General features: G+C 62.9%; 211 protein-coding genes, 6 tRNA genes, 3 rRNA genes and 3 pseudogenes (2 of these 223 only partly in view). 87 read left to right on the forward strand and 136 right to left on the reverse strand.

Features of this window, described 5'->3' with window-relative positions; genetic code table 11:
- The 6 genes from lpxK to R3C13_RS07360 all read left to right on the forward strand — a co-directional run.
- On the forward strand, positions 1 to 489 hold the 3' end of the coding sequence (lpxK, locus tag R3C13_RS07335; RefSeq protein ID WP_371310164.1) for a tetraacyldisaccharide 4'-kinase. It extends 507 nt beyond the left edge of the window; the window shows 489 of its 996 coding nt (coding positions 508-996); its start codon lies off the left edge, out of view; the stop codon is at positions 487 to 489.
- Positions 486 to 1,451, forward strand: coding sequence for a lysophospholipid acyltransferase family protein (locus R3C13_RS07340; protein ID WP_371310165.1), 966 nt, complete (start codon positions 486 to 488; stop codon positions 1,449 to 1,451). The genes lpxK and R3C13_RS07340 overlap by 4 nt, the downstream gene beginning before the upstream one ends.
- A 508-nt stretch (positions 1,452 to 1,959) precedes the next feature.
- Positions 1,960 to 2,367: a hypothetical protein gene (locus R3C13_RS07345; RefSeq protein WP_371310166.1), complete on the forward strand. Its 408-nt coding sequence runs from the start codon at positions 1,960 to 1,962 to the stop codon at positions 2,365 to 2,367.
- 25 nt (positions 2,368 to 2,392) lie between these two features.
- On the forward strand, positions 2,393 to 3,391 hold the full coding sequence (locus R3C13_RS07350; protein ID WP_371310167.1) for a pseudouridine synthase: 999 nt from the start codon (positions 2,393 to 2,395) through the stop codon (positions 3,389 to 3,391).
- A gap of 46 nt (positions 3,392 to 3,437) precedes the next feature.
- Positions 3,438 to 4,769 carry a cytochrome P450 gene (locus R3C13_RS07355; RefSeq protein ID WP_371310168.1) on the forward strand — a complete coding sequence of 444 codons (1,332 nt, stop codon included), beginning with the start codon at positions 3,438 to 3,440 and terminating at the stop codon, positions 4,767 to 4,769.
- 59 nt (positions 4,770 to 4,828) lie between these two features.
- On the forward strand, positions 4,829 to 5,899 hold the full coding sequence (locus R3C13_RS07360; RefSeq protein WP_371310169.1) for a DUF2855 family protein: 1,071 nt from the start codon (positions 4,829 to 4,831) through the stop codon (positions 5,897 to 5,899).
- Positions 5,900 to 6,012: 113 nt separating this feature from the next.
- On the opposite strand, the gene R3C13_RS07365 is transcribed toward R3C13_RS07360, so the two are convergent.
- From R3C13_RS07365 to R3C13_RS07385, 5 genes are all read right to left on the reverse strand, one after another.
- Positions 6,013 to 6,879 carry an OmpA family protein gene (locus tag R3C13_RS07365; RefSeq protein WP_371310170.1) on the reverse strand — a complete coding sequence of 289 codons (867 nt, stop codon included), beginning with the start codon at positions 6,877 to 6,879 and terminating at the stop codon, positions 6,013 to 6,015.
- Between the two features lie 123 nt (positions 6,880 to 7,002).
- A complete protein-coding gene (locus R3C13_RS07370; RefSeq protein WP_371310171.1) occupies positions 7,003 to 8,295 on the reverse strand; it encodes an amidohydrolase family protein in 1,293 nt (430 codons plus the stop codon).
- A gap of 59 nt (positions 8,296 to 8,354) precedes the next feature.
- Positions 8,355 to 9,266: a hypothetical protein gene (locus R3C13_RS07375; protein ID WP_371310172.1), complete on the reverse strand. Its 912-nt coding sequence runs from the start codon at positions 9,264 to 9,266 to the stop codon at positions 8,355 to 8,357.
- A gap of 52 nt (positions 9,267 to 9,318) precedes the next feature.
- Positions 9,319 to 10,551, reverse strand: a complete 1,233-nt coding sequence (locus R3C13_RS07380) for an MFS transporter (RefSeq protein WP_371310173.1) — start codon at positions 10,549 to 10,551, stop codon at positions 9,319 to 9,321.
- On the reverse strand, positions 10,548 to 11,636 hold the full coding sequence (locus R3C13_RS07385) for a phosphotransferase family protein (RefSeq protein WP_371310174.1): 1,089 nt from the start codon (positions 11,634 to 11,636) through the stop codon (positions 10,548 to 10,550). The genes R3C13_RS07380 and R3C13_RS07385 overlap by 4 nt, the downstream gene beginning before the upstream one ends.
- A gap of 115 nt (positions 11,637 to 11,751) precedes the next feature.
- On the opposite strand from R3C13_RS07385, the gene R3C13_RS07390 reads away from it, so the two are divergent.
- The 4 genes from R3C13_RS07390 (at position 11,752) to R3C13_RS07405 (ending at position 15,806) form a co-directional block, all read left to right on the forward strand.
- Complete coding sequence (locus R3C13_RS07390; protein WP_371310175.1) at positions 11,752 to 11,940, forward strand: hypothetical protein; 189 nt, start codon at positions 11,752 to 11,754, stop codon at positions 11,938 to 11,940.
- Positions 11,937 to 12,527 carry a murein L,D-transpeptidase catalytic domain-containing protein gene (locus R3C13_RS07395; RefSeq protein WP_371310176.1) on the forward strand — a complete coding sequence of 197 codons (591 nt, stop codon included), beginning with the start codon at positions 11,937 to 11,939 and terminating at the stop codon, positions 12,525 to 12,527. The genes R3C13_RS07390 and R3C13_RS07395 overlap by 4 nt, the downstream gene beginning before the upstream one ends.
- A 145-nt stretch (positions 12,528 to 12,672) precedes the next feature.
- Complete coding sequence (locus R3C13_RS07400; RefSeq protein WP_371310177.1) at positions 12,673 to 13,437, forward strand: hypothetical protein; 765 nt, start codon at positions 12,673 to 12,675, stop codon at positions 13,435 to 13,437.
- Positions 13,438 to 13,940: 503 nt separating this feature from the next.
- Positions 13,941 to 15,806 (forward strand): ABC-F family ATP-binding cassette domain-containing protein, encoded by a 1,866-nt coding sequence (locus R3C13_RS07405; protein ID WP_371310178.1) that lies wholly within the window; start codon positions 13,941 to 13,943, stop codon positions 15,804 to 15,806.
- On the opposite strand, the gene purD is transcribed toward R3C13_RS07405, so the two are convergent.
- Entirely contained in the window at positions 15,803 to 17,098 is a 1,296-nt protein-coding gene (gene purD / locus R3C13_RS07410) for a phosphoribosylamine--glycine ligase (protein WP_371310179.1), read from the reverse strand. The genes R3C13_RS07405 and purD overlap by 4 nt on opposite strands.
- 108 nt (positions 17,099 to 17,206) lie before the next feature.
- Here purD and xseA point away from each other — a divergent pair, with 108 nt between their 5' ends.
- The gene (gene xseA / locus R3C13_RS07415; RefSeq protein ID WP_371310180.1) at positions 17,207 to 18,604 is read left to right on the forward strand and encodes an exodeoxyribonuclease VII large subunit; all 1,398 of its coding nucleotides are present in this window, start codon (positions 17,207 to 17,209) and stop codon (positions 18,602 to 18,604) included.
- A 234-nt stretch (positions 18,605 to 18,838) separates the two neighbouring features.
- Positions 18,839 to 19,267 carry a hypothetical protein gene (locus R3C13_RS07420; protein WP_371310181.1) on the forward strand — a complete coding sequence of 143 codons (429 nt, stop codon included), beginning with the start codon at positions 18,839 to 18,841 and terminating at the stop codon, positions 19,265 to 19,267.
- A 4-nt stretch (positions 19,268 to 19,271) separates the two neighbouring features.
- Here the strand turns inward: R3C13_RS07420 and R3C13_RS07425 are convergent, their stop codons facing one another.
- From R3C13_RS07425 to R3C13_RS07450, 6 genes are all read right to left on the reverse strand, one after another.
- Complete coding sequence (locus tag R3C13_RS07425; protein WP_371310182.1) at positions 19,272 to 19,481, reverse strand: DUF3126 family protein; 210 nt, start codon at positions 19,479 to 19,481, stop codon at positions 19,272 to 19,274.
- A gap of 70 nt (positions 19,482 to 19,551) precedes the next feature.
- On the reverse strand, positions 19,552 to 20,934 hold the full coding sequence (locus R3C13_RS07430) for a hypothetical protein (RefSeq protein ID WP_371310183.1): 1,383 nt from the start codon (positions 20,932 to 20,934) through the stop codon (positions 19,552 to 19,554).
- A gap of 3 nt (positions 20,935 to 20,937) precedes the next feature.
- The gene (locus R3C13_RS07435; RefSeq protein WP_371310184.1) at positions 20,938 to 21,339 is read right to left on the reverse strand and encodes a hypothetical protein; all 402 of its coding nucleotides are present in this window, start codon (positions 21,337 to 21,339) and stop codon (positions 20,938 to 20,940) included.
- A complete protein-coding gene (locus R3C13_RS07440) occupies positions 21,336 to 23,054 on the reverse strand; it encodes an SUMF1/EgtB/PvdO family nonheme iron enzyme (RefSeq protein ID WP_371310185.1) in 1,719 nt (572 codons plus the stop codon). The genes R3C13_RS07435 and R3C13_RS07440 overlap by 4 nt, the downstream gene beginning before the upstream one ends.
- Before the next feature lie 110 nt (positions 23,055 to 23,164).
- Entirely contained in the window at positions 23,165 to 24,919 is a 1,755-nt protein-coding gene (locus tag R3C13_RS07445) for a hypothetical protein (protein WP_371310186.1), read from the reverse strand.
- Positions 24,920 to 24,965: 46 nt separating this feature from the next.
- Positions 24,966 to 26,159, reverse strand: a complete 1,194-nt coding sequence (locus R3C13_RS07450) for an OmpA family protein (RefSeq protein WP_371310187.1) — start codon at positions 26,157 to 26,159, stop codon at positions 24,966 to 24,968.
- Between the two features lie 252 nt (positions 26,160 to 26,411).
- On the opposite strand from R3C13_RS07450, the gene R3C13_RS07455 reads away from it, so the two are divergent.
- From R3C13_RS07455 to R3C13_RS07465, 3 genes and pseudogenes are all read left to right on the forward strand, one after another.
- Entirely contained in the window at positions 26,412 to 26,585 is a 174-nt protein-coding gene (locus R3C13_RS07455; protein ID WP_371310188.1) for a hypothetical protein, read from the forward strand.
- Positions 26,586 to 26,596: 11 nt separating this feature from the next.
- A pseudogene (locus R3C13_RS07460) lies at positions 26,597 to 26,668 on the forward strand (hypothetical protein); the annotation flags it as partial.
- A 76-nt stretch (positions 26,669 to 26,744) separates the two neighbouring features.
- Positions 26,745 to 27,110 (forward strand): phytochelatin synthase family protein, encoded by a 366-nt coding sequence (locus tag R3C13_RS07465; protein ID WP_371310189.1) that lies wholly within the window; start codon positions 26,745 to 26,747, stop codon positions 27,108 to 27,110.
- 36 nt (positions 27,111 to 27,146) lie between these two features.
- Here R3C13_RS07465 and cysE read toward each other — a convergent pair whose 3' ends face one another.
- The 4 genes from cysE to R3C13_RS07485 form a co-directional block, all read right to left on the reverse strand.
- Entirely contained in the window at positions 27,147 to 27,959 is an 813-nt protein-coding gene (gene cysE / locus R3C13_RS07470; protein ID WP_371310190.1) for a serine O-acetyltransferase, read from the reverse strand.
- A gap of 79 nt (positions 27,960 to 28,038) precedes the next feature.
- A complete protein-coding gene (locus tag R3C13_RS07475) occupies positions 28,039 to 31,164 on the reverse strand; it encodes an efflux RND transporter permease subunit (RefSeq protein WP_371310191.1) in 3,126 nt (1,041 codons plus the stop codon).
- Between the two features lie 6 nt (positions 31,165 to 31,170).
- Positions 31,171 to 32,355, reverse strand: a complete 1,185-nt coding sequence (locus tag R3C13_RS07480) for an efflux RND transporter periplasmic adaptor subunit (protein ID WP_371310192.1) — start codon at positions 32,353 to 32,355, stop codon at positions 31,171 to 31,173.
- Positions 32,348 to 33,061, reverse strand: a complete 714-nt coding sequence (locus R3C13_RS07485; RefSeq protein WP_371310193.1) for a TetR/AcrR family transcriptional regulator — start codon at positions 33,059 to 33,061, stop codon at positions 32,348 to 32,350. Before R3C13_RS07485 ends, R3C13_RS07480 begins: the two co-directional genes overlap by 8 nt.
- Before the next feature lie 169 nt (positions 33,062 to 33,230).
- On the opposite strand from R3C13_RS07485, the gene R3C13_RS07490 reads away from it, so the two are divergent.
- Positions 33,231 to 33,809, forward strand: a complete 579-nt coding sequence (locus R3C13_RS07490) for a nitroreductase (RefSeq protein ID WP_371310194.1) — start codon at positions 33,231 to 33,233, stop codon at positions 33,807 to 33,809.
- Between the two features lies 1 nt (position 33,810).
- Here the strand turns inward: R3C13_RS07490 and queF are convergent, their stop codons facing one another.
- The 3 genes from queF to R3C13_RS07505 form a co-directional block, all read right to left on the reverse strand.
- Positions 33,811 to 34,278, reverse strand: coding sequence for a preQ(1) synthase (queF, locus tag R3C13_RS07495; RefSeq protein ID WP_371310195.1), 468 nt, complete (start codon positions 34,276 to 34,278; stop codon positions 33,811 to 33,813).
- Positions 34,271 to 35,302: a calcium/sodium antiporter gene (locus tag R3C13_RS07500; RefSeq protein WP_371310196.1), complete on the reverse strand. Its 1,032-nt coding sequence runs from the start codon at positions 35,300 to 35,302 to the stop codon at positions 34,271 to 34,273. The genes queF and R3C13_RS07500 overlap by 8 nt, the downstream gene beginning before the upstream one ends.
- Before the next feature lie 75 nt (positions 35,303 to 35,377).
- Positions 35,378 to 36,136, reverse strand: coding sequence for an SDR family NAD(P)-dependent oxidoreductase (locus tag R3C13_RS07505; RefSeq protein WP_371310197.1), 759 nt, complete (start codon positions 36,134 to 36,136; stop codon positions 35,378 to 35,380).
- A 176-nt stretch (positions 36,137 to 36,312) separates the two neighbouring features.
- Between R3C13_RS07505 and R3C13_RS07510 the strand changes: the two genes are divergently transcribed.
- Together R3C13_RS07510 and R3C13_RS07515 are read left to right on the forward strand one after the other, a co-directional pair.
- Positions 36,313 to 38,151, forward strand: a complete 1,839-nt coding sequence (locus tag R3C13_RS07510) for an autotransporter assembly complex family protein (protein ID WP_371310198.1) — start codon at positions 36,313 to 36,315, stop codon at positions 38,149 to 38,151.
- Positions 38,151 to 42,266, forward strand: coding sequence for a translocation/assembly module TamB domain-containing protein (locus R3C13_RS07515; RefSeq protein WP_371310199.1), 4,116 nt, complete (start codon positions 38,151 to 38,153; stop codon positions 42,264 to 42,266). Before R3C13_RS07510 ends, R3C13_RS07515 begins: the two co-directional genes overlap by 1 nt.
- Positions 42,267 to 42,703: 437 nt before the next feature.
- On the opposite strand, the pseudogene R3C13_RS07520 reads toward R3C13_RS07515, so the two are convergent.
- The 7 genes and pseudogenes from R3C13_RS07520 to R3C13_RS07550 form a co-directional block, all read right to left on the reverse strand.
- Positions 42,704 to 43,637, reverse strand: a pseudogene (locus R3C13_RS07520) (IS3 family transposase); the annotation flags it as partial.
- An 821-nt stretch (positions 43,638 to 44,458) separates the two neighbouring features.
- A complete protein-coding gene (locus tag R3C13_RS07525; protein WP_371310200.1) occupies positions 44,459 to 44,710 on the reverse strand; it encodes a formylglycine-generating enzyme family protein in 252 nt (83 codons plus the stop codon).
- Complete coding sequence (locus R3C13_RS07530; RefSeq protein WP_371310201.1) at positions 44,707 to 44,967, reverse strand: SUMF1/EgtB/PvdO family nonheme iron enzyme; 261 nt, start codon at positions 44,965 to 44,967, stop codon at positions 44,707 to 44,709. The genes R3C13_RS07525 and R3C13_RS07530 overlap by 4 nt, the downstream gene beginning before the upstream one ends.
- The gene (locus R3C13_RS07535; RefSeq protein ID WP_371310202.1) at positions 44,958 to 45,296 is read right to left on the reverse strand and encodes an SUMF1/EgtB/PvdO family nonheme iron enzyme; all 339 of its coding nucleotides are present in this window, start codon (positions 45,294 to 45,296) and stop codon (positions 44,958 to 44,960) included. The genes R3C13_RS07530 and R3C13_RS07535 overlap by 10 nt, the downstream gene beginning before the upstream one ends.
- Before the next feature lie 112 nt (positions 45,297 to 45,408).
- Positions 45,409 to 47,175 carry a sulfatase-like hydrolase/transferase gene (locus R3C13_RS07540; protein ID WP_371310203.1) on the reverse strand — a complete coding sequence of 589 codons (1,767 nt, stop codon included), beginning with the start codon at positions 47,173 to 47,175 and terminating at the stop codon, positions 45,409 to 45,411.
- A complete protein-coding gene (locus R3C13_RS07545) occupies positions 47,175 to 48,020 on the reverse strand; it encodes a type 1 glutamine amidotransferase domain-containing protein (protein WP_371310204.1) in 846 nt (281 codons plus the stop codon). The genes R3C13_RS07540 and R3C13_RS07545 overlap by 1 nt, the downstream gene beginning before the upstream one ends.
- Positions 48,021 to 48,184: 164 nt before the next feature.
- Complete coding sequence (locus tag R3C13_RS07550; RefSeq protein WP_371310205.1) at positions 48,185 to 49,873, reverse strand: sulfatase; 1,689 nt, start codon at positions 49,871 to 49,873, stop codon at positions 48,185 to 48,187.
- A 160-nt stretch (positions 49,874 to 50,033) separates the two neighbouring features.
- Between R3C13_RS07550 and R3C13_RS07555 the strand changes: the two genes are divergently transcribed.
- From R3C13_RS07555 to R3C13_RS07580, 6 genes are all read left to right on the forward strand, one after another.
- Complete coding sequence (locus R3C13_RS07555; RefSeq protein WP_371310206.1) at positions 50,034 to 50,669, forward strand: TetR/AcrR family transcriptional regulator; 636 nt, start codon at positions 50,034 to 50,036, stop codon at positions 50,667 to 50,669.
- Positions 50,670 to 50,741: 72 nt separating this feature from the next.
- Positions 50,742 to 51,860 (forward strand): haloalkane dehalogenase, encoded by a 1,119-nt coding sequence (locus tag R3C13_RS07560; protein WP_371310207.1) that lies wholly within the window; start codon positions 50,742 to 50,744, stop codon positions 51,858 to 51,860.
- A complete protein-coding gene (locus tag R3C13_RS07565) occupies positions 51,857 to 53,650 on the forward strand; it encodes a flavin-containing monooxygenase (RefSeq protein ID WP_371310208.1) in 1,794 nt (597 codons plus the stop codon). Before R3C13_RS07560 ends, R3C13_RS07565 begins: the two co-directional genes overlap by 4 nt.
- A 312-nt stretch (positions 53,651 to 53,962) precedes the next feature.
- Positions 53,963 to 54,826 (forward strand): MBL fold metallo-hydrolase, encoded by an 864-nt coding sequence (locus R3C13_RS07570; RefSeq protein WP_371310209.1) that lies wholly within the window; start codon positions 53,963 to 53,965, stop codon positions 54,824 to 54,826.
- 15 nt (positions 54,827 to 54,841) lie between these two features.
- Entirely contained in the window at positions 54,842 to 55,300 is a 459-nt protein-coding gene (locus R3C13_RS07575; protein WP_371310210.1) for a hypothetical protein, read from the forward strand.
- Between the two features lie 127 nt (positions 55,301 to 55,427).
- The gene (locus R3C13_RS07580; RefSeq protein ID WP_371310211.1) at positions 55,428 to 55,805 is read left to right on the forward strand and encodes a hypothetical protein; all 378 of its coding nucleotides are present in this window, start codon (positions 55,428 to 55,430) and stop codon (positions 55,803 to 55,805) included.
- Positions 55,806 to 56,196: 391 nt separating this feature from the next.
- Here the strand turns inward: R3C13_RS07580 and R3C13_RS07585 are convergent, their stop codons facing one another.
- Both R3C13_RS07585 and R3C13_RS07590 read right to left on the reverse strand, forming a co-directional pair.
- Positions 56,197 to 57,315 (reverse strand): tyrosine-protein phosphatase, encoded by a 1,119-nt coding sequence (locus R3C13_RS07585; RefSeq protein ID WP_371310212.1) that lies wholly within the window; start codon positions 57,313 to 57,315, stop codon positions 56,197 to 56,199.
- Between the two features lie 77 nt (positions 57,316 to 57,392).
- On the reverse strand, positions 57,393 to 59,927 hold the full coding sequence (locus R3C13_RS07590; RefSeq protein ID WP_371310213.1) for a TonB-dependent receptor: 2,535 nt from the start codon (positions 59,925 to 59,927) through the stop codon (positions 57,393 to 57,395).
- A 316-nt stretch (positions 59,928 to 60,243) separates the two neighbouring features.
- Here R3C13_RS07590 and R3C13_RS07595 point away from each other — a divergent pair, with 316 nt between their 5' ends.
- From R3C13_RS07595 to R3C13_RS07610, 4 genes are all read left to right on the forward strand, one after another.
- On the forward strand, positions 60,244 to 61,404 hold the full coding sequence (locus tag R3C13_RS07595; RefSeq protein ID WP_371310214.1) for a hypothetical protein: 1,161 nt from the start codon (positions 60,244 to 60,246) through the stop codon (positions 61,402 to 61,404).
- A 111-nt stretch (positions 61,405 to 61,515) separates the two neighbouring features.
- A complete protein-coding gene (locus R3C13_RS07600; protein ID WP_371310215.1) occupies positions 61,516 to 61,695 on the forward strand; it encodes a helix-turn-helix transcriptional regulator in 180 nt (59 codons plus the stop codon).
- Positions 61,696 to 61,776: 81 nt separating this feature from the next.
- A complete protein-coding gene (locus tag R3C13_RS07605; RefSeq protein ID WP_371310216.1) occupies positions 61,777 to 62,232 on the forward strand; it encodes a mobile mystery protein A in 456 nt (151 codons plus the stop codon).
- Positions 62,229 to 62,816, forward strand: coding sequence for a mobile mystery protein B (locus tag R3C13_RS07610; protein ID WP_371310217.1), 588 nt, complete (start codon positions 62,229 to 62,231; stop codon positions 62,814 to 62,816). Before R3C13_RS07605 ends, R3C13_RS07610 begins: the two co-directional genes overlap by 4 nt.
- Positions 62,817 to 62,824: 8 nt before the next feature.
- On the opposite strand, the gene R3C13_RS07615 is transcribed toward R3C13_RS07610, so the two are convergent.
- Positions 62,825 to 63,574, reverse strand: coding sequence for a tyrosine-type recombinase/integrase (locus tag R3C13_RS07615; RefSeq protein ID WP_371310218.1), 750 nt, complete (start codon positions 63,572 to 63,574; stop codon positions 62,825 to 62,827).
- 118 nt (positions 63,575 to 63,692) lie between these two features.
- A complete protein-coding gene (locus R3C13_RS07620; RefSeq protein ID WP_371310219.1) occupies positions 63,693 to 64,100 on the reverse strand; it encodes an Arm DNA-binding domain-containing protein in 408 nt (135 codons plus the stop codon).
- A 422-nt stretch (positions 64,101 to 64,522) separates the two neighbouring features.
- On the opposite strand from R3C13_RS07620, the gene R3C13_RS07625 reads away from it, so the two are divergent.
- From R3C13_RS07625 to R3C13_RS07635, 3 genes are all read left to right on the forward strand, one after another.
- The gene (locus R3C13_RS07625) at positions 64,523 to 65,347 is read left to right on the forward strand and encodes an SDR family NAD(P)-dependent oxidoreductase (protein WP_371310220.1); all 825 of its coding nucleotides are present in this window, start codon (positions 64,523 to 64,525) and stop codon (positions 65,345 to 65,347) included.
- Between the two features lie 190 nt (positions 65,348 to 65,537).
- Positions 65,538 to 66,005 carry a MaoC family dehydratase gene (locus R3C13_RS07630; RefSeq protein ID WP_371310221.1) on the forward strand — a complete coding sequence of 156 codons (468 nt, stop codon included), beginning with the start codon at positions 65,538 to 65,540 and terminating at the stop codon, positions 66,003 to 66,005.
- 78 nt (positions 66,006 to 66,083) lie between these two features.
- Positions 66,084 to 67,727, forward strand: a complete 1,644-nt coding sequence (locus R3C13_RS07635; protein WP_371310222.1) for an MFS transporter — start codon at positions 66,084 to 66,086, stop codon at positions 67,725 to 67,727.
- Here the strand turns inward: R3C13_RS07635 and R3C13_RS07640 are convergent.
- Positions 67,724 to 68,857, reverse strand: a complete 1,134-nt coding sequence (locus R3C13_RS07640; RefSeq protein ID WP_371310223.1) for an acyl-CoA dehydrogenase family protein — start codon at positions 68,855 to 68,857, stop codon at positions 67,724 to 67,726. The two genes, R3C13_RS07635 and R3C13_RS07640, sit on opposite strands and share 4 nt — an antisense overlap.
- A 201-nt stretch (positions 68,858 to 69,058) precedes the next feature.
- On the opposite strand from R3C13_RS07640, the gene R3C13_RS07645 reads away from it, so the two are divergent.
- Positions 69,059 to 70,930: an AMP-binding protein gene (locus R3C13_RS07645; RefSeq protein ID WP_371310224.1), complete on the forward strand. Its 1,872-nt coding sequence runs from the start codon at positions 69,059 to 69,061 to the stop codon at positions 70,928 to 70,930.
- Here the strand turns inward: R3C13_RS07645 and R3C13_RS07650 are convergent.
- The gene (locus R3C13_RS07650) at positions 70,914 to 72,209 is read right to left on the reverse strand and encodes an FAD-dependent oxidoreductase (protein ID WP_371310225.1); all 1,296 of its coding nucleotides are present in this window, start codon (positions 72,207 to 72,209) and stop codon (positions 70,914 to 70,916) included. The two genes, R3C13_RS07645 and R3C13_RS07650, sit on opposite strands and share 17 nt — an antisense overlap.
- Positions 72,210 to 72,272: 63 nt before the next feature.
- On the opposite strand from R3C13_RS07650, the gene R3C13_RS07655 reads away from it, so the two are divergent.
- Both R3C13_RS07655 and R3C13_RS07660 read left to right on the forward strand, forming a co-directional pair.
- Positions 72,273 to 73,940, forward strand: a complete 1,668-nt coding sequence (locus R3C13_RS07655; protein WP_371310226.1) for a sensor histidine kinase — start codon at positions 72,273 to 72,275, stop codon at positions 73,938 to 73,940.
- Between the two features lie 100 nt (positions 73,941 to 74,040).
- Complete coding sequence (locus R3C13_RS07660) at positions 74,041 to 74,781, forward strand: FadR/GntR family transcriptional regulator (RefSeq protein WP_371310227.1); 741 nt, start codon at positions 74,041 to 74,043, stop codon at positions 74,779 to 74,781.
- A 14-nt stretch (positions 74,782 to 74,795) separates the two neighbouring features.
- Here the strand turns inward: R3C13_RS07660 and R3C13_RS07665 are convergent, their stop codons facing one another.
- Genes R3C13_RS07665 through R3C13_RS07675 form a run of 3 tightly spaced genes read right to left on the reverse strand, consistent with a single transcriptional unit; the run spans position 74,796 to position 79,930 of the window.
- Positions 74,796 to 75,929 carry an arabinogalactan endo-beta-1,4-galactanase gene (locus R3C13_RS07665; protein ID WP_371310228.1) on the reverse strand — a complete coding sequence of 378 codons (1,134 nt, stop codon included), beginning with the start codon at positions 75,927 to 75,929 and terminating at the stop codon, positions 74,796 to 74,798.
- Positions 75,916 to 78,270, reverse strand: a complete 2,355-nt coding sequence (locus R3C13_RS07670; RefSeq protein WP_371310229.1) for a glycoside hydrolase family 2 TIM barrel-domain containing protein — start codon at positions 78,268 to 78,270, stop codon at positions 75,916 to 75,918. The genes R3C13_RS07665 and R3C13_RS07670 overlap by 14 nt, the downstream gene beginning before the upstream one ends.
- Before the next feature lie 22 nt (positions 78,271 to 78,292).
- Positions 78,293 to 79,930 (reverse strand): sodium/sugar symporter, encoded by a 1,638-nt coding sequence (locus tag R3C13_RS07675; RefSeq protein WP_371310230.1) that lies wholly within the window; start codon positions 79,928 to 79,930, stop codon positions 78,293 to 78,295.
- Positions 79,931 to 80,112: 182 nt separating this feature from the next.
- On the opposite strand from R3C13_RS07675, the gene R3C13_RS07680 reads away from it, so the two are divergent.
- Genes R3C13_RS07680 through R3C13_RS07690 form a run of 3 tightly spaced genes read left to right on the forward strand, consistent with a single transcriptional unit; the run spans position 80,113 to position 82,719 of the window.
- Positions 80,113 to 80,979, forward strand: coding sequence for an alpha/beta fold hydrolase (locus R3C13_RS07680; RefSeq protein WP_371310231.1), 867 nt, complete (start codon positions 80,113 to 80,115; stop codon positions 80,977 to 80,979).
- A gap of 26 nt (positions 80,980 to 81,005) precedes the next feature.
- Positions 81,006 to 81,749, forward strand: coding sequence for an SDR family NAD(P)-dependent oxidoreductase (locus R3C13_RS07685; protein ID WP_371310232.1), 744 nt, complete (start codon positions 81,006 to 81,008; stop codon positions 81,747 to 81,749).
- Between the two features lie 13 nt (positions 81,750 to 81,762).
- Positions 81,763 to 82,719: an alpha/beta hydrolase gene (locus tag R3C13_RS07690; protein WP_371310233.1), complete on the forward strand. Its 957-nt coding sequence runs from the start codon at positions 81,763 to 81,765 to the stop codon at positions 82,717 to 82,719.
- Here R3C13_RS07690 and R3C13_RS07695 read toward each other — a convergent pair.
- From R3C13_RS07695 to R3C13_RS07705, 3 genes are all read right to left on the reverse strand, one after another.
- The gene (locus R3C13_RS07695) at positions 82,716 to 83,885 is read right to left on the reverse strand and encodes a CaiB/BaiF CoA transferase family protein (protein ID WP_371310234.1); all 1,170 of its coding nucleotides are present in this window, start codon (positions 83,883 to 83,885) and stop codon (positions 82,716 to 82,718) included. The genes R3C13_RS07690 and R3C13_RS07695 overlap by 4 nt on opposite strands.
- A gap of 292 nt (positions 83,886 to 84,177) precedes the next feature.
- A complete protein-coding gene (locus R3C13_RS07700) occupies positions 84,178 to 84,345 on the reverse strand; it encodes a hypothetical protein (RefSeq protein WP_371310235.1) in 168 nt (55 codons plus the stop codon).
- 61 nt (positions 84,346 to 84,406) lie between these two features.
- Positions 84,407 to 85,459: a hypothetical protein gene (locus tag R3C13_RS07705; protein ID WP_371310236.1), complete on the reverse strand. Its 1,053-nt coding sequence runs from the start codon at positions 85,457 to 85,459 to the stop codon at positions 84,407 to 84,409.
- Between the two features lie 208 nt (positions 85,460 to 85,667).
- On the opposite strand from R3C13_RS07705, the gene R3C13_RS07710 reads away from it, so the two are divergent.
- Complete coding sequence (locus R3C13_RS07710) at positions 85,668 to 85,976, forward strand: hypothetical protein (RefSeq protein ID WP_371310237.1); 309 nt, start codon at positions 85,668 to 85,670, stop codon at positions 85,974 to 85,976.
- A gap of 6 nt (positions 85,977 to 85,982) precedes the next feature.
- Here R3C13_RS07710 and R3C13_RS07715 read toward each other — a convergent pair whose 3' ends face one another.
- The 5 genes from R3C13_RS07715 to R3C13_RS07735 all read right to left on the reverse strand — a co-directional run bounded on the left by R3C13_RS07715 (position 85,983) and on the right by R3C13_RS07735 (position 90,751).
- Positions 85,983 to 87,122 (reverse strand): PepSY-associated TM helix domain-containing protein, encoded by a 1,140-nt coding sequence (locus R3C13_RS07715; protein WP_371310238.1) that lies wholly within the window; start codon positions 87,120 to 87,122, stop codon positions 85,983 to 85,985.
- Positions 87,123 to 87,233: 111 nt separating this feature from the next.
- Positions 87,234 to 87,599 carry a cytochrome c gene (locus tag R3C13_RS07720; protein ID WP_371310239.1) on the reverse strand — a complete coding sequence of 122 codons (366 nt, stop codon included), beginning with the start codon at positions 87,597 to 87,599 and terminating at the stop codon, positions 87,234 to 87,236.
- 105 nt (positions 87,600 to 87,704) lie between these two features.
- Entirely contained in the window at positions 87,705 to 89,420 is a 1,716-nt protein-coding gene (locus R3C13_RS07725; RefSeq protein WP_371310240.1) for an adenosylcobalamin-dependent ribonucleoside-diphosphate reductase, read from the reverse strand.
- 6 nt (positions 89,421 to 89,426) lie between these two features.
- On the reverse strand, positions 89,427 to 89,873 hold the full coding sequence (locus tag R3C13_RS07730) for a DUF3775 domain-containing protein (RefSeq protein ID WP_371310241.1): 447 nt from the start codon (positions 89,871 to 89,873) through the stop codon (positions 89,427 to 89,429).
- A gap of 38 nt (positions 89,874 to 89,911) precedes the next feature.
- Positions 89,912 to 90,751: a universal stress protein gene (locus R3C13_RS07735; protein ID WP_371310242.1), complete on the reverse strand. Its 840-nt coding sequence runs from the start codon at positions 90,749 to 90,751 to the stop codon at positions 89,912 to 89,914.
- Positions 90,752 to 90,887: 136 nt separating this feature from the next.
- Here R3C13_RS07735 and R3C13_RS07740 point away from each other — a divergent pair, with 136 nt between their 5' ends.
- From R3C13_RS07740 to R3C13_RS07750, 3 genes are read left to right on the forward strand one after another with little or no spacing between them, the layout of a single operon-like run.
- On the forward strand, positions 90,888 to 91,586 hold the full coding sequence (locus R3C13_RS07740) for a DUF6629 family protein (protein ID WP_371310243.1): 699 nt from the start codon (positions 90,888 to 90,890) through the stop codon (positions 91,584 to 91,586).
- Positions 91,587 to 91,613: 27 nt separating this feature from the next.
- Entirely contained in the window at positions 91,614 to 93,251 is a 1,638-nt protein-coding gene (locus tag R3C13_RS07745) for a nitrogen regulation protein NR(II) (protein ID WP_371310244.1), read from the forward strand.
- Positions 93,244 to 93,879 carry a response regulator transcription factor gene (locus tag R3C13_RS07750; protein ID WP_371310245.1) on the forward strand — a complete coding sequence of 212 codons (636 nt, stop codon included), beginning with the start codon at positions 93,244 to 93,246 and terminating at the stop codon, positions 93,877 to 93,879. The genes R3C13_RS07745 and R3C13_RS07750 overlap by 8 nt, the downstream gene beginning before the upstream one ends.
- Before the next feature lie 8 nt (positions 93,880 to 93,887).
- On the opposite strand, the gene R3C13_RS07755 is transcribed toward R3C13_RS07750, so the two are convergent.
- Positions 93,888 to 94,700 carry a Crp/Fnr family transcriptional regulator gene (locus R3C13_RS07755; protein WP_371310246.1) on the reverse strand — a complete coding sequence of 271 codons (813 nt, stop codon included), beginning with the start codon at positions 94,698 to 94,700 and terminating at the stop codon, positions 93,888 to 93,890.
- Between the two features lie 50 nt (positions 94,701 to 94,750).
- On the opposite strand from R3C13_RS07755, the gene R3C13_RS07760 reads away from it, so the two are divergent.
- On the forward strand, positions 94,751 to 95,188 hold the full coding sequence (locus R3C13_RS07760) for a host attachment protein (protein WP_371310247.1): 438 nt from the start codon (positions 94,751 to 94,753) through the stop codon (positions 95,186 to 95,188).
- 4 nt (positions 95,189 to 95,192) lie between these two features.
- Here R3C13_RS07760 and R3C13_RS07765 read toward each other — a convergent pair whose 3' ends face one another.
- The 10 genes from R3C13_RS07765 to R3C13_RS07810 form a co-directional block, all read right to left on the reverse strand.
- A complete protein-coding gene (locus R3C13_RS07765; protein ID WP_371310248.1) occupies positions 95,193 to 96,425 on the reverse strand; it encodes an MgtC/SapB family protein in 1,233 nt (410 codons plus the stop codon).
- Between the two features lie 108 nt (positions 96,426 to 96,533).
- Positions 96,534 to 97,193 carry a BON domain-containing protein gene (locus R3C13_RS07770; RefSeq protein ID WP_371310249.1) on the reverse strand — a complete coding sequence of 220 codons (660 nt, stop codon included), beginning with the start codon at positions 97,191 to 97,193 and terminating at the stop codon, positions 96,534 to 96,536.
- A 228-nt stretch (positions 97,194 to 97,421) separates the two neighbouring features.
- A tRNA-Met gene (locus R3C13_RS07775) sits at positions 97,422 to 97,498 on the reverse strand.
- Between the two features lie 149 nt (positions 97,499 to 97,647).
- A 5S ribosomal RNA gene (gene rrf / locus R3C13_RS07780) occupies positions 97,648 to 97,762 on the reverse strand.
- Between the two features lie 103 nt (positions 97,763 to 97,865).
- Positions 97,866 to 100,634, reverse strand: a 23S ribosomal RNA gene (locus tag R3C13_RS07785).
- Between the two features lie 390 nt (positions 100,635 to 101,024).
- Positions 101,025 to 101,100: transfer RNA gene (locus tag R3C13_RS07790), tRNA-Ala, on the reverse strand.
- Positions 101,101 to 101,158: 58 nt separating this feature from the next.
- Positions 101,159 to 101,235: transfer RNA gene (locus tag R3C13_RS07795), tRNA-Ile, on the reverse strand.
- A gap of 208 nt (positions 101,236 to 101,443) precedes the next feature.
- A 16S ribosomal RNA gene (locus R3C13_RS07800) occupies positions 101,444 to 102,898 on the reverse strand.
- Together the 16S, 23S and 5S rRNA genes with 3 tRNA genes alongside form the textbook arrangement of a ribosomal RNA operon.
- 688 nt (positions 102,899 to 103,586) lie before the next feature.
- The gene (locus R3C13_RS07805) at positions 103,587 to 104,021 is read right to left on the reverse strand and encodes a CBS domain-containing protein (RefSeq protein ID WP_371310250.1); all 435 of its coding nucleotides are present in this window, start codon (positions 104,019 to 104,021) and stop codon (positions 103,587 to 103,589) included.
- 84 nt (positions 104,022 to 104,105) lie between these two features.
- Positions 104,106 to 104,747: a rhomboid family intramembrane serine protease gene (locus R3C13_RS07810; RefSeq protein ID WP_371310251.1), complete on the reverse strand. Its 642-nt coding sequence runs from the start codon at positions 104,745 to 104,747 to the stop codon at positions 104,106 to 104,108.
- A 292-nt stretch (positions 104,748 to 105,039) separates the two neighbouring features.
- On the opposite strand from R3C13_RS07810, the gene hfaA reads away from it, so the two are divergent.
- Genes hfaA through hfaD form a run of 3 tightly spaced genes read left to right on the forward strand, consistent with a single transcriptional unit; the run spans position 105,040 to position 107,713 of the window.
- Positions 105,040 to 105,450, forward strand: a complete 411-nt coding sequence (gene hfaA / locus R3C13_RS07815; RefSeq protein ID WP_371310252.1) for a holdfast anchoring protein HfaA — start codon at positions 105,040 to 105,042, stop codon at positions 105,448 to 105,450.
- Positions 105,447 to 106,442 (forward strand): holdfast anchoring protein HfaB, encoded by a 996-nt coding sequence (gene hfaB / locus R3C13_RS07820; RefSeq protein ID WP_371310253.1) that lies wholly within the window; start codon positions 105,447 to 105,449, stop codon positions 106,440 to 106,442. Before hfaA ends, hfaB begins: the two co-directional genes overlap by 4 nt.
- 35 nt (positions 106,443 to 106,477) lie before the next feature.
- The gene (hfaD, locus tag R3C13_RS07825) at positions 106,478 to 107,713 is read left to right on the forward strand and encodes a holdfast anchor protein HfaD (RefSeq protein ID WP_371310254.1); all 1,236 of its coding nucleotides are present in this window, start codon (positions 106,478 to 106,480) and stop codon (positions 107,711 to 107,713) included.
- Between the two features lie 71 nt (positions 107,714 to 107,784).
- Here hfaD and R3C13_RS07830 read toward each other — a convergent pair whose 3' ends face one another.
- The 3 genes and pseudogenes from R3C13_RS07830 to R3C13_RS07840 all read right to left on the reverse strand — a co-directional run.
- Positions 107,785 to 108,348, reverse strand: coding sequence for a DedA family protein (locus tag R3C13_RS07830; protein ID WP_371310255.1), 564 nt, complete (start codon positions 108,346 to 108,348; stop codon positions 107,785 to 107,787).
- A gap of 177 nt (positions 108,349 to 108,525) precedes the next feature.
- Positions 108,526 to 111,063 carry a TonB-dependent receptor gene (locus R3C13_RS07835; RefSeq protein ID WP_371310256.1) on the reverse strand — a complete coding sequence of 846 codons (2,538 nt, stop codon included), beginning with the start codon at positions 111,061 to 111,063 and terminating at the stop codon, positions 108,526 to 108,528.
- Positions 111,064 to 111,296: 233 nt separating this feature from the next.
- Positions 111,297 to 111,548: pseudogene (locus tag R3C13_RS07840) on the reverse strand (zinc-binding dehydrogenase); the annotation flags it as partial.
- 90 nt (positions 111,549 to 111,638) lie between these two features.
- On the opposite strand from R3C13_RS07840, the gene R3C13_RS07845 reads away from it, so the two are divergent.
- A complete protein-coding gene (locus tag R3C13_RS07845) occupies positions 111,639 to 112,286 on the forward strand; it encodes a hypothetical protein (protein WP_371310257.1) in 648 nt (215 codons plus the stop codon).
- Between the two features lie 135 nt (positions 112,287 to 112,421).
- Here R3C13_RS07845 and R3C13_RS07850 read toward each other — a convergent pair whose 3' ends face one another.
- Positions 112,422 to 113,387 (reverse strand): hypothetical protein, encoded by a 966-nt coding sequence (locus R3C13_RS07850; protein WP_371310258.1) that lies wholly within the window; start codon positions 113,385 to 113,387, stop codon positions 112,422 to 112,424.
- A gap of 194 nt (positions 113,388 to 113,581) precedes the next feature.
- On the opposite strand from R3C13_RS07850, the gene R3C13_RS07855 reads away from it, so the two are divergent.
- Entirely contained in the window at positions 113,582 to 114,133 is a 552-nt protein-coding gene (locus tag R3C13_RS07855) for a PAS domain-containing protein (protein WP_371310259.1), read from the forward strand.
- Here the strand turns inward: R3C13_RS07855 and R3C13_RS07860 are convergent.
- Positions 114,130 to 115,746: a choline dehydrogenase gene (locus R3C13_RS07860; RefSeq protein WP_371310260.1), complete on the reverse strand. Its 1,617-nt coding sequence runs from the start codon at positions 115,744 to 115,746 to the stop codon at positions 114,130 to 114,132. The two genes, R3C13_RS07855 and R3C13_RS07860, sit on opposite strands and share 4 nt — an antisense overlap.
- Positions 115,747 to 115,854: 108 nt before the next feature.
- Entirely contained in the window at positions 115,855 to 116,385 is a 531-nt protein-coding gene (locus R3C13_RS07865) for a gamma carbonic anhydrase family protein (protein ID WP_371310261.1), read from the reverse strand.
- A 256-nt stretch (positions 116,386 to 116,641) separates the two neighbouring features.
- Here R3C13_RS07865 and R3C13_RS07870 point away from each other — a divergent pair, with 256 nt between their 5' ends.
- The 4 genes from R3C13_RS07870 to R3C13_RS07885 all read left to right on the forward strand — a co-directional run bounded on the left by R3C13_RS07870 (position 116,642) and on the right by R3C13_RS07885 (position 120,215).
- Positions 116,642 to 117,454 (forward strand): PhoH family protein, encoded by an 813-nt coding sequence (locus tag R3C13_RS07870; RefSeq protein WP_371310262.1) that lies wholly within the window; start codon positions 116,642 to 116,644, stop codon positions 117,452 to 117,454.
- Positions 117,455 to 117,691: 237 nt separating this feature from the next.
- A complete protein-coding gene (locus R3C13_RS07875) occupies positions 117,692 to 118,873 on the forward strand; it encodes a hypothetical protein (protein ID WP_371310263.1) in 1,182 nt (393 codons plus the stop codon).
- A gap of 92 nt (positions 118,874 to 118,965) precedes the next feature.
- Positions 118,966 to 119,724, forward strand: coding sequence for a hypothetical protein (locus R3C13_RS07880; protein WP_371310264.1), 759 nt, complete (start codon positions 118,966 to 118,968; stop codon positions 119,722 to 119,724).
- Positions 119,725 to 119,852: 128 nt separating this feature from the next.
- On the forward strand, positions 119,853 to 120,215 hold the full coding sequence (locus tag R3C13_RS07885) for a hypothetical protein (RefSeq protein ID WP_371310265.1): 363 nt from the start codon (positions 119,853 to 119,855) through the stop codon (positions 120,213 to 120,215).
- A gap of 7 nt (positions 120,216 to 120,222) precedes the next feature.
- On the opposite strand, the gene prfB is transcribed toward R3C13_RS07885, so the two are convergent.
- From prfB to R3C13_RS07915, 6 genes are all read right to left on the reverse strand, one after another.
- Positions 120,223 to 121,336 (reverse strand): peptide chain release factor 2 gene (gene prfB / locus R3C13_RS07890; protein WP_371310266.1). Its coding sequence is split into 2 segments (ribosomal slippage): positions 120,223 to 121,266 and positions 121,268 to 121,336, totalling 1,113 coding nucleotides; the frame shifts between segments, so codons are not numbered across the junction.
- Positions 121,337 to 121,417: 81 nt separating this feature from the next.
- Positions 121,418 to 124,108 (reverse strand): penicillin-binding protein 1A, encoded by a 2,691-nt coding sequence (locus R3C13_RS07895; RefSeq protein WP_371310267.1) that lies wholly within the window; start codon positions 124,106 to 124,108, stop codon positions 121,418 to 121,420.
- 86 nt (positions 124,109 to 124,194) lie between these two features.
- A complete protein-coding gene (locus tag R3C13_RS07900) occupies positions 124,195 to 126,123 on the reverse strand; it encodes a tetratricopeptide repeat protein (protein ID WP_371310268.1) in 1,929 nt (642 codons plus the stop codon).
- A 91-nt stretch (positions 126,124 to 126,214) separates the two neighbouring features.
- Entirely contained in the window at positions 126,215 to 126,934 is a 720-nt protein-coding gene (locus R3C13_RS07905; protein ID WP_371310269.1) for a hypothetical protein, read from the reverse strand.
- Between the two features lie 176 nt (positions 126,935 to 127,110).
- Positions 127,111 to 127,311: a hypothetical protein gene (locus R3C13_RS07910; protein ID WP_371310270.1), complete on the reverse strand. Its 201-nt coding sequence runs from the start codon at positions 127,309 to 127,311 to the stop codon at positions 127,111 to 127,113.
- Positions 127,312 to 127,427: 116 nt separating this feature from the next.
- Positions 127,428 to 129,110 (reverse strand): electron transfer flavoprotein-ubiquinone oxidoreductase, encoded by a 1,683-nt coding sequence (locus R3C13_RS07915; protein WP_371310271.1) that lies wholly within the window; start codon positions 129,108 to 129,110, stop codon positions 127,428 to 127,430.
- Positions 129,111 to 129,230: 120 nt separating this feature from the next.
- On the opposite strand from R3C13_RS07915, the gene R3C13_RS07920 reads away from it, so the two are divergent.
- The 3 genes from R3C13_RS07920 to R3C13_RS07930 are packed head-to-tail and all read left to right on the forward strand — an operon-like array spanning position 129,231 to position 130,930.
- Positions 129,231 to 129,989 carry a uracil-DNA glycosylase family protein gene (locus R3C13_RS07920; RefSeq protein WP_371310272.1) on the forward strand — a complete coding sequence of 253 codons (759 nt, stop codon included), beginning with the start codon at positions 129,231 to 129,233 and terminating at the stop codon, positions 129,987 to 129,989.
- A complete protein-coding gene (locus R3C13_RS07925; RefSeq protein ID WP_371310273.1) occupies positions 129,986 to 130,243 on the forward strand; it encodes a hypothetical protein in 258 nt (85 codons plus the stop codon). Before R3C13_RS07920 ends, R3C13_RS07925 begins: the two co-directional genes overlap by 4 nt.
- Before the next feature lie 3 nt (positions 130,244 to 130,246).
- Positions 130,247 to 130,930: a TIGR04283 family arsenosugar biosynthesis glycosyltransferase gene (locus R3C13_RS07930; protein ID WP_371310274.1), complete on the forward strand. Its 684-nt coding sequence runs from the start codon at positions 130,247 to 130,249 to the stop codon at positions 130,928 to 130,930.
- Here the strand turns inward: R3C13_RS07930 and R3C13_RS07935 are convergent.
- A complete protein-coding gene (locus R3C13_RS07935; protein WP_371310275.1) occupies positions 130,927 to 131,466 on the reverse strand; it encodes a hypothetical protein in 540 nt (179 codons plus the stop codon). The genes R3C13_RS07930 and R3C13_RS07935 overlap by 4 nt on opposite strands.
- A gap of 66 nt (positions 131,467 to 131,532) precedes the next feature.
- On the opposite strand from R3C13_RS07935, the gene R3C13_RS07940 reads away from it, so the two are divergent.
- The 3 genes from R3C13_RS07940 (at position 131,533) to R3C13_RS07950 (ending at position 134,626) form a co-directional block, all read left to right on the forward strand.
- Entirely contained in the window at positions 131,533 to 132,180 is a 648-nt protein-coding gene (locus tag R3C13_RS07940; RefSeq protein ID WP_371310276.1) for a TIGR04282 family arsenosugar biosynthesis glycosyltransferase, read from the forward strand.
- A 43-nt stretch (positions 132,181 to 132,223) separates the two neighbouring features.
- Complete coding sequence (locus tag R3C13_RS07945; RefSeq protein ID WP_371310277.1) at positions 132,224 to 133,357, forward strand: PA0069 family radical SAM protein; 1,134 nt, start codon at positions 132,224 to 132,226, stop codon at positions 133,355 to 133,357.
- 186 nt (positions 133,358 to 133,543) lie between these two features.
- Positions 133,544 to 134,626, forward strand: coding sequence for a site-specific DNA-methyltransferase (locus R3C13_RS07950; protein WP_371310278.1), 1,083 nt, complete (start codon positions 133,544 to 133,546; stop codon positions 134,624 to 134,626).
- 6 nt (positions 134,627 to 134,632) lie between these two features.
- Here R3C13_RS07950 and R3C13_RS07955 read toward each other — a convergent pair whose 3' ends face one another.
- Positions 134,633 to 136,591, reverse strand: coding sequence for a sialate O-acetylesterase (locus R3C13_RS07955; RefSeq protein WP_371310279.1), 1,959 nt, complete (start codon positions 136,589 to 136,591; stop codon positions 134,633 to 134,635).
- A gap of 66 nt (positions 136,592 to 136,657) precedes the next feature.
- Positions 136,658 to 137,698 (reverse strand): A/G-specific adenine glycosylase, encoded by a 1,041-nt coding sequence (gene mutY / locus R3C13_RS07960; RefSeq protein ID WP_371310280.1) that lies wholly within the window; start codon positions 137,696 to 137,698, stop codon positions 136,658 to 136,660.
- A 49-nt stretch (positions 137,699 to 137,747) separates the two neighbouring features.
- Here mutY and R3C13_RS07965 point away from each other — a divergent pair, with 49 nt between their 5' ends.
- From R3C13_RS07965 to R3C13_RS08005, 9 genes are all read left to right on the forward strand, one after another.
- Entirely contained in the window at positions 137,748 to 138,302 is a 555-nt protein-coding gene (locus tag R3C13_RS07965; protein ID WP_371310281.1) for a DUF721 domain-containing protein, read from the forward strand.
- Positions 138,303 to 138,327: 25 nt separating this feature from the next.
- The gene (locus R3C13_RS07970) at positions 138,328 to 138,981 is read left to right on the forward strand and encodes a DsbA family protein (RefSeq protein WP_371310282.1); all 654 of its coding nucleotides are present in this window, start codon (positions 138,328 to 138,330) and stop codon (positions 138,979 to 138,981) included.
- An 85-nt stretch (positions 138,982 to 139,066) separates the two neighbouring features.
- On the forward strand, positions 139,067 to 139,744 hold the full coding sequence (locus R3C13_RS07975; protein ID WP_371310283.1) for a DsbA family protein: 678 nt from the start codon (positions 139,067 to 139,069) through the stop codon (positions 139,742 to 139,744).
- Between the two features lie 17 nt (positions 139,745 to 139,761).
- Positions 139,762 to 143,223, forward strand: coding sequence for a chromosome segregation protein SMC (gene smc, locus R3C13_RS07980; RefSeq protein ID WP_371310284.1), 3,462 nt, complete (start codon positions 139,762 to 139,764; stop codon positions 143,221 to 143,223).
- A gap of 150 nt (positions 143,224 to 143,373) precedes the next feature.
- Complete coding sequence (locus R3C13_RS07985; protein WP_371310285.1) at positions 143,374 to 143,733, forward strand: AtpZ/AtpI family protein; 360 nt, start codon at positions 143,374 to 143,376, stop codon at positions 143,731 to 143,733.
- Between the two features lie 8 nt (positions 143,734 to 143,741).
- On the forward strand, positions 143,742 to 144,500 hold the full coding sequence (locus R3C13_RS07990; protein ID WP_371310514.1) for a F0F1 ATP synthase subunit A: 759 nt from the start codon (positions 143,742 to 143,744) through the stop codon (positions 144,498 to 144,500).
- A gap of 117 nt (positions 144,501 to 144,617) precedes the next feature.
- On the forward strand, positions 144,618 to 144,854 hold the full coding sequence (locus R3C13_RS07995) for a F0F1 ATP synthase subunit C (protein ID WP_034737903.1): 237 nt from the start codon (positions 144,618 to 144,620) through the stop codon (positions 144,852 to 144,854).
- Between the two features lie 81 nt (positions 144,855 to 144,935).
- On the forward strand, positions 144,936 to 145,487 hold the full coding sequence (locus R3C13_RS08000; RefSeq protein WP_371310286.1) for a hypothetical protein: 552 nt from the start codon (positions 144,936 to 144,938) through the stop codon (positions 145,485 to 145,487).
- 5 nt (positions 145,488 to 145,492) lie between these two features.
- Positions 145,493 to 146,092 (forward strand): F0F1 ATP synthase subunit B, encoded by a 600-nt coding sequence (locus R3C13_RS08005; RefSeq protein ID WP_371310287.1) that lies wholly within the window; start codon positions 145,493 to 145,495, stop codon positions 146,090 to 146,092.
- A gap of 83 nt (positions 146,093 to 146,175) precedes the next feature.
- On the opposite strand, the gene R3C13_RS08010 is transcribed toward R3C13_RS08005, so the two are convergent.
- From R3C13_RS08010 to R3C13_RS08035, 6 genes are all read right to left on the reverse strand, one after another.
- Positions 146,176 to 147,870 carry an ABC transporter ATP-binding protein gene (locus R3C13_RS08010; RefSeq protein WP_371310288.1) on the reverse strand — a complete coding sequence of 565 codons (1,695 nt, stop codon included), beginning with the start codon at positions 147,868 to 147,870 and terminating at the stop codon, positions 146,176 to 146,178.
- 67 nt (positions 147,871 to 147,937) lie between these two features.
- On the reverse strand, positions 147,938 to 149,056 hold the full coding sequence (locus R3C13_RS08015; protein ID WP_371310289.1) for an inositol monophosphatase family protein: 1,119 nt from the start codon (positions 149,054 to 149,056) through the stop codon (positions 147,938 to 147,940).
- The gene (locus R3C13_RS08020; protein WP_371310290.1) at positions 149,043 to 150,389 is read right to left on the reverse strand and encodes a TldD/PmbA family protein; all 1,347 of its coding nucleotides are present in this window, start codon (positions 150,387 to 150,389) and stop codon (positions 149,043 to 149,045) included. Before R3C13_RS08020 ends, R3C13_RS08015 begins: the two co-directional genes overlap by 14 nt.
- Positions 150,390 to 150,515: 126 nt before the next feature.
- Positions 150,516 to 150,791 carry a hypothetical protein gene (locus R3C13_RS08025; protein WP_371310291.1) on the reverse strand — a complete coding sequence of 92 codons (276 nt, stop codon included), beginning with the start codon at positions 150,789 to 150,791 and terminating at the stop codon, positions 150,516 to 150,518.
- A 122-nt stretch (positions 150,792 to 150,913) separates the two neighbouring features.
- Positions 150,914 to 151,231 (reverse strand): hypothetical protein, encoded by a 318-nt coding sequence (locus R3C13_RS08030; RefSeq protein WP_371310292.1) that lies wholly within the window; start codon positions 151,229 to 151,231, stop codon positions 150,914 to 150,916.
- Between the two features lie 62 nt (positions 151,232 to 151,293).
- The gene (locus R3C13_RS08035; protein ID WP_371310293.1) at positions 151,294 to 152,013 is read right to left on the reverse strand and encodes a protein tyrosine phosphatase; all 720 of its coding nucleotides are present in this window, start codon (positions 152,011 to 152,013) and stop codon (positions 151,294 to 151,296) included.
- Between the two features lie 123 nt (positions 152,014 to 152,136).
- On the opposite strand from R3C13_RS08035, the gene R3C13_RS08040 reads away from it, so the two are divergent.
- The 6 genes from R3C13_RS08040 (at position 152,137) to R3C13_RS08065 (ending at position 156,628) form a co-directional block, all read left to right on the forward strand.
- The gene (locus R3C13_RS08040; protein ID WP_371310294.1) at positions 152,137 to 152,958 is read left to right on the forward strand and encodes a hypothetical protein; all 822 of its coding nucleotides are present in this window, start codon (positions 152,137 to 152,139) and stop codon (positions 152,956 to 152,958) included.
- Between the two features lie 127 nt (positions 152,959 to 153,085).
- Complete coding sequence (locus tag R3C13_RS08045; protein ID WP_371310295.1) at positions 153,086 to 153,460, forward strand: DUF6249 domain-containing protein; 375 nt, start codon at positions 153,086 to 153,088, stop codon at positions 153,458 to 153,460.
- Positions 153,461 to 153,491: 31 nt separating this feature from the next.
- Complete coding sequence (locus R3C13_RS08050; protein ID WP_371310296.1) at positions 153,492 to 154,016, forward strand: RNA polymerase sigma factor; 525 nt, start codon at positions 153,492 to 153,494, stop codon at positions 154,014 to 154,016.
- A 12-nt stretch (positions 154,017 to 154,028) separates the two neighbouring features.
- Positions 154,029 to 154,376, forward strand: coding sequence for a hypothetical protein (locus R3C13_RS08055; RefSeq protein WP_371310297.1), 348 nt, complete (start codon positions 154,029 to 154,031; stop codon positions 154,374 to 154,376).
- 946 nt (positions 154,377 to 155,322) lie between these two features.
- Entirely contained in the window at positions 155,323 to 156,000 is a 678-nt protein-coding gene (locus R3C13_RS08060; RefSeq protein ID WP_371310298.1) for a type II CAAX prenyl endopeptidase Rce1 family protein, read from the forward strand.
- Between the two features lie 52 nt (positions 156,001 to 156,052).
- Positions 156,053 to 156,628 (forward strand): hypothetical protein, encoded by a 576-nt coding sequence (locus R3C13_RS08065; RefSeq protein WP_371310299.1) that lies wholly within the window; start codon positions 156,053 to 156,055, stop codon positions 156,626 to 156,628.
- 138 nt (positions 156,629 to 156,766) lie between these two features.
- Here the strand turns inward: R3C13_RS08065 and R3C13_RS08070 are convergent, their stop codons facing one another.
- The 3 genes from R3C13_RS08070 to R3C13_RS08080 all read right to left on the reverse strand — a co-directional run bounded on the left by R3C13_RS08070 (position 156,767) and on the right by R3C13_RS08080 (position 157,979).
- Positions 156,767 to 157,345: a nucleoside triphosphate pyrophosphatase gene (locus R3C13_RS08070; RefSeq protein WP_371310300.1), complete on the reverse strand. Its 579-nt coding sequence runs from the start codon at positions 157,343 to 157,345 to the stop codon at positions 156,767 to 156,769.
- 5 nt (positions 157,346 to 157,350) lie between these two features.
- Positions 157,351 to 157,569, reverse strand: a complete 219-nt coding sequence (gene infA / locus R3C13_RS08075; protein ID WP_371310301.1) for a translation initiation factor IF-1 — start codon at positions 157,567 to 157,569, stop codon at positions 157,351 to 157,353.
- A gap of 173 nt (positions 157,570 to 157,742) precedes the next feature.
- Positions 157,743 to 157,979, reverse strand: a complete 237-nt coding sequence (locus tag R3C13_RS08080) for a 4-oxalocrotonate tautomerase family protein (protein ID WP_371310302.1) — start codon at positions 157,977 to 157,979, stop codon at positions 157,743 to 157,745.
- A 148-nt stretch (positions 157,980 to 158,127) separates the two neighbouring features.
- On the opposite strand from R3C13_RS08080, the gene R3C13_RS08085 reads away from it, so the two are divergent.
- The gene (locus tag R3C13_RS08085; RefSeq protein ID WP_371310303.1) at positions 158,128 to 159,708 is read left to right on the forward strand and encodes a winged helix-turn-helix domain-containing tetratricopeptide repeat protein; all 1,581 of its coding nucleotides are present in this window, start codon (positions 158,128 to 158,130) and stop codon (positions 159,706 to 159,708) included.
- Here R3C13_RS08085 and R3C13_RS08090 read toward each other — a convergent pair whose 3' ends face one another.
- On the reverse strand, positions 159,709 to 160,197 hold the full coding sequence (locus tag R3C13_RS08090; RefSeq protein ID WP_371310304.1) for a UPF0262 family protein: 489 nt from the start codon (positions 160,195 to 160,197) through the stop codon (positions 159,709 to 159,711). It abuts the gene before it with no gap.
- Positions 160,187 to 161,497 carry a histidinol dehydrogenase gene (hisD, locus tag R3C13_RS08095; protein WP_371310305.1) on the reverse strand — a complete coding sequence of 437 codons (1,311 nt, stop codon included), beginning with the start codon at positions 161,495 to 161,497 and terminating at the stop codon, positions 160,187 to 160,189. Before hisD ends, R3C13_RS08090 begins: the two co-directional genes overlap by 11 nt.
- A 148-nt stretch (positions 161,498 to 161,645) precedes the next feature.
- Between hisD and R3C13_RS08100 the strand changes: the two genes are divergently transcribed.
- The gene (locus R3C13_RS08100; protein WP_371310306.1) at positions 161,646 to 162,029 is read left to right on the forward strand and encodes a VOC family protein; all 384 of its coding nucleotides are present in this window, start codon (positions 161,646 to 161,648) and stop codon (positions 162,027 to 162,029) included.
- 167 nt (positions 162,030 to 162,196) lie between these two features.
- Here R3C13_RS08100 and R3C13_RS08105 read toward each other — a convergent pair whose 3' ends face one another.
- The 4 genes from R3C13_RS08105 to R3C13_RS08120 form a co-directional block, all read right to left on the reverse strand.
- On the reverse strand, positions 162,197 to 162,649 hold the full coding sequence (locus R3C13_RS08105) for a DUF2948 family protein (protein ID WP_371310307.1): 453 nt from the start codon (positions 162,647 to 162,649) through the stop codon (positions 162,197 to 162,199).
- 23 nt (positions 162,650 to 162,672) lie between these two features.
- On the reverse strand, positions 162,673 to 163,953 hold the full coding sequence (murA, locus tag R3C13_RS08110; protein ID WP_371310308.1) for a UDP-N-acetylglucosamine 1-carboxyvinyltransferase: 1,281 nt from the start codon (positions 163,951 to 163,953) through the stop codon (positions 162,673 to 162,675).
- Positions 163,954 to 164,018: 65 nt separating this feature from the next.
- Entirely contained in the window at positions 164,019 to 165,224 is a 1,206-nt protein-coding gene (locus tag R3C13_RS08115) for a cytochrome P450 (protein WP_371310309.1), read from the reverse strand.
- The gene (locus R3C13_RS08120) at positions 165,221 to 165,370 is read right to left on the reverse strand and encodes a hypothetical protein (protein ID WP_371310310.1); all 150 of its coding nucleotides are present in this window, start codon (positions 165,368 to 165,370) and stop codon (positions 165,221 to 165,223) included. Before R3C13_RS08120 ends, R3C13_RS08115 begins: the two co-directional genes overlap by 4 nt.
- 77 nt (positions 165,371 to 165,447) lie before the next feature.
- Between R3C13_RS08120 and R3C13_RS08125 the strand changes: the two genes are divergently transcribed.
- Positions 165,448 to 165,522 (forward strand) — tRNA-Thr (locus R3C13_RS08125).
- Between the two features lie 22 nt (positions 165,523 to 165,544).
- Here the strand turns inward: R3C13_RS08125 and glpK are convergent.
- From glpK to R3C13_RS08145, 4 genes are all read right to left on the reverse strand, one after another.
- Positions 165,545 to 167,026 (reverse strand): glycerol kinase GlpK, encoded by a 1,482-nt coding sequence (gene glpK / locus R3C13_RS08130; protein ID WP_371310311.1) that lies wholly within the window; start codon positions 167,024 to 167,026, stop codon positions 165,545 to 165,547.
- Between the two features lie 54 nt (positions 167,027 to 167,080).
- Complete coding sequence (locus R3C13_RS08135; protein WP_371310312.1) at positions 167,081 to 167,548, reverse strand: hypothetical protein; 468 nt, start codon at positions 167,546 to 167,548, stop codon at positions 167,081 to 167,083.
- Positions 167,536 to 167,955, reverse strand: coding sequence for a D-Ala-D-Ala carboxypeptidase family metallohydrolase (locus R3C13_RS08140; protein WP_371310313.1), 420 nt, complete (start codon positions 167,953 to 167,955; stop codon positions 167,536 to 167,538). Before R3C13_RS08140 ends, R3C13_RS08135 begins: the two co-directional genes overlap by 13 nt.
- 255 nt (positions 167,956 to 168,210) lie before the next feature.
- Positions 168,211 to 169,203: an NAD(P)H-dependent flavin oxidoreductase gene (locus R3C13_RS08145; protein ID WP_371310314.1), complete on the reverse strand. Its 993-nt coding sequence runs from the start codon at positions 169,201 to 169,203 to the stop codon at positions 168,211 to 168,213.
- A 220-nt stretch (positions 169,204 to 169,423) separates the two neighbouring features.
- On the opposite strand from R3C13_RS08145, the gene R3C13_RS08150 reads away from it, so the two are divergent.
- Entirely contained in the window at positions 169,424 to 170,518 is a 1,095-nt protein-coding gene (locus tag R3C13_RS08150; protein WP_371310315.1) for a glycoside hydrolase family 43 protein, read from the forward strand.
- A 6-nt stretch (positions 170,519 to 170,524) separates the two neighbouring features.
- Here R3C13_RS08150 and R3C13_RS08155 read toward each other — a convergent pair whose 3' ends face one another.
- From R3C13_RS08155 to R3C13_RS08165, 3 genes are all read right to left on the reverse strand, one after another.
- Complete coding sequence (locus R3C13_RS08155; RefSeq protein WP_371310316.1) at positions 170,525 to 171,823, reverse strand: hemolysin family protein; 1,299 nt, start codon at positions 171,821 to 171,823, stop codon at positions 170,525 to 170,527.
- A 191-nt stretch (positions 171,824 to 172,014) separates the two neighbouring features.
- On the reverse strand, positions 172,015 to 172,575 hold the full coding sequence (locus R3C13_RS08160; RefSeq protein WP_371310317.1) for a carboxymuconolactone decarboxylase family protein: 561 nt from the start codon (positions 172,573 to 172,575) through the stop codon (positions 172,015 to 172,017).
- Between the two features lie 70 nt (positions 172,576 to 172,645).
- Positions 172,646 to 172,921: a hypothetical protein gene (locus R3C13_RS08165; RefSeq protein ID WP_371310318.1), complete on the reverse strand. Its 276-nt coding sequence runs from the start codon at positions 172,919 to 172,921 to the stop codon at positions 172,646 to 172,648.
- 125 nt (positions 172,922 to 173,046) lie between these two features.
- Between R3C13_RS08165 and R3C13_RS08170 the strand changes: the two genes are divergently transcribed.
- From R3C13_RS08170 to R3C13_RS08185, 4 genes are all read left to right on the forward strand, one after another.
- On the forward strand, positions 173,047 to 174,963 hold the full coding sequence (locus R3C13_RS08170; protein ID WP_371310319.1) for a methylmalonyl-CoA mutase family protein: 1,917 nt from the start codon (positions 173,047 to 173,049) through the stop codon (positions 174,961 to 174,963).
- Between the two features lie 3 nt (positions 174,964 to 174,966).
- Positions 174,967 to 177,126 carry a methylmalonyl-CoA mutase gene (scpA, locus tag R3C13_RS08175; RefSeq protein ID WP_371310320.1) on the forward strand — a complete coding sequence of 720 codons (2,160 nt, stop codon included), beginning with the start codon at positions 174,967 to 174,969 and terminating at the stop codon, positions 177,124 to 177,126.
- A gap of 72 nt (positions 177,127 to 177,198) precedes the next feature.
- Positions 177,199 to 177,519 (forward strand): YbjQ family protein, encoded by a 321-nt coding sequence (locus R3C13_RS08180; protein WP_371310321.1) that lies wholly within the window; start codon positions 177,199 to 177,201, stop codon positions 177,517 to 177,519.
- Positions 177,516 to 177,917, forward strand: a complete 402-nt coding sequence (locus tag R3C13_RS08185) for a metallopeptidase family protein (RefSeq protein WP_371310322.1) — start codon at positions 177,516 to 177,518, stop codon at positions 177,915 to 177,917. The genes R3C13_RS08180 and R3C13_RS08185 overlap by 4 nt, the downstream gene beginning before the upstream one ends.
- A 6-nt stretch (positions 177,918 to 177,923) precedes the next feature.
- Here the strand turns inward: R3C13_RS08185 and R3C13_RS08190 are convergent, their stop codons facing one another.
- The 14 genes from R3C13_RS08190 to R3C13_RS08255 all read right to left on the reverse strand — a co-directional run bounded on the left by R3C13_RS08190 (position 177,924) and on the right by R3C13_RS08255 (position 192,482).
- Positions 177,924 to 178,319 (reverse strand): GFA family protein, encoded by a 396-nt coding sequence (locus R3C13_RS08190; RefSeq protein WP_371310323.1) that lies wholly within the window; start codon positions 178,317 to 178,319, stop codon positions 177,924 to 177,926.
- A gap of 10 nt (positions 178,320 to 178,329) precedes the next feature.
- Complete coding sequence (locus R3C13_RS08195) at positions 178,330 to 179,778, reverse strand: amidase (RefSeq protein ID WP_371310324.1); 1,449 nt, start codon at positions 179,776 to 179,778, stop codon at positions 178,330 to 178,332.
- Between the two features lie 56 nt (positions 179,779 to 179,834).
- Positions 179,835 to 180,401, reverse strand: coding sequence for a periplasmic heavy metal sensor (locus tag R3C13_RS08200; RefSeq protein ID WP_371310325.1), 567 nt, complete (start codon positions 180,399 to 180,401; stop codon positions 179,835 to 179,837).
- A complete protein-coding gene (locus R3C13_RS08205; protein ID WP_371310326.1) occupies positions 180,398 to 180,856 on the reverse strand; it encodes a hypothetical protein in 459 nt (152 codons plus the stop codon). The genes R3C13_RS08200 and R3C13_RS08205 overlap by 4 nt, the downstream gene beginning before the upstream one ends.
- Positions 180,853 to 181,395, reverse strand: coding sequence for an RNA polymerase sigma factor (locus R3C13_RS08210; RefSeq protein ID WP_371310327.1), 543 nt, complete (start codon positions 181,393 to 181,395; stop codon positions 180,853 to 180,855). The genes R3C13_RS08205 and R3C13_RS08210 overlap by 4 nt, the downstream gene beginning before the upstream one ends.
- 111 nt (positions 181,396 to 181,506) lie before the next feature.
- Positions 181,507 to 182,013, reverse strand: coding sequence for an EF-hand domain-containing protein (locus R3C13_RS08215; RefSeq protein ID WP_371310328.1), 507 nt, complete (start codon positions 182,011 to 182,013; stop codon positions 181,507 to 181,509).
- A gap of 46 nt (positions 182,014 to 182,059) precedes the next feature.
- A complete protein-coding gene (locus tag R3C13_RS08220) occupies positions 182,060 to 184,783 on the reverse strand; it encodes a bifunctional [glutamine synthetase] adenylyltransferase/[glutamine synthetase]-adenylyl-L-tyrosine phosphorylase (protein WP_371310329.1) in 2,724 nt (907 codons plus the stop codon).
- 7 nt (positions 184,784 to 184,790) lie between these two features.
- The gene (locus R3C13_RS08225) at positions 184,791 to 186,191 is read right to left on the reverse strand and encodes a sensor histidine kinase (protein WP_371310330.1); all 1,401 of its coding nucleotides are present in this window, start codon (positions 186,189 to 186,191) and stop codon (positions 184,791 to 184,793) included.
- 33 nt (positions 186,192 to 186,224) lie between these two features.
- Positions 186,225 to 186,899 carry a response regulator transcription factor gene (locus tag R3C13_RS08230; RefSeq protein ID WP_371310515.1) on the reverse strand — a complete coding sequence of 225 codons (675 nt, stop codon included), beginning with the start codon at positions 186,897 to 186,899 and terminating at the stop codon, positions 186,225 to 186,227.
- 34 nt (positions 186,900 to 186,933) lie between these two features.
- The gene (locus R3C13_RS08235) at positions 186,934 to 188,478 is read right to left on the reverse strand and encodes a Do family serine endopeptidase (protein WP_371310331.1); all 1,545 of its coding nucleotides are present in this window, start codon (positions 188,476 to 188,478) and stop codon (positions 186,934 to 186,936) included.
- A 645-nt stretch (positions 188,479 to 189,123) separates the two neighbouring features.
- Positions 189,124 to 189,525 (reverse strand): cytochrome c-type biogenesis protein CcmH, encoded by a 402-nt coding sequence (locus R3C13_RS08240; RefSeq protein ID WP_371310332.1) that lies wholly within the window; start codon positions 189,523 to 189,525, stop codon positions 189,124 to 189,126.
- Positions 189,522 to 191,402 carry a heme lyase CcmF/NrfE family subunit gene (locus tag R3C13_RS08245; RefSeq protein ID WP_371310333.1) on the reverse strand — a complete coding sequence of 627 codons (1,881 nt, stop codon included), beginning with the start codon at positions 191,400 to 191,402 and terminating at the stop codon, positions 189,522 to 189,524. Before R3C13_RS08245 ends, R3C13_RS08240 begins: the two co-directional genes overlap by 4 nt.
- Positions 191,399 to 191,824, reverse strand: a complete 426-nt coding sequence (locus R3C13_RS08250; protein WP_371310334.1) for a cytochrome c maturation protein CcmE — start codon at positions 191,822 to 191,824, stop codon at positions 191,399 to 191,401. Before R3C13_RS08250 ends, R3C13_RS08245 begins: the two co-directional genes overlap by 4 nt.
- 76 nt (positions 191,825 to 191,900) lie before the next feature.
- Positions 191,901 to 192,482: a flavodoxin family protein gene (locus tag R3C13_RS08255; protein WP_371310335.1), complete on the reverse strand. Its 582-nt coding sequence runs from the start codon at positions 192,480 to 192,482 to the stop codon at positions 191,901 to 191,903.
- Positions 192,483 to 192,660: 178 nt separating this feature from the next.
- Between R3C13_RS08255 and R3C13_RS08260 the strand changes: the two genes are divergently transcribed.
- Positions 192,661 to 192,969, forward strand: coding sequence for a winged helix-turn-helix transcriptional regulator (locus tag R3C13_RS08260; RefSeq protein WP_371310516.1), 309 nt, complete (start codon positions 192,661 to 192,663; stop codon positions 192,967 to 192,969).
- Between the two features lie 204 nt (positions 192,970 to 193,173).
- Positions 193,174 to 194,910 (forward strand): hypothetical protein, encoded by a 1,737-nt coding sequence (locus R3C13_RS08265; RefSeq protein WP_371310336.1) that lies wholly within the window; start codon positions 193,174 to 193,176, stop codon positions 194,908 to 194,910.
- A gap of 112 nt (positions 194,911 to 195,022) precedes the next feature.
- Here R3C13_RS08265 and R3C13_RS08270 read toward each other — a convergent pair whose 3' ends face one another.
- From R3C13_RS08270 to R3C13_RS08370, 21 genes are all read right to left on the reverse strand, one after another.
- Positions 195,023 to 195,628: a tetratricopeptide repeat protein gene (locus R3C13_RS08270; RefSeq protein WP_371310337.1), complete on the reverse strand. Its 606-nt coding sequence runs from the start codon at positions 195,626 to 195,628 to the stop codon at positions 195,023 to 195,025.
- The gene (locus R3C13_RS08275; RefSeq protein ID WP_371310338.1) at positions 195,625 to 197,052 is read right to left on the reverse strand and encodes an ATP-binding protein; all 1,428 of its coding nucleotides are present in this window, start codon (positions 197,050 to 197,052) and stop codon (positions 195,625 to 195,627) included. Before R3C13_RS08275 ends, R3C13_RS08270 begins: the two co-directional genes overlap by 4 nt.
- 24 nt (positions 197,053 to 197,076) lie before the next feature.
- A complete protein-coding gene (locus tag R3C13_RS08280; protein WP_371310339.1) occupies positions 197,077 to 197,760 on the reverse strand; it encodes a response regulator transcription factor in 684 nt (227 codons plus the stop codon).
- 39 nt (positions 197,761 to 197,799) lie between these two features.
- On the reverse strand, positions 197,800 to 198,114 hold the full coding sequence (locus R3C13_RS08285) for a PepSY domain-containing protein (protein ID WP_371310340.1): 315 nt from the start codon (positions 198,112 to 198,114) through the stop codon (positions 197,800 to 197,802).
- 78 nt (positions 198,115 to 198,192) lie between these two features.
- Entirely contained in the window at positions 198,193 to 198,954 is a 762-nt protein-coding gene (locus R3C13_RS08290) for a LuxR C-terminal-related transcriptional regulator (protein ID WP_371310341.1), read from the reverse strand.
- 99 nt (positions 198,955 to 199,053) lie between these two features.
- Positions 199,054 to 199,923: a DnaJ C-terminal domain-containing protein gene (locus R3C13_RS08295; protein WP_371310342.1), complete on the reverse strand. Its 870-nt coding sequence runs from the start codon at positions 199,921 to 199,923 to the stop codon at positions 199,054 to 199,056.
- Between the two features lie 34 nt (positions 199,924 to 199,957).
- Positions 199,958 to 203,584: a glycoside hydrolase/phage tail family protein gene (locus tag R3C13_RS08300; protein ID WP_371310343.1), complete on the reverse strand. Its 3,627-nt coding sequence runs from the start codon at positions 203,582 to 203,584 to the stop codon at positions 199,958 to 199,960.
- 2 nt (positions 203,585 to 203,586) lie between these two features.
- A complete protein-coding gene (locus R3C13_RS08305) occupies positions 203,587 to 204,018 on the reverse strand; it encodes an NlpC/P60 family protein (protein ID WP_371310344.1) in 432 nt (143 codons plus the stop codon).
- Complete coding sequence (locus R3C13_RS08310) at positions 204,015 to 204,662, reverse strand: DUF2163 domain-containing protein (RefSeq protein WP_371310345.1); 648 nt, start codon at positions 204,660 to 204,662, stop codon at positions 204,015 to 204,017. The genes R3C13_RS08305 and R3C13_RS08310 overlap by 4 nt, the downstream gene beginning before the upstream one ends.
- Positions 204,663 to 205,283: a TIGR02217 family protein gene (locus tag R3C13_RS08315; RefSeq protein ID WP_371310346.1), complete on the reverse strand. Its 621-nt coding sequence runs from the start codon at positions 205,281 to 205,283 to the stop codon at positions 204,663 to 204,665.
- Positions 205,280 to 205,648 carry a phage tail tape measure C-terminal domain-containing protein gene (locus R3C13_RS08320; RefSeq protein ID WP_371310347.1) on the reverse strand — a complete coding sequence of 123 codons (369 nt, stop codon included), beginning with the start codon at positions 205,646 to 205,648 and terminating at the stop codon, positions 205,280 to 205,282. Before R3C13_RS08320 ends, R3C13_RS08315 begins: the two co-directional genes overlap by 4 nt.
- On the reverse strand, positions 205,635 to 205,823 hold the full coding sequence (locus R3C13_RS08325) for a phage tail assembly chaperone (RefSeq protein WP_371310517.1): 189 nt from the start codon (positions 205,821 to 205,823) through the stop codon (positions 205,635 to 205,637). The genes R3C13_RS08320 and R3C13_RS08325 overlap by 14 nt, the downstream gene beginning before the upstream one ends.
- Positions 205,823 to 206,116, reverse strand: coding sequence for a GTA-gp10 family protein (locus R3C13_RS08330; RefSeq protein WP_371310348.1), 294 nt, complete (start codon positions 206,114 to 206,116; stop codon positions 205,823 to 205,825). The genes R3C13_RS08325 and R3C13_RS08330 overlap by 1 nt, the downstream gene beginning before the upstream one ends.
- Positions 206,113 to 206,526 (reverse strand): phage major tail protein, TP901-1 family, encoded by a 414-nt coding sequence (locus R3C13_RS08335; RefSeq protein WP_371310349.1) that lies wholly within the window; start codon positions 206,524 to 206,526, stop codon positions 206,113 to 206,115. The genes R3C13_RS08330 and R3C13_RS08335 overlap by 4 nt, the downstream gene beginning before the upstream one ends.
- A complete protein-coding gene (locus R3C13_RS08340; protein WP_371310350.1) occupies positions 206,526 to 206,903 on the reverse strand; it encodes a DUF3168 domain-containing protein in 378 nt (125 codons plus the stop codon). Before R3C13_RS08340 ends, R3C13_RS08335 begins: the two co-directional genes overlap by 1 nt.
- Positions 206,904 to 206,929: 26 nt before the next feature.
- Complete coding sequence (locus tag R3C13_RS08345) at positions 206,930 to 207,475, reverse strand: hypothetical protein (protein ID WP_371310351.1); 546 nt, start codon at positions 207,473 to 207,475, stop codon at positions 206,930 to 206,932.
- Between the two features lie 60 nt (positions 207,476 to 207,535).
- Positions 207,536 to 207,739, reverse strand: a complete 204-nt coding sequence (locus R3C13_RS08350) for a hypothetical protein (protein WP_371310352.1) — start codon at positions 207,737 to 207,739, stop codon at positions 207,536 to 207,538.
- Positions 207,740 to 207,891: 152 nt separating this feature from the next.
- Positions 207,892 to 209,067: a phage major capsid protein gene (locus tag R3C13_RS08355; RefSeq protein WP_371310353.1), complete on the reverse strand. Its 1,176-nt coding sequence runs from the start codon at positions 209,065 to 209,067 to the stop codon at positions 207,892 to 207,894.
- A 31-nt stretch (positions 209,068 to 209,098) separates the two neighbouring features.
- On the reverse strand, positions 209,099 to 209,518 hold the full coding sequence (locus tag R3C13_RS08360; RefSeq protein WP_371310354.1) for an HK97 family phage prohead protease: 420 nt from the start codon (positions 209,516 to 209,518) through the stop codon (positions 209,099 to 209,101).
- A complete protein-coding gene (locus R3C13_RS08365; protein WP_371310355.1) occupies positions 209,511 to 209,741 on the reverse strand; it encodes a hypothetical protein in 231 nt (76 codons plus the stop codon). The genes R3C13_RS08360 and R3C13_RS08365 overlap by 8 nt, the downstream gene beginning before the upstream one ends.
- On the reverse strand, positions 209,741 to 210,862 hold the full coding sequence (locus tag R3C13_RS08370; RefSeq protein ID WP_371310356.1) for a phage portal protein: 1,122 nt from the start codon (positions 210,860 to 210,862) through the stop codon (positions 209,741 to 209,743). Before R3C13_RS08370 ends, R3C13_RS08365 begins: the two co-directional genes overlap by 1 nt.
- Positions 210,863 to 211,083: 221 nt before the next feature.
- Here R3C13_RS08370 and R3C13_RS08375 point away from each other — a divergent pair, with 221 nt between their 5' ends.
- Together R3C13_RS08375 and R3C13_RS08380 are read left to right on the forward strand one after the other, a co-directional pair.
- On the forward strand, positions 211,084 to 211,968 hold the full coding sequence (locus R3C13_RS08375; protein WP_371310357.1) for a ParA family protein: 885 nt from the start codon (positions 211,084 to 211,086) through the stop codon (positions 211,966 to 211,968).
- Entirely contained in the window at positions 211,965 to 212,417 is a 453-nt protein-coding gene (locus tag R3C13_RS08380; protein ID WP_371310358.1) for a hypothetical protein, read from the forward strand. The genes R3C13_RS08375 and R3C13_RS08380 overlap by 4 nt, the downstream gene beginning before the upstream one ends.
- Before the next feature lie 171 nt (positions 212,418 to 212,588).
- Here R3C13_RS08380 and R3C13_RS08385 read toward each other — a convergent pair whose 3' ends face one another.
- The 5 genes from R3C13_RS08385 to R3C13_RS08405 all read right to left on the reverse strand — a co-directional run bounded on the left by R3C13_RS08385 (position 212,589) and on the right by R3C13_RS08405 (position 217,359).
- Positions 212,589 to 213,803, reverse strand: a complete 1,215-nt coding sequence (locus R3C13_RS08385; protein ID WP_371310518.1) for a DNA-packaging protein — start codon at positions 213,801 to 213,803, stop codon at positions 212,589 to 212,591.
- 16 nt (positions 213,804 to 213,819) lie between these two features.
- Positions 213,820 to 214,215 carry a hypothetical protein gene (locus tag R3C13_RS08390; RefSeq protein WP_371310359.1) on the reverse strand — a complete coding sequence of 132 codons (396 nt, stop codon included), beginning with the start codon at positions 214,213 to 214,215 and terminating at the stop codon, positions 213,820 to 213,822.
- Between the two features lie 93 nt (positions 214,216 to 214,308).
- Positions 214,309 to 216,117 (reverse strand): SulP family inorganic anion transporter, encoded by a 1,809-nt coding sequence (locus tag R3C13_RS08395; RefSeq protein WP_371310360.1) that lies wholly within the window; start codon positions 216,115 to 216,117, stop codon positions 214,309 to 214,311.
- 28 nt (positions 216,118 to 216,145) lie between these two features.
- On the reverse strand, positions 216,146 to 217,012 hold the full coding sequence (locus R3C13_RS08400; RefSeq protein WP_371310361.1) for an MBL fold metallo-hydrolase: 867 nt from the start codon (positions 217,010 to 217,012) through the stop codon (positions 216,146 to 216,148).
- An 11-nt stretch (positions 217,013 to 217,023) separates the two neighbouring features.
- Positions 217,024 to 217,359 (reverse strand): ArsR/SmtB family transcription factor, encoded by a 336-nt coding sequence (locus R3C13_RS08405; RefSeq protein WP_371310362.1) that lies wholly within the window; start codon positions 217,357 to 217,359, stop codon positions 217,024 to 217,026.
- A gap of 297 nt (positions 217,360 to 217,656) precedes the next feature.
- Between R3C13_RS08405 and R3C13_RS08410 the strand changes: the two genes are divergently transcribed.
- Positions 217,657 to 220,470, forward strand: coding sequence for a TonB-dependent receptor (locus R3C13_RS08410; protein WP_371310363.1), 2,814 nt, complete (start codon positions 217,657 to 217,659; stop codon positions 220,468 to 220,470).
- A 94-nt stretch (positions 220,471 to 220,564) separates the two neighbouring features.
- On the forward strand, positions 220,565 to 221,590 hold the full coding sequence (locus R3C13_RS08415) for a phytase (RefSeq protein ID WP_371310364.1): 1,026 nt from the start codon (positions 220,565 to 220,567) through the stop codon (positions 221,588 to 221,590).
- Here the strand turns inward: R3C13_RS08415 and R3C13_RS08420 are convergent.
- From R3C13_RS08420 to R3C13_RS08440, 5 genes are all read right to left on the reverse strand, one after another.
- Positions 221,587 to 222,237: a hypothetical protein gene (locus R3C13_RS08420; RefSeq protein WP_371310365.1), complete on the reverse strand. Its 651-nt coding sequence runs from the start codon at positions 222,235 to 222,237 to the stop codon at positions 221,587 to 221,589. The genes R3C13_RS08415 and R3C13_RS08420 overlap by 4 nt on opposite strands.
- Before the next feature lie 66 nt (positions 222,238 to 222,303).
- Positions 222,304 to 224,457, reverse strand: a complete 2,154-nt coding sequence (locus R3C13_RS08425) for an alpha-glucuronidase family glycosyl hydrolase (protein WP_371310366.1) — start codon at positions 224,455 to 224,457, stop codon at positions 222,304 to 222,306.
- Positions 224,458 to 224,500: 43 nt separating this feature from the next.
- Positions 224,501 to 225,733, reverse strand: coding sequence for an SGNH/GDSL hydrolase family protein (locus R3C13_RS08430; RefSeq protein WP_371310367.1), 1,233 nt, complete (start codon positions 225,731 to 225,733; stop codon positions 224,501 to 224,503).
- Positions 225,734 to 225,921: 188 nt separating this feature from the next.
- A tRNA-Gly gene (locus R3C13_RS08435) sits at positions 225,922 to 225,995 on the reverse strand.
- A gap of 38 nt (positions 225,996 to 226,033) precedes the next feature.
- Positions 226,034 to 226,118: transfer RNA gene (locus R3C13_RS08440), tRNA-Tyr, on the reverse strand.
- Between the two features lie 108 nt (positions 226,119 to 226,226).
- Between R3C13_RS08440 and R3C13_RS08445 the strand changes: the two genes are divergently transcribed.
- Positions 226,227 to 226,694: the 5' portion of a TrmH family RNA methyltransferase gene (locus R3C13_RS08445; RefSeq protein ID WP_371310368.1), read on the forward strand. It continues 333 nt past the right edge of the window; only the first 468 of its 801 coding nucleotides appear in the window; the start codon lies at positions 226,227 to 226,229; its stop codon lies off the right edge, out of view.

Genomic DNA, 226,694 nt, shown 5'->3' on the forward strand with positions numbered 1-226,694 from the left:
CCATTCGGCAATGGCTTTGTCCTGCCCAAAGGCCCCTTGCGCGAACCTGTCGCCGACGGCCTCGCGCGGGCGCAGGCTGTCATCCTCATGGGTGAAGGCAAGGAACTTACCGCCGTTCAGAAGTCGCGCCTGCCGATCCTGCGGGCGAAGGTGCAGCCATCCTCCGAAGTTCCTCACGGCCCCCTCGTGGCGTTCGCCGGCATCGGTCGCCCGATCAAGTTTTTCGACGCCCTGAAAGCGGCCGGAGCAGATCTTCGTGAAGGCGTGCCCTATGACGATCATCATGTTTTCACGTCGGGCGAGCTGAAGTTCCTGAACGAGCTGGCAGACCATCACGGGGCCCGGCTGATCACCACGACTAAAGACCATGTGCGCTTGCCTGCAGGCGAACAGCAGCGCATCCTTGCCTTTCCGGTCGAAGCCCGCTTTGAGGATCAAGCAGCCCTCAAGGCGTTGCTCGCGCCTCTTATCGACCCGGTGAAAGCATGAGCGGAACCGATCCCCAGCAAGGCTATGTCCGCCCGAAAGACGTGGATAATCGCGCCAGCTTCTGGCAGCGCTTGCAATGGCGGCTGGAAACGCTGGCCTGGGACGTGATCTACTGGGCGCCTATGAAGGCGCTCGGGCCGGACAAGGCATCCGACTTCGGCGGCTGGATCGTCCGGAAAATTGGTCCGCTCCTTTCCCAACACAAGACGACGAAGCGCAACCTCCGCCTCGCATTTCCGGACTGGACGGAGCAGCAGGTTGAGGAAACCGCACTGGCCGCATGGGAGTCTGCAGGCCGAACGGCCGGAGAGCTGCCGCACCTGCCGAAGATCGATCCGTATACGTCGGGCCGCGTCGACATTGTCGGCCTGGATGTGCTCGACCGGATCCGGGATAGCGGCAAAGGCGCAGTTTTCGTGTCCGGTCACTTTGCCAATTGGGAAATCATGCCTGCGGCCATCACCAAGCGCATTCCTCATGCCGTGATGACCTACAGGGCATTGAACAATCCTTATATTGACAAGCGCGTCTCTGACCTGCGCCATGAATACGGCACCGAAATCAATGCGCCGAAAGGCATCGGCACGCGCGAACTCATGCGTGCGCTCGCCAAGGGCTCTCCCATAGCGCTGATGAACGACCAGAAATTCCGCGAAGGCATTGCTGTGCCATTTTTCGGGCATGACGCCATGACAGCGCCCGGCCCGACGCGCCTCGCGCTCAAATACCAGGTTCCGATCGTGCTCGTATCGACGACACGGACCGCGCCGGCGCGCTTCCGCATCGAATTCCATGAGCCGTTCGTGCCTGAAAATACAGGCGATCAGGATGCGGACATCCTGCGCTCGGTTACGCGGATCAACCAGTTCCTGGAAGCGCAGGTGCGCGCGCATCCCGGCCAATGGTTCTGGCAACACCGCCGCTGGCCAAAAGAGGCGTGGAAGGCGGCCGGCGTCACCTGAAAAATGAGCGGTCCCTGAAGGGACCGCCCTGAGTGGCGCGTGTGGCGCGGGGGCTATCCGGAGAGAGAGTCCGGAAACTCACTGCTGTCACTTCCGTGACCGGATCAGTGCTGGGCGCGGCGAGTGAGGCGTCTGCGGCGACGTTCTAGTAGGCTCGGCCGCTCGATGCGGTCATCATTCGCAGCAACACCAATATCTGTTGGTGCAGGGCCGAAAATTACCAGCATGGGCGCGAGCGGAAGGGTTCGGGGCAAAGCCGCCCCGGCAAGTTTGAGAGTATTCATCGCGTCAGTCCTTGTGTGTCTCGTCCGTTGCCGGAACTGCTCCGGCTTTGCAGGTAAGAGGCTTTGAGCGGCCGGAATGGATGCACCCGCCCTGAAATTTTCAGGCCGCAACATTTATTTACTCAAAGCAGCATTTAATTGGGGAACGCCTGCTGGACTGGATCGGCAATTCGACATTCCGGCAAACCGCCCTACAACTCTCCCAACAGATCATTGGAGGCCGCATGCACTACGGCGAAGTCATTTCAAGCGTTGCGCTCCTGTTCGGGGCTATCATTGGCCTCGGCGCCATGTTCGTGCCCAACTGGGCAGCTGGCGTGGTCCGGCTGATGGAGGATTCCGACCCGCTGAAGCCAGGCGGCTTTTCCGAATTCCGCGCCACCTATGGCGGCCTGTTCCTGTTCTCCCACCTGATGGCGCTCGTGATCGTGCTGAAAATGCCGCCAGTCTTTTCCGTCATGGCCGTCCTGCCGCTGGCGGCAGGATGGATCGGCGCCGGGCTCGGCCGGTTGCTTTCACTCATGCTCGACCGGAACCGCAATCGCGAGGCGGGGCTGATGCCGGTCTGGATTGCCGTGGAACTCATACTCGGCCTTGCCATCGCGGCGCCGCTGGCGCAGTTCACGGGCTGACATCACATCCTGAAAGGATCACGCCATGACGGAGCGTCGAGAGACGGGCCGCCCGCGCCGGAAGCCTGCGACCGGCCCGAACGCCAAACGCCCCCCATCCCGGAAGGGCGGCAAGCCATCCGCCAAACCTGCAGCCCAGACTGAAGACTGGAGCGAAGGCGAACGCATCGCCAAATATCTCGCCCGGGCTGGCGTCGCCTCGCGCCGCGAAGTCGAGCGGATGATCGAGGAAGGCAAGGTCACGGTTGACGGCCGCAAACTGACCTCGCCCGCCTTCAAGGTAACGGGAAAAGAGCTGATCCGCGTCGGCCGCCGCACCATTGCTGCCCCGGATGCGACGCGCCTCTGGCGCTATCACAAGCCCTCCGGCCTGATCACGACCAATTCCGATCCTGAAGGCCGCCGCACGATCTTTGATGAACTGCCCAAGGGCCTGCCCCGTGTCGTGACCGTGGGGCGGCTCGATCTGACCACGGAAGGCCTGCTACTGCTCACCAATGACGGCGCGCTCGCCCGGGCGCTGGAACTGCCATCAAGCGCGCTGGAGCGGACTTACCGCGTTCGCGCGCATGGAACGGTAACGCCGGAAAAGCTGCAGAAGCTGGCCGGCGGGATCACGGTGGAGGGCGTGAAGTACCAGCCGATCAAGGCCGTGCTGGACCGGGAAACCGGCGCGAACAACTGGCTCACTGTCACCCTTTCGGAAGGCAAGAAACGCGAAGTGCGCCGGGCACTTGAAGCCGTTGACCTGATCGTCAACCGCCTGATCCGCGTGGCCTATGGCCCGTTTGAACTGGCCGACCTGAAGCCCGGCCAGGTGGATGAAGTGCCGCCGGACCTGATGCAGCAGGCGATCGGAAGCCTTTACATGGCTGAACCGGCGAAGCCCGAACGGCCGCAAACCCGTGCCAAGCCCGGCATGGGACGCACCGGACGGCCGGGCCATCCTGCCGCTAAGTCACGCCTTGGCAGCAAGCCTCCATCCGCTAAGCTTCCCGGCAGGAAACGACCCAAGCCCCGCTGAGACGGCCCGAAGAGGCTTCCTGCGGCAGACGCCAATGGAGGCCCCGATGTCCCTTGAGAATGTGACCGAGACGTACCAGCAGGAAGTGCCGCCCCATGCACCCAGGGCGACGCCGGTGCACGCCTTCGCTCCGCCGGTCGACCTGACCGACCCAACCGTCTTTTCCTCCAATGGCGGCTACACCCATGACGCCTTTGCCGCGATGCGGGAAAACGCGCCCGTCATGTGGCATCCGGAGCAGAATGCGGCCGGGTTCTGGGCAGTGACCTCATACGATCTCGTCAAGAAAGTGGAGGTCGATCCGGCGACATTCTCATCGCAGCGCGGCGGCATTCTCATGACCTATGGCCTGCCGGACCAGCCGCGCCACCCGCTGCTACACGCGTCCAGCCTCAACAGCCTGATCAATCTGGACCGGCCTTATCACACGCCGCTGCGCATGGAGCACATGCATTTCTTCCGCCCCGGCTTTGTTGCGGAACTCCGGAAACGGGTCGATGTTCAAGTTACGGAGCTTCTGGACGCGATGGAAAAGCAGGGCCCCGTCGTGGACATGGTGGAGATGTTCTCGGCAGAGCTTCCCCTGTTCACCCTGTGCGAAATCCTTGGCGTACCGGCGGCAGACCGGCCAAAGCTCGTCCACTGGATGCATTTCCTCGAAACCTCACAGTATCAGGCCCAGCAGGAAGGCCTTGGAAATGTCACGCCAGAGCAGATCATGGCCTTCATGACCGAGATCCAGGCGATGTTCGACTATGGCCGCTACATCCTCGCGGAACGCCGCCGCGAGCCGAAGGAAGACCTGCTGTCGGCGATCGCCAATGTCGAAATTGACGGCAAGCCGCTCAGCCCGGAATTCCTGGACGGATCCTGGCTGCTCATCGTGTTCGCAGGCAACGACACGACCCGCAACTCCCTGTCCGGCACAATGCGCCTGCTGACGGAATTTGCCGATCAGAAAGAAAAGCTGATGGCGAACCCGGACCTGTTCCCGAATTTCGTCCACGAAGCCATCCGGATGGTGACGCCCGTCACCTATATGCGCCGGACCGCCACGCAGGACACGGAACTCGGCGGGCAACCCATCGCCGAGGGAGAGAAAGTGGTCATGTACTATCCCGCGGCGAACCGGGATCCGGCCAAATTTATTAACCCGCACCGGTTTGACATTGAACGGGAAAATGCAAAGGAACACCTCTCCTTCGGCAATGGCCCGCATGTCTGCCTTGGACAGCGGGTGGCCAATATGCAGCTGGAGGCTGCCTACAGGCAGATACTGGGGCGGTTCCCGAAAGTGCGATGCACGGGCGAGCAGACAATTGCTCCCAACAATTTCGTTCACGCCATTTCAAGCCTGATGGTTGACCTCGGTACCTGAGCCGACATACCCCCTACAGGCGAGTCAGGGCGCGTATTGCCCGAATCAGGGGACTTTGAATGAACGATTTTCTCATCCGCCGCGACGACCTCCGCGATGTGCATTGGGCAAAGCAGGATCCGCCGCCGCTAGCCGCGGGGCATGCGCGACTTAAGGTCGAGGCGTTTGCCCTTACCGCCAACAATGTCACCTATGCGACATTCGGCGAGGCGATGAAGTACTGGAACTTCTTTCCGGCGGCCGACCCGGCCTTCGGCCGCGTTCCCGTCTGGGGCTTTGCGACCGTGACCCAGTCAAACGTCGAGGGGGTTGATGTAGGCCAGCGCGTCTATGGTTACCTTCCGATCTCGGATGAGTTCGACGTTCAGCCCGTGAAGGTCGGTAAGGCAAGTTTTGTCGATGGCGTGGCACACCGTCAGGCCATGGCCCCCATCTACAATACCTACATCTTCACCTCAGCCGACCCGTCATATGACGCAGCCTACGAGGCGCAGCAGATGTTGTTCCGGCCCCTCTTTATGACCGGGTGGATGATCGACGATGCACTCATGGAAACCGGAGAACCGGTGCCGGAAACCGTTGTTATCTCGTCCGCCTCCTCCAAGACCGCGCTTGCCCTCGCCCACTGCCTGAAGCTCCGGGGCGGCGTCGATACGCTGGCGCTGACCTCGGAGGGCAACCGGGAGTTCGTCGAATCGACCGGTCTCTATGGCCGGGTGCGCACCTACGCCGATGTCGACCGGCTGCACGCGCGCGGGCTTACGGCCTTTGTCGACTTCCTGGGCCGCCCATCGCTGACAGCCGACGTGCACAACGCCCTTCGCGACCGGCTCGTGCGCAGCATCGTCATCGGCGTGACAGACTGGGAAGGCAACCGCACGCCGATCGCCCTGCCCGATCCGCAGCCGGAATTCTTCTTTGTGCCGACCTATGCTGCCGACCGGGCAAAGACGCTGGGCGCAGATGTGCTGAATGCAAAGCTCGCCCAGTCGCTTATGGGGTTCTATCGCGCGTCTCAGGCATTCCTGCAGCCGAAGGAAATGAAAGGGCCGGATGCCATTGATGCCGCCTGGCACGAAACGTTGGACGCGGCCGTCAGCCCATCGACCGGCCTGATCCTGTCGCCCTGAGCCTTGAAGCGAAGTACCCGGCGTAATGAAGAAAGCCCCGGACGGTTTGACCGTCCGGGGCTTTCCCGTCCTTCCTGCTTATTCCCTCGCCTGGAGGGAACCGGAGCCAGCCTCTAGCGGGCCGAAACGGTAAACTGCGTGCGGCGGTTCTTCGCCCATGCCGCCGGATTTTCGGCCGGATCAATTGGGCGCGTTTCGCCATAGCCGGTTGCGCTGATCGCCGACACATCGACGCCCCGATCTGCGAGGTATTGCTTCACCGCATCCGCACGCTCCTGCGACAGCTGAAGGTTGTAGTCATCGGACCCCCGGGAGTCCGTGTGCCCTTCAATCGCGATCCTGTAGGCACTGCAGAGGGTTGCCACGCCTGACACGGCATCGAGCAGGCGCGCGCTGGCTGGCGAGATCGCGGCCTTGTTGAGTTCGAATTCGATATTGCGGCCTTCCATCGTCTCGACAAAGGCACGCTGGCAGGCGGTCAGCGAAAGGTCGCTGGCCGACAGCTCGGCGAGCCCCGCACCGACACCGGCCTCGCCGCCTTCAACCGAGATCGCGTCCACGATCAGGCTGATGTCGCTGCCACCGGTCGCATCGCCTTTGATGGCCGCTTCGCCGGCAGCAAAGGCGCGCTCCTTCGCGGCAAGGTCGGGTGCTGTGCCCGTCAGCGTTGCGATACGGTCCCGCACACGCAGGCCCATCCATGGGAAACCGAGCTCCGCAAATCCCTTTTCGAGTTCGCTGGACCAGCTGCCGGGCGCCGTCACCGTCCGCTCAACCACCTGGACCTGAGGCGCCGGCGCGGCGACAAACTTGCCATTCTGGAACAGGTAATAGCCTTCCGTCAAAGGCACGCACTCGGTGGCGGCGTCGGCGGACGCCTCCTTTTGCCCTGCGGCGTCACCTCCATTCGAGCAGCCTTCGAACGCCAGCACCGCAGCCGCTGAAACAGCGCCGATCAGGATGCGATGACCTCGAACCATGTCTTACCCCTTGCCGGTTCTTGCGGGCGCAATGCGGCGCCCAAATCCGGCCTCGACAATCCAACCTTTGGAAAGCCTTGTCAAAAACCTTCGCGGGAGGGGCGAGATCGCGGCCCTGGCGCCTTAACGCGCCCCTTTGTAGACGACCCCGCCTTTCATGACAAAATCGACGCTTTCGAGTTCGGTGACGTCCTCGAGCGGGTCGCCGTCGACGGCAATGATGTCGGCCAACTTCCCGGCCTCGATCGACCCGATGTCCGCAGCCATCTCGACATGGTCTGCGGCGACAACCGTCGCGGCGCGGATCGCCTCTTCCGGCGTGAAGCCAGCGCCGACCATCAGGGCGAATTCCTGCGCATTGTCGCCATGTTTAGACACGCCCGTATCGGTCCCGAAGGCCACCGACACCCCGCCTTCATGGGCCCGGCGCAGCATGTCCTGCATCAGCGGACCAACAATCGCGGCTTTCCGGCGGCTGGCCTCCGGCAGCCAGGGCTCGTTCACCCAGCCCGTCACGGTCGCCCCCGCCAGGACCGTCGGCACGAGCGTCGCATTGTGTTCCTTGAACAAGGCGATTGTCTCGTCGTCGGTATAGGTTCCGTGTTCGATGGAATCGACGCCCGCACGCAGCGCCGCCTCGATGCCGCCCTTGCCGTGCGCATGCGCCGTCACCTTCCGGCCCATCGCATGCGCGGCTTCCACAATTGCCGCGAGTTCGTCATCGCTGAACTGTTGCTCAAGACCGGCTCGCGTGTTCGACAGTACACCGCCCGTCGCCGTGATCTTGATGAGGTCGGCCCCCTCCTTGACCTGCTGACGCACCGCGCGGCGGCAATCGTCGGCCCCGTTGCAGATACTCGTTCCGGTGAAGAGGGCCATCACGGCGGGCGAATAGCCGTTGATGTCGCCATGGCCGCCCGTCACCGAAATCGGCTGACCGGACGCCCGGATGCGCGGGCCCGGCACCCTGCCTTTTGCGATGGCATCGCGAAGTCCGAACACCGCGTCGTTGCTGCCGCCGACATCCTGAACCGTGGTGAAGCCAGCCATCAACGTCTTGTAGGCATAGCCAGCCCCGTCGAACGCCTGGTCGACGGTCGTATCCTCAAACGTCTTGATCCGGTCGTCCGGACCATTCTCGCTAGTGATATGCACATGGCTGTCGATCAGGCCCGGCAGCACATAGGAATTGCGCAGCTCAATTACCGGGACGCCCTTCGGGCCGGATTTGTAACCCGCTTCGACCGAAACGATGCGCCCGTCTTCAACAAGGATCGTCTGCCTGCGGAGATAACCTTCTCCGGGCTTGGCGAGCAGGTAGCCCGCATGGATCACGGCATCCTGTGCCTGCGCGCTTGCCACCAATCCCAAAGCCAGGCCGGCGACTGCGGCAAACTTCACTTGCATTCCAAACATCGTGTCACTCCGGGGTAAGGGTCTGGCGAGTATTTCGCCCTGCTGGGGCGACTCGAATTTCATGCCGGCAGCCGGTCGGCGGGGTAATGCGGATAGCTCGCCTTCAGCACACCGTGATTGAGCAGCATTTCGGCGATGAGCTTGTCGCCCGATGCGTCGAAGAATCTGGTCCGTATCCAGTAATTCTCCGCCCGCCGGCTTTCAGACAGGGCCACGACTTCGCGGCGCAGAATGTACGTTTCGCCCACGAACAGCGGCCCATTGACCATTTTGACCTGCAGGTCGGCGAACAATCCGATGGCTGGCTGTTTCACTGGAAATCTCGATTGCCGGCTGGTGTAATTCCCGATCACACTGACCAGCTCCAGCGGAAGCACCGCTTTGCCCCACGGCGAGGCAGACGCATCGGAATACATCGCATGCGGCTCAGTGATGACCTTCAGCTTGTCATTCAGCGTGAAGGGATACAGGCCGCCCATATGCTGGTCCGCCGCCATGGACACCGTCTCGTCACCGGCTCCGGTCAACCCGACCCGCATGTCTTCAAGGATCACCAGATGCTCCGGCGGACGCAGCTTCGCCATACGGGCTTCCAGCAGTGTTTCGCCATGATCCGGGCCAAGGCTGGCGCTTGCTTCCAGCACAGGCGTTCCATCTTCCTTGAACGCCCGCGCAAGTGTCCGCGTTGCGCCGGGTGCCGGTCGGTCGATCTCGGCACGGACCTTCTCGCCTTCGAACACCATGTTCAGGAAATGGCAGCTGATACAGCCGCGCTCGAACCAGGCATCGCCCCAAACGTCGGCAAACAGCGGCACGAATTGTTGGAAATGGGTCGGCCCCTCGATCGGCCCGGCCTTGATGCCCAGCCGCTCGGCTTCGGAATCGTCGTGCAGGCTCTTGTGCCCGTCATAGGTCTGGTCGGCCAGCATCTGGGCGGGCGCGCGCAGCGGCCCCTGGATCACATCACTCATGCCCCCTCCCTTTTCTGCAAGAGTGCCACCTTCGCCGCGCCCCGTCACCCCTTCACGCCTTGGCATCTTTCGGCGCGAACCGCATCGCCAGGAATGACAGAAGAACGACCAGTGACGACATACAGAGCGTCAGCATCGTCGTGCCGTGCCAGCCCCAGTTCTCGTAAGCGGTCGTCGCGCCCCAACTGGCGAAACCACCGCCAATGAACATCAGGACGATATACGCCGTCATCAACCGTGTACGCACGCCGGGCGGCTGGTTGAGAAAGGTCATACGCCCGGTGATGTCGACGACCGGGCCAACCACATTCATCAGGATGATCGGTCCCAGCAACAGCCACAGACTGTCCCCGAACATGCCAAGCAGGCAAACGCCGGAAAACTGAACAAGCGACACGAAAAACCGGGCGCGCCTCGGGCCGATGCGATCCGCCCATGCGCCCATGACCGGCGTCGTCAACAGGTTGAGCAAGGATACCGCCGCCAGATAGCCGACGACATCCGCGCCATACCCCATTTCCGGACTGGTGAGATGCAGGCCGAGCCCCAGCCAGACCGACAGGAATATGCCAAAGCCGAGGCCCTGTATGGCGCCAGACAGCAGGACTTCCGGATGCTGCCTGACGATCGGGATAACCGAGAGAACCAGTTTCCCGTAATTGCTGGTCTCAACCGCCTTTGCCGATTTTTCGCGCTCATCCATGATCCGGGGCAACAAAAGGGTCACGACCAGCATGAGGCAGGCGGCAATGACGTAGACGACGCGCCAGCCCAAATGCTCCCCGACCCAGCCGGCCCCCGCCCGCGCAATCAGGATGCCGGTAATCACCCCCGTCGTGAGCGTTGCCGTCACCTGCCCCAGCCTGCCGGCTTCCACGCGCTTCGATGCATAGGCCGGCAGCAGATAGGGCGTGATCGTCACAAAGCCGAGGAAGGTCGACCCGGCAACAAACAGCGTGAAATCGGAGGCCACCGCCATCACCAGCAACCCGACAAACTGGCTCGCCGCGAAAATGGTGGCCAGGCGGCGATTGCTGAACCTGTCCCCGAGTGGCAGCAGCACGAAGATGCCGATCGCCAGCGCGATCTGGTTGAGCGCTGGCACCAGTCCGATTTCAGAAGGCGATACGCCGAAGTCCTTGGCAACGAGGGCGATGATCGGGTGGATATAATAGGCGTTGGCTGTCACCACGGCACTGGCGGCGGCCAGCAGAAAAACGTCCCGCCGGCTTAGCAGGCGCCTGCCGTCTGCTTCGGGTGGATCCCCCTCTGGCGCCGTCGTCACCCCGGCATCCCGGCCCGGCGCGCATACTCCGCCGCGAATTTGGCGAGCGGAACGACACGCGCCGCATTCGACTCGGCATGGGCGCTGTTTGCCGTGCCGTCGCGGACGCGGCCGATGATCCCCTGAAGGATCCCCGCGAGGCGGAAGCCATTATAGGCAAAATAATAGTCGAGCTCCGGCAGGCCTTTCCGCCCGGTATGTTCGCAGTACATCGCGACATACTCTTCCATGGTCGGAATACCCCAGGCTTTAAGGTCCTTGATCGCCATGATCGACCCGCGCGAGGAATCTCCCGGCGGCATCACCCAGTTCATCAGGTGGTAGGAAAAGTCCGCCAGCGGATCACCCAGCGTGCAGAGTTCCCAGTCCAGCACGGCGATGACTTTCGGCTCGGTCGGGTGCAACACCATATTGTCGAGGCGGTAGTCGCCATGGACGATCGTCGTCGTGTCTCCTGCCGGGATATTCTTCGGCAGCCAGTCGATCAGCTGCTCCATTTCCGGAATGTGGATCGTTTCGGACGCCTTGTACTGCTTCGTCCAGCGGTGGATCTGCCGGGCGACATAATCCCCTTCCTTGCCGAATCCTTCGAGGCCCGCCTTGCGCCAGTCGACATTGTGCAGGTCCGCGAAGGTCTTGCACTTGGCCTCATAGATCTTGCGGCGCATTGCCGGCTCGTATTCCGGCAAGGTGCCATCCCACAGGATGCGCCCTTCCACCATGTCCATCACATAGAACATCGTGCCGATCACGGAATCGTCCTCGCACAGCCCGTATGGCCGCGCGACCGGATACCCAAGCGGATAGAGCGCCGAGATCACCCGGAACTCCCGGTCGACCGCATGAGCGCTGGGCAACAGCTTGCCGGGCGGCTTGCGGCGCAGCACGTACTTCTTGTTCGGTGTTACCAATTGGTAAGTCGGGTTCGACTGCCCCCCCTTGAACTGGCGCACCTGGAGCGGGCCCTCATAGCCCTCGACATGGGCTTCCATCCAGCGCTCAAGGGCGGATTCGTCGAATCTGTGAGACTCCACCACCGTCTTGGTTCCGGTGAACATATCCTGTGCGTTCGGTGCTTCGGCCATGTTCCTGCCCTCATTTGTGCCAGTTTCATTGATTACACCATACTCACCGGCCCAGCGGCGCCAAGGCCTGCCGCAACGTCCGCGAGGGCCGGCCAACGCTGCCCGAGGTGAGACCATGAAACGGCCCGATACGCTGCCCGACACGATGCTACTGTTGGCAAAAGCCAGCTTCTGGCTTGCAGGCATGGCCCTTATGTTCATCTGGCGCTTGCTTATTTCGGCTATTCCGGACCATCATGGCGTTGGAAGGCATGGCCGCACGCCCGGCCTGCTTGCCGCAACGCAAAGGCATGACCCGGCATGATCGCGCGCATCGCATCGCTTGCTCTCCTGACGCTTCCGCTGGCCGCCCCGGCGCGGGCGATCCCGCTCGATCCGGACCATCTCATCCGCCCGGACCTGCTCGGCAGGGCCTTGGCGGCGCTCGAAACCCACAGGTCCGAGGCGGATGCGAGCCGCCTCCTCATCGTCGACTATGCGCGCCGCTCCAGCGAACCGCGTGCCTACCTTGTGAATCTCGAAACCGGCCTCGTGGAAGAAGCCTTCCGCGCCGCGCACGGGTCCGGATCGGACCCCGACCATGATGGATTCCTCGACAGCTTTTCAGATGTTCCCGGCTCGTCCGCCAGCCCTCAGGGGGCCTACCTCATTGCCGAGGAATATATTGGCAAGCATGGCCGCTCGATCCGCCTCGACGGGCTCGACAAGACCAATGCCAACGCACGGGATCGCGCTATCGTCATTCATGCAGCAGATTATGCCGAGCCGACCTTCCTGCAACAATGGGGCAAGCTCGGCCGCTCCAATGGCTGCATCGTCTTCTCGAAAGCAGACCTTGCGACCTTCCTGAAAGCAGTGCCTGAGCGGACGCTGGTCTTCGTCGGCAAGTAACGTCCCACCGGGCATCATGTTGTCAGGGCCCCAAAAATTCATAAGGTGAAAGCTGGTTACCAGGTGGGGAAACCAGCATGCATCTGAAGTTGCCGGCACATCTTTCGCTTGAGCTGAAACGGGGCTTGCTCGAGGACAATCAGACATGATCCTCCGTCGCCTGACTGAAAACGTCAAAAGCCAGAACTGGTTTGCCGTTGTCCTCGACTTCTTCATCGTCGTGCTCGGCGTGTTCATCGGCGTCCAGCTTGGAAACTGGAACACGGCCCGACGGGAGCATGAATCCTATCTTCACGCCCTTGACCGCTACCGTTCGGAGATCGTCACAAATCTCGCAACGCTCGACACGGTCGACGCGGAAGCCAATTTGCGTCTCGTCATTATCGGCAAGGCGTTCGATGCTTTGCAGACGTGCGAAGACACGCCGGAGAATGAGGATCTGATCCGCAAAGGCCTGCGCGGCCTTATGGGAACGAGCGGCCTCAAGCTGCGCACCAATGCGCTCGATGACCTGACAAGCTCTCCCATCCTGCTCGCCCAGCAGCCCGAAATCCTGCGCACACGGCTGGCTGACACACGCAACCTGATGGACGTTTTCCTCCGCGAGGCGGACTTCATCGAGTTGATCCCGCTGGAAGAGCGGGCTCAGAACAACCCCTTGCTGCGGGTGGGCGCATCAACCGACTCTATCGTCAAATATGTCGGCATGGATTACTCCCGCCCGGAACGGCAGCTCGAACTTACCGTCCCGATCAGCGAGGCCTGCAAGGACAATATGCTGAACAAATCCTTCTACACATGGGAGCGCTGGCAGGCAGCGCTTCCCGCTGTTACCCGCGTCCTGCGTGCCCGCATTGAGGAAGACCTTGAAACGCTGGGCGGACCGACGGCTCATCCTGCGTCGCAATGACTTTTTGTGCCTTGCGAACGGGCCGTCGCGTACATCGCATTGCCCTACTTTCATTAAACTTTCTACACGTCTCACATTCCTGTGAGAGGGCTGGGAATGCGCCGGGCTTTGCGCCATATCATTCGGACGAGAGCCGCCGTTCGAAACCGTTTCCCTCCCCCCTCTGGAACATCGAACGGCGCAAGGCCCGCCGTGCCATCCCAAGACCCCCACCCCGCCGATGGCACGGCGGACCGCTCTCCACGCCTACCGCGAGCCATTTCTTAAACTTCGGACAGATCGCCGTTCGCTGCGACGGAACCCCGTAATTGCCACGTTCAATTGTCGTGACCCAATTAGGACAGGTCATGTTCGCTGTGGTTTACCCCCCTCGACCACGAACGAAGCGAGTCGCCCGCCATGCCATCCCTTCCCTTGCCTCCCCGGATCGGCATGGCGGGCTCACCTTTCCGGCCTGATGCGCCGCACTTGCTTTCGCCCGGCAGACCGTTACATCCGCGGCCATGCTCACCATCACGAACCTCGATTACCAGGTCGAAGCCCGGCCATTGTTCGAATCTGCCTCGGCGCAGGTTTCTGCCGGCTGGAAAGTGGGCCTTGTCGGCCGCAATGGCACCGGCAAATCGACCCTGCTGCGCCTGATCCGCGAAGACGTCGAACACCCGAGCGCTGACGCCGCGATTCGCCTGAACACCGGCGCCCGGCTCGGCTGGGTCGCGCAGGAGGTCGCCGCGAGCGACCAGACCATTCTCGACGTTGTCCTCGCGGCCGACGCCGAACGCCACGCCCTGATGCAGGAAGCAGAGACCGCGACCGACCCCAACCGCATCGGCGAAATCCACGAACGCCTGACCGACATCGACGCCTGGTCGGCAGAAGCGCGCGCGGCGGAAGTGCTACATGGCCTCGGCTTCTCGGACGTGGACCTCGGCCGCGCAACAAAAGAATTTTCGGGCGGTTGGCGCATGCGCGCCGCGATTGCCGGCGTCCTGTTCTCGCAGCCGGATGTCCTATTGCTGGACGAACCGACGAACTATCTCGATCTTGAAGGAGCCGCCTGGCTGGAAGGCTACATCAAGAAATATCCGTACACAGTCATCATGGTCAGCCATGACCGGGAAATGCTGAACCGGTGCGTTACGCATACAATGGCGCTGGAACACAAGAAGCTCTCCATCACGCCGGGCGGCTATGACGACTGGCTGAAGCAGCGCGCGGCGAAGCTTGCCCAGCTCGAGTCCCAGAAGGTGAAACAAGAGAAGGAGCGCGCGCACCTGCAGAGCTTTGTCGACCGCTTCCGCGCCAAGGCTTCCAAGGCGCGCCAGGCCCAGTCCCGCATCAAGATGCTGGAGAAGATGCAGGACATCTCCATCCCGGTCTCCGACCGCACGACGCCCTTCCACTTCCCGCCACCCGCAGACAAGCTCGCACCGCCCATGCTGGATTTGCGGGATGCCGACCTCGGCTATGGCGATGACGCCCTGATCCTCAAAAAGGTAAACCTTCGTCTCGACCCGGACGATCGCATCGCGATTGTCGGCGCCAACGGACAAGGCAAGACCACGCTGGTCAAATCCATCGCCGAGCGCCTGCCTCTCATGGGCGGCAAGCGCGTCACGCCAAAGGCCGTCCGCATCGGCTATTTCTCGCAGGACCAACTCGACGAACTCACCGAAGGCGACACGGTGCTCGATCACGTCCGCCGTCTCCTGCCGCCGGAAACACCGCCCGCAAAAGTGCGCGCCGCCGCCGCGGCCATGGGCTTCTCCGCCGAGAAGGTAGAGACCAAAGTCGAGAAGCTGTCAGGTGGCGAAAAAGTCCGCCTGCTGCTCGGCCTCATGTCGCACAGTGCGCCGCACATCCTAATCCTCGACGAACCGACCTCGCACCTCGACATCGACAGCCGCGAGGCACTGATCTACGCGCTCAACGATTTTCCCGGCGCTGTCCTGCTGATCACCCACGATGTCTACCTCGCCGAGGCGACGGCAGACCGGCTGTGGCTGGTGAAGGACGGCCGCGCGGTCACCTATGACGGCGACCTCGAAGACTATCGCGCCCTCGTCATGAAGGCCGACCGCGCCGAAGCGAAGGAGGCAAAAGCGAAGCAGGCTGCGCCGAAACAGGAAGACCCGGAAGCACGCAAGCGCCTGTCAGCACTTAAGAAACAGGCGCGAGAGGCGGAAGAACGTCTGGAAAAGGCGAACGCAGCGATCGCCCGGATAGATGCGACGCTTGCCGACAAAAACCCGTCTCCGGATGAAGTATCAAGACTTCTCGCAGACCGCGCGGGCCATGCCGACGCCGCAGCGATCGCCGAAGCTGCCTGGCTCGAGGCCGCCGAGGCGCTGGAAGCAGCCTCGGCCTAATCGCGCTCCAACGCGCGCCAGCCAATGTCGCGGCGGCAGAAGCCTTCCGGCCAGTCGATGGCGTCAACGCCGGCATAGGCCCGATCGATGGCTTCGCGTAAGGTTGACCCGCTCGCCGTCACGTTCAGCACGCGCCCGCCATTCGCCGTCAGCAGGCCGATTTCGTTCATGTCGGTGCCGGCATGGAACACTTTGACACCCGGCAAGTCATTGGCCTTGCCCACATGCTTGATGACCGAGCCTTTTTCGACCGTACCCGGATAGCCCTGCGCGGCCATCACCACCGTCGCCGATGGCTCGAATGCGTCAAGTTCCAGCAGCCCCTCGAACGCTGCCTCGTTACCGGCAAGGCCGCCGGTCGACGCAGCAAGAATGGCCGGCACAATGTCGCCCTTCAGCCCCTTCATCAGCACCTGGCATTCCGGGTCGCCGAAGCGGGCATTGAACTCGACGACTTTCGGCCCCTCCGCCGTGACCATTACGCCGATATAGAGCACGCCCTGATACGGCATACCGTCCTTCGACATGCCTTTCAGCATCGGCTCGGCAATCTCGCGCTTCACCCGGCTCATGATGTCGGGCGTCACCACCGGCGCCGGCGCGTAGGCGCCCATGCCGCCGGTATTCGGCCCGGTATCGCCATCGCCGACACGCTTATGGTCCTGTGCCGCCGGCAGGTAGATCGCACCTTCGCCATCGGTGATGACGAAAATGCTGGCTTCCTCGCCATGCATGAATTCCTCGATCACGAGCGTTGCGGAGGCATCGCCGAACTTGCCGGACAGCATGTCCTCGATCTCGGCATCGGCCTCTTCCAGCGACTGCGCGATCACTACGCCCTTGCCGGCTGCAAGCCCGTCCGCCTTCAGCACATACGGCGCCTCCATTGTGCGCAGGAAGGCCTTGGCGAGGCCTGGCTCGGTGAACTCGCCATAGGCCGCCGTCGGCACGCCATAAGCCTTCATCCGGCCTTTGGAGAAGGCTTTGGAGGCTTCGAGCTGTGCCGCCTGCTGGCTTGGCCCAAACACGTCGAAGCCCCTCGCCCGCAGCACATCGGACAGGCCCGCCGCCAGCGGCGCCTCGGGCCCGATCACGACCAGGTCCGGCTCAAGCTGCAGCGTCAGCATTACGAGGTTGTCGACGTCGGTAACTGCCACGTCGAAACACGGCCCCTCCTCATCCATGCCGGGATTGCCCGGCGTGGAGTGCACCACGTCCACCAGGCCCGACTGGGCCATCTTCCATGCGAGCGCGTGTTCCCGCCCGCCCGATCCGATCAAGAGAATGTTCATGGGCCCGCTCAATGCGCGGGTTGGCCGGATTGTGCAAGCCGGAATGGCGCGAACCGTGGCAGCCGCGAGGCCTTGCCCCTGCCTGCAACCCCGTCCAAAACACTGTCCATGTCCGATGCACCCGCCCCCTCCAACGATGCCGCCCTCAGCGTCTCCGATCTGGCGGCAAGCCTGAAACGCACGATCGAGACGAATTTCGACCATGTCGTCGTGCGTGGAGAGCTTGGCCGCGTCACAATCGCCCGTTCCGGCCACATGTATTGCGACCTGAAGGACGAGAAGGCCGTCCTCAATACGGTCATGTGGAAAGGCCAGGTCGACCGGCTGCCCTTCCGGCCGGAGGAAGGCCTCGAAGTCATCGCCACCGGCCGCCTCTCCATCTACGAAGGCCGCTCGAACTACCAGATGATCGCCTCTTCCATGCGCCCTGCTGGCGCAGGCGCCTTGATGGCCCTTCTGGAGGAGCGCAAGAAGAAGCTTGCCGCAGAAGGCCTCTTCGCGGCCGAGCACAAGAAGCAGCTGCCCTTCCTGCCGCGCACCATCGGCGTGGTGACCAGCCCCACGGGCGCCGTCATCCGCGACATCCTCCACCGTATCCGCGACCGCTTCCCCGTCCGCGTCATCGTCTGGCCGGCCCTCGTGCAGGGCGACCAGGCCGCCGCGCAGGTGACCGCCGGCATCCGCGGCTTCAATGCCATGACCGGGCCGGACCGCCCGGACGTGCTGATCGTCGCCCGCGGCGGTGGCTCCATCGAGGATCTCTGGCCCTTCAATGAGGAAATCGTCGTCCGCGCCGCCTTCGAGAGCGAGATCCCGCTGATCTCGGCCGTCGGGCACGAGACCGACACGACGCTGATCGACTATGTCTCCGACGCCCGCGCGCCGACGCCGACGGGCGCTGCCGAAATCGCCGTGCCGGTAAGGCAAGACCTGCTCCTGCAGACCGGCGAGCAGGGCGAGCGCCTGAAACGCGCCCTCGCCCGCCGCACCGGCCAGGCGAAGGACAAACTCGCCGCCGCGCGCCTGCCCCGGCCGGAAACCCTGTTGCAGTCGAAACGCCAGCGGCTGGACTACGCCGCCGCCACGCTGCCCCGCGCCGCCCTTGCACTCACCCAGAAGGCTCGTGTGCGCCTCTCGCATCTGGCGCTCAGCCCGGCCAGCCTGCGCAGTGAAATCCGCACCTCTAAACAGCGCCTGCGCGATGTGGCCGTCCGCGCGCGCCCGGCGCTCACGCGCCTAATGCTGCAGCGCGCAACGGCACTTGCCGCACAGGGCAAGCTGCTCGAAACCCTGTCCTATCAGGCGACGCTTAGCCGGGGGTTCGCGATCGTGCGCGATGACAAGGGCCGCCTCGTCCGCTCCGCCGCGCCCGCCGCAAGCGCGGAGGCCCTGAGGGTCACCTTCGCGGATGGCGATGTTGATGTTGTACCGGCATCCGGCGGCTCAGAAACGCATCCAAAGTCACGGAAATCACCCTCTAAAGGCACACAGGGGTCATTGTTCTGACGTCAATATTGCCGCATCGGACGCAGCTTGTCCCACAGGGCATCTGTCTGTATTCCCCGACTATGCTCAAGCGCACTGCCCTCACGCAACAACAGGTCCGGCCTCATATGCCGGCGCGCGCTTGTGCCTGCCTGACGCCCTGCTGACCCTGCAGTCACAGCGCATCCGGCCAACAAGCCCCGCCACCCGGCGGGGCTTTTGTTTTGGCCCCGCCAACCCCCCGAGGACCAAAAGATGACTTTCAAATCCGACACCGAAATCGCAGCCCTGACAGCAGCTTTCCGCAACCGCACCCTGCCAAAAGCAAAATGGACCCACGCCGCCCACTGGGCTGTCGCTCTGTGCCTGATTGCCGAAAACGAGGCTGTAGCGCGGCGTGACATGCCAGGAATGATCCGGGCTTATAATGAAGCAGTAGGCGGACGAAACACCGACAGCGAGGGGTATCATGAGACCATCACGGTCGCATCGCTTCGCGCGGCGTCTCATGAAATCGCCAGCGCCTCCTTTGGCACGCCGCTTCATGTTGTGCTGGCAAATCTTATGTCGGGCCCCTACGGAAAGCCTGACTGGATCTTCACCTATTGGAGCAGGGAATGTGTATTCAGCTTCAAGGCACGGCGGGAATGGGTGGAGCCTGATGTCCAGCCGCTGCCCTTCTGAGTGCCTAGGCTTCGAGGTCTTCTGCCAGGACCGTCATCTGGAACTGGTAGGAGACTTCACCCTCATCCACATCCTTGTAGACGACGGCCAGGAACTCCGCGCCGAGATAGACTTCGACAGAATCATCGGTCTTGTCCCGCGGCAGCAAGCGCAGGCCGGGATTGAGCTTCTGCTTGAGGTACGCTTCGAGGCGCAGCGTTTCTTCGCGATCCATTGCGGATATCCTTTCCATCAGCGGCCGCACCCTAGACATTTTGGCCGCCCGCGCAACCGTGACGCTGCGTTCAGATTCCGCCGGATTCAGCCAGACAATGTGCCGCCAATTCGTCAACGGCCTCGCCATATCTCTCCGGCAGCAGCCGCATCAGTTCGGCCTTGTCGATCTGGCCGCAATCCATCAGCGACAGCACCATGGCCGTATCATTCTGGATGCGTTTCATTTCCTCGACAGAGGCCCGGCTGGCGCCAGCTTTCCTCAGGGCTTTTTCATTCTCGCGAGCCGCGATGTTCCGAACCGTTAAATTCCACGCCAGGGGCAGTATCTGATCGATGGATTCGGTATGCGCGAGTGCAGCAGGCCAGTCCTCTTCCATGATAAAAATAAAGCCCATATTTTCTTCCGTGTACGCTACGCCGACTCTCGTTGCGCCCCGGTCGGCCCTGACTTTTGCCGCGATCCGGAGCTCCGAGAGGGCTTCCTGCAGCGCTTCGTTGCGCTCACGCCCTTCAGGCAACTGATTCTGTGCTGCCAGAGCGATGAGCGTGGTCCCGACGCCGTGATGCGCGAGTTGGGACTGCTCCAGCGTTATATCCTGCGAATCCTGTTCCATAAGGCGCGCGGCCTGACTGAAGGACCGGTACGCCAGAAGGGCGTCGCCACGTTTGCGCAGGCATTGCCCTTTCCACAGGAGCAGCATGGGCTCTGTCAGGTCACGCGCGCCCGCCTGATTGACATAGTCGACCACGGTCGAGCAGCCACGGTTCCAGCTAAGAGAGTTTCCGTTCGCCTTGCGATACTCAAGCATGGCCAGCCCCGCAGCCCCAATCGCCTGGTCCTCAAGGTTGCCGTGTTCATCCAGCAATTCCTGAAAACGGTTTCGAACAGTTGTCGAATCGACCTGCCCCCCCCAATCATCGAGCGCGGCCTGCATCAGAATGCGCTGCGGCTCCGTCAGCAGACTGACAGAACCAGACTGATCGGCGCGGAGCACCATCGAAACGACTTGCGAAGTGACCTCGTTCATCGGCTTGCCGAAAATATGATCGCGGGCAATGGCGACGGCCTGATCCTTGTATCCGGCAATCTGACGCGCCGACCCGGCCTGCTGAAGCTCGCGCGACAATTCCGCTTGCCTCCGCGCCGATTCATTTTCCTCACGGATCGCCACAAGCTGCGCCTGCGTGGATTCGCGCTGGCGGCTGGCTTCACCCGCGACGATCCGCAAGTTCACTTCATTAAGTTGGGCTTGCCGGGCATACTCCGACCTAAGCCCCTGTAGTTCGAAGTAGAAGTATAGAACACTTCCCACCGCGATCACGGCAGCTGTGGCCAGCAAAGCGGCGAGCGCGCGCATCAGGAAGCGAAATGCGTTCTGTTCGCCCTGCAATTCCATCAACAGGTCTAACGAGGAGACCGGCGAGCGCGAATTATCGTTCCCAGCGTCCATGTCCTATATTCCCTCCATGGGCTTCACACGCGCGCCCTTCCAGACGCCCGCGCCGAACATGGGCTCGAGCAAAAGCCGCATACCGGTGTCTTCGTCGTTTTCGCGAATGAACGCCTCGGCGATAAGCAATTTGATCCGGGTTTGGCGTGTCCGCCACATCTTGAGGGCGGTGCCGATCGCCGTGGCGACAAAGAAATTGGATGCGCCAAGGATTCGTTCCGGATTATTGGCAAAGATCCTTTCGCCAACAGGCAGTGGATAGTCCCCGAAAAAGGTCATCAGAAAAATGCTGAACGCCATGAGTGCTGCAAGCATCGCTCCGACGAGGATATACCTGTTGAAACGCGATTCCGCCTTCAGGGCTTCCCGGTGCGTTCCGATCAGGGGGCTGATGGAATTGATCATGCCGGATCAGGATCCCGCGCCACCCGAAAGCCGATTGAATCGTCGCGCCCTGTATCCGGATAGGAATCGCGCGTTGCCGACCGGACATAGGAGGGAACCTTCTCCCATGAACCGCCACGCACAACACGTGTGCGGCATCCGGTCTTGTCCTCGACATTAGCATTGCCTGCCCGGCCGAGATAATCGTGGAACCAGCAATCCGCCGTCCATTCTGCCACATTGCCGTGCATTTCATGCAGCCCGAACGCATTGGCCGGATAATGTCCCGCCGGCATGGGCTGGCGTGGCCATGTGCCCTTCGCGCTGCCATTGTATTGGCGCCCGGCATTGAAGTTCGCCTGCTTGTCGCTGAGCGTATCACCCGTGTTGAACGCGGTGGCCGTTCCGGCCCGGGCCGCATACTCCCACTCCGCCTCGCTGAGCAGCCTATAGGGCTCCCCGTCAACCTGTTCATTCAGCCAACGGATATAATCCATCGCTTCGGGCCACGTGATATTAACGACGGGCATCGCGCCGCGTGTCCACTGTTCCGACCGCGTTTCCGCGCGGGCCTTGTTTGCGGCGCAACCGCCATCGGCAATACAGGCATCCAATTGAGCCCACGTAATCTCTGTCGCAGACGCAGCAAAAACACCCACGCTCGCCTGCCATTGCGGACCTTCAGTCCCCTTTCGCTCGGCTTCGCTTTCCGGCGACCCCATGAGAAACGAGCCTGCCGGGATTGCCACCATGTCCGGGCAGGCCGCGCAATCCTTGAATTTGCGCTGCTCCACTTCAGCACTCGTCATCGCTGCCGAAAAGGCCGCCATCCGCAACATCGACGAAACTTCGTTGAATTTGGGAATGGCGGGTCCGTCTGCGTCCGGTCCGGCTGTGGACCTCGTACCAGCCGGCAAGCGGCTCGAAAGCACAGAGCCGGAAATCTCCGCCGGCGCCGGTACCGGGGCGCCACTGCACCCGGCAAAGCAAAAATCCGCGCCTGTGAGACCTGAATTGTAGAAGGGCGTCTGAAGGCCGCCGGTCGCTGCGTTCACACTGTCGGCGACCCGCTTGAACACCTGCTCGGCGATCAGGTTCTTCTGCGAAATCGTTTGCGACAGGGCGACGGCAAAGGCCGAGTTCGATCCATCGCCGTCATACGCCACGTAACCGGGGGCAGTTGAATAGGATATCAATAATCCGCGCGCAGGCTTGACCTCTGCGAGGCCTCCACCGGCACTGCGCGTGGCGCTCGGCAAGGGATTGTCGCGGCATGCATCGAGGATCACGAAGTTCACGGAATTTCCGGCATCTTCCACGTATCTCAGCGCATCTCCGAGGCGCGGTGCCTGGCGCCAGATGTCCTGTTCGGAACGGGCATTGGCGTCGACCGGGACAAGATAGTTAAGGCCCTGAGACTGGACCCCGTGCCCTGCATAATAGATGAGACCGACCGACGTTGTGCCAGCCGCCTTGAGGCGCGCACCGTGTGCCGCAAACGCCTCTTCCATTTGCGCCTCTGTGCCATTCAGCAGAACGCTTACCTGGAAGCCCACTTCGCTCAGCGCATCTGCCATGAGGCGTGCATCATTCTCCGGATTGGAAAGCTTCCAGGCGGGCTGATGATAGTCGGAATTTCCGATAACCAGCGCAAAACGCTGCGGCGGCGCCGGATCGGCCAGCGCGACGAGCGAACAGACAGCGCCTACAAAGCCAAGCAAAACAAGGCGAAGCATGGTGCGGGTCCCCTTCCCTTGAGATCAAACCGCCTTCCCCAGCGCGAACCTAACCTAAACGCAATTTGGCAGGCTCGAAAAGGGGGGTGATCGAAGGAGTGCGCCGTTGCTTATTCGGTCGCCGGCCGCTGGGCAGATGTCGGCAGCCTTGCCAGTTCCTTGGCTTGCCCGACCCAGTTATCGCGCTCGATCCGGCCCTTGAAATGTTCGAGTTTTTCGTCGACCCACTCGACATCACGCGGGGTCCATTCCGCGATTTGCCAGAAATAGTAGACGCCGACTTCGTTCAGCAGCTCACCCAACATCGGGCCGACACCGTTGATTTCTTCCAGATCGTCACCCGAACCAAACGCAGCCTCCGTCAGAAGGTTGGCACGATCGCCGGGACGGCGCGCTGCATCAATCGGATCCGATACGGCCTGAACCGTCCGGCGCTGTGGCGCCTTCGCAGTCGTCGCGCGAGCGGGCGGCGGTGGTGGCAGAGGCTCAACGATTTCCTCATAGTCGCGTGAACGTGCTTCATAGGTCGGCGGGGTATAGGCCGGCGGGCGGTAAGCATAATCCGGCTCCGGCCGTAGATAGCCTCCGTCACGCGACCGCAGCATGTGATGAATGGCGGCGAGGCTGTACTCGATGGAGGTCAGCCTGTTCTCTACCGCCCCCATGTCGAGGCGCGCATCCAGTTTGCGAACCGTTGAGACGACCGGCGAAAGGTCCGGCTCACGCAGCGAGAGGACCGATTCCTGCAGCGCAGCGAGCCGGCGCTCAACCGGCGCAAAGTCCGGCATCGACTGCAACTCGAGACGAACTGCTCCGATAGCCGACTCGAGGGCCGCAATCCGGCTTTGGACCGGCGTCAAATCCACGCCTGACCTCGCGATTATGCCGACCGTATTTTCAATTCCTGATACTTTGGAATGCATGGACGCCGTTCCGCCTTCAATATCGGACAGCTTTGTGTGCAGTATCCGAAGCTCATCAGACGGACTGCGCAGATAGGTTTCCATCTGACGCAGGCGCTCCATGACCGGCGCAAGATCGACTTCCGGAGGTGGTCCAGCAATACTTCCGACCGCCGCCTCAATCCTGGCGAGCCGTTCCTTGACGGAATCCAGGTCAGGCACGCGCAAGCCGGCAAGTGACGACGACAGGGTCGACATGCGGATCGTCAGATTTTCAAGATCAGCCTTGCGCTGAGTGTCGAGGCGCTCGGCGAATTCGGCGAGACGCGTCTCCATCGCCCCAAGATGTGCGCGAAGCGGCTCTATATCAGCGGTCGGAAGATCCAGATTTTCAAGCGCAAGCTCCAGCCGAGCAAGGCCGGAATGGACCGGTCCGAGGTCTGTTTCCGGAATGCTCTGTGCCCGAATTGAGTCCTCCAGTTGCACGAGGCGGGATTCAATCGGATCCAGATCCGTGTTTTGAATCCGGGATACATCGTTTGAGACGGACAGGATTGAGCTTTCAAGCTCTGCCAGCCTTTCAGCAATCCGTTCTATCGAAGCATCAGGCTGCTGCAACAGGGTCTCGACCTTGCCAAACCGCTCATTGAGCTGACCGAGCCCCGGCATGATGTTGCCAGTGGCTGCCATCGCATGTTCGATGCGCACAAGGCGCTCGTTCAGGGGGCTGATGTCCGGTACGCGGATGCCCGATACGACAGCCCGCAGGTCTGCCAAGCTCGTGTTGAGATCATCCTTCGTCGCCGGGACTATCGCGTCCTTCCGGCTGGCGCGCGAAATCAATTCCTCATGATAGGTCGTCACATCCTCATAGTTGCGGCGGAACCACCACCAGGCAAGCCAGGCGCCCAGTGCAGCCGCAAGGGCCATGAGGAAGAAAATCTTGAGAAACAGGAACCACATGGCGGGTACTCTTGCAGGGGCCACGCGCCCCCTTTGGGGTTAAAACTCATTCCGAGGCGCGCACGACCCGAATTTCGATACGACGATTACGGGATCTGCCCGCCGGTGACGTGTTGACGGCGATCGGCCGGCTTGCCCCATAACCTTCAGCAACCAGCCGCTGCGGACTGACATCCCGCGCAATCAGTGCGTTGCGGACCGCATATGCACGATTGCGGCTGAGCGTCATGTTCGAATCCGGTAGCCCCGTTGAATCGGTATGCCCCTCGATGCGGAGCGTTCCAGGACAGGCTTTCACTGCAGCGGCCACCCGATCCAGCAATTCGTTGCTCGACGGATCGATCACCGCACTTGCGGATGCAAATTCAATGCGCGCATCGCCGAGGAGTCCTTCAAGATTTGACTCACAGTTAGCGACATCTTCGTGGGTGATGATTTCGATGGTTCCGATCGTGCCGAAGGGAAGGCTGGCATAAGCCTGCGCCCGAACCTCCGACGCATCGGCTTTGCCAAGCTCGCATCTGAAATTGAATTTTCCATCCTCGATCGACGACCGCCCGGCATCGCACTGGCTGATCGTGTTGATCCCTCTCAGCGCAACCGGCAGATAGCCATTCGGCACGTCGGCGCGAACCACCTGAAGCTCGTCTTCCACAGACAACACGCGCGGAGGTGCAATGCGGACACGCGCCGCCTCCAAGATCGCATCTCTGGTGGCTTCATCCGGCACATCACCCGTCAAACGAAGGATTCCGTTTGCCAAGCTAAATTGCCACTCTGGCAATGCCGCAACTTCTTCCGTAGACGGCAATTCGGCACCGTCCGCCGCCTCGTTCGGATCTCGCGCGGGCGGGACCAATGCGATGCGCTTTACAGTGACCCGGGTCACCGGCGCTGCTGGACCAAAAGGCGTTGACGCTTTCGCTGCCTTCACCACACGCTCCGCAGACCGCGCAGCTTCGTTCGACGGAGGCAGCCCTTCCAGCGTCACCCACTGGCCGGAAGCAGATGCTTTCGTCCAATCTACACCATCCGCATCAAGCGCCGCCGTAGCCGCAGCAGCAGCGGAACGCTCAACGTCCTTCGCGAATGGAAACAAAGCATATAATGCAAGAAGGCCAAGACCGAGCGCGGGCAGAAGCCCAAAAGGAGCAAACGGCAACGCGCCTTCTCGCCGCACAATGCGGCGCACGCGCTGCATGCGCGAGACGGTATACCGTTCGTCCGACTCGTAACTCACCTGCCATCCCCTTCTCACCCGAAAAAACTCGGGAAAGCAAATACCTTGAATGCAAAACTCTAGACGAAACCAAAAACACCGCCAATATCATCGGCGGCTGGCATCTCGTTGAAGCTGAAGAAATTTTGTCGTTCCGGCATTATATTCGCGCAGGGGACGAATAGACGGCAACATTGGTCTCTCGTGGCGCGAATGAGCCAATTTGAATTTGGGCACGTGACCGCTTTTCCATAGTGGATCAGGATTCCAAAGATGCTGTCTTCCAAGTCACTTCGGGTGTTTTTGCTGACAATTGCCTTCGCTGCATCGGGCGCCGTCTCGATCGCGGACCAGCTCCCAGTGCCTGAGAGCCAGATTTCGATCACGACAACACAAGGCGTTGAATTGCTGCGCACCGCTGAGGCAATTATCGACTATGGGCATTGAGCACGTATTTCGTGACCCAGGACCATCCATCCTTCTGTGGCCCGGCCAGCATCGCAATGATCCTCAACGCCGCGGAAATCAAACGGCCAAAATCGGCGATGACTGATCACTGCGGCCTATTCAACCAGGACAACATCTTCACACTACATGCAAAAGTCCGTGAAGCGCCGGACCGAGTTCACACGATCCGGCACCACTTTTACGGAACTTGGCGGCATGTTCGAGGCGCACGGCCTCGATGCCGAAATTGTGCCCGCAGGAACGACAACAATTGGCGAATTCCGCCGTTCAGCAATCAGAACACTGAACAACCAGGATGAATTCCTTGTCGTGAATTACCAGCGCTCGGAGATGGGCCAGGTTTCCGGCGGACACATCTCTCCTGTTACAGCCTATCACGCGGAAACTGACAAATTTCTTGTCCTTGATGCTGCCCGATACAAATACCCGCCATTTTGGGTCGAAGCCAGCGAACTGTTTGCGGCTATGAACACACAAGTGGGCTCGAGACGCGCGGATATGTGATCGTCACATGCTTGCCGGCCTTCGCCATCGGATCGACTATTTGCCTGCCTCGTCCGGGAGCGACTGATCCATGGATTGGGCAGGATGGCAGCAAGCCGGACCGCTGATAACCCGCGCAGGCACACCAGCGACCGTGCAATGTGCGGGAACATCTTTCAAAACGACGCTTCCGGCAGCAACCTTTGCTTCGTCGCCAACATGAATGTTGCCGAGAACTTTCGCTCCGACCGACAACAGGACACCGCGACCAATCTTGGGGTGCCGGTCGCCGACGGTCTTGCCCGTCCCGCCAAGGGTCACGCCATGGAGCAGCGAACAATTGTCACCAACCACCGCCGTCTCACCGATGGTGATGCCAGTCGCATGGTCCAGCATCACACCTGATCCAATCCGGGCCGCCGGGTGAATGTCCGTGCCAAAAAGCTCAGAAGAACGGCTCTGAAAATGGAATGCGAGGGTCTCGCGTCCCTGCCCCCACAGGACATGGGCTATCCGGTGCGTCTGAAGCGCCTGGAAACCTTTGAAGTACAGGAATGGCTGCAACAGGCTGTGGCAGGCGGGATCCCGGTCCAGGACGGCCATCATGTCCGCTTCCGCCGCGCTTATGATCGACGGATCAGCTTCGTACGCATCCACGAGAATGTCTCGGACCTGCTGGTTGCCGACCATTCCGCTGCCGAGTTTTTCCGCGAGATGGTAAGACAGCGCCTGCACCAATGTATGATGTGACAGGATTGCAGCGTTCAGATAGCTGGCCAGTGCAGGCTCTTCTGAAGCGGCTGTTGCAGCATCGAAGCGAAGACGTTGCCAGGCCGGTGCCGGCGTCCGCAGTGTCGAAGTGTCAGCCATCAACGTCTCCTTGCCGTCGCGTTTTTACCCAGATGGGGAAACCGGATGGATGCATCAAGAGCGCCAGTCCCGATTTCATTCACTCCGCTCCCACAACCTCATGAGCCGGTCGATAACCGAACAGCCGCCGAACCGGCTTGTAGGTCATGATCCGAAACACTGAGGGCGTGAAATACAATGCCAGCAAGGCTGATCCAGCCACGCCACCGGAAATGCCTGCCGCCAATGGCAGCCAGAAATTGTCTCCTGACATCAAGATCGGCACGAAGCCACCCATCGTCGTCAGAGTCGTGGCAACGATATGCCGGGTCGCATCGACCACGATTTCGCGCTGAACCAGAACATCATCCGCCATCGCCCTCGGGTCGGCCCGCAACAATGACAAGACGACAATGGATGAGTTGATCGAGATGCCCAGCAGGCCGACGCCGCCAATGATCGCATTGAATCCCATAGGCAGGTTGAACAGCCAGACGCCAAAGAAAGCGAGCCCCAGGGAAAGGAATCCAGTCGTCAGAACAAGGAGCATCATCCTGAAGGAATTGAAAACCAGCATGATCGCGCCGGCCATGACCAAAACCAGCGGCACACCCACAACTGCAAGGTCAGACTGCGTCTCTGCGGCGTTCTCCGCTTCTCCACCGGTGATCACGGTATAGCCTGCCGGAACAGAAAAATCCGTATGGGCGAGACGTTCATCGAAAGAAGCGAGGACCGGGTCTGCCAACGTGTAGGGATCAAGATAAGCCAGGATCTGGTTCATCCTTTGGCCTTCCCATCTGGAAATGACCGCCGTTTCCGGATCGAGCGAGATTTCACCCAATGCGGAAATCGGTGTCCCGCCGCTGCCGACAGCGGCGGACCGCAGACTTGATAGTTCCTGACGCCGGCGCTCCGGCGCGATGACCCGGACGGGCAACTCTTCGGTTCCTTCCAGCACTGACCCCGCCCTCACGCCTTCAAGTTCGGCATTGAGATCGGCGGCCAGGTCGGTCAGGCGCTCTCCACTGAGTGCCGCCGCTGTTTCATCGGCATTCAACCGCATGGTTGGTGCCCCGAGCTGCAGCGAGGCCACGGTGTATGTAACACCTGGAGTTTGCGCCAATGTCGCGCGGATCTCATTGCCAAGGCGGTTCAGAACTTCGAAATCTGATCCGAGAATCCGCAGCTCAATGGGCGCATCGGCTGGCGGACCTTGCTCATAAGGCAAGGCCAGGAATCTCGCTTCCGGAAACTCCGCCCGGACGAGCTGCTGCACATTGGCAACGATCTGACGGGTTCGGAGATTATTGTCAAGCTGGACCCAGCCCGATGCAAAGCCCTCCACACCGGAAGTATTGTTGATCGCGTTGTAATATACGCGCGGCCCCGGCTCCCCCAAAACCCATGTCACATTGCTGACCCCGTCGAGAGACCTGATCAGTTCCGTAGCCCGAATAGTAACCTCTTGAGCATCAGCCAGGCTGGCTTCTGCCGGCAGCTGCAGCGTCAGCTGGAACTGGTCACGCTCCGTCTGCGGAAAAAACTGAGTCGGTAGCTTCCCGGCCAACATGAAGCCAAGAACGGCCGGCGCGACACCGATAGCAATCCCCAGAAGCGGGAACCGCAGCACCGCCTCAACGGATGCACGGAATCCATCAGAGACATAATCAATCGCGACGCCGTCCCGCCACCACCGGCGCGGCCGCCGGTGCTCGCCTCGCTCCCATCCCCGCGTCCGGTCGAACCACCCGGCCATCGCCGGAATGATGGTGACGGAAATCAGGAAAGACGACACGATTGAAAACACCACAGACAGGCCAATCATCCCGATGAATTCGCCTGAAGGCCCTGGCAGCAGCGCAATCGGTGCGAAAGCCAGCGCCGTCGTCAGCGTCGATGCGCCCAGAGGGGCGAACAGGTGCTTCAGGCTCCGCTCAATCGCATCGAGCCGCCTCAGACCCTTGACTCGCCATTGGTCAAAATCGTCAACAACGACGATTGCATTGTCGATCAGCAGGCCAAGCGAAATCACGAGACCGGTGACCGACATCTGGTGCAGCGGATGTCCAAAGATCTTGAACAGGATCAGCACCAGCGCCACGGTCAGCGGCAGGGCCATTCCCACGACAATGGCCGACCGCCATCCCATCGTCAGGAACAGAACGGCAAATACAATCAGCGCAGAAACCATCAGATTCTGCGCAAGGCCGCTAAGGCGCGCATTCGTGTAGCTGCTTTGATCGAAGATCGTTTCAATTCGCAGGCCGGGCGGCGTGTCGGCGGCGAAGGCATCGACTACCGAACGGGCGGTCTCTGCCCAGCGGTCTACGCGCTGGTCCGGAGAAATGTAGACTCCGACGAGAATGGCTTGCCGGCCGTTTTCAAGCGCCATCCGGACAGGCGGATCCGATAGTCCCTTTTCAACGGCCGCAATATCGCCGACGCGGACCGACGAACCATCGGGCCGCTGGATCAATGGGACTGCACGCACACGGGAAAGTGAGTCGAACTCGCCGCCGACTTCCACGCCAACATTGCCGCCTGCTCCACGCAGACGGCCCGCAGGCGCCTTGGCGTCTGCCGAGGCAATCAAACCCGCAGCTTGTCGAAACGAGAGGCCCGTTGCCGCCAGCGCATCCGGATCGGGAACGACCCGCACTTCTTCATCGGGCAGGCCAAACGTTTCCGTCAGCTCCGTACCCGGCAGACGCTCAAACCGATCCTGCAGGTCCAGGGCCATGCGCCGCATGACGGCAAGCGGTGGCACTTCTTCCCCTTCCCAGGTGAGCGTGACAACCAGGGTTGCAGCACCGACATATTGGCGATGCACTTCGGGCGTCGATACGCCCGACGGGAACTGTCCGCGCGCCTGGTCCACCTTTTGGCGGATCAGTGTCCAGGCATCGTCGACTTCCGCTTCGGTCAGGTCGTCCCGGATCCGCGTGCTGATCTGCGAAACACCGGCGCGCGAAATTGAATGGATCTCCTGAAGCTCTGGGAGCTCCATCAGCGCAGCTTCCAGCGGCTCGGTAACCAGCGCCTCCATACGTTCGGCATCCGCGCCCGGCAGGGTCGTCAGCACATAACCGAACCGCTCGATGAGCGTGGGATCTTCCTGCCGACCAAGCGTAAATAGCGCCCCTATTCCTCCAATCAGAATGACGAGGATCGCCAACGCGGTGAGGCGCGGAAGCTTGTAGAAGATACTCAGGATACCGACCATTCGAGCTTACCCGCCGTTCGGATTGGCCGCACTTGTGGCGTCCCGCGGCAAGACCGGCATCCCCGGTGTAATCCGCTGCAGGCCGTCGACAACCACCCGGTCGCCCGCCCGCACGGGGCCGCGCACATAGGCGCGGTCGCCTTCCGAGTGCACCATTTCCACGGGCCGCGGGACGGCCGTCCAGCCGTTTTCAGTCGGGTCGGCAACGTAAACGTTCCAAAGGCCACGAGACGCCGTGGTCAGGGCTTTAACAGGAACCCAGAAACCTTCTTCGCCGACATCCCGCTCAAGAGCCAGCCTGACCACGGCTCCTGCCGCGATCACATCGGGGTTCTCGATATCAAAGACTGCGGTCACCGTCCGTTGCCCGGAATCGATCACGCCCGTCACGTTGCGCAGCCTGGCTTTCACGTTGCCCGTGTCCGCAGTCAGCGCGTATTCCTCGCCGGCCTTCAGCAGCATGGCACTCTGGGCCGGCAGACCCAGCCGCGCTTCGAGAACGCCTGCCTCGACAAGCTCCAGCAAAGGCTGGCCGGGATTTGCGATGGCGCCTTCATCGGCGAACCGTCGGGTCACAACACCGGAAAAAGGTGCCCGGATACGTGCAAGATCAATCTGCACACGAAGCGTGTCTGCCTGGGCTTTCGCTGCGTCGATCCGCGCCAGGGCTGTGTTGGCCTGCGCCTCTGCTTCATCGACCCGTTGTTGAGAGACATGGCCCTGAAGTTTCAGTGTTCGCTGCCGTTCGACCGTACTCAGCGCGAGTGAATGCGCGGCGCGCGCCTCCTCGACGACAGCATTCGCTGAGGCCAGTTGGGCCTCAAGACTCCGCGTATCAAGCCGCGCCAGAGTAGCGCCCTCTTTCACCCGATCCCCGACATCTGCCGAAATGGCTTCAATCCGCCCACCCGACGGGAACCCAAGCGCGCTCGTCCGGCGCGCCTCTGCAAGGCCTGAATAGCTTTCCTGCAGCTCAAAGGATTCTGCCGGCTTTACCGTCACGACGCGGACCGTCAGCGGGGCCGGCACATCGTCCGCAACCCTGGGGCCCTCAGCGCTGCGCAGGCGGGTTGCCGTCCAGAGCAGACCAACAGCAAAGACGATCATCAGCAGGAAAAAGATGATCCCCTTGATCCATGTCGGCTTCTTCTCCCGGCTCTCTTCGCCGGTTACGTGATAGGCGTCAGTCATTGGACTGCTCCATTCGTTCTAAAGGAGCGGAAAGCCGGCCCGGCGCACTCAGACCGCGCATGATGATGTCGGCATGGAAAGCCACGAACGCTTCGCGAGACAGGTTGCCGCCGCAGGGCTGCATTCCGGCGAATTTGGGAATGTGAATAAGCAGAAGCGCCAGACCATGCGATGCCGCCCATACGGATTTGGCAGCCACTACAGGGCTAAGCGAGGCATCGAAGGTTCCGTTCGCCTGCCCTTCTTCAACCATGTCGACCAGGATCTTGAAGGCACGGCCCTTGCGGCTCTGGATGAAGTCTTCCCATGACACCGGCACTCGCTCGGCTGGGTCGTCTTCGGCCGCCACGGAGGAAAACGCCGCTGCGTAGTGGTGGGGCCGCTCAATCGCCGTTTCCACATAGGTCGTCACGCAGGTCCGGGCGCGTTCGTCGAACGTTGTCAGCGCGGCCGACACCCGATCGACCTGGATCAGGAGCCTTTTGAAAAAGGCGTCCTTCAACTCTTCAAGCAGCTCTTCCTTCGACCCGAAATACTTGTAGATAGCGGAGGGAGAGTAATCGATCTCGTCTGCCAGTCGGCGGATCGACAGGCCACTTTCTCCTTCACGCGCGAATACGCGTTCGGCGGCAGCCAGGATCGAATCCCGGACCTTCTGGCGCCGCCGGTCGGCGGGCGTTCCCTCAGGCGCGTAGTCTGTATCCATGCCCGGCCCTGATCAGCGTTCACAAAGTGAACAGTGTTCACAAGATATGCCAGCCCCGCAATTTCGGCAAGCAGGAAAGGTAGAAACTGCGCTTTGCGCGCGGTGCGGTTCAAAGTAAGCACAGCGTATGACGAAAAGGTTTCCCCCCGCCCCGCCCGTAGGCACGCCGATGCTGCCTGTCCGCCCAAGTGTTGAGGCACGCGCCCTGCTGGCATTGCGCCGTTCGGCGACCAAGCAGTTCATCGGAGAACCCGGCCCCTCGCCCGAGGCGCTGGATGAGTTGCTGGAAGTCGCCGCGAGGGTTCCTGACCATCGGCGCCTCGGCCCCTGGCGGTTCATCGTATTCGAGGGCGATGCCCGGGCGCGCTTTGGCGACGGCCTTGCCAGCATCCTGTCGGCCCGAGATGCACCTGCGGCTGACATCGAGGAAGCCCGCATGCTTCTGATGCGGGCGCCGGTCGTTGTCGCGGTGATTTCCTCGCCTGTCGACGACGGCAAGACGCCCGTCTGGGAACAGGAGCTTTCAGCAGGCGCGGTCTGTTACAATCTGCTTCTGGCCGCCAATGCGAGCGGCTGGACCGGCACCTGGCTATCGGAATGGCCGGCCTTCGACGATGAAGCCGCCAACCTGCTCGGACTCGCTGGAACAGAGCGCGTGGCCGGATTCATGTATCTGGGTACCGCGACGGCGCACTCGCCCGAGCGCCCGCGCCAGGACATGTCCGCCAAGATCACTCGGTGGGGATAAATCAGCCGCGGCCGCGATAAGGCGCGACGCCCGTATCGGGAACGTAGAGGCCGGCCGGAACGTCCCCGGACTGCCAGAATACGTCGATCGGGATACCGCCGCGCGGATACCAGTAGCCCGAAATGCGCAGCCATTTCGCTTGGGCAAAGTCGAATATCCGCTTTCCGATGCTAACGGTGCAATCTTCATGGAAGGCACCATGATTGCGGAAGCTGGTGAGGTAGAGCTTCAGGCTCTTTGACTCCACCAGCCAATCGCCGGGCACATAGTCGATTACGAGATGGGCGAAATCCGGCTGGCCGGTGACCGGGCAGAGGGACGTGAATTCCGGAGCCACAAAGCGGGTCAGGTAAAGCGTGCCGGCATGCGGATTCGGCACGCGCTCCAGCTGCGCCTCTTCGGGCGATTGGGGCTGGTTCGTCTGTTGGCCGAGCTGGCCAAGACCTTGATAAATCGGGTTGTCAGCCATGAGGCAGGATCGCAGGCACCGGGATAATGTTGAACAGGAGGCCCATGTACAGCGCATAGCCGGCCAGCAGAAGCCCCCCTTCCCAGCGCGCGATCTGGCGTCCTGTAATGCTGAACAGGAGGAGCAGGAACAGTGACAGGACCAGCGCACCCACGTCGGTGGTCGAGACGATGCTCGTCATGCCGTCATTCTTCATGGCTTCGGCCGCGATGTTGCCCGGGTGCTTTTCGAATACGCTGAAGGGATGCACCAGCGCCGTGACGCCCAGAATGCCCAGAATGTTGAAGATATTGGACCCGATGACATTGCCGAGGGCGACATCGGCCTTGCCGCGGCGCGCAGCGACGAGGGAGGTTGCAAGTTCAGGCAGGCTGGTTCCGACCGCAACGATCGACATGCCGATCACCGTCTCGCTGATCCCGAAATTCCGGGCGATGCTGATGGCCCCCTGCACAAGAAGGTTTGCGCCGTAGATGATCGCCCCCATTCCGATGACAGCAATAATCAGGCCCTTCACGACGCCCAATTCGGCCGTGACGATTTCTCCTTCCTCGACGTGCATCTCGGCCGCCGGCGTGTCGGCATTCTGATCTATCAGCAGCGACACGCCGATATAGGCGATCAGGGCCGCCAGCAGCAGGAAACCTGTCAGGCGTGTGAACGCGTCGAAATAGATGAGGCCGCACAGGATCGCCGTTGCGAGGATAAGGACCATTGCATCGCGTGACAGTGCTCTTGGATCGGTGAGGATCGGCTTGATCAGGGCTGCGGCGCCCAGCACCAGCAGGATATTCGCGACGTTCGACCCCATCACATTGCCGATGGAGATGCCGACGGCGCCGGTGTCGATGGCCTTCAGGCTGGTCACGAGTTCCGGCATGGACGTGCCGCACCCGACTAGCGTCAGGCCGATGACGAGTTCGGAAATATTGAGCTTGCGCGCGACGCTGACCGAGCCCCGGACCAGTCCCTCACCACCGAAAATCAGCAGCACGAGTCCGCCCAACACGAATAGGTAGTCCATTCAAAGCCCTTTCAGGAGTTCGCGGGATCATAGAGCGCGCCGCGACCGACACAATGGCAACGCGCCGAAGGAAGTTCAGGTGCGCCCGGAATCGATGACCACCGACTGCCCTGTAATCATGCGGGAATCGTCGCTGGCGAGGAACAGGACGAGATTGGCCACATCGTCGGCCTGTATATCTTCCTTCAGGGCGCAGGCGGCGCGCCATCCGGCATGGGCTTCTTCGGTCAGCCAGAGGCGCCGTTGCTTCTCGGTGAGAACCCAGCCGGGCACTACGGCATTGACGCGGATCCGGTCCGGTCCTGCAGCGCGCGCAAGGGATTTGGTGAGGCCAAGGATGGCCGACTTTGCCGCCACATAGGCCGGAAGGTTCGCATCGGCGACCAGGGCCTGGAGGGAGGAGAGGTTCACGATCGCGCCGCCGCCGGCCGCCTTAAGGTGCGGGAGGGCCGCCTGGGAGGCGAAAAACACGGGATCAAGGTTGACCGAAAGGTTGCCGCGCCAGGTGTCATACGTGACTTCAGATACCTCGTGGCGCACATCATTCGCGACATTATTCACGAGCACGCCGAGGCCGCCGCAGGTTTCCGCCAGACGGTTTACACACGCCTGAAGGCCAGGAACATCGGTCACATCCTGCACGGCGAACTCCGCGCCGGTTTCCTCCGCGAGCGCCAGCCCGGCGGCTTCGTCGACGTCCACGAACATGACCCGTGCGCGGTTGCGGACGAAGCCGCGCACGATGGCTGCGCCGATCCCCGTCGCGCCGCCGGTGATGAAGACCGGTTTACCTTCGAGGCTGGGATAGTGCGCGCTGGTGTTCGCCGCGGCCATGAACCGTCCTCCCTGTTGAATCGGCACCAGCAATGGCCCGCCCTCCCGGCGCTGGCAAGCACGCCACTCGCCTCGCTGGAGAAGTTTATGCTGTCTTTGGCGGGAAACCATCAAAATGCCTCCCCATATTCATTGGAAACTGAGGAATTTGGCGCAGAAGTCGCATGAGCGAACCGATGGCCCGAACAGCTGTGATCCGACGCGCCGACCTTCCGGACCTGCGGCATACCTGCCGCTTTGCCGCCATAGCCCTGGCCGGCAGCCTGTCGGCATGCGCGACCTTTGGCGCTCCGGGCGCTGCGCCGGCATCCGGCACACCCAAAATCGCCGCCGCTACGGTCAATGGCCTGCCGGGCGATCTCGCCAGCCAGCGCGCGAGGACGGTGCTGGAGACTTACGACACCCCTGCGGCCAGCGTGCTCGAGGCCCGGCGCCGCGCCGACCGTGCCGCCTCCACGCTTCAGGAATTTCTCGCAGCCGAAGGCTACCTTGCCGCCCAGGTCTCGCCGGAGTTCATCGACTCCGCAGACGGCACGCCGGCACTGAAGACAGAGCCAGGCCCCCTGTTCAAGATCGCCTCCGTCAGGATCGCCATTGATGGCCCCCTCGACGAAGAGACGCGCGCTGCGCTCGACCGTGTACGCCGGCAATTGCCGGATGGCGCACCAGCGCGGACCGGCGACATGGAGAGCCTCGACGCGATGCTGGTGAACCGGCTGAAACAGTCCGGCTACGCCTTTGCCACCAGCGACCAGATCGATGCGCTGGCCTCACGCGAAGACAGCACGGTGGAATTGACCTATTTGCTGACCCCCGGCGAACAGGTGAAGCTCGGCCGCCTCATGCTCCCGGAAGGCATCGACACGAATGCCCGCGCTGTGCAGGTTCTGAGCACATGGCAACCGGGCGAGATCTATACGCCGGAACGCATCCGCATCCTGCGCACGCGGCTGCGCTCGACCGGCCTTTATGATGGCATCGGCATCGAAATCTCGCCTGATCCGGATGCAGACGGCACCTATCCGGTGAACCTCCTCCTGTCCGAGGGCAAACCCAGGTCCGTCGGCGCGGGCGTCTCGGTCTCAACGACCGAAGGCATCGGCGCGGATGCCTTCTGGGAACGAAGGAACCTGACGGGGCGCGGCGACACATTCCGCTTCGAAGGCTCTGCCGCCAATCTCGGGCGCAGCCTGACGGGAACTTACGAACTGCCGAACATCGGCCGGTATGGCCGTACACTGACGGCAGAGCTGGGCGCGCGCGGCCTCGAAACCGACGCCTACGACATTACCGGCATCAAGGCGGCCGCTTCGCTTTCCCAGCCGTTCAACACGAACTTCACCATCTCGGCCGGCGCGTCGATCGATGCCACCCGCACGATCGACTATCGGACGAAGATGGCTGGGCCGCGCGATCCACGCGACCAGCTCACCTATTCCTTCCCGCTCAACGCCACCTATGACACGGTGCGCGACCTGCTCGATCCGCGGGAGGGCAATCGCGTCTCCGCAACGATCGAGCCCAGCGTCTCCACTGGAACGGTGAACGCCACCTATTCCCGCGTGCTGATGTCCGCGTCGACCTATCATGCCATCACGAAGGATCTGGTCGGCGCTGCGCGGGTCAGGTTCGGGGCATTCTTCGGTGACGAGGACGTTCCGGCCGACAGGCTGTTCTTCGCCGGCGGCGGCGGCTCCGTTCGCGGCTTCCCTTACCAGTCCCTTTCCCCGCGCAGCGTCAGCGGCGCCTATATAGGCGGTACGTCCCTGTTCGACGCATCGGCCGAGCTTCGCTGGCGCCAGTCGGAACGGTTCGGCTATGCGGCCTTCGTCGATACCGGCGCCGCCGTCCTCGACTCGGGCGATCTGTTCGGCGAACTGCGCACCGCAGTCGGCGGAGGCATCCGGTATTATCCGGGCTTCGGCCCCATCCGGCTGGACATCGCGACGCCGCTGGACCGCCGGGACGGCGAAGACCCCATTCAGGTCTATATATCAATCGGGCAGGCCTTCTGATGGCCGCCGCCCGCCTCATTCCCGGCTTCGTGATGCGCCGCCCCCTGCTCACCGCCCTGGCGGGCCTCATCGCCATGATCGTTCTGATCCTCGTCTCGGGACGCCTCTGGCTGCTGTCCGATGGCGGCAGGGCTTTCGTCCTTGAACGGATCAATGGCGCGAAGGCCGGCAGGTACGGAACCATCAGTGCAGAGGGCCTGAAAGGCGACCGGCTCGGAAAGCTCCGCCTTGATCGGCTGGCAATTGCCGATGCCGGGGGCGACTGGATCATCGTCCGCGACGTCACGCTCAACTGGTCACCTGCCGCACTCCTGTCCAATGAAATTCTGGTCCTCGATCTCGAAGCCGGAGACGTCGACCTTCTGCGCCGGCCGGAACCGGAAAGCGCGACCGACAGCAAAGGCGGCAAGGCGCCGAAGTTCACCATCCGGAACGCCTCCGTTCCGGAGCTCATGCTGGCGGATGGAGTCGCCGGGCCGGAGGCACATTTCGCTATCTCCGGCCAGTTCGAACAGGCGGGCCGCGCCCTCACCGTCCGCCTCGACGCGACACCGAAGGATAGCGGCGAGGACCATATCAGGATCGACGCGCAGCGCACCGCGACCGGGGACCTTCACCTCGACGCCGACATTGCGGGCGCGCCAGGCGGCACGCTTGCCACGCTGATGAAGCTTCCCGACGACGCAGGTCTGGTCTTTACGGCATCCGCCTCCGGCGACCTCCGGAATGCGGCCGGCGAAGCGCAGCTCGACATCGGCGGCGCGCCGGCTGGGAGCGCAAAGCTTAGCATTGTCGACAGCCGGCTCACGGCCGTGTCGGACATCAGGACGGCGCAACTTGTATTTCTTGGCGCGTCCATCCGCTCACTGGTTGGCGAGTCGGCCAGCTTGCAGCTTGAAAGTACGACGCGGGGACACGAGGCCCCGTTCGGCCTCGAAGCGCGCTTCACCAATGGTAGCGCTTCCGTGCGCGGCCTTGCCGACACCAAGGCCGGCCGCCTCAAGGGCCCCGCCGACTTGGACGTCAGACTGTCGGACACCAGCGCCCTGCTCCGCCACCAGAGCAGCATCGCCTTCAAGGGGACAGCGGCGAAGGAAAAGGACCACTGGGCACTGGCCGGCCATGCGACCCTGACCGGCGATGGCTCTGCAACACTACCGTTCAGCCAGTTGAGCGGCCCGGTTTCAGCCGAGGCACAGGACGACGCCGTTCCTTTCGAAGTATCGCTGACGGCGGCTGACCCGTTCCCCCGAGCGCCTGCCATCGCCGGGATTTTCGGGACATCCGCACCCGTGTCCGTAACCGGACGATATGTACGCAAGGAAAGCCGCATCGACATAGAAACGGCACTGGCCGGACTCGCAGACGGAACAGCCTCTGCGAAGGGCAGCATCGATCTTCGCGGCCAGTCGCTCGACCTGCAGGGCGCGGTTGAAAGTGCATTGAACCGCCTTCCGGGAGGCTATGGCGGGCGCATTTCTGGCCCGGTTTCGCTCAAGGGCGAATTCCGAAACCTGACAGTCGACGCAAATTTCTCTTCCCGCGGATTGAGCGGCCTTCCGGATACGGCACTGGAGCTCGTCGGCGCGTCGCCTTCGGTACGGGCGACCCTGGGCGTGACGCCCGACCGGATCCGCGTCGAGTCCGCACGGATCGCCGGCGCGAAGGCAACCGCCAGCGCGGCCGGCGACTATGCTCTGTCCGGGTCCAGCGATTTGCGGGTGTCGGTGATTCAGACGGCGCCGGTCACAATTGGCGACTGGTCGCTCAACCTTGTCTCCGCGCAGGTGCAGTTCGCCGGCAAGCGGGGAGCGTGGCGCATCATTCTCGCCAGCCGCAATGGCAAGGCAAGCGGCAATGGACGGGAAATCAGCGACCTGTCCCTCGACGCAGCCCTCAGCGAGACGAGCGACGGGCTCGCCGGCCCGGTCGACATAAAGGCCAGCAGCATGGGCGAGGCACTGACACTCAGCGGCCTGCTCTCCCGCCAGGACGGCGAAACGCGCTTCGATGCGATCGAAGGCGCGTTCGGGCCGGGCACGATGTCGGGCGATGCCCTGCTGCGCGACGATGGCGCGATGCAGGGAGACTTCTCCTTTGACGGATCATCGCTCGCTCTGTCGGGACTCGAAGCCGCGAAAGCGTCGGGTACGGTCAGGCTTGAGCGACCTGCTGGCGCCGCACTCGCGCTGCAGGCCGACGTGACGGCTGAAACCGTGCGCCTCGCCAACGCGACAGCGCCGCTTCTGGATAAGGTGATCGCAAAGGTTACCTCGGCGCCTGAGGGCTACGACATCGCAGCGCAGTTCCTGTCCGATGATCCGCAGAGGCCGACGGACCTCACCTTAAATGCAACGGCCAGCTTCGGAGGTGAGGCGCCATCGGGACTGTTCAGGATCTCCGGCATGGCTCTGGGCGAGGCGGTATCGACATCGAGCCCCGCCAAGTGGCGCCTCGGCAGCGCGCCGGAACTGGCGGTTGAGTTGGCGCTCCTGAAGGGAACGGCCACCGCCAACCTTGTCGGCGCAGGCGACGCAACCCGGCTGGTCTTCGATCTGAAAACGATCGACCTGTCGCCGGTGCTTGCGGCTTTCGGGGACGCAACATCCGCATCCGAACTGAACGGCCATGGCGACCTCAGCGTCTTCGGCGCAGAGCCGGGCGGCACGTTCCAGCTTGTCGCCACAAGCGATGTGCCGGGCCTCGACACATCGCTGGAGATAAGCACGCAGGGCACGCTTATGCGGGACGCTGCGGTTCTCCGGATCGAGAGCGGTTATGGTGGCAAACTGGCGCTGAACGGTGAAGCACGCGTTCCGGTGATCGCGCGCGCCGGGCACATCGTCCAGCCTGACCGCGCAAGCGCATTGAGCGGGGAGGCCACCCTCACCGGCGACCTTTCCGTCCTGCGCACGATCGCTCTCGCCTTCGGACATGATGCCGGCGGCAGTATAGATGCGCGCGCAACCCTCGCCGGCACGCTGGCCGAACCGCGCGTGACCGCGGATGCCGCGATCGATGACGGGATCTACGAATTCGGCGCGACCGGTTTCAGGGTCACCGGCGTGTCGCTGGCATCCCACTTCGAAAACCGTGTCCTGACCGTCAGCGGCAGCGGCAAGGGCACCGGCGGCGGACGCGTGGATCTCGATGGCAAGCTGGCCGGCGACGACACCGACCTGACCGCAACGCTAAAGGAAATCCTGATCTACAATCGCGATGGCGACTATATCCGCGCGACGGGCAACGTCGTCCTGGCTGACAATCCGGATGCGCGGACGCTTACCGGCGACCTGTTTTTCGACCAGGCGCGCCTGTCGATCGACAACCTTCCTTCGTCCCGGCCGCGCGCGCTCGATGTCCGCTGGGAAGGCGACCCGCCCGCTTCTCCGGAAGCCAGCCGCCTGCGCCGGACCCTTGGCCTGAATGTGCGCCTGAAGGCTGACCGCCGCATCATGATCAATGGGCGCGGGCTGGACAGCGAATGGCGCCTCGACATGCGCGCAACCGGAACGCCGGCAGACCTATCGCTCAACGGCAAGGCCGATCTCGTTCGCGGCAATCTGGACTTGGCCGGGCGGCCGTTCGTCTTCGATACGGGCCGGATCGACTTCGACGGGCCGCCCTCACGCGCCCGGATTGCGGTGTCCGCAGAACGCTCCGTCAACGGATTTAATGCCCGTGTCGATGTCTCAGGTTCGCCGACTAAGCCCATGTTCGAACTTTCGAGCACGCCCGACCTGCCGCAGGACGAAATCCTCTCACGCCTCCTGTTCGGGCGCTCCTCGATGGACCTGTCACCGCTGGAAGCTGCCCAGCTCGCCTCGTCCATTGCGAACTTCAGCGGCCGCTCTTCCGGTTTCGATCCGGTGTCCGGCGTCGGCGCAGCCCTTGGGCTTGATCATTTCTCGCTTGGCACCTCCGAAACCGGCGCGGCGCAGGTCGGCGTCGGCCAGTATCTTAGCGACGATGTTTACCTCCAGCTCAAATCGGCAGGAGCAGAAGGCAGCTCTGTGGAGGTGGAGTGGCAGCCCAAGCCGCTGGTGTCGATAACCTCCGAAACGCATACAAATGGCGAAAGCAAAGTGTCTGTTCGCTGGAAGCGCGATTATTAAAAATCCTCAACCAAAGAAAGAAAATCGGTCTGATAGCCGCCGCGGTTGCGCAGAAAGCGAATAAGCGGTATTTCAACAACATAGCCTACATTCGCGCGAGGCCGTCGCGGATCAGAAAACCGAAAATTTTAAGCTGGCCAGTTTAGCATTTCAAAAATTTATGTTCCGCTCTGGTTGCCATAACAAGCTCCGGGAGAAAAAACGGCACGAACCAGAGGAATATAAAGTGCCGACCCGAAAGCAAACGACATCCCGCGCCCCCACCGCAATTGACCAGATGGTCGGCGACAAGATCCGGAAACTCAGACTCGACAGGAACATGACTCTGGTCTGCCCCACCGGAGTGGTCCACCAGATTTATTAGCCCGGCGGTTTCCACGTAGCGGCGTTCATGCCGCTACCTCCCCACAGTAAGGCGGTATGAACGCCGCGGGCAAGATGGCTTGTGGCGCGGGCGGTCGGTAGCCCAGAGAAGAGTGCGGACGCGCGGTGTTGTAATGCCACCGCCAGGTCTCGATCAGGACTTTCGCCTCCCTGAGATCATAGAAGATTTCCCTCGCCAACAACTCGTCTCTGAGCTTGGAGTTGAAGCTCTCGCAGTATCCATTCTCCCAAGGCGAACCGGGTTCGATATAGAGCGTCTTCACGCCGATCCGGCCAAGCCACTCGCGCAGGGCCGTGGCGATGACTCAGGGCCATTGTCGGAACGGATATGCTCCGGCGGGCCATGATGCACGAACAGTTCGCCCAGCGTGTCTAGGACATCGGCGGGAGTTGAGCACCGTTTCGACACGAATGGCGAGGCATTCGCAGTGAACTCATCAATCACACAGCATGCGGAACACCTTGCCGTCATGCGTGCGGTCCTGAACAAGTCATAGGACCAGACATGGCCCTTGTGCATCAGCTCAACCGGATGCGGAGCAGCTCATTCAGACGACCTCTCTTTGGTTGTTTCATTGGCACTTTCAGCCCTTCACGCCGCCAGATGCGATACACCCGCTTCTCGTTCACATGCCAGCCATCCCGTCTCAGCAGGGCCGCGTCCAGGCGGTAGCCATACCGGCCGAACCGTTCAGCCAGGGCGATGGCCGCTGTCAGCGCCCATCCTCGTCCTGGCGTGGCACACGCGGCGCATGGGTGGAACGGTGCTGGCCGATCACGCGGCAGGCCCGGCGCTCCGGTTGCGCCGAGTGTCTCCACCACATGATCGACCGCCTCGCGCTTGCGTGAAAGGCCAGAACTTTCCCTTGATGACTTCCTGCAGGATCTGGTTGGCCGAGGGTCAGATCCGAAATGGCGCGACATAACCGCGCAGTTCTCCTTCTCGATCTCCTTCAGCCGGCAGCCACTATTACGCCTACAGCCGCCTTATATTTGCTTGCAGTGGCTGCCGTATGTCCGTTCCATGCTGATCAAACGCCCGGCCTGACCAGCCCGTCGTCTCCTCTACCGCGCCGAGCCGGACCTCCACCTCCAGCTTCGCTATGATCTCTTCAGGCGTTGATCTCTTGCCCATGTCTCAAGCTCCATATCCTGAAGCCGGAACTAACTCAGAAATAATGGACCACTTTCGTGGGGGCAGACCACTCGCTTTTTGGGACCGCCGCAACCTTGTTGGTACCGGAACGAGAAGGGCATCTTGAGAACAGCCTGTCTGTCAGTGAGTCGCCTCTCTCTCGTTTCGGCTCGCCGCTTCTCCAGGGCGCCAAACCAGGCGGGAGCCGGACCCAGTCGGAGCTAGCCCTACCTTCCAACGGCAGCTAGTGCGCCTGGCCCAGACGTTCTCAAGCCGATTGGCAGATCACAGCGTTCAGCGTTCGATGAAATGCTGCCGCTTGATGCGTCATTGGCAACACAACCGCAAGGGCTCCAGCGGAGCGCCACGCAATTGTCGACCCAGCAGCGTATTCGGCGCGGGCGAGTCATGCGTCCGGCGATCGAGGCGCGTCTATGGTCTACCCTCCTTTCCGACATGAATCCTTGGAATTTGATGGTAGTGATATCACCGGTCTCCCGAAGGAGATCCGATTTGCAGAAATTCACAGGCTTCTTGGCTGGAACCCCAGAGCGCATTTTCGGGTGATCTGGGGAACAAGAACCACAGTAAATCCTTGTTTTTTCTGGTGCCGGCTGAAACAATCGAAGCGGGAGGGGCTCAGGTCAGTCCACTCCGACCCAACCGGTGCAGTTTAGTTGGAGTTCCTGACCAGTCGAAAGCCGATATGTGAACTTCCGAAAGCGGTATCTTGAGCCTGACGCGCTGCCGGCCGGAAGCGGTAACAATAGGATTCTGCGCAAAGATATGAGCCACCGCGAATGACCGTTACGGGCACGCCTGGCTGAGTGGGGTCGAGCCCTTTCGCGCCTGATCGGCCCCTGTCATGATCTGAATAAGTCGGCGTATATGGTGAGGTGGTAAGCTCCCAGACGTTTCCAATCATATCGTACAGGCCAAACCCATTCGGCGGAAAGCTTGCGACGGGCGCAATACCGGCAAACCCATCCTCGCCCGTGTCGACAAACGGGAAGATGCCCTGCCATGTATTCGCCTTGTCTTTCTCGGCCCGTCTTTCTGCCTGGTCCTGCAAGCAAGACCATCGACGCCACCGCGGGCCGCAAACTCCCACTCCTCCTCTGTCGGCAGCCGGCCGCCAGCCCAGGTCGCAAAGGCGTTGGCATCCTCAATCGTTACGTGCACGACCGGCGCATTGGTTGCTGGCTGTTCGGAATCGAGTGGTCCAAAGGGGCATTCGCCAATTGGCGCCTTTCAACCAATTTCCACCAGGATAGTGGCGTGCGCAGTGATCCTGAAGATGGCGAGAAAGCCGCCGAAGCTGGAGGAATATCGATCCCCGGACCGTCGGTTTCGGTCGCTTTCCAACCCCGTTCAGCTCGGGTGACATAGCCCGTGGAGGCAATAAATTCGGCGAACTGAGCGTTTGTAACCTCTGTGGCGGTCATCTGAAACGGTTCGAGGCAGACCGTTCGTACAGGGCCTTCCTCCCGGTAGACCCGCTCCTCGCCCATCTGGAAACATCCTCCTGGCAGGCTCACCCAATGCAGACCCGAACCGGTCTCCGGCGAGGCGTGCAACGGGAGCAAAGCAAGAGCGACGACGGTGCAAAATCTCTTCACGGTGTCAGGTCCGCAGTTTCCGGCGGCGAAAAGCGCGGGCCAGAAGGAGGCCGATCCCGGCCAGCGCCGCAATAGCCACGCCACTGACGGCGATGACCCAGGGCCAGTAATATTGCCAGAGTTTCGCCGTGGTGTTGAGGGTGATCTGGCGCTCAACGTCGTATCCCGGTGGCAATTCCAGCACACCAACACGATCTGCATAGAGACGGTATTGCTGCATGAGGTCGCTCTTCAGGTCCGGCATCGAGACGCTGAGGTCCTGAGTTTCGCCAGGGTCCTCGGAAATGTTGAAGAGACGCCAGGTACTGTCCCCGTGCGGCGGCAAGGTTCGCACCAGCTTGTAGTCCCCGCGGTAGAGGGCAGATTGTCCCGCCGTGCTGAAACCGACCGCTTCGCCAGAGCCATAGACAAACTGGCTCTGCCCCGTGACCAGCGGAACCAGCGACCTGCCTGTAAACGGCACTGCACCCTCGGTCTTCTCTGGAAGACCGGCGAGTTGATTGATAGTGGGGGCGATGTCGGCCAGCGTCGTGAAGGCGTCGACCCTCTCACCTTCTGGAATACCCGGACCCGCTATGATGAGCGGGACGCGTTGCCCGCCCTCGCCCGAATGGAACTTGAACAAATGCAGGGGGCCCGAAGCGGCACTGGCCCCGCCAGAGCCTATCGCGAGGTAACTTCCCGTCTCTCCGAGGGTTTCGAGGTCTCGCGAATAGCCATGCCATTCCAACCAAGGTTGCGCCACGCTGCCCCAGGGGTCTCCGCCTTCCGGTCCGTTGTCCGAAGTCACAAGAATGATCGTGTTATCGTATTGGCCAGACTCCTTGAGATAGGCGATAAGTTTGCCCAGCTCCGCGTCCAGGGCTTCCAGTGCCCCTGCCGCAACGGCGAGACTGCCCGCCGCAATCTTCTGCTGTTCCGGAGTAAGAGCATCCCAGCGAGGAACTGAGTCCGGTATATCGGCCATCCGGGCCCCTTCTCGGAACAGCCCGAGCTCCTGCGCCCGCTGCCACCGGCGGATCCGCATGTTGTCCCATCCATCGCGATAGGTCTCAATATACTTGTCTGTGTACTCCCTGGGGGCCTGAACCGGGATATGGATTGCCGTGAAGGCCACATAGGCGAAGAACGGTTCATCTCTGGCCTGATCGGCTTCCAGATATGCCCTCAATTTTTCAACGATAAAGGTAGATGAATAGAAATCCTTGGGCAGGTGAGTCCTTTTTCCGTCCTCAAACCATGGCGCCTCCTTGTAATAAGGAAGATAGGGCTTTTCCTCCCAATGGTCAGCGCCGGAAGCATCGAGCACGAACGAATGGTCAAATCCGTGATCCACGGGCAATTGACCGGGTCCGTGACCAAGATGCCACTTGCCTGTCATGTAGTTTCTGTAGCCGGCACGCTTCAGTTTCGTCGCAATGGTCTCGGCGCCCGGAGGCAAGGACATCGTGTATCCGGGCTGACCGCGCTGCTCTGGCGGCAGAACCTCCGGTATGGCGCCAAACCCCGCCAGGTGATTGTCGAGCCCGGTGAGAAGCATGGCGCGTGAGGTGGCGCAGGAGGGTGTCGCCCGAAGCGCAGTAAAGAGCAGGCCGTGTGTGGCCAGCGAGTCTATGTTTGGCGTCGAGGCTTCGCCACCATAGGCGCCAAAATCCATAAGGGCAGCATCGTCCACAACGACCAGAAGGAAGTTGGGCTGCTTTGCCTGCCCCCACGCCGAACCAGAGAGGCAAAAGACGCAGATGGCAAGGCCGAGTAACGCGCGGACCATCAAGAATCCTCGCGATTTGAAGAGGCCATCAACTGTTTCATCATTTCGACGGCAGTCTCGGTGCCACTGTTCTGGTTTTGCCCGGTAACGAGTGTTCCATCGACGACGACATGATTGGCAAAGAAATCGCGGAACGCTGACTCGCTCTCAAAGAGTGCGCCCGCGGCGCGAAGATCCCGCTCTGGATGCTTCGGCGTGAACTGAATTCCGAGTTCAGCGATCTGTTTGTCGGTCACGGCCGTCAGATGGCGACCAGCGACGAGAGCGGAACCATCCGTGTCCCGCGCATTTAAAAGGCCGAGAGGACCATGGCATACTCCGCCCAAGACTGAACCGTTTGCATAGGCCGCGGAGATCTGGTCACCCAATTCATCGGACTGCGCAAAATCGTAGGCGGCGCCCCAGCCTCCAGCGAGAAAAACAATGTCGTATGCTGACATATCCACAAGACCAATTTTGGACGAATTGGCCACTTTGGATTGAAACACAGAATCTCTAAGGAATCGCCGGTCGGGCCGGGACGCAATGGGCCACCGAACGGATACGGGTTCAATTGGAACCGGTCCTCCCTGAATGCTTGCGATCTCAACGTTCATACCTGAATCCAGGAAGGCGTAATAAGGCGCCGTCATTTCAGAAGCGAAGACGCCGGTCGCCTTTCCAGATTCCCCCAGCTTATCGTGACTTGTGACCACGATGAGCGCCTTCCTGCCTTCAAGGTGCATTTCCGGTGTCCGGTAGTGCGGATGCAGGCCAAAACGGGTCAGCAGGATCGGCAACCCGAGCCATACTATCAGGATGATCGATACAAGACCCATTACCCCATAGACAATCAATTTCTTCATTCTGAGGACCTCGAGACCCGATCGCGCCGTACTTGGCGTGCGCCACTTGAAACAGTCAGCCCGCTCATGTCGCTTTCGTCGCGATGACGACCGCGCGTTCGAACGAATCATCCCGCAGATGCGGTGTCTTGCGGCAGGCTTCGCTCTGCCCCGCAAAGCTCATCTCAGTTTGGCCAGATAACATACTCGTCATCCAGACCAGGCGGATCGACGGGTGTCTTGTCAATTCGAATGGGACTTTCCGTCGTGTACGGATAGAGAGGCGCTCTCGCATTCAGCCAGTGAGCGTCAATCAGCGCCTGCAGTTGAGCCAACTTGTCCGGCTGGGCATCGACGAGATTGGTCTCCTCCGTGGGATCCGTCGCCAGATCGAACAGCCATTTCTTCCCTTGGCGCTCATTCACCTGGAGCTTCCAATTTCCTGAACGCACCACCTTGTAGTAACCGCTCGACCAGAAAATGGCGTCGCCAGGCCGATCAATCAGATTTGAGGCTCCGGTGGCGAGCGGCAACATGCTGTGTCCATCCAGTTCCACACCCTCTGGCAGAGCCGCTCCCGCCGCCTCTGCAAGGGTCGGCAGCACATCGATATGGGCCACGGGAGTTTCAATTACCGTGCCTGGCGCGATTCTGCGCGGCCATTTTATGAACATCGGAACGCGGATGCCGCCCTCGAACAGGGTAATCTTCCATCCCCGATAGGGAGCATTCACTTCTGGAAGACCAATATAACCTGCGCCGCCATTGTCAGAAGAAAAGACAATGATCGTATTGTCCGAAAGTCCATCTTCTTCAAGCTTGTCGAGAATGCGGCCAACGCTCCGGTCAAGCGCGTGAATCATGGCCGCGTACACCCGCTCACGATCAGGCTGGATGTCGCCGACGGCCTCGTAGTCTTCCCGGGTGGCCTGGAGCGGCGAGTGGACCCCCCAATGAGCCAGATATAAAAAGAAGGGCCGGTTTCGGTTCTCGTCAATTACCTTGAGGGCTTCATCCGTATAATAGTCGGTGACATAGCCAGCTGGCGCGAAAGGCTCATCCACAGCCGGCCCGCCTGCGCGGTCATAGTCCGCGGCATATTGCATCCTTGCCCAGAGGAACTTGTCGATCGGATCGAAGTCCAGCTTTGCATTGACCGCATCAGGATCGCCTTCTGGAAGGTAGAGACCGCTGGCAAGAAGAAGACTTTCATCGAACCCCTGGGAGACCGCGCGGAATTGAGGGGCGCGGCCAAGATGCCACTTCCCGATGTGAACCGTGTGATATCTAGCCGACTTGAGCACTTCCGCAATCGTCACCTCGCTCGGAGGCAGGCCCATATCCTTATACTGAACGCCCCCTTCGTCAGCTTCCTTGTTCCAAGTCATCGGCGGCAGTCCGGCGGCCTTCAACGGGTCCTTGGCAAACATGGAAACGATGCGCCCCATGCCTGGTGGCGTCGGCGTAAATTCAAATCCTGTACGCGTCGGATAACGGCCGGTCAAAAGCATTGCACGAGACGGCGCACAAGTCGCCGTGCCGGAATAGGCCGTCGTAAAGATGGCGCCGCCTGCAGCGAGCCGATCTATGTTGGGTGTTGGCACGCGACTGTCGGCGACCCCTCCCCCAAAGGTCGAAATATCATTGATGCCGAGATCGTCAGCAAGGATGAAAATGATATTGGGAGGAGCATTGGATCGGTCCGGCGGAGGCGTGTCGGGCCCCTTCATCCATTCGACGGAATGTGTTTTCGCCACATCGAGCTTTCCGCGCGTCGTCGCTAGGTACAGAATGATGGACTGCCGATTGAACCAAGCCAGGCTAGCACCCGCAAGAAGCAAAACAGTGATCCCGACAAGCACGCGTTTCAACATTCCACCTTCCCTCCCGAGGCAAGGTCAGGCCGGAGGGCCGATCCATGCCGGAATTTGCTACCCGTCACTTCGTCCCTTCCCATCGCGACGCGCGCGCAGGAAGGATGGGGTTTACGGCACCCGACCCACAATTTAATGTGTATCATTAGGAGGGCTCATTATGCAACAGCCATCACGCCAGGACACGAAAGCGGCTCTGATATCGGCCGCCGAAAGGCTCATTGCCGAGAAAGGGCTGGGTAGCGTCTCGGTGCGCGACATCACACGCGCGGCGGGAGCCCGCAACGAAAGTGCCTTGCACTATCACTTCGGCGATATGCAGTCTTTAATCAGGCAGATCTTCATCGACAGATTCCGCGAGATCGAGCAATCTCGTCTCGAGAAGATTTCCCAATTCGACTCAGAAGGCAGGGGCAAGGACATTTCCGCCCTTATGGAGGCGGCTTTAGGTCCACTCATGGAGGCCTGCCTGGATCCAGGAGGCCGTCTTTATGCGCGCTTCAGCATCCAACTCGCCTTCGATCCGCGTGTCGATATTGTCGAGCTTGTGCGGGACACGGGAATGCAAAGCGTCACAATCATTCGCGACCGGGTGCAGGAGAAATTGAAAGACCTGCCTCCGCAATTGCTTGCAAGCCGGCTGCGGCGCCTTTTTCTGATCTCTCTTGTTCTCACGGCCGACTATGCGCACCTCGTGGAAACGGGCACGGCCCCGCCGTTCAAAGAGGCGACACGCGAAGCCGCAGCGTGTCTCACCGGATTTCTGCTTGCACAGACCATCGACACGCCTTGCTGAAAACAAGACTTGCCAAGATCTGCCGCACCAACTATTTAATGGCTGTCATTAAATAGTGCGGGGATCCATCCAGTGAAAATTCTTCGCACGCCTGACGCCTGTTTCGACCGCATCAAGGATTATCCCTTTGCGCCGAACTATACGGCCATTCGAACCGCTGACGGCAGTGAACTGAGAATCCATCATCTGGACGAAGGACCGAAGACAGGCTCCATCGTTCTGTGCATGCACGGGCAGCCGGCCTGGAGCTATCTTTACCGGAAAATGATCCCGCTGCTGACAAGCGCCGGACTTCGCGTGATCGCCCCCGATCTTCCAGGATTTGGAAAGTCCGACAAGCCGGCCGCGAGGGAAGACTATACTTACCAAAGCCAGGTGGACTGGATGAATGCCTGGTTGTCCGCCAATGATTTTAAGGGCCTTACCCTGTTCGGACAGGATTGGGGCGGGGCCATAGGCCTGCGTTTGGTGGCAGATCAGCCTGACAGGTTCGACAGGGTCGTGATCTCGAATACTGGATTGCCTCTGCCCACCGAGCTTCCAGATCCGGTCACACAGGACGTTCGGGCCTTTCTCGACAGCTCGCGCATTCCAAGTCTTGTTGAAATGGGCCGCGCCCTTGCAGACATGAAGGGTGGAAACCGAGCGATGCAATTCGCCCACTGGCAGAAATATTGTTGGGGCACGGAAGACCTCCCCACCGGTTTACTGATGTATATAGGAACAAGCCATACCTCAAGGCTGGAAACGGGCGTTCAACTCGCGCTGAGCCGTCTGGGACTGGGCAAGATCGCAAAGTCCCCACTCCGTGCGGCATATGATGCTCCGTATCCGGATCCGAGCTTCAAGATGGGACCGCGCGCGATGCCCATGCGCGTACCGACCTTACCAACGGATCCCTCCATGGAAGCGCAATGGAAGGCCTGGGCCTTTTTCCGTTCGTTCGAGAAGCCCTTTCTCTGCGCCTTTTCTGACGGTGACCCGATTACACGGGACGGGGACTCGGCCTTTATTGATGTCGTGCCAGGCGCCAAAGGCCAGCCGCACAGGATCATCAAAGGCGGCGGTCATTTCATCCAAGAAGACGCGCCGGAAGAACTTTCTCAAACCATCGTCGATTTCGTACGGTCAGCGTCCGCCGAACCTTTTCAGCCCACGCAGTTGCCGCCGGCACACGAGACCAAGCCATGATTCACGCGTCACTCGACAAAGAGACTATCAGGCGGAAGTATTCCGAAGAACGCAAAAAGCGCCTTCGCCCTGACGGTAACGCCCAATACGTTCGGCTTGAAGACGTGCTCAAAGATCTCGCGGGCGATCCGTATACGCCCTGGACGGAACGCGAGCCTGCGCGTGATCATGTGACCTTTGCCTTTGTTGGCGGCGGATTTGCGGGTCTCGTGGTGGGCGCCCGTCTGAAGGAAGCCGGCATCAAGGATTTCCGTCTGATCGAGAAGGGCGGCGATGTGGGTGGCACCTGGTACTGGAATCGCTATCCCGGCGCGCGCTGTGACACAGCCGCGATGATTTACCTGCCGCTACTGGAGGAAACCGGCTACATTCCAACGGAAAAGTACGTCCGCGGTCCCGAAATCCGTGCTCATTGTCAGCGCATCGCAAACCAATACGGACTGTATGAAAAGGCCCTGCTCCATACCGAGGTGACCGCGCTTGAATGGCTTCAAGAAGCGGGGGTCTGGCGGATTACAACCGATCGCGGTGACGATTTTACCGCGAAGTATATCGGTATGGGGACCGGGCCGCTGCACGTTGCCAAGTTGCCTGGCATTCCTGGGATCGAAACGTTCAACGGGAAGGCCTTCCACACCAGCCGCTGGGATTATGGTTATACGGGCGGCAATCCAGACAACGGCCATTTGGGCAATCTTGCGAACAAGCGGGTCGCCATCATCGGTACAGGCGCGACAGGCGTGCAATGCATTCCGCCGCTCGCCCGCTCATCAGGGCAACTCTACGTGTTCCAGCGCACACCCTCATCCGTAGACGAACGTCACAACCACCCAATAGATCCGGACTGGTTCGCCACAATCGCAACTCCCGGCTGGCAAAAGCGCTGGCTTGACAACTTTGTTGATAACCAGGGCCGGGGCATACCCGAAGAAGACCTGATCGACGACGGATGGACGGAAATCTCCCGGCGCATCCGAACCAAAATATTCAGCCTGCCTCCCGAGCTAATGAACCCGGCCGGCTTCCAGGCGGCCTTTGAAGAAGCCGACATCGAAAAGATGGAACAGATCCGGAGCCGGGTCGATTACATCGTCGAGGATCCTCTTACAGCGGAGAACTTGAAGGCTTGGTATTCGCAGCTCTGCAAACGCCCCTGCTTCAGCGACGAATACCTGCCAGCGTTCAATTTACCGAACACGAAGCTGGTCGATACCAACGGCAAGGGCGTGGAGCGCATTACGGAAACGGGTGTTGTCGCCAATGGCCAGCTTTACGAAGTTGATTGCATCATTTTTGCCTCGGGCTTTGAGTATGGCGCAAGTTTGGAGCTTAAAACCGGCTATGACCTCAGGGGCCGCGGTGGCAGGATGTTGTCAGAGCACTGGGCAAACGGCCTTCGCACGCTTCATGGTCTGCACATGCACGGTTTTCCGAATGCCTTCATGGTTCAGATGAACCAGGGGGCCAACATGGTCACGAACATTCCGCATAACATCGTCGACCACGCGCAGACCATTGCTCAGATTGTCTCGTATGTCGAACAGAAGGGCTATTCGGAAGTCGAGCCGACATTGGCAGCCGAAGCGGGCTGGATTGAACTCATACTGAGCGGTCAGGGCTCGCTGTTTGGGTCGCCTGACTGCACGCCTGGCTACTACAACAATGAAGGACAGGGCTTCGACAAAGCCTACAGACAGACGCTTGGGCACCCCGGCGGACCAAAAGCCTTCTTTGAGCACATGGAACACTGGAGGAAAGCCGGAAATTTCGACGGTTTGTCATTCCGGTAGGAGCGGGTTCACGAAGCAAATTGGAAATCAAGGTCGGCATGGGGCTCAGGCAATGCTGCTAGGCAACCTAAAGAACGGACTACGGATATGAGATGGTGGAAAATCATTGCGGGCCTCGTCTTCGCCGCGGCGATCTGTATCGGCCTGATTCAAACCTTCAGGACTCCACTGATCTGGCGCGCATTCGACCGCGCGGTAGCGCGCAACGTTGTCGCAGACGCGACCCAGGACTTGCCGGACGGTCTACATGTTTACATGTGCGGAACAGGCTCGCCGATGCCGGATAATCAACGCGCGGAGGCTTGCATCGGTGTGCTCGCCGGCAACCAGTCATTCATTTTCGATGCAGGCTCGGGCGGGATCCACAAACTCGGCCGGATGGGTTTCCCTATGGGACATGTGCAGGGCGCATTTCTGACACATCTTCACTCGGATCATATTGATGGCCTTGGCCAGCTCTTGATGATGGCATGGATAGGACAGAACGGATTCAGAGCCGAACCCCTGCCTGTTTATGGACCGGAGGGAACTGAAATCGTCGTAGGCGGGTTCAATGCCGCATACTCATTGGACCGGGGCTACCGGATCGCCCATCATGGTCCTGATATCGCAAAGCCGGAAGGCTATGGCGGCCGGGCAGTTGAAATCCTTTTGCCTGACGAACCTTCGGCCAGCAAGATCGTCTACGATCAGGATGGCGTCCGGATCACCGCGATCCGCGTAAACCATCATTCCGTGTCGCCCGCCTTCGGATACCGCATCGATTACAAGGACCGGTCGATCTCGCTCAGCGGCGACACGATATACCATCCCGGCTTCGCGACCGCGTCGGAAGGCGTGGATGTGATGTTCCATGAGGCGCTCAATTCGGAAATGGTGACTCGGATGGCAGACACACTTTCGGGTTCAGGACGCGACGTGACGGCCAAACTTTTGCGGGACGCGATGGAGGATCATTCGAGTCCGGAAGATGCCGCACGTGCAGCCTCCGAGGCCGGCGCCACGGAATTGATCTACTATCATATCGTGCCGCCGCTCCCGGCGAAGGCCCTGAGCCAGATCTGGCTTGGCGACGCCAAATCCGTTTTTTCAGGCAAGGTCACTCTCGGTGAAGACGGCATGCTGATCTCGTTGCCAGCCGGCAGCACAAAAATCATCCGTTCGAGAAAGTTTTAAACAGAGGAACAACAAATGAAATCGCTCCTTAAATCTGCAGCGAATGCCGCGGGCCTGATGGCCCTATTGTCGGGAATGGGGTTCATGGCGAACCGCGCATATGCGGAACCGGCCGGTGCGGCGAATCGGATGGCCGAGTCCCTGCAGTCCGCAGACACCAACAAGGACGGCCTGCTCACAGAAGCGGAATTCACCGCCATGCTTCAGGACCGCTTCAGCCGGATGGACCGGAACCGCGACCAGCAGGTCAACTCCAAGGATGCTCCGCGCTTGGCCCAGCAACAGTTCATGTCCCGGGTTGGACCAGTCATCGCCGAGCGGGATTCCAATAAGGATGGCAATCTTACGTATGCTGAATTTTCGGCCCGCCCGATTCAGGGCTTCAGGGCTGCAGATACGGACGGCCGCGGGACAGTCGAGATAAATGCGCTGCTGGCTGCGATTAATGAGAAATCCGCCACCGGCTCGAACTGAAGCATCTGGTCAGTCAGCGGACAAGGCTTCCGGGGTGCCGCTCGGAGTAAATGTAACGACGACGCCGACAAAAATCAGTCCGATCTCGTCGACGACGTCGCAATGCACAAGAGATAGGAGGCAGGCTGTGAAATTCCTGAGAGTTGCGGTTTTGGTTGTCGGCTTAGGATTTCTGCTTCCGGGATTTCTGGCGGTATTTCGCACTGATCGTTTAGCGGAATTTCTTTCGCTCGATCTGGTACCGCCGACGGGTCTAGTTACGGTCCGCGTCCTCATCGGTGCGCCATACCTGGCTATGGCCGGTGTATGCATCTACACGGCCATTAAGAGCACCTGGGCTTGGCTAGTGCCGATTGCAGCGACTGAAGGCCTAATGGCGCTTCTCAGGATATCATCGGGCTTTGTCCATGGCTATTCAGCCGCAGGAATACCGGAAATGCTTATCGAGACATTTATATGCGTACTGATGGCGTATGCCGCCAGACAATCGGCGCATGCGCCCTAATGTTGGCCAGAAAGACAACCGAATAGGTTTGCAGCCAACGATTGATCTTAAACTGATGACTCATTCTGGTAAACGGCAAACGGTTTCGATACCGGCCCAATCCGGCCTGGTCCATCCCCCAATGCACGGTTTCGACACAGTCCCGTCCGAAAAATGGTTTAGACTTGAACACCATCGCCGGCACGCCCCAATGCCCGGACTTGTCCAGGGCTCCCTGATTTCGAGTTATTTCATCGATGTGGTCGCCGGCTTATTCGGCGACGTCCGTGAGCTTCTCCAATTCAGACTGTCCGTCGTCAGGTAATTTGAGACTGCGGGCTGCCTGACTTAAGTAGGGTCTGGCGCATCTGGGTTTGAGTTGAGCAGTCAAACTGGTCAGCAATGACCAAGACTAATCTTCCAACAACTTCTGCCGGAGGGCCGCTAGTTGAGTTTCATCTACGCCAAGTTCCTGCTGAATATAGGCATCTACCGATCCGTAAGTGGCATCGATGTGATCCAGGACGGATTCGATATAGGCCGGATCCGAGCGCATGAGGGGTGCGACCAGCTCGGGCGGCAGCTTCCGGAGATAGGTGTAAGGGCCATCCTCCTGAACAGGGGCCTCGTCTGACAATTTGAATTCGGCGCTGTAGTCCACGAGCTTTTCTGACAATGCATAGTCAGCGACGACTGTGTCTCTTGGAACGCCCAGAGCGGACAGGATCAGTGCGGCGCCAACACCTGTCCGATCCTTACCGGCGGAGCAATTAAATGCAAGCGGTGCATCGTCTTCAACGAGGTCAAGGAACAGTCTGCGATAGGCAGGCGTCTGTTGATCAAGAATTCCCGAATAAAGCGCTGTCATTGTTGCGCGGACATCTTCCGGCGTCACATCCGGCGACGCAAAGACGGCCGCAAGCGGATTGGCATCTTCCTCAACGGGGTCGGCGAAAGTGACATAGTCGATGCTACCAGCTTTCCAATCGGTAGGTTCAGCCGTGCGTTCCTGGCTTGTCCGAAGGTCCACCACAGTCGCAATCCCGAGGCCGGAGAGGTATTTATAATCCTCGTCTGTAAGCCGTGTCATGGTGCCCGAGCGGAACAGGCGCCCCCATTTGACATGGCGTCCGTCTGCGGTTTCGTAGCCCCCCAGATCCCGGAAGTTGCGGCCGCCTTCAAGCGGCAGCAGCCGGACGGCAGTCAGGTAAGGTTCGCCGCCTTCCGGCTGGACAACAAAATAGGTCCGGCCTGTCCTGTCTTCAGCCGGTGTCCAGGTCAGTTCACCGTCCGTGATATCATCTGCAATCTGAATGGCATCGGCGCCATCCGGGGACTCGGAAACAAAGACATCGACCAGCGCATGTTCACCGGTCGTGGTCCAATCTAGAGAGTATGCACCATCATCATAGATGACCTGAGCCTCTTCGATCACCGCAGGAACGAGAATTGCGGCCTCGGGCGGGCTGATCGCACAGCTGACAAGTGTCGCCGCCATCGTCGACGCAAAGACAGAAATGGGGTACTTCATTTGTTCGCTCCTGATTGTGGTCGTACAGAGAGGTCGCTGGCCCCGGGCGGGTCGAGGCCAGCGCTCCGATATCCGGTTCAGTAGTCCACCCGCACCGAAAAGACCCAGCGGCGACCGAAGCCCTCATACTGGTTCGGGGTGGCCGGCGTGTTGACGTAACGCGTGTCCTTCTCGTTCGTCAGGTTGTTGCCATTCAGGGCAAGCGTGACGTTCGTGCCGAAGACGTCCCGCGGCAAGGTATAACGAAGGGAGGCATCGACGCGTGTGGTATCATCCCAGTACTCGGTCAGGGAGTCGTTTTCCGTCGTTGACAGCCATGCGTCGCGATACTGGTAGTTTACCCGTGCCGACCAGCCGAATTTCTCGTAGAATAGCGAGGCATTCAGAACCGTGTCTGACGTTCCCGGAAGAGAATAGGTGTTGTCGAGGTTCGGTGCGTAGAAGCTTGAGTCGATGAAAGTGACGTTGCCGCTCGCGCCGAAGCCATCAAACGGTTCCGGCAGGAAATCAGCTGCCGAGTAGATCAGATTGAACTCGAGGCCGGACAGTTCCCCGTCCTTCCCATTGAAGAAGGAATTGTAGGTCGTCGCCGTGCCAGCCGGAATGATGCCCGGCGCATAAACCGATCCGTCTACGGTCGAAGACCCCGGATAGATGACATTGTCAATCTTGCGGTAGTAGGCCCCGGCAGACGCCAGGCTGGCGGGCGCGAAATACCATTCCAGCGCGGCATCAATGCCCCAGGACTCTTCGGGATCAAGGTATGGATTACCGCCGGTAACTTCTGGGGGCGTATTCGTCACGTTCACCGATTGCGAAGCGCGCATTTCGGTATAGGTGGGCCGCGACACACCGGTCGAGGCAGACAGACGTAGTTTCAGATCTTCATTCAGATCGAAATTCGCGTGAATGCTAGGTAGAATGTTGGTAAAATCATTCGACGCATTGATCGACTGGGTGGTGCCATTCTCGTCGACAAGTGTCCCCTGCGACGAAAAATCGGTCTGCTCGACGCGGACACCGTAAACGAGGTTGCCCCACGAATATTCGCTCGTGCCCATAGCATACAGGGCAAGGACGTCTTCCTCGATCTTGATCAGGGAATCCTCGTCATACGCCGGGCTGAGACCGCCAACAGCGGCTTCCCAGGCACTGCGTAGCTGCGGGTTCGCAATATTGGTCGCCATGATGGTGTTGCGGAAATCCGCCGACCACGGAACGCCGGTTACAAATTGATTGATGTCGACACTGGACGGGAACCCTCCGAATGCCAGCGTGCTGCCACCGGTCACTTCACGGGTGTCATACTGTCCGCCAAGCTTTACGGTCGTCGGCGAGCCGAACAGCTCCATGTCGCGCTCAAGGTCGAGTTTAGCCTTGGTCGCGTCCGTGTCTGTATTGCCAGCGAAGGTGAGGCCGAATGTTGCCGCATAGTCCAGGTGATTGATGTCACCCGTCGTGCCCGGCTGGCCGACTTGCGTCAACTCGATGGACGGATCGAAAACGCTGGTGAGATCCACTTCGGCGCCCAGAACACCGCCGACGGAGTAAGGAATCGGCAGGAAGTCGCTGTGCTTGGTTTGGGTATAGTTGAGGCGGGCCTCGACGGACCAGTCCCCGAACAGCCCGTCATAGCCAAGCGTATTGGTGGAGGTAGAGTTTTCATACAAGCCGTCTTCCAGGAGCCGTGTTACGACCACGACCGGCTGGTATGCGGATGTGCCGATTTCCATGTCATCGAAATCGAAAACATACTGATTGCGTTCTTCGCGGTCGATGAATTCCGAAAAGAGCGTCGAGAAGAACACCGAGGAGTCCGGCGTCGGACGGAATTCGATACGGCCGCCATAGGCATTGTCTTCGCGGTCGCCGCGATAGGAGCGGAAGTCGATGCTGGCCACGCCAGTGTCGCCGTCGCCGTCGGAGTCTTCATAGCCGTATTCACGGTTGTCGGTGATCCGGCCGCGCAGATTGTGGGACCCGAAAACGAGAAAGCCAAACTGGTCGTTGGAGAAACTCAGGCGGCCATTGTATTTGTTTATCGGAACATCGCCGAGTTCCTGGTTGCCGTATCCGGCTTCGGCGGAAAAACTCCAGCCCTCCCGGTCGAACGGCTTGAAGGTATCGATATTGACGTAGCCGACAGTTGCCTCGCCCGGCATGTCGGCCGTGATTGCCTTGTTGACCGCAATGCGGGACGTGATCACGGACGGAAAGGCATCGAAGCGGGGCGTGCGACCATCTTCAGCCCCCAACACATCAATGCCGTCAAAAGCGATCTTGGTGTAGCGGAACGGCGCGCCGCGAAAGTTGATGAAGCGCGCCTGGCCCTGGTCACGTTCGATGGCCAGGCCTGGAACGCGGCCGAGCGAGTCGGCCAGGTTCTGGTCCGGGAAGCGGCCGATTGTGTCGGCAGCAAGGACGTCAACGACATTGTTGGCCTCGCGCTTGGCTTCAATTGCGGCCAACTGGCTGTCACGGATGGGCGTTGCGGTAACAACGACGGTTTCCTGACGGGCTTCAGCGTCCGGCGTCCCCTGCGCATAGGCGGCAGGAAGCGCCAGCGCAGATGTGGCAAACAGGAGATTCAGAGCTTTAAGTTTCCTGGACATGAGACCCCTCCTTGAGTTCCAAGAGCGAGGGCCGTTAACCAATACTGAACGAAAGTACCAAGACAATTTTTTATGACTTCACGGAAGCATCCAGATACATCCATTTGCCGGGATACTTAGCGAACATAGCGACAGAAGCAGGATTTACTGGAACGAAGTTCGTCCTTGACGCGCAACAAGTTCAGTAAAATCTAAGGCTTAAGGGAAAGAGGAAGCCAGAGTGCCTAAACAATTGTACCAAAAAGACGAGCCACAGACGCCAGACACGCGAGCCGCGGCTATAGAGGCCGTCCTGGACATTGTCCGTAGCGAAGGCATGAAGGATCTGACCGCCCGGAAGATCGGAAACCGGATAGGCATGTCGCCTGCGCTGCTGAACTACCATTTCGGTTCGCAGGCGGGGCTCCTGGAGGAAGCCTGCCGGGAGGCGGACCGGCGGCTCGCCGCTGCCTGGCGGGAATGGACTGAGACCATCTCGGCGGTCCGGCCCGGTCCTGACGATTTTGAAGCCTGCATGTATTCCGCGATCCGCGACATGCATTCCCGGATGGCTCGCGAACGAACCATGCTTTGGCAATCCCTTCTGAAAGCAAGTCGGCAGACTGGCTTCCAGCTCGCGCTTCAAAGCCCGCATACGGAAAGTGTATTCTGGCACCTGCTTCTCAGCCTCGCAGGCATTGACGAAGGGCATGCGGATTCCGTCCAGTCCTTTGCTCTGGGCCTGGGCTTTGGTTATCTCGTAAATGGCGAACCCTGGACATTCGACTCCTGGGCGCACCGGTTATGCGGCAGATTCGCGAGCCGATTGCTGAAACGCGAGACCGCCGATGAAGGCGACAGCGCGTTCCGGCGCGCAAGCGAGCTTCCGTTCGACGAAATGGCTGAAACGCCGGCCCTCCATCCGACGCATCAGAAGATTATTGAAGCCGCCGTCGAGATTATTCTTTCGAAAGGCGCTGAAGAGCTAACGCATCGTGCGATTGCGGCAGAGGCAGGCGTATCCCTTTCATCTGTCACTCATTTCGTGAAGAGCGGCGCAGACCTAAGGGCAGAAGCCCATGAAGCGCTATTTGCAAGGACGCGATCGCAGGTGGATCCGCTGCGCAGGAGCCAGACTCCTATGTCCGTCGCCAAACTTGTCGACGCCATGCTTGGATCGGGAGGTACAGCCTCGATGGGGGTGAGAATGCTCGCCGGCACGTATGGCGCCATGTTGTCTGCAAGCGTACTCGGGGACAGCCGGGACCTGGTGAGGCATACCTTTGCCCGGTTCGGAGCGTCGACGATTGACCTTATCGCACGCACCTTTCCCACCGGAACGCCCCTTAGCCGGCTGGATGCGCAGGTGTTCAGCCTTTGCGCGGCTAACTTGCGATTCGTCGGCATGTTGAAAGCAGAACAACCGCTTGAAGCCCTCGAAAAAAAGCACCGGCGAGATTTCCGTGTATTGATCGGCACCCTGTTTCCCGGGGCATGATGCGTTCCAGACTGCCAGATGTTGGAATGAACACGTTCAAATCGGAAATGCTCGACCAATTAGAAGTGGCTTGCCCAATCGGACTGGTCGAGCCATGGAGACGACGATCTCGTGGACCCCAAGGAAGCCAGCCTCAGAATGAAGCTTTCGGTCTCAACCCTCGCGAAAATGCGGTGCAAGGGCGACGGTCCCCCTTATATCAAACTCGGCTCCCGGTCGGTTTATTACAAGGTCCGGGATGTGGATGCCTACCTGTCCGACCGTCAGTTTCAGTCGACATCCGAGGAATAAAACAGTCTACAGCCTGTTTACCCATTCTTATAAAACAGCCTATAGACTGTTTTTTGTGCCAGAAAAACAGGTTTTAGGCTTATGAACAAGCAGAGCAAGCGTGCCAGGGAAGCCCTCGACGAACGGCTGAGTGACCTGCGCCCTGTATCAAGATACGCCAGCCCACAGAAAGGCTGGATCCGCGCAATTCGTGATGCCCTGGGTATGACGCGCGTTCAACTCGCAAAGCGTATGGACATCACGCCACAATCCCTTCTCGGCATCGAAGAGTCCGAGGCACAGGGGAGCGTTCGCCTTGATACGCTCCGCAAGGCAGCCGAAGCGCTGGACTGCACGCTCGTGCACGTTCTGGTTCCCAACAAGCCACTCGCAGAGCAGGTCGACAACCGCGCGAGACAGGTTGCGCTAAGAGCGATCGGCGGTGTCGCCCACTCTATGGCCATCGAGGACCAGGCGGCCCGCGCCGACCTAGAAGAGAGAATTGATGACTTCATCTCGACCTCCCTCCGAGACCGAGATCTCTGGGATGACCCATGACAGACCTCTTCACCGAGCCAGATGACGCAACGCCGCTCACACCAGATGAACGTGCTGGCCTCAAACAGACCTGGATCGCAACGCGCGCAGACCTGAACATAGCCGAACAGGACAATATCGATGCAGGGGCGGCCTGGGCATTCCGCAACCGGCGCCGCGACATGCTCACAGTCGACTTTGCTCTCAGATTGCACAGAGAAATGTTCGGGAATGTCTGGGAGTGGGCAGGAACGTACCGCCGCACAGAAAAGAATATCGGCATCGCACCTACCCGGATCGGAATCGAGACCGCTCAACTGATCGATGACGTAAGATACTGGAGCGACCACGCAACCTTCGAGCCAGATGAGACAGCCGTGCGACTGCATCACCGGCTGGTCTGGGTTCACCCCTTTCCAAACGGCAATGGCCGACATGCCCGGATGATGGCAGATCTGCTTGTGCAAAGACTTGGCAATCAGCCCTTCAGTTGGGGCGGCCAGAACCTTCAGGACATTGGTGCACTACGGCAAGCCTACGTTGAGGCGCTCCGGCGTGCTGACCAGCATGACATAGGGCCCCTTTTGGAATTTGCTCGCAGCTGATGGTGCTGTCAGGCTCGCCGGCGCGCCGACTCATAAATCGCCTCAACACCATCGGCGGCAGGTCTTTGTGAATCCACGAGCAAGTGAGCGTATCGCTCCGTGGTCGAAGCTCTCTGGTGCCCGAGATTGGCGCCGATCATCTTGAGTGACTCACCAGCATTGATCGCGAAGGATGCATAGGCATGACGGAAATCATGTATTCTGAAGTCCTTGATCTTCGCGCGCGCAGCGATCTTCTCCCAGGTATGGCTGATGCGCTTGATGTGATCGGAGCCGCTTCTTGAAGACGGGAAAACATACTCCGCCTCCTCGTCTGCTTCTTCACTTAGACGCGTCAGGATCTCCACGCATCGCGCCGACAGGGGCAAAGACTTGTACTTCTTTACACCACCAGTCTTGTGGCGAAGTGGCGGAAGCTTGAGGATCCGTCGCTCCAGGTCGACCTCTTTCCATTGGAGCGCCTTGATCTCGGATGCGCGTGCAGCCGTCAGAAAAATCAGCTCCAGGCAATCAACCTGGTCCTGAGTGATCTCGCCTTCCTCCAATAAGGCATCGATCGCCTTGAACATGCGCTCGGCTTCTTTCGTCGTCAGATAACGGTCCCGAGCCCCATCCTGTATCTTGTTGATCTTCAGACACGGATTGGACTCGACCAGTTCGCGCTTCACGGCCCAGCCGAGCATTGCCGACAGGGAGCGCACGGCATGCGATGCAGCGCCCCGCCCGCCACGAACCCGGCTGCCGGACCCCTTTGCCATTTCTGCTGATACGCCCGTCAGAACATCATTCTGGAACCGGGAGATATGGTGCGGCTTCAGATCACCGACTGTGATCCGTCCCAGAAGCCGTCGGGCATGATTGTTGAGGTAGTTCTTGTCATTTGCTCCAACTCGACTCCCGCTTGTCCGGTTTGTCGATCGGGCCTTGGTCAAGATAGAGATCGATGAGCTTGGAGATGGTCAGCGCACCAATCTTCTGTTCAACGCGCTCCAGGGTTTTCTGCGCTGAAGGATCATTGCCCTTGGCTACTTCACCCAGGATTTCCTTCGCCTTGTCTCGTGCGGATTCAGGCGTCCACGGATCACCATGCTTTCCAATTGTGTACCAACGATAGCGTCCGCCGAAACCATAGCCGACAACATAAACCTTCCGCCCAGTTGGATAGACAACGAGGCAAAACCCCTTCTGCTCGCTGTCCCAAATCCGCGTGCGGTTCCCGTGTTCAGCGATGGCAGAGTCCACCAGCCGTTTCGTGATGCGGTGCTCTCCAACTCTCTTCGCCACCTACCCAAATCCTCATAGATCCTTCCAAAAATCCATGCAAAAGTATGATTTGCATGCCCTTTGGAACACAAACTTTTTCAATATCATCATATTTTACAAAAGGATGGATCGAAATTCCAGCTAGAAAATAGCTAGAAAACGGACGGAATTCATGGGTATCAATAGGAAACTTGTCCCAACAATGGGAAGAACAAAATCACGCTTAAATCATTATTTTTATTGTATTTTTACTCCCTTTCACCTAAGATGAACAACTTGCAAATTTGAACCCTTTTAGCTTCCCAAGCTGAATACGAGGGTTCGATTCCCTTCACCCGCTCCAGTCTGTTCGCGCGAGGGCATCCTGGCTGCGAGCTATCCATTCCGCCAATTTGACACTATGGCTCATCGAAAGGCCGCTATAGCTGTTCAGGAGGAAGGCGATGTTTTCAGGGAAAGTCTGGTGGATCACGGGCGCATCGTCCGGCATCGGCGAGGCACTGGCGAAGGCGCTGAGTGCGCGCGGGGCCAATCTCATCCTGTCCGGCCGAAATGTGCCGGCGCTGGAGGCGGTTGCCGCACAGTGTACGGCAAAGACGATGATCCTGCCCTTCGAGGCAACTGATTTCGACGCCATTCCGGCCATTGCAGACAAGGCCTGGGAATGGGCGGAAGCCCATGGAGGCCTCGACGGCCTCGTCAACAATGCGGGCATTTCGCAGCGTTCGCTCGCCGTCGAGACCGTGTTCGACGTGTACCGGAAGATCGTCGATGTCGACCTGATGGCGCCGATTGCCCTGACCCAGGCCCTGCTGCCGCGCATGGCGAAGGCCGGTCATGGCAATATCATCGCCATTTCCAGCATCGCCGGCACTGCTGGCGTCCCGATGCGCAGCGCCTACTGCGCGGCCAAGCATGGCCTCATCGGCTATCATGACAGCATGCGGGCAGAGACCGCGCATCTTGGCCTCAATGTGCTGGTGGTGGCGCCAGGGTCGGTGAAGACGAATGTTTCCCGCAATGCTCTGGATGCGAGCGCCGGCGTGCGCGGTGCCAGCGATGCGGCGATCGAGAACGGCATGGACCCGGACGATGCCGCCGCCGCCATTCTCGAGGCGCTGGAATCCGGCAAGCGCGAGCTGATCCTTGCGACCGGCATAGAAGCGGAGGTTCCGCGCCTCCGCCGTGCAGACCCGGAGGCCCTGTTCGACCTGATGGCGAAGCTCGTCGCGGATGGCTACGCGCAGAAAATGGCGGTCGACTCGTAAGGCTGTCGCTTCAGCGATTGTTGTCGTCGAGCCAGGCTCGGACGTCCGCCAGCACGGGCTCCCAGCCCGGTTCGCCGTCAACCGGGATTCCTTGCCGGACGAGATTGGCGCGCGCCCCCCCCGTTGCCTGACCTTGCGTGATGTATATCAGGGCGGAACGGCCACACCGTTTCTGCAAGGATCTCCCTCCATGAAATATTATGAAGACCTCGTCGTCGGCACCGTCACGAAGTCCAGCCGCACTTATGACGTCACCCGCGAAGAGGTGATCGAATTTGCGGGCAAGTACGATCCGCAGGCCTTTCATCTCGATGACGAGGCCGCCGCGAAGACGCATTTCGGTCGCCTGTCAGCCTCGGGCTGGCACACCGCCGCGATGGCGATGCGGATGATGGTGGAAGGCTGGAAGGACCAGGAGCCGACGGCCGGCCTCGGCTCTCCCGGCGTCGACGAACTGCGCTGGCGCAAGCCGGTCTATCCGGGCGACACGCTGCGCGTGGAGTCGAAGCTCGTCGGCAAGCGGCGGATGAAAAGCCGGCCGGAGATGGGCCTGATGAAGACCGAGCAGACCGTGTTCAACCAGGACGGCGACATCGTGATGACCATGATCTCGAACGGCCTCATCCAGGTGCGCGACCCGGACAGCGACGCAGAATAGGCCGCAAAGCCCGCGAAGCGCCTTGCCTTCGCGGGCAATGCTTCTCACTCTGGCGGACCGATCAGCCGAGTCCGCCGTATGCAAGACGATACCGCCCCTTCCCCTTTTTCGATTCCGCTCTACCGGCGGATCTGGGCGGCGAATGTGACCTCGCAATTCGGCGCCCTGATCCAGAGCGTCGGCGCGGCCTGGCTGATGCTGGAACTCGGCGGCACCAAGACGCAGGTCGCGCTGGTGCAGGCATCGGTGACGCTGCCCATCATGATCCTCGCGCTGCTGTCGGGCGCAATCGCGGACAATTTCCCCCGGCGGCTGGTGATGCTGGCCTGCCAGGCCTGGATGTTCGTCCTGTCGGTGATCCTTTGCGTCTTCGCCTGGATGGGCAGCCTGACGCCCTGGGCGCTGCTGGGCTTCACCTTCCTCATCGGCTGCGGCACGGCGATGAATGCGCCCTCCTGGCAGGCGACCGTGGGCGACATCGTGCCCCGCGGGACGATTCCGCGGGCCGTGGCGATGAACTCCATGGGCTTCAACATCGCACGCACGGCCGGCCCCGCGCTGGGCGGCGCGATTGTCGCCGCAGTCGGCGCGGCCGCCGCCTTCACGGTCAACGCCTTCAGCTATGTCGGCATCATCTGGGTGCTCGCCACATGGCGCCCGGAGGACACGGCGAAGCCGACGCTGAAAGAAGACCTCGGCCAGGCCATGTGGGCGGGACTGCGCTATGTCGCCCTGTCGCCGCAGATCCGGCGCGTCCTGTTCCGGTCGGCCCTGTTCGGCATCGCATCGGCGGGCGTTCCCTCTCTCCTGCCGCTGGTGGCGAGCCATCTTGTCGGCGGCAGCGCGATCACATTCGGCCTTCTGTCCGGATCGTTCGGCGTGGGGGCGGTATCCGGTGCGCTGTCGAACCGGGCGGTGCGGGCGCGGCTGTCGACAGAGCACACGCTGCGCCTCACGGTCTGTATCATGATCCTTGGCGCGGTGATCATCGCGCTCAGCCCCTGGGTGGTGCTGACCGTGCTGGGCCTCGTCCTCTATGGATGGGGCTGGCTGCTCTCGATGGCGACGATGAATGTGACGGTACAGATGTCGGCCCCGCGCTGGGTCGTCGGGCGGGCCCTGTCGCTCTACCAGATGTGCGTGTTCGGAACGATGGCCCTCGGGAGCTGGGCCAGCGGCCGGCTATCGGAACACTATGGCATCGGCGAGGCGATCCTCGTCATGGGCGGCCTCCTGGGCATCGGACTCGTTGCCGGGTTCTTCCTGCCGCTTCCGGAGGTCGACGACCTCAACCTGGAACCGACCGGCCGCTGGCGCGTGCCGGACGTGAAGGTGCCCGTGGAAGCGCGCAACGGGCCGGTCCATATCGCCGTGCATTACCGGATCGCGGAGAAGGACATGTCGCGCTTCCTTGCCGCCATGAATGAAAGCCGGCGCGTGCGCCTGCGCGACGGCGCCTGGCAGTGGGCGCTGGCCCGCGACCTCAGTGATCCAGACGTCTGGATCGAGAAATTCCGCTTCAGCCGGTGGATGGACTATGTCCTCCACAATGAGCGGCGGACGCACACCGACTCCGAGAATCTGAAGCTGATCCAATCCCTGCACCGGGGCGACTGGCCGCCACACATCGCGCGGTTGCTGGAACGGCAGGTTACCGGCGTGACGATCAATCCGGAACTGTCGGCCGACACGACCAATGATCCGACCAAGGAGCAATCCTAGGGACAACCGATCGCGCGGGCGATGATATTGCGGTGCACTTCGCTGGTTCCGGAATAGATCGTCGCGGCGCGGGTGGCGAGATACTTCGCCTGCGTGAAAGTCCCGTAAGGCGCCCCTTCCAGCCCTGCTTCCGTGATCGCCTGATGCAGTTCCGTCGCCCGCAGCTTGAGGACGGACGAGGCCGGCGCGTCCGCGACACCGAGCTGGCCGCCCGCCGCGCGTGCTTCCAGCGCCTCGAATTCGTCGACCTGCCGCGACAGGTCCGCCAGTCGCGAGCGCACATCCGGATCGTCCGTATCGCGCATGGCCGCCCGCAACGCCCGGCGCAGTGCGCCTGTCGTCGTATTGTTGCCGCGGGCAATCGCCATCAGCGTCTTCGCCGCTTTCCAGCCTTCGCCGACCTCCCCGATCCGGTCTGCCACGGGCGTGCGCACACCGTTGAAGAAGACTTCATTCGTCTCGCTGTCGCCGTCGATGAATTCGATCGGGCGCACCTCGATGCCCGGCCGGTCCATCTCGACCAGAAGGAAGACAAGGCCCTTGTTGCCCTTCGACTCCGGCTCGCAGCGGGCCAGCAGGAACATGTGCGTCGCGTGCGCCGCGAAGCTCGTCCACAGCTTGCTGCCGGTGAGAATGAAATCGTCGCCGTCGCGTTCGGCCTTAAGCGACAGCGCGGACAGGTCCGAGCCCGCTTGCGGCTCGGAAAAGCCCTGGCACCATTCATGCTCGCCTTTCAAGATGGCGGGCAGGTAACGGGCCTGCTGCGCCGGCGTTCCCGCCTCGATGATCAGCGGCCCGATGGTGCGCACGCCGGAATTCATCAGCACCGGCGCGTCGCGCGCGGCACAGGCATTCTCGAAGCAGATCCGCTGCTCTGCACTCCAGGCCGAACCGCCATGCACTTTTGGCCATGCCGGTGCATACCAGCCCCGCGCCTGCAATTTCTCGCGCCAGGCCGTGCAGGCCCACGCGGCAGACTTCAGGCCCGTCGTTGCGCGGCCCGCCGCGCGCAGGTCTTCCGTCAGCGCGCTGTCGAGAAAAGCGTCGATTTCCGCGCGAAACGCAGCATCCGCGGCCCCATCGGGGGCGCAAGCCGCTTCCGGGAGCGCAAATGGGAAGCTGCCGTCCATGTCGCGGCTCCCTCTCTGCCATCGCAACACGCTATTACCGCCCGCACGGGCGGGGCCGGCAATCCGGAAAACTACGGGGGGACCGCCCCGCCGCGTTCCTGCTGTGCAGTTCTGACGCACTTAGGCTAAAGTCGAACTTCGGAAGGGACTTGCCAGCCCCCTATAAGTGTCAGGCTGGCCGAAGATCTGGGAGGAAATGCCGTGGACTATAAGGACGTGTTTGAGGCCTGGGCGTCTCAGCCGGAACAGTTCTGGATGGATGCTGCCAAAGACATCGCCTGGTTCGAGGCGCCGAAGACGGCCTACCAGGCCGGCAAGGGCTGGTTCCCGGATGGCAAGGTCAATGCCTGCCATGCTGCGCTCGACACCCATGTCGAGGCCGGCCACGGCGACCAGGTCGCCATCTACTACGACAGCCCCGTCACCGGCACGAAACGACAGGTGACGTTCAGCGAGCTGCTCACGGATGTGTCGGCCTTTGCCGCGGGCCTGAAACAGCTCGGCGTCAGCCACGGCGGGCGCGTGCTCATCTACATGCCGATGATCCCGGAAGCGTTGGTGGCCATGCTGGCGACGGCCCGTCTCGGCGCGGTGCATTCAGTCGTGTTCGGTGGTTTTGCCGCGCGGGAACTCGCCAAGCGTGTCGACGATTTCGCGCCGGACGTGCTGGTCACCGCCACCTGCGGCATCGAGCCCGGCCGCAAGATCCCCTACATGCCGCTGGTCAACGAAGCCCTCGCCATGTCGGCGCACCGGCCGCACCATGTCGTCATCAAGCAGCGCCCGGAACAGGAAGTCACCCTTCAGGACGGCCGCGACGTGGACTATGACGCGATCATCGCTGCCGGCGGGTCTGAGCCCTGCTGCCCCTGCCCGTCCACCGACCCGCTCTATGTTCTTTATACGTCCGGCACGACGGGCACGCCGAAGGGCGTGGTGCGCGACATCGGCAGCTATCTCGTCGCCCTCAAATGGTCGATGACCAGCATCTACAGCGCCCAGCCGGGCGAAACCTATTGGGCCGCGTCCGACATCGGCTGGGTCGTCGGGCACTCCTACATCGTGTACGGACCATTGGTGAACCGCTGCTCCACAATCCTCTATGAAGGCAAGCCGGTCGGCACGCCGGACGCCGGCGCCATGTGGCGGATCATAAACGAATATGGCGTCTCGGTCGCGTTCACCGCGCCCACCGCCGTGCGTGCGATCAAGCGCGAAGACCCCGGCGCCACGCATGTCGACAAGTATGACCTGTCAAAACTGCGCTACCTGTTCCTTGCCGGCGAACGCGCCGATCCGGATACGGTGGAATGGGTCGCCAATGCCCTCAAAGTGCCGGTGATCGATCATTGGTGGCAGACTGAGCTTGGCTGGCCGGCGCTTTCGGCTTTCCCCGGCCTTGGCGACACCAAGGTCCACATCGGCGCGGCGGGCCGGCCGGTTCCGGGCTTCGCTTTCGATATTCTCGACGAAGACGGCCACCCGGTTCCGCGCGGCACCAATGGCGCCATCGTCATCAAATGCCCGCTTCCGCCCGGCAGCATGACGGGCCTCTGGAATGCGCCAGGCCGGTTCGAGGAACAGTATCTCTCGACCTATGACGGCTATTACCTCACGGGCGATGCCGGCTACATGGATGAGGACGGCTTCGTCTTTGTCATGGGGCGCACGGACGATGTGATGAACGTTGCCGGACACCGCCTCTCGACCGGCTCCATCGAAGAAGTGATTGCCTCGCATCCGGCGGTCGCAGAATGCGCTGTCGTGGGCGCTGCCGATGAGTTGAAGGGCCAGGTGCCGGTTGCCTTCGTGGTGCTGAAAGCCGGTGCCGATCCGGCGATCATCGAACATCTCGAGAAAGACCTCGTCGCCAGCGTGCGCAATGAGGTGGGCGCTGTCGCATCCTTCCGGAGGGTTTATCTGACCTCGGTGCTGCCCAAGACGCGATCCGGCAAGATCCTGCGCAAGACGATCCGCAGCCTGATCGATGGACAGCCCTTCGACACGCCCGCAACAATCGACAATGTCGACGCCATCGACGCCGTGCGCTCAGCGATTACCGAGCATTCCTGAGGCTCAACTCGACCTGATCGACCACGCCACGCGCATGCTCCACCACGCTTGAGACAAGCTCGTGCGAGAAGGTGGAGCCGATGAACCAGACGCCGCCCTGCCCCTGACAGGACAGGAGGCGGCCAAACAACCCTTCCGCCACAGCGTCGCGCCGGTATTGCGGAAAGTACTTCCATGTGCGCTGGTCGATGATCGCGGCGATGGAGAAATCGTGGCGCACGGCTTCCTCGCGCATGATGTCGCGCAATTCCTCGTGTGACAGGCCGCGGGAAAATTGCCCGGTGATGTAGAGCCGCCCGCCAAGGTCGGCGCTCTCTCCTTCCAGCCGCGCCCCCAGCATGGCGCCCAGCCGGTCCGGCCCGCGCGCTGCATCCGAAAATCCCATGACCTGGTATTTGTCGAACCAGTCCGACGACGACAGCAGCGTCGTGGTATAGGCCTGCCAGTCGATGCTCTCTGCGATGAAGCGGTCATCCTCTGTCGGATCGGTCAGCCGGATAAACTCATCCATCGGCGCGGAAGAGATCACCGCATCGAACTCCTGCGTCTCGCCATTCACCGTCAGCGCCGGCCTGCCTTCGCGCCGGGCCACTTCGGAAATCTGCGCATCGGTCACCACGTTGAGCCGTTTGGCAAATCGCTCCCAGAATCCGCTCCAGCCTTCAACCGGCATGTGCAGCTCGTTCAGGACGCCAGATAGCAGGAAGTCGAAATCGCACCAGCGCGCCGTCTGGCCGGCGGCAGTCTCCTGCAGGTAGCCATAGCCCTGTGCCGTCTGTATACGCACCATAGCGCGCTCGATCTTGCCCAGCTTCAGGCCGGAAACCCATTCCTGGGTTGTGAGCGCCGCCTCGCGCCGCACGTCTGGATCGTCCGGCCGGGTCAGCAGGTTCCGGCGCAACCGCCCGGCCGCGCGGACGAATTTAACCGCCTGACCCGCCATCGGCCCGCCGGGGCCATGCTTCACGAACTCGCGGATCGGCACGCCATCATACACCGCCTTGCCCAGCCGGCGCAGCGTGACGCCTTCCTCGCGCATCCAGTGCTTCACCTGCCGGTGCGCGCGGGTCGTGTAACAAGTTCCCAGCTCGTTCAGCGCATCGCCGTTCAGCACCGAATAGCTTTTGCCGCCAATGCGGCTTTCCTTTTCGAACACGGTCACGGCCAGGCCCCGGTCCTGGGCGAACCGGGCGGCACTCAGCCCGGCCGGTCCCGCACCGATTACGGCGACCTGAGGACGGCCTTCCGGCCCTCCAAAAGGTTTACGAGTCCTTGCCACGATAGATTGACCTCAGCAGCAGTTCCGAACGCAGCTTCAACCACAATGCTGTATCAGGGCAATATGTTCACTGCTGACCGCAACTTTCTCGGATACGTACTGGTTAGGCCAGATCTGGGTCCGGACGCCCGTGCCGAGCGCTTCCTGCTGCGCCAGCATCTCGAGTTTGCGCGTTCAACCCACCATCTCGCCACGATCATCCTGATCAACTCGCTGGCGTTCACGGCCTTCGCCACGATTGGCCTTGGTGAATCCAACGTACTCGTCTGGCTGCCCCTGAACCTGGTCGTTGCGCTGATGCTCTTCCGGGACTGGCTGCGCAGGTCGAAAATGACCGCGCCGCAATCGGTCAGCGGATCCTACCTGCGGAAAAACGAGACCGTCGCGCTGGTCGCGGGTGCGCTCTGGGGCTCTGCGCCCTTCTTCCTGTTTGACGAGGCCCACCTGCCGCTGCTGGTGGGTGCCACCATTTCTATCCCGATGGCGGGCGGCCTGCTCAGCCTCATTCCGAAAAACCCGCGCGTCGTGCTGCGCTACGCTGCAGGCACCTGGTTCACAGCGGCCGTCTATACCGCCGCGCACCCGAGTGTCGCGAACTTCGTGATGCTGTTCATGAACGCGGTCTATGCCTACAGCCTTATTCTGGGCCTGCGGTCGACGTTCCTGGCGCACCTCGCCGAATTCCAGGAGCGCAGCCGGTCTGAAGAAGCGCACGATCTTCTGATGTCCGCTCTCGAATCTTCCGGCCAGGCCTTCGCAATTCTCGACAAGAACGACCAGACCAAGGTCGCCAACTCCGAGCACAATTTCCTTGTCACCAAGCTCGGCGTCACGGTGGAGAACACCAACCGCACGATCCGCACACCGGGCGCGCTCTGGATGCGCACCTTCAATCGCCTGCCCAGCGGCGACTCGGTTGTGATCCATACCAACATCACCGCCATCGAGAACGCCAAGCAGGATCTCGAAGCCGCCCGCGCCGAAGCCGACCAGGCCAACCGCGCCAAATCGATCTTCCTCGACCATATGGGGATGCACCTGCGTGCGCCGGTCAACACGATCCGCGCCGTGTGCGAAGTCACCGGCCGCGACTCCCAGATCCGCGTCGATGAGGACCAGTTGCGCGCCTATATCGACACGATCGGCACCGAGGCGCGCCACCTGGCCGCGACGCTGGAACAGATCAACGAGTACCTCGAACTCGAAAAAGACGATAACAACATCTATGTGGACAGTTTCGAACCCTGCGACGTGATCGAGCAATCGCTCGGCCAGCTGCCGGAGATGCAGAAGGACGCCGTTTCGGTGATTTGCGACGAGGGCTTCTCCCTGTCGATCCAGCGCTCGACCTTCCAGCGCGTGCTCTGCAAGCTGGTGTCGAACGCCCTCACCCACGGACAGGCCCGCGGCGTGCAGGTGCGCGCGCGCCTCCTGCCGGACGGCCGCGCCGCCATCCTGGTCCGCGACCGCGGCCCCGGCATGAGCGAGCAGCAGCTGGCAATTGCAGCCACCCCTTTCCAGGGCCTCTTGGAACGCAACATGCACCAGGACTCGCGCAGCGTCGGCCTAGGCCTCGCCATCGCCAAAGGCCTTTGCCAGAAGCTCGGCCTGACCCTGGAAATCAAGAACGGACGCGAGAGCGGCGTGGTTGCGACCATCATCGTCCCTGCGGCGCTGGTCGATCGCAAGTCCAGCGACGCGGACATCAACCAGATCTTCCGTTCCGCCTGATCCTTACGTTTCCGCGGCAGCACTCGCCGCGGGAGGGGCATTACCTTGACTTGGCCAATCGTATGACCTGAAGTCATATGATATTATCGGGGTGGGGATCATGCAGCGGTTTACCCGCAACAATCTGAGCGATCAGGTCGCCGACGCGCTCGGCCGCTCCATTGCCTCAGGCGACCGGGCACCGGGCAGCTTCCTGCCGACCGAAACCGAACTGCTCGCCGAATTCGGCGCCAGCCGGACGGTCCTTCGCGAAGCCATCAAGATGCTCTCGGCCAAGGGCCTCATCGATGCGCGGCCGCGTCGTGGCACGATGGTGAAGCCGGAATCCGAATGGAACCTTGCCGACCCCGACATCCTCAACTGGCTGCTGGACCGGCGCAATGTGCTGCCGCTGATGATGGAATTCGCCGACCTGCGGCTGGCGCTGGAGCCGGGGGCAGCCGCTCTCGCCGCCCGCGTGGCCAGCGAACGGTCGCGGCAGGACATGCGCGACGCGTATTCAAGGATGGAAGCCGCCGCGCGGGGAGAGGAAGACGCCCTCGCCGCGGACATCGCCTTCCACGTCTCCATCCTGAAAGCCAGCGGCAACCGCTTTTTCTACAGCCTGCGCTTCATGGTCCAGGTCGCGCTGCAATTCTCGATCCGCATCACCAACCACACCAAGGGCGTCGACCGCGCGAGCCTCGAAGACCACCGCCGCATCCTCGACGCGATCCTCGAGCGCGATGCTCCCCGCGCCGAGAGCGCCATGCGTGCTCTGATCGCCGAGACCATCCAGCTGCTCGCAGGCGCCAGCCAAGCGCCTTTCGGAAGCACCGGGTTCAATTCATCTGCCGACTGATCGTCTACCGCACCTCAGCGCGGCGGCACATCATAGTCATGCGTCAGGAAATCGAAGGCCTCGGTGGCGTTCGTGTCCTCGTAATCGAAAAAGCCCGCATTTTCCCAGTGCGATCCCTTGCCCCAGCGAGTCGAGCAGTTGGTCGAAACCCAGGCAGGCTCCCAATAGACAACGCCTGATCCGTCAGCGCTCAGGACCGCCTCAGTCATGTCGATCAGGAAGCGCCTCTGCCCGTCGACGGTCGCAGGATAGTCCTCGATCAGGGAGTCTTCGCCAAGAATGTTGCCCGCCTCATCCTTGTTCTCCAGTGTGAAGGGATAGGCCGTCTCCACCACGATCACCTCTTTCCCGTATTTCTGCCGGAGACGTCGGATCGTATCGGAGAGCCCCTCCATGTCTTCGGTAGACCATTTCGGGTAATAGCTGAGGCCGATAATGTCGAAATCGGTCAGCCCGTGCGCGGCGGCATCGTCGAACCAGGGCTCTGCATATTCGGGCTGGGCGATGTGCAGCATGGCCAGCGGCGGCGCGCCGGCTGCCAAGCCGGCATCACGCACGGCCTTCAGCCCGGCACCGAGCAGTTGCGCGTTCCGCACCCAGTTAATAGGTGTGTCCTCCGGAACGTTCGCGGGCAGCATGACTTCCGTATTCGTCTCATTGCCCACCTGCACCATGTCCGGCATCAGGCCCTCGGCGGCAAGGCCCGACAGGACCGAATAGGTATAATCGTAAACCGCGCCTGCCAGCGCCGCATCGTCCAGCCCTTCCCATGCCGCAGGAATGATCTGGTCGCCGGGGTCGGCCCAGTTGTCGGAATAGTGGAAATCCAGCAGCACCTGCATGCCCGCCGCTTTCGAGGCACGGATCGCCCGCGTCACGTCTTCAAGCGTCGAATACGCCGTCCAGTCGGGGGTATGCCAGAGGCGCAGGCGCACGAGATTGTTGCCGCGGTCCGCAAACAGGCGGTAGGGATCCTTCACCACTCCGCCATCCCGGTAAACCGCGCCACAATCCAGCATTTCATTGACATAGGAAAGATCGCTGCCCAGCCAGATTGTCCGTTCTGGCGCCGGCGCGTCCTCCTGCGCACCTGAGCAGGCAAACAGTCCGAGGACGGACAAGGCCGACAAACGGCTACGGAACCACATCGAGCCCTCCCACCGGTTCAGAAAGTTGCGCCGCGACGGTAACATCACCAGGATCGGCCACCCGGACGAGCGTCGCCGCGATGCCATTCTCCGACGGCATCACCAGCGGACCAACCGGTACGAGCCCCGCCCCGAGATCGAACATGACGTTGATGCCGTTGCGCGGCACGGTCGTGCCACGGCCATCCACCACGCGGGCATGGACAAACAGGAGGTCGCCCGCGACCGGCGCCACATCAAGTGTCACAAGGCGCGCCTCGACGCCTTGCGCAGCGCCCGGCGTCAGAACGGTATGGCGCGCCACCTGCGAGCCGCCGATATAGGCAATCGCCGTCAGTTCACCGGGCTCGAACCTGTCCAGATGGAACGTGAAAGGCGGATGGGCGAGGTGTGTCGACAGGTCGTCCTTGTCGGAATCCTGCACTTTCAGGGTTCGGCCATTCACCTGCAACTCCACCCGCTCGGCATTGGAAAAGACACGGATGTCGAGCGGCGACTTCTCCGTCCACTCGTTCGCGATGTAGACCATTGGTCCGCCATCCCAATCGGGCGAGGTTTCGTCGGCGTCCCTCTGGCTGCGGAAGAATTGGTAGGCCGGCTTGGTCACGCGCTCGAGGCTGGCAATGCCGGACGCTTCAAGGTCGGTCGCATAGCCGCGATTATAGTCGAACATGTCCCAGTATCCGTCCGCGAAGGCCGGGGTGGTGAGATTGTCATTGTGCGCCTCCTGGATGTTCCGCGCCTGCTGCAACAGGCGCACTTCGCCATCGGACAGGAGCTGGCGGCTGGTCCGCGCAGTTTCCGAAAGATCGGCCCAGTCTTCCTGGTTGAGGCCGGCATTCTGGGCGAAATACTCCCAGTCGCCATACTCGGAGACGATATAGGGCTTCTCCGGCAGCACCTGATCCGGATGCGGCAGGCGATGCTGGCGGGCCTGGAGATAGATGTCATAGGTCTCCGGCACCCAGCCGGCAGACCATGCCTGATCGCCCGGATACTCCGCATGCACCATGTCGTGGAAGCGCGGCACCAGGTCGCCCTTCATCCAGCTTTCATTGAGGGAGCATTCCCAGGCCAGCACGCTCGGATGGTTGCGGTCGCGGCGGATCATGTCACGGCATGTGTCGAGCACCTGCGCCACGAAAGCCGGATCCTCGCTCGCATATTGCCAGCCGGGAATAGCATCAAGCAGCAGAAGGCCCAGCTCATCCGCCGCCGCCATGAAGTGGGGCGAATGCGGATAGTGCGACAGGCGCACATAATCGAACCCCGCCTCCTTGATCAGCTTCGCATCCCGGTAATCCGCATTCGGAGAGAGGGCATAGCCGACATAGGGATATTCCTGGTGCCGGTTCACGCCGCGCAGGAACAGGGGCTCGCCATTGATGGCAAAGCCCTCCGGCGTCATCTCGAACCGGCGGATACCGATGCGGGTGCGCCGCGAATCCACCACCTGGTCGCGATCCAGCACCTCGCTGACGAGCGTATAGAGATTTGGCTTTGCGGGCGACCAGAGCGCCGGCTGTGGCACGTCGAGCGAGAGGTGCGTCGTCATCCTGTCACCCGCGGCCAGAAGGATCGCCCGCCGCTCCGCCTGCGCCACCACGTCGCCATTGCGCATCAGCCGCTGGCGCAGCGTGTAGGAACGCGGAGTCGCGCCTGCATTCTCCACTTCCGTCGCAACGGCCACACGCGCCTCTTCGGCCGAAACCTCCGGATAGGTCACGAACACACCGCCACCGGCTGGCGTGTCAGACAACATCTCGTCGGTGATGTGCAGCCGGTCATGAATGCTCAGCGTCACCTCCCGATAGAGGCCGCCATACATGTTGAAATCGAGCAGCTTGAGCGGTTTCGGGCCGGTAATCGCATTGTCGCGATTGTCGAGATGCACGAGCAGGTCGATGGGCTCGCCCGCCTCCACGGCATCCGTCAGGTCCACCGTGAACGGAAGATAGCCGCCAAGATGTGTCGCCACCTTCGCGCCGTTCACATAGACTTCCGCAACATTCATCGCGCCCTCGAAGCGCAGCCAGACCGACTTGCCCACCCACGCCTCCTCCGGCGTAATGGTGCGGCGATAAAAGGCATCGCCCTGCCACTGGTCGTTGACGATACGCGGCTCGAGATTGGCGGTGTGCGGCAGACTCACCGCTTGCCAGCCCTCCTCCGGCAGATCAGAGACGCGCACCAACTCGTCCGGCGGACCTCGCCGGAATTCCCAGCCGGAAGTGAGCGTGATCGTGTGCGAGGGATCGGGCGGCGGCGGAGCGTTTTCTCCCGCGCAACCGGCCAGCATCAGAAGACAGAAAGCAAAACCCGTCAGCCAAGCACGCAGCACAAATCCGGCCTCCTGTTTCGAGTCACCACCAGAGCCAGTAAAGGCCAATCAGGATGACCGCAATGAGGCCCGCCGCCACATTGAAGCCGGCACTGGTGCCGAAATCGATCTCTTCATGATGGATCGCCTTCGCCTGCGTCTTGCCGCCCTGCAGCAGCGAAACGATCACCGCGACGGCGATACAGGCGACGAACACCCAGCCGACCCGGTTCATGAACGGCATCTCCGGCAGGTAGACCTTGAACAGCAGCGAGAACACAGCCGAGCCGAGCGCCGCGAGCAGCGCGCCGAGCGCCGTCGTCCGCTTCCAGAACATGCCCAGCACGAACAGCGTCACCACGCCGGGCGTGAAGAAGCCGGTGAATTCCTGCAGCCACTGGAAGGCCTGGTCTGCGCCCTGAAGCAGCGGCCGGGCCGCAATCACCGCGATCACCATGGCGACGAAGGCGACGACGCGACCAATCGTGACCAGCTGGTGCTCCGACGTGTTCGGGCGCACCGGCTTGTAGAGGTCCATGGTGAAGATGGTCGCGATGGAGTTCATCATGGAGCCGAGCGAGGAGACGATCGCCGCCACCAGCGCGGCAAAGATCACGCCGCGCACGCCAGTGGGCGCAAGGCTCATCAGGGTCGGATAGGTGCGGTCGAATTTCGGGCTGAGATCGCCCGGCTGGCAGAGAGGCGCCACATCGAATGAAGGCTGGATCAGCTGCTGGCCTTCGCCGCAGGGCAGGTCTGGATACAGCAGGAAGGCCGCGATGCCGGGGAACACGACCAGCACCGGCACGAGCAGCTTCAGGAAAGCGGCGAAGACCAGCCCCTTCTGTGCTTCCCGCACACTCTTCGCGCCGAGCGCCCGCTGGATGATGTACTGGTTGAAGCCCCAATAGGAGAGGTTCATGATCCACATCCCGCCGAGGATCACCGACAGGCCCGGCAGGTCATTGTGGAAGTAATTGTCCTTCGACAGCACCATGTCGAATTTCTGCGGCGCGACGTCCAGCATCTTCTGGAAGCCCGCCGCCGGCCCGGCCCCGCCGCTCACCGCATCCAGCGCGATATAGCAGATCAGGAGCCCGCCCAGCACCAGCATCACCACCTGGATGATGTCGGTCAGGGCAACCGCCTTCAGCCCTCCGTACAGGGAATAGATCGCCGCAAACGCCGCCAGCGCCACAAGGCCCAGCGTCAGGTCCAGCCCCGTCACCGTGTTGATGGTCAGCGCCCCCAGCCAGAGAATCGAGGTGAGGTTGATCAGCGTGAACACGCCCAGCCAGAACACGGCCATCACCGTGCGCACGCGCCCGTCATACCGCTGCTCCAGGAATTGCGGCATCGTGTAGATTCGGTGTTCCAGGAAGATCGGCAGGAAAAATTTTGCAACGATGATGAGCGTGATCGCCGCCATCCATTCATAGGAGGCAATGCCGAGGCCGATGGCGAAACCGGAGCCCGACATGCCGATCACCTGCTCGGCCGAAATGTTCGCCGCGATCAGCGACGCACCGATGGCCCACCAGGGCAGCGCCTTGCCCGCAAGGAAATAATCCTCGGTCGTCTTCTGGTGGCCCGCTTTCTCGCGCGAGACAAACCAGGCGATGGACACCAGCGTCACCGCATAGATGACGAGCACCACGAGATCGATAGTCGACAGCCCCATTGCGGCCCTCCCCGAGCCCCGGTCGCTGAACGCGCCGGCTTTGCATTTTATTTCATCATACTAATTGGCCGATTTGCGCGAAGGTCAAGACTGGCACTGCCGCCGGCAGATCTTTCGCCACCGGCGGCTTCCGCCACGACGCATCTGGACAGGGGCGCCCGCAGCCCCGAAAACTCCTGCCCATGATTTCCGGCCCGACCTCCCATTCCTTCATCTCCCAGCGCCTCCGCCTGCATTATGTCGACTGGGGCAATGAAGGCGCCCCAACGCTGGTGCTGCTGCATGGCGGGCGCGACCATTGCCGCAACTGGGACTGGGTGGCCGAGCGCCTGCGCGACCGCTGGCACATCGTCGCGCCAGACCTGCGCGGCCATGGCGACAGCGCCTGGTCAGCCGACGGCGAATATTCCCTGCGCGCGAACGTCTATGACCTCGCCCAGCTCATCCACCAGCTGAACGTCGGCCCTGTCACACTGGTCGGCCACTCCTATGGCGGCAACATCGCCCTGCGCTATGCCGGCATCTATCCGGAGATGGTGAAAAAGCTCGTCGCCATCGAGGGCCTCGGCCCCTCGCCGAAACTGATGGCCGATCGTGCGAAAGTGTCCGCCGCCCAGCGCATGCGCGACTGGATCGACCAGAAGCGCGCCGCTGCCGGACGCACGCCGCGCAAATATGAAAGCCTCGAAGCCGCCTATACGCGGATGAAGGAAGAGAACAGCTACCTTACCGACGAGCAGGCCCGCCACCTCACCATCCACGGCATCAGCCAGAATGAAGACGGCTCCTGGTCTTGGAAGTTCGACAATTACTTCCGCGTGATGACGCCATATGACCTGCCGCAGGAACAGGTCGAGGAATTGTGGAACGCCATCACCTGCCCCACGCTCCTTCTGTATGGCGAAAAGAGCTGGGCCTCGAACCCGGCGGAAGATGGCCGCGCGCAGCATTTCCGCAATGCCGAAGTGAAGCTCTACAAGGATGCCGGCCACTGGCTGCACCATGACAAGCTCGATGAATTCGTCGTCGACCTGAACGCCTTTCTGTAAGTCACGCAAATCGCTGAGGAACCGCCATGCCAGACCCGCTGTTCAATCTCGAAGGCAAGGTGGCGCTCGTCACCGGCGGCAGTCGCGGGCTCGGCTATGAAATGGTCAAAGCCTTTGCCGCGCGGGGCGCCGACATCATCATCGCCAGCCGAAAGCTCGACGCCTGCGAAGAGGTTGCCGCCGAAGTGCGCGGCATGGGCCGCAAGGCCCTGGCCGTCGCCGCCCATTGCGGCCGCTGGGACGATATCGACCGCCTGATCGAGGCCGCCTATGCCGAATTCGGCCGCATCGACATCCTCGTCAACAATGCCGGCAAGGGGCCGTACCTGCCGAGCCATGAGGTTGCCGAAAACCTCTTCGACAGCGTGATGAACCTCAATTTCAAGGGCCCGTTCCGCCTCGCCGCGATTGTCGGTCATCGGATGAAACAGGCGGGCGGCGGCAGCATCATCAACATCTCTTCCATTGCCTCGCTCGCGCCCATGCCGGCGGTCGTGCCTTATGCCGGGGCAAAGGCCGCGCTGAACGCGATGACCGTGTCGCTCGCGGCCGAGTACGGGCCCGAAGTGCGCGTCAACGCCATCGCCGCCGGCCCTTTCCTCACCGACATTTCCAAAGCCTGGAGCGAAGAAGCGCGCGAAACGTCCGACAACGCGCTCGGCCGTCCCGGCAGGCCAGAGGAGATCGTGTCCTCTGCGCTTTACCTCGCCTCGCCCGCTTCCAGCTTCACCACCGGCGCCATCCTGCGCGTCGATGGCGGCATGCAGTAGAAGGAACACGTCCATGTCCTCCGCCCACCTCCTCGATCCACAGCTGAAAGACTTCTTCGAGTCGATGCCGCCACTCACGCTCTCGCGCGAGACGATCGTGCAGGTGCGAGCCCAACGCGAGGCGATGGCACTTGCCCAGATGCCACCCCTGCCGCCGGAAGTCTCCATCGTGCAGGAATACGCCCCCGGCCGGAACGGCGCCCCGAATGTCCGCATGAAGATCTATCGCACGCCGTCCGACCGGAAAGACCGGCCCGCCATCCTGCACCTGCATGGCGGCGGCTATGTTCTCGGCAGCCCGGAAAGCATGGCGCCGCAATGCTGCGCCTGGGCGAAGGGCATGGACGCCGTCGTCGTGGCGCCTGCCTACCGGCTTGGGCCGGAAACCTCGTATCCGGGCAATGTCGAGGACGCCTATGCCGCCCTCGCCTGGATTTACAAGCACGCCGTCCAGCTCGGTATCGACACCACGCGCATCGCTGTGGCCGGCGAAAGCGCAGGCGGCGGCCTTGCCGCGGCGCTCGCCCTGCTCGTCCGTGACCGGAAGGAATATGCCTTCTGCCACCAGCAGCTGATCTTCCCCATGCTGGACGACCGCACCGCCGTGCGGACAGACCTGTCGCCCATGTTCGGCGAATTCGTCTGGACGAACGAAAAGAACCATTATGGCTGGGCCAGCCTGCTCGGCCATCCGCCAGGCAGCGACAGCGTCTCGCCTTATGCCGCCGCTGCACGGGCCGAAGACCTCTCAGGCCTGCCACCGGCCTTCATCTCTACGGGCGCCATGGATCTTTTCACCGAGGAAAACCTCGACTACGCCAAGCGCCTGATGGCCGCTGGCGTGCCTGTGGAGCTGCACGTCTATCCCGGCGCGCCGCATGGATTCATGTGGGTCGAAAACGCCCGCGTTACGAAACAATACGCCCGCGATGCCTGGGACGCACTCTCCCGCGGGCTCGGCGCAGCCTAACCATCCTTCTTCAATCCCAGCTCCGCCAGAACTTCATCCGTATGCTCACCGACCAGCGGCGCGGGCGTGATCGTGCGCTGGGGCGCGCCGACGAAATGCACCGGCGGCTGGGTTTCCCAATAGCCGCCTTCGGTCGGATGCTCGCGGTGCTGGAAGAACTCGACGGCTTTCAGGTGCGGATCGGCCTGCAGGTCTGAAAAATCGTTCGCGCGGGCGGCCGGAATGTCCGCCTCGCCGAGCAGTTTCAGCCAATGCGCTGTCGTGTGATTGACGAAATGGTGCTGCACCCGCGCCATCATGTAATCCATGTTGTAATACCGGCCACGGCGATCGGCGATGCGCTCGTCCTTCAGCTCCTCAGGGGCACCGATGACATCAAACAGTTTCACCCAGCGCGCATCCACATAAGGCGCGATCACCACCCACCCATCTTCCGTGCGCAGCGGTTGCCGGCACGGATCGACCTGGCGCTGGTAACAGAACGGCCCCACCGGCGGATCGAACGCCGCCTCGTAGAAATGCTCTTCCAGCAGGAAGCCTGTGACGCACTCGAACATTGGCACTTCCACGTGCACCGCTTCGCCCGTCCGGTCACGCTGGCGCAGCGCGGCAAGGGTCGCATACACCGCATGCAGGCCGGACACCTTGTCGGCAAATGCCGTCGGGATGAAGCGCGGCTGCGGATTTCCGTCGACGCGCGGCAACAGGCTTGTCGCCCCCGAAAGGCCCTGGATCAGGTCGTCATAGGCCGGGCGCCCCGCATAGGGCCCCTCGGAGCCGAACCCCACGCAATGAATGTAAACGATGTCCGGCCGGATCGCCTTCACGTCCTCGAACGTCAGGCTAAGCCGCGCGATCGCATCGGCGCGCACATTGTGGATGAACACGTCGCTGCGTTCGATCAGCCTGCGGATGGCTTCCTTGCCTTCGTCTGATTTCAGATCCCATACGACCGACCGCTTGCCGCGATTGATCGTCATGTGGCAGGGGCCCATATTGCGAGTGTTCGCCGGCTTGCCCACATTGCGGAAATCGTCGCCGCCTTCCGGCTCAACCTTCACCACTTCGGCGCCCATGTCGGCCAGGGTCTGCGTGCAATACGGCCCGAAAATCACGGTGGTCATGTCGGCAATGCGGATGTCGGACAGGACACTGGTTCCCGGCATAGGCAAATCCTCCAGATCGTTAAGGGCCGTCCCGAATAAGGGCCAGCATCCCGTCCTTGGCAAGGGCTGCCGCACGGTCAGGCGGGCGGCGCAATAGGCTGAGCGGAACCACCCCGGCCGCAGAAATAGCCATCAGACCGACCGCGCCCCAGATCACCGGAACAGCCGAGGGCAAGCCCGATTTCTCCGCAACAAATCCCGCAAGTGGAAGCAGCAACGCCGTGGCCGCAAACGCGATCCCCAGATTTACCCAGAACACCGTGTTCTTGCCCGCAGGGGAGATGTCTTTTCTCTACTCAAGCGGCATTGCAAAGGCGCCATCGGAAAGCACTCCGCCTGCCACAATGGCGAGCATGCCGACACCGAAGACTCCATAGCCTTCCGGGGTCAGGAAACGGGTGAGGATGACGACGGAGACGAAGCCCGCCACCATATGTGCAATGGAAGCAAGCTGGTCCACCCAAATTTCTTCAATAGGTCGATGCGATGACCTGGGGAAACTGGCGAGGCCTCGTCGGCCGTCAGGCCATCACGCGTATCGTCGCCGACTCGATGCACAAGCTGAACCAGTCGAGCGACTCATTGACCCGGCGCACGGCCTGCCGCTCCGCGCTCAGGACACTCTGTTCGCCGGGCGGCAGATGGAAATAGGGATTGGCCTCCCACAGGATCGGAGTTCCATCGGGCCGGATGCTGTAATCGACGGCTGCAAAATCGAGCCCGAGTTCTGCCACGGCGCGGACCAGAACGTCTTTGTAGGGTGGATCAGACGCGAAGTAGCGCAGATCTTCGTCCACCAACTGCTTGAACAGTTTGCGGTGGTATCCGCAGGCACGGGCCATCCGCCGGCGCGAGCTTTGTTCGCGGGCGAACAGGCTGTTGGACAGGCCGACGATCAGTTGGTTCGAGAAGAACAGATGGCTCGGACGCACCGAATTGCGGAACACAAATGCGCGGGCTTTGTGATGGTATTCCGAATACAGGCTGTGCACAGGTGCTCCCGCGTCGCGGTATTCCTGCCGGATGTCGTACATTCGAAGGGCGACCGCAGGAAATTCCTGTGTCACCGGCAACCTGCGGGCGGCTTCCAGGTCTTTCACGATAGTGACCTGGCTCTGGCAATGCTCGACGTCGGACCGGAGGATACAGGGGCCATCCAGCTTTTTCACGGCGGCGATCACGTCAGCCTTGCTTCGGACGATCTGGGCCGCCGCGCTCGGGACGCCGGCATGTTGCCAGATCGCCGCCTGAGCCGCCTTGGCGGTATGGGACAGTGCTTCCGGGGAATTCAGGATCGGAATGGAAAGCGCACGGGCCTGGTTCGCGATTGCAACGGCCTCGGCATAGCATTCTGGATATTTGATACTGAGCGGGTCACCCAACCAGAACAGGACAAGGGAAACGGCTGACAGATCAGGGGCGGCGCTGCCCGTCTGATGAAACCGGAAGTGCGCAGCAACATCCGGCCGCGTCTTGCGAAGCCGGTCGAAGAACGTTCTCCCGGTCGGAACCTCCCGGCCTCTTCCCGGGCCATGGACCACTACGAGAATATCACCTGAGACATGGTCCCACATGAGCGGCCTTTCTGTGCCAGTTTGGCGTTCTGCCCCCCGGTCTTGCGCCGGAGGCTCCCTTTGAGCGGCAACATTCGTGCCACGCGCGACCTCCGTCAACTCGGTGAAACTGCAATAGATAAAAGAAATCCGGGGGCTTCCATGCCACCAGATTTGCTTAACCGAATCGAAAGCATGATCCTCCGGAAAGTCAGTCTGGGAGGTATCCATGGCCATCAAATGGGTTCGCCGTCGGGCGCATGTGCGCCGTCTGTCTTCCGGGGCCTGCGTCCAGGTTGCGCCGAGCTGGGTGCCTGTGGAATCGAAAAGCGGGGACGAGACGAAGGGCAATTCCTTTCATTCGGCCTGCCCGATCTGCGATGCCCCGATCCTCAGCCTGCGCATGCCCAATGGAGGCTGGGTGCATTACGAGCGCGGCATTGGCCTCGCCCGCCTGAAGCATCCCTGTTTCTACCTCGGCGAGGACATCGCCAATGCCCGTGACGAGGCAACCGGCGACCTCTTCGCCAGCCTCTGATCGCGCCTATTTCGCCGCCGCGGCCTGCGCAGCTTTCCGCATACGGATGAGGCGCCGGATGGCCAGCGAGATGCCTGTGTAAACCAGCACCACGCTTGCGAGGGAGGCAAGGCCCGCAATCGTCTGGCCCAGAACTCCGAATATCTCACCCGTGTGCAGGAAACGGATGAACCGCCGCGCCTTGGATGCCGGGCTCGCGGGTGCGGCGCCTGCCTCTGCGCGCGGGCCGCTGCCATCCCGGGCGAGCCGCAGCACCTTCTGCTTCGACGCCTGCACGCCATTGCCATGATCCACCGTCACGGCGAAGTCTGCATCCTCTGGCGCGGGCAGCGTCAGCGTCACGCGCTTCCAGTTGGCCTTGTCGCCGGTCGCCTGCGCAACCAGCAGGTCATAGGACGCAATCTCGGCCGGTGCCGGCCCGGCTTCGGCAGCGACCTCGGCCCCCCCCGGCGGCCGGCCACGCTGCGGCACCTTTTCGCCGAACGCGGCATAGACGAGGCTGTTCGCCCAGCCATAGGAAAACACCGCGCCCGAGAGAACGATGGCCGCCAGCGGCACCAACGACCACACCGCCAGCACATGGTGCCAGTTATAGTGCCGTGCCTTCGCATTCGGCAGGCCCTGGCGGAAGAACAGTTGCGCCTTCACGATCGGCCAGCGCCACGCCTTCGGCCACCAGAGGAATATCCCGCTCAGCAACAGGCCCCCGAACACAAGGTTCGCCGCCGCGTTCATCGCCGCCAGCGTCTCATTGCGCTTGCCGGTAAAGGCCAGCCAGCGATGGATCTGCTCGACACGGGAGAAGAAGGCTTCGAGCGCGTGGCCCGGCTCCTCCATCGCCTCACCTGTATAGGGGTTCAGCCAGACCTGATCGCGCCGCCCCTTGGAGAGCTGCACCGGCGCGCCCGGATCGCTCGAAAGGGTCAGCGTGTTGCCCGGCGCCGCGCCGGCTTCCAGTGCGGCGGCGACCAGCGCATCGGCGTCCATCGGCTCGGCCCCGTCAGGACGCTCCACCGCCGCGGCGCGCGCGCCCGCCACCATCTGCCGCTCATAGGTCAGCAATACGCCGGTCACCGACATGCTGAGAATGAACAGGCCTGCCATCAGGCCGAACACGAAATGTGTCCAGAAAATTATGCGCCGCATCGCTTTAGTCCTTGCTGAGCTTGCCGCTGTTTAACGGATCAGCCGCAGGGTTCCGTTGCCGGAATTTTCAGGTCTCGTCTGCCGATTTGCATTGCCCCTTGCGGGCGGCGCTCAGGTGCCGAGCGGCTCCTGGATGCTTTCGATATAGGACAGCAGCGCGTCGATCTCGGCCGGGCTCATGGTGAAGACCGGCATGTCCGGATGGCCAACGACGATGCCTTCGGCCAGCGGCTCTTCAAGGTCGCGGATCGGGTAATTTTCGGAAAACTTGCGGAACGGCTTGGCCTCTTCATGCGGGCTGTCGCCGCTGCGGCCGACGGCGTGGCAGCGCGAGCAGTTCGCCTCGGCGATCATCTGGCCGACCGCGATTTCATTCAGCGCGGCTTCCTTTGCGGCCGCATCCTCCGGCGACACCGAATGGCAAGCCGACATGAGGAGGGCACCGATACCGAGAACAGCGGAGGACAACAGGCGCATGAGAATCCCTTTCGCAACGCAAATCACTTCCAGGCAGTCTAGTGCGTTGCCGCTCTCTGGGCTACCCGATTGCCCCGCTGCGGCCTTGATACTGGTCAAATGGCCTCAGCACGTATCGGCCGTGCAAACGGCGCCGGTCATGGGTGTCAGCACATCGGCGCCCCGGCTGCCCTGACGGTAGACCGTACAGCCCTTGAGGCCCAGCTCATACGCCCTGCGATAGACATTTCCAAATGATTCCAATGAGATAGATGCATCCGCATTGATCGTTTTGGAGATGGCATTGTCGACATGGGCCTGCGCCGCTGCCTGCATGGCGAGATGATCTTCCGGCGACAGGGCGCCGGCGGTCACGAAGGCCGGCGGCAGCGTGTCCGCGCCGTTTTCTGCCTGCCAGAGCCGCACGGCATAGTCTTCAAGATCGGCCGAGTCGAATGCCCCGTCCGGACGCCGCACCCGCCGGCGCACCTTCGCCGCAAACACCGGCTCGATCCCCGCCGACACATTCCCCGCCAGAAGGCTGATCGAACCGGTCGGTGCAATCGCCATCAGGTGGCTGTTGCGCAGGCCCGTCCGGGCGATGCCATCGCGGACGTCCTCCGGCAGGCGCGCGACAAATGGCCGGGTGAGGAAGTCTGCCGCCCGGAAGCACGGGAAACTGCCCTTTTCCGCCGCCAGCGCCGCTGAAGCGCGATAGGCCGCGTCGCGCATTGTTTCGAGAATGCGCGAGGCGAGCGCCCGCCCCGCCTCGCTGCCATAACCGATGCCCAGCATTACCAGCGCATCCGCAAGCCCGGTGATGCCCAGGCCGACCCGGCGCGCCTGCATCGCCTCTTCCTTCTGCGGCGCAAGCGGGAAGTGCGAGACATCCAGCACATTGTCGAGGAAGCGGATGGCGGGCGCAACAAGCGCGCAGATCCCCTCAAGGTCCAGCGCCGCATCCGCCGTGAACGGATGTTTCACGAACCGAGTAAGATTGACAGAGCCAAGATCGCAAGCGCCATAGGGCGGCAGGGGCACCTCGCCGCAAGGATTGCAGGCATGGATCGTCTCGGCGCGGCCGAGATTGTTCAGCTGGTTGATCCGGTCGATGAACAGGACACCCGGCTCGCCGGAATGGTAGGCACTGCGCAGGATGCGGTCCCACAGCGTCCGCGCCTTGACGGTGCGGTGCGTCTTCCCGCCAAACACCAGCGGCCAGTCGGCATCCTCATCCACCGCGCGGACGAATCCGTCTGTCACCGCGACCGACAGGTTGAAGCGTGACAGGTTGCCCGCCGCCAGCTTCGCATCGATGAATGCCTCGATGTCCGGATGGTCGCAGCGCAGTACCGCCATCATCGCGCCGCGCCGGGCCCGGTCGGCCGTCATCGTCTCGCACATGGCATCCCACAGATGCATGAAGGAGACCGGCCCGCTCGCAACATTGCCTGTCCGCTTCGCCGCCATGCCGGCCGGGCGGACAGGTGAAAAGTCCAACCCGATGCCGCCCCCTGCCTGCAATGTCACGGCGCTCTCGCGCAGGGCATGGAACAATCCGTCTACGGAATCGTCCAGAACGCCCATGACAAAACAGTTGAGCAGCGTCGCGCTGCGGGCCGTTCCGGCATTCGCCAGGATGCGCCCGCCGGGCAGGAACCGGAAATCGCTCAGCAGATCGAAAAAGCGCTGCTCCCAAGCCGCGACATCGTGCGTCTCCGCCGACGCCACAGCCCGCGCCACACGGCGCCAGGTCTCCTCAATGCCCGCTTCCCTGCCGAACCGGTACTTCCGGTTCCATATCTCTTCGGAGATCGGCGCAGGAAACACCGGCCCGGTCATCCGGGCCTATTCGTGATCTTCCGGCGGCGCATAGCCGAGGGCCGACAGCGCCTCTTCGATATAGTCGCCACCCGATTGCAGTTCCTCGATATAGTCCGACACGCTGAACGGTTCGGCCTCGCGCGCGGCGCGGCGGGCGCTTGCCCAGTCGCTCGCCTCGAAATCGCCGCGACCAACCCAGATCAGCGCCAGAAGGTCATGCCGCGCATCCACGTTCAGCCCGGAGATCAGGCCTTCCAGTTCATCTTCCAGCACATCATGGTGCGGCCGCTCTGCCTCGTCGGCCAGCGCGTCGACATCGGGGATAAGGTCATCGCCCGGATCGCTGTCGATCTCGTCCTCGTCTTCCAGCGGCACGAAGGCTTCGCCCTGATAGGTCTGCACCAGTTCGGCGATGCGATAGGCAACGTCCGGATCGAGGGTCAGGTCAAAATTGCGGTCGGTCTTCAGCATATCGGCGCCTTTCCTCCTGCCGCCCCAGTCTAGCGCGATCAGTGCGACAGCAACAGCGGCACCTTGACCTCGTGCAACAGCTTGCGGGTCACGCCGGGGATCAGGGCCTGCTGCAGGCGCGAATGGCGATAGCCGCCCATCACGATGAGATCGGCATTGTAGGCCGTCGCCACATCCAGCAGCGCCTCCGCTGCCGGCCGGCCCATACTGTCCTCGTTGCGCACTTCCACGGCACAGCCATGGCGCGAGAGATGGGTCCCGATGTCCCAGCCCGGCCCGCCGCCAAAGCCTGTAATGTCCGGCTTCGCATCCACGGTCGTCACCCAGACAGTTGCCCCCTCGGGCAGCACCATCAGACTGTCATGCAGCGCTCGCGCAGCCTCGCGGCCCGCATCCCAGGCCATCACCGTGCGCGTGCCGATCACCGGGTTCTTCCAGCCCGCCGGCAGCACCAGCACAGGCCGCCCACCGCCCAGCAGCACGCCCTCCAGCATGTCGGCATGAGGCTGTGCGTCTTCGGAATCCGGCGCCCGGACGACCACCAGATCGGCATGGCGGGCATTCATCGCCGACAGCGCCTCAACCCGGTTCTGCGTCGTCTCGAAGCGGCGCAGCTCGATCGTGTCTTCCGTGCGCAGCGACTGTTCCTCGAACCGGTCCCAGGCCTTGCCCATCGCCTCGCGCGTTTCCTGGATCAGCCCCGCATACATTTCCGCGCCAACCCCGTCGCCATACCCGATCACCATTTCCGGCAGGAGGGTGAAGGCGGCGCAGCTGAGATGCGCATTGCGCGCGGCGGCAAAGTCCCGTGCGAATTCAAACGCTGTCCGGTCACCGTCGGGCGAGGCGAGGCACACACTGATATCCTTGATTTGCATGGGTCTTCTCCGGTTTGCTGCCCCATCTTGTTCCATGAAGCGGTCCGGCGCAAATTGACGAGGCTCAAACGCCCGCATGCACGGCACGCCCAAGCTTGCCGCCGCAGCGGGATGTGCAGACAGGGAGCCATGAATCATGTGCTTTTCCGCAACCGCCAGCTTCACCGTCGCGGCCGCCTGCGCGGGCGCAGGCCTTCTGGCGCTGCACCGCTGTCCTGACCGCAAACTCCTGCCGCTCGCGCTCATGCCGCTTGGCTTCGGCGCACAGCAGGCGATCGAGGGCATGGTCTGGCTGCGCATCGGGCAAAGCGCGACGGCGACGGATACCGGACTCTATCCCGCCCTGTTCGTGCTCTTCGCCACAGTCATCTGGCCGGCCTTCGTGCCGTTCGCGGCGCGATCGGCCGAGACCCAGCCGCTGCGGCGCAGGATTCAGACCGGCCTCCTGATTGCCGGCCTTCTGATCGCCGCGCTCTATGTGTCGAAACTCCTGACCGCGACCACCAGCGCCCGCATCGACGGGCACTCGATCTATTACTCACAGCAGGCGCTCACCAGCCTGCCTGTGGTCGGCTGGATGCACAGCTGGAAGATGGGTACGCTGCACCTCATGCTGGTGCCCTACTTCGCCGCTGCGGGCGGCAGCCTCGCTGTGTCCAGCCTGCCGCCGGTGCGCTGGTTCGCCGCGTTCGTCGCAGCCGCCCTCACCATCGTCTTCATCGCCGACCGGACGACGCTGATCTCTGTCTGGTGCTTCTTCGCCGCCACCGGCAGCGTGATGATCGTGCTGGCGATGGAGCGGGCCCGGTGGGCTGTGCGCCAGCCGCAGGCATGATAGGTTGCCCCGGGATCGGGAGACGGCATGCCAGAACAAACACTTTCCCAGCGCTTCCGCGACGACGGCACGCTGGTCGGCCTGGTCGCCGGCTTTCTGGACCGGGCGCTGGATTCCCTGTCTGACGAGCGCCCGCTTGATGATGTGGCCCTGCCCCTCGTGCGGGCGATCGAGGCCATCCCTGGCGCCGGGCGCGCCGCGATCCTCTCCGCAGACCGAAATGGCCAGCCACACATTGCCGCCGCGCCGGACTTCTCGGAAGCCGAGCGCGAACGGCTGCGCGCTGCCGTGCAGCCCTATCTCGCCGCCGGCCGCCCGGCATCGCTGCTGATCGAAGACGAGCTCCGCGGGGGCGATGCCCCCCACGCTACCCTTCGCGGCTTTGCCCTGACTGCGCCGAACGAAGACCCCGTCGCCTTCATCATTACCGTCCGGACGGAGGCGCCGGACCAGAAAGACGATGCCTTCGCCTATTTCATGGACCAGGTCTCGCGCCTCGCCGGCCTCGTCGCGGAAGACCTGCGCCTTCGCGCAGCCTACACTGCACAGCGCGTCACGCTGGAGGCGATCGTCGGCAAGGCCCCGGACGCCATTATTCGGATCGACCGTACAGGGACGATCCTGGACTTCATCGGCGCCGCACCCGCCCTGTTCGGCTATTCGGAACAGGAAGTCCTTGGCAAGCATGTCCGCATGCTGATGCCGGAGCCGCACGCCCACCGGCACGATGCCTATGTCGAGGCCTTTCTCACCACCGGCAGACGCAAGCTGCCGGATTTCGGCCGGCGCGTCGACGCCCGCCGCAAGGATGGCAGCCTGTTCCCAATTGAAATCGCCATCGCGCCCGTCGGCTCGGACGCAGATCCGTCCTTCCTCGGCATCGTCCGCGATGTCAGCCGCACCGTGCAGCGCGAGAAAAGCCTCGACGAACTGCGCCAGGCCCTCGAATATTCCAACCGGCGCAGCCTGATCGGGGAAATGGCCTCTTCCGTCGCGCATGAACTGAACCAGCCGCTGACGGCGATTTCCAACTATCTCGACTCCCTGTTGCTGCACCTCGACAAGACAGGTCATCCCGCCGACCCCTTCGTCCTGGAACTGATCGGCAAGGCCCGCCAGCAATCGCGCCTCGGCAGCGACATCATCCGCCGGATGCGACTCCTCAACCAGCAGGAACCGGCAGACGCCGAACCCGGCGATTTCCACGCCGCCGTTGAGGATGCCATTTCATTCGTCAGGCCGGCGCTCGACGCGGACGGTATCGCCCTCACCATCCGCCGCGAGGGCAAGGACGGCAGCGCCGCGTTCGACCGCGTGCAGCTCTTGCAGGTGCTGACGAACATCATCTCGAATGCCCGCCGCGCCCTTGAAGACACGCCCGCGCCGACGATCACCGTTGTCTCGTCCGTGACGGACGAAGCGCTGAAGCTTTCGGTCGCGGATAATGGCCCCGGCATTCCTGACGGCAACAAGACCCGCATTTTCGAAAGCTTCTTCACCACCGACGAGCGCGGGACCGGCCTCGGCCTTGCCGTGGTCAAGCGGATCGCAAGGGCCCATGGCGGCCGGATTTCCGCGCATGATGCGCCGGAAGGCGGCGCCCTCTTCGAACTCGTCCTGCCGCGCAATTCGGTCAGAAGCCAGGAAAGCCCAACTCATGACTGACCCGCAGGCTGGCCCGCTTCCCGAACATGTCGTCTACATCGTGGACGACGATGCCGGCGTGCTCGATTCCCTCGCCACGCTGCTCGCCCTGTCGGGCTACCATACGCGCTCGTTCGCCTCGCCGCAGGACTTCCTGGATACCGCGCCCCATGACAGTGCGGCCTGCCTGATGCTCGACTATTACATGCCCGGCATGGACGGCCTCGACGTGCTGTCGGCCATGCGCGACCGCGACATCCGCATCCCGACGATCATGATGACGGCACATGGCGATGTCCGCCTCGCCGTCGATGCCATGAAGCATGGCGCCATCGATTTCATCGAGAAGCCCTGGGAATCGGCCGAATTGCTGTCCGCGCTGCGCCATGCCTGCGAATTGTCACGCCAGATCCAGACAGAAGCGGACCACCGGGAAGCCGCAATACAGCGCCTCGCCGACCTGACGCCACGGGAAATGGACGTTTTCAAGCTGCTCATCCTCGGCAAATCCACAAAGGAAGTCGCCCGTGAGCTTAATCTCAGCCCACGGACCGTCGACGTCTATCGCGCCGGCCTTCACCAGAAGACGGATTCCAGCGGCATAGCAGACCTTGTCCGCCTCGCCTTCCATGCCGGAATGATGAAATAAGCCGCGCCTCAGGCCCGGTTGCGCCGCATCTGCCGCGCATCCTCTTCACAATCCCCGGCCGCCTCGACAAGGCGCGGATGATCCAGCACCAGGAACTCGCCCGGTGACGGCATGCGAATGATCGCGGTTTCCTTGAGGCGGCTGATCATCCGGCTGACCGTCTCGATCGTCAGCCCCAGATAGTCCGCGATATCGCGCCGCGTCATCGGCACCCGCACAACCCCCGTCACCGGGTCGCGGAACCGTTCTTCGAGGAAGAGGAGGAAGCTCGCGGTGCGCTGCGCCGCAGACTTCCAGCCGATCAGCGCCGATTGCGCCCGCGCCTGCCGCAGCATCTGCTCGATCCGCTCCAGCACCGCGTCGCGGAAGCCCGGCAGGTCGCGCACCGCGGCATCGAACACCGATCGCGGAATGAAATTCAGTCGCGCCTCGGTCAGTGCCTCGACATTCTCGTCATGCAGCGCCGAATGGCCGAATGCCAGCAGGTCTCCCGGCCGTGCAAACGCCTCGATCCGCCGGCGCGCATCGGTCAGCAGCGCATACTGGATGACGGTGCCGGACAGGAGCTCGTAAACGCCCTTGCGCGGATCCTGCTCGAAATAGAGATGCTCGTGCGCTGTCAGCCGGCGCGCCACCGTGGGATAGCCCGCGCCCGACAGGAGCGTCGACAGCCGGTTGACCGGGCCCGCGGCAATCCCGCCGATCCCATCCACACTCTCGGGGGCTCTTGGCAAATCCATCGGCGCCTCGTCTTGCTGCCAGTCCAGCCGTGCCAGTATGGCGCCCGCGCCAGAGGCCGTGAATTCCGTGACATTACGCATGCCCCGGATGCGCTGGTTCGCATAGAATGCGCCACAAGGAGGCCGCTGCCATGCACCTGGAACATGGAGATCGCGTCATCGTCTGCGACGCCGGCAAATATGTCATTTATGACAATCACGGCGACAGGGACCGGCTGGACCTGCGTGTCGCGCAGGCCAGCGAACTGGATAACCCCGCAACCCACGACCAGGGCAGCAGCCCGCCCGGCCGCTATCCCGGCCCCGGCAGCCGGCGATCCGCCGTCGGACAAACCGACTGGCATGATGAAGCTGAAGCGGATTTCATTGACGCCCTCGCCGCGCAGATCGACGAGTGGGCCCGCATCGGCGCAGCCCGCCATCTCGTGCTGGTCGCAGACCCGCGCTCGATGGGCCGTCTGCGCAAGGCGCTCTCGGCCGGCACCCAGGCACGCATCGCGCACTCGATCACCGGCGATTTCGCGCATCATCCGGCTGCGGACATTGAGCAGCTGATCGCCACGGCCTGACCCGTCACATCCAGCCGGTCACGATCCCGGTGACCACCGCCAGCGTGCCGGCGGCAAGCGTCAGCGCTGCGCCAACCAGCACCCGGCGCCCGAACGCAGGTGTGCCCGCCGCAAAGGCCAGCCCCGTCTTGAAAATCGTGTTCGCCAAGGCCGCGACGATAATGGCCCGCGCTGCAACGGCGCCTGCAAGATCCGTCTGGCTCAGCTGGCTCATCGAAATGCTGATCGCGTCCACATCGACGAGGCCGGCAATCGCGGCGACACCGAAAATCCCGTGCGTACCCCACGCATCCTGCGCCAGCCGCGACAGGACCAGCGCCGCGACGAGTACGCCGGCAAAGGTCAAGGCAGATTTCAGGTCCAGCGGATTCGTGAGGGCCATCTGCGCCGGCGTCCGTTCGCTCCGCCGCAGCAATTCCGCGCCGGCCATCAGCGCCGTCACCAGAAACATCGCGCCGAGCGGAAGCCAGATACGTGCCAGAAGCGGATAATGGATACCGCCCACAATGATTCCCATGCGGACAAACATCACCGCCCACGCCGCGGCAACGCCGCCCGCATAGGCCCGCTCATTGCCTGAATCGCTGGCTGACAGGCGTGCCAGAGACAGCGTGGCCGCGGTCGAGGAGGCGAGCCCTCCGGCCAGCGCCATCAGACCGATGCCCGCCTGCTCGCCCAGGAATTTGACTCCCAGATATCCAAGGAACCCGAGGCCGCTGATCAGCACGACGACCAGCCACACCTCGCGCGGATTGATGACGCCATAGGGGCCCAGCCCTTCTTCCGGCATCACCGGCAGAATCACGATGGAAATCAGCAGGAGACGCAGGAAAGCGCTCAGTTCGCGTTCCTCGATCCGGCCCAGCAGCCGATGCATCGGCTCGCGCAGCCACAGCACAAATGCCGTGATCACGCCCGCCGCCGCCGCCAGCAGCGGCGCCACGGTCACCGCCACGGCGCCGAGACTGTACGTCACCAGCGCCGCAATCATCGTCGTTGCACTGACATTGCGCGTCTCGTCGATGCGCACTTCAAACCCTTCGCGCAGCAGCAATGCCAGCCCCAGCGCAACCGATGCGATCACGAAGCCATTGCCGGCATCGAGCACGCCTGCTAGCCCGCCGGCCAGTCCGATCAGGCCAAAAGTGCGGAATCCCGCCACCCGGCTGCCGCCCGGATCGGCACGCTCCTTCCAGCCACGCTCAAGCCCGATCAGCAGGCCGATCGCGAGCGCCACGCCGACATTCAGCGCAGACTTCAGAAGGGTCTCATTGGTGTCCAGCAGGCGCTCCCGGTCCGAAACGCGCAGTCTAGCGCAGACGACGCGCCGGGAAAGCGCCGCGCGTCAATCGCCGACGACCAGATGACTGGTCACATGCCGCACGCCGGGCGCATGCGCCGCCGCCCGCTCCACGCTGTCCTTTTCCAGCAGCGATCCAACCTTGCCGCGCAGGGTCACATCCCCATCACGCACTTCAATGCGGATCGCGTCTGCCTCGCCTTGTGCCTGACGCGCGAGGGCTGCCCCGATTTTCTGCGCGATGTCGGCCTTCTGCGGTGCCGGAACCACGCGGATATGGTTGAACACGGCCACCACGCCCGGCAACTGCGCCAGCAGCATTTCTGCGCGGCGCTTCAGGTGCAGCTGGTCCGTTTCGCCATCGACATCCACCTTGCCGCCCTGCACGCGGATCGAGAAGTTCGCCTTGCTCAGCAAATGGTCCCAATCGAACAGGCGCGAGGCCCGGAAGGCGATCTCGTCATCATTGACATGCGCATCACCCGGCAGGTTGACATCGATCTCATTGGCGATCGCCCGCACGCCGCGCACCCGCCGCACAGCGTCCTCAGCAAGGACGCGTTCAAGAAAACTGGTGACGTGACCGTAAATCGCGACGATGCCATCCTTCGCCGTCACCCCGACCGAACTGGCATTGACCTGCGGCTCGTACTCCAGCTCCTCCAGCACGCGCTGCTTCAGCTCTCTGTCAGTCTCCGCAGCCATGACCAGGCACCTTCGGTATTGCGAGCTTGAGTCTAGCCCGCGCTGCCCCGCCCGCATTGACGCCCGTCAAGGTCGCCCCGCGCGCCGGGAAGCGGGGCAACCTCCCAACAGAGACCATTTGGCCTTGTTTTTATGTTTATTTTTATATCTTTTAGATCCGTGCACGGATTTAATAAACCTGCACCCCGAAACGAAAAAAGCCCCCGATCCGAAGATCAGAGGCTTAATTGGGTGCGGGAGTAGGATTTGAACCTACGACCTTCAGGTTATGAGCCTGACGAGCTACCGGGCTGCTCCATCCCGCGTCAATTGTTGCGCATATAAGAACACAAGGCCCCCAAATGCAAATCCGGCCCGCCATATGGCTGAGGCCGGATCAGGTGCCGGCGAGCGGCAACTGTCGTCGTAAAGGAAAGAAATGTCTGCAAGGGCTTGCTTTGTCTGGGCTCTGCGGACCCGGCAGCGTCCTACTCTCCCACGTCTGAAGACGTAGTACCATCGGCGCAAGGGGGCTTAACGACTGAGTTCGGGATGGGATCAGGTGGGGACCCCCTGCCAAAACCACCGGGTCGGCGGAAACCAGACCGTTGTGCAAGCTTTGAAACCAATATGTCTGTATGGAGATCTTTCGTGTTGTCGAAGCGGATGCGCTTTCAACTACACATGAGTTTCTCGATCAAGCCGATCGAGCAATTAGTACCGGTTAGCTTCACGCCTCGCAGCGCTTCCACACCCGGCCTATCGACGTGCTGGTCTTGCACGGCTCTCAGGGATACCTGGTTTTGAGGTGGGTTTCCCGCTTAGATGCTTTCAGCGGTTATCCCGTCCACACATAGCTACCCTGCAATGCGGCTGGCGCCACAACAGGTCCACCAGAGGTGTGTTCATCCCGGTCCTCTCGTACTAGGGACAAATCCTCTCAAGTATCCAACACCCACGGCAGATAGGGACCAAACTGTCTCGCGACGTTCTGAACCCAGCTCACGTACCACTTTAATCGGCGAACAGCCGAACCCTTGGGACCTGCTCCAGCCCCAGGATGTGATGAGCCGACATCGAGGTGCCAAACGATGCCGTCGATATGGACTCTTGGGCATCATCAGCCTGTTATCCCCGGAGTACCTTTTATCCGTTGAGCGATGGCCCTTCCATTCGGGACCACCGGATCACTATGACCGACTTTCGTCTCTGCTCGCTCCGTCGAGCTCGCAGTCAGGCAGGCTTATGCCATTGCACTCAACGAGCGATGTCCGACCGCTCTGAGCCTACCATCGCGCGCCTCCGTTACTCTTTGGGAGGCGACCGCCCCAGTCAAACTACCCGCCACACAGGGTCCCGGCCCCATCCAGGGGCGCGGTTAGACATCAAAGAAATTAAGGGTGGTATTTCAAGGTTGGCTCCACTCCGGCTGGCGCCGAAGCTTCAAAGCCTCCCACCTATCCTACACATAAGTTCTTTAATGCCACTGTGAAGCTGTAGTAAAGGTTCACGGGGTCTTTCCGTCTAACCGCGGGTACCCCGCATCTTCACGGGGAATTCAATTTCGCTGAGTCTATGTTGGAGACAGTGGGGAAGTCGTTACGCCATTCGTGCAGGTCGGAACTTACCCGACAAGGAATTTCGCTACCTTAGGACCGTTATAGTTACGGCCGCCGTTTACCGGGGCTTCAATTCAAGGCTTGCACCTCTCCTTTTAACCTTCCGGCACCGGGCAGGCGTCAGACCCTATACGTCGCCTTGCGGCTTCGCAGAGCCCTGTGTTTTTGATAAACAGTCGCTACCCCCTGGTTTGTGCCCCTCAAGCCTGGTTGCCCAGATTGAGGCCTCCTTATCCCGAAGTTACGGAGGTAATTTGCCGAGTTCCTTCAACATAGTTCTCTCAAGCGCCTTGGTATACTCTACCAGACCACCTGTGTCGGTTTGGGGTACGGTCTTAATGTGGAGGCTATTTCCAGGAACTTCCAGGCTGCATCCTCAATCCAATAAGAGGATACAACTTTCGAAATCCGTCACTCATCCCTTGGCCCACGAATATTAACGTGGTTCCCATCGGCTACGCCTTTCGGCCTTACCTTAGGGGCCGGCTAACCCTGCGCAGATTAGCTTTACGCAGGAACCCTTGGTCTTTCGGCGAGCGGGTCTCTCACCCGCTTTGTCGCTACTCATGTCAGCATTCTCACTTCCGATACCTCCAGCAAACCTCACGGTTCACCTTCGTCGGCTTACGGAACGCTCCGCTACCACTCTTTCGAGTCCGCAATTTCGGCGAATAACTTTAGTCCCGTTACATTTTCCGCGCAGAGGCGCTAGATCAGTGAGCTGTTACGCTTTCTTTAAAGGATGGCTGCTTCTAAGCCAACCTCCTGATTGTCTCAGCACCTCCACATCGTTTCGCACTTAGCTATTACTTAGGGGCCTTAATTGGCGGTCTGGGTTGTTTCCCTTTTCACGACGGACGTTAGCACCCGCCGTGTGTCTGCCAGATAGTACTTCCAGGTATTCGGAGTTTGAGAAGGTTTGGTAATCCGGTGAGGACCCCTAGCCCATTCAGTGCTCTACCCCCTGGAGTATTCGTCTGACGCTCTACCTAAATAGATTTCGCGGAGAACCAGCTATCAGCAAGTTTGATTGGCCTTTCACCCCTAGGCACAGGTCATCCGAGAACTTTTCAACGTTCAACGGTTCGGCCCTCCAGTGCGTGTTACCGCACCTTCAGCCTGCCCATACCTAGATCACTTGCCTTCGGGTCTAATGCTACGTACTCGGTCGCCCTGTTCAGACTCGCTTTCGCTGTGCCTACACCTAACGGCTTAAGCTTGCACGCAACACTAAGTCGCTGACCCATTATACAAAGGTACGATGTCACTCCGAAGAGCTCCATCAGCTTGTAGGCATCCGGTTTCAGGATCTGTTTCACTCCCTCATCGGGGTTCTTTTCATCATTCCCTCACGGTACTTGTTCACTATCGGTCGGTAAGGAGTACTTAGGCTTGGAGGATGGTCCCCCCATGTTCAGACAGGATTTCACGTGTCCCGCCCTACTCTAAAAGGTCTTCATTTTACGGATACGGGGCTATCACCCACTATGGCGTACCTTCCCAGATACTTCTCCTTATTTCAGACCAGGCCTGGTCCGCGTTCGCTCGCCACTACTAACGGAGTCTCAATTGATGTCCTTTCCTCCGGGTACTTAGATGTTTCAATTCCCCGGGTTCGCTTTTTAACCCTATGTATTCAGGTTAAAATACCTCTCTAGCGAAATGTCAGATACATCGTCCGCGAACGGAAGATTTATCCAACATCTCGGAGGTGGGTTTCCCCATTCAGAAATCACCGGATCAAAGGGTGCTCTCGCCTCCCCGGTGCTTATCGCAGAGTGCCACGTCTTTCATCGCCTCTTACCGCCAAGACATCCCCCGGATGCCCTTTTGACGCTTGATCGTTTTTGAAACCCATGTGCAGTGGAAAACGCATACGCGTCGCCACCACATGGATCTCGATCAGACATGTTGGTTTCTTGCAGACTGATCCTTTGGCGTGAGCTTTTGTTGTCATACTCCTATGACACTCACGTTTATCGGCTGAAGCTGGAGTACCAGGAGCACAAGGCTCCGAGCGGCAAACCAGCCGGATCAATCTTTCCCTTACGATGACAAATATCCCGGATTGCTCCGGAAACGGACTAAACTTCCTCGTTCGCTTTTAAGCTGCTCGGCGCTGCTCGCGAGCTGAAGCTCGCGGCACCTGCGCCTGCGCGTTGCTTGTGTTGGCAGCAGCCTTGAGCCTGGCTCATGTGAGGCGCAAAGCGCCGATACGGAACCCGCTAAAAATTGGTGGAGCCAGACGGAGTCGAACCGACGACCTCCTGAATGCAAATCAGGCGCTCTCCCAACTGAGCTATGGCCCCGTAAACCCCGGCGTCCCGCCAGGTTGCATGCCCTGCCCTGCGTTGCCGCAGGCTTCGATGGTGGGCCGAGGAAGAGTTGAACTTCCGACCTCACGCTTATCAGGCGTGCGCTCTAACCACCTGAGCTACCGGCCCATGACCGTCACCGGTCAAAGTCGAAGACAGGCGTTCAGCGCCCGCGGGGCTCGCTTAGTGCCTGGACTTGCCAGAGGCAAGACCAAACAACGAACGAAGGAAGAGAAACGGAGACGGCGCGACAGCCGCATATGTTTTGCTCCTCAAAGGGAGCTGTACAAGAAGCGTTGGAGGTTTGCGTGAGCGAACCAATCCAATGCATCCTTAGAAAGGAGGTGATCCAGCCGCAGGTTCCCCTACGGCTACCTTGTTACGACTTCATCCCAGTCACTGACCCTACCGTGGCCGCCTGCCTCCGAAGTTAGCACAGCGTCTTCGGGTAGAACCAATTCCCATGATGTGACGGGCGGTGTGTACAAGGCCCGGGAACGTATTCACCGTGGCATGCTGATCCACGATTACTAGCGATTCCACCTTCATGCCCTCGAGTTGCAGAGGACAATCTGAACTGAGACAGCTTTTTGGGATTATCCCATTGTCACTGCCATTGTAGCACGTGTGTAGCCCTACCCGTAAGGGCCATGAGGACTTGACGTCATCCCCACCTTCCTCCGGCTTGCCACCGGCAGTTTCCTTAGAGTGCCCACCCAAACGTGATGGCAACTAAGGATGAGGGTTGCGCTCGTTGCGGGACTTAACCCAACATCTCACGACACGAGCTGACGACAGCCATGCAGCACCTGTATCCGATCCAGCCTAACTGAAGGAATCCATCTCTGGAAACCGCGATCGGTATGTCAAGGGTAGGTAAGGTTCTGCGCGTTGCTTCGAATTAAACCACATGCTCCACCGCTTGTGCGGGCCCCCGTCAATTTCTTTGAGTTTTAACCTTGCGGCCGTACTCCCCAGGCGGAGAGCTTAATGCGTTAGCTGCGTCACCGACAGGCATGCCTGCCAACAACTAGCTCTCATCGTTTACGGTGTGGACTACCAGGGTATCTAATCCTGTTTGCTCCCCACACTTTCGCACCTCAGCGTCAGTATCAGTCCAGTTAGCCGCCTTCGCCACTGGTGTTCCACCGAATATCTACGAATTTCACCTCTACACTCGGTATTCCGCTAACCTCTCCTGAACTCCAGACTTCCAGTTTCAAATGCAGTTCCGAGGTTGAGCCCCGGGATTTCACACCTGACTTAGAAGTCCGCCTACGTGCGCTTTACGCCCAGTAATTCCGAACAACGCTAGCCCCCTTCGTATTACCGCGGCTGCTGGCACGAAGTTAGCCGGGGCTTCTTCTCCAGGTACCGTCATTATCGTCCCTGGCGAAAGAATTTTACAACCCTAAGGCCTTCATCATTCACGCGGCATGGCTGCATCAGGCTTTCGCCCATTGTGCAAGATTCCCCACTGCTGCCTCCCGTAGGAGTCTGGGCCGTGTCTCAGTCCCAGTGTGGCTGATCATCCTCTCAGACCAGCTATAGATCGTAGGCTTGGTAGGCCATTACCCCACCAACTACCTAATCTAACGCGGGCCGATCTTTCGCCGATAAATCTTTCCCCCGAAGGGCGTATAAGGTATTACCACCAGTTTCCCGGAGCTATTCCTTAGCGAAAGGTACGTTCCCACGCGTTACTCACCCGTCTGCCACTGTGTCGTTCGACTTGCATGTGTTAGGCCTGCCGCCAGCGTTCGTTCTGAGCCAGAATCAAACTCTCAAGTTGAGTTGGATCTGACGAAACCATCCTCAGGAAAATGAGGACAGTTACTCAAGCTGTTAAGCATAAGTATTGCGTTCTTTGACGAGAACCCTTTGTCACAAAGAACAAGACCGAAGCCCTGTTCGATGGAAAAAGAATTCTCAAGAAACGCATCCGTCGTGATCGTTTGGAACAGCCTTGAGGACTGTTCCGCAAGCCATCACGCCGCCTGCGTTTCTCTTCCTTAATCTCTTACGATGTCAAACAGCTGGAACCGAAGTTCCGGGGCCCTTCAGAAGCCGTGGCCCCGTCCGGAAGTGGCGGCTTATATGGGCCGCCCTTTTGCCCGTCAACACTCTTTTTTGCGCTTTCTGCAGTTTCCGGTTTGACCCGTCTGACCGCCAGATTTTCAGCGCAAAAGACACCCTAGGCCGGAAACCGGCCCTCGTGTCCGAGCGTTTCGAGGAACCGCATATATAGCCCCTGTTCGGCGAATTAGGCAATACCTTTTTCACCATGCAGGTGCCTTTTGCGGGCACCGCCTCGGGGTCCTTTCGGGGTCCGCCTTGGCAGAGGCCGCGAGATAGACCTACCTCGTCCGGGCCGCAACCCCCTTGTGCAGCTTTTCGACACAAAAATGCGCTTTTCGCTGCGATCGCTGTTGCAGCAATGGCGGAGCGGACCCGGAGATTAAGGCTAGAACCTTGAAAATTCAGAACTGAGCGGAAAGATACGACTTCATCGCTTCGGCTTCAGCTTCTGCATCGGCGATCTTCCACTTCACCAGGTCGCCGATCGAAACGACGCCGCAAAGCTTGCTATCGCGCAGAACCGGCAGGTGGCGCACGCGCCGGTCGGTCATCAATTGGAGCGCCGCATCGATTCCGGTCTTGCTGTCGATCGTGATGACTTCGCGCGTCATGGCGTCCTGAACCAGCATGTCCAGCGCGGCCGGACCCGTGCGGGCCACCTGGCGCACAATATCCCGTTCCGACAGGACGCCCATGATCTCGCCCTTGGGCGTCAGCGTCACGATCGCGCCGATTCGCTTCTGGTCCAGCAATTCTGCGGCCTGTTTCAGCGTCTTGGTCGCCAGAATGGCGATGACGGTGCGCCCTTTGTCATTCAGGATCTGGTCTATGGTCATGCGAGTCCTCCCTCACGGCGGACCGCTGACCGATCTCACCGGTCAGGCAGATGTACCACAAATCTTTCGGCCTAGCGATTCTGTTCAGAAACGGGGACCGGTCCAGCCAGGGCGCAGGGCCCGGTAGGCCAGCGCGCCGGCCAGGAAGCCCCCGATATGGGCCTGCCAGCCGATTCTTGCGCCCAGAAGCACGGGCCCGGCCCAGATCAGGCCGATATTGACGGCGGCGAAGGCCACGAACACGACCAGGAATCGTTGCGACAGGATGCGCCCGCCCGGCCCCCGCCCCTTCAGGAACCACGCGCCCAGCAGGCCGCTCGCCCCGCCGGAAGCCCCGATCAGGGCGATTCCCGCCGGATAATGCCAGAGCAGGTGCGCCAGCGACCCGCCAACAACGCTACATATAAAGAGGATCAGGAATCGCGCCGGCGCCGCCTGCCCCGTGCCGCCAAGGCCCTGATGCACAGGCCGGCCGAGCATCACCACCAGCGCCGCATTCAGCAGGGCCGCGCCCCAGCCATCATGCAGGAAAGCCTCTGAAACCAGGGTAATCGCCGCCGCGAAGGCCGAATTATAAGGCTCGAATCCGCCCGGCCCCTGGCCCAGACTGGCCCAGAACCGGTCAGGCTGCAGGCTCGCCCCCATCAGGAAGGCCAGGCTCTCATTCGCCGGCATCAGGATCCGCGCGCCATGCGCAATCAGTAATAATAAGGCCAGTCCGGCCACGGCCGGAGGCGCTTCGATGATCGGAGGAACCCTGTTTTTCCGGGTCAGCGGCCTTCATCCTTCTCGCCTGTGGCGCGTCTGGCGAGAATTTCCGCGATTCCCCCGCCGGTTGTGCCACGCGGGGACAGTATGGGCCAAAACCTCTGCAATTCCTGAAGATTTTGCGCTTCCGGGCGGGCCTGTGCCCCATTCCGGCGCTCCCCGCACAGGCGAAATTGGCACAGCAACTGGCACGTGCGTTGCAACTGATCCGGCAAATCAGGCTTTCGGCCAGCCCTTCGGGACGTGAAACATGACTAAAGTGACCCTTCTTTCCATCAGCGCGGCGCTGGCCGTGACGGCCGCGGCTCTTGCGCCGGCCGCCATGGCGCAGGAAGCCGGCTATCTCGCCGAGTTCGAGCGCCCTTATGGCTGGGACTACGGCACCGAAGACCGCCCGTATGACGGCACCAACACCCGCGACGAGCTCGGCAACCGGGTCGTCATCAACGGTCTCATCAATGGCGGCTCCTCGCTCGGCAGCGGCCTCTACACCGGCTGGGGCCAGACCGACGGCGCCAGCGGAATGATCGGTTCCGGCATGGCCGTCGGCAACCAGCTCAACGTCATCACCAATGGATCGTTCAACACGATCATCATTGACAGCACACAGATTAACACGGGCGACCAGACTGTCGTCCTTACCGGGGGATCCGACGAATGAAAACCTTCAAGAGCCTCTCTCTGCGCGCTCGTGGCAAGACGGCTGCTGCCGTGCTTGGCGGTGCGATGGCCCTGACCGCCTGTGTCAGCCCGGTGGCTGGCCCCGGTGGCAACTATGCCAAGCCGATCGGCAATGCGCCGGTCACGGCCAACCCGACGCCTTACTCGGAAAGCCTCGTGTGCATGGGCCAGTATGCCCGCAACTCGAACATCCGTGCACCGCGCATCGCTGTCGGCCGCATCCTCGACTATACCGGCAAGGCTGACATCGAAGGCGGCCGCCGCGTGACCCAGGGCGCCTCCCTGATGGCCATGTCGGCCTTCGCCAAGGCCGGTGCCCGCCTCGTCGAGCGCTTCGACACCTCGGTCACCGAGATGGAACTCAACTTCAAGAACAACAAGCTGATCGAAGACGGCAACGGTTCCTACGCCAAGATCACTGCAGGCGAAGTGGCCGGCTCCGACTTCTACCTCGTCGGCGGCATCACCGAACTGAACTACAACATCCGTTCGGTCGGCGGCGAAGCCTTTGTCGGCGACACCGACGCGATGGACCCGAAAGGCACCTTCGGCGCCAAGATGTTCGTCATCAACGTCGCCATCGACCTGCGCATGGTGGAAACCAAGACCCTCAACGTGGTCGACGTGATCTCCTACCAGAAGCAGATCATCGGTCGTGAAGTGTCGCTCGGCGTGTTCGACTTCGCCAATGGCAACGTCTTCGACGTCGGCGTCGGCGGCCGTTCGCAGGAGCCGATCCAGCTCGCCGTCCGCTCGACCATCGAGCGCGCCGTCCTGGAAATGATGGCCAACATGTACGGTGCTCCGAACACGGATGTCTGCGGTGACCTCGGCGTCCTCGCCTCCACAAACGGCACCACGGGCGACTTCCTGCCGGCCTACGACAATGTCGCCGACTATAACGGCCAGGTCCGCGAACAGCCCTACCGCTCCGGCGACCAGCCGCTCGGCGCCATCCGCGGCCGTTACTGATCCTGACCGATCCTGCCCTGAAGGGGGATATTCAAATGGCAATGATCACGCGCAAGCTCCTCACCGCCTCGGCCGCCGCAGCCCTTGCTGCGGCCCAGGTGGCCCTCGCTGAGCCGATCGTCATCGACCAGGTCCAGCTCGGCAACATGCTCGCCACGCTCGACGTGGAAGTGCCGGGCGAAGCCGACGCAGCCACCGCCGTCGCAACCTCGGTCGGCAACACCGCCGCCGCCGTGTTCGACATGGGCAGCGTCGACTATACCGCGACCCAGTCCATGACAGGCGACTCCACCGCCGCCAGCCAGCTTCGCGGCGGCACAGTGTGGGGCACGGCCATGAGCTCGACCACCGCCTACGGCAACGCCTCCACGGCGGGCACCTGGGCCGGCGACGCGGCCGTCAACACCAGCCAGACCATGAGCGGCGACACGTCTGCCTCCGCCATCGTCAGCCTGCAGGGCTCCAGCGCGCTCAGCACGGCCACCACGGCCGCTGCCAACGTCTCGGTCTCCGCCAATGACTATGGCACCGCCGGTGGCACGCAGACGCAGGTTTCCGAAGGCGATGTCAGCGCCTCGACCAATGCCGTCGACTGCTGCGGCGGCTGGTCCGCCACGCTGCTCACCACGGCAGCCGGCAACGTCATCTCCGCCGAAGGCTACACCGCCACGCGCATCGTCACGACCGACCAGACGACCGCCGCTGGTACCACCATCACCGCCGACTCCGATGTCTACATGCTGGACGGCAACGATGTGACCAACATGTCCACCGCCTCCGGCAACTCGGTCGTCGTCAACAATGAGTGGGGCTACACCTCGCTCGGCCTCGACGGCGCTCCGGCAACGCAGGACAATGGCGCCGACGTCGACGCCGCCTCCTATGTCGAGCTCGACCACTGGTCCGGCTATGCTGTCTCCTCGGCTTATGGTGTCGGCAACTCGGCCCTCGTGTCGAATGTCGGCACCGATACGGCGATGTACACGACCCAGTCGAACACTGGCGACGTCTCCTCCAGCGCGGCCCTTGTCGGCCAGTCCTGGGTCGGCGGCAGCGGTATGGCGAACGCCGTCTCCATCGGCAACGCCACCAGCACCTATCTGTGCAACCTCTGCGGCGACAGCGCCGTCTATGGCGGCACGTCCCAGATGAACTCCGGCAACATCACCGCCACGGGCTATGTGAACACGCCGGTCGCCGGAATGGTGATGGGCTCTGCCACGGCCATCGGCAACGCCTCCACGTTTGGCTCAGGCGGCGGCGGGAACTGACCGGTTCCCCTGCCCCTGCAGCAAGCTGAAGCCCCGCTCAACCCCCGTAAGCGGGGCTTCTTTTTGCCTGCTCAGGGCGCGTCGCCGGCCCGGCGGTGCTTCACCACCTCGATCCCCACCATCACCAGCACGATCACGATGACCGCCAGTGGCATCCACTGGCGCACTTCCTCGCCCAGCGCCATGCCGAGGAAGTGGAACAGCGCAAAGGCCAGCGTCACATACAGCAGCGCCGTCGAGCACAGGATGATGATGAACTTCGGGAACGGCGCCTTGAAGAAGCCGGCGGCGAGGTAAAACGGGATCCGCGTGCCCGGAACGAAGCGTACCGTCAGCAGGGACAGGCCAAGGCGCGTGAAAATCCGGTCCTTGAAGGCGAGGACGCGCGGCTTTTCAGCGTAGTGGCGCACCTTCGGGTGCGTCACGGCATAGCGCCCGGCCCAGTATTTCCACACATCGCTGAGCACGAGACCGATCAGCAACAGCGTGAAGATCGCGGTCGGGTCGCCCGCCCCGCCGGCTGAGGCCGCCGCCGCGCCGACAATCGCCGCATCCTCCTGGATGAACGGCCCGATGAACACGACCAGGTAGATGCCCCAGCTATAAGCGGCAAAAGCTTCTTGGAGCCATTCCATGCCAGGTGTCTTCCCACTCTTCTGCGGCTCCGGGCGAGCCCGGTATGTCTAGCCTGCGGGCGCCGGCATTTCCAGCCTCGGACGGTCCCCGCGCTGCTTCGCCCCATTTCCCCTGCGTTATGACAAAAAAAGCCCCGCCATGCGGCGGGGCTTTCTCGATGGGATCAGGCCAGGAGCCTAGAAGCGCTTGCGCACCGTCACACCATAGGTTGCCGGCTGGTTCGGATAGCCCGAGATCGAGCCGGACTGAGCCACCGACGGGAAGGCGACGGTGATGTACTCTTCATTGAAGATGTTCCGTCCCCAGACCGTGACGCTGATGTCGTTTGCGGTGGTGACACCGGCCGACATGTTGAACAGGCTGTATTCCCGCGTTTCGGGGTACAGGGCCCGGTTGACCGGCTCGTCGAAGTATTCGGACGAACCGTCATACTGCCAGTCGCCGCGGACGAAGGCGTCCATGCCGTGCAGCGTGAAGTCATAGGCTGCCGAGACCGAGGTCGAGGTGTCGGCAATGCCATAGGGCTTCTGGCCGGAAATATCGCCGGCGGACGAGTTCGGGAAGCTATCATAGACAGGATCCATGAACGTGCCGGCAAAGCCCAGCGTCAGGTTCTCGATCGGGCTCCAGGTTGCGTCGATCTCGACGCCCTGGGTCGACTGCTCACCGGCATTGGCCAGTGCGAAGCCCGTGCCCGTAAACACGTTCTGCTGGAAGCCGTCGATCGTCTGGTCGAACAGGGCGACGTTGACCGCGAAGTTGCTCCACGCGCCTTTCAGGCCGATTTCGAACACCTTGGCCTCTTCCGGACCCGCAAAGCGCGTACCGGTCGACAGGTTCGGCAGCAGCAGGCCGCCGGTGGTCAGCAGCGCATAGTCTGCCGGCGTCGGACGGCTGTCACGCGACAGGTTCCACGACGACGCCTTGAAGCCGGTCGCATACGATCCGTACACGTTGATATTGTCCGTCAGATCGTAAGCAAGGCGGAGCGTGTAGGTGGTGTCGGTATCATTGGTCGATCCGCCCTCCACCGCATTCGGGAAGTTCAGGAATTGCGGGAAGAACTGAAGGTCCTGAAGGTCTTCGGTCGCACCCGCGGCCGCGGTCTGCATGGCTGCAAACACGGAAGGATACGCCGTCGCGAAAGCGCCGACGGCTGCCATGTCGGTCGGGTTCACGCCTGCCCCGATCAGGAGGCCACCAAGCGTCGCCTGCGAGATGTACGGTGCCAGCGGGTCAAGGTCGATCGCCGAGAACGTGTCGGTCACCGTCACATTGCCGAAGGCGTCCTTGTTGTCCTGGGTGTAGTTCAGGCCGACCGTCGCGGTCAGGCGGTCGGTCAGATGATAGTCGACCGTACCAAACAGCGAGAACGCCGTGTTGTCCTGGCCAAAGGTTTCCACCATGCCCTGGCCGTCCTGGAAGAACGTGCCCGGTGCAACGCCGAACACAACCGGCTCAAGACCGCTCAGCAGGCCGGAGGACAGGATGTCGATATAGCTGCGAATGTCAGAGCCGTAGCCGATCTGGTTGGCGATATCGACGCTCTCGTCGAAATAGTAGGCGCCGACCATCCAGTCGATCGCGCCATCGCCGTTCGAGGTCAGGCGCAGTTCCTGGCTGAACGTGTCGATGTCGGTCTCGTTCGCGTTGATGCCGAGCAGGTCGGCGCTCGTGAAGTCGGAGTCCTGGTTCGAAGCCAGCGACGAGGTGCGGTAGGCCGTGATCGAGGTCAGGTCCGCAAAGCCCATCTTGTAGTCCGCCTGGACGGACAGGCCCGAATTCTCGATCTCGTTGGTCGAGTCGAAATTGTTGTACACATTGTACGAGAACGGATTTTCCGCATCCAGCATGCCGCCCAGCGCCATCACGGCGGCGCCGGTCGGGCCGTTGACGAGGTTGCCGGCCACGCAGCAGATTTCGTCGATCTGGTCATAGTCACCAATGACGCGGAAGCTCAGCGCATCGCTCGCCTCTATCAGCAGTTCGCCGCGCACGCCCCAGCGGTCGCGGTCGTTGAGGTCCGTGCCGGTGTTGAGGTCGTCGGCATAGCCGTCACGCTTGTTGTAATTGGCCGACAGGCTGTAGGCCACCTTGTCCGTGATCGGACCGGTGATGTCGCCGGCAAGGCGGAACTGGCTGTAATTGCCAACCGTGGCTTCAACCGAACCGGCCTGCTCGAATTGCGGCTTCTTGGTCACGATCGAGATGACGCCGGCAGAGGCGTTCTTGCCGAACAGGGTCGACTGCGGGCCGCGCAGGACTTCGACGCGCTCAATGTTCGGCAGGTCGCCGATCTGCGCTGCGGAGCGCGAGCGGTAGACGCCGTCGATGAACACGCCGACCGACGGTTCGATGCCGGCATTGTTCGAGCCGTTGCCGAAGCCGCGAATCGAGAACGTCGTGTTTGCGGAAGACTGGTTCGTGCTGACGCGCAGCGACGGCACCAGCGACTGCAGGTCGTTGAGGTCAACGATCTCGGCCTGTTCGATCACCTTGTCGCCGACAACCGAAACGGCCACCGGCACGTCCTGCAGGGTCTGCTCGCGCTTGGTCGCGGTGATGGTCACCGTCTGCAGCGTGCGGGCGGAATCTTCTTCCGTCGCTTCCTGGGCATTGGCGGGGATCTGGGCGGCGGCGAGCGCCGACAGGCCGACACCAAGGGTCAGCGCGGTGCGGAAGCCCGCGCGCGGGGTGAAATTGAATTTTGACACTGAGGTCAGCTCCCTTTGCAAGTTATCTGGATGATTGGAGGAATCGCCTGCGGCACTTCTGGCCACCTGCCATAACTATCGGGCCTGTCGGCACGAGCAAGCCACCTTGGGTAAAATTTGCAGCGCCCCGCCCCAACCTGTTGCCGGAAAACCACGCAGCTCCGCTGACAGGGCATGATCCAGATGCCTGTGGCAGAATCCGCAGCGTTTTCTCCTGTCCCCGGCATCCCGGCTCAGAACGTCAGGACGACGCTGCCGCGCTTGCGGCCTGAATCCGTAATTTCGTAGGCTTTTCGGATCTCGCCGAAGTTGAGCGTTTCCTGAATGACCGGCCGGACCTTCTGCGCGCAGACCAGCTGCAAGATCTCATCCAGCAGCGCGGCCCGGTCCTCCGAAACGCCGACCACCAGCCGCTTGCCCTTGCGCACGGGCCATATCCCGCCGCCCAGCATCTCCGACAGCCCGGCGACCGTGCGTACCAGCCGCCCGCCCGGCGCTGCAAACGGCCGTCACATGCGCGCGCAGTGAGTTGGGTATCGCGTCGCTCAACCCACCCTGACAGGCGCGCTGTCCTGTTGCAGGAGACGCATCCCGGAAAAATCTATCCGCCGCATTCGGCGCGGGTCCATCTTGCCCGGATGAGCCTGCCGGAAGATTTCCTTGCCCATGCGCTGCGTGTCCTTGGCGATGCGCTGGTGGCGATTATTGGCCGGGCGGAGCTGCACCTGAGGCCGGATTTCATGGCGCGGGGCGTTGCCCGGCGCGCGGCCCGGCAGATGCGGGCACTCGCCGTGATGATCCGCCGCCTGATCTTCCTGATGGCGCTGGAGGTCGAGCTGGCGCCGGCCGCACCGCGCGCTGCCGGTGACGCGCCGCGGACGGCCGTCCGCAGGCCCCGCGCCACCTTTCGCCTCGTTCCGGAGCCCTCCGGAGCCTTGCCGGAGTGTTTCCGGAGTTTTACCGGAGCCCGCGCGACCGGCCCGGTGCCGGCCGAGCGCCTGTTCCGGCGCTGGGTCGAACTCACCCGTGTGCTGAACAGTCCGGACGTTTACGCAAAGCGCCTCGCCCGCACGATCCGCCGCTGGCAGGCGGCCGGAGAGCCGAAGCCGCATGTCGCGCCACTCGACGGGCGCCATCGCCTGCCGGTCGACCTCGGCCTCATCGCCACGGCCCTGACGGGCCTGCTGAACAAGGCGCTCGGCGACTGGCCGGACACGGGCTGACGCTGCGAACAATCGGGAATTTTGCCGGAGCGCGACAGCGTTTCCGGGCGCACGTGCTGGCGCAAACAAAAACCCCGCCTTCCGGAAGGAAAGCGGGGTCAAGTTGCGCCACGGTGTGATGTGGCGGGCGATAAATCAGTACGCGGTGTTGCCCACGCCGCCATTCAGGATCATCCGGCGCGGCGGCAGCGGGCGTTCCTTCTCAACCTTGCGGGACACCTGCTGGTAAGTCGTCTGCGGCGTGCATACGCGGGTCATGGCGCGGGTCTGCACCAGCTTCACGCCGGGGCCGTAACGGCGCAGCAGCGAGCGCTCATTGCAATTGCGCTGAGGCGTCTGCGGGGCACAGACCAGGCGGCCGCCCGGCTTGTGAACCAGCGCCTCGCCCTTCTGGCAGGAGAAGGTCTCGCCGCGATCGAAGCTGATCTGGTTGCCGTCGAGACGGCCCATCGTCACCTGCATCTGGGTGCCGGCCATGCAGCGGAACACCTCGCCGGAGAAAGTCCCGGCAACCGATTTGGAATTGTCGAGACGCGATGCCGGATGCGGCGCGCCCTTGTCATCAAGGCAGACGGCCTGAACCGGGCGGAATGCGACGGTCGAGGAAATCTCGTCGCGGCAGATCTCTTCCGTCACCGGCACCTGCTCGGTCACGGTTTCGGTATAGCGTTCGGTTTCCTGGAACGTGGTGGAGGTCGCCGCGGCGGGCTCTTCAACCGTCCAGGCGCCCGAGCCGCCCATCATGAATTGCTGGCGTTCCTGGCGCATCAGGAAGCTTTGCGTCTCAAGCGAGGAATAGCTTTGTTCCATGCGGCCAACCGAGACATTCGGTGCCCCGACCACAATATCCGGCCCGGCAATCGTCACGCCCGGAACCTGGACATTCACGGATCTCCCGGCGCCGCAGCAGGCCGAGCTGCCCGAAGAGGTCGTCGCCGTGCCGGGTGTCACGCCCGGAGCGCCCACAAATACCGGCCCCGGAACCACCGGCCCCGCGCCGCAACCTGTCCCGCACTGGTCTGCAATGGCCGTCCCGCCGAGGGACATTAGAGCGCCAAGGGCGATTCCCGCGAAAGTTGTGTTCCGGCTTGGTACGTTCATCGTCAGTCTCCCCGACATTACGTCCGCGACCCCGCAAATGCCGTGCCGGAATCCCTGACAGGCGAAAAAAAACCAAGGGCCGGCACAAATCTCGCCACAGGCGGGAATTGCGCCAACTGGAACATTTATTGCGGATGTGGGCTCCAGAATGCCCCAGAGCGGGCCACGAATACTATTTGGAGAAAACGCCCGCCATGGTTGACCGGACCATCCACCCGAATACCCGCGTCCTGCTGGATGCCTGGCGGCGCCTCAACGCCGCTCCCGGCGCCGGTGCCGGCAAGACGCCCCAGGTCAACGACCATCCCGAACTGGTCGAGCGCCTGTTCGTGATCCAGCAGATGCGTGACAATGCCTGGCTGTTCCGCAATGCCGGCGAGGCGGTCACCGGCCTCCTCGGCCGCCAGCTGACCAATCACAACTTCCTCGATCTCTGGACCGGTCCGGACCGCAAGATGATGGGCGCCTTCCTCGAGGCCATCCGCCTCGACGGCGCGCCCGGCGTGGTCCGCGGCCGCGGCGAGACCATGACGGGCCAGCGCGTGGAACTGGAAGTGTCGCTGATGCCCCTGGCCCATGCGGCCGAGCGCCCCGGCGCCTACCGCCTCCTCGGCCTGTATCAGGCCCTCGGCGGCGAACCCATGCTGAAGGGCCGCCCGGTCTGGCGCCATCGTATTTCCATGCTCGTCCCGCCGGACACGAGGTCCGAAGGCCCGCAACTGAAACTGGTCGCCTCGAACGGCTAGGCCGGCAGAAGCGCCGGCTTGCGGAGAATCAGATCTGACGCCTTCTCGGCGATCATGATGGTGGGGGCGTTCGTGTTGCCGCCGATCAGAGTCGGCATCACGGACGCATCCACCACCCTCAGTCCCTCGGTGCCCTTCACGCGCAGCTCGCCATCGACCGGCTGGGTATCCGACGTTCCCATCGCCACGGTCCCGACCGGGTGATAGATCGTCTCGCCCGTGCGGCGGATGAAGGCATCGATGTCCTCGTCCGATACCACGCCTGAACCCGGCATGATCTCGGCGCCCGTAAACGGCTTCAGTGCCGCCTGCCCGCAAACCTCGCGGACCATTTTCACCGCCTGACGCATCGCCCTGCGGTCTTCTTCGGTCGCAAGATGGTTCGGGTCGATCGCCGGATCGGCAAACGGATCCGCTGAAGACAGGCACACCCGGCCCCGGCTTTCGGGGCGCAGCTGGCAGGCATGGACCGTATAACCGTCCTTCTGCGGATCATGATTGCCATGATCCATCATGATCGCATTGACGAGGTGCAACTGGATATCCGGCATTTCCAATCCCTCGCGGGATTTCAGGAATGCGCCTGCCTGCAGAAAATTGTCCGCCCCCGGACCTGTCTGGTTCATCAGGTAGCGGATCCCGACACCCAGCTTCTTCAGCCCCTTCTGCATGGAATAGGCTGAGATCGGCTGCGTCATCTCATGAATGACCGTGACATCGAGATGGTCCTGAAGGTTCTGGCCCACGCCTTTCGAGTCGACGACAGGCTTGATGTCGAACCGTCCAAGCTGGCTCGCATCGCCAATCCCCGACAACATCAGGAGCTGCGGCGACTGGACTGCGCCCGCGCACAGGATCACTTCCGATCCCGCAAAGATGGTCTGCGGCAGGCTGCCCTTGCCTTCGACGACCTCCACGCCTTTCGCGCGGGTGCCATCGAACAGGACTTTCGTCACGCGACCTGTCGAAATGACTGTGAGATTCTCCCGCACATCCACGATCGGCCGGAGATAGGCATAAGACGCGCTCCAGCGCTCGCCCTTGTGGATCGTGCGCTGGTAGGGGCCGAACCCTTCCTGCTGCGCACCGTTGAAGTCGTCGGTCTTCGCATAGCCTGCCTGCTCGCCCGCCTGAATGAAGGCCCGGTAAAGCGGGCTGGACAATGGGGCCGAGGAAACATGCAGCGGGCCGGCGCCGCCGTGGAACTCGTCCTCGCCCTTGTCCAGCGTTTCCGAGCGTTTGAAGTAAGGCAAGACGCTTGCATAGTCCCAGCCCTTGAGGCCCATCTGGGCCCACTGGTCGTAATCCCCTGAATGGCCGCGAATATAGATCATGCCATTGATCGACGACGACCCACCCCAGCCCCGGCCACGCGGCCAGTAAAGCTTGCGCCCGTTCATGTGTTTCTGAGGCTCTGTGTGAAAGCCCCAGTTATAGTCGTTCTGCTGCTTGATGAGATTGCCGACGCCCGCCGGCATCCGCACCATGAGGGAGTTGTCTTTCTTGCCCGCTTCGATCAGGCAGACCTTGATCGCCGGGTCGGCGGACAGGCGGTTGGCCAGCGTGCACCCGGCACTTCCGGCACCGACGATGACGTAATCATAAGTTTCCATAGGGCTTCATCCGGCTTTCTGGCTCAGCGTTTCGCGCACATTGTGAACGATTGCGCGCCAAGTAAAGGCCGCCGGGCCGTTGCCCCATGGTCAAGGAGAAGAGGAAATTCAGTCGATCCGCTTCAGGCCCGCTTTGTGGCGTTTCCAGTTTTCCACATAGTGCAGCGCCGACATCTTGATGACCTGGATCTGGTGCGCGGAAACTTCCTTCACCACTTTGCCCGGCGCGCCCATAACGAGGGAGTTGTCGGGAATCTCCTTGCCTTCGGGGATCAGTGCATGCGCCCCGATGATGCAGTTCTTCCCGATCTTCGCCCCGTTGAGGATGGTCGAGCCAATCCCGATCAGCGTCTCATCCCCGATGGTGCAGCCATGCAGCATGACCATGTGCCCCACGGTCACGTCCCGCCCGATGGTCAGCGGCATGCCAACATCCGTATGCAGAACACTGCCATCCTGGATGTTGGAGTTCTCGCCGATCGTGATCGGGTCATTGTCGCCTCGCACGACGGCGCCGTACCAGATCGAGGCGTTTTCCTGCAGAATCACATGCCCCATCACCTGGGCGTTTTCCGCGACCCAGTAGTTGCCGCTCGCTGGCAAGGCAGGTTTCCGGCCGTCCAGCTCAAAAATTGCCATGTGCAGATCCTCTTCATTACGCCGGCGGAATTAATCTTTACCGGTTGATAACCCTGCTATCGTCTAATCATCAACAGATTCGGATAGGAGACGGTCATTAGCAGACCTTGTCGACTTTCGCCGCCCGGAACCGAACCCCGGGAACTGGCCCGGCCGCTACGGCGGCCCTCGGGCTTCTCTTCCTCCCAGTTTCCAGCCAGCCGCTGTGCAATTTTGCCAGCGGCTTTTTTAGTCCCTGCAGCCAAGGAGACCACCCATGGGTAAACGCAATGCCGCCAAGCGCATGAAGACCGGCTCGGAAGTAAACCTCAATGCCTGGTTCGAAGAAACCGGCCAGATGAGGGGTCCGCGTCTTCAGGCCATCGAGGGCGGCAGGTCCTGGCATCCCGACGATGCCGACCAGCGCAAACGCGCCGCGACGGCCCCCGAAGGCGACAGGGCACAGCGTTACCAGAAGAATGTGAAGCCCCGGTCTGAAAACCAGGCCCGGCTGATGACCGCCATGGACGACCATGCGCTCGTCGCCGCGCTCGGCCCGGCCGGCACGGGCAAGACCTATCTCGCCATCTGCAAGGCGGTCGAGGCCCTGCAAAAGGGCAAGGTCGCCCGCATCGTCCTCTCCCGCCCCGCGGTGGAGGCCGGTGAGCAGATCGGCTTCCTGCCCGGCGCCATGGAAGACAAGCTCGCGCCATATCTGCGCCCGCTCTACGATGCCCTGTCCGACCGGCTTTCGCCCGGCCAGCTGAAGCACATGCTCGCCGAAGGGGTCATCGAGATTGCTCCGATCGGCTTCATGCGGGGGCGCACGCTGAACAATGCCTTCATCGTCATCGACGAGGCGCAGAACTGCACCTACACGCAGCTCAAGATGCTGCTGACCCGCCTTGGCTGGCACTCCACCATGGTGATCACCGGCGACCCGAACCAGTCGGACCTGCTGCCGGAGTTCTCAGGGCTCTCCAAGGCGGCCGAGCGGCTGGAGCAGCTTTCCGGCGCTGCCGTCATCAAGCTCGAAGGCAAGGATGTGGTGCGCCACCCGCTCGTGCAGGAAATGCTCGAGGTGCTGTAACGTTCGAAGTCATTGAATGACAAATCCCGCCGGGAACTACCCCGGCGGGATTTTTTTTACCCCGGTATTCAATTTGTCTTTTAGCGGACTTGGTATGTACCCGGAGGTTCGTTGCGTTGTTACCATTGGAAATTTCAGGCAGCCTCACGCAACTTGTCAGGCAAGCACTCCCTCAGGCCAAAAACTTGCCTTCCGGTGCTCGTTCGGTTAATTTTTGGTTAACAGCAGGGGGCGCGCATGAAAACACATATTTTTCTGACATCTGCACTTGGAAGCTTCGCGCTTGCGGGCTGCACAACAGACGACGCAACCAAAAAGCCAAAAGAAAGCCTGGTACAGACGGTCACGCCCAATACAATAGAACGCGTCATCGGCACCGTTCAGGGCGGAACGCTCGTTACAACGTCAAATTCCAACGACATCTACAAATTTTCGGATGCTGACGGGAACCCCGTCACAGGCGACCATCTCTATGGGTATGTGCGCCCTGACTTTACCGGCTTCGACACCTCGTCGGGAGTGTGCCCCAGAGAAGGGGTACTCGGCGCTCTCGCCAATCTGGTCAGCACAAAGAAATCGACTGCCGGCCTGTCTCTGGAAGTCAAATCAAGTGGGGCCGCGGACCAGTCCCTGGTCAAGATACCACTCCTCGCGATGACCTATGATGCCAAGAAGGGATGCCGGATCGAAACCAATTCAGGCGGACAGGAAAGCCCCTACTTCAATATCGGCCTCGCCGGCGGGGACGTTCTGGTTTCTGTGGATTTCTGGGAAACATCGAATACAAGCTCGGACCTGTTCAGCCTGCTGACGGAAATCGGAACCGCCTCCAGCAATGAACAGCTTGCGGGGCTGGCCTCCGACCAGCTGGACAAGCTGCTCAACCGCTTTCTGACGAGTTTCGACATCAAGGAATCGCAGGCTTTCTCCAGGCGGTTGACCTTCTCGGCTGACGAAGGCCCGGTCGAAATCAATTTCAAGATCGGCGATGTTGCCAAACAATCGAGCGCCAATCTGACGATAGACCTTGGCACACGATCAAGCCTGCTAAACGTGTCGCGGCATCAGCATCCCCCGGTGAGCAGCGTGCAGCCTGCGCAGGTCGTTCTCGGGATACCCCTGGGCTCGGGCGAAACCATCCTTTCCTATCTCAAAAAGGAATTCGGGACCGGCAATGGCAGTTTCGACAACTGGCAGGCCACGGAAGACGAAAAGGTCTTCATGGACGGATGCCGGCGCCTGCAGACAGGTTTTGTCGGCCAACGCCTAAATCGCTGGGACCGCGCGCTGGTCAACTACGCCATGTATGAAGTGCAGTCCAATCGCGATGACTTCGACTTCACGCATTGTTTCCAGCCGACCACGTTGCAGGATCTTGAGAAGATGGGGGTCGGACGAGCGGTCCTCGAAAAAAAGTAACTCCGCCCGTTCTGGCGGCAGACGGGCGGACGATCAGCTTCTCACGCGGACCCTTCCAGGGAAAAACATTCCAGATCCTGAATACGGATAAGGTGACGAAGGACATATTTTTTGAGGTTGGAGATACTTGCTACGGGTTCAAGCCTGGTTCCGTCAGCCAACCCTACATCGTGGCAAATGGTGGAGCGAATTATTGCCATCCTGATCGGGACAAGCAGGTATTTGAACCAGGACAGAATGAACTTGTGAAGTTTGTCAATCGGTCATTCGCAAGCGGCTTGAAGCGCCGCGACCAGGATGTCTTTGAACGCGATCTGGATTTCGAGACGCTCTTCTCAAGAGATCCGCACTATTTCGATGAGAAGGGACTTCTGTTCGCCTCAGACCCGACAGATCAAGGTGCCGACCATGCCTATGAACTAACCTCAGAAATATGGGCGGCGCGAAAGAGCGCATTGAATTTCGGATGCGTCATCGTCCGCGAACCCCGGAAAGCTGCGTCTGACAGCCGGAGGCAATATGCTTCATTCCTCGCCCTTGCGCGGATCGATGAGGGCGATGGTGGCACTGGCCGCGACGTTTTCATGTATGGCTATGTCGACGACTACAAACTGTCAGCAGCTGAATTCGAGAGAATGAACTCGGCCGAACGGGCGCAGCATCTGCGCATTCGGTACGTAAATGTCTCAGAGAATTTTGCTGACATCGGCTGGGAACAGCCCCTCGCTGAAGTTTACCGCAAAGAATTCGCCAATGGATGCGGAGGCGGCCGGTATCGTTCCGCCCTGCTTGGCCCATCAGAGGAATCCGCGCCCATCATGGCGGCACTACCTGACCCGATGACACCTTGAACTGCCTGACTTCTGGTCATGCCTGGCCGGTTCTATTGGTTGGGACTTCCCCACGGAGCTGATTGCGGTTAACCATTGGGGCCATGAAGCGTACAGTACTTCTTTGCGCCTTGGCGGGCATCGCCTTGATGGCGAGTGCTGAACTAACCGCAGAACCTGCGGATTCCGCACCGTTTGAGGGCGCGTGGGCCATCGCGCCGCCGGACGTGCTCGGCTATGTTGTCGATGCGCCGCTCACCACTTGCGACGCCCCGGCGACCATCGATCAGGTCGACGAAGACACGATCCATGTGGCCATGCCCCGCAAGGATCTTGGCGACTGGGACGTCAAATCGTTCGAAGGCAAGAATCCCTGGCTGCAGAACAACAACGCGTCTCTGGTCGCCGTGTGGGTCACGGATAATGCGTTCCTGCTCGCTGAAAAAGACGAGACCGGGACCAAGTCCGACTGGGAAAACGCCAAGAAATGGTCCCGCTGCCCGAAGGCCTGATCCGGAATCAGGCCTCCGCGTCTTCTTCTTTCGAAACCGATGCCGCGAGTGCTGCCGACAGGAAGCGGTCGATGTCGCCATCCAGCACACCCTGCGTGTCCGAGGTTTCCACTTCGGTCCGCAGATCTTTCACCATCTGGTAGGGCTGCAGCACATAGGAGCGGATCTGGTGGCCGAAACCGATCTCGCTCTTGCCGGCATAAGCCGCATCGGCGACGGCTCGCCGTTTCTGCATCTCAAGTTCGTAGAGGCGAGAACGCAGCATTTTCCAGGCCTGGTCGCGGTTCTTGTGCTGCGACCGGTCGTTCTGGCACTGCACCACGATATTGGTCGGGATGTGCGTCAGGCGCACGGCAGAGTCGGTCCGGTTGACGTGCTGGCCGCCTGCGCCTGAGGCCCGGTACGTGTCAGTTCGCACATCGGAGGGATTGATCTCGATGTCGATATTGTCGTCGATCACCGGCGTCACCGTGACCGAGGCGAAAGACGTGTGCCGCCGCGCCGAGCTGTCGAAGGGCGAAATCCGCACGAGGCGGTGCACGCCCTGTTCCGACTTCAGCCAGCCATAGGCGCTCTCGCCCTTGATCTGCAGCGTGGCGGACTTGATGCCCGCCTCCTCGCCTTCGCGCTCGTCCATTTCCTCGACGGCCATGCCGTGCTTCTCGGCCCAGCGCGCATACATGCGCCGCAGGATCGAGGCCCAGTCCTGGCTCTCCGTCCCGCCCTCGCCGGCATTGATCTGGATATAGGCGTCGTTGCCGTCGGCTTCGCCGGACAGGAGCGCAGCGAGTTCGGCCTTTTCAGCCCGCTCGGCCGCACGCGTCAGCGACGCTTCAAGGTCTGCAACCATGCCCTCGTCGCCTTCGGCGAGTTCGAGCAGTTCCAGAGCGTCATCGGCTTCCTTGGTGAGGACTTCGACTGTCTCAATCCCTTCGGCCAGCTTCTGGCGCTCACGCATCATGGCCTGGGCGGCCTGCGGATCGTCCCAGAAGTCCGGACGTTCGGAAAGATTGGTCAGCTCATCGAGGCGTTTTGTGGCTGTATCCCAGTCAAAGACGCCTCCGTAGCAGGCCGGCCGACTGGCGGATCTGGTCAATAAGCGACTTGATTTCTGCAGACATGGAACGGGCCTTTCAAATGGAGATTTCTATGCGGGCGGGGCTATAGCGCACCCACCCGGACGGGTCAAAACCGGCAACAGGTCAATAGATGTCGCCGAGGTCTTTCTTGACGGCGGTCTCAACCGGAACCGCAGGATCGGCCGTTTCCGGCACGACGCCGGAATCGCGCTCCGGATCGAAACCGGACACGCTCGGCGGGCTGCTGCCGCCGGTGCTGCAATCGCCCGAGATCGAGAGACAGTCATCGCTGCTCGAGAAGGCAGACAGGCCAGGCTCCGTACCCGGACGGAACGCTTCGTCGATGATGACGCCCGTTTCCGGCCCCGGCAACTCGCCGGTGCGCGCGTCGATCTTTACGAGGCGCACGCCGGGCGGGATCCGGAACGGTATGGCGGCCTGGTCGGCGAGCGCCTTTTCCATGAACTCGGTGAAGATCGGGCCGGCTACAGAGCCACCGGCCTCGCCTTCGCCAAGCGGATGGTTATCGTCGAAACCGACGCGCACACCGACCACAAGATCAGGGGAGAAGCCGACCATGATGGCGTCGCGATAGTCGTTGGTCGTACCGGTCTTCGCTGCCAGCGGCTTGCCGACCTTCAGCGCCCGGCGGCCAGTGCCGCGTTCAACCACGCCTTCCATCATATGCGTGATCTGGTAGGCGATGACCGGGTCCAGAACCTGCTCACGCGTGTCGGCGAGTTCAGGCGGGCCTTCGCCGTTCCACTCTTCCACCTGGCAGCCCTCGCAAGGGCGCGTGTCGTGCCGGAACATCGTGCGGCCATGACGGTCTTGCACGCGGTCGAGCAGTGTCGGTGTTACCTTCTTGCCGCCATTGACGAAGGCAGCGTAGCCCCGGACGAGGTCGATCAGGTAAGTGTCGCCCGAGCCAAGCGACATGGCCGGATACGGAGGAAGGTCCTTGTAGACGCCCATGCGCTCGGCAAGGTCGGACACGGCCTCCATGCCGATGTCCTGCGCCACGCGCGCCGTCACCTGGTTCAGCGACTTTTCGAGCGCCACGCGCAGGGTGACGAGGCCGTAGGACTGGCCCTCGGTATAGTTCGACGGACGCCAGTAATCGCCGGTCGAGACATCGAAGGAAACGAACGGCGCGTCGAGCATCCGCGTTGCCGGCGTGTAGCCCTTTTCCAGCGCGGCCGCATAAACAAAAGGCTTGAAGCTCGACCCGGTCTGGCGATTGGCCTGGGTCACGCGGTTGAAGCTCGACTTGAAGAAGGAATAGCCGCCCTGCATGGCCAGAATCCGGCCCGTATGCGGATCCAGCGCAACCAGCGCGCCGTCAACTTCCGGCACCTGGCGTAAGATTGCATTGCCCACCGGCACCAGAACGGGCTGGGCCTCTGGTGCATCGATCGGGTTGCCGTCGGGATCGAGTTCGGGCGTCTCAGGCGGCGGCGCCTGCGACTCTGCCGCGTTCAGCACTTTGCGCTTCAGCTCCGCCAGGACGACCTGGCCAACCTGCAGGCCGGGCTTGGCACCTTCCGGCTTGAACGTCGCGGCCCACTGGACCTCTTCCGCCGGCAGCTTGATCGTCGCGCCATCCGTCAGCAACAGGACCGCGCCCTTGCTGGACACATCCTGCACCATCGCCGCTTCCCAGGTTCCATAGCCGCCCGGAAGCTGAACTGCCTTGAGCGCTTCGACCGCACCGTCGCCCGGCTCGATCGTCGCGACCGGGCCGCGCCAGCCATGACGCCGGTCATAGGCGATGAGGCCATTCTGCAGGGCCTCCTGCGCAGCAAGCTGCAGGTGCGTGTCGATCGTGGAGCGGATGGACAGGCCGCCCTGCTCCAGCGTGTCTTCGCCGTAGGAGCCGATCAGGTCACGGCGGAGCTCCTGCACGAAGTACGTCGCGGCCGCATATTCCGGGCCCTTGAGGCGGCGCGTGGTCGTCAGCGGCAGCGCCTTGGCGGCATCCGCCTCTTCCTTCGTGACATAGCCATCCTCGACCATCCGGCCGAGCACATAGTTGCGGCGAGCGAGCAGCCGCTCGGGGTTCGTGTACGGATTGACGGCCGACGGCGCCTTTGCCAGCGAGGCGAGGATCGCCGCTTCCGACAGATCCAGTTCCGGCAATGACTTGTTGAAATAGTTGAGCGCCGCAGAGCCCACACCGTAAGACCGGCCGCCGAGATAGATCTCGTTGAGATAGAGTTCGAGGATGTTCTCCTTCGAGAACTCTTTTTCCATGCGCTGCGCGACGATGGCTTCCTTCGCCTTGCGGGTCAGGTTCTGGTCGCGAGTCAGCAGCATGTTCTTGGCCACCTGCTGGGTGATGGTGGACCCACCCTGAAGGCCGCCGGATCCGGTCAGCTTGTTCTTCAGGGAATTGAGGCCGCCACGGGCAATGCCGACATAGTCAAGGCCGTGGTGCGAGAAGAAGTTTTTGTCTTCCGCGGCAACGAAGGCTTCGATCACATGTTTCGGGATCGATTCATACGGCACGAACACGCGGTGCTGGTCGGCGAATTCGGCAATCAGCGTTCCATCGCCGGCGTGCACGCGGGAGGTGATCGGCGGTTCGTAGAGTTTCAGCTTTTCGACCGACGGGACGGTCCTGCCAAGCGCTGCGAAATACAGCCACAGGACGATAATGCCAACAATCGCCAGCACAATGCCCAGGATGAACAGCCGCCCCAGCCAGACCCATACCCAGGGCGGGCCCGGCAGGTTCAAGGAAGGCAGACGGCCAGCCGTTGCGCTGCCACCAGACCGTGGCTCATCGGCCTCTCGGTATCTTTTGTCGACCATAAGGAATTCCCTGCCGTCTGTCAGACGGAATCGCAGCCTTTTCCGGCGATAGTAAGGCGCGCCGCAGGCGGGTTAAAGGGCGGGTGTCAGATGTCCTGCTTACCGATTTCGCCATCGTCCAGCGACACATCCGGCAACGGTTTGCGTTCCGGGGCCGCTGCGACGATGCCGTTGGCCAGTTTTTCCGCGATTTCGGCGCGTTCGGTCACGGGCGGATGGTTGTCCAGCGCGGCCTGCCAAGCGTCCTTTGCGTCCTCTTTGTCGCCGAGGTGCCAATAGATGTCACCGAGATGCGATTCGATCTCCCAGTGCTTGTGCGGCTCCAGTTCCTGACGGGCAAGCTCGATCAGGCGTTTTGCTTCGCTGAGATGGCCGAGGCGGTAATAGGCCCAGCCGAGCGAGTCCGCGATGTAGGGGTCATGCTCCGCCATGGCGCGAGCGCGGCTGAGTTCGCGGAAGCCTTCGTCCAGCTTTTCGGTCCGGGTGATGAGGAAATATCCCAGCGTATTCAGCATGTAAGGGTCATTGGGGCGTGCCAGCCGCTCAGTCCGCAGGATAGTCAGCGCCTCGTTGATCTGCCCGTTCTTGCCGAGCGCGTCTGCGAGGACGATGCGTCGGTCGTGGGTATCGTCCAGCGCGCGCGCCTTGGCGGCATGATCCGCCGCGACCTTGAAATCGCCGAACTGGCTGTAGATTTCGGTGGCCAGCCCATGCGCCGCGGCCTTTTCGGCATCATTGCCCGACAGGACGATCACCTCGTTGACGAGATCCTTCGACGCTTTCTCGTCATTCATCAGCGAATGCAGCTGCAGGGCGCCGTAAAGCGTGGTCAGGCGATTGTCGTCATCAGCGAGGTCGAGCGCGCGATCGATCGCGGCGCGGGCGCCTGGCTGGTCGCCCTCCATCAGCAGCGCCTGCCCGGCCGCAATCTGCAGCGAGGCGGTCGGCTCCGGCGCGGTCAGGGCGACATGCGCGACGCCGTCATAAAGCGCGTTGGCGTACATCTCGTCGATGATCGCCGAGCGCAGCCCCGTGTCTTCGGGGTAGACCAGCAGGGCGACCTGATCGAGCGCCGAGCGCTGGTCGTCGAACCCATCCGCCCGGCCACCCAGCATGATGGTCCGGATAATCCGCTGCTCCTGCAAGGCGCGCGACACATCCGAGAGGGACTGGGAGAAGGCCGCCGGCATGGTCAGCATCTTGTTGTCGAGGTTCTTGCCGGTCTGGAGGCTTTCCAGGGCGGCGGCGTAGCTGATCGCCTGTTCGGGCTCGGCATCGGCCAGTTGCTGGTACACCGCCTTTGCGTCATCGATCCGGCCCAGCCGCTGCAGCAACAGCGCGTGGCGGGACACGACGGTCTTGATATGGCTGTAGAGAAGCCCCTTGGGATCGAACTCGTGTTCGGGCGCCTCGATCTTTGAGGGCGTCAGCGCCTCATACACGGCGAGCGCCTGTTCCGGATGGCCGAAGGCCTCCAGCATCGCCGCCAGCGACAAGTCTCCGGTCAGGCCCGGCATGCTGCCTGCCGCAGCGCGGTGACGCTTGATGGCTTCAGCTTCATTGCCTTCAAGGGCAAGCAGCCAGGCGTCGAGATAGGTGTAGAAGCCAGTTTCCCCGTCTTCATTCGCGCCGCCGCTGAGGGCAAGTTCCGTGCGGGCGCCTTCAATGTCTCCGCCCGCGGCCTTGTCGATCACGAGGAAGGCGTCGAGCAGCGGGCTCCCGGCGCGGTCTTCCGCATCGAGGTTGCGGGTCATGGTAAGGAAGGCCGCCATATCGCCGGCCTTCACCGCATCGATCGGCGCCGGATAGGCCGACAGACCGACAGGTCTGCCGTCATGATCGATCACGGCCGTCGCCTTCGCGGCACCGGACAGGCCGGTAAAGGCTTCGTCGACCGCGGCCTGGTCGGGTTTCTGCGTAACGCCCACTGGCGCCGAGGCGCAGGCACCGAGCGAGCCAGCAAGGGAAACGGACACGGCCAGGACGCTGGCAGCAGCAAGATTTTTCAGACGCATGTGGCCATGAAACTCCAGCAGAGGTTTACAGCGAGTGAAGCAGTCCCATACGGCAAGAGCAAGGCGCCGCCATGGTTAAACAGCATTCATCTCAGTTCACGTCCTCGTGCGAGCGGTCTTCGGCCAGCCCTGCCCGAACTTCGGCGGCCAGTCCGGACTTCAACAGGACCGTTTGCCGAAGCCGCCCACCCATAAAGGGCTGGGGTGAGCGGATCGTCACGAGGTGGTCGTCCGGACAGAATGTCAACGGCTGTTCCAAATCGTTCAGCCGGAACCGGAACTTCACGCCACCGGCGGTCGGATCATACGAACACAGGTATCCGGTCTGCTGCATGTCCTTCAGCAGCAGCGCATCCGGGCGCGATGGCGGTGCCATTTTCATCGCAGAAGCCGCATCGAACCAGTAGCCCAAATTCCAGAGGTCGGTGATGTATTGCTCGTCAACCGCTTCAGACGCGATGACCCGTTCGCTGGTCGCAATGAACTGGGTGAGAAATCCATCCAGATCGCCGATGAATTCATCGCCCACGGCATCGGGATAATGCGTCATGTAAGCGATATAGTCGTCGAACGCGCCGGTCATGTCGTCACCGCGGGTGCGGCGCTGTCCGGCGAGGGCCAGTTCGACATATTTGACCTGGCCTTCGTCAAGATCCTCGTTCGCCAGCATGGCCTTGTAGCCGAGCGTGGCGACCTGCTCGTCCATGCTCCAGACCTTCATGATCGCCGCCGTGAATTCGTCCTTCGTAAGAGCAGCGGCTGGCAGGGGTATGGCCAGGAGAGCGGCAACAAGAAGTGGCCTGACACGCATCAGACATCCTCCATCACGTCTTGCTGTCAACAAAAAGCAATTTCGGCCCTGCCCCGCAAGAGCGAAGCCTCAGTCAGACGCTGCGTTCGCCAAGATCGCCGCCTCCTTGTGCGGCGGCACGAAGAGGTGCGCGCCGCACTCACGCAAGGAACATCTTGCTCACGATAACCTAAGGCTCAACCGATCCGGAATTTGACCGGCCCGGCGGTCAGGACAACGCGGCCTGTGCCGTGGTTGACCGCCTGCACCACTTCCTGAACCAGTCCCCGGGCCGTGTGCATCGGCGGGGCACTGGACACAGAGATGCAGCCGGAAAGGCAAAGGCTCGCAATCGCCATCAGGGCGCAGTTGCGGTCGAGGTGTGACAAACGCGGCATGATAATCTCCCACTTTTCCGCCGGGCGCGCCCAATGCGCCGGCCTTTGAAAGTGAGATGCATCCGGACCCGGAAATGGATGCAGCGGCCCTAAATTTTTTTCAGGGCCGCCGGAAATCACATGTTCGGATAGGCCGGGCCACCGCCGCCTTCCGGCACGGTCCAGTTGATGTTCTGGTTCGGATCCTTGATGTCGCAGGTCTTGCAGTGGATGCAGTTCTGCGAGTTGATCTGGAACTTCAGCTCCCCGCCCTCATCGACCCATTCATACACACCGGCCGGGCAATAGCGCGCCGACGGACCGTCGAAGATATCGTGCTCCGAGCTTTTCTGGAGCGCCATGTCCTTGACGACGAGGTGCACCGGCTGATCCTCGCCATGATAGGTGTTGGTGAAAGAGACATTGGTCAGCTTGTCGAAGCTGATGACGCCATCGGGCTTCGGATAGTCGATCGGCTTGAACTTCTTGGCCGGCTTCAGAGAGGCGGCGTCAGACTTGGTGTGGCGCAGCGTCGGCAGGAAGCCGAAGCCGAACAGTGTGCGCATCCACATGTCCGGCACGCCGATCATGGCGCCCAGCAGGGTGCCGAATTTCGACATCAGCGGCTTCATGTTCTTCACCGGCGACAGGTCTTTCCAGACCCAGCTGTCGCGGACTGACTGGCTGTATTCGGACAGCACGTCGCTCTGACGGCCATCCTTGATGGCGGCGAAGGCAGCTTCCGCGCCCAGCATGCCGGTCTTCATCGCATTGTGCGTGCCCTTGATGCGCGGCAGGTTCACGAAGCCGGCCGAACAACCGATCAGCGCACCGCCGGGGAAGGCCAGTTCAGGAATGGACTGGATACCGCCGGACGTGATCGCCCGCGCGCCATAGGCCACGCGCTTGCCGCCCTTCAGGTAACGCACGACATCCGCATGATGCTTGTAGCGCTGGAACTCCTGATACGGAGCAATATAGGGGTTCTTGTAGTTCAGGTGGACCACATAGCCGACGGAAATGAACGGCTCGCCATTGTCGCGGAAATGGTAGAGGAAGCCGCCGCCGTCGCCGCTCTTGCCCATGACCGGCCAGCCGAATGTGTGCTGCACCAAGCCTTCGGTGAAATTCTCTTCCGGCACGGACCAGACCTCTTTCAGGCCGATGCCGAATTTCTGCGGATCGCAATTGTCGCGGAGGCCGAACTTGTCGGTCAGTTCCTTGGTCAGCGAGCCGCGCGCGCCTTCCGCGAACAGGACGTACTTGCCGAGCAGTTCCATGCCGGGCTCGAAGTCCGGCTTGTGGCTGCCATCGGCGGCGATACCCATAACGCCCGCCACGATGCCGCGCACTTCACCGGTCTCGCCATAGACGATCTCGGAAGCGGCAAATCCGGGGAAGACTTCAACGCCGAGATTCTCCGCTTCCTGGGCCAGCCAGCGGCAGACATTGGCCAGCGAACCGATGAAGCAGCCATGATTGCTCATCAGCGGCGGGAACGGCGCCCAGCCGACTTCGGCGGAGCCGTTTTCGCCAAGCAGCTTGTACTTGTCGATCTTGACCTCGGTGGTGATCGGGCGGTTAGCGCGGGTGCGCCAGTCCGGGATCAGCTCGTCGAGGCCCTTCGGGTCCAGCACCAGGCCGGACAAGATGTGCGCGCCGATTTCGCCGCCCTTTTCCAGCACCACAACGGACAGGTCTTCGCCCGCCTCATTGGCCAGTTGCTTGAACCGGATCGCCGCAGACAGGCCGGAAGGGCCCCCGCCCACGATGACCAGGTCGAATTCCATCGACTCCCGTTCCATAGCGTCGTCCGCCATTGTTATCTCCTCGCTGCGGCGTTTGAGTTGCCCGCCATACGTGTAATTAGTTAAGCACTTACAGTGTCTGCCGCGAAGGTCCAGAGCGCCCGAATGCCCGCCGTTACGTCAACTTCTGCCATGGATTCGCTCACCGACTGGTGGGAGGAAATGGGCGTGGAGGTCGATCACGGGCTGGTCGAGGCCTATCTGGCGGCTGCCGCAACGTCAGAATCCCCTGCCCCGCAACAGGATGCACCTGCTGCGCCGCGCCGCAGAAAACCGAAGAACTGGGTCCAGGAAGCCACAGCGCTCGCCGCCGGATGCGACACGCTGGAGGCTCTGAAGGCCGCCATCGAATCGTATGACGGCAGCCCTCTGAAAGCCGCAGCCCAGAATACGGTCGTATTTGACGGCACGCCGGGCGCCACCCTGATGGTCATCGGCGAAGGCCCCGGCGCGGAAGAAGACCGGCGCGGCCTACCCTTTGTCGGCCGGGCCGGACAACTACTGGACCGGATGCTGGCAGCGATCGGCCGGACGCGGGAAGAGAACGTCCTGATCTCCAACGTCAACTACTGGCGCCCGCCCGGCAACCGGAACCCGGAGCCGGAGGAACTGGAAGTCTGCCGCCCCTTCGTCGAGCGGATGATCGAACTGGCAAGGCCAAAACTGATCGTCGCGGCGGGCGGCGTGCCGGCCACGTCCCTTCTTGAAACCTCAAACGGCATCATGAAGCTGCGCGGCACGGAGCACGTGTTCACGACCGCCGGCGGCTATTCCATCCCACTGATCCCCCTGCTCCACCCGGCCTACCTGCTGCGCCGCCCGCAGGAAAAAAGCCGTGCGTGGCGCGACCTGCTGCTGGTCGAGAAGCGGCTTAGGGAGCTTGGCGGGTGACAGAGCAGAAGCAGCCGACCGGCATGGATGATTTGGCCGCCGGGTTCATCTCCTTTGTCTTGCTCGGAGGCGGGGTTGCCCTCGCAACCTATCTCGTCTGCCTGTTCGGTTTCGGATGGCGCTCAGGCATAAGCGCGGCGGTCGCAGTGGGATCCGGCACGGTCGCAGGGTGTTTCGGCGGCTTTACCAAAGCCGGGCGTGCGTTGGGCGACGCGCTCTGGACCGTGGTGCGCGAATTGTCCAACTGGACCTGACCCATGCCCGCGCCTGTTTCCGTTGTCATCCCGACCCTCAACGCAGCCCGTGAGTTGCCGCTCTGCCTTGAGAGCCTGTTGCCGGGGCTGGAGGCCGGGCTGATCCGGGAAGTGATCGTCGCCGATGGCGGATCGGAGGATGCAACGGTGAAGATCGCGGAAGCTTCCGGGGCAAACATCGTGACCGGTGCAAAGGGGCGCGGGGCACAACTTGCCGCCGGAGCCAAAGCCACGCGCGGTGACTGGCTGCTCTTCGTCCATGCCGACACCGCCCTCTCCCGGGACTGGGCTGAACGGGTGACAGATCATCTGCACACGCGCCCCGGAAAGGCAGCCTATTTCGAACTGAAATTCCGGTCCGATGCGCGCGCGGCCCGTGGCCTCGAAAAGCGCGCCAACCGCCGCGCCCGGATGCTGGGCCTGCCATATGGCGACCAGGGCCTGCTGGTCTCGCGGACGCTATATGACGAAGTTGGCGGCTACGCTGACGTGCCGCTGATGGAGGACGTGATGATCGTCCGCGCCATCGGCAAATCCCGCCTCGTGCAACTGAATGCCGAAGCGCGCACTTCGGCCGCCAAGTATGAGCGCGACGGCTGGCACCGGCGCAGCTTGCGTAATGCCGTTCTCATCGCCCGCTTCCTGATGGGCGCGAAGCCCGAACAGCTGGCGAAGGCTTACACCTAGTCGTTGTCTTCCCACCATTGCGGATCGTTCAGCCGCTCCGCATAGGCCTCGCTCAGATAGTCTGTGACCGGCACGAGCGCCGGCATGGCACAGGTGCCCTTGTCGATCTTTTCGACGCCATAGGTCTCCGCTTCTTCCGGCGTCACTTCGGAACAGTCGGGCAAGGCCACTTCGTAAGCCGGCAGGTCGCCATCGAATTCTGGGGCGCGGCGGGCGACGCCAACCGAATACATGGTCTCGTCCTCTTCGATCATCTTGATCTCCACGATCCAGATCTGGCCGAGATCGTTTTCGAGAAGCGGCGCGAGGCGCAGCGGGATCGGTGCGTCGTCCTCCTCCGGCGGCGGAATGAGCAGGTAGCTGCCATCTTCCTGAAGGGCACCCTCCGCACATTCCTCGGCATTCGAGCAGAACTGCACCGCGCCTTCCGGCAGCGCGGTCGACTCTCCTTCCGCAATGAAGGGCGTTTCGCTCAGGAAACAGGCAGACAATAGCCCCGACAGCGCAATTGCCGTTCCGGCCAGCAGCTTTTTCATGGCAACATCTCCTCCGTGCCGACGTGGCACCTTTTCCTCCCCGCCAGACAAAAGTATGGCAGGTTGATGACCCGCGCGACACTCCTGATCTTTACTAAGCCGCCACGTATCGGCCTGTCGAAAACTCGCCTTGCCGCCGACACGAGCCGGACGACCGCGCGGCGGATCGCAGGTTTCGGCCACGCCCGGACGTTTCGCGCGGCAGCGGCCTCGGGCTGCGATGTCCGCCTCTATGTGGCGCCGGACGCGGCGCTGAACGGCACCGTTTCGGCCCTCTGGCCCGCCGGAATACCGCGCTTTAGTCAAGGCGAAGGCGATCTTGGGGCCCGCCTGGAGAAGGCGTGGAACGAGGCCCCGACCGGCCCGGTTCTCTTCATTGGCACCGATGCGCCGGACATTTCGCCGGCCCTGCTGCGCCAGGCCGTTCGCCTGCTTGCCCGCCACGACGCGATCTTCGGCCCGGCGGAAGATGGCGGCTTCTGGCTGTTCGGGATGAACAAGGGGCCGCGAGCCCGCGCACCGTTCCGTAATGTCCGCTGGTCCGGGCCGCACGCCATGGAAGACGTCTGGTCCCACCTGCCGGACCATGCGCAGGTCGGTCTTCTCCCCATGCTCATGGACATCGACAGGAAGGAAGACTGGCACGCATGGAGCCGCCGCCCCGGCCGCTGGCGCCCACCCGCCATTCACAGGAAAAAGCTAAAGGGACATTAGATTTGTTCTTGATTTGTTCTGATCGCCGTGGCCTTATCCCGGCATGCGGACCGGACAGAAACTTCCCGCCAAAGGGCGCGTCAGACTGATCGATACAGCCGTCGCCTCTGAGCGACAGCATCATCCTGGCCGTGGCGCGATCACCAATCAGACCGGGCGCTATGAAAAGGAAACGCGTTTCGCCTTCGACGATGGCTGGGACACGATCGAGGAACCTGCCCCGCGGCTCGACACGGAGCTCATCGCCGAAACCGCGAAGACCATCATCACCTTCAACCGCTCGCCCGACATTTCCTTCGACCGCACGATCAATCCCTATCGCGGGTGCGAGCATGGCTGCATCTATTGCTTTGCCCGCCCGACGCATGCCTGGAGCGGCCTGTCGGCCGGGCTCGATTTCGAGAGCAAGCTGTTCTTCAAGCCGAATGCCGTGGCCCTGCTGAAGCAGGAACTTGCCCGTCCTTCCTATGTCTGCCGGCCCATCGCCCTTGGCATGAATACGGATGCCTACCAGCCCGTGGAACGCGGCAAGCGGCTGACGCGGGAGATTCTTGAAGTCCTGTCAGCGCATGACCACCCCGTCAGCCTGCTGACGAAATCGGCCCTCGTCCAGCGCGACCTCGACCTGCTGGCCCCGATGGCGGAAAAGGGGCTCGCACGCGTCGGCGTGTCGCTGACGACACTGGACCGGAAACTTTCCCGCCTCATGGAGCCGCGCGCCGCCACGCCCCAGCGGCGGCTGGACACGATCCGTGCGCTTTCTGCGGCCGGCATTCCCGTAACGGTGATGACAGCGCCGATCATTCCAGGCCTCAACGATCATGAGATCGAGGCGCTGCTGGAAGCGGCCGCGGCCCATGGCGCAGGCGGCGCGGGCTTTGTGATGCTGCGCCTGCCGCTTGAGATAAAGGACCTCTTCCATGAATGGCTGGCCGAGCACTATCCGGACCGGGCCGCCCGCATCATCAACACAGTGCGCGAGATGCGCGGCGGCAAGGACTATGACGCCCGCTGGCATGAGAGGATGCGCGGGAACGGCCCGGTGGCCGACCTCATCGCGAAACGGTTTGCCGCCGCGACCCGCAGGCTGAATCTCGGCAATCCGCGTCCGTCCCTCCGGACAGACCTGTTCCGGGTGGCCGAGGAGCCCAGCGGCCAGTTCCGGCTGGGGTTCTGACAGGCATTCCACAAGGTTTCCCACAGAATCATCCACAGCCCTATCCACAGGCCGAATCGGCCGTTAGTTTCGACTCCGAAACAAACGGCGGCCGGAACGATGCGGTGCAGTTAGGGAATCCCTAACCGGTACAGCGCACTGATTCGGGTTCTGATTTTCATGCGTTGCGTATTCGGGGCTGCACAAATGGACCTGCAAAAGAACGTCATCATCCAGGGTGACTGTATCGACATCCTGTCTCGCCTGCCGGACCGGTCGGTTGACCTCGTCTTTGCGGATCCGCCGTACAATCTTCAGCTGGGCGGCGGCCTGACCCGTCCGGACCAGTCGGTCGTCGATGGCGTCGACGATGAATGGGACAAGTTCGACAGTTTCGACGCCTATGACCTGTTCACCCATCAGTGGCTGGAAGAGGCCCGCCGCGTGCTTAAGGATGACGGCGCTATCTGGGTGATCGGCTCGTATCACAACATCTTCCGCGTCGGCGCGATCCTTCAGGACCAGGGCTTCTGGATCCATAATGATGTGATCTGGCTGAAATCGAACCCGATGCCGAACTTCAAGGGCACCCGCTTCCAGAATGCCCACGAGACCCTGATCTGGGCCGGCAAATCCGAACGGTCGAAATGCACCTTCAATTACGATGCGCTCAAGGTCTTCAATGAAGACAAGCAGATGCGCTCCGACTGGGTCATCCCGCTGTGCACCGGCGGCGAACGCCTGAAGGATGAAGAGGGCAAGAAAGCGCATCCGACGCAGAAGCCGGAAAGCCTGCTGCACCGCGTGCTGCTGGCCACCACCAATCCCGGCGACACCGTGCTCGATCCCTTCTCCGGCACCGGTACGACCGCGGCCGCCGCCAAGCGCCTCGGCCGGAACTATATCGGCATCGAGCGCGACGAGACCTATGTGCGCCTCTCCCGCGCGCGGCTGAAAGCCATCGAGCCGATCAGCGGTGAAGATCTTGAGACCGAGCGCAGCAAGAAATCGCTGACCCGCGTCCCGTTCGGCGCCCTGATCGAGCATGGCTGGCTGAAGCCGGGCGACCGCCTGTTCAGCCCCCAGCGCCGCTTCCAGGCCCGCATCCGCGTCGACGGATCGCTGACCCTCGGCACGGTTTCGGGCTCCATCCACCGGCTCGGCGCACATGTGCAGAAAGCACCCGCCTGCAATGGCTGGACCTACTGGCACTATGAGACCGACAAGCGCGACCTTGCGCCGATCGACCTCCTGCGCCGCCGTTACCGTGAAGAGATGGGCCTGAACTAGATCAGCTTACTGATCGTTCGTCACCACCGGCTCCCGGAACGGACCGGCGGGCAGACCATTGCCGTCGAACAGATTGCACAGTGGCGCGTCGCCCTGACAGTAGCGGATTTCATCCGCCGGCGCCCCTTCCGGAAGATACAGCATGACGGCGGCGCCGTTCACCGATCCGGTGACATACTGGCAATCGCCGTCAGCGCTGCACGCCTCGAATCCGACCGGCTGGTTTGAGCTTATCGTTTTGAGGCCATCCTCCACCCCCATCCAGTCGACGCGCACAACATTGCCCGCGCGCAGAACGCCCGCCACTTCCGGACCCGACGGCCCGACAGTCTCCTCGCCATAGACGAGTGACCGGACGAGCCGCACCATCCTGCGAGCCACTTCCTGCTTGTTCGGCGGATGGATATCGAGCGGATCGCCAGTGTCGATGGTCACCACAATACTGGTCCGGTCATCGCGGCGAGCCACGCGGCGCATCGACTCGCGGATCGTGCCCCAGCCATCCGTGCCCGCCGCCGAGGGCGGTGCGCCATAGCGCGGCAGCTGCACCACCATGGCGGGCAGGTCCGCGCCGAACTGCGCCCGCCAGTCGCCGATCAGTAGATTGAGCAGGCTCTCATACGCCTCGCCCTCGCCCGCATTCGACTCGCCCTGGTACCAGAGCGCGCCCTTCAGGCGGATGGACCCCAGCGGCGCGATCATCGAATTGTAGAGGATCGAATAGCCCTGGATCGGGAACCATGGTGCCGGCTTCGGCCGCCCCGCCTCCGGGGGCACTTTCAGCCAGGTCCACCCCTGCGCCAGCGAGACCGTCGAACCGTCGGCCAGGCTCAAATACATCTCTTCGTCCGGACCGGTCATCCCGCCGGGGCCCCAGGTATTGTCGACATTGACGACGACGACATTCTCACCCGCCCTCAGGGTACCGGGCGGCACATCGTAGACCCGCGGCGTGCCCCAGCCATAGGTGGCACCGATCGCCGTGCCGTTCAGCCAGGCAACATCGACATCGTCCATCCCGCCAAGATGCGCGGTCGCGGCACTCGCCGCTTGCTCCGGCGTCAGCGTAAAGCTCATCCGGTGCCAGACCAGGCCGTGAAAATCCGCCAGTTCGGGCACGCCCCAGGTCTGCCAGTCGGAAACGCGATAGTCCGGCGTAGGCTGCCAGTCGAGCGAAGTGTCGCCAGTCCACGGCTCCCGGTCGTCGAAGTCTTCATGGCTTCTCCACCAGTCGGTCCATTGCTTCGCATACAGAGCAAGTCCAGCGGGCGGGTCCTCGCGGTAGCGCTTCAGGATGGCGAGCGCGTCACCGTTCGTTCCGTCAGCGGCCAGCGAAGCCTCACTGATCCAAGGCTCGATGCGTGAGCCGCCCCATGAGGAATCGATCAGGCCCACCGGCACGCCGTATTCCTTTTCGATGGCCCGGCCGGTGAAATAGCAGATGGCGGAGAACCCCGCCGCGCTTTCCGGCGAGCTGACTTTCCAGCGGTCGCCTTCAGGCAGTGAGACCTGCGGCGAGGTCGCACCGACCTGGCTCACTGCGAGCAGCCGGATGTTCGGGTTTTCGGCACTCGCCACTTCACCCGCCCCATAGATGGCCGCGGAGACCGGCCATTCCATGTTGGACTGCCCGGAACACAGGAAAACGTCGCCGCCCGCAATCTCGGCAAGCGTGCGCAGCGGCGTTCCGTCTGCAAGGAGCGAGATCACGTGCGACCCGCCGGCTTCGATCGCCGGGAAATCCGCCGACCAGCGGCCATCCCGTGAGGCCCTGACCGTCCGGGACTCATTGTCGAACGTCACCGTGACCGCCTTGCCGGCATCGGCTGTGCCAAACACTGTCACGGGCGCATCGCGCTGGATGACCATATAGTCGCTGAACACGCTCGCGAGCTTTGGCGGCTCTGCTCCCGCGGTGAGGGCAAACGCTGCCAATGCGCCCAGCATCCAGATCCGTTTCGCCATCTTCATCTCCGTTCCTCGTGTTTTCCGGAGGTTCCGACAGGGGCCGCGGATTGTCCAGTGGTAGCGCTAACCTTTTGATCGGCCGGTGCCGAGCCGGAAGGCCTTGGCGAAGACGCTGGGCAGGCCATCGACCTCTTCCAGAGGCACCCATTGCCCATCCGGCCCCGCAGGCCGGCGGGACACATCCGCCCGCCTCACGGCGAGGTGGAGCGTAAAATGGGTGAATACGTGGCGCACCTCACCACACTCCATCCAGTCCAACCCTGCTGGCTCATCCGCATGATCCGGCGATCCTTCCCGCCATTCAGATGAAGGCAGCGCCAGCATGCCGCCCAGCAATCCTTTGTGGGGCCGCCGGACCAGCAGGACATGCCCCTTGTGGACGATGACCCAGGCGGTGCCTGTCCGGAGCGGTTTCGGAGCCTTGGCGGGCTTGAGCGGATAGGCTTCAGGGCTTTTCTCGGCGCGCGCCATGCACAATTTCGACAATGGGCAGATCAGGCAATTGGGCCGCGTCGGAGTGCAAACCGTCGCTCCCAGGTCCATCAATGCTTCAGCAAAGTCGCCAGGCCTTTTTGCCGGCACCAGGGCGGAAACTTCCGCGTGGATACGCTTTTTTGCAGATGCCCAATCTTCTTTCAGCGCCAGAAGGCGGGCGAACACGCGGTCGACATTGCCATCGACCGCGGCCTCGCGCTGGTCGAAGGCGATCGCGGCGATCGCGCCAGCCGTGTAGGGTCCAATCCCTGGCAGTTTGCGCAGATCAGCCGCCGTTTCGGGCCAGCTGCCATGAGATGCAATTTCGCGTGCGCATTTCAAAAGGTTGCGGGCGCGGGCGTAATAGCCAAGCCCCGCCCAGGCGGCCATCACCTCTTCATCCGGCGCAGCCGCGAGCGCATCCACCGTGGGCCAGCGCTCCGTAAACTTCAGGAAATACGGCGTTCCATGCGGAATCGTCGTCTGCTGCAGCATGATTTCGGCCAGCCAGACGCGGTACGGATCGCGCCTGCGCCCTTTGCCGAGGCGCCATGGCAGGTCGCGCCCATGCCGGTCGAACCAGTCAAGCAGAAAGGCCGGAACCGCGTTCAAATCCCCGTGTTTCGGCACGCCCAGCCTTTCCGTCCTCACAATCCCGTGCAATCTCGGCTTTATGGTCATGAGATCAAGCCTTGATCCCATAGAGGAAGCGCGCGCCCGTGTACGCCTGCGCTATATGCGCGCCCGCGCCGTTCATCCCGGCATGAAACAGGTCGGCCTCGCCGCCGAGCGCATCGCGCGCAAGTCGGGCGGCAAGAAGATGCCGGCCATCCAGATCCTTCAGGCACGCTGGCGCGAGATCGCCGGCGAACAGCTCTGGAAATACTGCCGGCCCGAGAAAATCAGCGGCGGCAAAGATGGCCGGGTGCTGACCCTGCGTGTGCTGCCCCAAGCCGCTCCGATGGTGCAGCACCAGTCGGAAACGATCCGCCAGCGCGTCTCGGTTGCTGCCGGCGGAGACGTGACGGCGATCCGTCTTGTACAAGGTCCGCTCACGACCCGCGAGGCCGCAAAGCCACGCCGCCCGGCCCGGCCGCTCACGCCTAAAGAGCGCGCCGAACTCGAGGCATCCACCGTCCGCATTGAAGACAAGGGGCTGCGCGCGGCGATTGTTGCGCTCGGCGCCGCCATGCTAACCGCTGAAGACGCTGATAAACCGGCGGACCAGACCTGACGCCAGACCTGAAGGACGACCCGACATGGCCAACATGACCCGCCGTCTCGCGCTTGCCGCCCTCGCCGCCGCAGCAATGCTGACCGGCCCCGCGCAGGCAGAATGGGAGGAATGGTCTCCTGACACGGAAATCGGCTGGGTGCAGGGCGCGCCGGACGCACCGCTGACGGTCATCGAATACTTCTCCCCCACCTGCGGCCACTGCAAGGAATTCAGCGAGAATATCATGCCGACGGTGAAGCTGGACTATATCGACACCGGAAAGGTCCGCTTCGTCATGCGGGAATACATCCGCAACGATGTCGACACCGCCATCGTATCACAGGCCCGATGCATGGAACCGGCCACCGGCCTCGCTTTCCTGGAAGACGTCTTCGCCCGTCAGGACGATGTCTTCGACGCCGCCACCCAAGGCACGATCACGGCCACGCTTATCGAAATCGGGCAACCGCACGGCCTTACCGATCGCGCCGCCTTCGACGCCTGTTACAATGACATGAACATCCGCTTCGACATGATCGATGTGCAGCAATCAGCCAGTCATTACAGGATCCGGGCGACACCTACACTGATCGTCGGCGGAAAGGTGAAGCCCGGCGACCAGGACATCGCGACGCCGGAAGCGTTTACCGCATTCCTTGACCGGGAGCTTGCCAAGGCTGCCCCGGGCATCAATTGACGCCCGAAAAGTTAACAGCAGACCCCGCCACAGTTAACCAATTGGCAACCCAATCGACTCAATCCTTAACGCGAAAGCCATGATCATGAACCTTCTCTCGAGACGCACCGCTCTTGCCGCCGTTTCGGCGCTGATGTTTGTTGCCTGCGGCCAGACCGACACGACCACCGGGGCTGGCGGCGTTGCCGCTGTTTCGGCCGCCGATCATGTGAAGGGATCTGACAGCGCGCCTGTGACCATCATCGAATACGCCTCGCCGACCTGCCCGGCCTGCAAGTATTTCCACGACTCGATCCTGCCGCAGCTGGAAGAGAACTACGTAGCCACGGGCAAGGTGAAGTTCGTGTTCCGCGAATACCCGGTTCATGGCGACGTCGACGTGGCGGCCTATGTGCTGGCGCTCTGCGCAGGCGAAGACAAATACTTCACAGTGCTCGACGACCTCTTCGACAACCAGTCAGGTCTCGTCGACTCCGCTCGTAGCGGCGTGCTCAAGGCGACGTTGCAGACGATCGGCAAGCGCCACGGCATCGAGACCGAAGCACAGTTCGATGCCTGCATGGCCAACCGCGCCTATCGCGAAGTGATGGCCGACAAGTTTCAGGTGGCAAACGATAAATGGGGCGTGAACTCCACGCCGACCTTCGTGATCAATGGCGACCTGCGCGTGTTCGAGGGCGACCTGCGCTCTTATGACGGCTTCGCCAAATACATCGATGGCCTGATCGGCGAGACTGCAGCCCCGGAAGCTGCGGAGCAGTAATTCAGGAAGGAGCCGGCATGCAGATCACCGAACTTCGGATTGCCGGCTTCAAGTCGTTTGTCGACCCTCAGGATTTTCCTGTCGAACCCGGCCTGACCGGCATTGTCGGCCCGAACGGGTGCGGCAAGTCCAACCTGCTGGAAGCGCTGCGCTGGGCAATGGGCGCCAGCTCCGCCAAAGCCATGCGCGGCGGCGAGATGGACGACCTTATCTTTTCGGGCTCGGCTGGCCGGCCGGCCCGTGAGACGGCCGAGGTCACGCTGATCCTCGACAACTCAAAGCGCACGGCGCCGCCGGAATTCAACGGATCCGACACGCTGGAAATCCAGCGCAGGATTCGCCGCGGAGCAGGCTCGTCCTACAAGCTGAACGGGCGCACCGTACGCGGCAAGGACATCACACTGCTGTTTGCGGATGCCTCCACCGGCGCGAACTCTCCGGCGTTGGTGCGCCAGGGCCAGATTTCCGAACTCATCGGCTCGAAGCCGCAGAACCGTCGCCGCATCCTCGAGGAAGCTGCAGGCATCGCGGGCCTCAATACCCGCCGCCATGAAGCGGAATTGAAGCTCAACGCTGCCGAGCAGAACCTCGAGCGTCTCTCCGAAGTTTCAGCCGAGGTAGAGCGCCAGCTCGCCAGCCTGAAGCGACAGGCCGCCAAGGCCCGCAAATACAAGGCGCTGTCGGAAGAGATATTCGCCCTCGACGCCCTTATCGCGCACCTGCGCTGGCACGAAGCCAAGCTCGCCTGCGAGACGGCTCGCGGACAGCTCGACGAGTCCCGCCGCAAGGTGGAGGAGCTCTCCCGCGAAGATGCCCAGTGCGAACGCGCCCGGATCGAGGCGGGCGAAGGCCTCCAGCCCCTGCGCGATGCGGAGAGCATCGTTGCAACAAAACTCGGCCAAGCCCGCATCACACTCGCCAAGCTGGAAACCGAGCGCCGCATCGCAGCCGATGCACAGGCCCGCCTCGAAGCCGAAGCGACGCGCCTGATGGAAGACATCGAGCGCGAGCAGGCCGCCAAGATCGAGGCGGAAGATGCGCTGGCGCATGCCCAGTTCGAGCTTTCGTCCCTGCCTGTGCAGGACGAAGCCGCCAATGCCGACATTGAAGCACAGATGCGCTCGGCGCTCGATCGGGCCCGCGCCGATCTTGCCGCCGCCGAGCAGACTGCTGACGATGCCCAGGCGCGACTTTCGGAAGTCCGTGCCCGCCGGCAGGCCTCCGAAGACCAGCTGAACGCCCAGAACCGCCGCAAGGCACAGCTGTCTGCGGACATCGACCGCTTGAAAGCAGATATGGCCGGCCTTGAAGATGCGGTCACGCTGGTCCGCCGCCTCAAGGAGGCGAAAGATGCCGAAGTCGCTGCCGACGCATCGCTGAAGGAAGCTGAACAAGCTGTCGAAGCGGCCGAAGCGGCCCTCGCCGAGGCCCGCACGGCAGAGACAGACGCCCAGCCCCCGCGCGACGATGCCGCCCGGCTTGTCCGCGAACTCGAAGCCGAGATTGGCGGCCTGCAGAAATTGCTACGCAAGGCCGAAGGGCCGAGCGCCCCGCCTGTGGTCGAGCGTATTCGCACACGCGACGGATACGAGAAGGCCATCGCCGCCGCGCTTGGAGACGATCTGGACGCGCCGACGGACCGATCCGCTGCCATGTTTTGGGGCGGCGCAGGGACGGTTTCCCAATCGCTGCCATCCGGTGCGAAGCCGCTTTCGGATTATACCGACGCACCGGGCGAACTCGCCGCGCGGCTCTCACAGTGCGGCCTGGTCGATGCCGCCGATGGCGCCCGTCTTGCGGGAGAGCTGAAGCCCGGCCAGCGTCTCGTTTCCCGCGATGGCCATCTCTGGCGTTGGGACGGGTTCGCCCGCACGCCGGATGCGCCGGTCAGCGCGGCTGCGCGTCTGGAGCAACAAGCCCGCCTTGAGGCCGCGCTGCATGAGATCGAACCTCTGCGCGAAGCACTCGCCGCCCGCGAAGCTGAATTCGAGGCTGCGCGTCAGGCACGTGCGGCAGCGGAGGAAGCGCTCCGGACCCGGCGTGGCGCTGTCGCTCCGGCCCAGCAGGCCCTGAACCGCGCCCGCGCCGAAGCCGCCGACGCCTCGCAAGCCTCCGAACGCGCTGCGATGAAGCGCGATACGGCCGGCGAAGCACTGACCCGCGCGCAATCGGAACTCGCCGTCGTGAACGAGGCGCTGGCCCTGATCGCCCCGCAGGAAACTGCGGACGCAGAATCGACGCTCGCAACCCGGCTCGCCGAAGCACGCACCACTGTTGCCGAGGCCCGCACGGCCGAAGTGGAAGCACGCGGCCGCCTGACAGACATCACCCGCGGCCGTGAACAGGCAGCCGCCCGCCGGCAGGGCCTTGAGCGCGATGTGCAGAGCTGGACCGCGCGGATTACCGCCACCGCCGAGCGCCTTGAGCGCCTTGTGGAACGCCGTTCATCGGCTGCTGCGGAAGCCCTTGCTGCCAAGGCGCGCCCCGCGGAACTCGGCACGGAAATCGAGACTCTGTCCGCAAATGTCGCTTCGCTGGAAACCGAGCGCCAGCAGGCGGCGGACAACCTATCGCAGAAGGAAACCGCCATCCGCGAGGCCGAACAGGCAGCCCGCCGGGCGTCCGCTGCTGCCAGCGAAGCCCGCGAAACACTGGCCGGCTGGAAAGTGAAGCTCGAAACCGCCGAAGGCCGCCTTGCCGAGTCTGCTGAAGTCGCCCGCAACAATTTCCAGCGCACGCCGGAAGGCCTGCTTGCGATCGCCGAGGCTGGTCTGGACGCAGAGGAAATGGGCCTCTTCTCGCCCCGCGATGCGGAGCACAAGGCCGAAGACCTCCGCCGCCAGCGCGACCAGCTGGGCGGCGTCAACATGAATGCCGAGGAAGAAGCGGCCGAGCTGGAAGAGCGGCTTGGCGCACAGGTCACCGAGAAGGAAGATCTCACCAAGGCGATCGCAAAACTGCGTCAGGGCGTCGAGGCGCTCAACGCGGAAGGCCGCGAACGCCTCATCGCCGCGTTCGAGCAGGTGAACGAACACTTCAAGGCGCTGTTTACGGCGCTGTTCCGGGGTGGCCAGGCCGAACTGCGCCTCGTCGATGCGGACGATCCCCTACAGGCTGGCCTCGAAATCTTCGCCCAACCGCCGGGCAAGAAGCTCGGCACGCTGAACCTGATGTCCGGCGGCGAACAGGCCCTGACGGCGGCGGCGCTGATCTTCGCCGTGTTCCTGTCGCGCCCCGCCCCGATCTGCGTGCTGGACGAGGTGGATGCGCCGCTGGACGACGCGAATGTCGACCGCTTCTGCAACATGCTGAATGAGATGCGCCAGCGCACCGACACCCGCTTTGTTGTCATCACACACAACCCGGTGACGATGAGCCGGATGGACCGTCTTTTCGGCGTCACGATGCGCGAACAGGGCGTCTCCAAGCTCGTTTCCGTGGACCTGCAAGGCGCCGAACAGCTTGTTGCGGCGGAGTAGCGCACACTTCCGGAACACAATCCAAATAAAAACAGGGATCTAGCGTTCTGCATCTCCGGTTGACTTGAGCAACCGGCCTACATAGTTTGCGCCGAAATCCGGGGGGAAGCCCCGTCGGCAAGGATTCGCGGCTGCGGAGCATCTGAAATCATGTCCAGCGAGGGACCGAACGACCTCGGCGAACGCATCGCCAAGGCAAAGGCGGCCCGCGATGAGCGTGAGGCAAGAAAGCGGCGCGATGAACAGGCGGACGGGACCAGTCTCTCGGCAGGGGGCTATGCCCTGCGATACGGCGCCGAATTCGTCGCCAATGTCTTTGTCGGAGGCTTTTTCGGCTTCTGGATCGACAAATTCGCAGGTTCGGAACCCTGGGGATTGCTGATTGGCGGGACCCTGGGTTTCGCAGCAGGCATCCGCGCCATCATACGCGCCTATAATGAGCTGAATGCTCGGGCGCAGGAACTAACAGCGGGGGCGAAAGCCCCAACAGACGGGACCAAGGACGAATGACCTTCCTGATGCCGAGCGCCGCGATCGATCCGATCCACCAGTTCCAGGTCAGCAAATGGCTGGACCTGCAGATCGGTGGCGTCGACCTGTCCTTCACCAATGCCTCGGGCTTCATGCTGCTGGGTGTGGTGCTGACCATCGCCTTCTTCGGCGTTGCGGCTTCCAAGGGTCTGCTCGTGCCGTCCCGCCTGCAGTCGATGGCCGAGATCGGCTATGGCTTCGTCGCAGACATGGTGCGCGGCGCCGCCGGCGAGGAAGGCCTGAAATTTTTCCCGTTCGTCTTCACGCTCTTCTTCTTCATCTTCTTCGCCAACATGATCGGCATGGTGCCGTACGCCTTCACCACGACGAGCCATATCATCGTGACGGCCGCGCTCGCGCTGCTCGTGATCGGCATCGTGATCGGCTACGGCTTCTACAAGAACGGTCTGAAATTCTTTAAACTGTTTGCCCCGTCCGGCGCGCCGTTCCTGATCTACTTCCTTCTGGTGCCGATCGAGGTCATCTCGTTCTTTGCCCGTCCGCTGACCCTGGCGCTGCGTCTGTTCGCCAACATGCTGGCCGGCCACATCATGCTGAAGCTGTTTGCCGGCTTCGCGGTCGCCCTGATCGGTGCTGGCATCGCCTACATCCCGGTGGCAATACTCGCCTTCTCCATGGGCGTGGCGCTGAACGCCCTCGAATTCCTGGTGGCAGGTCTGCAAGCCTACGTGTTTGCCATCCTGACCTGCGTCTATCTCAACGATGCGATCCACCCCGGACACTAAGGACCCATTCGCCGGTGCGGCACTGACGCCGCACCAAACCGCTTGACGCCACCCACTGAAAACGCTTCACGGGCGGCAAATTGTAGAAACTCTAAGCATTCCAACAAGGAGATACCCATGGAAGGCGATATCACCCTCGGCCTCAAGTATGTCGGCGCAGGCCTCGCAACGCTCGGCATGATCGGCGCTGCAATCGGCGTGGGCAACATCTTCGGCTCGTTCCTCGACGCCGCCATGCGCAACCCGTCCGCTGCTCCGCAGCAGACCGGCAACCTCTTCATCGGTATGGCTCTCTCCGAGGCTCTCGGCATCCTGTCGTTCCTCGTCGCCATCCTGATCCTGTTCGTGGTCTGATCGCCACGCAAAGCCTGACCGGGCCGGCGGATTCTTGCCGGCCGGCCCGATCCTGTCGTTTCCGACACTGAGGTATCCAGAATGCTGATCGCATTGCTTGCTGAAGGCGCTGCCCACGGTGCAGAGCACGGCGAGGGCTCCGCGCCCGCGTTCCCGCCGTTCGAGACCTGGCACATGCCGGGCCAGCTTTTCTGGCTCGCGATCCTGTTCACGACGCTCTATCTGGCGATGTCGCGCTGGATCCTGCCGAAACTGTCGGACACGCTGGAAAAGCGCTCCGACCGGATCGCTTCGGACCTCGACCAGGCCGCCCGTCTGAACGACGATGCGGTCGAGGCCCAGAAGGCTCTCGAACTGCGCGTCGCCCAGGCCCGCAACAAGGCCCGGGAAACTTCGGAAAAGGCCCGCGAAAAGATGGAAGCCGAAATGTCGGCTGAAACCGCACGGGTCGATGCAGAGATCGAGAAGAAACTCGACGCTGCCGACAAGCGCATCGCCAAGCTCCGCGCGGACGCGATGAAGAATGTCGAGCAGATTGCGGTGGACGCCGCCGAAGCCATGACCGGCCGCCTCGGCCTCAAGGCATCAGCAGCCAGCCTCAAGAAAGCCGTCTCGTCGGCTCTGGAGAAGTGATGATCATGAAACGCCTCCTTCTCTCCGCATCCGTGCTGACGGCCCTGCCGGCCTTTGCTGCCGAAAGCGCGCATGGCGCCGAGGGTGGCCATGGCGGTGGCGGCTTCGTGGGCGGCCTCGCCTACGCAGCCAGCGACCCTGTCACCTTCACGGCATTCCTCGCGCTTTGCGGCTTTGTCGCCATTGCCTGGCGCATGGGTGCATTCAAGACCGTGCTGGGAGGCCTCGACAATCGCGCTGAAGCCATCCGCAAGGAACTGGAAGAAGCCCGCAGCCTGCACGAACAGGCCGCTGAAGCCCTCGCCTCAGCTGAGCGCAAGGCGCAGGATGCGGACAAGGAAGCCGAAGCCATGATCGAGCAGGCCAAGGCCGACGCAAAGCGCATCATGGAAGAAGCCCGCAAGGACATGGCAGAGCGCCTTGCCCGCCGCGAAGCACTTGCAGAAGCCCGCATCGCCCGCGCCGAAACCGAAGCCGCTGAACAGGTGCGCCGCGCCGCTGCGGACGCAGCAACTGAAGCGGCTCGCCGCCTGCTTGCCGAGGACAGCGCCGTCGACCAGTTCGAACGCGCCGCCCGCGACATCGAAAAGGCGCTCGGCCACTAGGCTCTCTCGTCACCAGAATACCAAAAAGCCCCGCCGAGATATCTCAGCGGGGCTTTTTCTTTGCCTGCTTCAGCTTGAAGGGCTCAGCGCAGCTGCAACTCGGCCAGGCGTGCATAGGTGCCGCCCTGTCCGATCAGCTCGGCATGGGTGCCCTGCTCCACCACGCGGCCATCGTCGACGACGAGAATCCGGTCCGCCGCCCGTACCGTAGAAAGCCGGTGAGCCACGATCAGGACCGTCCGCGCACGGCCGAACTCTGCGAGCGACTCCTGCACCTTGGCTTCGCTTTCCGCGTCGAGGGCCGACGTTGCCTCGTCCAGAAGCAGGATCGGCGCGCCCCTGAGGATGGCGCGCGCGAGAGCAATCCGCTGGCGCTGGCCCCCGGACAGGTTTCGCCCGCCTTCCCCGGCCGGAGAATGATAGCTGCCGGCAATGCCAAGGATGAACATGTGCGCGTTCGCGGCACGGGCGGCCATTTCGATTTCCGCATTCGTCGCCCCGAGACGGCCGAGGGCGATATTGGCCTGGATGGTATCATCGAACAGCGAGGCTTCCTGCGCCACAAGGCCCATGCCGGCGCGCACGCTGTCGCCCGTCACGCTGCGGATGTCCTTGCCGTCAATGCGCACCGCGCCGCTCGACGGATCATAAAGCCGGAGCAGCAAATTGAAGATAGTCGACTTGCCGGCGCCGGAGGGCCCGACAATCGCGACCGTCTCGCCCGGCGCAGCCGAGAAGCTGAGACCCTTGAGCGCCCGCGTGCCGTCGGGATAGGAAAAATGGACATCGTCGAATTCGATACGCCCGTCGATCTTTCCGATTGGCTTCGCGGCGGGGGCGTCGCCAATCGTTGGCTTCGCGTCCACGATCTCGAATACGCGGTCTGCGGCCGCGCCGCCTTCCTGCGCGACGGAATTGAGCGAACCCAGCGCCCGCAATTCCGGCGACGCAACGCCAAGCGCTGCGATGAAGCCCAGGAGATCGCCGAGAGATGTCTGCCCCTGGGAAATACGCCAGGCGGCGAAGCCGAGAATGCCGGCTAACGCGATGCCCCCGGCTATCTCCAGGATCGGATCCACGGCCGCTCGGTCAGCCAGCACTTTCAGGAACAGGCGCGAGCGCTCCATGAAGCCCTGCCGTGCGCGGCTCTTCTGATAGGATTCGAGCCCGTAGGCTTTGACCACACGGGCCGCCTGGAAGCCTTCGGACAGGAGCGAGGTGACCTCGCCAACCTGCTTCTGTGCCTGGCGCGAACGCTTGCGCACGCGGTTGCCGAGCGCGATGACCGGCGCGAAGGCAATCGGATAGGCGATGAGCAACAGCAGCGTCATCTGCCAGTCGATATAGGCCATCACGCCGAGGCATCCGATCGTCGTCACGATGCTCTTGGTGAAATTGTTGGCGAAGCGCAGCGCCGCATCGCGGATCGAATTGATGTCATTGATGAAGCGAGAGACATAGCTGCCGGAGGCGTCGCCCGAGATGCGCGCGAAATCACCATCGGTCAGCGCTTCAAACTGGTGCGTCTGCACGCTGACGAGGCCACGCTGGACGCCGGCATTGTTGAGCAGCGTCATCAGGTAAAGCGTCAGCGCCCGCGCCGCCGAGAGGCCGACAATGGCCGCGCCGATCTGGAAAATCCAGTGGCGGTCCGCCGTTCCCCGATCGCCGAAAGAGGCCTGTAGCTGGTCGCCCATTTCCTTCAGCACGATGGAATAGCCCATCGCGCACAGCGAGGTGAGCAGTGCCATCAGCGTGCCGGCGAGGAACCAGCCCATGTGGGGCCGGAAGTAGACCGAGAACAGTCTCCGCAGGCTACCCCGCTGCGCCGTCGGTTGAACAGCCTCAGATGTGATGGTGGTCCCCCGTCTCCGGGTCCAGCAGCTTGTGGGCGTGGAGGATGAAGTAGCGCATCTCGGCATGGTCGACGGTGCGCTGGGCTGCCGATTTCCATGCGTCATAGGCTTCCTTGTAGTTCGGGAAGGCCCCGACGAAGTCGATCTTCGACAGGTCTTCGAACTGTACGTCGGTCACGTCCTTCAGCTCACCGCCAAAGACGATGTGCAGCAATTGCCGCTGGCTTTTCGGCGTGTCGGCCATTTTGTCTTGCTCCGTAGATTTTGCGGCAGGCGCCGCGCGTTCCTGAGGGTCAGCTATACCCACAATTTCCGTTCTGCGCACTAACAGAGGGTGCAGCGCCGCGCCAGCCGCGATCACACTGCGCTGGGCCGGCACATCGCGGTTGAACACCAAGGGTTCACCCTTGTGCGTTGTGACAACACCGCCAGCCTGCTCGACCAGCACCGTGCCGGCCGCAAGATCCCAGTCCGACTTGGCCGCAAGGGTCAATGTTGCATCCCATTCGCCCGTGGCCACCAGCGCCATGCGCAGCAGGGTCGAATTCGGTTTTGGCTTCGCCACGGTCACGTGCGGCCACGGCTCCGGCCAGGACGGATGCTCGACCAGCCCCTCATTCGTGATCAGCCTGCAACCGGCCTCTGCGGCGCATCCGGAGACATGGATCGCCTGCCCGTTGAGGAACGCCCCGCCTTCCGTCCAGGCCTCGTAGAAGCGGCCCTGCCGGGGAGCGTAGAGGACGCCCGCAACGGCGCGGCCTTCCTCGATGAGAGCGAGGGCGACGCACCAGTGCGGATCGTCTCGCATGAAGGCACGGGTGCCGTCGATCGGATCGACCACCCAGCAGCGCTGCTTGCGCCGGGCATCGAGACTGTCCGTGGTTTCTTCCGACAGCCAGCCGTATTCAGGGCGGACCGCCTGAAGCCGCATCGCGCAGAGGCGGTTCACCTCGAGGTCGGCTTCCGTGACCGGGCTGCCGCCGGTCTTGTTCCAGGTCCGGTTTTCGACACCGCCGCGCTGGAAGGAGACGGCCAGATCGCCGGCTTCGCGGGCGAGCGCCCGCAGCGTGTCCATGTCTTCGAGGAGCGTGCGCTCAGCTGCCCGCAAGGCTCATCCCCTCGACAAGGATGCTCGGCGCATCGCGCGTGCCGCGGAATTCAAGGTCGGAGGCCGGAACCAGCCGCGAGAACATGGACGGCAGGTCGTCGGCGATCGTGACTTCCGAGACCGGGAACGCGATCTCGCCCTTCTCGAACCAGAACCCCGCCACGCCGACGGAATAGTCGCCGTTATTGGGATTGATCGACGGGCCGAACATGTCGGTGACGAGCAGGCCCTCGCCCACCTGTGCCATCAGCTCCTGCGGCGTCTTTTCGCCAGCCCGCAGGTAGATGTTCGACGTGGTCACGCCCGGCGGATCGCCGAAGCCGAGCGCCGAAAAGCCGTTGGGCTCCAGGCAAAGCTGGCGCGCGGCCGGGGTATTCAGCAGCCAGGCGGTCAGCACGCCATCTTCGATAAGGTGGGTTTCACGCACCGGCAGGCCCTCGCCGTCATGGCTGCGCGAGCCCATGCCCATCGGGCGGAACGGATCGTCGGTGATGTAGATGCCCTTGGCAAAGACCTGCTGGCCCATCCGGTCCTTCAGGAAGCTGACGCCGCGGGCAATCGAAGGGCCGGAAATCGCGCCGAGCATGGCGCCGATCAGGCTGCCGGCAACGCGGCGGTCATAGATGACGGCGGCCTTGCGCGTGCCGAGCTTGCGCGCCCCGAGGCGGGCGATGGTGCGCTCACCGGCGGTGCGGCCGATCTCTTCAGGGGCCGGCATGTCTTTCGAGAAACGGACGGACCAGGAGTCATAGTCCCGCTCCATCTTTCCGTCCTTCTCCGCCACGGCAGAGAGGCCAAGGGCGGTGGAGCTGCCGGTCTTGAAGGCCGTGAAGCCATTGGTGGCCGCAACCCAGCGGGTCGAGCGGTTCCAGGAGGCGCCGCAGCCGGCGACCGTCTTGATGCCCTTGATGCCGAGTGCTGCGGCTTCAGCGGCCAGCGCACGTTCTTCCAGCGTTGCGGCAGAGAGTTCCGGTTCGCCCGACAGGTCCATGTCGAGATCGCCGGTTGCCAGCAGGGAGGCGTCCGGCAGGCCGCAATACTTGTCTTCCGGCACGGCCTTCGCCATGGCGACGCAGCGCTCTGCCAGCGTCTTCAGGCCCTCCGGCGAGAGATCCGCGCTGGAGACGTGGGCCTGCCGCTTGCCGTAGAAGCAGCGCAGGGCGACGGAGGTGCTCTCCTCCCGCTCGATGCTTTCCAGCTTGCCGTCGCGCACGGCGACGCCGACACCATCGGATTCGCCGATCCGCGCATCTGCAGCGTCCGCGCCGGATTTGAGACATTGATCGAGAAGGCCGGCGAGCAGGTCTGCCGGTGGAATCGGGAAATCAGCCATTGGCGGTAAATGGACCCGGCCCGCCGGGCGCGCAACTCCCATGCTGTCAGGCGCACGTGCCTTTCAGGAACAAGAAAGCCGCCAGCATCGCCGCTGGCGGCTTCTGATGACTTATTGTGCGCGCGATCAGTCGTCGCGGCGCGCGTCCGGCAGGCGGTCGTTGATGTCGTCGCGGATGTCCAGCAGCGTCACGATCAGGCCGCAGACGAGGCTTGCCGCGATCCAGCCACCCAGCGTGAACACAGCGAAGTCCGCCACCTGAGCCATCGTGCCCGACAGGCCGATCAGCTCCCCCGTGAATTCGCCCTTATTGTAGATGCCCAGCGCAATGCCCGACACGATTGCCGCGATGTAGGCGACATAGATCATCGTGCGGAAGCTGTTGATGATAAAGAACTTCATGGTCTTCCCCTTTCTGGAGCGAGGGCGAATCTAAGCGGATTGTCACCCTCCGTCACCCATTTACTCGCCATAGACGAACCTGAACCGCCCGCCATGATGCAGATTTGCACCATGCAGACCGGCTATTCCGGCGCCGCAGCCGCCAGTTCACACTTTCCCATTTCGATCGCGGCGCCAAAATACTGCATCTTTTCATCGTCCGGCAGGCTGACGACGAAGGCCTCCACATCCCGCTTTTCGCGCACAACAGCGACGACCGTGCGCTTGAACAGGTTGGGGCTCAGCTTGGCTTCTAGGGCGTCGACGATACAGCTGCAGGTGCCCGGCTCCTCGCCCTTGTCGACGCAGGCTTCGGCCAGCTGCTGCTTGCCGCTCTGCGCCTGGCTGCACCCGGCGAGGAGGCCAAGAGTCAGAAGTCCGGCCGCCGCTAGAAACCGCATGGATTGCTCCCTTTTGTGCTTCGGCGTGAGCCAAGCATGAATCCGCAGGCGGGGGAAGCGTCCTACTCGCGCTGCAGGATGCGGTCGACCTGGATGCCCTTGCCGAAGTCGCGCAGGAAAGCCTCTTTCACTGCCATCCGGTCATAGTCCTCTGCCGCCCAGTCGAGAAACGGCTTCCAGTCCGCCTCCGCCTTGCCGGCATTGAAGTCGGCATAGGCCTGGAAGAAGGCGTCCAGCATCCCGGTCTTGCCGTGCTTTACGTGAAGGTATTTGAGGGAGAGCTGGTCGACGGCCTCGCTGAAGGGCTTTTTCTCCTTCAGCAGCATGTACAGCACTGCCATCAGCCCGGCCCGGTCCGCGCCCGACTTGCAGTGCATCAGCGCCGGGTATTCGATCCGCTGGAACAGGTCGTTGGCCGCAAACAGGGCCTCACGGGTCGGCGTGTCGCGCGAGAAGACCTGGAAGTCGACGAGCGCGATCCCGGCCGCATCGCACGCCTCCTTCTCCAAGAGGTAGTAGCCCTTGGTGCTTTCGCCGCGCAGGTTCAGGATCGTCCGGATACCCTTTTCGCGGGCGTATTCGGCGACCTTTTCCGGCGACGGCTGGTTGGACCGCCACATGCCGGGGGCAATCTCGTGCAGGTTCTGGAACATCGCCCGCAGGAAGCCATGGTCTTCCCAGACCAGTTCGCGCCGCGCGCGGGACCGGCCTTCCGGGGTCGAAAGGTCCGCCGCGACGTGGATGCGCCGCTTCCTCTTGGCCTTGGGGGTCAGTTTCACCATGTCCGCCGCGATTAGCCTCCCCCCCGGCCGACATCAAGCGCCACGCCGCAGCGCCGCCTAAACGCGCCGTTAAACTTTTATCCCCACACTTTGTGGTTGCAGGCCTCCCTTGGAGTGCGAGCCATGCTGATAAAAGGTGCCCTTCGCTGCGTTGTTGCGGCCGCCCTGGCCAGCCTCCCGGCTTATTTAGCTGAGGCTGACAGCATCGCGCTTCAGCCCGCCAGCATCGAACTCGAGCTCGATCCGGCCACAACGATCACCCAGCTCATCACCGTTTCGAACACAGAGCGGCACACGATTTCGGTCTCACTGGGCCTTTCCGGCTGGGAGACCGACGGCGAGGGCGGAACGGTCTTCGCGTCCGCAGACGCCGAAACCGGGGCCGCGACGGACTGGGTCCGGTTCAGCCCATCCGGCTTTACCCTGAAGCCCGGCGAGGCCCGGCAGGTGCGCCTCTACATCCGTGCGCCGGACAGCGGCATTCCGGCCGGCGACCAGCAGCTGGCCCTGCGGGCCTCGACCGTCATCCCGGCAAAGGGCAAGACCGGCTGGCTGAAGCAGGAATCGGCCTCCCTGATTTACCTGACGCTCGGCGAAGCTGCTTCCTTCCCCCGGATCGTCGACAGCCGGCTCACCTTAACGGCAGACGGCAAGCCGGCCATCGGGCTCGATTTCGCCAATGACGGCAATGCCCATGCCCGCCTCAGCGGCACAATCGAAGTGCGCGGGAACGATGCCCCGCCCTTTTTCATCCCGGTCCGGGATGTCATCGTCCCGGCCGGCGCCAGCTTCGGCTTCACTGCCCCCCTGGGCCAGAAGCTGCCGGATATTCCGGTCATCGAGGTCCGCCTCGACAATCTCTTCGCCCCGCAGCAGGCCAATGAGACCGAAACGCTGGCCCCTTATCGCGTGAAGACCGAAAGTGGACGCGGCGCTTTCCGCTGATTGCACGGGCTTTTTGCGCCCGGATGAGATTTTTTCCGTCTGCCATGCATCCAAATGCGCGCCCCGCTGCATCTGACAGGCATACGAGCAGCAATTCCGCTGCCGAGTTTTCTCTAAGGAGCCTGAAATGGGTGAAGAAGTTCTCGTCCCAGTTGCCTTGTTTGGCAGCATCATCGGTATCATCTGGCTGGTGAGCTATTTCAACTCGCGCAAGCGCACCACCGTTCATGAGACGCTGCGCCATGCCATCGACAAGGGTCAGGTTCTGTCTGACGAGATGATGGTGCGCCTGTCGCTCGCCAATGACCCGGTCCGGGCCGACCTTCGCCGCGGTGTCCTGTTCCTGGCCAGCGGCCTTGCCTTCGGCTTCCTCGGCTGGATGATCGGCCTTGAAGACGGTGATGCGATCCGTCCGATGATCGGCGTCGCCTCCTTCCCGGTCTTCCTCGGTCTTGCCTATCTGGGCCTGTGGGCCTTCGGCCGTGCGGACCGGAAAGCCTGATCTCTGGCTGGTTATTGACGGAGGGCGGGACGTGCGCACAGATCCGGACCTGGCAGCAGATGCTGCACGCGGCAGCGAGGCGGCTTTCGCCGAACTCGTCCGCCGCCACCAGGGCCGCGTGCGTGGCATGGCCCGCCGGCTGACAGGATCGCAAGCCGCGGGCGACGACATCGCCCAGCTGACCTTCCTGACCGCCTGGCAAAAGATCGGAACTTATGCCGGCGGCACGTTCAGCGCCTGGATCTGCACCATCTGCTGGCGCGAGTTCCTCCAGGTCCGCCGCAAGACCCGGCCCGAGATCGAATTCGACGAGACGGCGGAAGTCATCCCGTTCGAGCGCCCGACAGACCGCCAGGACGACAAAATGGACCTGACGCGGGCGCTGGAAAAACTGAGTGAAGCCCAAAGGGTATGCGTCGTGATGTGCGTCGCCGCCGGCCTCACCCACCGCGAAGCGGCCGATGCCACCGGTTGGCCGCTTGGTACTGTGAAATCCCATGTGCTCCGCGGCGTTGAAGCGCTCCGGCAGCACCTTGAAAATGCCCAAGTGGCATGATGGAGTAGAGAGATGCGCGAAGAAGACACCTATCAGGATCTCGCCAGCCTGTTCTCGGCAGAGGATCGCCAGCTCGACGCCAAGCCCTTCGTGGATGACGTGATGCGCGGCATTCGCCGCCGGGCCCTGATGCGGAAACTGGTGATTGCCGGGGTCGGCGCGGTCGGCGCGATTGTCGCCGCCTCCCAGATGCCGAGCCTCGTGGGCGACTGGATCACGTTCGACGATGCGATCGTCACCGGGATCGCGGATGCCCGCCAGCAGGTCGGCCTGCTTGCCACGATCAACCCGCTGTGGCTCGCGATTGCCGCCGTCGCCGGCCTCAGCTTCACCGCTGTCGCCACGATGGAACGGGCCTAGGGCTCAAGGGCCAGCACGTTCGCCCGGCGCGGCAGGGCCGTCCGGTTAGAATTCCCGATTGTTGATTATTTTCCGGAGACCCCTGCGAAAGCAGGGGTCCATCTCCCGTCATTTCCAAAAGCACATGAGGCGCCACAGGGAGATGGATACCTGCGTTCGCAGGTATCTGCGGAGAGAGGAGTGCCGCGCGGCGGCGCCCGCGCATGCGGCAAGGCTCCGGAAAATCCTACGGTGAGGCTCCGGTAAGGCTCCGGACAGGTCCGGAGTGTGAAGTCCGGTGCCTGGAGGCCTTCCGGCAAGCACGAGGCCAGTATGGCCCGCGCCCAGCGTGCCAGTGCTGGCGGATCGTAAACATACAGATCATCCGTCCTCGGAGCATCGCACAGCATGGTGATGCGGATATTGCCGAAACAGTCGACAGCCAGCAGCGCCTCCTGCCCCGTCCGCTCATACCAGCGGGCGAAACGGACAAGGTTCCAGATCAGCCACGGCCAGAACAGCGGCCAGACATGATCGAAATAAGGTTTGAGGCCTGGGTGCATCGTGCGGGCAGTGTGCACACTGCTGGCGGCCTGCCGGATAGTTTTTCCATCGCAGTCGTCATCCCGAAATTTGCGCAGCAAATGTCCGGGCCCCGGATCTGCAAGCGCCACAACGCAGGCTGGGTCCCGGCTAAGCGCTTCGCGTTTTCCGGGATGACAGGTTGAGCGCGGGGATAGCGGCGCGGTCAATCCCCGCCGAACGGCGGATCCACCCGAAACCTGCCGCCGCGCCGGAAACGATTGAATGGGAAAGTCTGGCCCCAAACAGACGAAGTCGGCAGCGGAAGTTCTGTTGGGTTCCCGTCAAAGCGATCGACGCCACTGCGATAGCCCAGATCCGCTTGACATGATCGGGCGCCCTCCCGAAAGTCACCACTGGGCCCATCACCAGAGGGGGCGCGCGTATGCAATTGCTTGGATGGCGCAATACGTCGACTGATATCAAACGGCCCATTGTGTGGGCCGTGCTCGGGTTCTTCGTTTATTTCGCCGGCGTCGTCATTGGAGATATCGCTCAGGGTGTTCTGGCGCCTCCGCTATCATTGGGCTGGGGCCAACAAATTTTCGGCGCCTTGTTCGTCTTCGGCTTTGCCAAACTCATAGGTCGCTCCACAGGAATTCTCGCGCTAAAGGAGCCAACAGGACTTTGGCCCTTTTGGATGGTGCTGGTCGTCATTTTAATTGTCGGCGCATCCCAACTTGCGGGAGGCATGCTTGGATTATCGCCTGAAGCCCATGGAGTGGAGTATTTTGCCTATCAGGCCACCATGCCGGGGCTCAGTGAAGAGCTTGGTTTTCGTGGCCTCCTGCTGGGTCTCCTGTTCTGCGCGCTAAGACGACACACGCAAGCAGGCTGGGCCGCCCTTCTCGCCGTTGTGCTGGCTGCGCTGCCCTTCGGCGCGCTCCACCTGTTTGAATATTCAGGCCGGGAGTTTTTGATCGTGTTTACGTTCACCGCCTTTGCTGGCATTTTGCTCGGCGGATTGCGGCTGGTCTCAGGGTCCCTTTGGCCGTCAATCCTCGCACACAATGTCGCCAACGTGTTGATTGGCGTCGTCGACATGGTGCTGTTGAGCGGATGAGTGATATCTAGACGAAGCCCGGTCTATTGCGAAGTTTGATGGTGAGAGAGCGATGGCCCGACTAGCGATGATTGTCATTGCATGCACTGCTTTATTGGCGGCGTGCGTGACGCGTGATCCTTATCCCGAAGACTGGGCGTCGCCGGATGTAACGCTAGGCTGTCCGGCACTTGATGGAACTTTTGAGCAGGTTGGCGTCGAGGCGGGCAAGCAGAGCGACCCGAAATCGGGTTCGAATATCCTGCTCAGCCACATCCTGCGTCTCAACGACGATCTCACATTCGCCGCACATGCGAACGCGGACAGGACAGTTCTATCCAAGTCCGGGGATATGCTGACGATAGAGGCGCGGGCAGGCAGTGAGGTGGTCACATCCTGGTCTATCGAACTCAATGAAGCGGAATGTGAAGGTGGCTGGCAAATCTATCAGGACGCGCGAAGCGGTATTGTGGGCAGCCACACCAACGCTGTTACGGGAATGGCATGGAAAAAAGTCAGATTGAGCCGGGCGCAGGACGGCGCACTCGTCGTCGAAGCTACGGAAGGCGGCGTGGGTGCAGCGTTTCTAGTCATTCCTGTGGCCGGACAGGATAGCGCCCTGTACCGGTTCGAGGCGCGGGACGAATAGCGCTGGACTCCCGCTTTTGCTGAAGACGTGCTGGAAGAGGCGGCACCAAGCCTGTCTCCTAATGCAAATGACCGCTTCCGGAGAATGGCTGTCGCTGAGTGGCGTGTCCTCAGATGTCAGCTTCCATGGCCATTCCTGTCACCCGCGCCAGCCCATTCCCTCAAGCAGGGCCTTGGTCTCGTAGAGCGGCAGGCCGACGATGGCGGTGTAGCTGCCGGAGATGTGGGTGATGAAGGCGCCGGCCATGCCCTGGATGCCGTAGCCGCCGGCCTTGCCCTGCCATTCGCCGCTGGCGACGTAGGCGGAGATTTCCTGATCGGTCAGGCGCTTGAACTTCACGCGGGCGAGCACCGTGCGGGCGCTGACGCGGCCATCGGGGGCGCGGACGGCGAGGCCGGTGATGCACTGGTGCGCCCGGCCGGACAGGAGGCGCAGGAAGGCTTCGGCCTCGGCTGCGTCGGCCGCCTTTTCGAGGTTGCGCTGGCCGAGGGCGACGACCGTGTCGGCCGCCAGCACATAGCCCTCTTCCGGACAGGCGGCGGCCTTTTCGCGCGCAAGGCGTTCGGCGAGGGCCCGGGGGCTCTCATCCTTGCGGCGGGTCTCGTCGATGTCTGTGGGGCAGATGGCGTCCGGCACAATGCCGATCTGGGCGAGCAGGTCCCGCCGCCGGGGGCTGGCGCTGGCAAGGATGAGCCGCGCGGCCCCGGAGGACGCCATGGGACTTAGCGGAAGCGGTAGGTAATGCGGCCCTTGGTCAGGTCATAGGGCGTCATTTCGACCATCACCTTGTCGCCGGTGAGCACGCGGATGCGGTTCTTGCGCAGCTTGCCCGCCGTGTGGGCGATGATTTCGTGGTCGTTCTCGAGTTTCACGCGGAAGGTCGCGTTCGGCAGCAGTTCGACAACCGTGCCTTCAAATTCGATCAGTTCTTCCTTCGACATGCAGTCTCCAAATCAGGACGGGCCGATGCGCCGCCACCCGTTTATATAGGGTGCGCCTTATACTTTTGCAGGGATTCCGGCAAGCTTTGGGAGTCACCCGCCCCGAAACGGAAAAAGCCGGATGCGGGGGTGGCGCCCGCATCCGGCCAGTTCCGGGGAGAGGAGTGAGGGGGTCAGGCCGGTTCTTTGACCGCTCCGGCCGCCGCCAGGGCATGGACATCCGCGGCCGTCAGCGTCTTGCCGCCGATCCCCCAGTCGCCCTGTTCGAATTCCTGGACGCGGACCCAGGTGACGCCGCGCATCGCTTCGCCTTCGATGGCCAGCATGGCATCCGTCACGCGCTCAATCATTTCGCGCTTCTGGGCCGGGGTGAAAACGTCCTTGATCACGTCAATGTTCACGAGGGGCATGGGTGTATTCCTTTTCTTTCGGGGTCTTGCAGCTGCGGGACCATCCCGCCGCCGATGAACAGGGTGTACCCCGCCCCGCCCCGGCAAACTTGGAGGAGATCTGGAGAAATGCTGGAGAAATCCGGGCTTTTGCCTAAGGTCGGCGGGGATGATCTTTCTGTTCGAGGATTTCGAGCTGGACTCCGCGAAGTTCGAGCTCAGGCGCGGCGGCGAACGCATCGCCGCCGAGCCGCAGGTATTGTCGCTGCTCCTGCTGCTGGCAGAGAACAATGACCGCCTCGTCAGCAAGGACGAGATTGTCGAGAAGATCTGGGACGGGCGGGCGATTTCCGATGCGGCGCTGTCCAGCCGGATCAAGTCTGCGCGCCAGCTGCTGGACGATGACGGCAAGGCCCAGCGCCTGATCCGCACCGTGCACGGCCGCGGCTTCCGCTTTGCCGTGGTGCCGCAGATCCGACGTGTGGCGCTTCCGGTGACCGTGTCGGAGCCCGAACACGCCCGGTCAGACCTTCTGCCGGATGCCGATGCACCGCATGCCGGCGCGACCAAGCCGTCCATTGCCATCCTGCCCTTCCGCCTGGTCGGCGTTGCGGGCGCCTATGCACCGCTGGCCGAGGCGCTGCCGCATGACCTGATCACCAGCCTGTCGCGGCTGCGCTGGCTGTTCGTGATTGCTCGGGGCTCGTCTTTCCGGTTTCGCGGGATCGACCCGGACCTGGCCCAGATCCGGTCGGTCCTGGGCGTCGCTTACTGCCTGTCGGGCGTTATCGAGATTGTTGGTACGCGGATGGCTGTCTCGGTCGAGTTGGCCGACACGCGCACCGGCGGCGTGATCTGGAGCGAGCGATATGCCGGCGATGTCGGCAATATCCATGAAGTGCGCGAGCAGATCGTCGCGCACATCGTCTCGGAGCTCGACGTTCATATCCCGCTGCACGAAGCCGGCAAGGCGCGCCTGGTGCCGACGGAACATCTCGACGCCTGGTCGGCCTATCATCTGGGTCTTACGCACATGTTCCGCTTCACGCGGCGGGATAATGAACAGGCCGGCATCCTGTTCACGCACGCTCTGTCCAAGGATCCGGGCTTCGCGCGCGCGCTGGCGGGACTGTCCTTCACCCGGTTCCAGAATGCCTTTCTTCGCTACACGCCGGACATTGCCGCCGAAATCACAGGCGCGCGGGATGCCGCCGAGCGCGCGATGGCGAACGATCCGCTGGATCCGTTCTGCAATCTCGTGATGGGCCGGACGCACTGGATCGAGAAGGATCTTGAAGGCTCGAGCAGCTGGCTCGACCGGGCCGTGCAGCTCAACCCGAACTATGCCCAGGCCGTCTATCTGCGCGGCCTGACGCAAACCATGATCGGGAACAGCGAAACTGCAGATCCCGACCTTGGCCTTGCCATGAAGCTCAGTCCGCTGGACCCGCTGCACTATGCGATGATGTCGACGCGCGGCATTTCCCTCATGCTGCGCGGGAAACATGAAGACTCAATCCAGTGGGCCGAGCGGGCGGCACGGGCGCCGGGCGCGCATGCGCACATCGCGCTGGTCGCCGCAGCAGCACAAAAAATCGCGGGCCATGATGCCCCCGCCCGGCGCTGGGTTGAATCTGCCCGCCAGCGTGCCCCGAACATCAGTACCGAGGCTTTCCTGGAGGCGTTCCCGTTCGCCGATCCGGACCAGCGCGCCCTGATCGAAAACGCCTTGAAATCCCTCGGCGCCTGATCAGCCCGCCGCCCGCGCCTGCCCCGCATGAAGGGCGCAGATGAGGGTGAACAGGCGGCGGGCGGTGAGGAAGTCGACCTCCACCTTGCCTTCCAGCCGCTCGGCCAGCAGTTCCGATCCTTCATTGTGGATGCCGCGCCGGGCCATGTCGATGGCCTCGATCTGGTGCGGTGTCTGTGTACGGATTGCTTCGTAATAGCTGTCGCAGATCATGAAGTAATCGCGGATCACGCCCCGGAACGGGCTGAGCGAGAGGATGAATGTGTGCACTTCATTCCCCGCCTCGTCGCGGATGGCGAAGACGAGCCGCCGCTCGGCCTGCGACAGGGCAAGGATGTAGGGCCCCTGATCCTTATCGATCAGCTTGAAGCTGTTTTGCTCGATCAGGTCGAAGATGGCGACACGCCGTTCATGCTCGGCATCCGGGCCGGATGCGCCGAGGGTTTCGTCGTCGATCTCGACGCCGATCAGCCGGTTCTTATCCCCCATCGCCGCCTCCGGCATTGGTGCGGATGGTGATGGAGCGGGCATGGGCCGGCAGTCGCTCGGCCTCAGCAAGGCGCAGGGCCGCCGGCGCCAGCGCCGCGAAACCTTCCGCGCTCGCGCGCTGCACGCTCATCCGCTTCAGGAAGTCCATGAGGCCGAGGCCGGAGGAGAAGCGCGCGGCGCGGCTGGTCGGCAGGACGTGGTTGGAGCCCGTCACATAGTCGCCCAGCGCTTCGGGCGTGTGGTGGCCGAGGAAGACCGCGCCGGCATGGCGGATCTTCGGCAGCAGCGCATCCGGATCAGCCACGCACAGCACGGCGTGTTCCGGCGCGACCATGTTGGAAACTTCCGCCGCCTGGTCGAGATCGCGCACGGTGACGATAGCCCCGTGGGCGCTCCACGAGCGGGAGGCGCGCTCGGCCGTGGCGAGCGATTTCAACTGCTTATCCACAGCGCTATCCACAGCCTTGCCCACAGCCTGATCCACAGTGATCAGGATGGACTGGGAGGACGGGTCATGCTCGGCCTGGCTCAGCAGGTCTGCAGCCACCCAGTCGGGATTGGCGCTGCTGTCGGCAATGACGAGGATTTCCGACGGGCCGGCAATCGTGTCGATGCCGACGCGGCCGAAGACCTGGCGCTTGGCCTCCGCGACGAAGGCATTGCCGGGGCCGACGATCTTGTCGACCGCCTGCAGGCGCCCTGCCCCGAAGGCCAGCGCGCCGACCGCCTGCGCCCCGCCGATGGGATAGAATTCGTCGATCCCCGCGCGCAGGGCCGCATAGGCGACGGCCGGGGCCATCTCGCCCTTCGGCGCGGGCGCGACCATGACGATCCGCTGCACGCCCGCCATCTTGGCCGGCACGACATTCATCAGAACGGAGGAGGGATAGCTCGCCCGGCCGCCCGGCACATAGACGCCGACGCTGTCGAGCGCCGTCCAGCGCCAGCCGAGTTCCACGCCGGCGTCATCCGTGAACGAATGGTCGGCCGGCATCTGGGCGCTGTGATAGGCCGCAATCCGGTCATGCGCGAAGTCGATGGCTTCCTTCAGGTCCGCCGGGCATTCGGCGGCGAGGGCGGCCATGTCGACATTGTCGGACTGAAGCGTCGTCGGGTCGAGCTGGAGTTCGTCGAACTTGGCCGTGTAGGAGGCGACCGCCTCCCCGCCCCGTGCGTCGACATCGTCGAGGATCTTGGCGACGATGCCCGCTACGTCATGCCCCGTCGCGCGCTGTTCCCGGAGGAAGCGGCGGAACCGGGTGTCGAAATCCGGTGCGGTGGCATCAAAGGTGCGGGCCATGGGGGGCTCCCGTTATTCCAAGCCCCGCTTCATGGCCTGTCAGTCCGCCGCTGGCAAGGCGGCGATTCGGCGCTTTTGCCGGTTGGTCTTGGCGAAATTGCCGGAGGGGCATAGCCTTCTCTCCGGCAAGGGCGGGGAGGACCGGACCATGTACAGCCACACGACGCTCGGAACGAACGACTGGCAGGCGGCCCGGCCCTTCTGGATCGCCGTCATGGAGGCGCTGGGGAACCCGATCCTGTTCGAGTATGACCGCGGCATCGCCTTCGGCGAGGCGACCGGCCCGAAACTGTTTGTGGGGCCGACTTTCGACGGCCAGCCGGCCACAAACGGCAACGGCACCCACGTCGCCTTCATCGCGCAGGACCGGCCCACGGTGGACGCCTTCTACGCCGCCGCGATGGCCAATGGCGGCTCGGACGAAGGCCCGCCGGGCCCGCGGCCGCATTACCATCCGAATTATTACGGGGCCTATGTGCGGGATCCGGACGGGAACAAGATCCAGGCGGTGTGTCACCGGAAGGTGGGGTAAGCCCTCACCTCCCACTGCCTGCGGCAGCGGGCCCCTCCTCTCCCCGAGGGAGAGGGGTTTGACCCGGCGCCGCCGGAACATATCTGCGATGGCTCAAGAACAACCCCTCTCCCGCTTGCGGGAGAGGGGGGACCCGCGCGGCGCAAGACGCGTGGGAGGTGAGGGCCCTAACGCTTCCGGCGCTCGTGGTTGGGCGTGTGCCTTGTGTTCCAGACATAGTCGCTGTCCATCAGGGTCGCGTCGAGAGCCTCGACGGTGAGGACGATCTCGCCGTCGCCGGCGAAGAGCAGCGTGACCTTGCCGCCCGGCGGCTCGGCGTCCGGCGTGAAGGTGACCTGCAGCAGGGAGAGGATCAGTTCCGGGTCGGCTTTGGTGATCGCGCGGGTCTTCACGCCCATGACGCCATCGAAGGCCAGCAGCGAGCGGATGCGTTCGGCTTCGCGGCGCTTTTCCGTGCCCTCTTCCCAGCGGAAGCGGTTGATCTCCAGCGAGAAGCGGCGCTTGCGGGCCTCGTAGACAAGGTTCTCCGCTTTCACCACCGCGTCCTGAACGGCAGCGGAGATGATTTCGAGGTCTTCGGCCTCTTCTGCCAGCAGGCGCAGAGGTTTTGCGTCGGCCATGGTCAGCCCCTTCCCGTCAGTCCCTACTCGTCCTCGCCCGACCGGCGTTCGATCTGCGCGCCGCAGGCGTTCAGCTTGGCTTCCAGCCGCTCGAAGCCCCGGTCGAGGTGATAGATGCGGTTCACCACGGTTTCCCCCTCGGCGGCAAGCCCCGCAATGACAAGGGAAACAGAGGCGCGCAGGTCCGTCGCCATCACCGGCGCGCCGGTGAGGTGCGGGCGGCCCTTCACGATGGCCTCCTGCCCGCGCACCTGGATGTCGGCGCCAAGGCGCGAGAGTTCCGGCGCGTGCATGAAGCGGTTCTCGAAGATGGTCTCGCGGATGACGCTGGTGCCCTCGGCCAGCGTCATCAGGGCCATGAACTGGGCCTGCAGGTCTGTCGGGAAGCCGGGGTGCGGCTGGGTGGAGACGTTCACGGATTTGAGGCGCGTGCCGTTGCGGCGGATGCGCAGCGTGTTTGCCGCCTCGTCGGAGTCGACCGTGACGCCCGCCTCGCGCAGCTTCGCGATCATGGCGCCCAGCGCCTCGACCGGGCAACCGTCCAGCGTGACGTCCCCACCGGCCGCCGCGGCGGCGAAGGCATAGGTGCCCGCCTCGATCCGGTCCGGCATGACGGGATAGGTCGTGCCTTTCAGGGCCTCGACCCCCTTGATGCGGATGACGGCCGTGCCGGCGCCGGTGATCTGGGCACCCATGGCGTTGAGGCAGTCGGCGAGATCTTCAATCTCGGGCTCGCGCGCGGCGTTTTCCAGCACCGTTTCGCCGCTGGCCAGTGTGGCGGTCAGCATGGCGTGTTCGGTGGCGCCGACGCTCGGCATGGCAAAGTTGATGTGCGCGCCCTTGAGGCCATGGATGGCGGCGGCCTTCACATAGCCCTGCTCCACTTTCAGGTCCGCGCCGAGGGCTTCCAGCGCCTGCAGGTGAAGGTCCACCGGCCGCGCGCCGATGGCACAGCCGCCGGGCAGCGAGACGGTCGCGTGGCCGGAGCGCGCGATCAGCGGGCCCAGCACATTGAAGCTCGCCCGCATCTTCCGCACCTGGTCATAGGGCGCGATCGTGCTTTTCAGCTCCGCGGCGTTCAGGTGGCAGGTCGACTCGCCCTTCGGCCAGTAGACTTCCACGCCAAGGGTTTCGAGCAGCTGCGCAAGGAAACGCGTATCGGCGAGGCTCGGCATATTGGTGAGGGTCACCGGCTGGTCTGTCAGCAGGCAGGCGACCATGAGCTTCAGCGCGGAATTCTTCGCGCCGGAAATCGGGATACGGCCATTGAGCGGCGTGCCGCCCTGAATGATGAGTCTGTCCATGGGGCGCTCTTATACCGTGCTTCGCGGTTTTGGGAGGGCCGGAATGTGTTGATTTTCAGCGGGTTTCAACGAAGGAGCAGCGGCAGGCGCTTCAGCCCCCTCAGGCCGGCGCGGGCGATCCAGCGGAGGGCCATGGGCTCGCCGTCTATCGCAAGTCCCGGATAGCGGGAGAACAGGACATCCAGCGCCACCTCGCCTTCGAGGCGGGCAAGGTGCAGGCCGAGGCATTGGTGCGGGCCGGTGCCGAAGCCGACATGCCGGTTGGGCCGCCGGGCGAGGTCCAGCTTCAGTGGATCGGGAAACTCGTCCGGGTCCATGTTTGCCGAGGCGAGGAAGCCGAACAGCTTGTCGCCCCGCCGGAAGCTGCGGCCCTCAAACGCCATGTCCTCGGTCAGGAAGCGCGGCTTGGTCATCTGGACGGGGCAGCAATAGCGCATCAGCTCGTCCACCGCGACGAGGCGGGCGTCTTCATCCATGGCGCGCACGGCGTCGGCGGCGCCATCCTGCGTCAGCAGCGTCCAGACGCCGGTCGACAAGAGGTGCGTCGTCGTCTCATGCCCCGCCACGAACAGGACGAACACCATGGCGAGCAATTCGTTCTCGCTCATCCGGTGGCCTTCGGCCTCGGCATGGACGAGCTCGGAGACAAGCCCCTCGCGCGGGGCGGCGCGCAGCGCTTCGAACTCTTCGCGCAGCACCTGCTGGATCGATCCCAGCCGCAGGATGCCCCACAGCATCCGGACGGGGGACTCAGTGCTGACAAGGCTGTCGAGCGCCTGGTTCAGCCGCGCCTCGGTCTCCGGCCGGAAGCCGAGCAGGCCATAGATCACGCGCAGCGGCAGCTTGCGGCAGAAGCCGGAGACAAGGTCGGAGTTCCCGTCCCGCTCCATTGCGTCCAGCAGCCCATGGGCGGCCGCCGCGATCGCCGGGCGCTGCAGGGCGATGGCGGCCCGCCGGAACGGCGCGTCGGTCAGGCGGCGGAGGCGGTTATGGTCCGGATCGTCCAGCGACAGGAGGTTGTCGGCCATGATCTTCAGCGATTTCGGAAGGAGCGGTAGCGCAAAGGGCGATTTGTGCCCGGCATTGCGCGCATCCACAGCGAACCGGCCGGTCTCCTTCAGCAGCGCCTGCACGCCCGCATGGCGCGTCACCAGCATCACCCGGCCGAAGAAAGGCAGCTTCGTCTCGGCAAACGGTCCCGCCGCCACGATCTCCGCCAGCCTCTGGTGGGGGGCCATCAGATAGGCCTGGGACGAGAGGCGTTCGGTCATTCATCCTTGCCGGCGGGGGCAGCCGGCTTTCGCGCGGCCGCCTTGCGCCGTTTCAGGTTCGCCCGCAGCGCAGCGGCCAGCCGTTCGGCCTTCGCGTCCTTCTCATCGGGTTTCGGGGGCGGCCCCGGCGTCGGCTTGTCTGTCATGGAAGGTGCAATTCGCGGCAAAACGGTCTTTTCATACTCGGTGGCTTAAGCTAAACGCCGCAGACCCTACCTGCAATGCCGCGGTAGCTCAGTGGTAGAGCGCATCATTGGTAATGATGAGGCCGAGAGTTCAATTCTCTCTCGCGGCACCAGTTTTCCCGAAAACAATACACATCAAGCCAATGTGCGGCGCATCGCGGCGGACCAGCCTTTGAGCAGGGTGGCGCGGGCGTCGGGGGGCATCTTTGGTTCGAAGCGGGTGCCTTTGACGTCGCGTGCCTGCCAGCCGGCGGGGTCGATCCAGCCGAGCTGCATGGCGGCGAGCGCCGCGGCGCCGAGGGCCGTCATTTCCTGATAGTCGGGCCGCACGACGGGCCTGGCGCAGATGTCGGCCAGGAACTGCATCAGCCAGTCATTGCCGACCATGCCGCCATCGACGCGCAACTCCCGGATGTCGACGCCGTCGGCGGCGAAGGCCTCCAGCAGGTCATGGGTCTGGTAGGCCACCGATTCGAGGCCCGCGCGCACGAGGTGCGCCGCCGTTGTCGCCCGCGTCAGGCCGCTGATCGTGCCGCGCGCGTCGGCGTTCCAGTGCGGCGCGCCGAGGCCGGTGAAGGCGGGCACGATGTAGACCCCGCCATTGCCCGGCAGGCCCGCCGCCATGGCCTCGCTCTCGGCCGCCGTCTCGATCAGGCCAAGATCGTCGCGCAGCCATTTGACGATGGTGCCGGCATTGAAGATCGAGCCTTCCAGCGCCAGCGCGCCCTGCCCGGCCGCCTCATAGCCGACCGTGCCGAGCAGGCGATTGTGCGAGACCGGCTTCTCCGCGCCGGAATTCGCGACGAGGAACGCGCCCGTGCCATAGGTGATCTTGGCCATGCCCGGCGCAAGGCAGCCCTGCCCGACGAGCGCGGACTGCTGGTCGCCCGCTGCCGACAGGATCGGCAGGCTATTGCCGAACAGGCTCTCCTTGCTGTCTCCGTAGGCGGCGGAACTCGGCTTGACCTCGGGCAGCATGTTCATCGGCACACGGAAGAGGTCGCACATCCGCTGGCTCCAGCCACCCTCCTCTCCGAGGCCGAGGCGGTAGAGCAGCGTGCGCGAGGCATTCGTCACATCGGTTGCGTGAACCTTGCCGCCGGTGAGGTGCCAGATCAGGAAACAGTCCACCGTGCCGAAGGCGAGGTCGCCTGCCTCTGCCCTTGCACGGGCACCGGGAACCGTGTCGAGAATCCAGGCGATCTTGGTGCCGGAAAAATACGGGTCGATGAGGAGGCCCGTTTCGGCCTGCACAGCGGGCTCATCGCCATTTGCTTTCAGCTTGTCGCAAAGGGCCGCGGTGCGCCGGTCCTGCCAGACGATGGCGGGGGCGATGGGCTTGCCCGTCGCGCGGTCCCAGACCAGCGTCGTCTCGCGCTGGTTGGTGATGCCGATGCCGGCGATCCGGTCCACACCGCCCGCCTTGTGCAGCGCGGCGCGGCAGACGGCCAGCGTCCTGGCGATGATCTCCTCGCCGTCCTGCTCGACCCAGCCATCGTCCGGATAGGCCAGCGGCACTTCCTCCTGCGCGAGGGAGACCTGCGCGAGGGTCCGGTCATACACGATGGCGCGTGTCGAGGTCGTGCCTTCGTCGATGACGAGAATGCAGTCGGCCATGCCTTGTTTCCTCCGCGAATTTTGCCGGAGGATGGACTGTACCGCCTGTGCGCGTCAACGCGACTCGCGCTTCGGGCCGCGGTCGCCGAACCACCAGAGCGTGGCGGCGGTGGCGGCGAACGTGGTGGTCTCCACGATACCTTCGCGGCCGGCGGCATCGGCGCCTGCAAACACGGCGCATGTGATCGCCCAGAGCAGCACAGTCAGCGCCGGCCGGGTCAGCGCCCGCACAGCGTTCACCCATTTATAGCTCTCACCGATTGCCGCCTCCGCCGCGAGCGAAGCCGCAAGGCCGGCCCATGCGCCTGAGGCTTCGGCCAGGCGCAACTCGCTTTCGCTCTCGGCCGTGCGGGCCTGCATCTGCAGCCTCAACAGCTCCCCTTCATGCGCCCAGCGGGCGCGCTCATGCGCCTGCGCCTGCCGCGCTTCGATGACACCCGCCGCGCGGCCGATGAGGGTTCCGACCAGGCCGAAGAGGCCACCGCCCGCCGCGCTTGCGGCCAGTCCTGCTATGTCCGCCAATGTCTTGCGCTCCCGGCATAGAACCATTGCGCAGGCACGGCGCGCCGGTCGAGGTGAAGGAAATTCGTGGCGAGGCCGAACCCGGTGAAGCCAGCCCGCATGGCAGCGGCCTTCAGCGCGTGGCGATCATGCCCCGCCAGCGCAATGTCCGCCGCAATCTGCTTGTGCAGGGAATTGGCGGCGCCGCCGACATACGCGTTCCACAGCTCACAGCGATGACCGGAATTGACGACCAGCGGCAGGCCGACCTCCGCCCGCACCGCCTCCAGCGCATCGAGGAAAGCTTCATCGTGCCAGTATTCGCCCTTGCAGAAGCGGCCGCCGCACCGGCAGGCCAGCTCCCGCGGGCTGAAATGCGGCCAGCGCCAACCGGATGTGTCGAGATGGGAGAAGGAAGTGATCAGCATGGAACAATGCTGTCACACGCCCATCTCCTCAGGATTCACATTCCAGGTACACACCGGGTCTCTGTCGCAATTGTTGGGGCGTTGCGCCGCAACCGGCCCTGTTCCTGTGGGATAGGCGCGATTCAATCCGACAAACGGAGCTTCAGCCGGGCTCCTGCTCGTCCAGCCCCATCGACGCGATACATGAGTTCAGCAACGGGACGCCCTCGTCGCCGAAAGCAGAACGCAAAAAAAGAGCGGCGGGTAGGGCCGGCCTTATCCGGCGACCGGCGCCTTGCCCCAGGTGCGCGGGGCGCTCACCTTGGCGACCGCGGCCTGGTATTCCCGCTCCAGCTGGTCGACATAGTCGGCGACCGGCCCGCGCTTCTTCACTGCGCCGATGCCCTGGCCGCAGCCCCAGATATCTTTCCAGGCCTTCTTTTCCGTATTGCCGCCGGAGCCGAAATTCATCTTGCTGGGGTCGCTCTCCGGCAGGTTATCGGGGTCGAGGCCGGCCGCCTTGATGGACGGCTTCAGGTAATTTCCGTGTACGCCCGTAAACAGGTTGGAATAGACGATGTCCTCGGCGCCGTATTGGACGATGGCATCCTTGTAGCCTTCGACGGCGTTCGCCTCGTCGCAGGCGATGAAGGCCGATCCCATATAGGCGAGGTCAGCGCCCATGGCCTGCGCCGCCGCAATCGCCCCGCCATTGGCGATGGCGCCGGACAGGGCGAGCGGCCCGTCGAAGAATTCGCGGATTTCCTGGATCAACGCCATCGGCGAGAGCTTGCCCGCATGGCCACCCGCGCCCGCGCACACCGCGATCAGGCCGTCGGCGCCTTTCTCCAGCGCCTTCTTCGCGAACCAGGTATCGATCACATCATGCAGCACCACACCGCCATAGGAGTGAATCGCGTCATTCACATCCTGCCGCGCACCGAGCGAGGTGATCACCACCGGCACCTTGAACTTCACGCAGGCCTCGACGTCATGCTGCAGCCGGTCGTTGGACTTGTGCACGATCTGGTTCACCGCAAAGGGCGCCGCCGGGCGGTCGGGGTGCTTCTCATTATGCTCGGCGAGTTCGGTCGTGATCCGGTCCAGCCATTCGTGCAGCACCGGGCCGGGCCGCGCGTTCAGCGCCGGGAAGGAACCGACAATGCCGGCCTTGCACTGGGCGATGACCAGTTCCGGACCGGAGATGATGAACAGTGGCGAACCGATGACCGGCAGGCGCAAATTCTGGAGCACGGGCGGCAGGGCCATGGGAATCCCCCTTCGAAGTGAACAGTGTTTACATCGACCGAATGTAGCGCCCTGCCCGCCCGCCGCAAGGCGTGACGTCAGGGGAAGGCGCAAATGGCGCCACGCCGGCTCCGGGCTTGATCCGGGCCGGTTTCGGTTGACACCCTCCGGCATTCCGGGGATCACTCGGGCACAGAGAGGACCACCCGAAAATCCCGCCAAACTCCCTGGAGGAAACAAAATGACCCGACCCGCCCTTGGCTTTGTTAGCGCTATCTCGCTTGCTGCCGGAAGCGCCGCCGCCATCGCTGCCTGCGCCACAGCCCCAGAGACAGGCACGGACGCCAGCGCCTATCTTTCCCAGCCTCTCGTCACCGAGATCTACACCGCCGACCCCTCCGCCCATGTCTGGGAAGACGGCCGGATCTACATCTACCCCAGCCACGATTACGAGGCCGGCGTGCCGGAAGACGATCTCGGCAGCCATTTCGACATGCGCGATTATCACGTCCTGTCGATGGACGACGTCGGCGGCCCGGTGACGGTGCACCCGGTCGCGCTCGACAAGGATGACGTGCCATGGGTCGGCCGCCAGATGTGGGCGCCGGACGCCGCCTACAAGGACGGCACCTATTACCTCTACTTCCCGGCCAAGGACAAAGACGACATCTTCCGCATCGGCGTTGCCACCTCCGACTCGCCCACCGGCCCCTTCACGCCGCAGGCCGAGCCGATCGCCGGCAGCTATTCCATCGACCCCGCCGTCTTCAAGGATGATGACGGCAGCTATTACATTTACGTCGGCGGCATCTGGGGCGGCCAGCTCCAGCGCTGGGCGACCGGCACCTACAAGGGCGGCCCGGAGCTGAATGGCGACCTTGGCGACGATTCCGCGCCCGCCATCGCGCCCTATATAGCCAAGCTGTCGGACGACATGCTCCAATTCGCCGAACCGAAGCGCAATGTGCTGATCCTCGACGAAGACGGCAGCCCGATCCTGGCGGGCGACCATGACCGCCGCTTCTTCGAGGCGCCCTGGGTGTTCAAGAAGGATGGCGTCTACTACTTCACCTACTCCACCGGCGACACGCACTTCCTGCAATATGCCACCGGCGACAATCCCTATGGTCCGTTCACGTACAAAGGCAAGATCATGGACCCGGTCGAAGGCTGGACCACGCACCACTCCATCTTCCAGAAGGATGGCAAATGGTACCTTGCCTATCATGATGTCCAGCTGTCGGGGAAAACTCACCTGCGCAACGTGAAGATCACAGAACTGACCTTCAACGAGGACGGCTCGATCCAGACCATCGACCCGATGCCGGGGAAGTAAGCCGGCCTAACCGGCCTGCGGCACGACGGTGCTGACCAGCACGCTGTCGATCCGCCGGCCGTCCACATCGACCACCTCGAACCGGAAACCGGCGACGCTCACCACGTCGCCGGTTTTTGCCAGCCGCTCCAGCTGGTGGATGACCAGGCCGCCGACCGTGGTAAAGCCGCCATCCGCTTCGCCGAAATCGGGCGCGGACAGGAGGATTTCGAGATCCTCGATCGGCATCATGCCGTCGACCAGCCAGGACCCGTCGTCGCGCTGAACCGGCCGGGCGAGCCCGTCCAGCGGCGAAAAGGCACTGTCGCCCGCGATGGCGCCCAGCAGGTCCGCCGCCGTCACAATGCCCTGAATGCTGCCATGCTCGTCGACCACGAAAGCCATGCGCACTTCGCTGTCCTGCATCGACTCCAGAAGGCGCATCACCGAAAGCGTCTCAGGCACGAAGGGCACAGGGCGCGCAATCTTCCTGAGATCGAAGCCGGGCGCGCCGGGATCTGCCCGCAGGATGTCCTTCGTCTGAATCGCGCCGAAGGCGCGGTCCAGCCGCCGGTCAGCCACCGGGAACCGCGAAAGGCCACTGTCGACGATCTGCTGGCGCAGCTCGGGCCAGGACTGATTGATGTCCAGCCAGATAATATCAGGCCGCGGCGTCATGATGGATCGGACATCCCGGTCAGCGAGCCGCATGACGCCGCGCATCATGCGCTGTTCTTCCTGGTCGATCACCCCGCTGCTCGCGCCCGCTTCCAGGATGGCGTGGATTTCCTCCTCGGTCACGGCATCCTGCTTCAGGCCCGCCATGCCCAGCAGGCGCACCAGCCCTTCTGTCGATACGCGCAACAGCCAGACTGCCGGGAAGGCGACACGCGAGACGGTCTTCATCGGCCCCGCCATCGCCGTGGCGATGGCTTCGGGCGCGGTCAGCGCAATCCGCTTCGGCACAAGCTCGCCGATCACCAATGAGAGATAGGTCGTCAGCACAATGACGATACCGAACGCGATGCTGCCCGCCTGCGCTGCGACGCCCGGCGCCGCATCGACGATCAGCGGCGCCAGCTTGTCGGCAATCGCGGTCGCGCCATAGGCGCCTGCCACGATGCCGACCAGCGTAATCCCGATCTGGACGGTCGACAGGAACCGCGAGGGATCCTCCTGCAGCTCGATCACGGCCTGCGCCCCCTTGTCGCCCAGGCTGGCCTTCCGCTTCAGCCGCGCGACGCGCGCCGACACAATGGACAGCTCCGACATGGCGAAAATGCCGTTCACGACTATCAACGCGATCAGGATGAAAAATTCGGTCATTGCAGATGTGCTCCTCCGCTTTTCGTGGGCGGGCCGGATGGAGCAGGTCTGCTCAGGGCCTCATCGATACCGGCCAGTGCGGCCAGTCGCTGGAAACGCGTGCAGGATCAACAATATCGTCCCCCAGAGCAACACCGCAGTCACGTTTCGGTCGTCATTTTGGCCGCCCCGGACGGGGATAAGCGCGGGTCTTATCCCACAAGGTCGGGATCGAGGATCAAACCCTCGTCGAGCTGCACGCCAAACGCATTAAGCATCATCGAGACCTGCGTGTACTGGCCGACGGTCATCACGAGGTCCATGCGCTGCTTCTCGGTGAAGCCTGACAGCGCCGCCCAGGTCGCATCTGTAATGAAGGCACCTGTGGTCAGCTCATCCGTAGCTTGCAGAAGGGCGCGGTCGGCGTCGCTCCAGCCCGGCGCGCCGGGGCCCTTCTTGATGCGGGCGATCTCGCCCGGCGTCAGGCCGCATTGCAGGCCGATCCGCTCATGCTGCGCCCATTCATAGCCGGCCTTCCAGTTATAGCCGGTGCGCAGGATCACCAGTTCGCGGTCCCTCGCGCTGAGATCATTGCGATCCGAGAGGATGTAGCCACCCCAGTGCATGAACGCCTTGTACGCCTTCGGCGCGCGCGCCAGCGTGCGGAAGATATTGTACACCGGGCCGGCAAACCGGTCGCCCAGCAGCTTGCGCTGGTCCTCCGTAATTTCTGTATCGGCCAGTGGCACAATGCGCGGCGCGTTCAGTCTCATGGCGTCTCTCCCGGTCCTGCTTTACCGGACTAAACGCACTCCCACTCCGCGTCGCAAGCAGGACGCCGCGTCACCCGCGGTCGAGGCGCGCCTGCATCATGGACAGCCAGGCGTACTGCCGGTGAATCATCGAGATGAGGTCTGCGTCGTCGCCCTCCTCGATCAGCCGGTCGAGCCAGAGGCCCAGAATGCGCGTGTGCGAGTCCATCCATTCTGACAGGACAGGTCTGCGATTGTCGCGCGTCTGGGCCGATGAGACCCGGTTGCATTCCACCGCCGCCCGCTCCGGTTGGGGCCCATCTGTTTGATCTGAAACGAGTTTCAGGACTGTCCCTGCCTGTCTCATCGCGACTCTCCATATTGCGAATAATTCTCATTCGCAAATTTTTGGGGCGCCGTCAACCGCTGAGGCTTCGTGCCGCAAAGGAATAGGTTCACATCTGCAAAACTTTGCGCCAGAAACGCGCCACCATGGCAGACGACCTCCTCCCCCTCTCGAGCACCTTCCCCGATCCTACTGAAGCCGACTGGCTGGCTTCCGTTGAAAAGGCCCTGAAGGGCCGCGGCCTCGACGCAATCACGCGCACTACGGCCGACGGATTGAAGGTCCACCCCCTCTATCGCGAAAGCGACATCGCGACGGCGACCGACCCGCTCGGCACGCCCGGCGCCGCGCCTTTCCTGCGCGGCCGCACCGCCTCGCCGGACCCGTGGCTCCCCTGGGATATCCGGCAGGCCTTTACCCACCCCTCGCCCGCCATCACCAACGCCGAAATCCTCCGCGACCTCGAACGCGGCGTCTCCTCCATCGAACTCGTCGTGGATTCGACCGGCAAGAACGGCGTCCAGATCAGCACCGAAGACGACATCGCCACCACCCTCCACGGCGTCGATCCTGCAATAGCGACGGTCGCAATCGATTCCGTCGGCGGCATGGGTGCGCGCGTGGCGGCGCTGGTCGGACTGTGGGCAGAGAAGCAGGATATCCCCGCCAGCGTCCGGATTGATTTCAACATGGACCCGCTGGGCGCACTCGCCCGGACCGGCTGCGTCGCGGGCGGGCTGAACGCCGCATTTGTGAAGGTTGCGGAGACCAGCAAGGCGCTGGGACACAAATTCCCGCATGCGCACCTGCTGCGGATCGATGCGCGACTGGTGCATGAAGCCGGCGGATCGGATGCGCAGGAACTCGGCGCCCTCATCGCCTCGGCAGTGGATACGCTACGCAGGCTCGAACACCGAATGGACTCCGCACACGCAGCGGAAAAGACCGTCTTCGCTGTCGCGGTGGACGCGAATTACGGCCTTGGCGTTGCGAAGCTGCGCGCGGCGCGGCGCCTGTGGGCGCGCGTGCTGGACGCGCTGAAGCTGGACGCCCGGCCGATGCGTCTGCAAGCCGTCACCTCGGCGCGCATGCTGACCCGTTACGATGCCTGGACCAATATGCTGCGCGGCACGGCTGCGGCCTTCGCCGGTGCCGTCGGCGGGGCGGACATTCTCACCGTCCGCGCGTTCAACGAGCCGCTGGGCATTCCGGAGGAACTCGGCCGCCGCATTGCGCGCAATACGCAGATCATCGCCATGGAAGAAAGCCAACTCGGACGCATCGCGGATCCGACAGGCGGCGCATGGTTCACCGAGAGCTTCGCTGACTCGCTCGCCGCAGCCGCCTGGGTGGAGTTCCAGAAGATCGAATCCGAAGGTGGCTATGCCGCCTCGCTCATGTCCGGCGCCTTCCAGGCCCGCGTCGCCGCAACCCGTGAAGCGCGCGACAAAGACATAGCAAAGCGTAAGGTTCCCATCACGGGCGTATCGGAATTCCCGCTGCTGGAAGAGGTCGCCGCCCCGGTGGCAGAGGCGACGCCCGTCCATGCCGGAGCGACGGTCACGGATGCGGGCCTGACACACTTCGTACCAGGAGGCTTTCCTCCGCCTGAGGACGACGCGAAAGCGGACAAGCTTGATCCCGTGCGCCTTTCGGAGCCTTTCGAAGCGCTGCGCGACAAGGCCGCGGCAGCCGCGAAGCCACCCGCGATTTTCCTCGCGACACTTGGTCCGTTAGCGGAATTTACCGCGCGCGCGGACTTCGCCCGCAACCTGTTTGCCGCTGGCGGGATTGCCGCGAAAGAAGCGCCTGTGCTGCCCACATCGGCCGCGGAAGCCGCCTCAGCCTTCAAGGCCTCCGGCTGCCGCATCGCCTGCATCTGCGGCGCCGATGCGCGCTATGCGGACGAAGCCGTTGCCGTGGCCAGGGCGCTGAATGTGGCTGGGGCGCAGCGCGTCTGGATCGCCGGCAAGTTCGAGGGCGATGCCATCGACTCCAACATCTTCATGGGCTGCGATGTGCTCCACACGCTGACCCTCGCCCAAGCTGAACTGGGGCTGTAACCGATGACCCGCTTTCCCGATTTCACGAAACTCGACCTTGGCACGCCGCACGCGAAGCATGTCGCCCCGAAGACTGGCAGAGCCTGGGAGACGCCGGAAGGCATCCCGGTCAAGACCGCGTACATGGCGGCGGACCGCGCGGGGCTGGACTTCCTGGACGATTATCCAGGCCTTGCCCCGTTCGGCCGCGGCCCCTACCCGACCATGTACACGAACCAGCCCTGGACGGTTCGTCAGTATGCGGGCTTTTCCACGGCCGAAGACTCCAACGCCTTCTACCGCCGGAACCTCGCCGCCGGGCAGAAAGGCCTCTCGGTCGCATTCGACCTGGCTACGCACCGCGGCTATGATTCCGACCATGTCCGCGTGACGGGTGATGTCGGCATGGCGGGCGTCGCCATCGACTCCATCTATGACATGCGGACGCTGTTCTCCGGCATCCCGCTGGACAAGATGTCCGTCTCGATGACCATGAACGGCGCCGTTCTGCCGATCCTCGCGCTCTATATCGTGGCGGCCGAGGAACAGGGCGTCGGGCCGGAGAAGCTGGCCGGGACGATCCAAAACGACATCCTCAAAGAGTTCATGGTGCGGAACACCTATATCTATCCGCCCAAGCCTTCGATGCGGATCATTTCGGATATCTTCGCCTATACCTCGCAGAACATGCCGAAGTTCAACTCGATCTCCATCTCCGGCTATCACATGCAGGAAGCCGGCGCGACGGCGGACCTGGAACTCGCCTACACGCTCGCCGACGGCATCGAATATATCCGCGCGGGCGTCGCCGCCGGCCTCGACGTGGACGCTTTCGCGCCGCGCCTCTCCTTCTTCTGGGCGATTGGCATGAACACGTTCATGGAAGTCGCCAAGATGCGCGCCGCGCGCCTGCTCTGGGCGAAGCTCGTGAAAGAGAACTTCAATCCGAAGTCTTCGAAATCGCTCAGCCTGCGGACGCACTCGCAGACTTCCGGCTGGTCGCTGACGGCGCAGGACGTCTACAACAATGTGATCCGCACCTGCCTTGAAGCCATCGCAGCAACGGGCGGCCAGACGCAGAGCCTGCACACGAACAGCTTCGACGAGGCGCTGGCCCTGCCGACGGATTTCTCCGCCCGCATCAGCCGCAACACGCAGCTGTTCCTGCAACAGGAAGCCGGCGCCTGCCAGACCATCGACATGTGGGGCGGCAGCTATTATGTCGAGCGCCTGACGCACGACCTCGCCGCCAAGGCCCTCGCCCATATCGAGGAAGTCGAGAAGATGGGTGGCATGGCCAAGGCGATCGAGGAAGGCCTGCCGAAGCTGCGCATCGAGGAAGCCGCCGCGAACACGCAGGCGCGCATCGACAGCGGCACGCAGACGGTCGTCGGCGTCAACAAATTCCTGCTGGACGAGGACGAAGATGTGCCCGTCCTGAAGGTCGACAATGCCGCCGTGCGCAAGATGCAGCTGGACAAGCTGGCGCGCCTGAAGTCCGAACGCAACGAAGCCGAAGTGCAGGCGAAGCTGGACGCGATTGCCAAGGCCGCCGCCGGGACCGAGGGCAACCTGCTCGCCCTCGCCGTGGACGCCGCGCGCGCCAAGGCGACCGTGGGCGAGATTTCCGAAGCCGTCGAGCGCAGCCAGGGCCGCCACCAGGCCGTCATCCGCTCGATCAAGGGCGTCTATGGCGGCGGCGTGAAATCGACAGACAAGGCCAAGGAAGCGACCTCGCTCGCTGCTGAGTTCGAAGCGAAGCATGGCCGTAAGCCGAAAATCTACATCGCCAAGATGGGACAGGACGGACACGACCGGGGCCAAAAGGTCGTCGCGTCGGCCCTCATGGACCTTGGTTGGGACGTCGTGATCGGCCCGCTGTTCCAGACGCCGGAAGAAGCCGCAGCGGATGCGCGCAAGGAAGGTGTGGACATTGTCGCCGCCTCGTCACTCGCCGCCGGCCACCTGACGCTGGTGCCGGAACTGAAGCGCGCCCTCGGCAATGAAGGCGCGGCGAACGCCCGCATCATCGTCGGCGGCGTGATCCCGCCGCAGGACTTCGACGCGCTGCACGCCGCCGGCGCCACGGCGATCTTCCCGCCGGGCACGGTGATCTCCGACGCAGCGCGGGCGATGCTGGAAGTCCTGAACGGGGACGACGGAACGAAGACGGCCGCAGAATAAGCCGCCGCCTCTTCCACCTCGGCGCAATCTTCCCCATATCTCAGCGAACGGAACGCTGAAAGGAATTGCGCCATGCTGCTCACCACCACCCCCACGGTTCAGGGGCAAGAGATCACCAAATATCTCGGCGTCGTCTGCGGCGAGGTCGTGGTCGGCGCGCATATCGGCAAGGATATTCTGGCGAGCTTCACAAACATCGTCGGTGGCCGCTCCAATGCGTATGAAAGCACGCTGCGTGAAACGCGCGACGGTGCGATTGCTGAAATGATGCAGGAGGCCGGGAAGCTCGGCGCAGACGGGATTGTCGGCGTCAAGTTCGACTACACGGTCATCGGCCAGGGCGGCTCGATGATGATGGTGGCGGTGTCGGGCACGGCTGTGACCCTGGGGTGAGTACGCTGCGCCAAACCGCCCCGACGGCGGATGACATTCTCGGCCTCGCCGAGGCATGTCTCGCGCGGCTGCCGCCACACATGCAGGCAGCGGCATCGAATGTGCGCCTGGTCGTGCAGGACTATGCCGACGACGCGCTGCTGGACGAGTTCGGCATCGACGATCCGCTGGAACTCAGCGGCCTTTATTCCGGGGTACCGCTGATTGATGAAAGCGTGACGCAGCCTTCCATCGAAACGCCGCTGGTCTTCCTGTTCCGCATGCCGATCCTGTTCGAATGGGCCGTGCGCGGCGACGTCACGCTCGAAGACTTGGTGGCGCATGTCGTCATCCATGAATACGGCCACCATTTCGGCTGGTCCGATGAAGACATGGACCGGCTACTGGCAGAGGAATAACAGTGCCTAGTCCTGCGACTTGTGCGCCAGAGCGCCGGCGTTCTGTTCCCAGTTCTGCCCGTCGAATTTGTTGACCGTCACATTGAGCGTGTCCCACCCTTCAATGCAGCGCCAAGTTACGGCATAGCCGTCGGGGTTGGACCGTGGGATGTAGAAGCTCTTGATCCCACAGGTCTTGCAGAAGAGGTGCCGGGCGCGGCGGGAATTGAACGTGTATTCTGTCAGATTATCCGCCCCCTGAAGGAGGCGGAACCGGCTCGACGGGACGATGACGTGGATGTTGCCGCTCATCGCGCAGATGGAGCAGTTGCAGTCTTCGACCTCGAAGGCATCCGGAAGATCCACTTCGAAGCGCACGGCGCCGCAATGGCATCCGCCCTGATGCGTGGTGAAATGGCTCATCCTGTTCCCCTCAGCCGACCCAGACCGGCGGGCGGCGCTGAGCCCATGGTTTCGCCTGTTCGAGTTGCCCGGCCAGCCGGAACAGAAGGCTCTCATCGCCATAGCGCGCCCCGAACATCATGCCGATCGGCAGGCCACACGGCGCTTCGTCCGTCGGCTCCGTCCAGTGCAACGGGACGGACATCGCAGGCGCGCCGGTCTGGTTGAAGATGGGGCAATGCGAGCCGAAGCCCGAAATCGCTTTCCCCATGGCTTCGCCGTCCTGAGTCAGCGCCATGGTTCCCAGCTTGTCAGGCGCGCGGTGCGTGACGGGCGACAGTGTCAGGTCGAACCCGTCATCGTCGAGGAACTGTTCGAAGGTGATTGCTGCCGCATTGAAGAGGCCGTTTGCGCGGGCCAGTTCGACCATCGGCACCGTGCGGCCAAGGTTCACCATCGAGGCCGTGATCGGCTCCATTTCGTCTTCGCGAACAGCGCGGCCAAGCATGGCAGCGCGATCGTCGAAGGCCGCAGTAATATGCGCGGAAATCGCCAGCAGAGCGTACTTCGAGAGTTCCGCACCGTTCAGCTGCGGGCCCGCCTCGACCACTTCGTGGCCAAGGTCTTCCAGAAGTTTCGCCGTCGCCAGAAGGCCGGTTTCCGCATCGGCGTCGGGCATCGTCCCGTTCGGCGCCTGGCGCCACAGCGCGATGCGCAGCTTGCCGGGATCGGTGGTGACATCCTTGAGATAGGTCTGGCCCGGCTCCGGCGCCACATAACGGCTGCCGGTTTCGCGGCCATGGCAGGCGTCCAGCAAGGCGGCGCTGTCGCGCACGCTGCGGCTGACGGCGTGAACCGTCGACATGCCGATCCAGCCTTCCGTGCGGCCCGGCCCCATGGGCACGCGGCCGCGCGACGGTTTCATGCCGAAGAGGCCTGTGCAGGATGCCGGTATCCGGATCGAGCCGCCGCCATCGCTCGCCTGCGCAAGGGGCAGCACACCGGCGGCAACGGCGGCGCTCGCCCCGCCGGATGACCCGCCCGAGGTTCGGGTCACATCCCATGGATTGCACGTCTGGCCGTAGAGCGTGGACTCTGTCGTGGTTGTCAGGCCGTATTCAGGACTGGTCGTCTGACCGAAGAAGACGAGCCCCGCCTTGCGGTAGCGCTCGGCCAGCACAGAATCCCGTTCGGCCTTGTAGCCTTTCCACGCGACCGACCCGTTGGTCAGCGGCGCGCCTTTGACCTCAACCGAAAGATCCTTGGTCACGAAGGGGACACCGGCGAAGCGTCCTTCTTCGAGACCGCCTTCGATCTGGGTCTCGGCAAGGTCCGGGAACAAGGCCGAAAAACAATTCAGCGAGGCCTGAGCGGTTTCCGCCCTCGACAGGGCGGCGGCAAGCAGCTCTTTCGCGCTGACCTGACGGGTACGCACCAGTTCGGCAAGGCCGAGCGCGTCATAATCTGCATAGTCTTTCATGGATCCTCCCTCTGGCGGGCAGTCTGTAACGACAGCGCCGGAAAGGAAAGGGTGTCCTAGTCTTCGTCGCCTTCCCTGACGAACTCATGTTCCTCGATGACATGTTCCATGCGCCCGTCTTCGAGCTTGCGGATGAAGACGCGCTCGCCTTTCCGCATACCCCTGCGCGCGAGGAAATCGCCGGGCCCGCGCGAGACGATGTCGGCCATGTGCAGACGTTCGTCGACCGGCAGGCTGGCGAACTGTTCGACCATCTTTTCATGCGTTGCCGCGTGGACGGCCTCATCCGCCCGGCGCAGGCCCGCGAAGGCCGCACGAACAGCATCGGCATCGTAAGGCTCCTTGCCTAGCGCTTCCGCCAGCGCGGCGCGCGCGGCGACACGCTCCGAGCGCTCACCTTCCGATGCTTCGAATGCCGTGCGCATGACGACGGCAATCTGCCGCCGCTCGTCACCGTCCCGCGACACCCATTCGATACGCGGCGAGCCATCTGGCGGCCCTTGAGGCGGGGGCGGCCGACGCAGCAGCAGGCCGGCAAACAGGCCGACCAACATCATGTTCGCCATCAGCGACAGCACAAGCCAGAAGGGAACCTGGCGGGGTTTGGCTGGCGTTTCGCTCATTCAATCGCCTCGTCTATCAACGGGTAATCATCGAACCCGAAGGCTGCATACATCACCGAATCCGCATCCTCGACCGACGCCGTCGCAACGGCTGCTGGCAGGGATACGTTGACACCAATCACCAGGCCCATGGCCAGCGATGCGAAGGCCCCGGCCGGAAGCCAGTTCGGCAGGCGGCTCAGAAGCCCCCATCGGCCTGCGGCCTGCGTCCGGTCGCGCGGTGCGGCGGCGAGAATGCCCTCCCGCAGCGCGCTGGAAATGGAGGGTTCCGGCAGGCCCGCCAGCATTGAGTCGAGGGATCGCGCCGCTTCAAGCGCAGACGCGAACACGCCCGGCGCTTCGGTCATCCGGCGGCGGGCGGCTTCCTGTTCTACCTCCGGAAAGGCGCGGACATCGGCGCCAAACGCCTCGATCATCTCAAAGATGCGTTCGTCAGAAATGGGATGCCTGATCATGCGACACTCCTTTCCGTCAGCACAGCCCGGAGGCTGCGGCGCGCACGCGCCAGCAGGCTTTCCAGCGCTTCCACGCTTGTTTCCATGATATCCGCCGCCTCGGCCTGACTGTGTCCCTGCAGGGCGCACAGCGTCAAGGCGGCGGCCTGGCGTTCCGGCAAGGCAGCAATCGCCGCCTCGATGGCACGCACGCGTTCGGCCTGCGCCAGTTGTTCCGGCGGCGTCAGCGCGGGATCGGCCATGTCGGGCAGATCGCCCGGCAGCGCTTCCCGGCGCTTGCGAAGATGGTCGTAGCACAGGTTCAGCGCGACACGGTGCAGCCAGGTCGAAAACTTCGCCCGCGGCTCCCAGCCGGGCAGCGCTTTCCAGGCGCGAAGGAATGTTTCCTGTGTCACGTCCTCTGCTTCCATACGGTCGCCCAGCATCCGTGTTGCCAGGCCAATTATCCCCGGCGAATACCGGTCAACGAGCCAAGCGGCGGCAGACGGATCCCCCGCCGCCGCTCGTGTAATCTGGTCAAGTTCCGATGTGAAAGCCACGTAGCGGAGCTTACCCCAGTCAGGACCGAATGCACGAAGTGAATGCTCAGAGGGGTTCGGTAGAGGCGGCGCTCCCCCGCGCACTCGGTCCTGTCCGGAAGAGACAGGGTGCTATTCGGTTTCCGTCTCGTCCGAATTCTTTTCGATCCACTTGTACTTGCGGATTTCCTTGCGCATGCGCGGGCCGTCTTCGAATTCTTCGATGAAGATCATGCCGTCGCCGTCATCGTCGAAGTGCATGAACATGGGGCTCTGGCGGGAGGCGAACTCTTCTTCGCTGATCGTGCCGTTGCCGTCGGTGTCCATCTTCGAGAACATGCGCTGCTGCATTTCGGCACGGCGCTGGGCCTGCATCATTTCATGATGCGCGGTCATTTCTTCCTGCGTCACGGCGCCGTCCTGATTGGCGTCGATTGCAGCAAACATTGCAGCGCGGTGCGCTTTCATCTCTTCTTCGCTGACGGCGCCATCGCCATTGGTATCGAGCGCTGCGGCGCGTTCCTTGGCGAAGAATTCATGGTCGCCATGGCCGCGTTTTCCGCCGCGTTCAGCGGCTGCGGGCAGCGCGAGGGCGACGACCGCGGCGGCGGTGGCGGCGGCGAGGACGATACGTTTCATGGTGAACTCCTGTTTGGGGGCTGATGTGGAGTTCAACGGGCGAGGATTATTTATCCGTCGCAGTGAGGTGCAGTTTTTTTGCGGCGAGGGTGTGGATCGCCGATTTCACGGCCGAGAGCTTCGCTTCCAGGGCTTCAAAATCAGGGGCGCCAACCGCCCGGCAGAGCCGGTCGCGGAGGCCGGCGGGCATGGCTTCGCTGCTGGTTTCCGTGCCGATGGCAAGGCGTTGTACCTGTTGCAAAGACTGCAGGAAGGCGACGCCTTCGCGCAACACATGCTTCTCCTCCGGCGCCAGAGAAACCGCCCCGATCGCCTCCAGCGTGGAGGGCCGGATCACCGCGGCATCCCCGGCCAGCAGCATGGCCTGCTGGACGATGAATTCCGCGTCGACCAATCCCCCTTCGGCGGTCTTCAAGTCCCACAGGCCCTGGCCCGGTTTTTCCCGGTAGAGACGCTGGCGCATGTCGCTGATGTCCTGTTGGATGGACGCGACCGAACTGTGACTTCCGGGGGCGACAGCGTTGACTTCAGACACCGCGCGCGCCGTGATTGCGTTGACCGAAATTGACAAAACGTCCCGGCCCAATTGCTCATCGCCGGCAACCGGGCGCAGGCGCGTCAGCGCCATATGCTCCCAGGTCCACGCTTCCCTCTCCTGATAGGTTTCGAAGGCCGGCAGGCTGACGGCGACGGGCCCGGCCCGGCCCGACGGCCGCAGGCGCATGTCGACTTCATAGAGTTCGCCCTCGGCCGTCGGCGCGGTGAGCGCGGTGATGAGGCGCTGGGTGAAGCGGGTGTACCAGGCCTGCGCCTCCAGCGGGTCGGCATCGTAGATGACGATGATGTCGAGGTCGGAGCCGGCGGTCAGTTCCGATCCGCCGAGCTTGCCCATGGCGAAGACACCCCAGCGGCCGGGCTGGGGCCCGTGGCGTCGTTCGATCTCACGCGCGGCGGCGGCGGACATCTCGCGGATGGTCTCGTCGGCAAGCGCGGTCCAGTGCTGCGCCGCATCCGATGCCGGGATGAGGCCGTGCAGCAGGCGGTGGCCGATGAGGAAGTTCTGTTCGCGATGGTAGCGCCGCCAGAGGTCCAGCGCAGCATCGAAGCTGGTGTCCGGATCGATCTGAGGGCGTGCGGGCGCCTGCCCGCTGACCAGCGCTTCGAGCAGGTCAGGCCGGCGCGACAGGATTTCGGCAAGGCGCGGGGCAAGGGCGAGCGTTGCGACGAGATCGTCCAGAAGGTCCGGCTCCGCCAGCAGCATGGCGAGCGTCTGCACGCCGGAAGAGAGCCCCTCGAAAAAGCGGGAGAACCAGCGGAACGCCTCGTCTGCCTCGCCGGTTTTCCCCATGTCTTCCAGGAGGCGCGGCAGGATGGCGGTGAGCAATTCCCGCCCCCGCGCCGTGCGGGTTGCCGGCACGCGGCCCCGGTGCCAGTTGCGGATGCTGTCGATGGCGGCGCTCGGATTGCTGAAACCGAGGCCGGACAAGGTTTCCACCGTACCCGGATCATCGTCGACGCCGGTGAAGACCAGGTTTCCGAGCGGGCTTTCCCCGGCGGCGCGGTCTTCGAGGGCAAACAGCTTGTCATAGGCGGCCTGCACCAATCGGCGGGTTTCCAGAAGGTCGCGGTCAAAGTCCGCAAGCGAGCCATAGCCGCAGAGGGCGGCGACGTGTTCGCGTTCTGCCGGGTCGGACGGCACGGTGTGCGTCTGCTCGTCGTGGCGCATCTGGATGCGGTGCTCTACCGCGCGCAGCTGGCGGTAAGCTTCCGACAGCTCCACGGCCGTTGCGTCCGCCACAACGTCGCCCGCCCGGAGCGCTTCCATCGCGCCGAGGGTGGAATTGTCCCGCAGTTCCGGGCGGCGGCCGCCGAGGATCAACTGCTGCGTCTGCACGAAGAATTCGATCTCGCGGATGCCGCCGGGGCCGAGCTTGATGTCCGGACCCGGAATATCGAAGGCCTTTGCGCCCGCCTTGGTGTTGATCATCCGCTTGATGGCCTGGATGTCTCCGATGGCCCAGTAGTCCAGGTGGCGGCGCCAGACATAGGGCTCCAGCCGCCTGATGAAATCTTCGCCCGCCGCCCGGTCGCCTGCGCAGGACCGCGCCTTGATCCAGACCATGCGCTCCCAGTTCTGGCCAACGCTCTCGTAGTACAGTTCCGCCATGGCGGTGGAGACGGCGAGCGGCGTGGAGGATGGGTCCGGCCTCAGGCGCAAATCCGTCCGGAAGACATAGCCATCAGCCGTGATCTCATCCAGCAGGCGGACAATGTCGCGTGCCACGCGCTGGGCCGCTTCGCCGGGCGAGCGTTCGCCGCCGTCGAACACATCCGGATCGTAGAAGAGGCAGAAATCGATATCGCTGGAATAGTTAAGCTCGAAGGCGCCCATCTTGCCGAGCGCTATGGCGAATATTCCCTCTCCGGTCAGACCGTAATGCGACAGCGCAACCCGCAAGGCTGCATCGACGCACTCGGATGCGAGTTCGGTCAGCACCAGCGTCACATCCATGACGTCGCGTGTGCCGGACAGGTCTTCGCCCGCCAGAGACAGGTGCGCCGCCTGCTTGGCCTGGCGCAGGACGCGCATCGCGTCGTCATAGGATGGGCCGGGCTGTGGCGGCCGGGCGATAAGACGCGTCGTCTCGATGGCTTCCGGCCAGCCGCCTTCCAGTTCCCGCGCGGCCAGCCGCCGCAGATAGGGTGCGCGCTCCATCGCCGCTTCCAGCGCGGCGGCGGGCGAGTCAGCGATTGGCCTTACCTTCAGCATGCCAACCTCAGGCGCGCGGCAGGCGCAGCGTGGCCTTGAGGCCCGGCGCATCGGGTGGGCCGTTGCCGTCGGCAAGGATCAGCTTGCCGCCATGCAATTCGGCGACCGAGTCGACGAGGGCAAGACCGAGGCCGCTGCCCGGCTGCGTGCGGGCGGAGTCCATGCGCTGGAACCGCTGGACGACGCGGCCGCGCGCTTCCTCAGGCACGCCGGGGCCGGAATCGACCACGGTGAGATCGACCGTACCATCCGGCCCGCGCGCCACGGTGAGGCTGATGGAGCCGCCCTTCGGCGTGTATTTGACCGCATTGTCGAGCAGGTTTGCGAGCGCCTGCCCGATCAGGTCGCGGTCGCCGAGGACCGTGATGTTGCGGCTGATCTGGCTACGGAAGGATTGTGCCTGCTCGTCGCAGGCGGGCTCGAACAGTTCGGCGAGTTCTTCTGCCAGTTCGCTGATATCCATCCGGACGCGCTCGCCTTCCGCGCCAGCTTCGAGGCGGGCAAGGCGCAGAATGGCATTGAAGGTGCCAAGGACGCGATCAACTTCCTGGACTGTTTCCTCGAGCGTCGCTTCGGCGCTTTCCTTCGACATGGGTTCCGACAGCGCGATCTCCAGCCGGTTGCGCAGGCGCGAGAGCGGCGAGCGGAGGTCGTGGGCAATGGCATTGCCGGTATGGCGGGTGGATTCCACCAGCTTCTCGATCTGGTCGAGCATGGCGTTGATGCGCTGGCCGAGGCGGTCGAATTCGTCGCCGGAGCCGCGCACCGGCACGCGGCGGCCAAGCTCGCCGCCCATCACGGCTTCCGCCGTGCGCGCGAGTTCGTCCGCGCGCCGTGCGGCGCCCCGCGAGATGAGCAGGCCACCGAGAAGCGAGAGGGCAAGGCCGATGGGCGCGGCGATAAAGATGGCGCGCTGGATGCGGCCGACGATGGCGGTTTGCTGCTCCGTGTCGAAGGCGACGAGCAATGCGCCGCCATTGTCGCGCAGGCGCACGATGCGGCCCGCCGCCGGGCGCAGGATGACCGTGCCATCGGGCTCCGGCTGTTCGAAGTCGAAATAGACGGTCTGGACGTCCAGCTCCGGATCCCAGGCGGGCATGCGCGGGAAGTGGCCGACAATCTTCCGGCCGGAGGAGTCTTCGAGATAGTAGTAGAAGGTCGAGCCGTTGCGCGTCATCCGTTCAAGAACGGACTGGCTCAGCCGCTCCATGCCGCCGATGAAGTAGGCATTGCCCAACTGCTCGAACTCAAGGTCCATGCGCCGGTCGGCCTCGGTACGGATGTAATAGACCGTCGAATAGTAGAGATAGATCAGCAGCGCCGCCGAGAAAGCCGCGAACATGGCGCTGTAAAGCAGCGCCAGCCTGAACGTGGTTGTACGCAGGAAGGACGGGACGGCAATTTTCATCGCCTGTTAGGTGCCAGCCGTCCGCCCGTCCGTCTAGCCCTGGAGGCGGTAACCGGCGCCCCGCACGGTGTGCAGCAGCGGCTCCTCGAAATCCTTGTCGATCTTGGCGCGCAGGCGCGAGACATGGACGTCGATCACATTGGTCTGCGGGTCGAAATTATAGTCCCAGACCTTTTCGAGCAGCATGGTGCGGGTCACGACCTGGCCGGCATGGCGCATGAGGAATTCCAAGAGGCGGAATTCGCGCGGCTGCAGGTCGATCTTCTGGCCCGCGCGGGTAACCTTGCGGGTGAGCAGGTTCATTTCGAGGTCACCGGCCTTAAGTACGGTGACCGGGGCTTCCTGCACCGGCGTGCGACGGCCGAGGGCCTCGACACGCGCTGCCAGCTCCGCCGGGGCGAAGGGCTTGGCGAGATAGTCCTCGGCACCGGCCTTCAGGCCCTGCACCTTGTTCTGCACGTCGCCGAGCGCCGAGAGGAAGAGGGCGGGCGTGGTGCCGCCGGCATCCCGGAACTCGCGAAGGAGGGTCAGGCCGTCCTTTTCCGGCAGCATCCGGTCGACGACCATGGCGTCGAAATCCTCCGAACGGGCCTTTTCGAGGCCGCGCTGGCCATCGGCCGCCTTGTCGACCGAATGGCCGGCCTCGACGAGCACCTTCTCGATGAAGCTCGCCATCTCGGTATCGTCTTCAATCACCAGAACGCGCATCGCATTTTCCTGAGTTGTCGCTGCCAGCATGGGGTTACTTCGCCTCACTGATGTCAATGGTCCGGTAGTTGGTGATCTGGCCGATGCGGACGGCGACGAGCACTTTCGTGCGGCCGGCCTTTTTCGCCGTGTCGATGACCTTTTCGAGGTCGGCGACCGAATTCACGGGCTGGCTGTTCGCCTCCATGATGACCATGCCCGGCTGAAGGCCGGACTCCTCAATCACGCCGCCGCGGTCGACTTCGGAGATGACGAGCCCGGCTTCATCCGCATCGAGGCCGAGGCGCGTGCGCGCTTCCGCATCCAGCGGCAGGAAGGTCGCGCCGAGCGATTCCATCACCGCACCTTCCGGGGTCTCGTCTTTCTTGTCCGGAGTGGCGGAGGCCGGGATGATCCGTGCGTTCGGGTCTTCGGGACGCTCACCGACCGTGACGTTGATCGTCTGGCGCTTGCCGCCGCGCATGATCTCGAACTTGTTGGCAGTGTTGGCGATCAGCCGGCCGACGAGGCGGGTGGTCGAGGTCGCATCCGACACGCGCGTGCCGTTGACCGACAGGATGATGTCGCCGCGCTGCAGGCCGCCTTTCGCGGCCGGGCTGCCTTCGGTCACATCGGCGATGATCGAGCCGTCATGATCCGGCAGGCCCTGAGCGTCGGCCATGTCTTCCGTCAGGTCCTGGATCGAGACGCCAAGCCAGCCGCGCGAGACGCGGCCATTCTTGATGATCGCCTGCGTCACTTCGCTGGCGAGTTCTGCCGGGATGGCAAAGCCGATACCGACAGAGCCGCCCGTGGGCGACAGGATTTGCGTGTTCACGCCGACCACGTCGCCCTGAAGGTCAAAGGTCGGGCCGCCGGAATTGCCGCGGTTGATGGCGGCGTCGATCTGCAGGAAGTCCGTGTAGGGACTTTCATTGCCAAGCTCGCGGCCATCCGCCGAGAGGATGCCGGCCGTTGCCGTGCCGCCGAGGCCGAACGGGTTGCCGAGCGCGACGACCCAGTCGCCCTTACGCAGGTCATGCGAATTGCCGAAGCGGACGTAAGGATAAGAGCCCTTGTCCTTGACCTTGATGACCGCAAGGTCGGTCTGCTTGTCGGTGCCGACGAGTTCGGCTTCCAGTTCGCGGCCGTCCTTGGTGACAATTTCGATCTGGACGGCGTTCTCGACCACGTGATTGTTGGTGACGATGTAGCCGTCCTGGGAGATGAAGAAGCCGGAGCCCAGCGAGCGCGCCTCTTCCGTGTGCGGCTCGTCGCCCTGATCTTCCTGTTCCTGCCGGCGCTGTTCGAGGAATTCATCGAAACCGGGGAAGCCGCGGAACTGTTCGAAGAATTGTTCGACGTCGCCAAGATTGCCGACTTCACGCTCCGACACGACATTGACGCTGACCACCGCCGGCTCGACCCGCTCGATCAGGTCAGCGAAGGTCATCGGCGCGCCATGAGGCGGTTCGATGGATATGGGCTGGGCGCCCGCCTCCTGATTGACAATCTTGGGCGCGATCGCAAGGGAACCGACAGCTGCTGCCCCGAAGAGCGCTGCTACCAAGGCCTGCCGCGAAATGCCAAGTTTCATCATCAATAATCTCCAACTCGCTGAAAAGACGCCGCTTTGTCCGGTGCACCGAACATAAACATGCCATAGCAATTATGGTCATTAAATGACAGTAAGCCGCGAACACGACCGCGTGTAAATTTCGCCTGCTGCACGAAAAGCGCGGAAGGGGATTTATTGGCTTCTCGCAGTAAGCGCGAACCGCCGGACGCAGGATCCCTGAGTGGGTTGGGTTTTCGTCCGGTGCCACAAAGCACTCTGCACCGCTTCAAAAGCGAATACTCATCTAATCATACCCAAGGGTCCGGACCGGGCAGAATCCTATTGAAATATAACAGTGCATGTTACATACTCAATTCAAGGATTCTGGGGACTGCACAGTGCGCCGCGGCCATTGCTTTTCGAAAGCATTGCCTGAAGTGCGCACCGGCCCTACAAAAAGTTTGCCGGCGCTGCCAAGGCCCACTTTACGGGTCATTCGGTGCCAAACACCACTTCGTGCGGTCCACCCACTGCCAGGGTTCCGTGCGGGGTCCCGATCAGACGTCAAGCATTGTCCCCACCCAGCCTGACGACTATTCCCACGGGGAGCGGTGCCGGCAATCCTTTGCGTTCCCAAACTCCGGAAACACGGGCCAGACACGTTGGCCAGTCATGCGGGGCTGAGGCTCAGACCTCTTCCGACTCGATTTCGGCGCGCACGGCGGCCGGGCGGTTGCGGACCGTTCGCCAGCCGATCAGAAGGCCGGCAAGCAGCAGAAGGAACGGACCGCCCCAGAGCAGGAAGCCGCTGAGGCCCTGGCCCTTCGGCCGGAACAGGACGAACTCGCCGTAGCGGCTCTCGAACCAGTCGCGCACTTCCTGATCGCTTGAGCCTTCGAGGATCATCTCGCGGATGCGGGCACGCATGTCTTCCGCGATCGGTGCGGCCGACTGGGAGACCGGCTCGTTCTCGCAGGCGACGCAGCGCACTTCGCGCATCAGCGCCTGTGCGCGCGCCTCTTCGGCCGGATCCTCCAGCGGAATGTCGGCCGCGAGGGCGATCATCAGAGACAGGATCAGGGCTTTCATCGCTTCACCCTCACAAGGCTGAGCAGGCCGCCGAGGCCGATCAGGATGACGCCGAAATACACGAAATCGATCAGCGGGTTGAAATAGACACGGAACACCCATTTGGTCTGGCCGTCGACGAAGCGCTGTTCGCCAAGTGCGGCGTAGAGATCGCCGGTGCCAGTCTTGTAGATGGCGGTTTCGGTGGTCGGCATACGGGCGGCCGGGTAATAGCGCTTCATCGGCTCCAGTACGGCCTTGGTGCTGCCCTTCACCGCGGTGAGGATCGCCTTGTCGGCATACCAGTTCGGCCCTTCGATGGAGCCGACATCATCCAGTGTAAGGGTCCAGCCGGCCACCTTGCCCGACGCGCCCTCCGACAGGGCGACCGTCGATTCATAGCGCGTCGTGGTTTCAACCACGGCGCCAATGATGAAGAGGCCGATACCCGCATGCGCGAGCGTCATGCCCCAGACGCGCGGCGGCATGCGGAAGATGCGCTGCAGCGTGATGGCCCGGCGCTTCAGTTCCCAGAACGCCCCGCCGATCAGCCAGACGCCCAGCGCGAGGCCGAAGGCTGCGCCGAGGGAGATTTTCCAGATGCCGACGCCGAGGGCGGCGAACACGGCGACGAGTGCCCCGCCGGCGATGGCCCAGCGGGTCCATTGCTTCAGGTCCGCCTTGCCCCAGGCCCAGGCCTGCGCGATCGGCAGGAGGATCAGGAGCAGCGCGAGGATCGGCACGAAGGTCTGGCGGAAATACGGTTCGCCCACGGACATGGTGCGCCCGGTGGCCTCGGCCATGAGTGGGAACAGGGTTCCGAGCAGGACGGTCAAAGCGGCGACAAAGAGGACGATATTGTTGGCCATCAGCGCGCCCTCGCGGCTGACCAGCTGCCAGGGCTTGCTGCCCTTCAGCTGTGGCCCGCGCCAGGCAAAGAGGCCGAGCGCCAGCGCGCCATAGGCGACGAGCCCGATCAGCAGGATCGTCCCGCGCTTCGGATCGACGGCAAAGGCGTGCACCGACGTCAGCACGCCGGAGCGCACGAGGAAGGCACCCATGATGGAGAAGAGGAAGGCGATGACGGCGAGCAGCGCCGTCCAGGCTGCGAAGCTCTCGCGCTTTTCGGTGACGATGACGGAGTGGAGCAGCGCCGCCCCGATCAGCCAGGGCATGAGCGAGGCGTTTTCCACCGGATCCCAGAACCACCAGCCGCCCCATCCAAGCTCGTAATAGGCCCAGTAGGAGCCGAGCGCGATGCCGAGCGTGAGCGGAACAAAGGCGGCGAGAGACCAGCGGCGCGCTTCCTTCGCCCAGACCGAGTCAATGCGTCCTTCGATCATGCCGGCCGCTGCCAGCGCAAAGACAAAGGAATAGCCGACATAGCCGAGGTAGAGCATTGGCGGGTGAAGGGAGAGGGCCGGATCCTGCAACAGCGGGTTAAGGCTGGCGCCCTGGAACGGCGCGGGATCGAGCCGGAGATAGGGCGAAGATGCGAAGAGGAGATAGCAGAGCGCCCCGGCGCTGAGCAGGCCCTGCACGCCGAGGGCATGGGCCTCGAACGTGCTGCGCCCGGTATTCATCAGCGCGGCGGCGGCAGCGCCGAAGCCGAGCGTCACCAGCGCCCAGAGCGCCATCGAGCCCTCATGGTTCCCCCAGGTGCCGGCGATCTTGTAGAGCATCGGCTTCAGCGTGTGGGAATGATTGGCGGCCAGCGCGAGCGAGAAGTCCGACACCGCGAAGGCGTGCACCAGCGTCAGGAAGGAAAAGGCCATGAAGCCGAAACCGGTGACGGCCGCCATGCCCGACCAGCGGCGCAGGCCCCGCAGACCGAAAATCGCCTGCGCCAGCGACGCTGCGAGCGCGAGGAAGGCCGCGAAATGACCGGCTTCGATCATCCGCCGAGCGCCTCGGGCCGCAATTCGCGCGGCTGGTAGTTCTCGTCATGCTTGGCGAGGATCTGGCGGGCGATGAAATCGCCACTCTCGTCGAACGTGCCGATGGCGACGACGCCCTGTCCTTCGCGGAAGAGATCCGGCGCGATGCCGGTGAAGGCGACGCGGATGGAATGGTCGCCGCTGTCGATGACGGAAAACACCATGGTGGCGCCATCGTCGGAATAGGTCAGCGACCCCGGCTCGACCCAACCGCCGACCTTCACTTCGCTACCCGCCTTGGGCAGGCCTCTGTCGGCAAGGATCTGGGGCGTGTAGAAGAGGTTTGCGTTCTGACGGAACGATACGAAGACGATCCCTGCCGCGACCAGCAACAGGACCGCGGCGATGCCAAACATGTAGAGGCGTCGGGTACGGGCGCGCATGCAGCCCTTATAGGGTGCCCCGCGCCGCATGGGGAGTGCGACACGGGGGTCCAATGATGACTTTTGCAGTTGGCGCCTAGGTGGCGGCACCCCAGCGTTTCGCCGCTTTGGCCACGCGCTCGCCCAGCAGCCGGGCCGTATCGAGGTCGCCCTTGCGGGGGGCCTCTTCTGGTGAAGCGTCAGCGGGCGAGATGGCGAGGGCCCCGGCCGATCCGCCGGTCCAGTTCACGTCGTCAGGTCCATGGGCCTTGGTGTTGGCCGGCAACAAGCCAGTGCCGACCCAGACCTGCCCGTGCTGCTGCGCCAGCGTGAAAAAGTAGGTCACGGTCGAGGCCTTGTCGCCGTTGACGGTCGCGGAGTTGGTGAAGCCGGCGGCGATCTTGTCCTTCCAGGCCTGGGTGAACCAGGGTTTGGATGTGGCGTCGGCGAACTTTTTGAACTGCCAGGCCGGCCCGCCCATATAAGTGGGGCTGCCATAGATGATGGCGTCGGCCGAGGCGAGCGCCTCGAACTCGTCCGCCGTGAGGTCGCCTTCCTGGCTGAGACGGTAGACGCTGACATCCGCGCCTTCGACGGAGGCCGCGCCGGCGGCGACGGCTTCGGCCTGTTTCACGGTGTGGCCGTAGCCGGAGAAATAGACGATGGCAACTTTGGTCATGGGGAGCTCCTTTGCATCTGGCTGACGCAGCCTCATCTGGGCCTCTGGTTCCCTTGTAAAAGTAGGTTCCAATTGGTAACTAAAGGAGCGGCCGGTACCTTATGCCGGTAAGACGGAGCAAGCCGTGACGAAATTTTCTTCAGATGCCGCCCATGCCATGGCGCATACGGCCTGCCCGATGGACTCGCTCCTGAAGCTGCTGATGGGCCCGTGGACCACTTATATCCTGTGGGTGCTCAAGAATGACGGTCCGCTGCGCTTCGGTGAGCTGAAGTCACGCATGGCGGGCATCTCGTCCAAAGTGCTGACAGACCGTTTGCGGATGCTTGAAGGCGCGGGCTTGGTGCACCGCGAATACACGCCCTCGATCCCCCCAGCTGTCAGCTACGAGCTGACGCCGCGCGGTCATGAATTGAAAGACGTGCTGCAAGGCCTCAACGCCCTCGCCCTGCGCTGGCATCAGGAAGACATGGGCGTAGAGGCGTAGCCGCCATGCAGGCGCACGCCACGCCGCTGTAGTGCCCAACGGCATCCTGTTCGGATGCCGCGCCCGTTTCTGCTTTTTTGTTCACGGCATGACGCGCTCCTCATGCACCTGCGACATTTGAACAAGGGCCAGGCGCGCCCTGCGTCAGGCCTGTGTCAGCCTCGCCTCTATTTTTGTGCCGCAGACACAAAGTGGAGAGATGAGATGAACAGCTACAAGAGGATCGCCGCCACTTGCCTGCTCGCATTGGGCATCAATGCTTGCGGCGGTAGCGGATCCTCCTCCAGTTCAGCACCGGCACCCACTCCGCCGCCCAATGCTCCGCCCGTCGTGAACGCCGGCCCAGATCAGACGGTTTTTGAAACACGCTTTGTGACGCTGAGCGGATCAGCCAGCGATGTAGACAATCCAGTGACGTTCGGATGGGAACAAATTTCCGGCCCATCCATCGATCTGATTGACGAAGACACACTCGCGCCGAGTTTTGAGACCCCCAGTCTGAGCTCAGACGCAACCGTGATCCTTCGCCTCACCGCGAATGATGGTGTGAACCCTCCTGTCTCCGATGACGTCGCAATCACGATCCGCAATGTCGACACGCTGAACCTCGTTGTGTCGGCGAGCCCGGATGCTCTGCCGCTGCTCATGCTGAAGGGAGAAAATCCCGACCTGCCCATCGCACTCACAATCGTTGCCGGCGAAGGCGAATTGAGCTCGTCGCTGGCCGGAGCGGGCAGTGATGGCATGTTCGCCAGCGTGCTTGCCGGAGCCAATATGTCGGGAACGAATGGAGTTCCAGACCTGGTCCTTGCTTACCCGTTCCGCTGGCGCGGGGATTTCGTGGTCGGGGATGCGAGCTGGACAGATTTCGGCTCGCTCATTGGGCAAGCAATTGCAGCCCCATCGAATTTTCCTTCCGATGTCCGTCTGCTGAATGCTGCGCTGAGGCGCAATGGGCTGACCGCCGGCGTGAATGTGACGATAACGGAATTCGATTCGCTGGATGCGATGACAACCGCGTTCGGCACGGGTGCTGTCGATGGACTCGCCGTTTTCGCGCCGCAGGAGCAAATCCCCCTTGGCGCCTCGCCCGCTGCGTCAGTCCTTGATGTGCAGTCGCCCTTCTCGGGTGCGCTGGCGGTTCCGTCCTACGCGTCTTTCCCAGACGACATGTTGCCGATAGGCGGGCTGGTTGTGAAAGCCGATACGCTTCTGGAGTCCGGCAAGGTGGCGGCGCTTGAACTTGTCCTGCCATACTATTCCGACGCGGCCCTTCGTCTGACGACAAATCCGGATTCTTATGTAGCCAATATCGCCTCGCTTTATGATGCAGAGTTCCCAACCGTGTCCGGCACGCTCGGCGACGGCAGCACCCTGGTCGACAGTGTCACGCAAACGCGCCTGGTCTTCCGCAGCGATCTCGACATGAACACCATTGCGTTCGACCTGGAGGGATTTCTGGTCGAGGTGAACGGAGCAGCCCCGCCCAATTTCATCTCGACACAATTCGGCCCGTATGATTCCGGCCCATCGGCCGCCGTACCCGTCGACGTGGTTGATGCCCTGGCCTTCGCGCTCGCCGACGAGCGCAAGGCGCGTGCGACCTATCTTGCCGTTATCGCGCGTTTCGGCGCAGTGAACCCCTTTGTAAATATCGCCCGCGCCGAGCAGGCACATATAGACTCGCTGCTTGGACTCTATGGCACATATGAGCTGCCCGTTCCGGCCGATGAAACGGTGGTCGATCCGGCCGTCAGCACAGCAACGTTCCAGCAACTTTGCGCAATCGGCGTGCAGGCTGAAATCGACAATATTGCACTCTATGACGATCAACTGCTGCCGATCGTTGCCGGGTACGACGACATAACTGACGTCATGGTTGCACTGCGCAACGCGTCGGAATATGCGCACCTTCCCGCTTTCCAGCGGTGCGCCGGCTGAGGCGGGCGCGTTTGTCCCCATGCATATCGAACCTGTGACGGCGGCGACTATGCCCATGACAATTTTTGGCAACTGCCCTCCGCTGGATCCAAATCCAGCGAAGTGAGTCTGCCTATTGCACCGGCCCCGGCGGGGTCATGTCGCCCTTGCCGATGGTTTCGATCATCGCCTTGAAGCGTTCGCGGCGCGGATCGTCTTCGGGTAGCCGGCTATAGATGTAGCGCATGGCCTGTTCGGCCTTTTCCTGCTCTCCGGCCTGTGCGGCACCCATGGCGGCCCACATGCCGGCGCGCACCTGCGTTTCGTCCAGCTGGTAGGCGCGCGCATAAAGCTGCGTCGCCTGGTTGCCGACGGCGCCGTCTGACAATTCGACCAGCGCATCGGCCAACGCCACGAGTGCGGGCACGAAATTCTCGTCACGGCGCAGGGCCGACTGATAAGCGCGCGCGGCATCCTCCGTGCGGCCCTGAGACCGCATGATTTCGCCTATGAAGAAATGCGGCTGCGGATCGTCGGGCTTTTCGCGGGTGGCAAGTTCGAGCCGCGACAGGGTCTCGGCTTCAGTCAGGGTTTCGGGCGCGGTGCGGATCTTCTCTTCGAGGCCTGCCTGCCGCTTGCTCATCGGTTCGTCGGGCATGCCCGGCTTGCCCATGGCGACATATCCCGCCACGGCGACGGCAAGGCAGCCGCCGATGATTGCCGGATTGATCCATTTCATCGCGTCGGAAACCTCAAGCGTGCGCGCAGGCCCCCACCGGGGGCTGCATCCAGTTCGAGCACGCCCTTATGCAGCTCGGCCAGCTCCGTGACAATCGAAAGACCCAGCCCGGTGCCAGGGGTTGTTTCATCAAGTCGCACCCCGCGCTTGAGGGCGCCTTCGCGCTCGTCCGGCGTCAGGCCCGGCCCGTCATCGTCGACTTCGATGCGCAGCTCGCCTGCACCCTCCGTGATCGTGACGGCGACATCCGCCTTCGCCCATTTGCAGGCATTCTCCATGAGATTGCCCACCATCTCTTCGAGATCCTGCTTCTCGCCGCGGAACGTCGCGCCGTCGCCACCCGAAACCGTTACCTCGATGCCCTTCGCGTCGAACAGCCGATTGAGGAGGCGCGCGAGCCCGTCCAGCACGGGACGCACTTCCGTCCGTGCACCAAGCGCTTCGGCCCGGGCGGCCATCTTTGCGCGCTTCAGGTAATGCTCGACATTCGTCTGCATGGCATCGGCCTGCCGGCGGACCACATCGTCCAGCTGGGTCTCGCCCTTCGCTTCATTCTTCAGGACTGCGATGGGTGTCTTCAGGGCGTGGGCGAGGTTGCCGACATGGGTGCGGGCGCGCTCGACCACTTCCTGGTTGTGGTCGATGAGCAGGTTCAGTTCCTGGGTCAGCGGCTGGACTTCGGAAGGGTAATCGTCCGGCAGTTTGAGACGCGTGCCCTCGCGGATCTCGGCAATGTCGTGGCCGAGTTTCTTCAGCGGCTGGAGCGAATAGCGGATGCCGGCCACCATCGCCGCGAAGACGCCACCGAAGAGCGCGATCATCGTGCCCAGCAGCATGTTGCGGAAGCGCACGGCGGCGGCATCGTTCTGGGCCCTGTCGGCCGCGGCAATCAGGACCAGGGGGGTCTCCCGGTTCTCGATGAGGATGGCCTTGGCCGCTGCATGGACGCGCTGGCCTGCCGGACCGGGCGCGCCGCTGAACTGGGTGACGCCCGGCGCGGCCAGCGCTCTCTTTATGAGTTCAGGCGTTGCCGGAACCGGCTCGTCCCAGAGGCTCTTGGACCGCAGGTCGCCGGTCGGCTCACCTTCCTCGTTCACACCGACAATTGCCCAGTAGAGGCCTGAATACTGGGTCAGGTACCGCGCATCCGACGCGAAGAAGGCGCGGTTGTCGTCGGTCACGCGGCCATCCGGAAGGAAGGCATCGCCCTGCGACATGTCCCGGGTCAGCGTGACCAGGGTCTGGTCGAGATCGTCTTCCAGAAGGGCGAGCGTCTGCGCGCGGTAAAGCGCCGAGAGGGCCAGCGCGCCGCCGACCAGCACGACGAGGCCCCAGACGGCCGCCGCAAGCATGATCCGCCGGGCCAGCGACAGGCGGGTCCAGCGATCCAGGAAGCTCGCAGGTCTGGAAGCAGACTCACTCATGCCCGGCTTTCAGCACGGAGCAGCTCAGCCTGCAATCTGTGCTTCGTTTTCCGGCACGACCAGACGGTAGCCGAGGCCCCGCTCGGTCTGGATCCGGTCCTGGCCGATCTTGCGGCGCAGGCGCCCGATGAACACCTCGATCGTGTTCGAGTCGCGGTCGAAATCCTGATCGTAGATATGTTCGACCAGCTCGGTCCGCGGCACGACGCGGCCCTGATGATGCATCAGGTAAGAAAGAACGCGGTATTCGTGCGCGGTCAGCTTGATCGGTTCGCCATTGATCATGGCGCGCGCGGCGCGGGTATCCACCATCAGCTTTCCCGCCTCGATTGTCGCGGCCGAATGGCCGGCAGCGCGGCGCAGCAGCGCGCGAAGGCGTGCCAGCAGTTCCTCGGTGATGAAAGGCTTGGTGAGATAGTCGTCGGCGCCGGCGTCGAACCCCGCCACCTTCTCGCTCCACGAATCGCGGGCGGTGAGGATCAGCACGGGGAAGGACTTGCCGTCGACCCGCCACTTCTTCAGCACGCTCACCCCGTCCATCTTGGGCAGGCCGAGGTCGAGGATCACCGCATCATAAGGCTCGGTATCGCCGAGGAAGTGGCCGTCCTCGCCATCTGCCGCCAGATCGACGGCATAGCCGGACTGGCCCAGCACATCTGCCAGCTGGCGACGGAGGTCCGCATCATCTTCAACCACGAGAATACGCATGGATCAGCTGCTCCCTGAAAAGCTTATGCTAATGTCGGCTCAGGCGCCGCGCCGGTCAAGGATGCGGCCCGTATTGGCATCGACAACAAAATGCGCCTTGCGGCCGTCGCCGGTCATCCAGTCGATCTCATAGACGGCCGAACCGTCATCACGGCGGTAAAGGTCGGCACCGAGCTGGTAGCCGCCATATTCGCGCTTCAGGGATTCGAAAATCTTGCTGAGCGGGACGGTCTTGCCTTCCTGCACCGATTCGCGCGCCTGGCCGGGCGAAAACTGGTTCATCCAGCCCTGCGCCAGCGCCGCCGGGGCGCCGAGGAGGCCAAATGCCAGAAGAAGGGCAGCAATCCGTTTCATGCCCTGTCGTATAGGGTCGGCGCTCTGAATGTTAAGTGAACGATACCGTTCAGTTTCATTCAGTACTGCGAAAACCGGTCAGGACGGGCCGCCCTTGGGCTGGCGGGCCCGGATTGCGTCGTCGATCTTTGGCTCGGACGCCACCACAAAGCCCCGCGTGACCCCCTTGATGACGGCCGAGGTGCGGTCTGATACGCCGAGCTTGCTGTAGATCCGCCGGGCATAGGTGTCGACGGTTTCGGAGCCGACATTGAGGATCTTGGCAATCGCAGCATTGCTTTTCCCCTGCGCCATCCAGTGCAGCACATCCAGTTCGCGGCTGGACAGGCGCGGGCCGTCGGCGGCTTCCTGAACGATCAGCTCGCAGTAGCGCAGGTATGAGGTCTCTCCCGCGATCCGCAAAAGCTCCATATCGGCCATGTCAAACCCATTCTGGCGGATGGGGCCGCCGAGGCCCACAAAGCCGACCCGTGCCGCCGACCCGTATGCCGGGATGCCGATACCATCCTCAAGGCCCCATTTTGCGAGGCCGGCAATATAGTCCGCCTCCGCTGGCTGGACCTGGGCCTCAGGTGGCAGCGCGCCCCACCGGAAGGGCCGGCCGATCCGGAGCGCAATGTCAGGCAGCGGATCAAGTTTGCGCAGTTCCTCGCGATGGGCTTTCTCCCATTCTGCCGGAAAGCCGATATTGGTGAGGAACCGTCCTTCGTTGCGATCATGCACGATGGGGGACACAAAATAGGCGTGCCGGAAGCCCAGCGCTTCAAAGCCGGCCATCGTGGCATCCCGCAGGGAAAACACGGAGTCCGCCTTCAACATGGCACGCAAAAGGTTCAGCACGGCGTTGCCCTCCGGCGAGGAAGGTAAACGCTTACGGCGCCGCGAGACAAATAAAAAGCCGGTGAACCCCTTATTTCCGGAACGTAAAGCGTCCGCGCATCAGGATTTTTCGGCCCATTTGCGCAGGCCTTCATCCTTCGGATCGTCGAGGACGATTTCAAGCCGCACATAAAGATCGCCCGGCGTCGATGTCTGCACGCCCTTGCCGCGCAGGCGCAGCTGGGTGCCGGTATTGGAACCTGCCGGCACCTTGAGCGCCACATTACCCGACGGCGTGCGCACATCCATGCTGCCGCCTAGCACGGCCGTCTTCAGACCGATCGGCAGCTTCATGCGCAGATTATTGCCGTCGCGCTCCCACAGCTTGCTGGGTTTCACCTCGATCTCGAGCAGCGCATCGCCGGGCGGGCCGCCATAGGGCGATTGCTGTCCCTGGCTTTTCAGGCGCAGGGTCTGCCCCGTATCGATCCCGGCCGGGATGTTGACATCGAGCGCACTGCCGTCCGCCATGGTCATCCGGCGCCGAGCGCCCAGCACGGCATCCTCGAACTCGACGCTGACGCGGTAGCGCACATCGCGGCCCTTCTGCGGGCCCGGCCCGCGCCGACCACGCGAACCGCCGCCAAACATGCCGGACAGAATGTCCTCGAACGGATCGCCCTGGGCGCCGTCGAACGGGCTCTTCCCGGATGAACTCTGCCAGCGAAACCCGCCCGGCCCGGCCCCGCCGGCAAAGCCGGTCGGATTGCCGTCACCGTCAATTTCGCCACGGTCGAACTTCGCCTTCTTCTCGGCGTCGCCCAGAATGTCGTAGGCCGCCGAGACTTTCTTGAACTCCTCGGCTTTCTTCGGGTCGTCCTTGTGCTGGTCCGGGTGCAGCGCCTTCGCCTTGGTGCGATACGCCTTCTTGATCTCGGCCTCGGTGGCCGAGCGGGACACGCCTAGCACGGTGTATGGGTCAAGGGGCACGGGGCCGAATCCTCTGGCGGAATACTCGATCCCGCTACAGGTAAGGCGTCCCGGGCCCGATTGAAACCCATGGGCCCATGCGGCCATCCGCGCCGATTTCGGCCACCAGCGCAGCGATTGCACCACCGGGGATGGCAGCCGTGGCGCCGGTCACTTCCGATGCGGCGGCAAATCCGCCGCCCGTATCGAACGAGACGGCGAACCGGCCGTCATTCGTCCCTTCCGGCAGGGTCCAGCTTTCCGGCAGGTCTGCGCCCCGCCGCATCCAGCTCAGCATTCCCGCTGTCGCTCGCAGGTGACAGATTGGCCAGGGCAGCCCGCCCGCATCCTCGAAGGCGAACGATACGGCTTCATTCGTTCCGGCGGCGCGCCAGGCAAGGTCCAGCCCCGTTTCCCCCGGCAGCACATTGGCAATGGCATCCGATCCATCCAGCAGGAGGACTCGCGCGCCTTCCGCCGCGGGTGCACTGAGGGTTCCCTGCTGGCCCCGCAGAAGACCGGACAAGTGCCATTCCTCCGGCCCGGCCAACTCAGCGACCGCGAACTGAACCAGCTCCCATCCTGCCGAGGTTTCCAGCAGCACTGCGTTCGCACCCGTCAGCACCCTGTCGGCCGGCACGCTGGCAAAAGCCCCGTCCGGTGAGCGGACTTTCAGCACCGTCGCCCTGTCCCACCTTCCGACCGGACCGGCACTGACCGCTTCGGCCAGTGCGCCGGTAACAGCAGGCTGGTCCAGCGTTGCGCGAACTGTCATCGAATCCGCATCGGCGCCAGCAAGGACGCGCACTGTGCCCGGCCATGGATCGGCCCAGGCCGCCACGCGCAGGCCTGAAGCGTCCTGCGGCAGGCGCGGACCGTCGATCAGGACAAGGTCGACACCGCCAAAGACCGCCGCTGGCGGCGGCGAGGTGCCGGTGCTGACGAAGCGGATTTCAGGTACGGCAGCGACTTCTTCCTTCAGGTCGAGCAGGCGCGTGATGCCTTGATCCGTGATGTCGTCCACCCGCCAGCTGCGTCCGCCATCGATCCGCAGCGTGTCGCCGGGCTCGATGGCGAGCCCCGACAGAGGCAGGCGCAGCTGGGCACTTTCGCCGCTCGATGCCTGTTGCAGCAGCCGCCCGGCCAGCGCTTCCGCCTCGATTGCCGTCAATGCCAGCGGCAGCGCGGCATCTGCGACAAGGCACACATCAGCCTCCTCCAGACGCGCCTCGGCGAGTGCCGGGCCGAAATCGGCCCCGGCATCGATATATTGCAGGCGCAGGCGTTGCGGCGCCTTGTCGATCAGCTGGCGTGTACGGATGATACCGTCTTCGGCGACATCTGACGACAAGACATCGTGCACGCCGCCCCGCCCTTCCATTCCGAAGACCATGACGCCGTCGCGTTCGATCAGCCCGAACCCATAGGCCGCCCTCAGCGGCTCCAGTGCGGTGCGTACACTCAGCACGCCATCGATAGCAAAGCCCTGAACCACGCCGGACAGCGCCGACGTATCCACCGCCGTGACACCGCCGCGCGTACAGATGTCCTGAACGACTGCCGCCAGCGGCGCGAGACCGGCCCGGCCGTTCAGCCAATGCCCCCGCGCCCAGTTGCCCCCGTCGCCCCAGACATCCTGCTTCAGCGGCCAGGCCGGAAACGGCCGCCCGTCCCAGGCCCAGACAAAGGCCGCCTCGACAAGTGCGCTCGCCTCCCAATGCGCCAGCGTGACCGCCAATGCCCGGCGTTGGAACACATCGTCCCGCGTGCCAGTGGAATAAGGCGGCAGGGCGCTTTCCGCGCTTTTCGGATCGAAAAACAGGTTCGGCGCATTGCCGCCTTTGTCGACGGCCGCAAAGCCGATTTCGCACAGCCGGATGGGCTTCGATCCCGGCACCCAGCCCGTCGGAGCACCGCTCCGATCACCACCGGGACGCGGATAGTGCTGGTTGCCTGCCCAACCGGCGAGATCCTTCGCGCGAAAGACCCAATGCTCACCATGCGCGCTGTCGACGATCGGTGTACGAACCTGCGCATCCCGGTCGGCCTCGCTGGCATAGTACCAGTCATGGGCTTCGCCGCCGGCAATCTGGAAGGCAAGATAATCGGGATCATCCGGCCCGGCATACCCCGCCTCCGCATCGAGGTGGTCCGTGCCGCCCCGCCAGTCGCCCATGGGCGGATACCAGTCTATGCCGACAAAATCCAAATTCTCGCTCGCCCAGAGCGCATCCAACGGGAACAGGACGTCCCCGCTGCCATCGCCCGGCACATAGGCGCCATATTCGGTCCAGTCTGCCGCGTAGGAAACGCCGGCCGCCGGGAGGATCGCCTTCACCTCCGCAGCAAGGCTTATCAGGGCCTCGACAAACGGAAACGCACCCGCCTCATCCCGTACCCGGCTTAGCCCCACCATTTCGCTGCCGATCAGGAAGGCTTCGACCCCGCCCGCTTCGGCGCAGAGCGATGCATAATGCAGGATGAACCGCCGGAATCCATTTGTGCCGTACACGAACGCGTCGATTTCGGTGCGCGCCGCTGCCGTTCCATCGGCAGTCACGCCGATGCGCCCCCGCCAGGGCAGTCCCTCGCAATCCATGAACAGGAAGGGCGAGAATGTCACCGCGATGCCGCGCGCTTTCAGCTCCGCGATCGCCTGCATCACGCAAGTGTCCGACGGCGTGCCGCCATAGACCGGCCGCGCGTCCTCGTCCTGCGAGACGAGCCAGGCGGTATCCCTGCCGAGGCCCGCCACCTGCCAGGCTTGTGGCACCGTGACCCGCTCCCGCGTTTCCACGCCCGGCCGGATCGCACACGCGCCGGCCTGCACATCCGTCCCGAACCAGCCGACCACAAGCGCTGCGGCGTCCACCGCCGGCAGGTCGGCTTCCATCTGGTCGAGTGACACAAGGAAATCCGCGCGCGCCTCGCCAGAATTTGCGTTCAGGGGGCGTTCCCGCCCCGCCCAGAACCGTTCGCGTACAATTTCCGTCGCATACACGAACTCACCCGACGCCGGGATGATGTTCACCCCTCGCACATGCGTTGCCAATCCATCAGCCTCCGCACCCGGCGGCACACGGACGACTTCAAAATTCAGCTGCGGAATACGGTTACCGAACACATCCAGCGGCAGGTCTTCAAACACGATATAGGCCATGCCACGATAGGCCGGCGCCGCGCCTTCAATCATCTCGATCAGCGGATCGGCCGCCTGTGCCGCATCGCCCCGGTAGAGCCGCCACGTCACCGCGGACAGATCGAACGCCTCTCCATTCGCCCAGGCCCGCTGCACCGCCATCACCGGGCCTTCTCCGAGCGCCACGGCAAGGCTTACCGTATAGGCATATTCGGTGACGCGAGGCCCGCCCTTGGACCCGGCCGACCGGGTCGTCTTGTGTTCGCGGAAGCGCGACGCCCATATCACCTGTCCAGCCACACGCATCCGCCCATAGACGGATGGAATACCCACGCCTTCACGCGATTCCATGACCTGCAGCGCTTTGATCCGCGGCCCCTCAACCGGCGGCGTCAGCCTCGCGTCGATCGCGCTTCCCAGGATGGATCCGGCCGCCCGCCCCAGCGCGGCGCCCGACAGCTGCGCCCCCAGAACCGACAGGCTTTGCGGCAACACGGCGCGCCCCAGCGCCGCGCCCGCTTCCGACAGAATGATTTGTGCCAAGATCAGTCCTCCACGCCAGGAAGCCGGAATGCGGCCACAATCCGCCGCCGCCACCATGGCACCAGCCGTGTCTCAACGGCCGCGCGCCCCCAATATGCATGCACCACCGAGCCCTCACCTGTCGCCATCCCGCAGTGCTTCGCCGGCACACCCGTCCCCATGCGGAAGATGAGCACATCACCCGCCTTCGCACCGGAAGCTGGCACTTCAGCCATGTGGCGCGCACCGGCCTCCAGCAGGGTCTCTTCACCCAGCGCTTCCGCCCAATCCGGCGAATAGGGCGGCACCAGTTCCGGCTCCGGCCCCACCTTGGCCCGCCAGACGCCGCGCACCAGGCCAAGGCAATCACAACCCACACCTTTCAGGCTCGCCTGATGCCGGTATGGCGTGCCGATCCAGCTGCGCGCTTCGGCAACAATCTCTTCGCGCCTCATCGCTTGCCGCCATTATTGCCGGTCGCCGCCGGGCCCTGAAGCACAAAATCCGCTCCCGGAAGATGTGGAAAGCCCCGGAAGTTCGCTGCATTTCCAAACGTGTCGCGGCATGTCGGGAATTGCTGGTCGCATGTCAGACCAGGAAGGGCCGCGATATCCACGCCGCACCGGGCATCGCCCAGCACCGCATCGCAGGCGCGCGCATAGACTCGCCCCACCGGGCGCTCGATATCCGCCTTCAGTGAAACAAGTTCTGCCTGAAACCCGCCCGGCCCGCGGCTCACTTCGCTCAACCGGCCGGACCAGACCGCCGCGAACAGGTCGGGCCTTTGCCAGTCCACCCGCAGCACGTCGACACGCGCACCATCCCACAAGCCTGCCGAAAGGTCGGCTTCGGTGATGCCATCGTCGGCCAGCACGCCACCTGCCGCAGCCTGCCCCGGCTTCAATCCGGCCGATTGCGAAAACGCGCCGGCACTCAGCGCTCCACCGGGCTGGTAACTCACACCATCGACGACCAGCGGCGCGTCATGCTCGGTCGAGGCAAGCACCGCCCCATCCTTCCGGGTCAGCCGCCAGCACAGGCAGGTCGTCGTGGCCCCGCTCGCCAGCCGCTCAGAAAACTCGGTTTGCAGACTACGCATCTAACACCCCACCAGTTCGACCAACGGAATGCTTAGAACTCGCCCCGCCCCGAACGCCTCAAGGTTCACGTCGAGACGATCCGAATCGAAACGCACCGGGCAATCGAACCGGAAGCCCGCTGTAACGGCCTGCCCTTCGCCCGGCGCAACAGCCAACGTCACCAGCCCCGTCGTGGCGTCGAGGGAAAACGCCGCTTCTTCGCCATCGACAGCAACAACGACGCTTCCGTTCACCGGCTTCAGGATCTTCCGTGTCCAGCCATTATAGTCCTTGATCAACTGGAAACCGGTCGTCTCCCCGTCGCCCAAACCAATAACCTGATCGCTGGCGGATACCGCCGCGCCGGGCGCCCCGCTGCGATCATCCAGCGCATCACGAAAGCGGAACCCGTGCAGCCGCCCGGCCCGGGCTTCAAAGAAGGCGATGACCTCCTGCAGGGCTTCAATCCGCGACACCGCGCTGCCGACGTCCCATCGCCGGCGCGAACCTGACCAGGCCGCATTTCGAACTTCCGCACCGCTCGCCAGCGTGACGACGTCAACGCGCCGCTCCGGTCCGCCACTTGCGGCGAGCGCCAGCGGCAGCGGAAAACTCACCTCATGGAAATTGGCAAGGCTCACAGGAAGCGTCCTCCTTGACCGACCAGTCGCGCCAGAACCGCCCCGATGGCATTGCGCCCCGCGATCGCGGAGGATTGTTCTGTCCCCGGCGCGAAGTTCATGTTCACGTTGAACGCGCCGCCCGACGGGGGCGGACTGAACACGGCTTCCGCCGCAATCCTTGCAAGGTTCCTCAGGATCGCATCCGTCATGCGCTGGAAGTCCAGCTCTCCGCTTCGCGCGGCCTGCGCTAGTGTTGCCTCGATCTGCCGGCCCGCCTGGCCGAAGGCTTCATCCAGTGCCGCCGCGGCCTGCCGTCCGGGCCCTTCGGCCAGCGCCTGCAGCGCGTCGGCCGCCGACGCAATATCCGCCTCAAACTCTCCCATCACCCTCTCCCTGTTCATCCGGATACTGACTCATCAGCATCATCAGCGTCCCGCGTGAAAGACCGCCCTGATCGCCGGACAGCCAGCGCCATTCCCTGAGCGACAGGCGCCAGAACGCCTCTGGCCCTATGCCGGTCGCGATCGCGGCTCTCAGCATCACGCCCCAAGGCAGCATCACCCGACCAATCCCAGCCGAAATGCCTCTGCCACTGCCCGCGCCGCCGCGCCGGGCGAGACGCTTGCAGAATTCAGCTGCGCTGCCGCATCCGCCTCACCCCCGCCCCGCAACAGCGCTGCCAGCACAATCACAAGATCGGCCGCGGACAAGCTGCGCATGCGTGCATCAAGTTCGCTCATCCGGACACAGCCGAAGCCCGCCTCAATTTCCGCCAACGCCCCCAGCGTCAGGCACAGCCTGCGCTCCACGCCATCGATCACCAGTCCGGTTTCTCCTCGCGCGGCATTCATAGCGCCGCCTCGAACGTGATCAGGCCCGCACTTTCAAGAGTGACCGAGAATTCGGCTTCGCCGTCATGCTCCCCGCTCCAGCTGAGTTCCGTAATCTGGAAGACACCTTCCAGCACTCCGAAATCCGGAAGGACAAGCTGCCAGGCCGGCGCGTCGCCCGCGAAGAAAACGCTCCGCATCCGGGCATCGCTGGCGCTGTCCTTGAACACGCCTCGCCCGGCCACCCGCGCCGATCTCGCCCCGGCGCCTGCCAGCAATTCCCGCCAGGCCTCCGGACTGTCAGCGCCGGTCGCATCCACCATGGCGGCGGAAAGCTGGATCCGGCTCGCGCGAATGCCCGCGAGCGTCACGAACGCCCCCGCACCGTCTGAAATCTTCAGCAGGATATCCCTGCCTTTCTGGCCAGCCATCACGCCCCCTCCTCTGATATGATCCGGACACGCACCACGCCGCGGAAGGCGCGCCGGTCCGCGGTGCGCATGGCGTCGGCGTAGAGCACCTGCGCCAGCACGACATGCGCGCCCGGCACCGCCCAATCCGCCTGGTCCACGGCCGTCCGCAGCGCCGACAGGCACTGCTTTGCCCCCTTCAGGCCGTCGTCGCGCGAATAGCAGGCGAGCGTGATCCTGTGTTCCAGGCCCTTCACGAGGCTCGCGCCGCCCGGCGTCGTCTCATGACGCTCAAGCAGGGCGTAGGGAAACAGTGGCTCCTCGCTTTCCGCATCGAACACCCGCGCTGGCGATCCGAACACGGACTGCACGCCCGCATCCGCGCGCAGTATCGACATCAGCGCTGCCTGAATGCCCCCCTCGCTCATAGCCGCACCTGCGTGTGCGCCCCGACCGCCGCCGCGACATCCTGCGGCAGGTCACCCTCCTCGCCCCGCCGGTACGCAACGTGCACCAACCGCTTCAGTGCCTGGACAAGATCGTCCGGCACATCCGTGGCCGCGCCATACCCGGCCACAAAGGTGACCTCTGCGCGTCCACCGGGAGGCATGCCCGGCAGCGGCGTGAAGGGCCTCAATGACAGGCGCCCGTCCATCAGTTGGAACCGCCCGGTCACCAGGTCGCCCACACCGTCGGCATCCTTCAGCTCGACAGACACAAGAGCCGTCGCAGGTGACGGCGCGAGGCAGACACCGCCCCGCGTGAGTCCAACCGGCCACGCGCTCCAGCTACGTCTTACCGTGCGCGAGACCAGCGCAATGCCGCCCACAATCTCCAGCCGCGCTTCGGCGGCTGAAATCAGGGTGCTGACGAGCGCATCTTCCCCGTCATGCCCGATGCGCAGGTATTCCTTCGCCGCCGCAAGAGACAAAGCCGCCCCAGCTGGCGGTGTCACCACCGTCAGAGTCATAAGTGAATTCCTTTGGAAAAGGAGGCTGCTCCGGACCTGCCGGAACAGCCTCCGGTCAGATCAGACGAGCGCCTGCAGCTTCTCCACCACGGCCGCGCCGATCGGCAGGCCGATCGACCGCACGACTTCGTCGTCGATCTCGGTCTCGGTGGAATTGATCAGGGTCGCGACGGCTTCGGCCACCTTGGTCGTGAACTCGTCCTGCTGCGGCTTGGTCAGCAGCGAGGCCTGGCGAACGAGAGCGATGATAACGGATTCGAACATTTGGTTTTCCTTTTCCGAACAACGAGTGACTTGATCTTCCCCCGCCCGCGGGGGAAGTGGACCGGACGCCATTGGCGGCCGGGTCGAAGGGGGACTTCCCTCCGACCGCTTCGCGGCCACCTCCCCCGCAAGCGGGGGAGGATAAGAGCGGATCAGAACACCATCACCTTCACGGCGTCGAAGTTCTGGATGCCTCCGCCGACGCGCTTGGTCGTGTAGAACAGCACGTAAGGCTTGGCGCTGAACGGGTCGCGGAGGACGCGGGCGCCCTGCCGGTCGGCGATCAGGTAGAAGCGGCGGAAATCCCCGAAGGCGATGGCCGCATTGCCCGTCCCGATGTCCGGCATGTCCTCCACTTCCGTTACCGGATAGCCGAGAATGGTCGCCGGATCGCCGCCCGTACCCGGCTGCCACAGGTAACGCCCGTCGCCATCCTTCAGCTTACGGACGGCCGCCACCGTGCGCCGGTTCATCACAAAGCGGCCATTGGTGCGGAACTGGCTCTTCGGCGTGTAGATGAGGTCGATCAGCTGGTCGGCGGCATTGGCGGCCGTGAAATCGCCCGCAACAGAGCCTACCTTGCCCCAGACATGGCTGGCCTCGGCGACGATGTCGTAGTCGAGGAAACCCTTGGGCTTGTTCGCACCGTCGCCGCTCACGAAGGCCGCCGATTCCTGAGCCGCGAAGGCGTTTTCCACCTCGTCCGCCAGCCAGGCATCGATGTCGGAATAGGAATCTTCCAGCAGGGTCTGCGTTGCCGCCGGCATGGCATAGAGTTCGCCGGCCGGGAATTCCAGCAGGGAGAGGCCGGAATGCGCCGTCTCCGTGCGCGAGCCTGTCTCGCTCACCCAGCTTGCTGCCGCGCCAAGGCTGACCGGCTTGCGATAGGTGCCGGCAGACGTCTGGCGCACGGTCGCGATCTGACGCATCGGGCTTGCCGCCATGAGGCGCGCCTCAATCAGCCGGTCCAGCTCCGGCGGGGCGGTATACCCGCCCTGCGCATCCGTCCCGGCGTTCAGCGCCTTGACGTCCAGGCGGGCGAGGCCGCTCTCGTCACCACTGCGCAGGTATCGGCCCCACGCCTCGCTGCGGGCATCCGGCTCAGCCGCCGGCGCCGATCCGGCTTCCGGCCGTGCCATCTTCAGGCTCAGCGCTTCCAGCCGGCGGTCGATCCGCGCGAGCCGCTCATCCGTCAGCGGATCGCTCGCACCGCGCGCCTCGATCTCCGCGAGCCGCGTATCATTGGCGTCGCGGAAGGCTTCGAAAGCCGCCATCAGGTCCGCCTCCGCCGCCTTGTTGCCGCCTGCCATCTTGGTTTCCTTGGTCATTGTTTCTCCTTCACCACCCAAGTTCCGGCCCTCAGGCCACATTCCTGTCCATGCCCGGCGCGGTAAACCGCGCCTGCGGCTGCATCGGGGTCGCCACCAGCGAGATTTCGACGAGGTCCACTTCGATCAGGTCACGCCCGCCGCCCGTCCTCGGCTTCCACAGGCGGGGCCGGAATCCGATCGACAGTCCGTTCAGGCCGCGCAGCGCAAGTGATCCGGCCGAATGCCTTTCAATCAGCCCTCTGACGAACAGGCCCCGGCCGTCTTCCACGACCCGCGTCCACCGCCCCGCCAGCGCGCCCTGGCGATGCTGCAACAGCATCGCCAGGGGCGCCCCGGACCTGAGGGTGCGCGCAAAGGCACCCGCGCGCACCACATCCCCCGACAGGTCCGGTATTCCAAACAGGGCGGCATAGCCCTCGATCAGGATGGGCACCGACAAATCAGTCATCCTTTGCCTCCACCCGCCGCTCGATCCGCCCGAGCTGGGCGCGCACATCTTCCAGCTGCGCCTCGACGCGCACCAACCGCTCGGAAATGCTCTTGCGCTCATGCAACTCGGTTTCGACGGCGGCGATGCGTTGCGCCGCGGCGCCGGCCCAGACCAGTGCGCCGCCGGTCTGGATCAGGATCGCCATGATCAGGCTGATCGTGACTTTCTTCTCGATCTCCATCAGTCGAGCCCCGCCAGCCTGCGCTTTTCTTCAAGCGTTGCGAACGAAGCACTTTCGAGGCGCGCCCAAAGCGATTCCCGTTCGGCCGAAAGCGCCGGAACACGGTCAAGGTCACAGGTCACGTCGACATCGCCGCCGAAGGGCTCGTCCAGCCACACCGACAATTCCGCCGCCATTTTCTGAGCCATCGGGAGGATCGTCGTGCGCCAGAAAGCTATGTTCGCTTCACGATAATTCGCATACGTATTGTCGCCCGGTATCCCCAGCAGCATCGGCGGCACGCCGAGGGCCAGCGCAATCTCCCGCGCGGCATTGTTCCGCGCTTCCAGGAAATCCATGTCAGCCGGCGACAGCGACATCGGCCGCCAGTCGAGCCCGCCTTCCAGCAGCAGCGGGCGGCCTGCATTCGCCGCACCTGAATAAAGCGCGTCCAGGTCTGCTTTCAGCCGGTCGAACTGGTCCGGCGGCATCCTGCCTGTGCCGGAGTAGATGAGCGCGCCGGAAGGCTTGGCGGAATTGTCGATCAGGGATTTTGCCCAGTCGGCGCTGGCATTGTGCAGGTCCAGCGCGCGGCGCGCCGGGGCAAGCGCCGGCAGGCCCAGAATGTCATCCTGCGGATGGAACAGCCGCAGGTGCAGCACCGGGCACCAGCCGCTCTTCTCACGGCGAATGATCCGCTCGCCGCGGGTTTCCCGCACGGTCCACGCCTCGGCCCAGCCGCGTCCGTCTGTGACCGGACGCACACGCGACGGCTGCAGCGGATAGAGTGCCGCAATCCCGGTCTCACCAGGCAGGCGCACCGCCTCCAGGAAAGCATTGCCGTGCAGCTGCAGCTGGGTGTACGCGCCTTCGAAGAAGGCCGCGGCAGATTGCTCCGGCACCGGACGGCGCAGCAGGTCCGCAGCGCCCGCGTGGCTGGTGACGAGCGGCACGCTGGCCGCCGCCTCCGCGACAAGGCGGATACACCGGTATGCCACGGCATTCTGAACGTATCCGTCGCGCGTCAGCGCGCTGCCATCACGCCCGCCCCAGACCGCGCCGCCCGGCTCTGTGAGCGCCACCAGCGGCGGGGCGGACTTTGCATTCCGCTCCGATTTCCACCATCCCCAGTTCCAGGCCATGCCGCGCCGTCCTTATCCGCCATCGATGGCGAAGAGTTAAGGGAACGGCGCACCTGCCGGATTGGTTTTGAAAAAATCAAAGTTTATCAACGCGAATTACGGGAATCAGCGTGGATAGTGCGCTGATTTATCCTGCAATTTGCGACGTTTAGGACGTAGCCATCCCCGCCCAAATCTGCTTTGTGCCTCTGTCTTACAAGGGGATAGGAGGAGCTGGAAGAATGTCGGCACGTGTCATTTCCATTGCCAATTCGAAAGGTGGCGTCGGCAAGACAACCACTTGCGTCAGCCTCGCGGAAGCCTTCGCGGCAGAAGGCCGGCGCACACTGGTTGTGGACCTCGACACCCAGGCCAACGCGTCGCTTCTGGTCTTCGGCAATGACGGTGACGAACACCTGTTCCAGGCGATCAACGACTACGCCACGATTTCCGACTGGCTGCTGGAGAATTTCGAGGCCGGCGAACAGCGCCGCCTCGAGGAATTCATCGTCACAGACGCTTCCGACGTCACCTCGGGCGGCAAGCCGCTGCCGCTGGATCTCATCCCGTCCAGCCCGCGCCTGCGCAAGACCGAGAAAGAACTGATCTATCACCTCACCGAGCAGGGCTATTCCATGGAGGCCCTGGAAAACCAGGTCGGCCGGCGCCTGCGCGACGATTTCAACCTGCTGAAGTCGAAATACGACGTGATCGTGTGCGACTGCCCGCCCGGCATCTCGACCATGACCGAAGCCGTGCTGGCCGCCAGCCACCTCGTCATCGTGCCGACCATTCCGGACTTCATGTCCACGCTCGGCCTCGACCTCTTCACCGGCGATGTGATGCGCGGCCTGCGCGACCGTGACGTCAAGAGGCTCCCCATGGTGCTGGCGACTCGCTATGATGGCTCGCCGCACCAGCAGGTGATCCTCAACGCCATGCGCGAGGCGGCCGCCGCCAAGGAAGCCGAATTCACCATGTTCAAGACCGTCATTCCCATGAAGCCGGGCTTTGCCACCAACCCGATCGAACTCGGGCCCGACCCGACGCTTGAGGCGAAGTGGCCGGGCGATACGCTCGCCACCATCCGCCAGCTGCTTGCGGAAGTGAAAGGCGCGCTCGCATGAGTGGTGAGGCTGACCCGCGTCCCGCCGATGCACTGAAGGCGCTGCTCGATTCCAGCGTGTTCCGCGCGCTCGGCGAAAAGGAATTCTCCGCAGCAGCCGGCCTGCTGACGAAGAAACTGATGACCGCCGCCGGCCAGACCATCGCCGACATGAAGGCCCTGCGCGACGCAGTCGGCGAGACCCTGTTCGAGGCGCAGCTGAAATCGCTGACCGCACACCAGGCCCGCCTCCTCGCGCGCCGCCTCGACAAGTCCGTGCCGGACCTCGAAGTCTCCACCGCGGGCGCGGCCTGCGCCTGGATCCGTGGCCTGATGAACGGCACCTCCGTTCCGGCAGCGCCCACCGACCCGGTGAAGCCCGAACCACCCCCCGCCGACACGCCTGCCCCTGCAACGACTGGCGGCGCGAGCGCGTATTTCGGCCGCAAGAGCTTCCGCACCGGGAACTGAGCCCTCACCTCCCACACAGCTCCGCTGTGCGGGCCCCTCCTCTCCCGCAAGCGGGAGAGGGGTTTGCAGCCAGCAGCTTGGCCTCGAAGGCGCCGGGTCCACCCCCTCTCCCTCTGGGAGAGGAGGGGCCCATCGCACTAGCGATGGGAGGTGAGGGCCTTCTGGCGCACGTCACAACTGCCGCACACCTACGGCGCGGACATCCAGCATCAGCGCCCAGACGGCCCAGACGAGCGCGTCCAGCCTGTCCGGCGACCCGCTGAAGCCCTCGGCGCCGAACCGGCACATCTCGTCCTCCAGCTCCGCCAGCTGTCCCACATGGTGCACGCGCCCCTGATCGTAGAGCGTGGCGACCGGCAGGGCCCGCGCCCGTTTCGACAGGCGCGCCTGCACCAGCCGCACCGGCACCGGACAGCCTGCCGTTTCCAGCACCTGACGCACCATCTCCCCGCCCTGGTTCGCCTCCGCGATCACTTCGCGCGCGCCGGAGACGCGCACCAGCGCCACGACCCGGCCCGCCCAGTCGAGCGGCTTCAGGCCCCGTGCCGACGCATCGCCCAGCACATAGGCCGCCTGCCCGGCCCGGCCCGCCGCGACGATGCCACAGGCATCCGCGCCGGCCCCGCTGGTCGCCGGCGGGTCGACCGCGACCACGACATCCTCCAGCGGCGGCGCCAACACCACCCGCACCGAATCAATCTGCCCCCTGACGAACAACGCCCCTTCCGGATCGTCCAGCAGCACGCCGTCCAGCTCCTGCCTTCCCAACGCGGTCCCGCCATAGGCCGCCCGCATCGCGGCGATGAAAGACGGCGCAAGATTGCCCGCATTGTCCTCGGTCCGGCTGAGCGTGCCCACCGTATCCGGCGCTCTGACAAGCCTGCGGATCAGCGGCGTCGGCCGGGGCGTCGTCGTCACCAAGGCCACCGGATTGGCGCCCAGCCGCAGCCCCATCTGCAACATGTCCCAGGTCCGGTCTCCATAGGTCCACGCCGCCGCCTCGTCGCACCAGGCCGCTTCAAACTGGGGCCCGCGCAGACTGTCCGGATCTTCGGCAGAGAAGATTTGCGCCACCGCTCCATTGTGGAAGACGAGCCTTCGGCGCGACGGCTGGAACACCGGCCGTCTCATCCGGTCCGTCTCTATGCGGACAAGCCCGCTCTCGCCCTCGATCATCACTTCCCGCACGTCCAGCAGGGTCGGCCCCACCAGCGCGATGCGCGAATGCCCTGCGAACAATGCGGCCCAGCGCACCCATTCGGCGCCGGCCCGCGTCTTGCCTGCGCCACGACCGCCGCTGAACAGCCATGTGCGCCAGTCCCCCTCCGGCATCAGCTGCGCCGGCCGCGCCTCGATCACCCAGGGCATGTGCCCGATCGCACGCATTTCCTGCTCGGACAGGCTATCCGTCTTCCCCTTCCTCAACGCCCGCTTCATGTGCGTTTGCGAAGGCAATTGCCAGACGCTGCGCGATCGCGCGTACTGCTTCAGGGCTGTCGCCCGTTTCGTTTCCGTCATGGTCCCCCACTTCCATAACACTCCAGATACGCCTCGCCTCTCCGGCAAGGCGCGCGATGGCCGCCGCAGCCCCGATCACATCCTGGGCCGGCGGCTTACGGATCAATTCTTCCATCAGCAGATCAGCCGCGAGATCCACAGCCAGCCGGTAGCGCTCCAGCGGCGCTTCCGGCCCCACCAGCCTGTGCCGGTGCAGGTAACGGGAAACGACGGCCCTGTCGCGGCCGACCGCCTCCGCAATCGCCCCGGTCCCGCGGCCCATAAGAAAGAGCAGCCGCATCAGCCGCCGCTCGCTTTGCGAAATTCGTTTTGAGATTGCCCTGGTCATGGCGTGAAAGATTCCACGCCCGAAACCCTGTCGGATAAATTTTGCTTACCGGCCCGTTTCGCGCACGCCGGCAATCGTGACGGACGGGCATGGCACGCTGCCCGGCTCGGTCAGCTTTCCGGACTTTTCGACGGCGGCTTTTGCACAATCGACATCGAGATCGGAGATGGCATCGAACTGGTCGAGATAGAGATTTCCGGTCAGATCCTGCAGGAAATGCGTGCGTTTCAGCCGGTCCGTCACCGGGCCTTTCACCTCGGACAGATGAAGTTTCACGCCGGCATCCTTCAGGCGCGCATTGATCGCCTCAAGGCTTTCCAGGCCGCTCGCATCGATGTGGTTCACCGCCGGGCACATGAGAATGAGGTGCTTCATGTCCGGACGATTTCCGAGGATCGTGTACACCATATCCTCCAAAAAGCGCGCATTGGCGAAGTAGAGGCTCTCGTCGATCCGGATGGTGACGATGTGCTCCGGAACCACGACGCCATATCGGTTCACATTGCGGAAATGGTGCGTTCCCGGCACCTGGCCGACAATCGCGAAGTGCGGCTTCGACGTGATGTAGAGGTGCAGGAACAGGGAAAGGACGACACCCGTCGTCACCCCCAGTTCGACGCCCGCCAGCAGCGTGACGAGGATCGTGCCCGCCATGGCGGCAAAGTCGCGCTTCGAATAGGCCCAGGTGCGGCGCAGGATCTTGAAGTCCACAAGGCTCAGCACCGCTACCACGATGGTCGCGGCCAGCACCGCCTGCGGAAGATTGTGCAGCAGCGGCGTGAGGTAGAGCGCGGCAAGCGCGATCCCGACCGCGGTGAACGCACCTGCCGCGGGTGTCTCCGCTCCGGCATCGAAGTTGACGGCAGAGCGGGCAAAGCCGCCCGTCACCGGATAGCCGCCCGACACACCCGAAGCGAGGCTCGCCGCGCCCAGCGCCACAAGTTCCTGGTCGGGGTCGATCCGCTGACGCCGCTTCGCTGCCAGCGTCTGAGCGACGGAAACCGATTCCACAAAGCCGATAATCGAAATCAGGATCGCCGATCCGATCAGCTGCTCCCACAGGTGCAGGTCGAAGGCCGGCACACCCAGCGTCGGCAGGCCGCTCGGGATTTTGCCGACGATCCGCACGCCCTGCGTGTCGAGGTGCAGGAAGCTCACCGCCAGAATGCCCGTGACCACGGCAATCACCGGCCCGCCACGCGACACCATGCCAGCGGCCTTTTCCTTCATGCCCAGCTGCATCAGCAGCGGCTTGAGGCCCGAGCGTACCCAGAACAGGAACACCAGCGACGACACGCCGATCGCCATGGTCGGCATGTTCAGCTCACCGATCTTCTCGGCAATCTGGACGACCATTTCATAAAGATTGTGCCCACCCGCCGGGATGCCGAGCAAATGCTTCACCTGGCTCGCCGCGATCAGGATGCCCGATGCGGTGATGAAACCGGACACAACCGGGTGACTCAGGAAATTCGCCAGGAAGCCGAGGCGCAACAGGCCGAGCGCCATCAGGAAAATACCGGACAGGAACGCCAGCAGCATCGCCGCGGCGATATACTCTTCCGACCCCTGCGCCGCGATGTTCCCCGCCGCCGCCGCCGTCATCAGCGACAGCACCGCCACCGGCCCGACGGCCAGCGTCCGGCTCGTCCCGAAGATCGCATACGCCACCAGCGGCAGGATCGAGGCATAGAGGCCGACCTGCGGCGGCAGGCCGGCCAGCAAGGCATAGGCCAGCGATTGCGGGATCAGCATGATCGTGACGATCACCGCCGCAATCAGGTCATTCGCCAGCGTCTCGCCGCGATAGGTCCGCCCCCAGTCGAGGATGGGCAGGTAATTCGACAGTTTCATTCCCATGCCCTCGCCGAGCGGCGGCCCCTCAGAGGCCGTTGATCGGGATTTTCAGATAGCGCTGGCCGTTCGCTTCCGGCTCCGGCATCTGCCCTGCGCGCATGTTGATCTGGATCGAAGGCAGGATCAACCGCGGCATGCCGAGCGTCGCATCGCGCGCCTCGCGCATCGCCACGAACTCGTCCTCGGTGACGCCTTCGTGCACATGCACGTTGCGCGCGCGCTCCTCGGCAACTGTCGTCTCCCAGGCAAACTCGTCTCGGCCCGGCGCCTTGTAGTCATGGCACATGAAGAGGCGCGTCTCGCCCGGCAGGCTCAGCACTTTCTGGATCGAGCGGTAGAGCGTGCGCGCATCGCCGCCCGGAAAGTCCGCCCGCGCGGTGCCATAGTCCGGCATGAACATCGTGTCGCCGACAAACGCCGCATCGCCGATCACATAGGTCATGCAGGCCGGCGTATGTCCTGGCGTGTGCAGGGCTTTCGCCTCGAGACTGCCGATGCTGAACGTGTCGCCATCCACCAGCAGCCGGTCGAACTGGCTGCCATCGCGGCAGAACTCGGTGCCTTCATTGAACACCTTGCCAAACACGTTCTGGACCGTGGTAATCTCGGAGCCGATCGCGATCCGGCCGCCCAGCTTTTCCTGGATGTATGGCGCGGCTGAGAGATGGTCGGCATGGACATGGGTTTCGAGGATCCAGTCCAGGGTCAGGCCTTCCGCCTTGATGTAGGCGATGATCTCGTCGGCCGATTCCGTCTTCGTGCGGCCGGACGCCGGGTCATAGTCCAGCACTGAGTCAACGACGGCGCAGGATTTCGTGGCCGGATCGGTCACCACATAGCTGACCGTATAGGTCGGCTCGTCAAAAAAGGCTTTTACCAAGGGGGCGGTCATCTCTTTCTCCATTATATAGTCAGCACACGCACATCGGGGTCCGCCTTGCTGCCCAGCATGACCGAGCAGATGGCATCCACCATGGCGTGGGCGCGCTTGTCCGACAGGGTGTAATAGACGGCTCGCGCTTCCCGGCGTGCGATCAGCACGCCTTCCTCGCGCAGCTTGGCCAGTTCCCGCGACAGGCGCGGCTGGGGAATCCCCAGTTCCGCCTCCAGGGCCCCGACCGACATTTCCCCGCCACGCAGCTGGCAGCAGATCATCAGGCGGTCGGAATGCGACAGCGACTTCAGCAAACTCGTCGCTTCGCTCACCAGCGGTTCCATATTCTGGCTGTCGCGGTTCATGCGCAGGCCTCCATTACGGTCCGGGCGGCGGACCAATCCTGTCCGCCCGGCGCTCATGATACTTTACATAGTTGTAAAGTGAGAGCGGACAAGACGCGCCGCCTGCGCGCTTCGCCGCACCCCCGCGCTTTCCGCTGCGACGCCTGTGACCGGAAAGCATCACGCCCGGCGTTTCGTTTACCCCGCATTACAAATTCTACAGCGGAATCAGCGCGCGTCACAGAACCGTGACAAACCTGTAATCTGCCCGACAAGAATCTGTGGGAAGCGCCCGGTCGGTTCACAAAGGGATCTTCCATGACACGCTCCTACCGCGCTTTCCTCGCCCTTGGCGTTGCCTCCGCCAGCCTCGTGGGCGCCGCCTCCGCTGACGTCATCACCGGCCAGGTGACCGACGCCACCGGCGAAGCCCCCCTGCAGGGCGCCATCGTCACCATCGAGGGACTTGGCCGCACCGCGTCTTCCGACCGTTCGGGCAACTACCGCTTCGCCAACGTGCCGGCCGGCGACTACACGCTGTCGGTCTCTTATGTCGGTGCTGACACGACCACTGCCGAGGTGTCCCTTGCCGGCACCGCGACGCTCGACTTCCAGGTCGGCAGCGACGTGCGCTATCTCGACAACATCCTGGTCGTCGGCTCCACGGCGGCCCAGGCCGGCGCCATCAACCAGCAGCGCGCTTCGAACGCCATCATCTCCGTCGTCGACTCCGACGGTCTCGGCAACTTCCCCGACACGACCGTTGCCGACTCGCTCGGCCGCGTTCCGGGCCTGTCGATCGAGAACGACCAGGGCGAAGGTCGCTACGTCTCGATCCGCGGCATCAACACCGACCTTATCTCCTCCTCGATCAACGGCGTGCGCACGCCGTCGCCGGAAGACCGCCGCGGCGTCCTGCTCGACGGCGTTCCGTCCGACCTGCTCGACGGGATCGAAGTCCAGAAGTCGCTCACCCCGGATGTCGACGCCGACACGCTGGGCGGCGTCATCAACATGAAGACGATTTCCGCCTTCGACCGCGATGGCCGCTTCGTGCGCGCCAAGCTGGAAGGCTCCTATAACGAGATCACCGAGGAAATCTCGCCGAAGGCCACCTTCACCTACACCAACACGTTTGGCGACAAGCTGGGCGTCGCTTTCTCGGCCAACTACCAGGACCTGCGCATCCAGTCGCACAACAATGAGACCGGCGGCTGGGATCTGTTCGACGGCGCCGACTTCGAAGTCCCGCAGGCCGGCGAATTCTACGCCCCGGCCGACGACTATGAAATGCGCTGGTATGACCTGACGCGTGAGCGGATCGGTGTCGTCCTGAACGTCGACTACCGCGCCAGCGAGAACACGGAGCTTTATCTCCGCACCCTGCTCAACCAGTACACGGACGACGAAATCCGTAACAAGTTCGAGTTCCGCGAAATGGATGAGGAGATCGTCTCGGCAACCGACACGACCGTCGCCTATCGCCGCGGCGAAGTCGACGCCGAAGTCCGCAAGCGCGAAGAAGTCCGCAACATCCAGACCTACGCCGTCGGCGGCAACACCTTCACCGGTCCCTGGACGTTCGACTACGAACTTTCCTACGCTCACGCCGAAGAAGACGACTCCAACAATCACGATGTTGCCTTCCGTTCGGCCCCCGAACAGCGCGACAGCGTCATCGGCTCCATCGTGTTCGACTATTCGAACCCGCAGAAGCCTGTCATCACCGGCCCGGCCGTCGCCTTCCTGTACGACCCGGCCAATTATGTGATGGACGCTTTCGAGCGTGAGTACACCACCACCGAAGACGACGAGTGGACCGGCAAGATCGACGTGGCGCGCGAAGCCATGCTCGGCAACACGCCGGTCACGTGGAAAGGCGGCGTCAAGCTGCGCGACCGTCAAAAGGTACGTGACCAGAACCTCGACGTGTACGAACTCGATGATGTGTTCCTGACCGACTACATCACCGACAACGCACAGATCCCGGGCTGGCGCATGTCCAATCCGATGTTCGCTTGGCCGAGCGCCGGGCTGACCACGGCGCTGCGCAACATCGTGACCGATGCGGACCTCAACGAGGGTGACACCAACCTCGAAAGCATCTCGGGCGACTACACGATCGACGAGCAGGTTCTTGCCTTCTACGGCATGGGAACGTTTGAAGCGGGCGACCTCACCACCGTCATCGGCGTCCGTGTCGAGCGCACCAATGTCGACTCCTTCGGCTTCATCTACACTGAAGGCGACACACCGGCGGACGCAACGCGCCGCACCTTCTCGGACGAGTACACCAACGTCCTGCCGAGCGTGAACCTCAAGTACGCGATGGCCGACAATGTGTTCGCCCGCGCTGCCTACTATGCAGCCGTCGTTCGCCCCGGCTTCGGCGAGATGGCGCCGCGCGTCCTCTTCAACGAAGACCGAGACGAGATCGAAATGGGCAACCCGGCCCTCAGCCCCTATGAGGCCGACAACTACGACCTCTCGATCGAGTACTACCCGACCAAACTGTCGATCATCTCGGCAGGCCTGTTCTTCAAGGAAATCGACAACGCGATCTTCCCGGCAACCTTCGACATCGACGAACTGCCGGCCGGCATCGACCTGTCCTTCCTGGATGCCGCGACCGTTGCGGGCCTCGCGGAAGTGTCGACCTATGTCAACGCAGGGAAGTCGAAGGTGAAGGGGGTCGAATTCAACTATGTCCAGGAGCTCAGCTTCCTCGGCGACGCCTTCGACGGCTTCCTCGCCTCGGCCAACCTGACACTGGCTGACTCCGACGCCCGCCTGCCGGACGGCCGCAAGGTTCCGCTGCTGAAGCAGAACGACAAAGTCTGGAACGTGGCCCTCGGCTACGACAAGGGCCCCTGGGATCTGCGTATCTCCGCCAACTATCGCGGCGCCTACCTGGACGAGCTGTTTGGCACGAATCTGGATCGCTACACCGACGAGCACCTCTCGGTCGAAGCCTCCGCCAAGTATGACGTCAACGACCACATCCAGGTCTACCTCGAAGGCAAGAACCTGGGTGACGAGCCGGAATATTACTATCACGGCTCCAAGAGCCGCCTCTCGCAGTATGACGAGTTCGGCTGGTCGGGAATCTTCGGTGTTCGGCTGACTTACTAGACCCGCCCCCGCTAGAACTATAAGCAGTCACAAAAGGGGCCGGAATCGCCAGAGGATTCCGGCCCCCCACATTTCAAGCTCAGGAACCATGCCGATGAAAACCAGAATCTGGCTTGCTGCCCTCGCCCCGCTCGCGGCCTGTGCCACCGCACCGGTCGAATATTCCGGCCCCATCGCCACCGTGATGGCGGTCAATGAAACCGCCCCGATGAACGGTGAAGGCGACCGCGCCGACGACCCGGCGCTCTGGGTCAACGCCACCGATCCGGCCAGTTCCCTCATCCTCGCCACCAACAAGGACGAGGGACTCTACGTTTATGCGCTGGATGGCGGTGAATTGCAGGAACTTCCGGTCGGTCGGGTCAACAATGTCGACCTCCGCGGCAACATTGCGGTCGCCTCGAATGACGAGTTCAACAGCATCTCCTGGTTCCGTATCGACCCCGAAACGCTGACCGTCAGCCATCTCGGCAATAGCGGCACAGACAAGGACGAACCCTACGGCATCTGCGCCGGCCTGCATGGCGAAACCTACCGCGCTGCCGTGACGTATAAGGATGGCACGATCCAGCTCTGGACCGGCAGCTGGGAAACCATCGAAACTGTAAAGCCTGTTCTGGAACGCACGATCCAGCTGCCGTCAAAGCTCGAAGGCTGCGTGTTTGATGACGAGGCCGACCGCCTGTTCGTCGGCGAAGAAGCCTTCGGTGTCTGGACGCTCGATCTCTCCGACGCAGAAGCAAAGCCCGTCCCGGTCGACCGCATTGCCGATGGCAACGGCCTCGTCGAAGACGTCGAAGGCATGAGCCTCTGGCTCGGCGAAAACGGCGCCGGCTACCTCGTCGTCTCCGCGCAAGCTGCTGACAGATATGTAGTTTATGACCGCCAGGCCCCGTTCGCGCCGGTCGGCGTCTTCTCGATCGAGCCCAACAAGGCCATCGGAATCGACGGCGTCAGCCACACCGACGGCCTCGACGTCTCCTCGGCCATACTGCCAGGATTTCCGGAAGGCATCCTGATCGTCCAGGACGATGCCAACCCGATCCCGGAATACGAGCAGAACTTCAAGCTCGTTTCCTGGAAAGACATCGCAACTGCCTTGAATCTCAACCAGGATTAGGCGTGTAGCAACATCCAGACAGCGGCACTGTACAGCAGCGCCAGCAAACCGAACCGGACTGCGGCAGACAGGGCATAGGGGCGAATATCCTCCCATGACGTCTGCCGCGCCACATCGGCCACCGCTTCGGCAATCTCCGCATTCATCCGCTCGCGATTCTCACCCGCCAGCGTGAGCAGGACGCCGCTGGTGCGGGACTGTGGCCGTGAATTGGCTTCCGCAAGCACCTCCTCGAACACGCGCGCCGCAATCGATTCCGTCAGTGCCTTCCGGGGTTTCCACCTGTGACGCCGCAGCTCGATCAGTGCGAGACGCAGCATCGGAAAATTCGTCACCGCATCGCGAATGACGAATGCGGCAAGCGCCGCAGACGTCAGTCCAATAAACGCCGCGCGATCGACATAGCCAAACTTGTGCACTCCAAGCAGGATCAGCAAAATCGCAAGCTTGATCCCGGTCGCGATCAGGAAGCGCCTGAAACTGCGCGAAATGAACAGCATCGCGTCGGCTCGGATGCGATGGCGCGTCTCCTGCGCCGCCGCCTCGATTGCCTTGTTCTTGCGGCCGGTGATTTCTTTTCCCAATGCCTTGCGGCCTGCCAGCAGGCCGGCAGCAACAGCAGACAGGATCACGTAGGGCACAGCCATCGCCTGCCAATATAAGGTGCCTCAGCTCACACCGCGATAGCCGGCTCCATACGATTGCAGCCGCGGCTACTGCCCCTGCCCCGGCGCATTCGGGAAGGTCAGAGCCTTGTAATAGGCAAGATCGTGCTCCGGCGGGGCGCTCCCTTCCGGCAAGGGCAAGCCGTTGATGCTCTGCCAGTAGGCAATCGACGCGTCGCGCCACCATCGGGCTTCATCGTGCTGAATGGCGAGGAAATCGGACACCTGCGCAAAGCGTTCAGGATCGACCTTTCCTTCGAGCACCGCCCAGCGCGCCTGCATGTCCTCAACGCCGGCCACGCCCTTGTCATAGTGGTGGACCAGCGAGTTCCACAGCGTCTCCCCGTTCCGCATCTTGTTTGTCCAGGGCAGCCTGTGGAACCAGAGCAGCAACTCGTCCGGCGTCGTGGCCGCATCGGCCCATTCCCGCTGCAGTGGTTCAGCATACTGCGAGATGGCATCGGATCCTGTTGCCGTCCGGTCGAAGCCAATCGCATCCTTTGTTGCCCGGTGATAATAGTATGGCGTCCAGTCAGCGCGGCCGAGGTCGTCGACCCAGGGCGCCGGGCCGTAATGATGCCCCGTCCCCATAAGGTGCACGAGCCCCAGCGGCGTCATATAGTCCACCACAGTCTCGCGTGACATCATCATGATACTGACAATTTCATCAACGAGAGCCGGCTCACGCCCGAATGTCAGCTTCGCCCAGTCACGCGCAATGGCTTCAGCCGAAGCGTGGGGGTCCCAGGCGAACCGTCCGAACGCATACCAGTTCGCCTGGTCGAAATGGGAGCCGGACCAGTTGCGATCCGTTCCGATGTTCGCAACCCCCGCCATGCCAGTCAGGGAATGCCCCTCGACGGAGCCGTCGATGACGGACGCTACCGGCGCGCCCGCATCGCTCTCAAGCGTGTCGGCCTCAAGGACTTCCTCCCACAGCGTGCCGAGATAGGCGAGATGGGTCGAAAAGCCGAGATATTCCTTGGTGATCTGCAATTCCAGCATGAGCGGCGTCTGCGGCATAGCACCGAACAGAGGATGGAACGGCTCGCGGGGCTGGAAGTCCAGCGGACCGTTCTTCACCTGCACCATCACGTTGTCTGCAAACTGCCCGTCGAGGGGTTTGAATTCAGTATAGGCCTGCTTTACCCGGTCTTCCGGTTCTTCAGCAGAATACACGAATGCCCGCCACATAACGATGCCGCCATGAGGCCCGACCGCCTCGGCCAGCATGTTCGCACCATCTGCATGGCTGCGGCCATAATCCTGGGGGCCGGGCTGGCCTTCAGAGTTCGCCTTGACAAGGAAGCCGCCAAAGTCCGGCACGTGTGTATAGATTTCATCGGCCTTGGCTTTCCACCATGCCCGGACGCGCGGATCCAGCGGATCGGCCGTCGGCAGGCCGCCAAGTTCCATCGGCGCAGAAAACCGGGCCGTCAGATAAAGCTTGATGCCATAAGGCCGGAACACGTCTGCCAGCGCAGCAACTTTGTCCAGATACATTGGCGTCAGTACCGTTGCGTCGGCATTCACATTTGTCAGCGAGACGCCGTTGATCCCGATGGACGCATTCGCCCGGGCATAGTCCGTGTAACGAGGGTCTACATAGCCCGGCAGGCGATGCCAGTCCCAGATAGACTGGCCCGCATATCCCCGCTCCACATGACGGTCGAGACCATCCCAATGGTTCAGCAGCCGATAGCGCGTTCCGGGGCGAGAAACCAGGTCGAGGCCTTTGAGCGGCTCACCTTCGGACATGCGCTGAAGGTATGCGAACGTCCCATACAATACGCCGATGTCGGACCGCGCACTGATCACCGTGACCGTCTTCCAGCCGATCTTCGTTGTACGAATGGCATACCCTTCGGCGCCAACATCATCCTCTGACGGAAGCACTGCCTGCGGCAGTCGCGTATTGCATGCAGGACTGGCAAGAACCAGTGCGCGCCCTTTCAGTCTGGTAGTCTCCGGCAAAGACTTTCCCAGCATGGAACCTGTCGCACGGCGCACTTCCGCAAGCGCCGCTTCGAACGTCGGTGAGGCCACATCGCAGGCAAGCATGACTGAGTCCGGCGCACCGGCCGGGCGCCCGGCGAGGCGCTCATAGCGGAGCCACAGGCGATACCCATCTTCCGCGAGTACGGGCGAAACAGTTGTCAAGAAAAGCACAAACAGGAGAAGTGCCGGCCTTGCGTATCTCATTTATTTCACCCTCCTGAATACCGTCAAACCTGTGTCGAATTGATCATCGGCACGGCTCTGCATCAGCAAACAGATCCAGCGGCACTGACGCCGCCATCTCGGCAAAGCCTGCGGGTGACGGATGCAGCCCGTCGCCGGAATCGAATTCGGGGCTCAGCCGGTCCGGATTGTCCGGATCCCTCAGAACCCTGTCAAAATCGAGCACCGCGTCAAAGACGCCGGACGACCGGATCCAGACATTCACCTCCTGCCGGTCCTGCTCCGTTGCTGGATCGAAGCTGTAAAACTGATTCCCCCGATAGGGGGCTATGGTCGCGCCGATAGCGCTGATCCCATGGGCGTGAGCGCGTTCAACCATTTGCGTGTAAGCAGCCTCTAGGTCATGGACGAGCGCCTGGTGCACCTCCGGCGCGACTGCTCCTTTGCGTGTCAGCGTTCCAAGATCGTTGATGCCTTCGTAAACGATCACATACCGCAGTCCCGGTTGGGCCAATATGTCCCGGTCGAACCTCGCCAGCGCGTTCGGCCCGAGACCATCTTTCAGAACCCTGTTTCCGCCAAGACCGAAATTCAGCACCGAAACGCCTTTGGATCCAAGCCGGTCGGCAAGGAAGTCTGTCCACCGATCATTGCCATTTGTCGTCGAACCGCGCCCGTCTGTAATCGAGTCCCCGATCACGCCCACCGATTCACGCATCCTGTCACTGACCGCGTCTATCCCCGAAACAACGTACCAATGGTCGAGGCGCTCCGCACCGGGGAGGTCTTCCGCGAACACCAGGTTACCGGATGTGAAGTAAGATGTCGTGCGCGACCCCGGATGGCCGGTCTGGCGGGAGGACGCCGAAACAATGTGGAACGTTACCGCCACATCTTCGCCTGCAGCGAGGTTGAAGCCCAATGGATCAGAGTACCAAGCCGCCCCTTCCGGAATCGTCACGCTGGGAGAACCGGCAAAACTCAGGGCAACGGCAGATGCCGGAGCAATTGCGCTGCGTCCGGACCCGGCAGACCTGCCCGCAGACGCCGCGCCAATCGCGAGCGGCCCCTCACCGAATTCATTGGAGAACCGGATACGCATGCGCTCACCCGGCTGCGACACGTGGAGAGTTTGGCGGAGGGTTACATCCTCAAGCGGCGCAATCGGCAGCTCATTGTGCGGCTCTACGAGCTGCTGCGACGACGCCCAGATCCCGGCCCAGCTGCAGGACGGCTCAGCCTCAACGGCTGGCGGCGAACTGCATGCCGCCAGGCCGAGAGTGACCGCGGCGAGCAAGCCCCATGGTGCGCGGCCCTCGCGGGCCTTCCGCGTTCGGGAGGCTTGCCTGTGCATGGTAACCGTCTCTGCGTTTCCTCACCGCCATGATTTCGCGAGGAAATGTTAGCGTCAACAAAAATTCGCCCGCGACCAGCAGGCCGACGGTAAGAACAATGATTTTATTCCCTTTTATGAAGTGCAAAAATTGGAGCGGGTAGACGGAATCGAACCGACATACTCAGCTTGGAAGGCTGCTGCACTACCATTGTGCTATACCCGCCCGCTCGGGGCGCTGGCGCCGCCAGCGGCGTGTGCGGGTGGTGGAGGGAGCTGGATTCGAACCAGCGTACGCTAGGCGGCCAGATTTACAGTCTGGTGGATTTAACCACTCTCCCATCCCTCCACGGGACCCACGACCACACGCCGTTTGACGTTGCCGCGCCGGCGCTTCACAAGGGCGCCTTATGCGCCGCTGATCCACTCCGGAAGCGGCCTTATAAGGATGAACCAAATGGCGCGCAACCATGGAAGACGGCGAAATGCACACCCGCATGCAGGCGCCCCCCTGCGCCACATCCGGCGTGAGGCCGGGCCACCGGAGTCCGGGGTCTGGATCTGGGGCATCCACGCCGTTGAGGCCGCCCTCGCCAATCCCGATCGCACGCTGATCGAACTGATTGCAACCGAGAATGCCGCTGCCCGGCTGCCCGCCAACCCACTCACGCCGCGCATAGTCACCGCCGCCGAGATTGACCACCGCCTGCCCGCCGGCTCGGTCCACCAGGGCCTCGCCCTGCGGACAGAACCGCTGGACCCACTGGCCATCGAAGACCTGATCGAAGACGGCGTGCCCCGCATCGCCGTGCTGGACCAGGTCTCGGACCCCCATAATCTCGGGGCGATCTATCGTTCTGCCGCCGCATTCGGTTTTGGCGGAATCGTCCTGCAGACCCGCCATGCGCCGCCGATTACCGGCATT

The sequence above is a fragment of the Hyphomonas sp. genome (genome assembly GCF_041398385.1).
Taxonomy (GTDB): Bacteria; Pseudomonadota; Alphaproteobacteria; order Caulobacterales; family Hyphomonadaceae; genus Hyphomonas.

Bases quoted from the DNA above. Each gene is read 5' to 3' on its own strand.
- R3C13_RS08320 (WP_371310347.1), bottom strand. From the start codon at position 205,648: ATGGGAGAGTTTGAGGCGGATATTGCGTCGGCGGCCGACGCGCTGCAG.
- R3C13_RS07870 (WP_371310262.1), top strand. From the start codon at position 116,642: ATGGGTAAACGCAATGCCGCCAAGCGCATGAAGACCGGCTCGGAAGTA.
- R3C13_RS08335 (WP_371310349.1), bottom strand. From the start codon at position 206,526: ATGGCTGGCCAGAAAGGCAGGGATATCCTGCTGAAGATTTCAGACGGT.
- R3C13_RS08085 (WP_371310303.1), top strand. From the start codon at position 158,128: ATGATCTTTCTGTTCGAGGATTTCGAGCTGGACTCCGCGAAGTTCGAG.
- R3C13_RS07740 (WP_371310243.1), top strand. From the start codon at position 90,888: ATGTGCTTTTCCGCAACCGCCAGCTTCACCGTCGCGGCCGCCTGCGCG.
- R3C13_RS07990 (WP_371310514.1), top strand. From the start codon at position 143,742: ATGCCGAGCGCCGCGATCGATCCGATCCACCAGTTCCAGGTCAGCAAA.
- R3C13_RS07545 (WP_371310204.1), bottom strand. From the start codon at position 48,020: ATGAAGAAATTGATTGTCTATGGGGTAATGGGTCTTGTATCGATCATC.
- R3C13_RS07920 (WP_371310272.1), top strand. From the start codon at position 129,231: ATGGATTCGCTCACCGACTGGTGGGAGGAAATGGGCGTGGAGGTCGAT.
- R3C13_RS08200 (WP_371310325.1), bottom strand. From the start codon at position 180,401: ATGAGCGAAACGCCAGCCAAACCCCGCCAGGTTCCCTTCTGGCTTGTG.
- R3C13_RS08115 (WP_371310309.1), bottom strand. From the start codon at position 165,224: ATGACCGAACGCCTCTCGTCCCAGGCCTATCTGATGGCCCCCCACCAG.
- R3C13_RS07510 (WP_371310198.1), top strand. From the start codon at position 36,313: ATGGCCCGAACAGCTGTGATCCGACGCGCCGACCTTCCGGACCTGCGG.
- R3C13_RS07945 (WP_371310277.1), top strand. From the start codon at position 132,224: ATGCGGACCGGACAGAAACTTCCCGCCAAAGGGCGCGTCAGACTGATC.
- R3C13_RS07440 (WP_371310185.1), bottom strand. From the start codon at position 23,054: ATGCTTCGCCTTGTTTTGCTTGGCTTTGTAGGCGCTGTCTGTTCGCTC.
- R3C13_RS08410 (WP_371310363.1), top strand. From the start codon at position 217,657: ATGACACGCTCCTACCGCGCTTTCCTCGCCCTTGGCGTTGCCTCCGCC.
- R3C13_RS07725 (WP_371310240.1), bottom strand. From the start codon at position 89,420: ATGACCGGGCCGGTGTTTCCTGCGCCGATCTCCGAAGAGATATGGAAC.
- R3C13_RS07930 (WP_371310274.1), top strand. From the start codon at position 130,247: ATGCCCGCGCCTGTTTCCGTTGTCATCCCGACCCTCAACGCAGCCCGT.
- R3C13_RS07720 (WP_371310239.1), bottom strand. From the start codon at position 87,599: ATGCGCCTGTTGTCCTCCGCTGTTCTCGGTATCGGTGCCCTCCTCATG.
- R3C13_RS08040 (WP_371310294.1), top strand. From the start codon at position 152,137: ATGCTGATAAAAGGTGCCCTTCGCTGCGTTGTTGCGGCCGCCCTGGCC.
- R3C13_RS08265 (WP_371310336.1), top strand. From the start codon at position 193,174: ATGAACAGCTACAAGAGGATCGCCGCCACTTGCCTGCTCGCATTGGGC.
- R3C13_RS08325 (WP_371310517.1), bottom strand. From the start codon at position 205,823: ATGCTGCCTTGGGGCGTGATGCTGAGAGCCGCGATCGCGACCGGCATA.
- R3C13_RS07475 (WP_371310191.1), bottom strand. From the start codon at position 31,164: ATGGTCGGTATCCTGAGTATCTTCTACAAGCTTCCGCGCCTCACCGCG.
- R3C13_RS07360 (WP_371310169.1), top strand. From the start codon at position 4,829: ATGAACGATTTTCTCATCCGCCGCGACGACCTCCGCGATGTGCATTGG.
- R3C13_RS07675 (WP_371310230.1), bottom strand. From the start codon at position 79,930: ATGGGGCTGTCGACTATCGATCTCGTGGTGCTCGTCATCTATGCGGTG.
- R3C13_RS08380 (WP_371310358.1), top strand. From the start codon at position 211,965: ATGAGTGGTGAGGCTGACCCGCGTCCCGCCGATGCACTGAAGGCGCTG.
- R3C13_RS07705 (WP_371310236.1), bottom strand. From the start codon at position 85,459: ATGTGGGACCATGTCTCAGGTGATATTCTCGTAGTGGTCCATGGCCCG.
- R3C13_RS08250 (WP_371310334.1), bottom strand. From the start codon at position 191,824: ATGCGCGCCCGTACCCGACGCCTCTACATGTTTGGCATCGCCGCGGTC.
- R3C13_RS08205 (WP_371310326.1), bottom strand. From the start codon at position 180,856: ATGATCAGGCATCCCATTTCTGACGAACGCATCTTTGAGATGATCGAG.
- R3C13_RS07635 (WP_371310222.1), top strand. From the start codon at position 66,084: ATGCAAGACGATACCGCCCCTTCCCCTTTTTCGATTCCGCTCTACCGG.
- hisD (WP_371310305.1), bottom strand. From the start codon at position 161,497: ATGGCCCGCACCTTTGATGCCACCGCACCGGATTTCGACACCCGGTTC.
- R3C13_RS07860 (WP_371310260.1), bottom strand. From the start codon at position 115,746: ATGGAAACTTATGATTACGTCATCGTCGGTGCCGGAAGTGCCGGGTGC.
- R3C13_RS08080 (WP_371310302.1), bottom strand. From the start codon at position 157,979: ATGCCCCTCGTGAACATTGACGTGATCAAGGACGTTTTCACCCCGGCC.
- queF (WP_371310195.1), bottom strand. From the start codon at position 34,278: ATGGCTGACAACCCGATTTATCAAGGTCTTGGCCAGCTCGGCCAACAG.
- R3C13_RS07550 (WP_371310205.1), bottom strand. From the start codon at position 49,873: ATGTTGAAACGCGTGCTTGTCGGGATCACTGTTTTGCTTCTTGCGGGT.
- R3C13_RS08020 (WP_371310290.1), bottom strand. From the start codon at position 150,389: ATGGCTGATTTCCCGATTCCACCGGCAGACCTGCTCGCCGGCCTTCTC.
- R3C13_RS08395 (WP_371310360.1), bottom strand. From the start codon at position 216,117: ATGAAACTGTCGAATTACCTGCCCATCCTCGACTGGGGGCGGACCTAT.
- R3C13_RS07695 (WP_371310234.1), bottom strand. From the start codon at position 83,885: ATGCCGGGAACCAGTGTCCTGTCCGACATCCGCATTGCCGACATGACC.
- R3C13_RS08355 (WP_371310353.1), bottom strand. From the start codon at position 209,067: ATGACCAAGGAAACCAAGATGGCAGGCGGCAACAAGGCGGCGGAGGCG.
- R3C13_RS07910 (WP_371310270.1), bottom strand. From the start codon at position 127,311: ATGCCGCGTTTGTCACACCTCGACCGCAACTGCGCCCTGATGGCGATT.
- R3C13_RS07760 (WP_371310247.1), top strand. From the start codon at position 94,751: ATGCACCTGGAACATGGAGATCGCGTCATCGTCTGCGACGCCGGCAAA.
- R3C13_RS07370 (WP_371310171.1), bottom strand. From the start codon at position 8,295: ATGTTTGGAATGCAAGTGAAGTTTGCCGCAGTCGCCGGCCTGGCTTTG.
- R3C13_RS08415 (WP_371310364.1), top strand. From the start codon at position 220,565: ATGAAAACCAGAATCTGGCTTGCTGCCCTCGCCCCGCTCGCGGCCTGT.
- scpA (WP_371310320.1), top strand. From the start codon at position 174,967: ATGACCCGCTTTCCCGATTTCACGAAACTCGACCTTGGCACGCCGCAC.
- R3C13_RS07690 (WP_371310233.1), top strand. From the start codon at position 81,763: ATGTCCTCCGCCCACCTCCTCGATCCACAGCTGAAAGACTTCTTCGAG.
- R3C13_RS07345 (WP_371310166.1), top strand. From the start codon at position 1,960: ATGCACTACGGCGAAGTCATTTCAAGCGTTGCGCTCCTGTTCGGGGCT.
- R3C13_RS07605 (WP_371310216.1), top strand. From the start codon at position 61,777: ATGAACAAGCAGAGCAAGCGTGCCAGGGAAGCCCTCGACGAACGGCTG.
- R3C13_RS07400 (WP_371310177.1), top strand. From the start codon at position 12,673: ATGATCCTCCGTCGCCTGACTGAAAACGTCAAAAGCCAGAACTGGTTT.
- R3C13_RS07590 (WP_371310213.1), bottom strand. From the start codon at position 59,927: ATGTCCAGGAAACTTAAAGCTCTGAATCTCCTGTTTGCCACATCTGCG.
- infA (WP_371310301.1), bottom strand. From the start codon at position 157,569: ATGTCGAAGGAAGAACTGATCGAATTTGAAGGCACGGTTGTCGAACTG.
- R3C13_RS07565 (WP_371310208.1), top strand. From the start codon at position 51,857: ATGATTCACGCGTCACTCGACAAAGAGACTATCAGGCGGAAGTATTCC.
- R3C13_RS07935 (WP_371310275.1), bottom strand. From the start codon at position 131,466: ATGAAAAAGCTGCTGGCCGGAACGGCAATTGCGCTGTCGGGGCTATTG.
- R3C13_RS08275 (WP_371310338.1), bottom strand. From the start codon at position 197,052: ATGAGTGAGTCTGCTTCCAGACCTGCGAGCTTCCTGGATCGCTGGACC.
- R3C13_RS08345 (WP_371310351.1), bottom strand. From the start codon at position 207,475: ATGACTCTGACGGTGGTGACACCGCCAGCTGGGGCGGCTTTGTCTCTT.
- R3C13_RS08195 (WP_371310324.1), bottom strand. From the start codon at position 179,778: ATGAAAGACTATGCAGATTATGACGCGCTCGGCCTTGCCGAACTGGTG.
- R3C13_RS08010 (WP_371310288.1), bottom strand. From the start codon at position 147,870: ATGGGCTGGTTCCTCGCCGGCACGCTGATGGCACTGCTCACCTCGCTG.
- R3C13_RS07585 (WP_371310212.1), bottom strand. From the start codon at position 57,315: ATGAAGTACCCCATTTCTGTCTTTGCGTCGACGATGGCGGCGACACTT.
- R3C13_RS07630 (WP_371310221.1), top strand. From the start codon at position 65,538: ATGAAATATTATGAAGACCTCGTCGTCGGCACCGTCACGAAGTCCAGC.
- R3C13_RS07355 (WP_371310168.1), top strand. From the start codon at position 3,438: ATGTCCCTTGAGAATGTGACCGAGACGTACCAGCAGGAAGTGCCGCCC.
- R3C13_RS08065 (WP_371310299.1), top strand. From the start codon at position 156,053: ATGGCCCGACTAGCGATGATTGTCATTGCATGCACTGCTTTATTGGCG.
- R3C13_RS08260 (WP_371310516.1), top strand. From the start codon at position 192,661: ATGGACTCGCTCCTGAAGCTGCTGATGGGCCCGTGGACCACTTATATC.
- R3C13_RS08310 (WP_371310345.1), bottom strand. From the start codon at position 204,662: ATGCGTAGTCTGCAAACCGAGTTTTCTGAGCGGCTGGCGAGCGGGGCC.
- R3C13_RS08330 (WP_371310348.1), bottom strand. From the start codon at position 206,116: ATGAATGCCGCGCGAGGAGAAACCGGACTGGTGATCGATGGCGTGGAG.
- R3C13_RS07665 (WP_371310228.1), bottom strand. From the start codon at position 75,929: ATGTGGTTCCGTAGCCGTTTGTCGGCCTTGTCCGTCCTCGGACTGTTT.
- R3C13_RS07975 (WP_371310283.1), top strand. From the start codon at position 139,067: ATGAACCTTCTCTCGAGACGCACCGCTCTTGCCGCCGTTTCGGCGCTG.
- R3C13_RS08180 (WP_371310321.1), top strand. From the start codon at position 177,199: ATGCTGCTCACCACCACCCCCACGGTTCAGGGGCAAGAGATCACCAAA.
- R3C13_RS08045 (WP_371310295.1), top strand. From the start codon at position 153,086: ATGGGTGAAGAAGTTCTCGTCCCAGTTGCCTTGTTTGGCAGCATCATC.
- R3C13_RS08215 (WP_371310328.1), bottom strand. From the start codon at position 182,013: ATGAAACGTATCGTCCTCGCCGCCGCCACCGCCGCCGCGGTCGTCGCC.
- R3C13_RS07985 (WP_371310285.1), top strand. From the start codon at position 143,374: ATGTCCAGCGAGGGACCGAACGACCTCGGCGAACGCATCGCCAAGGCA.
- R3C13_RS07595 (WP_371310214.1), top strand. From the start codon at position 60,244: ATGAAGGATCTGACCGCCCGGAAGATCGGAAACCGGATAGGCATGTCG.
- R3C13_RS08340 (WP_371310350.1), bottom strand. From the start codon at position 206,903: ATGTCGATACTGCGCGCGGATGCGGGCGTGCAGTCCGTGTTCGGATCG.
- cysE (WP_371310190.1), bottom strand. From the start codon at position 27,959: ATGGCTGACACTTCGACACTGCGGACGCCGGCACCGGCCTGGCAACGT.
- hfaA (WP_371310252.1), top strand. From the start codon at position 105,040: ATGACTAAAGTGACCCTTCTTTCCATCAGCGCGGCGCTGGCCGTGACG.
- R3C13_RS07500 (WP_371310196.1), bottom strand. From the start codon at position 35,302: ATGGACTACCTATTCGTGTTGGGCGGACTCGTGCTGCTGATTTTCGGT.
- R3C13_RS07365 (WP_371310170.1), bottom strand. From the start codon at position 6,879: ATGGTTCGAGGTCATCGCATCCTGATCGGCGCTGTTTCAGCGGCTGCG.
- R3C13_RS08165 (WP_371310318.1), bottom strand. From the start codon at position 172,921: ATGAGACAGGCAGGGACAGTCCTGAAACTCGTTTCAGATCAAACAGAT.
- R3C13_RS08270 (WP_371310337.1), bottom strand. From the start codon at position 195,628: ATGAAATGGATCAATCCGGCAATCATCGGCGGCTGCCTTGCCGTCGCC.
- R3C13_RS08140 (WP_371310313.1), bottom strand. From the start codon at position 167,955: ATGCTGATCACTTCCTTCTCCCATCTCGACACATCCGGTTGGCGCTGG.
- R3C13_RS08245 (WP_371310333.1), bottom strand. From the start codon at position 191,402: ATGATCGAAGCCGGTCATTTCGCGGCCTTCCTCGCGCTCGCAGCGTCG.
- R3C13_RS08370 (WP_371310356.1), bottom strand. From the start codon at position 210,862: ATGGCCTGGAACTGGGGATGGTGGAAATCGGAGCGGAATGCAAAGTCC.
- R3C13_RS08350 (WP_371310352.1), bottom strand. From the start codon at position 207,739: ATGTTCGAATCCGTTATCATCGCTCTCGTTCGCCAGGCCTCGCTGCTG.
- R3C13_RS07745 (WP_371310244.1), top strand. From the start codon at position 91,614: ATGCCAGAACAAACACTTTCCCAGCGCTTCCGCGACGACGGCACGCTG.
- R3C13_RS07965 (WP_371310281.1), top strand. From the start codon at position 137,748: ATGAGATCAAGCCTTGATCCCATAGAGGAAGCGCGCGCCCGTGTACGC.
- R3C13_RS08190 (WP_371310323.1), bottom strand. From the start codon at position 178,319: ATGAGCCATTTCACCACGCATCAGGGCGGATGCCATTGCGGCGCCGTG.
- R3C13_RS07505 (WP_371310197.1), bottom strand. From the start codon at position 36,136: ATGGCCGCGGCGAACACCAGCGCGCACTATCCCAGCCTCGAAGGTAAA.
- R3C13_RS07905 (WP_371310269.1), bottom strand. From the start codon at position 126,934: ATGCGTGTCAGGCCACTTCTTGTTGCCGCTCTCCTGGCCATACCCCTG.
- R3C13_RS07555 (WP_371310206.1), top strand. From the start codon at position 50,034: ATGCAACAGCCATCACGCCAGGACACGAAAGCGGCTCTGATATCGGCC.
- R3C13_RS07390 (WP_371310175.1), top strand. From the start codon at position 11,752: ATGAAACGGCCCGATACGCTGCCCGACACGATGCTACTGTTGGCAAAA.
- R3C13_RS08405 (WP_371310362.1), bottom strand. From the start codon at position 217,359: ATGAACCGCGACAGCCAGAATATGGAACCGCTGGTGAGCGAAGCGACG.
- R3C13_RS07480 (WP_371310192.1), bottom strand. From the start codon at position 32,355: ATGACTGACGCCTATCACGTAACCGGCGAAGAGAGCCGGGAGAAGAAG.
- R3C13_RS07615 (WP_371310218.1), bottom strand. From the start codon at position 63,574: ATGGCAAAGGGGTCCGGCAGCCGGGTTCGTGGCGGGCGGGGCGCTGCA.
- R3C13_RS07995 (WP_034737903.1), top strand. From the start codon at position 144,618: ATGGAAGGCGATATCACCCTCGGCCTCAAGTATGTCGGCGCAGGCCTC.
- R3C13_RS07340 (WP_371310165.1), top strand. From the start codon at position 486: ATGAGCGGAACCGATCCCCAGCAAGGCTATGTCCGCCCGAAAGACGTG.
- R3C13_RS07430 (WP_371310183.1), bottom strand. From the start codon at position 20,934: ATGGACGCTGGGAACGATAATTCGCGCTCGCCGGTCTCCTCGTTAGAC.
- R3C13_RS07755 (WP_371310246.1), bottom strand. From the start codon at position 94,700: ATGCGTAATGTCACGGAATTCACGGCCTCTGGCGCGGGCGCCATACTG.
- R3C13_RS07715 (WP_371310238.1), bottom strand. From the start codon at position 87,122: ATGCGGCGCATAATTTTCTGGACACATTTCGTGTTCGGCCTGATGGCA.
- R3C13_RS07855 (WP_371310259.1), top strand. From the start codon at position 113,582: ATGGTTGACCGGACCATCCACCCGAATACCCGCGTCCTGCTGGATGCC.
- R3C13_RS08100 (WP_371310306.1), top strand. From the start codon at position 161,646: ATGTACAGCCACACGACGCTCGGAACGAACGACTGGCAGGCGGCCCGG.
- R3C13_RS07900 (WP_371310268.1), bottom strand. From the start codon at position 126,123: ATGCGTCTGAAAAATCTTGCTGCTGCCAGCGTCCTGGCCGTGTCCGTT.
- R3C13_RS08220 (WP_371310329.1), bottom strand. From the start codon at position 184,783: ATGCTGAAGGTAAGGCCAATCGCTGACTCGCCCGCCGCCGCGCTGGAA.
- R3C13_RS08150 (WP_371310315.1), top strand. From the start codon at position 169,424: ATGACCCGACCCGCCCTTGGCTTTGTTAGCGCTATCTCGCTTGCTGCC.
- R3C13_RS07685 (WP_371310232.1), top strand. From the start codon at position 81,006: ATGCCAGACCCGCTGTTCAATCTCGAAGGCAAGGTGGCGCTCGTCACC.
- R3C13_RS07875 (WP_371310263.1), top strand. From the start codon at position 117,692: ATGAAAACACATATTTTTCTGACATCTGCACTTGGAAGCTTCGCGCTT.
- R3C13_RS07750 (WP_371310245.1), top strand. From the start codon at position 93,244: ATGACTGACCCGCAGGCTGGCCCGCTTCCCGAACATGTCGTCTACATC.
- R3C13_RS07425 (WP_371310182.1), bottom strand. From the start codon at position 19,481: ATGGATCGCGAAGAAACGCTGCGCCTCGAAGCGTACCTCAAGCAGAAG.
- R3C13_RS07395 (WP_371310176.1), top strand. From the start codon at position 11,937: ATGATCGCGCGCATCGCATCGCTTGCTCTCCTGACGCTTCCGCTGGCC.
- R3C13_RS08070 (WP_371310300.1), bottom strand. From the start codon at position 157,345: ATGGCGTCCTCCGGGGCCGCGCGGCTCATCCTTGCCAGCGCCAGCCCC.
- purD (WP_371310179.1), bottom strand. From the start codon at position 17,098: ATGAACATTCTCTTGATCGGATCGGGCGGGCGGGAACACGCGCTCGCA.
- R3C13_RS08000 (WP_371310286.1), top strand. From the start codon at position 144,936: ATGCTGATCGCATTGCTTGCTGAAGGCGCTGCCCACGGTGCAGAGCAC.
- glpK (WP_371310311.1), bottom strand. From the start codon at position 167,026: ATGGCCGACTGCATTCTCGTCATCGACGAAGGCACGACCTCGACACGC.
- R3C13_RS07535 (WP_371310202.1), bottom strand. From the start codon at position 45,296: ATGGGCGAGGAGCGGGTCTACCGGGAGGAAGGCCCTGTACGAACGGTC.
- R3C13_RS08280 (WP_371310339.1), bottom strand. From the start codon at position 197,760: ATGCGTATTCTCGTGGTTGAAGATGATGCGGACCTCCGTCGCCAGCTG.
- R3C13_RS08145 (WP_371310314.1), bottom strand. From the start codon at position 169,203: ATGGCCCTGCCGCCCGTGCTCCAGAATTTGCGCCTGCCGGTCATCGGT.
- R3C13_RS07575 (WP_371310210.1), top strand. From the start codon at position 54,842: ATGAAATCGCTCCTTAAATCTGCAGCGAATGCCGCGGGCCTGATGGCC.
- R3C13_RS08225 (WP_371310330.1), bottom strand. From the start codon at position 186,191: ATGAAAATTGCCGTCCCGTCCTTCCTGCGTACAACCACGTTCAGGCTG.
- R3C13_RS08160 (WP_371310317.1), bottom strand. From the start codon at position 172,575: ATGAGACTGAACGCGCCGCGCATTGTGCCACTGGCCGATACAGAAATT.
- R3C13_RS07770 (WP_371310249.1), bottom strand. From the start codon at position 97,193: ATGGCTGCGGAGACTGACAGAGAGCTGAAGCAGCGCGTGCTGGAGGAG.
- murA (WP_371310308.1), bottom strand. From the start codon at position 163,953: ATGGACAGACTCATCATTCAGGGCGGCACGCCGCTCAATGGCCGTATC.
- R3C13_RS07515 (WP_371310199.1), top strand. From the start codon at position 38,151: ATGGCCGCCGCCCGCCTCATTCCCGGCTTCGTGATGCGCCGCCCCCTG.
- R3C13_RS07490 (WP_371310194.1), top strand. From the start codon at position 33,231: ATGCTGCCTGTCCGCCCAAGTGTTGAGGCACGCGCCCTGCTGGCATTG.
- R3C13_RS08385 (WP_371310518.1), bottom strand. From the start codon at position 213,803: ATGCGTGCGATCGGGCACATGCCCTGGGTGATCGAGGCGCGGCCGGCG.
- R3C13_RS08255 (WP_371310335.1), bottom strand. From the start codon at position 192,482: ATGACCAAAGTTGCCATCGTCTATTTCTCCGGCTACGGCCACACCGTG.
- R3C13_RS07610 (WP_371310217.1), top strand. From the start codon at position 62,229: ATGACAGACCTCTTCACCGAGCCAGATGACGCAACGCCGCTCACACCA.
- R3C13_RS08120 (WP_371310310.1), bottom strand. From the start codon at position 165,370: ATGACAGACAAGCCGACGCCGGGGCCGCCCCCGAAACCCGATGAGAAG.
- R3C13_RS07970 (WP_371310282.1), top strand. From the start codon at position 138,328: ATGGCCAACATGACCCGCCGTCTCGCGCTTGCCGCCCTCGCCGCCGCA.
- R3C13_RS07625 (WP_371310220.1), top strand. From the start codon at position 64,523: ATGTTTTCAGGGAAAGTCTGGTGGATCACGGGCGCATCGTCCGGCATC.
- R3C13_RS07940 (WP_371310276.1), top strand. From the start codon at position 131,533: ATGACCCGCGCGACACTCCTGATCTTTACTAAGCCGCCACGTATCGGC.
- R3C13_RS08090 (WP_371310304.1), bottom strand. From the start codon at position 160,197: ATGGGGGATAAGAACCGGCTGATCGGCGTCGAGATCGACGACGAAACC.
- R3C13_RS08155 (WP_371310316.1), bottom strand. From the start codon at position 171,823: ATGACCGAATTTTTCATCCTGATCGCGTTGATAGTCGTGAACGGCATT.
- R3C13_RS07865 (WP_371310261.1), bottom strand. From the start codon at position 116,385: ATGGCAATTTTTGAGCTGGACGGCCGGAAACCTGCCTTGCCAGCGAGC.
- R3C13_RS08420 (WP_371310365.1), bottom strand. From the start codon at position 222,237: ATGGCTGTGCCCTACGTGATCCTGTCTGCTGTTGCTGCCGGCCTGCTG.
- R3C13_RS07730 (WP_371310241.1), bottom strand. From the start codon at position 89,873: ATGCTGAAGACCGACCGCAATTTTGACCTGACCCTCGATCCGGACGTT.
- R3C13_RS08390 (WP_371310359.1), bottom strand. From the start codon at position 214,215: ATGCGGCTGCTCTTTCTTATGGGCCGCGGGACCGGGGCGATTGCGGAG.
- xseA (WP_371310180.1), top strand. From the start codon at position 17,207: ATGTCCGATGCACCCGCCCCCTCCAACGATGCCGCCCTCAGCGTCTCC.
- R3C13_RS08375 (WP_371310357.1), top strand. From the start codon at position 211,084: ATGTCGGCACGTGTCATTTCCATTGCCAATTCGAAAGGTGGCGTCGGC.
- R3C13_RS07525 (WP_371310200.1), bottom strand. From the start codon at position 44,710: ATGATTGGAAACGTCTGGGAGCTTACCACCTCACCATATACGCCGACT.
- R3C13_RS08005 (WP_371310287.1), top strand. From the start codon at position 145,493: ATGAAACGCCTCCTTCTCTCCGCATCCGTGCTGACGGCCCTGCCGGCC.
- R3C13_RS08105 (WP_371310307.1), bottom strand. From the start codon at position 162,649: ATGGCCGACGCAAAACCTCTGCGCCTGCTGGCAGAAGAGGCCGAAGAC.
- R3C13_RS07435 (WP_371310184.1), bottom strand. From the start codon at position 21,339: ATGATCAATTCCATCAGCCCCCTGATCGGAACGCACCGGGAAGCCCTG.
- R3C13_RS08035 (WP_371310293.1), bottom strand. From the start codon at position 152,013: ATGGTGAAACTGACCCCCAAGGCCAAGAGGAAGCGGCGCATCCACGTC.
- R3C13_RS07655 (WP_371310226.1), top strand. From the start codon at position 72,273: ATGTTCACTGCTGACCGCAACTTTCTCGGATACGTACTGGTTAGGCCA.
- R3C13_RS08235 (WP_371310331.1), bottom strand. From the start codon at position 188,478: ATGATGAAACTTGGCATTTCGCGGCAGGCCTTGGTAGCAGCGCTCTTC.
- hfaB (WP_371310253.1), top strand. From the start codon at position 105,447: ATGAAAACCTTCAAGAGCCTCTCTCTGCGCGCTCGTGGCAAGACGGCT.
- R3C13_RS08400 (WP_371310361.1), bottom strand. From the start codon at position 217,012: ATGACCGCCCCCTTGGTAAAAGCCTTTTTTGACGAGCCGACCTATACG.
- R3C13_RS08360 (WP_371310354.1), bottom strand. From the start codon at position 209,518: ATGACTGATTTGTCGGTGCCCATCCTGATCGAGGGCTATGCCGCCCTG.
- R3C13_RS07485 (WP_371310193.1), bottom strand. From the start codon at position 33,061: ATGGATACAGACTACGCGCCTGAGGGAACGCCCGCCGACCGGCGGCGC.
- R3C13_RS07385 (WP_371310174.1), bottom strand. From the start codon at position 11,636: ATGGCCGAAGCACCGAACGCACAGGATATGTTCACCGGAACCAAGACG.
- R3C13_RS07885 (WP_371310265.1), top strand. From the start codon at position 119,853: ATGGCGAGTGCTGAACTAACCGCAGAACCTGCGGATTCCGCACCGTTT.
- R3C13_RS08230 (WP_371310515.1), bottom strand. From the start codon at position 186,899: ATGCGCGTTCTGGTGATTGAAGACGATACCGAGATGGCGAGCTTCATC.
- R3C13_RS08425 (WP_371310366.1), bottom strand. From the start codon at position 224,457: ATGAGATACGCAAGGCCGGCACTTCTCCTGTTTGTGCTTTTCTTGACA.
- R3C13_RS07455 (WP_371310188.1), top strand. From the start codon at position 26,412: ATGCTGTCTTCCAAGTCACTTCGGGTGTTTTTGCTGACAATTGCCTTC.
- R3C13_RS08170 (WP_371310319.1), top strand. From the start codon at position 173,047: ATGGCAGACGACCTCCTCCCCCTCTCGAGCACCTTCCCCGATCCTACT.
- R3C13_RS08285 (WP_371310340.1), bottom strand. From the start codon at position 198,114: ATGAAACGGATTGCTGCCCTTCTTCTGGCATTTGGCCTCCTCGGCGCC.
- R3C13_RS07850 (WP_371310258.1), bottom strand. From the start codon at position 113,387: ATGAACGTACCAAGCCGGAACACAACTTTCGCGGGAATCGCCCTTGGC.
- R3C13_RS07680 (WP_371310231.1), top strand. From the start codon at position 80,113: ATGATTTCCGGCCCGACCTCCCATTCCTTCATCTCCCAGCGCCTCCGC.
- R3C13_RS07805 (WP_371310250.1), bottom strand. From the start codon at position 104,021: ATGACCATAGACCAGATCCTGAATGACAAAGGGCGCACCGTCATCGCC.
- R3C13_RS07640 (WP_371310223.1), bottom strand. From the start codon at position 68,857: ATGGACGGCAGCTTCCCATTTGCGCTCCCGGAAGCGGCTTGCGCCCCC.
- R3C13_RS07375 (WP_371310172.1), bottom strand. From the start codon at position 9,266: ATGAGTGATGTGATCCAGGGGCCGCTGCGCGCGCCCGCCCAGATGCTG.
- smc (WP_371310284.1), top strand. From the start codon at position 139,762: ATGCAGATCACCGAACTTCGGATTGCCGGCTTCAAGTCGTTTGTCGAC.
- R3C13_RS08365 (WP_371310355.1), bottom strand. From the start codon at position 209,741: ATGGAGATCGAGAAGAAAGTCACGATCAGCCTGATCATGGCGATCCTG.
- R3C13_RS07950 (WP_371310278.1), top strand. From the start codon at position 133,544: ATGGACCTGCAAAAGAACGTCATCATCCAGGGTGACTGTATCGACATC.
- R3C13_RS07420 (WP_371310181.1), top strand. From the start codon at position 18,839: ATGACTTTCAAATCCGACACCGAAATCGCAGCCCTGACAGCAGCTTTC.
- R3C13_RS07540 (WP_371310203.1), bottom strand. From the start codon at position 47,175: ATGGTCCGCGCGTTACTCGGCCTTGCCATCTGCGTCTTTTGCCTCTCT.
- R3C13_RS07955 (WP_371310279.1), bottom strand. From the start codon at position 136,591: ATGGCGAAACGGATCTGGATGCTGGGCGCATTGGCAGCGTTTGCCCTC.
- R3C13_RS07915 (WP_371310271.1), bottom strand. From the start codon at position 129,110: ATGGCGGACGACGCTATGGAACGGGAGTCGATGGAATTCGACCTGGTC.
- R3C13_RS08030 (WP_371310292.1), bottom strand. From the start codon at position 151,231: ATGCGGTTTCTAGCGGCGGCCGGACTTCTGACTCTTGGCCTCCTCGCC.
- R3C13_RS08025 (WP_371310291.1), bottom strand. From the start codon at position 150,791: ATGAAGTTCTTTATCATCAACAGCTTCCGCACGATGATCTATGTCGCC.
- R3C13_RS08060 (WP_371310298.1), top strand. From the start codon at position 155,323: ATGCAATTGCTTGGATGGCGCAATACGTCGACTGATATCAAACGGCCC.
- R3C13_RS07350 (WP_371310167.1), top strand. From the start codon at position 2,393: ATGACGGAGCGTCGAGAGACGGGCCGCCCGCGCCGGAAGCCTGCGACC.
- R3C13_RS07710 (WP_371310237.1), top strand. From the start codon at position 85,668: ATGGCCATCAAATGGGTTCGCCGTCGGGCGCATGTGCGCCGTCTGTCT.
- R3C13_RS07830 (WP_371310255.1), bottom strand. From the start codon at position 108,348: ATGGAATGGCTCCAAGAAGCTTTTGCCGCTTATAGCTGGGGCATCTAC.
- R3C13_RS07405 (WP_371310178.1), top strand. From the start codon at position 13,941: ATGCTCACCATCACGAACCTCGATTACCAGGTCGAAGCCCGGCCATTG.
- R3C13_RS08240 (WP_371310332.1), bottom strand. From the start codon at position 189,525: ATGAAAGCCCTGATCCTGTCTCTGATGATCGCCCTCGCGGCCGACATT.
- R3C13_RS08055 (WP_371310297.1), top strand. From the start codon at position 154,029: ATGCGCGAAGAAGACACCTATCAGGATCTCGCCAGCCTGTTCTCGGCA.
- R3C13_RS08305 (WP_371310344.1), bottom strand. From the start codon at position 204,018: ATGAGGCGCGAAGAGATTGTTGCCGAAGCGCGCAGCTGGATCGGCACG.
- R3C13_RS07895 (WP_371310267.1), bottom strand. From the start codon at position 124,108: ATGGTCGACAAAAGATACCGAGAGGCCGATGAGCCACGGTCTGGTGGC.
- R3C13_RS07445 (WP_371310186.1), bottom strand. From the start codon at position 24,919: ATGTGGTTCCTGTTTCTCAAGATTTTCTTCCTCATGGCCCTTGCGGCT.
- R3C13_RS07660 (WP_371310227.1), top strand. From the start codon at position 74,041: ATGCAGCGGTTTACCCGCAACAATCTGAGCGATCAGGTCGCCGACGCG.
- hfaD (WP_371310254.1), top strand. From the start codon at position 106,478: ATGGCAATGATCACGCGCAAGCTCCTCACCGCCTCGGCCGCCGCAGCC.
- R3C13_RS07735 (WP_371310242.1), bottom strand. From the start codon at position 90,751: ATGCAAATCAAGGATATCAGTGTGTGCCTCGCCTCGCCCGACGGTGAC.